The following is a 230,686-nucleotide window of genomic DNA, read 5'->3' as shown; positions in this document are numbered from 1 at the left end:
CGGCCGATTCGTACGATCTTCATCGGCGGCGGCACGCCCAGCCTGATGTCGGCGGCGGGTCTGGACCGGCTGCTGTCGGACGTGCGCACGCTGCTGCCGCTGGAGCTGGACGCGGAGATCACGATGGAGGCCAACCCGGGCACCTTCGAGGCCGAGAAGTTCCGCTCGTACCGCGAGAGCGGCGTGAACCGGCTCTCGATCGGTATCCAGAGCTTCAACGGGGCGCACCTGAAGGCGCTGGGACGCATCCACGACGAGCGCGAGGCGCGCCGCGCGGTCGAGATCGCGCAGGCGAACTTCGACAACTTCAACCTGGACCTGATGTTCGCGCTGCCGTCGCAAACGCTGGACGAGGCAAGGCGCGACCTGCAAACGGCGCTGTCGTTCGCGCCGCCGCACCTGTCGATGTATCACCTGACGATGGAACCGAACACGGTGTTCGCCAAGTACCCGCCGCAGCTGCCGGGCGAGGACGAGAGCGCGGACATGCAGGATATGATTCTTGAGGCGACCGCGGGCGCCGGTTACGATCATTACGAGGTGTCGGCCTATGCGCAGCCGGGACGGCGTGCGCGCCACAACCTGAATTACTGGCAGTTCGGGGACTACCTGGGCATCGGCGCGGGTGCGCACTCGAAGCTGTCGTTCCCGCACCGGGTGCTGCGGCAGGCGCGCTTCAAGCAGCCTGCTTCATACATGGAAGCGGCGCGCGCGGGCAACCCGGTGGCGGAAGAGCACGAGATCGCGCGGGCCGACATGGGCTTCGAGTTCATGCTCAATGCGCTGCGGCTCACGGAAGGCTTCGATCCGAACCTGTTTGGCGAGCGCACGGGGATGGGCATCAACGCGATCGACAGGCAGCTGAACGAGGCGGAGGCGAAAGGGCTGCTGTACCGCGACCACAAGGTGATCCGGCCCACCGAGCTGGGGCAGCGGTTCCTCAATGACTTGCAGGAGATGTTCCTGGCCGCGTGAGGCCCGGGGTGCGTAGGGTGGGCGGGTTTCCCGCCCACGCGTCCAGATCACGCATGCACTGGCTGAACGCGTGGGCAGGAAGACCTGCCCACCCTACGACGGCGTGAATCAGAACTGTTCCCATTCGCCGCCAGCTGCCGCCAGCTCGGGCTCGCGCCGTGCCGGGCGCTTGGCGGCAGTGGCTTTCTGCGCGATGCGCCTGGTTGGCGGCGCGGTCTTTGCCACCGCGCGCGGGGCAACCGGCGCGGGCACGCTTTGTCCCGCCCCCAGCCGGAAGCGGCTCGCCGCCGCGGCCAGCCGTGCCGACTGCTCCTGCATGCTGGCCGCCGCCGCGGCGGCTTCCTCGACCAGCGCCGCATTTTCCTGCGTTGCGCGGTCCATGTGCGTGATCGCTTCATTCACCTGGTCGATGCCGGCGCTTTGCTCGCGGCTGGCCGCCGTGATCTCGGCCATGATGTCGGTCACGCGCGCCACGCTGTCCACCACTTCCTTGATCGTCGCACCGGCGCGCTGCACCAGTTCCGTGCCCTGGTTCACCTGCTCGACCGAGTCGCCGATCAGGGTCTTGATCTCCTTGGCCGCTGCCGCGGAACGCTGTGCCAGGTTGCGCACCTCCGAGGCCACCACCGCGAAGCCGCGACCCTGCTCGCCCGCGCGCGCCGCTTCCACGGCGGCATTGAGCGCCAGGATATTGGTCTGGAAGGCGATGCCATCGATGACGCCGATGATGTCCACGATCTTGCGCGAGGAGGCGTCGATCGAGCCCATCGTGTCGACCACCTTGCCGACGATCTCGCCGCCACGGCCGGCCACCGTCGATGCCGCCTGGGCCAACTGGTTGGCCTGGCCGGCGTTGTCGGCGTTGTGGCGCACGGTTGCGGTCAGCTCTTCCATCGACGATGCCGTCTCTTCCAGCGCGCTGGCCTGCTGCTCGGTGCGCGCCGACAGGTCGAGGTTGCCGCTGGCGATTTCGCCCGATGCGCCCGCGATGGCGTGGGTGCCCGCCTGGACCTCGCCCACCAGCTTGGCCAGGCCGTCGTTCATCTGCTGCAGCGCGCGCATCAGGTCGCCCACCTCGTCCTTGGGCTGGGCCGTGAACACGGTGGTCAGGTCGCCGCTGGCCACCGCCTGCGACACCTTCACGGCCGAGGCCAGCGGACGGGTGATCGAGCGCGCCAGCAAGAAGGCGCACACGCCACCGAACGCCAGCATCAGCGCGCCGAGCAGGATGCACAGCATGGTGTCGCGTTCGGTTGCCGCTTCAATGCGGTCGGCCATGTCGTCGCTGATGCGGCGCTCCAGCTTGAGCATTTCTTCGACGCCCGCCTTGTAGGCGTCGGTGGCGGGCGTGAACACTTCCTTGTAGAGGCGGTCGGCTTCCTCGAGCTTGCCGGCCTTCTTGGCGTCGATCACGGCGTTCTTGGCGGCCTGGTACTTGTTGCGCGTCTCGTTGAGTGCGGCGAACACGGATTTTTCTTCGTCGGTCACGAGCCGGCTCTGGATCTTCTTCATCACCGCGCTGCCATCGCGCGCGCCGTCGGCAATCGCCTTGGCGAAGGTCACGCCGAGGTTGGTGTCGGTGCTGCCCGCCACCATCGCGGTGCGCCACACGCCGCTCATGATGAGGGTCTTCATATCGGCCGCGAGCCGTTCGGTCACGATCGGGTCGGCCATCATCTGGCGCATCGAGGCCACGCTGCTGCGCGCGTTGAGCAAGGCGTAGGTGGTCGAGACGATCGACAGTCCAAGAATGAGGGCAAAGCCAAGGGCGAGGCGGGTCCCGATCTGCAGGTTCTGGAAATATTGTCTCATTTAATATAGTTGATATAGATGAATCGACGTTGAGACGATTATGACCGATCCCGCTCGATCATGGTGCAGAGTGTTGCATTTGGGCAAAAAATGTTGCCTGGGGCTTGACGCCGTCGCCTTGGAGTGGGAGAGAGGCAGCAGACCGGCCGGGGCAGCTGGCTCTCCTTGTATGGACGTTGCTGCGTCTGATTATGCCTGAGTCATTACGCCGTGTGCATAAGTAGTTCCCGATGGGAAATTTCTACAACACCGAGGTGGTCCAGCTTCACCCCGAGGTCGTTCCAGCCAGGGTTGCGATGGCGTGCGACAGCCCGGCCACGACGCGCGCCATCGATGTGTAGTTGAGCTTGTCGGTGGTGTCCGATGCCGTGTCGTCGTAGGGGGAGCGCAAGAAAGCGGTGTCGGTGAGCATCAGGGCCGGGTAGCCAGGGCCGGACAGGGTGAGGCCCTGCACGTAAGCTGGTGCGGCCAATCCCTGGGCCGGGAGGTCGGGGCCGGCACGAAATGCTGCCAGCGCCTGCGCGACGACCTGCGCCCAGGCACGCGTGCCGACGAAGGCGATAAAGTTGCCGGGGGCCGGGTCGTGACCGGCCGGGCCGGGCGGTCCCTCGTTGACGAGAAACGTGAACCTGACTTCGGTGCCCTGGCGCGGGTGCGCGGCCCTGAGCAGCCGTGCCAGTTCCAGCACGGCGGCCGCGCCGCTGCCGTTGTCGCCGGCACCCGGCGTCGGGCTGTAGTGCGCACCGATGATGAAGATGCGGTCCGGGCGCGCGCCGGCCGCGACGTTGGCCAGTGAGACCTCGATGTTGCGCACCACGACGCGGTCCGCCAGGTATTCCTGCCGGCGCACCCGGTAGCCTTGCTGCGCCAGCGTGTCCTCGATATAGCGGGCGGCGTGCGTAGCCGGGTTGTGTTCGCTGGACGCGATCGACTCGACGTTGGTGCGCAGGCGCGCGGCCAGCCCGGGCGTGGCGGCGCCGGGGCTCATCGTGATCACCGCCAGCAGCACGAGGATGACGAGCGCGACAATGGATTTCCAGTGTGTGGCAAGAAAGGTTCGCATGGCAGTCTGCCGGCGCGAAAGGGGCGCCGCTCAACTGGTAGACACGGCAGGCGCATCCAAGTTCGCCGCGGCGGGCGGGATTGTGAACACGAAGCCAATCAGGGGGGCGAGCGCACGGGAACGGCCAAGGGCGCGTAGGGTTGGCTCTCGAGCCCACGCCGACGTACGCGGCGCGTGAGCAACGCGGGGGCTCAGGAGCCCACCCTGCGATACGTGCGACGACAAATGAAAAAGGGTTCCGGCTTTCGCGGGAACCCTTGCAGAAGGTGAGATCTGGAACTTACGCGCCGGGCGCTGCGGTGCCGCTCCAGCCGCCACCGAGCACGCGGTACAGCGTGACCTGGTTCTGCAGCCGTGCCAGGTTGGCCTGCACTGCCGTCAGCTGGGCCTGGAACAGCGAACGCTGCGCGTCCAGCAGGTCGAGGTAGCTGGCGGTGCCGGTGCGGTAGCGCTGGTTGACCAGGCTGAAGCGGTTGGCCTCGGTGTCGGCCGAACTGCGCGCCGCGCGCAGCTGCTCGGCGAACGTGGCCTGGCCGGCCAGCGCGTCGGACACCTCGCGGAACGCGGTCTGGATCGAGCGCTCGTACTGCGCCACCGCGATGTCGCGCCCGGCCTTGGCCGAGTCCACGCCGGCACGGGTGCGGCCGAAGTCGAAGATCGGCATCGTGATGTTCTGCTGGAACTGCCAGCCATACGAGCCGCTGGAGAACAGGTTCGACAATTGCGTGCTGGCGCTGCCGCCGTTCGCGGTCAAGGCGATGCGCGGGAAGTAGGCCGCGCGCGCCGCGCCGATGTTGGCGTTGGCGGCGATCAGCTGCTGCTCGGCGGCGCGGATGTCCGGGCGCTCGGCCAGCAGGTCCGACGGCAGCCCGGCCGGCAGGTCGGGCAGGTTGGTCGCGGCCAGCGTGCTGCCGGCCGGCAGCGCGCCCGGGATCGGCTGGCCGATCAGGAGCGTGAGCAGGTTGTCGTCCTGCGCGCGCTGGCGCAGCTGCTGCTGCAGCACGAAGCGCGCGTTGTCCACCAGCGACTGTGCCGAGTCCAGGTCGATGCGCGAGGCCACGCCGTTCTCGAAGCGCAGGCGGATCAGGCGCAGCGACTCTTCGCGGGTCTTGAGTGTGTCGCGGGTGAGGGCGAGCTGCTCGTCGTCGGCCAGGGCCAGCAGGTAGGCGTTGGCGACCGAGGCGATCAGGCTGATCTGCGCCGACTTGCGCGCTTCCTCGGTGGCCAGGAACTGCGCCAGCGCCGCCTGCGACAGGTTGCGCACGCGCCCGAACAGGTCGAGCTCGAAGGCGGACACGCCGATGCCGGCCTGGTACACGCTCGTGATCGTGTCCACACCGTTGACCTGGGTGCTCTGGCGGTTGCCGTTGAAGGCCGCCGACAGCGCCGGGAACTGCTGCGAACGCGTGATCTGGTACTGCGCGCGCACCTGCTCGATGTTGGCGATCGAGATGCGCAGGTCGCGGTTGTTGGTCAGCGCGATGTTAATCAGCTGCTGCAGGCGCGCATCGGTAAAGAACTGCTGCCAGGCGATCGTGGCCGGCGCCTGGGCCGCCACCGGGTTGCCGCTGGCGTTGGTGCCGCCGACGGTCGGGAAGCTGGTGGCCACCGGCGCCGCCGGGCGCTCATACTTGGGCGCCAGGTTCACGCAGCCGGCCAGCGCCATGGCCAGGGCCAGCGGCGTGGCGAAGAGTTTGATTTTTCCAATCATATTTTTTCCTCGATTTGGGCCGCGGCTTCCTGTTCGTGCGCATACATTTTGCGCTGGCGCTCGCTGCCCTTGAAAATGCTGCGGATCACGACGAAGAACACCGGCACGAAGAACACGCCGAGCGCGGTGGCGGCCAGCATGCCGCCCATCACGCCGGTGCCGATCGCGCGCTGCGAGGCCGCGCCCGCGCCGCCGGCGATCACCAGCGGCAGCACGCCCAGGATGAAGGCCATCGACGTCATCAGGATCGGGCGGAAGCGCAGGTGGCAGGCCTTGATCGCCGCTTCCACCACCGACATGCCCTGCGCCTGCAGGTCTTTTGCGAACTCGATGATCAAGACCGCGTTCTTCGCGCCCAGGCCGATGATCGTGATCAGGCCCACCTTGAAGTACACGTCGTTGGGCAGGCCGCGCATGGTGGCCGCCAGCAGCGCGCCCAGCACGCCCAGCGGCACCACCAGCAGCACCGACACCGGGATCGACCAGCTTTCATACAGCGCCGCCAGGGCCAGGAACACGGCCAGCAGCGAGAAGCCGATCAGGATGAACACGGTCGAGCCGGCGAGGATCTCCTCGCGCGACTGGCCGGTCCATTCGAACGCAAAGCCGGCCGGCAGCTGGCCCGCCAGGCGCTCCATTTCGGCCAGCGCCTCGCCCGACGAGTGGCCCGGGGCCGGTTCGCCAGTGATGCTCATGGCCGGGTAGCCGTTGTAGCGCACGGTCTGCATCGGGCCGGTGACCCAGTGCGTGGTCGCGAAGGCCGACAGCGGCACCGGCTGGCCCTTGGTGTTGAGCGCGTTGATCTTGAGCAGGTCTCCCGGCTGCATGCGCGACGGCGCGTCTGCCTGCACCACCACGCGTTGCAGGCGGCCGGCGTTCGGGAAGTCGTTGATGTAGGCCGAGCCCAACGTGGTCGAGATCGCGGTGTTGATCGCGTCAAAGGTCACGCCCAGCGCCTGCGCCTTGTCGCGGTCGATATCGAGCGACAGCTGCGGTGCGTCTTCCAGGCCTTCCGGACGGATGCCGGTCAGCACCGGGCTCTTCATCGCCATGCCCAGCAGCTGGTTGCGCGCGGCAAGCAGGGCGTTGTGGCCGGCGCCGCCGCGGTCCTGCAGGCGGAACGAGAAGCCGGCGCCGCGGCCCAGCTCGGGAATCGGCGGCGGGCTGATCGCGAAGATGAAGGCGTCGCGCAGGCCCATCAGGCGGCCGGTGATGCGGCCGGCCAGGTCTTGCGCGCTGTGGCCGGCGCCTTTGCGCTCTTCCCACGGCTTCAGGATGATGAAGCCCAGGCCCATGTTCTGGCCCTGGCCGGAGAACGAGAAGCCGGTCACGGCCACCATGTCCGACACCTCCGGCTGCTTGAGGATGAAGTCCTCGGCCTGGTTCAGCACGGCGCGGGTACGCTCCGCGGTTGCGCCCGGCGGCAGCTGGATGTTGGCGATGATGTAGCCCTGGTCCTCGTTCGGCAGGAACGAGTTGGGCATGCGGGTGAAGATCAGCGCGACCACGGCGGCAACGACGCCGAACACCACCATGGCGCGGCCGGTGCGGCGCAGGATGCGCGCGACCAGGCTTTCATAGTCGCGGGCGCCGCGCGCAAAGCTGCGGTTGAACCAGCCGAAGAAGCCGCGCTTTTCGATGTGGTGGCCCGCTTCCACGGGTTTGAGCAGGTGGGCGCACAGGGCCGGCGTGAGCGACAGCGCCATGAAGGCCGAGAACGCGATCGAGGACACCATCACCGCCGAGAACTGGCGGTAGATGTTGCCGACCGCGCCGGCGAAGAACGCCAGCGGCACGAACACCGAGATCAGCACCACGGTCACGCCGATGATGGCGCCGGAAATCTGGCCCATCGCCTTGCGCGTGGCCAAGAGCGGCGGCAAGCCTTCCTCGCTCATGATGCGCTCGACGTTCTCGACCACCACGATGGCGTCGTCCACCACGATACCGATCACCAGCACCATGCCGAACATGGTCAGCACGTTGATCGAGAAGCCGAGCGCGAGCAGGGTCGCGAACGAGCCGAGCAGGGCGACCGGCACCACGATGGTCGGGATCAGGGTGTAGCGGATGTTCTGCAGGAACAGGTACATCACCAGGAACACCAGGAACACGGCCTCGACCAGGGTTTCCACCACTTGCTTGATCGAGATGTCGATGAACTTGGTGCTGTCGTAAGGAATCGAGTACTTCATGCCTTTCGGGAAGTACTTGGACAATTCCTGCATGCGGGCCTTGATCAGGTTGCCGGTCTGGAGCGCGTTACCGGTCGGCGACAGCTGCACGCCGATGCCGGTGGACGAGCGCCCGTTCAGGCGCGCGCTGGTGGCGTAGCTCTGGCCGCCGATCTCGATGCGGGCCACGTCCTTCAGCCGCACGGTCGAGCCGTCCGGGTTGGCGCGCAGCACGATGTTGCCGAACTGCTCGATGGTCGACAGCTGGCCGGTGACCACCACGGTGGCCGTGATCTGCTGGCCGGCGGCGAGGGGCAGGTCGCCGATCGTGCCGGACGCGACCTGGGCGTTCTGCTGGCGGATCGCGTTGTTCACGTCGTTGGGCGACAGGTTGAAGCCGACCAGCTTGGCCGGGTCGATCCAGATCCGCATCGCCTTCTCGGTACCAAACAGCTGGGCCTGGCCCACGCCGTCGATCCGCTGGATTTCAGGCAGCACGTTGCGCGAGGCATAGTCGCCGAGCGCGATCGGATCCCAGTTGGGGTCGTCCGACGAGAGGATGGTAAACAGCAGGAAGTTGGAGCGCGCCTTGTCCACGCGCACGCCCTGCTGGACCACCGCCTGCGGCAGGCGCGGGGTGGCGCGCGACAGGCGGTTCTGGACGTCCACCTGGGCCAGGTCGGGGTTGGTGCCGGTCTCGAAGCTGATGGTGATCGAGCCGGTGCCGTTGGCCTGGCTGGTCGATTCCATGTACACCATGCCGGGCGAGCCGTTCATCTCGCGCTCGATGACGGAAATCACCGAGTCTTCGAGGGTCTGGGCCGAAGCGCCCGGGTAGGCCACCGAGACCACGATGGTCGGCGGCGCCACGGTCGGGTATTGCGCGATCGGCAATTGCTTGATCGCGACGCCGCCCAGCACCATGATGAACAGGGCGATCACCCAGGCAAAGATGGGGCGGTCAATAAAAAAACGTGCCATTGGAAAATCCTGTTTCTATCCGTTGCTGCGATTAGCGGCTCGCGGCCGGTCCCGACGCCTTGGCGGCTGCGCCTTCGGCTGCGGGCGTCCACGGCACCGGCTTGACCGGCGTGCCCGGGGGCAGCATCGCGATTTTCTGGAAACCATCGACCATCACCTGCTCGCCGGCCTTCAGGCCGTCGGTGACGACCCAGTCGCTGCCCTGCTGGGACGCGATTTTGACCACGCGCGGGGCCGGCTTGTTGTCGGCGCCGATCACCATCAGGCTGTCGCCCTGGGCGCCGCCGCGGGTGACGGCTTGCTGCGGCACCAGGATGCCGTTAGGCAGCTCGGCCTGGGCCACGCGCACGCGCACGTACTGGCCCGGCAGCAGCGAACGGTCCGGGTTCGGCATTTCGGCGCGCAGGGTCAGCTGGCCGGTGCCCTGGTCCACGGTGACGTCGGAGAACAGCAGGCGGCCCTGGTGCGGCAGCGTGCTGCCGTCATCCAGCACCACGGTCACCGGCATGCCGGACGAGACGTTCTTCTCGCCGGCCTGGCGGCGCAGGCGCTGCAGCTCGGAGGCCGACTGGGTGATGTTCAGGTACACCTTGTCCAGCTGCTGGATGGTGGCCAGCTGGGTTGCCTCGGTGGCGGACACGAGCGCGCCCTCGGTGACCATGGCGCGGCCGATGCGGCCCGCGATCGGCGCATAGACGTTGGCATAGTCATAATTGATCTGGGCGATGCGCAAGGCCGCCTTGGCCGAGTTCACGTCCGACTCGGCCTGCTTTTGGGCGGCCACGGCGTTGGTGTACTCCTGCTTGCTCACGGCCTCGGCGGCCACCAGCGGCTTGTAGCGCTCGGCCTGGGCGGTGGCCGATGCCAGTGCGGCCTCGGCCTTGCCCAGCGCGGCCTTGGCCGAGTTGACTTGGGCCTCGTACGGCTGCGGGTCGATCTGGAACAGCGACTGGCCCTGCTTGACTTCGCTGCCCTCGGTGAACAGGCGCTTGAGCACCACGCCGTTCACGCGCGCGCGCACCTGGGCCACGCGGAACGCGTCCACGCGCGCCGGCAGTTCGGTCTGCAGCGCGACCGGCTGGAACTTGGTGGTGATGATGCCGACTTCGGGCGGCGGCATCTTGCCGCCGGGGGCGCCGGGCGCCGCTTCTTTCGGGCCGCAGGCCGACAGCAGGGTCAGCGCCGCCAGGGTGCTCACGGCAATCCGGGTCAGGGACAGGTGGGAGGAGTTTGCAGAACGCATTCCTTGTGCTTCCTTCTCTTCTTTGTGGACATCAGCAACAAAACCACCCCGGCGGAACGATCCTTGCTCCGCTACGGCGTCGTCACTGGCTTTTACGAAATTTTGGAGATACTATCACGGATGTATGTTTAATGTTTTCAACCAACCAAAAACCGCGGAGTAGGCATGGCCCGCAAGACCAAGGAAGAGGCGGCGGCCACCCGTGACCGCATTTTGGATGCTGCAGAGCAGTTGTTTGCGGAACATGGCGTGTCGCGCACGACCTTGCAGCATATCGCAACGGCCGCCGGCGTGACGCGCGGGGCCATTTACTGGCACTTCGACGACAAAGTGGCCCTGTTCAACGCGATGCTGGAGCGCGTGATCATGCCGCTCGAGTCGGCTCTGGTCCAGCTGGATACCGAAGACCCGCTGCGCGATTTGCGCGAGTACATGCTGGCCGGCCTGCGCAAGACGGTGCAGGATGAGCGCGCCCGGCGCGTGTTCGAGATCGCGGCGCTGAAGATGGAATTCGTCGGCGAGCTGGAGGCTGCGCGCGTTCGCCGGCACCAGTGCCTGCAGACGTGGATGGAGCGTTCGGAAGAGCGCATCAAGTGCGCGGCCGAGCGCGGCGAGTTGCGCGAGGGGGTGGTGCCGCGCGCCGTGGCGCTGACCATGTGGTCGCTGGCGGAGGGCTTGATCCGCAGCTGGCTGTTCGAGCAGGCGTTCGATTTGGTCGAGGTGGGCACGCAGGCGGTGGATGCGCAGATTAACGGCTTGCGGCGTTGAGATACAGGGAGCGTAGGGTGGGCTCTTGAGCCCACGCGCATCGACACGCACCGTGTGCCCGCGTGGGCTCGAGAGCCCACCCTACATGATGCGCGGCGGGCTTAGCGCATCGATTCGATCATCTGCTTGAGCTTGCCCGAGTCGGCGCAGAACGCACGGATGCCTTCGGCCAGCTTTTCGGTCGCCATCGCGTCTTCGTTGAGCATGAAGCGGAAGGTCTTCTCGTCCATGGCGATCTTCTCGATCGCCGCGCCCGCGTCCGGGCTCAGCTTGCGCTCGACCGTGCCGCTCGCATCGGCCAGCTTTTGCAGCAGGTCCGGCGAGATGGTCAGCAGGTCGCAGCCGGCCAGTTCCAGGATCTGCGAGGTGTTGCGGAAGCTCGCGCCCATCACTTCGGTCTTGTAGCCGAACTTGCGGTAGTACTGGTAGATGCGCTTGACCGATTGCACGCCCGGGTCGTCCGCGCCCTGGTAGTCGATGCCGGTCGACTTCTTGTACCAGTCGTAGATGCGGCCGACGAACGGCGAGATCAGCTGCACATTGGCCTGGGCACAGGCGATCGCCTGGCACAGCGAGAACAGCAGCGTCAGGTTGCAGCGGATGCCTTCGCGCTCCAGGATCTCGGCCGCGCGGATGCCTTCCCAGGTCGATGCGATCTTGATCAGCACGCGCTTGCGGTCGATGCCCGCTTCTTCATACAGCGCGATCAGCTCGCGGCCCTTGGCGACCGTCGCTTCGGTATCGAACGACAGCGCGGCGTCGATCTCGGTGGAGACGCGGCCCGGCACGTACTTGAGGATCTCGGTGCCGAACGCGATCAGCAGGCGGTCGATGATCTCGCCGGTCGAGGCTTTCGGGAAGTCGGCGATGGTTTTTTCGAGCAGCGGGCGGTACTCCGGCTTTTGCACCGCCTTCAGGATCAGCGACGGGTTGGTGGTCGCGTCCTGCGGCGCGTAGGCCTTGATCGACTGGAAGTCGCCGGTGTCGGCGACGACGGTGGTGTACTGCTTCAGTTGTTCGAGCTGGTTCATGTGCGTGTTCTGGTAGGGATGGTCGGATCAGCAATCGGTCGCGTCGAGGAAGGCCTTAAGCATCGCTTCCAGGCCGGCGCGGTCTTCTTCGGTAAAGCGGTTCAGGCTCGGGCTGTCGATGTCGAACACGCCGATCACCTTGCCGTTCTTGACCAGCGGGATCACGATCTCGGCGTTGGATGCCGAGTCGCAGGCGATGTGGCCGGGGAAGGCATGCACGTCCGCCACGACGATGGTGCGCCGCTCGGCCGCCGCGGTGCCGCACACGCCGCGCCCGAACGGGATGCGGGCGCACGCCGGCTTGCCCTGGAACGGGCCGACCAGCAGGTCCTGCTCGCGGCCGTTCTTGCCCGGCACGGTCAGGTAGAAGCCGGCCCAGTTCAGGTCCGCCAGGGTGTCGTAGACGAGCGCGGAAAACTGCGAGGCGTTGGCGACCAGCGAGGTCTCGCCTTCAAGGACGCTGGTGACCTGGCGTACCAGCAGGTCGTAATCGGGGCGGGTACTGCGTTCTGGGGAGATGTGCATGTTCGGATGTCGGACGAGCGCTTGTAAAACACGCTATTTTACAGGCAGCTCCGCAAGCTCGACGTCCGGCAGGTTGGCGAGCACCTGGTCAAAGGTGTCGTAGCGCGCGAGAACCTCGACCACGACCGGAAGCGGCTCGGCCCAGATTTCGGGCAGGTCCCGTTCCTGCGGCTCGTTGATCGAAAAGGCGAGGGCCTCGCGCGGAGGCGTAAACCGGGCATCCACGCCGGGCTTGTTGCCGCGCGCGTCGAGCCGGTACCAGCCATGCTCCTTGAGGTACACGGCGTTCAGGCCATGCAGGCAGTACGGTGCGCTGCTGGACCCCGTCGAAAGACGCTGGTAGCAGAGGCCTGCCGGAACGCCGTTCGCCCTGAGCAAAGCCGCGAGCAAATGGCTTTTTGCATAGCAGTAGCCGGTCCGGAACCGCAACACATCGGACGCTTTGCAGGTCACGGGATTGCGCTTGAAATCGACGCTGTGCTCGATCTCGTCCCGGACGAACTCGAAGCACAGGCGCACGAGGTCGGATTCGGAGCCGGCAGAGGCCTTCAGGCGACGGGCAACCGACAGCACTTCCGGGTTGTCGAAGTCGATGTACTTGCTCGAGGAAAGGTAAGGGCGCATGTGCTACGCTTGATGGTCAATAAAGCATCACTTTATCACGCAGGCGCCGGCTTGCCGGGGCAGGCTATCTGATGAGTAAAGGAGCGGATATGCGTACCACGAAACTTCCCGCAGGCGTGGACGTGCCGGTGTTAGGCATCGGCACCTGGCGCATGGGCGAGCAGCCGGAAAGGCGCCGCCACGAGCTTGACGCCCTGGTCTGCGCACTCGACAACGGGATGACCCTGATCGATACCGCCGAGATGTACGGCGACGGCGCGGCCGAGGAGCTGGTTGGGGAGGCGCTCGCAGGACGCCGGCAGGAAGCGTTCATCGTCAGCAAGGTGCTTCCGCAACATGCCTCGCGCAAGGGAACGATCGCGGCATGCGAGGCGAGCCTCAAGCGCATGGCGACCGACTACATCGACCTGTACCTGCTGCACTGGCGCGGGGGCGTGCCATTGGCCGAGACCGTCGATGCGCTGGAGCGCCTGGCCAGCGACGGCAAGATCCGCCACTGGGGCGTGAGCAATTTCGATACCGACGACATGGAGGAACTGCTGGCCTTGCCGGGCGGGCGCAACGCCCAGGCCAACCAGGTGCTCTACAACCTGATGCGGCGCGGGATCGAGTTCGACCTGCTGCCGTGGAGCAGGCGGCATGCGATGCCGGTGATGGCGTATTCGCCGCTGGAGCAGGGCGTGCTGTTGCGCGAGGCCGAGGTGCTGCGGCTGGCGGACGAATATTCGACGACGCCGGCGCAGATCACCCTTGCCTGGGTCCTGCGCGATGAACAGGTGATCGCGATACCGAAGGCCGGCACGCCGCACTACGTCAAGCAGGCACGCGCGGCGCTCGACCTGCGCCTGTCCCCGATCGACATGCAAGCGCTTGACCGGGCGTTTCCTCCGCCGCGCCGCAAGGTGCCGCTGGAGATGATTTAGCCGCGGGCGCAGGACTGCACCGGCGCACGCAGATGTGGCGGGCTATCCGATGAAGGAATCGAACTGCATGTCGAATTCCTGCAGCGCCTTCTGGGCGTTCTGCATCTTCTTGCGGAATTCGGGTCCGCGCTGCAGGGCCAGGCCCACGGCCAGCACGTCGATCACGACCAGGTAAGCAAGGCGCGCCGAGATCGGCGTGTAGGGGTCGATCGCAAACACGAGGTCGATCGGGATGAGTACCGTGGCCATGTCCGCCAGCGGCGTGCCCGAGGGCGCCAGCACGATCACGTCCGCCCCGGCGCGGCGCGCCAGCTTGGCCGAGCGCACCAGCGCCGGGTTGTTGCCGCGCTGCGAAATCGCCACCACCGCGTCGCCCTCGTGCACCAGCGCCGCGGCGATCGAGTGGATCGCGGGGTCGGTATAGGCCACCGTCGGCACGCCCGAGCGGAAGAACTTGTGCTGCGCATCGGCCGCGACGAAGCCCGACGTGCCCTGGCCGTAGAACTCGATCTTGTTGGCGCGCGAGAGGATGTCGAGCGCTTTCTGGATGGTCTCGGGGTTCAGGTTGTTGCGCAGGTCGAGCAGGGTGTTGATCGAGCGGCTGCAGATCTTGTTGACGAGGTCGGACGCAAGGTCGTCCTGCGCCGGCTGGTCGGTGGCGCCGGGCAGCGCGAGCGCGAGCCCCTGCGCCAGCTTGAGCTTGAACTCATGCCAGCCTTCGTAGCCGAGGGTGCGGCAAAAGCGCACCACGGTCGGCTCGGACACCTGCGCGCTCTTGGCCAGCGCGGTGATGTTCTGGCTGACGGTGGCGGCTGGATTGTCCAGCACCGCCAGCGCCACCTTGCGTTCGGAGCGCGACAGCGAGTCGAGCTGGGTGCGGATTGAATCGAGCAGCACGGTCTGTTCCTCGCCCTTAGTCTTCCGGCAGCGCTTCTTCGCGCCACTGCAGGCCGTCGCGCCCGATCAGCGCGGACGATGCGGCCGGGCCCCAGGTGCCGGACGCATAGGGCAGGGGCGAGTTGTCGTCCTGTTCCCAGTGGTTGAGGATCGGCTCGACCCATTCCCATGCCGCTTCCAGTTCGTCGCCGCGCATGAACAGCGTGAGCTGGCCGCGCAGCACGTCCAGCAGCAGGCGCTCGTAGGCTTCCATGCGCGGGGCCTTGAACTGCTCGCGGAAGTCCAGCTCGAGCTCGGCCTGCTTCAGGCGCATGCTGTCGCCCGGCGTCTTGGCCATCAGGTTCAGCGACAGGCCTTCGTCCGGCTGCAGGCGAATGACCAGGCTGTTGGGCTGGAAGGTGGACGTGGGCTGGTGGAAGATCGAATGCGGGATCTGCTTGAAGCGCACCACGATCTCGGCCAGGCGGTCGGCCATGCGCTTGCCGGTGCGCAGGTAGAACGGCACGCCGGCCCAGCGCCAGGTGTCGATTTCGGCCTTGAGGGCGACGAAGGTCTCGGTCTTGGAATGCTTGGGCGCGTCCGGCTCCTCGCGGTAGCCCGGCACCGCCTTGCCGTCGACGTAGCCGCCGCGGTACTGGCCGCGCACGATGTTCTGCGCAAGCGTGGTCGGGGTGAAGCGCTTGAGCGAGCGCAGCACCTGCAGCTTGGAGTCGCGCACCGCGTCCGGCGAGATCGAGGTCGGCGGCTCCATGGCGACGATACACAGCAGCTGCAGCAGGTGGTTCTGCAGCATGTCGCGCAGCGCGCCCGAGGTGTCGTAGTAGCCCAGGCGGTTGCCCACGCCGATCTTTTCGGCGATGGTGATCTGCACGTCGCTGATCCATTCGCGGCGCCACAGCGGCTCGAACAGGATGTTCCCGAAGCGCAGGGCCAGCAGGTTCTGCACCGTTTCCTTGCCCAGGTAGTGGTCGATCCGGTAGATCTGCTGCTCGGCAAAGACCTTGCCCACTTCGGCGTTGATGCGCTTGGCCGACGCGAGGTCGCGGCCGAGCGGCTTTTCCAGCACCACGCGCGAGTTCGGCGTGGCCAGCCCCGTCGCCTTCAGGTTGTCGCAGATCTGGGCGAACAGCGAGGGCGGGGTGGCAAGGTAGTACACACGCGTGATCGCCGGGTCGCGGCGCAGCGCCTCAACCAAGGCGCCATAGCTGGCCACGTCGGTCGCGTTGACCGACACGTACACCAGGCGCTGCAGGAAGCGCTCCCAGTGCTCGTCGGTCGGGGTCTCCTTGATGTGCGGCTTCGAGCTCGTTTCCACCGTTTGCAGGAAGTGCTCCTGCGACCATTCGGCGCGGCCCACGCAGATGATGCGGGCCGTCTCCGGCAGGTCCTTGCAGTAGTCGCGCGCGTACATCGCGGGCAGCAGCTTGCGCATTGCAAGGTCGCCGCTGCCGCCGAACAGAACGAGGTCGAAATCGTTGAGAGCCATGGGTAGTCGATCGCAAAGTGGGAGTGGACGCATACATGTAAATTTACTACGCAAATATGGAGTTTGCAAGAAAATTTACTACGGCTGGGTGGGAATCTGACTGGCTATGGTGCCATATCGATTGAGCAGAGGTCGCGCGAAGCGCGATCAAGGCGACTGGCGGGACGTGTGCGGTTGGTTGCGGCAATAAATTGAATATGGCGCTCACTGCGCGCGACATTGAGCCATGCCGTGCATATGCCCGAAACAACCCATTACAAACTCATCAACCGTTCATCGGCGCGTCCGGTATAGTTGGCGCGCCAGATTAACCAACACTTACGAAGGGATCCCAGATGAGGTATGCCGCGCTGCTTGCACTGTTGCTTGCCAATGCCGCCTGGGCCAACGGGCTGGACGACCTGCGCGCTGGCCTCGTGACCTTGCAAGGCCAGGGAACACTGCGCGGCACGTTCGAGGCGAAGCAGTCCGAGCGCGACCTCGACGGCAAGAAGCCGCCGCAAGACGCGCACGCCTCGGCGCAAGTGGAAGAGGAGCCGGGCACCCTGCAGATCCGCTGGGACCGCGCCACGCTCAAGCGCGCCGCCGACGAGGCCAGCCCGCCGAATGGGGCCAGGCGCAACGAAGCGCTGTCCACGCTGGTCGGCACCTCGTCCGCGCTGCGCATCGCCAACCTGGTCAACTACGCGCCTGCCTTCGTGCGCGCCCTCGATGGCGCCCAGTTGAAGTCGGAGCGCGCCGACACCTACCAGGGCAAGCCGGTGCGTGTGCTGGAGCTGGCGCTGGTGGAGCGCGGCCCTGACGAGGAGCAGATCAAGATGAAGGAGAGCACCCACATCGCGCAGGTCTGGCTGGGGGCGGACAATGTGCCGCTGGCGGCCAGCATCACGCACCGGCGGCGCGCCAAGGTCATGGTGTTCCTGTCGTTCGAGCAGCAGGCCAGGGAGGACTTCGTGTTCAGCGTGGTGGCCAATCGCCTGGTGGTGCTCAAGCGTGACGAGCAGGGCACGGCGAAGGGCCTGGGCAGCAGCACCCAGTACCACAACACCTACAGTTTCGCGCCGAAGGCTTGACCATGTCGACATCGCGAACATTGGCCTTGTCTTGCGTGGTGCTGGCGGCCCTGTCCGCGTGCGCGGCTGTGGCGCAGGAACCGGAACAGGTCGCCGAGGTGACGGTTGAAGGCATGCGCAATGCCGATCTCAAGCCTTACCGCACCCTGTGGGCCGCTCTGGACGCGTTTGACGAGCATCGCAGCCTCGCGCCGAAGGCCGAGCTGCGCGGGCGGTTCTGGCGACGCAACGCGGTGTTCGGCGAACAGGAGCGCTGGGATGGTGTCACCTTGCGGCTGGCCGGCAACGAGCATTCGCTCCCGGTGCCGGTCGCGGTCGATGGCACATTCGTGCTGCCGCGCAGCCAGGCAGCGTATGACGATGACGCAGACCTTGTCCTGAACCAGAAAAAGTCCACGGTGGGCTACGACGCGCAGGTGCGCACACCAGGCCTGGCGCCGAATGTGCGCCGCCTGGGCGACCTGCGCCTGGAGTGCGAGGTGAAGATCGCGGTCGCCAAGAAGGAGATCGGCTTCGCCCAGCGCGCCTTCTTCAACACGGTTTTCCTCGGCGGTGACTGGTGTTCGTCAAAGCGCATCAAGGTCGCCGCCTTCCTGGGGGATTGGCCGTTGAGTGCAGCGATCGTCGATCACGGTGTACGCCAGCCGTTCCGTTCCGACGGTTACAAGCTGTTCGCGCCGGTGTCCGACAAGTCGTTGTCCGATGACGCCCTGATTGAGTTCGAGTTCTGGTCGCAAGCGAGCATGGAGCGCAAACAGCAGTTCCTCGCCACCAGGCCGATAGCGTTGATGACCTCGGCGGACAACTGGAAGGAGGGCGCGCCGTTCCGCGAGCAGGAGAAAAACCGATACAGCGCCGTGGTCGACCTCAAGCGCGGCAAGTGGAAGTTCCGCCTCGAGTCGGGCGATGGTTGGCTGGCCTTTGGCGGCGCGCCGCGCGATCTGGTGGTGTCGCCAGGCGCAGACCTGGCGCTCAAGTATCACGGCGAGCGGCTGGTGCTGGATGTGGACCAGCCGGGGGCCTATGCGTTCTCGCTGGACCTGCGCGACCCGGACCACCCGCGGCTGGCGATCAGGCGTGCCGAATCCTGATCAGGGCAGGTAGGCCGGTTCAGCTTTGCCGGGAACGTCCACGCGCAGCGCGAGCAGGCGGCCGGTCAGCGGGTACTGTGCACGTTCTTCGGCCGGCCGATGATGGCTGGCGCTGGTGATGTAGAGCGTCTTCAGGTCACCACCGCCGAATGCGATCATGGTCGGGCAGCGCAGCGGCAGCTTCACTTCGCGCAGCAGCTTGCCGCCGGGGGCGAAGCACAGTACGCGGGCGCCTTCGAACATGGCGCACCAGTAGTTGCCTTCGCTGTCCACCGCCGCGCCGTCCGGGCGTCCGCCGTAGTCCGGCGCGCCCTTGTTGGTGGCGAACTGGTGGAATACCTGCTTGTTGGACGCGATGCCTGTGGCCGGATCGAAATCGTAGCGATCGATGCGGTGCGTCGCGGTGTCGGTGTGGTACATGTGGCGGCCATCGGGCGAGAAACCCAGCCCGTTCGAATTCTTCATCGTGCCGGGCCACTGCTGGCGCAAGCGCCCGCGTTCGAGCACGTACATGGCGGCGGCTTCGCCTTGTTCGTCGCGTCCGCCGATCCAGAACCGGCCTGCGGGATCGACCCGGCCATCGTTAAAGCGCATCTTCGCCGTCTCGTAAGGGGCGGGCGCGATTGGCGTGACCGCGCCGCTTACGGAATCCAGGTGGACCAGGCCCGCACGCAGCGCGACAACCAGCCCTCCGCGCTCATGGATCGCAAGCGCCGACGGTTCGCTGTCCATCTTCCACGACATGTGCGCACCGCTGGCCGGATCGAGCCGGTGCACCGCGCGGCCGTCGATGTCGACCCAATACAGCCTGCTTTCGCCGTGGTGCCACAGCGGGCACTCGCCCACCTGCATCGGCTGGTCGAACGCGACGCGGATATCGTCCATGCGCGCCTCCTCAGATGGCGGCGCGGGCGCGCGCGATCAGGCCATTGGTCGAGCTGTCGTGCAGCGCCGGCTGCGGTTCGCCCGCCAGCTCGGCCTCGATTTTCTTGGCCAGCACCTTGCCCAGCTCGACGCCCCACTGGTCGAAACTGTTCACGCCCCACAGCACGCCCTGCACAAAAGTCTTGTGCTCGTACAGCGCGATCAGTGCGCCGAGCGAGGCTGGATTCAGGTACTCCATCAGGATCGTGTTGCTGGGCCGGTTGCCGGGAAAGGTCTTGTGCGGCACCAGCCGTTCGATCTCGGCCAGCGGCAGGCCTTGCAGGTCGCGGCGCACCTCGTCCGGCGTTTTTCCCTTCATGAAGGCTTCGGACTGGGCAAAGCAGTTGGCCAGCAGGGCAGTGTGGTGATGGTGCAGTTCGTGCGACGGGGAGAGCGCGGCGATGAAGTCGATCGGCGTCACGTCCGTTCCCTGGTGCAGCATCTGGAAATAGGCGTGCTGGCCGTTGGTGCCGGGCTCGCCCCAGATCGCCGGGCAGGTCGGCGTGTCCACCGGCTCGCCATCGCGCGTGACGCGCTTGCCGTTGCTCTCCATCTCAAGCTGCTGCAGGTAGGCCGGAAAACGCGCCAGGTCCTGGTGGTAGGGCGCAATGGTGACCGACGGGCAGCCGAGGAACTGGCGATTCCAGAAACCGATCAGGCCAAGCAGCACCGGCATGTTCTCTTCGAGCGGGGCGCTGCGAAAGTGCTCGTCCATCGCGTGCGCGCCGGCCAGGAAGTCGCTGAAGTAGCCAAAGCCCACGCACAGCGCGACCGGCAGGCCGATCGCCGACCACACCGAGTAGCGCCCGCCCACCCAGTCCCAGAACGGGAACATGTTGGCCGGGTCGATGCCGAACGCTTTCACGGCCTCGGTATTGGTCGAGACGGCGACGAAGTGGCGCGGCAGCGCGCTTTCCGGTGCGCGCTCGACGAACCAGCGGCGCGCGGTCTGCGCGTTCATCATGGTCTCGGCGGTGGTGAAGGTCTTGGACGCGACGATGAACAGCGTGGTTTCCGGGGCCAGCTTCTCGAGTGCGGCGTCGATGTCATGCCCGTCCACGTTGGAGACGAAGTGCATGGCCAGGCGCGGATGGGCGAACGGGCGCAGTGCAAGGCATGCCATCTTGGGCCCCAGGTCCGAGCCGCCGATGCCGATGTTGACCACGTCGGTGATCGGCTTGCCGGTGTGGCCGAGCCATTCGCCGCCGCGCACGGCGTTGGTGAAGGCCTTGATCCGGTCGAGCACCGCGTGCACGTCGGCGATCACGTCCTGGCCGTCCACGACCAGCTTCGCGTCGCGCGGCGCGCGCAGCGCAGTGTGCAGCACCGCGCGGTTTTCGGTGTTGTTGATCTTTTCGCCGGCGAACATGGCGTCGCGGCGCTGCTCCACGCCGCGCTCGCGCGCCAGCCCGACCAGCAGTTCAAGCGTGCGCCCGTCCACCCGATTTTTTGAATAGTCTAGGAACAGGCCGGCGGCCTCCAGCGACATGCGTTCGAAGCGCTGCGGATCGGCAGCGAACAGGCTGCCCATCTGCCAGTCTTCAGCTTCGATGGCGTGGGTTTCGAGGGCCTGGAAGCTGGCGCTGCTGGTCAGGGAAGGCTCGGACATGGCGTTGGCAAAAATATGTTGTCATGAAGTGCAGATTAGCGAATCATACAGGAATTGCGCGTAAATTCACTACACTTTGTTCGTGCATGCCTGTATTGCGGTCTGGCTTGCGTTGCCTGAACGCGTGGGCAGCGCAGCTGCCCACCCTACGCGATAGCTCTGCGCGCCCGTCGCAAGTATCGCCGGCAGCTGCTTGACGGTAGGGTGGGCAGGTCTCCTGCCCACGCGTCCAGCCAGCGTTTGAAAATCCATATTCGCAAAAAAGTGTAGTAAAATTTCAGTAATCCCACACTCAAGGAACCCATCATGGCGCTGCACCCAGTAGTCGAACAGGTCACCCAGCGTATCATCCAGCGCAGCCGCGCATCGCGGCGTGCTTATCTGGCGCATCTGGAGGCAGCGCGCGTGAAGGGCGTGCAGCGCGGTGCGCTGTCGTGCACCAACCTGGCCCACGGCTTTGCCGCGTTCCCGGCCAACGACAAGCTCAAGCTGCGCGAGCAGAAGCAGCCGTCGGTGGCAATCGTCTCGTCGTACAACGACATGCTGTCGGCGCACCAGCCGTTCGAATACTTCCCGCGCGTGATCAAGGAAGCGGTGCGCGAGATCGGCGCCGTGGCCCAGTTCGCGGGCGGCGTGCCGGCCATGTGCGACGGCGTCACGCAGGGCCAGCCGGGCATGGAGCTGTCGCTGTTCTCGCGCGACACCATCGCGATGGCAGCCGCGGTGGCGATGTCGCACAACATGTTCGACGCCGGCCTGTACCTGGGCATCTGCGACAAGATCGTGCCGGGCCTGTTGATCGGCGCGCTGCACTTCGGGCATATCCCGGCCGTGTTCGTGCCGGGCGGGCCGATGACTACCGGCCTGTCGAACAAGGAAAAGGCTGCGGTGCGCCAGCGCTACGCGCAGGGCAAGGCCACGCGCGAGGAGCTGCTCGAGTGCGAGTCGCAGTCGTACCACGGCTCGGGTACCTGCACCTTCTACGGCACCGCCAACAGCAACCAGATGCTGATGGAGATGATGGGCCTGCACCTGCCGGGCGCCGCCTTCATCACGCCGGGCACGCCGCTGCGCGATGCGCTCACCGCGGCCGCCGCGCAGCAGGCGGTGAAGATCTCTCAGCAGGGCGGCCACTACATGCCGGTGGGGCAGGTGGTGGACGAGAAGAGCATCGTCAACGCGATCGTCGCGCTGCATGCGACCGGCGGCTCGACCAACCACACGCTGCACCTGGTGGCGATCGCGCGCGCGGCCGGCATCGTGATCGACTGGGACGACTTCGACGCGCTGTCGAAAGTGGTGCCGCTCCTGACCCGCATCTACCCGAACGGCGACGCCGACGTGAACCACTTCCAGGCCGCGGGCGGTCCCGGCTTCGTGATCCGCGAGCTGCTGGACGCGGGCCTGGCGCACGAGGACGTGAACACGGTGCTCGGCCACGGCCTGCGCGCGCACTGCAGGGAGCCGTTCCTGGGCGAAGACGGCAAGGTGGTATGGCGCGACCTGCCCGCGAACAGCGGCGACGAGAGCGTGCTGCGTCCGGCCTCGAACCCGTTCCAGGCCAACGGCGGCCTGGTGCTAGTGCAGGGCAACCTGGGCCGCGCGGTGATGAAGATCTCGGCCGTCAAGCCCGAGTACCACGTGGTCGAAGCGCCGGCGCTGACCTTCGATTCGCAGGACGCCTTCATGCACGCGTACAAGGCCGGCCACCTCAACCGCGATTTCGTGGCCGTGATCCGGTTCCAGGGACCGCGCGCCAACGGCATGCCGGAGCTGCACGCGCTCACCCCCGCGCTGTCGAACCTGCAGGATGCCGGCCACCATGTGGCGCTGGTCACCGACGGGCGCATGTCCGGTGCCTCGGGCAAGGTCCCGGCGGCGATCCATGTGTCGCCCGAGATCCTCGCCGGCGGCCCGCTGGGACTGGTGCGCGATGGTGATATCATCCGCGTCGATGCCACGGCCGGCACGCTCGAAGCGCTGGTGCCGGAAGACGTCTGGGCCGCGCGCAAGCAGGCCAGCGCCGACCTGAGCTCCAGCCACATCGGCATGGGGCGCGAACTGTTCACCGTGTTCCGCCAGGCCGTCAGCGAAGCCGAGCAGGGGGCCTGCACCTTCCCGCTGCCGTCGCCCATCGACACCACCGTGCCGCTGCATGAAGGGGCCGACAGCGGCGAGATCATGCCCGGCTCAGACGAAGACTTTTTGTTCAGGACCTCCAAATGACTACCATGAACCTGCTTGACATCATGCGCTCGGCGACCGTGATCCCGGTGATCGCGATCGACGACCCTGCCACCGCGGTGCCGCTGGCGCGCGCGCTGGTGGCGGGCGGCATCCGCGTGCTCGAGGTGACCCTGCGCACCGCGCATGGCCTGGACGCGATCCGCGCCATGAGCCAGGTCGAAGGCGCGATCGTGGGCGTGGGCACGCTGACCCAGCCCGAGGAATTCGCCGCCGCGCGTGACGCCGGCGCCGTGTTCGGCGTGTCGCCGGGCCTGACCCCGGCGCTGATCGAGGCGGCAAAGAAAAGCGGCCTGCCGCTGCTGCCGGGCGTGATGACCCCGTCCGAAGTGATGGCCGCGCGCGAAGCGGGCTTCCGCCAGCTCAAGCTGTTCCCGGCCGTGCCGGCAGGCGGCGTGGGCATGCTCAGCGCCATCGCCGGCCCGCTGCCGGACGTGACCTTCTGCCCGACCGGTGGCATCTCGATCGACACCGCGCCGCAGTTCCTGAAGCTGAAGAACGTGGCCTGCGTGGGCGGCTCGTGGCTCACGCCGAAGGATGCGATCAAGGCCGGCGACTGGGGCCTGATCACCGACCTGGCCAAGGCCGCCGCCGCGCTGAGCGCCGCGTAACGTGCAGCGCCGCGCGCGGGGCTTGACGCCTGGCGAAATCGCGATGGTGTCGCTGCTGTTCGGCGACGCCATCGACTGCGCGCGGGTGCGTGTGCACAACCGTCCCTATCTGCCGTTCGGCCTGCAGCCGCGCAACTGCGCCATGACGCCCAACGGCAGCATCTACTTCCACCATTCGTGCTACCTGCCCGATTACGCGCTGGCGGACCTGCCGGCCAGGCACTGGTTCATGCACGAGATGGTGCATTTGTGGTGGAAATTACACGACCCAGCATGATCCGGCTTTACCGTTCCCGCCCCCTGACCCCGGCCGAAATGGTGATGGCGGCGTTGGTGTTTGGCAAATCAATCGACTATCAACGTGTGCGGATTCATGCCCGCCGTTACCTGCCGCTGGTGCAGCCGAAGAATTGCTGCATGACGCCGAACGGCAGCATGTACTTTCACCGTTCATGCTTTCTACCCGATTACACCCGTGGCGATCCACCTGCGGTGCATTGGTTCATTCACGAAATGGCTCATGTGTGGCAACATCAATTAGGGTACGCAGTTCGTCTGCGAGGGGCGGTGCGAGTCGGGCTCTCATACGACTACGATCTGGCACCGGGTAAGGCGTTCGCCGACTTCAACATGGAGGCGCAGGGCGAGCTGCTGGCTGACTACTTCATGCTCAAGCATATGGGCAGGCCGGAGACTTTGAGCCAGCAGCGTTACCGCGACAGCCTGCCGCTGTATCAAGAAGTATTGGCTGACTTCCTTGCGGATCCGGCCAGCGTAGGGAATCTGCCCCGCGATAGTGGCCGTTGCCTGCTGCACCTAAAGCGCCTAACAAGGTCGGCCGACTACTGGCCGCGCAGTTCACGCAACTGACGGCGAAGCCGGGCGTTATCTGCGACGACGCCAACAAGAGTGATTGTAAGTAGCGTGCCCCACGCATCGTTCCCGACGTAGTGCCAGAACGCCCAAGCGGCCAACGAGCATCCGATACCAGTCGCGAGCAGCATTAGCGAGTCTTTCATTTGATGTACCCGTAGTGCTTGTAGTATTTCCGCCCTGATACTCTTGGGTCGTAGATGCCCGGCATTCGATGGAAAAGCGACGTCAGCCAAGGGCGCCCAAGGCCCCGCTTGGAAGCCTCAAAAAGAACATCCCCTAGCGAAGTTCCCCCACTTATTGTCCGGCCTGTCGCAACCGCAAGACTGCCGATGGCGGCCCCCGCATAGTAGGCGGCACCCACGGCACCCACCGTAGCCAGTTGTTCCAATCTCGTGCCCGCAAATGCCATCTCCAGTACAGTCACTTTCGTCCCGAACTTGTCGACATAGGTAAGCATGGTGCTTATTGTCCCAAGCGCAAGCTGCTGCGTTCCAAAAAGACTTTCTGGTGGTGGGTTAAGTCCGAGAGCCTCCATGTTTTCCTTAAAATACTTGTAGAAGTCTGACATTCGCCAATCTCCAAGTTGAACCGAACGCTACGCAACTACCTTGTTTGCGGACAAGTCCCAGCCGCCTGCGGTGCTGCCGCCAGCGCCGCCGCCGATTTTTTGCTGCGTGTATTTCCAAGTAACTTTGGCAAACTTCAGTCGCAAGTGCTCTTGCATTCCGCCGGTAGGGACAAGGCTCGGCTTGACGGAACCGATCAGCACGTTTTCCAGCACCATTTCGAAATACTTGACCCGTTCGCCGTTACCGTCAGCACGGAAGAACTCGAACTTGGCCTTTGGGATTGTCTTGCCCATCGCACAGTGTTGCAGCAAGAGCGGGGTGGACAGGTCGGCGAGTTTAGCCACCATGATCTCATCGAAGTCAGCCCGAGCGGACGTATGGCCGCCGCTGGTCGAAACCACGGGACTGCGCGGCTGCTCTACGCCAAAGTGCACATCCAAACATTCGATCCAGTCCTTGTGCTTGTCGTCCATCGACTCGCCACGTATGCCCTCGATTTGCAAATATGCATCGACTGCCATGCTTTTCTCCGGAGAAAGTTGTGTTAGGTGAGTATTGTTGCTCAGGGAAGCCGGGACGGCGTTGGCAGGTGTCAGCACGTCAGGCGAGGCAGATCAAGGCTCATTTCTGAAAGTTGAAATTTCTTAAAAAAATTTCAGAATCAAGGGCTTGGCTTGATGCCCGCTGTAGTTGCGGCAAATATATCTACAGTCATATCGTAGCGGGAGCGGGAGCGGGCGGCTAACAGCTGGGCCGGGTCAGGCATGACCAGCGCCACTGCCATGAAATACTGAGCCCAAGACGCTGCTCATTGGGGGATGCTTTCAGCTTTGTAATTAGATGTACAATGGAAAAGTTGAGTAAATAGCTTAGGTTGCTTAGGGGAAGCTGTGCCTGTATGACCGATGAGGAACTGAAACAACAGATGGACGTAGAGTTCTACGCGGCGACGGTTGCTGCGTGGTATTCAACGGCCCTTGAATATGACAAGAGCCTGTTCACGTTATCGGCAGGCGGGATTGGCCTGCTTATAGGTCTGATGACCGCAGTGGGTGTTAGCTCAAATGCGGTTCTGCATCTGTACGTTGCTGCGATCCTGTTCTTCTTGCTCTGCCTTTGCGTTCTTCTGGTGGTCTTCCGACGAAACAAAGTTTATCTGACGGCAGTAGTGAGGGGCCAGCAAGAAGCCGACCCCCTACTAACAGTCCTAGACGCGGCAGCAATGATCATGTTCGGTATAGCCGCCGTCCTGACGGTCATTATCGGTGTTTCGGCGGCAGTACAAACTTTTGACAAAGGAAAGAAGACAATGGCAGACCAAAAGCAAGAGCATCAACTGTCGGGCCTCAACCCGGCAAACGAGAGTTTTAACGACGTCACAGCTATTCGCAAGAGCCTCAACGATGCTCATGCTCTTCAGCGAAGCTTTGGTGGTGCGGCGGCTATGAGGCCGCAGCCTGCGACGACGCAGAGCGGTTCTAACTCGACTTCGGGTTCGGCCAGTCAAACCAATAACTCGTCTGGCTCTGGCGCTGGCGATGGCTCGGGCTCGGGGCAATCCTAACGGTTGTCGAGGCCCGTATATGCGGGCCTTTCCCACACGTACCTGATGATGAAGTCATTGAGCGGCTGGCAGCGGATCTTTCTTGTCTACGCGCTCCTGTCTGGGCTTTGGTGCTTGGGACAGGGAGCGGAGTCTTTCCGGGTTGAGGAACTTAGCATCTACCACACTTCAACTGGAATTATGGGTGGAGTGCCCCAGAGCGGCAAGTTGACTGACTTGCAGAAGAAAACGTTTGACTGGCTCCGACAGCGACAAGAAACGAACCTCAAGCGCCAGTCCATGGACTATGGGGCACGCTGGCTCGGCTGGCTTATAGTCGGTGCTGTAGCTATTGGTCTGATCCGTTTGGTGATAGACGGCTTTGCTGCCAGATCCACTACAAGTTAGCAAAGTCGATCCGTGCCTGTGACCTAACGGCTTACCGGCATCTCTTTCAATGCAACGTCATTCCGGCAGATGGCTGCGCCAGGATTGCATAGGCGTGCCACGTCTGCGCAATCAGCCGATCAAGCAGGGCGTCCCCGATCTGCACCTTGATAACTAGCTCGTTGTCGGCTTGCTGGCCTTGTCAGCCGTGATAACGATCTGCCAGCCCGGCCAACCTGCACCGCAGCACTGCGGCGCGGTTGCTACGCCGACCGCATGAGCTTGCGAATAATCAATAACTTCCGGACGGCAACACCTTACGCTAAACGTCGATCCTGATTCGACTTCCCAAGGTTGCCGCATGAAATTCCCGTTTGCCGCCTGTCCGCTCCTGCTGCTTGCCGTGCACGCGCCAGAGGCACAGGCACGCACCGGTGAAGCGGAGGTACGCGCGCACGCCAATGGCGAGCCATGCTTTACGATCTCCGAGCGTGAGGAGCGGCGCTTCGGCTCGCCGAATTTCGACAGCATCGTGGTGACCGACCCGCTGGCAAAGAAACCGGTGCTGTGGCGCATGGCCATGCCGCGGGAGCGCACCTTTCCGGTCCGGTACAGCATGTGTATTCCGTACGGCGGCCGCGTGCAGGCGCTGCCGCAGACGAGCGCCGCAGCGCTGGAGGGTGGCCGCGTGTACCGGGTGCGGATCGAGGCGCGCGCCGCGCGCGGCAGCGTGGCCGGCACCTACGAGGCGCGCTTTTGCCTGGCGCGCCAGCACGATGGCAAGCTGCTGGTGCACCACATCGGCGCGGACGACCATGAGGGGCGCCGGCTGTATGGCTGCCTGCCGCCCCTGGACTGAATCAGCGCAGGCCCTTGAGCTGGGCCTGCGCGTCGGACCGGAACTTGCCCGGCAGGGCGGTGTGGGCCACCAGCGCCTTGTCGAACTCCGACGCCGCGCGTGCCTTGTCGCCCAGCGCGAGCGCCGCGTGGGCAATGCGGTAGTGCGTGCTCGCCAGTTCCGTGACCGCCAGCGCCTGTTCGAAGACGGCGATGGCCTCGCGGTAGCGGCCTTGCTCCTGCTGCAGGCGGCCCAGGCCGTACAACCCGGCCTCGCTGTCCGGGTAGCGCTTCTGCAGCAGGTTGAAGATGCGCTCGCTGTCGGCATACTTCTTGTTCTGCAGGTAGGTGTGCCCCAACATGGCCAGCAGGTCGCGCTGCCGGTCGGCCACCACCTCGTCGTTGCCCGGCTGGACCGCGAGCAGGGCGCTCTCGGCCCTGGCGAACTGGCTGTCGGCGATGTCGATCTGGGCCTGCATCAGCTGGCTGGCCGGCGCGCTGACCGCGGCGGTCTGCCGGGCCAGGTCCTGCGCCTTGTCCTTGCCGCCGCCGACGATGCCTGGCGCCGCGTTGTAGTACTCCAGCAGCGAAAAACGCGCCTGGATGTTGCGCGGCTCCAGTTCCAGCGCCTTCTTGAACGCGTCGCGGACGGTGCCGGCGTAGCCGATGGCCGACATCATGCTCGCGTTGGCGGCCTTGGTGCCCAGCGCATTGCCCAGCGCCAGATGACAGGCTGCCGCCTGCGGCCGGGCCGCCACGCATTGTTCGCCCACTTTCACGGCTTCCTCGACGCGCAGCACGCCACTGGCGCCAAGGATGGCGTTCACCTTGGCCAGCATCGCATCGGCGTTGGCAGGGTCGCGCGCGAGCGTGGCATTGGCAAGCTTTTCGGCCTCGACGAATTTTTTGGCGCGCAGCGGCGCGGAGTATTCAGTGGCGGCGCCGGCGTGTGCGCTGGCGACCAAGCCCAGGACAAGGGCGATGATGGGGCGTTTTTTCATGGGTCTTGTTTGGTCCGGATGGTTGATCCCGAATGGTCCGGTGCGGCGCAAGAGCCCACCGGGTATGGATCAGTTTCGCCGCTTTTTGCTTTTTTGGCAATGGCGGGATTCGCTGGGGACGGTGCCCGATCCGCTACAATGGCGCATTCTTTTTCTCATTCGGACATCATGACTCAGGACGAACTCAAACAGGCGGTGGCGCGCGCGGCCATCGATTACGTGGTTGACGGCGAAATCATCGGCGTGGGCACTGGCTCGACGGCGAACTTCTTCATCGACGAACTGGGCAAAATCAAGGACCGCATCAAGGGCGCGGTAGCGTCGTCCGAGGCGACCGCGACGCGCCTGCGTGGCCACGGCATCCACGTGTACGACCTGAACGACGTGGCATCGATTTCCGTGTACGTCGATGGCGCCGACGAGATCGACGCGGCGGGCGCGATGATCAAGGGCGGGGGCGCGGCGCTCACGCGCGAAAAGATCGTGGCCTCGGTGTCGGGCAAGTTCGTGTGCATCGCCGACGGCTCCAAGCTGGTGCAGGTGCTGGGCAAGTTCCCGCTGCCGGTGGAAGTGGTGCCGATGGCGGGCCAGGCCGTGATGCGCAAGCTCACCCAGCTGGGTGGCAAGCCGGCGCTGCGCGTGAAGGATGGCGAGCCCGTCGTGACCGACAACGGCGGCCATATCCTCGACGTGGCAGGGCTGTCGATCACCGACCCGGCGGGGCTGGAGTCGCAAATCAACCAGATCCCGGGTGTGATCACCGTCGGCCTGTTTGCGCAGCGCGGCGCCGATGTTTGCCTGCTGGGCACCAGCGAAGGCGTGAAGACGCTGACCTTCTGACCGGAGGAGACCATGAAACGATTGCTCGTGTTAGCTTGCGTGGTGCTGGGCGGCTGCTCGGCGTTTCACGGCAAGGCCGATGCCGATGCGCCGGTGGCCACGGCCAAACCGGCTGCGCCGCAGCTGGTAGCGGAAGGGGTGCCGATCGAGCGCATTCCGTTCCGTCCCGGCGTGTCGTCGGTGACCGTCGAGAAGATGGCCAGGCACGAGCAATGCACCGGCGGCGAGGGCGCGGGGCTGGTGACCGAGCCGGGGCCGGTGGAGGTCTATCGCATGCAGTGCGAAAACGGGAAGGTGTTCATGGCGCGCTGCGAGATGCGGCAGTGCTCGCGGATGTAACGATTGGTAGGACCAGAGTAGCGCCTCATCCACCGCTAACTCATGCACGTCGTCCCCGCGCAGGCGGGGACCCATGCTGAGTGTGGCTACACGCTGCGGGCGCGATAACCGAAACGGTCTATGGGTCCCCGCCTGCGCGGGGACGACGTTCAAAGGGGAGAGGTGAGGCTTAGCCGCCGGTCGGCGGCACGTAGCCCGCGGCCTGGTCGGCGCCTTCGCCGAAGAAGTGCTTTTCCATCTGCGTGGCCAAGTACTTGCGGGCGCGGACGTCGGCCATGTTCAGGCGGTTCTCGTTGATCAGCATGGTCTGGTGCTTGAGCCAGCCCTGCCAGGCTTCCTTCGATACCGACTCGTAAATGCGCTTGCCCAGTTCGCCCGGCACGGGCGGAAAGTCGAGTCCTTCGGCGTCCTTGTTCAGTTTGATGCAGTGGACGGTACGGGCCATGTTGTTTGCTCCTGATTCCTGTTCGTGAAAATGTGATTATAGTGGCTTGACCAGCACCTGCGACTTGCGCTGCCAGTTATACATGTGCTGGCGGTCCTTGGGCAGGTCATCCACCGTGGCGGTGACGAAGCCGCGCTTCTTGAACCAGTGCGAGGTGCGGGTCGTGAGCACGAACAGCTTGTTCATGCCGGCCGCGCGGGCACGGTTCTCCATGTGCTTGAGGATGCGCTCGCCGTCGCCCTGCGCCTGTGCGTCGGGGCTCACGGTCAGGCATGCCATTTCGGCCATCTTCGATTCCGGGAACGGGTACAGCGCGGCGCAGCCGAAGATCACGCCGTCGTGCTCGATCACCGAGAACTGGTCGATCTCGCGCTCGATCAGCTCGCGGCCGCGCTTGACCAGCGTGCCGTCGGCCTCCAGCGGTTCGATCAGCTTGATAATGCCGCCGACGTCCTCAATTGTGGCCTGGCGCAGGCTTTCGAGGTTCTCGTGGCTGATCATGGTGCCCACGCCGTCGTGCGTGAACAGTTCCAAGAGCGCCGATCCGTCCATCTGGTAGGGCACGATGTGGGCGCGGTCCACGCCCGCGTTGCAGGCCTTGATCGCGTGCTGCAGGTAGAACGCCGAGTCGGCCGGCAGAAAGCCTGCCTGCAGCACGGCCTCGGCCTGGTGCGAGGACAGCTCGCGCAGCTCGACGCCGGCCGCGTCCTTCATCATCGGGGTCTCGCTGATGAAGATGAGTTTGTCGGCGTGCAGGGCGATCGCGGCCGATGCGGCCACGTCTTCCATGGTCAGGTTGAACACTTCGCCGGTAGGCGAGAAGCCGAGCGGCGAGAGCAGCACCAGGCTGTTTTCGGTGGCCAGGATCGGGTGGATGGTCTCGGCCGCAATCTTGCGCGTGACGCCGGTGAGCTCGAAGTCCACGCCGTCGATCACGCCAAGCGGACGCGCGGTGACGAAGTTACCTGAGATGATGCGAATGCCGGCGTGCGCCATCGGCGTGTTCGGCAGGCCCTGGCTGAAGGCGGCCTCGATGTCCAAGCGCAGCTCGCCGGCGGCCTCTTTGGCGCATTCGAGCGCGGCGCCGTCGGTGACGCGAATGCCGTTGTGGAAGCGGCCCTCGACGTTACGCAGCGCGAGCTGTTCGGCCACCTGCGGGCGCGAGCCGTGCACGATGACGACCTTGATGCCGAGCGCGACCAGCAGCGACAGGTCGTGCGCGAGCACCGGCAGGGCGCCGGAGTGCACCAGCTCACCAGGGAAGGCAACGACGAAGGTCTTGCCGCGGAAGGCGTGGACGTAAGGCGCGACGGAGCGCAGCCACTGGACGAATTGGATCGAGTTTTCCATTTGCCGAATTATAATTCGCTGCGCGTTTTGCGCACCAAATACCTGCAAAAAACAATGTCTGAACAGAGTAACAAGCCTTCGCCACCGGCGGCGCGCGCGTTTTCCCCTGATGCCAAGGGCCCGGACCAGCGACAAAAGAGCGCTGGCGGCGAGGCGCGCGCATCGCAAAACGAAGGCGGCCAGGCGCGGCGTGCGCCGCGGCCCGAACCGCGCCAGGACCGGCCACGCCGCGAGCAGGCAAGTGTTGGCAGAAAAGCCGTCGTTCCCGCGCAGGCGGGAACCCATGCCGAGCCGGCACGCAAGCGGCCTATGGATTCCCGCCTGCGCGGGAATGACGGGTCTCTTTTGGCGCAGCGGTCCGATTTCCGCAATCCGCTCCCGCCGATCATCTTCCCCGAGGAGCTGCCGGTATCAGGCCGGCGCGCGGAGATCGCCAAGGCGGTGCAGGAGAACCAGGTCGTGATCGTGTCCGGCGAAACCGGCTCGGGCAAGACCACGCAGCTGCCGAAGATCTGCCTCGAACTGGGCCGCGGCAGCCGCGGCCTGATCGGCCACACGCAGCCGCGCCGCATTGCGGCATCCTCCACCGCCAAGCGCATCGCGCACGAGCTGGGATCGCCGCTGGGCGAGCACGTGGGCTTCAAGGTGCGCTTTACCGACACGCTGCAAAAGGGCGCCTCGGTCAAGCTGATGACCGACGGTATCCTGCTGGCCGAGACGCAGACCGACCCGCTGCTCAAGGCCTACGACACGATCATCATCGACGAGGCGCACGAGCGTAGCCTGAACATCGACTTTCTGCTCGGGTACCTGAAGCAGATCCTGCCGCGCCGCCCGGACCTGAAGGTGATCATCACCTCCGCGACCATCGACGCGGACCGCTTTGCGCGCCACTTTGGCACCCCTGAGAAACCGGCGCCGGTGATCGAGGTGTCGGGCCGCCTGTACAAGGTGGAGGTGCGCTATCGCCCGGTGGAGAGCGAAGTTGTCGCGCCCCCCGGCACCGACCCGAACAAGGTCACCAAGGCCCAGGCCGCGCGCGACAAGCGCGACCTGATCGACGCGGTGGTCGATGGCGTGGACGAACTGGCGCGCATCGGGCAGGGCGACGTGCTGGTGTTCCTGCCCGGCGAGCGCGAGATCCGCGACTGTGCCGAGGCGCTGCGCAAGCACCATCCGCCGCATGTGGAGATCCTGCCGCTGTTCGCCCGCCTGTCGGTGGAGGAGCAGGACCGCGTCTTCCGCACCACCAACGCGCGCCGCATCGTGCTGGCGACGAACGTGGCCGAGACCTCGCTCACGGTGCCGGGCATCCGCTACGTGGTGGATTCGGGCCTGGCGCGCGTGAAGCGCTACAGCTTCCGCAACAAGGTCGAGCAGCTGCAGGTGGAGCCGATTTCGCAGGCCGCCGCCAACCAGCGCGCCGGCCGCTGCGGCCGCGTGGCCGACGGCGTGTGCATTCGCCTGTACGACGAGGACGACTTCAAGCAGCGCCCGAAGTTCTCGGACCCGGAGATCCTGCGCTCGTCGCTGGCCGCGGTCATCCTGCGCATGAAGTCGCTGCACCTGACCGACGTCGAGAGCTTCCCGTTCATCGAACCGCCGCAGGGCCGTGCGATCGCGGACGGCTACCAGCTGCTGCAGGAAGTGGGCGCGGTGGACGAGTTCAACCAGTTGACGCCCCTGGGCCGCAAGCTGGCCAAGCTGCCGCTCGACCCGCGCGTGGGCCGCATGATCCTGGCCGCAGTCGATAACGCCTGCCTGACCGAGATGCTGGTGGTGGCTTCCGCGCTGTCGGTGCAGGACCCGCGCGACCGGCCGATCGAGTACCAGCAGCAGGCCGACGAGAAGCACAAGAAGTTCGCCGACGAGAAGAGCGAGTTCCTGTCGTACCTGAAGATCTGGCGCTGGTTCGAGCAGGCGATCGAGCACAAGAAGAGCAACCGCCAGTTGCAGGACACCTGCCGCGAGAACTTCCTGTCGCAGCTGCGCCTGCGCGAGTGGCGCGACGTGCACTCGCAGCTGGTCACCATCGTCAAGGAGCAGGGCTGGCGCATGAACGAGGCGCCCGCCACCTACGACCAGCTGCACATGGCGCTGCTCACGGGCCTGTTGGGGAACATCGGCTTCAAGGGCGAGGACGAGCAGGGCGGCCAGTACCTGGGCGCGCGCGGCATCAAGTTCCACATCTGGCCGGGCTCGTCCCTGTCCAAGAAGCCGGGCAAGTGGGTGATGGCGGCCGAACTGGTCGAGACCACGCGCCTGTACGCGCGCACGATCGCGCAGATCCAGCCCGAGTGGGTGGAGAAGATCGGCGCGCACCTGCTGAAAAAATCGTGGGGCGAGCCGCGCTGGGAAAAGCGGCCGGCGCAGGTGACGGCGAGCGAGCGCGCCACGCTGTATGGCATCGTGGTGTACAGCCAGCGGCGCATCAATTACGCGCTGCATAACCCGGCCGAGGCGCGCGAGATCTTCATCCGCGACGCGCTGGTGGCGGGCGATTACGACACCCGCGCAGCCTTCTTCGCCCACAACCACAAGCTGGTGCGCGAGATCGAGAACCTGGAGCACAAGTCGCGCCGCCAGGACGTGCTGGTGGACGACCAGTTGATCTACGCTTTTTACGACAAGGAGATCCCGGCGTCGGTGGTGAATGGCGCCGGATTCGAGAAGTGGTACAAGGACGCGGCGCACGACAATCCCAAGCTCCTGTTCCTGAACCGCGAAGAGCTGATGCGGCACGAGGCGGCGGGCGTGACCACCGAGCTGTTCCCGAAGACGATGAACGTCACGGGCATCGAGATGGGGCTCTCGTACCACTTCGAGCCGGGCAGCGTGCGCGATGGCGTCACGCTCACGGTGCCGCTGTTCGCGCTCAACCAGATCCCGCGCGAGCGCGCGGACTGGCTGGTGCCGGGCATGCTGAAGGAGAAGGTGCACCTGCTGCTCAAATCGCTGCCGCAGAAGCTGCGCCGCCATTGCGTGCCGCTGCCCGATTTCGCGGCGCGCTTCGTGGACCGCATCACCGATGCGGGCGCCTTCGGGCGCGGCGACCTGATCGACGTGCTGATCGCGGACGTGCGCGCGCAGACCGGGGTGCAGGTGCTCACCAGCGACTTCAAGCTCGAAACGCTGCCGGCGCACCTGTCGATGAATTTCAAGGTGGTGGACGAGCACGGCCGCCAGCTGGACATGGGCCGCAACCTGGCGACCCTGCAGGCCGAGCTGGGCGGGCAGGCGCGCAAGAGCTTCCAGAAGATGGCCGAGGCGGCGCCTGCGCCCGCGCCGGCCGTGGCAGCCAGAGCGCAGGCCGGGGCAGCACCGGTGGCCAAGCAGAAGGCCGCCGCCGCGCCGGAGCCGGCGGTGAGCCAGCACACCAACATCACGACCTGGAACTTTGGCGAGCTGCCGGAGCTGCTCGAGATCAGCCAGGGCAAGCTCACGCTGATCGGCTTTCCCGCGCTGGTGGACAAGAAGACGCACTGCGACCTGGAAGTGTTCGATGACCCGAACGTGGCCGCGCGCACGCACCGCATTGGCCTGCGCCGCCTGTTCGCGCTGCAGTTCAAGGAGCAGCTCAAATTCGCGGAGAAGAACATCCCCGGGCTGCAGCAGATGGGCATGCAGTTCATGTCGGTGGGCAGCCCGGACGAGCTGCGCGACCAGATCGTGAACAAGGCAATCGACATCGCCTGCCTGCAGGATCCGCTGCCGATCGACGAAGGCTCGTTCAACAAGCGCAAGGATGAAGGGAAGGGACGCCTGGGCCTGCTGATCAACGAGATCGCGCGCCTGGTGGGGCAGATCCTGCAGGAGTTCTATGTGCTGCCGAAGAAGCTGCAAAGCCTGCCGCAGCAGGTGTCGAGCGACATCCAGTCGCAATTGCAGGGGCTGGTGCACAAGCGCTTCATCGACGAGAACGAGTACAGCCAGCTGGCGCACTTCCCACGCTACCTGAAGGCGATCAATGTGCGCATCGAGAAGTTGCGCGGCAATCCCGCGCGCGATGCGCAGCTGATGGCGGAGTGGCAGAACGCGGCCACCCAGTTCCAGCGGACTTCGCGCAACCAGCCGCTCAAGAACCTGGACCCGCGCATGGTCGAGTTCCGCTGGCTGCTGGAGGAGTTGCGCGTGTCGCTGTTTGCGCAGGAGCTGCGCACGCCGATGCCGGTGTCGGCCAAGCGGCTGCAGAAGGTGTGGGAGTCGATGCTGCGCTGATGACGGGCTGCGCTGGCGCTGGTTGAACCCGTAGGGTGGGCTCTCGAGCCCACGCGGACGTTTGCTCAGCTGTTGGCGTGAACGCGTGGGCACAAGTGCCCACCCTACGGAAGCGTTGCGATTTGCGTAGGGTGGGTGGATTGCTGCTTAGAGATCACTGCCGCCGGTACGGTCCTTGGTGCCGCGCATGCCGCCGCCGGAAGTGGAGCCAAGGTCGCTGCTCGACCCGATGCTGCTGGAACCGGCGCCGCCCAGGCTGGAGCTGCCCGCACCCGTGGTGGAAGAGCTGCCTGCCATGCCCGCGCCCATGCCGGCGCCGGCACCTGCGCCACCCATGCCGCTGACCATGCCGCCCATCGCCACGCCCGGGCCCATGCTCGGCCCGCCTGCGCGGTGCGGATCGGTGCCGTAGAAGCTGTGGATCTGGTTGGCCCAGGTGATGTCGCTCATGTCGGGCCACGCATCGGGGTTGAAGCCGGGCGCGGTTTTCAGGCGCTCCTTGTCAATGTTGAGCACGAAGCGCTTGTTGACGGTGTCCAGGTGCAATGCCTGCCACGGCACGGCAAACAGCTTTTCGCCCATGCCAAGGAAGCCGCCGAACGCCAGCACCGCATAGGCGACCTGGCCGCTGCCCATGTCGAGCATGATCTCCTTGATGTCCCCAAGGCTCTCGTCGCTGCCATTGACAACGTCGTCGCCGATGAGGGTGTCCGCGCCCATCAGGGCCGGGCCGGGGCCGGCGCTGGTTTTGTCTTTGTACATCCCATATTTGTCACGATCGATATAGCTCATGTCGTATCTCCTGGTGATGAAACTGGGGGCAAGCCGGTTGTGCAGCCGGCACAGGTTAGATGGCAGGACGGTGGCGCGTTTGAGATGCATCAATCGTGCCGGGACGGTCGCTGCCTTACGGAAATTACGGTGACTCTCCGCGCGCCCGTCGACGAAATACTGTTGTGTTATCGCCAAATGAGCGGCAGCGCACAGAGCAGGGATTGCGCGATAGCTATGCTGAAAAGGAAATCTTGGAGGCTATCAACATGTCCATCACCCCGCGCTGCAACTACGCCGGCCCGCGTGGCCAGCTGATCCCAACCCGCTCGTTCGCTTTCCTGGTCGCACGCCTGGGCGGCCTGCTGTTCGGGTGGTTGCGACGCTAAAGCGCATGCCAGCGCAAGCGCCGATGGTAGTCCTGATCACGGATCGGCGGCGTACGGTTCGATGCGGGCGCCGGCAGGGCCGGCAGCAGGACTAGGCGGCCGGGCCGTGGGCCAGCAGTGCGGCGGAGAAGGCGCTGAAGTCGTCGAGGCCACGCTTGATGATGGTGACCAGGGCCGGCAGCGGGGCGGCCTGGTAGTCCCACTCGGCGCGGCAGAATTCGCCGGTGCGCTTGAGGTCTTCGGCCAGCGCGGGATCGACCAGGCCGCGCTCGGCCAGCAGGGTGATCACCGCGCGCTCGTCCTTGGCCAGCACGCCATTGTTGCCGAGAATGTAGTCTCCCATCTCGACTGCCGCTTCCCACGCCCGGATAATATTGAGGGTGGCCGCGTCCTGGCGTGTCACGTCGGCCGAGAAGGTGGTCGGATCTTTTTCGTATTCGTCGCGCGCGCGCTTGCAGCAGCGTTCGATGGTGCCAGCCTTGCTTGTCAGTACCTCGTCGGCCATGGGTATCCTCCGGTTGTGCCTGGATCGGCTAGAGCAGGAAAAGTGCCGCTGCAACGATAGTGGGGATCAGTGCGCCCAGGAACAAGCCCACCGCCCCGATCGATTCGTCGTCAAAGCCGTTGCGTAACAGGGCCACGCCGGCCGGGTTGGGCGCGTTGGCGATCACGGTCAGGCCGCCGCCGCCCACAGCGCCGGCCACCAGCATGTACTTGGCGTGGTCGGACAGCCCGGCGATCAGCGAGCCGAGGTAGGTGAGGGCGGCGTTGTCGGTGATCGCGGTCAGGCCCAGCGCGCCGAAGAACAGCTCGGTGGGGCCAAGGCTGGACACGATCGGCTGCAGCCACCACTGCTGCATGCCGCCGAGCACGACAAGTCCGGCCAAGAAAAAGCCAACGAGCAAGCCTTCCTTCAGGATCAGCGGGTCCTGGTAGCGTTCGTACGCCTTGGTAAAGCCGAGGAACAGCATGAACAGGCCGAGGAACACGACCGGATGGTGGGCGAACTTGACCACCGCGGCCAGGAATGCGAGGTGGATCAGCGAGACCGCCAGCGGCACCGCTTGTTCCCCGGCGGGCGGCGCGCTGGCCAGGTGCTTGCGCATCAGCAGCGCCACGCCGGTGGCGTTGATCACCACCGCGAGCGCCGCGCGCCAACCGATGTGGGTGGCCATGAACGCGGTATCCCAGCCCCAGTTGGCCGCCACCATCAGCACTGGCGGCGCGGCGTAGGCGGTGAGGGTGCCGCCGATCGAGACGTTGACGAACAACACGCCGAGCGCGGCGTACTTGATCCACTCGGGCATGCCGGGACGGAACACGATCGGCGCCAGCATCAGGGCGGCAAGCGTCATCGCGGCCGGCTCGGTGATGAGCGAACCGGCCAGCGGCACCAGCGCCAGCCCCAGCCAGGCCAGCGCCAGTTCGGTGCGCACCGGCGCCAGGTGCGCGAGGGTGCGCAGCAGGGTGCGCACCGCATCGAGCACGGGACGGGAGGCTGCCACCACCATGACCACGAACACGAACAGCGGCTCGGCGTACTGGCGCGATTCGGCGTAGGCGGTGGCGGCCTGGCCGCCTTCGACCAGCGCCATGGCGACCAGCAGCACGAAGGCCCAGAAGCCGAACACGATCTCCACCTCGCCCAGCAGGTGGAACAGGCCGGCGTGGCGTGGATGGCGGTCCGCCAGTTGCTCGAAGGCCTTGGTGCTGAAGGTGTGTACGAGGGCAAGGCCGAACACGACGGCACTGATGAGCTGGATCGGGGTGGTCATGCGCCCTGCCTCCCGCATGGCAGGGAGAGGACGGGGAAATGGTGGAACTTATTTGTCATCGGTGAGTCTGGTCAACAAGGCAAGTCATTATCCACCTTTTCGCCGGGCGAGCGGATTTTCTGCCGGCACGTCGCGCACGAAACACGATAGCCCTTGCCAAAAACGGGCTCGCAGAGTACTGTATGTTTATACAGTATTCGTTCACCCATCCCGCCATGAACAGTTCCGAAACCATCGCCGCGCCGGAGGCCTTGCACCCGTCGCTCTGGCGCGCTTCGCAGCTCGCGCAGGCCGACACGCGCTGCGTCGATACCGGCCACCCGGCCCTGTCGGCGCAGCTGCCCGGCGGCGGCTGGCCCACCGGCACGCTGGTCGACCTGCTGGTGCAGCAACCCGGCATTGGCGAAATCCGCCTGCTCAAGCCGGCGCTGGCCCGGGTCGCCGAGCGCCGCATCGTGCTGCTGGCGCCGCCGCACGCACCGCAAGCCCTGGCGCTGGCCGCGCTGGGCCTGGCGCCGTCGCAGCTGGTCTGGATACGCGCCAACCGCAGTGCGGACGCGCTGTGGGCGGCCGAGCAGGTGCTCAAGAGCGGCAGCTGCGGCGCGTTGCTGTTCTGGCAGCAGCATGCGCGTGGCGAAAGCCTGCGCCGGCTGCACCTGGCGGCCCAAAGCGGCGAAACCCTGTTCTTCCTGTTCCGGCCGCTGGCCGCGGCGCAGGACGCCTCGCCCGCGCCGCTGCGGCTGGCCTTGCGCCCGGCCGCCGGCGGCATCGACATCGGCTTCGTCAAACGCCGGGGGCCGCAGCGCGACGCGCCGCTGTTCCTGCCACTCACCCCTTCCTTGCTGCAGCGTCATGCGACTCTGGATCGGCCTTTGCCTGCCCCAGCTCCCGCTCGAGGTCTTCAGCCCGAACTGGTCGGCTGACGCCGGCAGCGTCGTGCTCGAGCAGGAGCGCGTGCTGGCGGCGTCGCCCGCGGCGCGCGCGGCCGGGGTCCAAATCGGCATGCGGCGCGGCGGCGTGCTGATGCTTGAGCCCGATGCGCGCCTGCACGAGCGCGATCCCGCGCGCGAGGCCGAGGCGCTGAACGCGGTGGCGCTGGCGCTGTTGCAGTACACCCCGCTCGTCACGCTGGCCGAGGAGGCTACGCTGCTCATGGACATTGGCGCCAGCCTGCGCCTGTTCGGCGGCATCCGCAGGCTGTGCAGCCGGGTGCGCGCCAACCTGCGCGCGCTCGGTTTCACTGGCTACCTGTCGTGCGCGCCCACCGCGCGCGGCGCATGGCTGCTGGCGCGGCGCCGGGCCGGGCGTGCGCTCAAGATGGCATCGCTGGTGCGGCGGCTGGACCGCCTGCCGGCGTCCACGCCGCCGCCGGCACGGGCCTATGCCGGCTGGTTCGAGGGCATTGGCTGCTTCACGCTGGGCGACATGCGGCGCCTGCCGCGTCCCGGCCTGCAGCGTCGCTGCGGGCGGCCGCTGCTTGACCTGCTGGATGCGGCTTACGGTGCGCTGCCCGAGCTGTTCGAATGGATCGAACCGCCCGAAACCTTCCACGCGCGCCTGGAGCTGTTCGACCGCATCGAGCATGCGGACGCGCTGTTGGCGGGCGCGCACCGGCTGGTGCTGCAGCTCACCGGCTGGCTGTGCGCGCGCCAGCTGGCGGTCGAGCGCATCACGCTCAATCTCGAGCACGAGCGGGGCAGGGTGGCACGCCCGCCCACGCCGATCGAGATCGCGCTGGCCGAGCCCACCTGGCGCGACGAGCACCTGGTGCGCCTGCTCAAGGAGCGGCTGGCCAAGACGGTGCTCGATGCGCCGGTGATCGGGCTGGGCCTGCAGGCGTTGCAGCTGCAGGCGATGGCGCCGCCGTCCGAGTCGCTGTTCCCCGAGCCGGGCGGCACCGAGGAAGACCGCAACCGCGTGTTCGAGCTGCTGGTGGCGCGGCTGGGGGCCGAGAACGTGCTGCAGGCCGCGCCGCAAGCCGACTACCGGCCCGAGCTGGCCAACGCCTGGGTGCCGGTGCAGCAGAAGATCCGCCCATCGGCGCGCGCGGCGCAGATGCCGCCGGACGTGCAAAGCCTGCCGCGTCCGGCGTGGCTGCTGGCCAAGCCGATCGCGCTGTTGATGCGCGACCACCGGCCGTTCTACGGTTCGCCGCTCAAGATGGCGTCCAACCCCGAACGGATCGAGGCAGGCTGGTGGAGCGAGTCGCAAACGCGCGACTACTTCATCGCGGAGGGGCTGGACCACGCGCTGTACTGGGTGTACCGCGAGCGCATCGTCGGTTCAGGCGAGGATGCCGAGCCGCGCTGGTTCCTGCACGGCTTGTTTGGGTGATTGGTAGGGTGGGCGCTCGGCTGGGCACTGCCCAGCCTCTCCCTGCCCACGCGTTCAACTCGCGTTGGCGCGGCACGGAACGGAATCGCGGCCCATCAAACGCTGCCTGAACGCGTGGGCAGAATCTGCCCACCCTACGCAAGGCGCTCGCGCACCGGGGCTCTTATTTCAACGGTGCGAAGATCGATTCGAGCCGATCCTTCGTCCCCGCCACGCGCTCCAGGCGTGGGTAGCGCAAGCCCTCGTAGTACTCGAGCTTGATGGTCCGGAAGTTGTTGCCCTTCTTGACCAACAGCTCGATCGGCTTGTGCGACGCCTTCGCTTCGCGCACCGCGGCCTTCAGCACCTCGCCCTTGTAGGCGCGGTTGTTGACCGCCACGATGCTGGTGTTGGCCGCCAGCCCCGCGCGAAAGCCCACGCCATCCCACACCACACTGCGGATGCTGCCATCCTGCCCCACCGAGAATCCCAGTGAGTAGCTGAAGTCGGTCGCCTTGCTGCGCTCGTCCGCGCTCTTGAGGTAGTCGGTCGGCGTATCGGTGTACACCAGCTTCCAGCCGGCGCGTGCCAGGCCGTCCAGCGGCGCGCCGGGACCGTGCCCGTCCAGCCGCGCGCGCAGAAAGCTGGCCCAGTCGTAGGGCTGCACCTTGTTCAGCGTGGCCACGACATCGTCGAACGTGTAGAACGCCGGCAGGTAGCTGCCGTCGTCGATGCCGTAGAAGGCGCGCGCGAAGTCGTCCAGCGAACGCTTCTCGCCCGACATCTCGCGCAGTTTGGTGTCCACGTCGAGCCAGATCAGCTGGCCTTCCGAGTAGTAGTCCTCGCTGCGCTGCCAGTTGCCCCAGCCGATCGGACGGCGGCCGTTGATGATCGGGTCGTTGACCGTGTCCTGCATCGCGCGCCAGTCGCGGCCCTTGACGTTGTCGTAGCGCGCCGCGGTCGCGGCCAGGGCGTCGTGCGCGCCCGCCTGCGAGAACAGGCCCGAGCGCGCGGCCAGCACGTTACCCCAGTACTGGGTCTGCCCTTCGTACACCCAGAGCAGGCTGTTCTGCAGCGGCGTGTTGAAGTTGGGGACGTCCTGTCCGGCTGGCCGGCGGAACTTGCCGTTCCACGAGTGCGTGTACTCGTGCGGCAGCAGGTCGCGGCCCGCCTCGCCCTTGTTCCATTCGGTGAAGTAGCCGGGCTTGACGCCGTTCTCGCTCGACTGATGATGCTCGCGGCCGATGCCGCCGAATTCGTCCGACAGCGCAAACAGGAAATCGTAGTGGTCGTAGTGGTGCGAACCAAACAGTTTTGCCGCCTGCTGCACCATCGCGCGGTGCACCGCGATCTGCTCGGGCTTGGCTTCCAGCGCCTCCGGATTGTCGGCCACGATGTTCAGCGTCACCGGCACCTTGGCGCCCGGCGCCAGGTCGACGCGCTTGAAGTAGCGGCCGGCGAACAGCGGTGAGTCGATCAGCGTTTCCAGGTCGGTCGGCTTGAAGCGCACCTCGTTGCCCTTGCGCTCCGCGGTCTCCAGCGCCGTGCCGTACTGCCAGCCTTCGGGCAGCGCCAGGTTGGCCTGCACGGTGACGCGGCGCGCCACGTAGCCGGCCGGGTACAGCGTCACCGATGGCCACTGCACGCCGAGCATCTCGTCGGTCATCGTGATGCGGCCCTGGTTGCCCTCGAGCGGCGACAGGTACTGGTACTCGGCTTCGAGCGTGTTGGCGCCCTGCGGCACGTTGACGTGGAAGGCGAATACCTGCACCGGGTCGCGCGTCCACTCGACCGGCTTGCCGTTGGCGCTGAACTTGAGCCCGGCCAGCTGCGTGAGCGGGCCACTCGGTCCGTGGTTCCCCGGCAACCACTGCGGATACAGCAGGGTCAGCGGACCCGGCTGCACCGGAATGCTCATGCGTACGCGAAAGATCTGCTGCGACAGGTCGGTGGCATCGACAGTCAGGCAAATGGTGCCGGGATAGGCCGAGTTTCCGACCGCGGGAACGTCGGCGTGGGCCGGGAATGCGAGCGCGAGGGCAAGCGCCAGCGCGGACGCCGTACGGGCGGCGAGCGGGAAACGGATGTGTGCGGGCATGTTTGTCAGTGAAAAATGAGCGTCGGGAAAACCGGCGGGACCGGCAGCCGGGGAGTGTAGCACCGCCCGGCAAGAGCAAATGCCGCACGGAACGGATGCAAACAAAATTTAAAAGGAGGCGCGAAAAACCGTATTTCGTACGTCTTGAAAACCCCTCGACATGCCATTAGATTGGGTGCATCGGATGCTCAATGAGGTCCGACAACATATATCGCTTAACTTGAAAAGGATATTTATCATGCGTACTTTCGACCTTACTCCTCTCTACCGTTCCGCTATCGGTTTCGACCGCCTGGCCAGCCTGCTCGAACAGCGCGCGGAGGCCCCGAGCTACCCGCCGTACAACATCGAGCTGGTGAGCGAAGACCAGTACCGCATCGTGATGGCACTGGCAGGCTTCAGCCGCGACGAAGTGGAAATCGTCACCGAGCGCGACACCCTGGCCGTGACTGGCCGCAAGCGCAAGGACGACACCCAGAAAACCTTCCTGCACCGTGGCATCGCTGCGCGCGACTTCGAACAGCGCTTCCAGCTGGCCAACCATGTGAAGGTGACCACGGCTTCGTTCGACAACGGCATGCTGACCATCGAACTGGTGCGCGAAGTGCCGGAAGCCTTCAAGCCGCGCAAGATCCAGATCGCGGACGGCAACGGCAACACCCACAACGTCGAGGCGCTGGAACAACGCCAGGCCGCCTAAGACACGACGGGCAGTATGCTGAAAGAGGGCGCCTTCGGGCGCCCTTTGTGCGTCTGGCATGCGCGGCACGCATCCATCCCATGCGCACAATTTGTTTGTGCGACAAGCCGACAGGTCATAGACTCAGCTACCGGCATTTTCTTGACGAGCCCATCATGACCGACACCCCCACGCTCCAGTTCTGGTTCGAGTTCGGCAGCAACTACAGCTATCTCTCGGTGATGCGCATCGAGGCGCTGGCCAAGGCCGCCGGCGTGCGCGTTCAATGGCGGCCTTTTTTGCTCGGGCCGATCTTCAAGGAATTGGGGTGGTCCACCTCGCCTTTCGTGCTGCAAAAGGAGAAGGGCGAATACGCCTGGAAGGATGTGGCGCGCCAGGCGCGCAAGTACGGCCTGCCGTTCCGGCGCCCTTCGGTGTTCCCGCGCGTGGCGTTGCTGCCGCTGCGGGTGGCCGTGCTTGGCGCGGGCAGCGACTGGATGGTGCCGTTCTGCGAGCGCGTGATGTCGCAGAACTGGCGCGACGACCTGGAGATCAACGAAGAAGCGAACGTGCTGGCCGCGCTCGACGGGCTGGTGGACGATCCGCACGCGGTAATCGCTGCGGCGCTGTCCGACGAGAACAAGCGGCGGCTGCGCGAAAACACCGAAGAGGCCAGGGCCCGCGGCATCTTTGGCGCACCGAGCTTTTTCGTGGGCGACGAGCTGTTCTGGGGGAACGACCGGCTCGAGGATGCGCTGGCTTTTGCGCGGCAGTCGCAGGCTTCCTGAAAACGATCACGGCCGGCCGGGCAGGCACAGCGTGCGGCACCCCGTGCGTTCCTGCAGCAGCGCGAGCATGCGTCGCGCCAGCCCGCGACGGCGCCAGGCCGGCCGCACATACAACACGGTGACGACCAGCGCGCCGTCGCGACACTCGAATTCGAGCGCGCCCACCTGGCTGGCGCCCACCCAGCCGTGGCCGCGCAACGTGCCGTCCGCGGCCTGGGCCAGGTCCAGCACCAACCGGCCTGCCGCGTCGTCAGGCGTGGCGCACATATTTCACCAGGAAGATGACGCCGCTGGCGAGCAGGGCAAGCAGGAACCAGCGCCGGAACACCGCCGCGCTGATGCGAGCACGCAGCAGCTGGCCAAGGTACATGCCGAGCATGGCCGGCGCCACCGCGAGCACCGAGGCCCACCCGAGCGCGGCGTGGAACTGGCCGGTCCACAGCAGCGCCGCGCCGAGGGCCAGCGTGGAGGCGGTGAAGCACAGGCCCAGGGCCTGTACCAGCTCGTCTTTTTCCAGCCCGGTCGCCTGCACGAAAGGCACGGCCGGGATCACGAACACGCCGGTCAGCGCGGTGATTGCGCCGGTGGCCGCGCCCACGGGCAGGGCCAGCAGCCGTTCGCGCGCGCCGTCGACGGCAAAGCGCACCTGCCCAAGTCCCAGCACCGCATACGCGACCAGCGCGGCCCCGAGCAGGGCATGCGCTGCGGCCGGAGCCTGGGTGGCGCCAGCAGCGGCAGCCAGCAAGGTGCCGGCGACGATGCCCGCAACCAGCAGGCCAAAGCGCCGGGACAGGGCGCCCAGCCTGGGGCCTGCCAGCAACTGGGCGAGGTTGGTGACCAGCGACGGGATGACCAGGATGGCGGCGGCCTCCTGCGGCGCCATCAGCATGCCCAGCAGGGCCACGGCAACCGTGGGCAAGCCCATGCCGATGACGCCCTTTACAATACCGGCCAGCACAAAGACGATGAAAATGAGAGCAGACATGACGCCATTCTTGCGTACGGCGCCGTGAACGCGAAGCTGTCTTTGCCAAAGCCCGGTTTCGGCATTGCCGAAGCCTGCACCTCTCGAATGGAAAACACATGCTGCGATTCGACCTGGTTGACCTGCGCCTGTTCGTGAATATTGTCGATGGCGGCAGCATTACCGCCGGCGCGCGCGCCTCGTACCTGTCGCCGGCGTCGGCCAGCGCGCGGCTTGCCGCCATGGAGGACAGCCTCGGTCACAAGCTGCTGGAGCGCGGCAAGGGGCGGGTGCGCCCGACCGCGCCGGGCATTACCTTGCTGTCGCATGCCAGGGCGGTGCTGGCGCAGGTGGACCAGTTGCGGTCGGAGATGGGCGCATTCGGCAGCGGGCGCGCGGCCACCATCCGCATGCTCTACAACACCACCTTCGCCAGCGAGTTGCTGCCTGCGCTGCTGGTGCCTTTCCTCGCCGAGCAGCCGGCGGTGGCGATCGAGTCCGAGGAGCGCCAGAGCGTGGACATCGTGCGCATGGTCGCATCGGGCAACTGGCACCTCGGGATCGTGTCGGATGCAGTGGCGCCGCTGTCGCTGGAGACGCTGCCGCTCGCTCCGGATCCGCTGGTGGCGATCGCGCCGCACGGCCACCCGCTGGCACACGCGGGCGAACGCGGGGCGGTGGCTTTCGCGGCTTGCCTCGAGCACGACTTCGTGGGGCTGGCCGGCGACAGCGCCTTGTTCCAGCACCTGGCCGGGCATGCGGCGGCGCTGGCCCAGCACCTGAAGGTGCGCATCAGCGTGCGCGGCATGGAGGGCGTGTGCCAGCTGGTGGCCGGAGGCGTGGGCATCAGCGTGGTGCCGCGACGCGCGGCACTGCGGCATGCGCAGGACTTACAGATCGTCGAGCTGGCCGACGAGTGGTCCGAGCGCGGCTTGAGCATCTGCTTTCGCAGCCTGGGCGAGCTGCCGCAGGCGGCACGCGACCTGATCCATCACCTGCGCGAGGCGGGCCAGCGCGTGCGCTGATGCGCGCGCCCGCGTCATCGCGTCATTCGCGTACGAGGGCAGCTTCGTCGCGTATCCAGCGCATCACATGCACCACTTCGGGCGCGGGCTCGGGGTGCGCGTGCAGCAGCCAGTAGGCGTAGTCGGTGGCCGGGCCGGGCAAGGGGGCCGAAATGGCGCGCAGCCGCCCGTCGGCCAGCATCGCGGCCACCAGCGGCCGGCGGCCCAGCGCGATGCCCTGGCCGGCCACCGCGGCGTGCACCAGCTGGTCGTACTGGTTAAACCGCAGCACGGCCTTGGGGCGCACCTCGTCCCACCCCTGGCTGGCGAACCACTCGCCCCATTGCAGCCAGGGCCGGTAGGGGCCATCGAATTGCAGCAGCGTGTGGCGCGCGACATCGGCCGGGCTGGCCAACGCCTTCACGTGCAGCGACGGGTGCGCCACCGGCAGCACCGACTCCCCGAACAGGTACTCGGCTCCCCTGGGCATCGCCTCGCGCGCGCCGTAGCGGATCGCCAGGTCGATGCCTTCGCCCGCCAGGTCCACCGCGCGGTCGTTGGCGGACACGCGCACTTCGATGTCCGGGTGGGCCCGCAGGAAGGCGCCGAGCCGCTCGATCAGCCACAGTCCGGTCAGGCCGGAGGTCGAGGTGAGCGTCACCAGCCGGCGCCCGGACGGGCCTTTCACCGCGTGGATCACGTCCTGCAACTGGGCCAGCGCGCCATCGGCAGCGCGGAACAGGCGCTCGCCCTCGGGCGTGAACGCGATCGAACGATAGCCGCGCACCAACAGTTTGACCCCGAGCGCGTCTTCCAGCGCCTGCACCTGCCGGCTCACCGCCGATTGGGTCAGGCACAGGTCGCGCGCGGCGAGCGTGACGCTCATGCGCCGGCCAACGGCGACGAAGCCGCGCACCAGGTCGAGGGAAGGGAGGCGTACGAGTGGTAGTGACATGTCAGTAGCGAATGCGAAGGTGACGGGAATATCCTTTGATCGGCTCAGCAGAAAGCAGTTTAATCGACACCGGCGGCGATGCAAAGATCGCCATGTATTCACAAACGGAATGTGAGGCACGAGATGTCGAGTCAACGGAAAATGGACTGGTTGGGCCATCCCTGGGTGGTCGTGACGGCGGGCGGGCTGGTGCTCGGGCTGGCGATGGGCGTGCGGCACGCGCAGGGCCTGTTCCTGCTGCCTGTCACGCTGGAGCGCGGCTGGTCGCGCGAGGCGTTCGGGTTCGCGCTTGCGGTGCAGAACCTCGCATGGGGGCTGGCCCAGCCGTTCACCGGCATGCTGGCCGACCGCTTTGGCGCGCGGCTGGTGGTGGTGTGCGGCCTGCTGTGCTACGGCGCGGGGCTGATCCTGATGGCGCAGGCGCCCTCGGTCGCCGCGTTCACCCTGTCGGCCGGGCTGTGTATCGGCGTGGCGCTGTCGGGCACGGCCTTCAGTGTCGTCTATGGCGCCCTGAGCCGGCTGGTGGCCCCGGAGCGGCGCAGCTGGGCATTGGGGATGGCCGGGGCGATCGGCGGCATGGGCCAGTTCCTGCTGGTGCCGGTCACGCAGGGCTTGACCAGTGCGCTCGGCTGGGCCGGCGCGCTGGGTGTGCTGGGCATCGTGTGCGCGCTGATGCTGCCGTGCGCGTTGCCGCTGCGCGAGCGCACGACGAGCGGCGCCGACAAGGCACGCCAGACCCTGGGCGCGGCGCTGCGCGAGGCGTTCGGGCACCGCGGCTTCTGGCTGCTGAACCTGGGCTTTTTCGCCTGCGGTTTCCAGCTCGCGTTCATCGCGTCGCACCTGCCGGCCTATTTGGCGGACAAGCAGCTGCCGGGCAATGCCGGCGTCACCGGGCTGGCCATCATCGCGCTGGCCAACGTGGCGGGGACCTACGTGTTCGGCTGGCTCGGCGGCTTCCAGCGGCGCAAGCACGTGCTCGCGGCCCTGTACCTGGCGCGCGCGCTGGTCATGGCCGCCTTCGTGCTGCTGCCGCTGTCCACCTGGACCTTGTACGCGTTCTGCGCGGTGATGGGCTTCCTGTGGCTGGGCACGGTGCCGTTGACCAATGGGCTGGTGTCGCAGGTGTTTGGCGTGCAGTACATCGCCACCCTGTTCGGCTTTGTGTTCTTCGGCCACCAGCTGGGCGCGTTCTTCGGCGTGTGGTTGGGCGGGAAGGTGTTCGACGCCACCCATTCCTACCAGCTGGTGTGGACCATCAGCGTGGGCCTGGGCGTGGTCGCGGCCCTGCTGCACTACCGCATCGACGACCAGCCGGTCGAGCGCGTGCGGCTGGCGCTGGCATGAAGGCGCTGCGGCTCGCCCTGGCGCTGGTGCTCGCTGCCGTGCTGGCGGCCGGATTCGAGGCCTGGCTGCGGCCGGACAACGCGCTGGCCGTGGTGTCGGCGCTGTCGTTTTGCGGGTGAGGGAAGTGGTGGGGTGCGAGGCGGCCTTAGCTTAAGCATGGTTTAAGGCTGGTGTCGCAATATGCTAGTCATCGTAGCTGAAGTCACCAACCATTATCTCTTCCAAAACAGGAGCACGTACATGCAAAACGAAGGTGCAGTCACTGCCATCACCGCAAAACGTCTCACGCTGGCGCTGTGCGCGGCTGGCGTCATTGGCGGGGCGGTGGGCGCAATCGCAGTCAATCACAATAACGCCATGGCAGAAGCGGCGGCCGCCGCTGCGGCGCCGGCTGCCGTGGCGCCCAGCGTGGGCCCGGCCGACCCGCAGGTGGCGCTGCCGGACTTCACTTCCATCGTCAAGCGCAACGGCCCGGCGGTGGTCAACATCCGCGTCGTCGGCGGCACCAAGACCGGCATGCGCCGCCGCCAGATGCCCGAGATCGACGAGGACGATCCGTTCTTCGACTTCTTCCGCCAGTTCGGCGTGCCCGGCATGCCGCGCGGCGGCCAGCGCGGCGGCCAGGCCCCGATGATGATGGGCGAGGGCTCGGGCTTCATCGTCAGCCCGGACGGCGTCATCCTGACCAATGCGCACGTGGTGCGCGACGCAGACGAAGTCACCGTCAAGCTGCAGGACCGCCGCGAGTACCGCGCCAAGGTCCTCGGCTCGGATACCAAGACCGACGTCGCGGTGCTCAAGATCGACGGGAAGAACCTGCCGGTGGTCCCGCTCGGTAACACGCGCAACCTGCAGGTGGGCGAGTGGGTCATGGCGATCGGTTCGCCGTATGGGCTGGAGAGCACGGTGACCGCCGGCGTGGTCAGCGCCAAGGGCCGCACCATCGACAACGGCGGGGTGCAGTTCATCCAGACCGACGTCGCCGTCAACCCCGGCAACTCGGGCGGCCCGCTGTTCAACACGCGCGGCGAAGTGGTGGGCATCAACTCGCAGATCTTCAGCCAGAGCGGCGGCTACCAGGGCCTGTCGTTCTCGATCCCGATCGACGTGGCGGTGCGCATCAAGGACCAGATCGTCGCCCACGGCAAGGTGCAGCATGCCAAGCTGGGCGTGACGGTGCAGGAAGTGGACCAGGGCCTGGTCGATTCGTTCAAGCTCGATACGGTCGAGGGCGCGCTGGTGTCGAACGTCGAGCGCAATGGTCCCGGCGAGAAGGCGGGCCTGAAGACGGGCGACATCATCCGCAAGCTGAACGGCCAGGCGATCATCGCCTCGGGCGACCTGCCGGCGATGCTGTCGACCGCGCGGCCGGGCGAGAAGGCGGCGCTGGAAGTCTGGCGCGACGGGAAGGTCGTGCAGCTCAATGCGACCCTGGGCAATGCCGACAGCAAGGCCGACCGCGCCGAGCAGATGGCCAGCACAGCCGACAACGGCGCCAAGCTGGGCCTGGCGTTGCGCCCGCTCGACCCGATGGAGCGCCGCGAATCCGGCCTGCCGTCGGGCCTGGTGATCGAGGACGCGCAGGGCGCGGCGGCGTTTGCCGGCGTGCGCCGCGGCGACGTGCTCCTGTCGGTCAACGGCAAGCCTGTCTCGTCTGTTGACCAGGTACGTGACCTGGTAGGCAAAGCCTCCAAGTCCGTGGCCTTGCTGATCCAGCGCGGGGATGACAAAATCTTCATCCCGGTGCGGATCGGTTAAGGATCGTAAGCGTCCACTACCAGCACTGTTCAAGAACGGGGGCGTTTGATGCGGCTGCTGCTGGTGGAAGACGATACGATGATCGGCGAAGTAGTGCTCGACCTGCTCAGGGCCGAGCACTACGCCGTCGATTGGGTCAAGGACGGCGAAATGGCCGACACGGCCCTGATGCAGAACCAGAATTACGACCTGGTGCTGCTCGACCTGGGCCTGCCGCGCAAGGACGGCCTGGACGTGCTGCGCGCCATGCGCGCACGCAAGGACAGGACCCCGGTGCTGGTGGCCACCGCGCGCGACGCGGTGTCGCAGCGCATTGCGGGGCTCGATGCCGGCGCGGACGACTACGTCCTCAAACCCTACGACCTGGACGAGCTGCTGGCGCGCATCCGTGCGCTGCTGCGGCGTGCCGCCGGGCGTGCCGAGCCGGTCTTCGAATACAAGAACATCTCCGTCAATCCCGCCACCCGTGAAGTCTCGGTGGACGGCCAGCAGGTCGCGCTGTCGGCGCGCGAGTGGGCCGTGCTCGAGGCGCTGGTGGCGCGGCCGGGCGCGGTGCTGTCGCGCGCGCAGCTCGAGGAAAAGTTGTACAGCTGGCGCGACGAAGTGTCCAGCAACGCGGTGGAGGTGTACATCCACGGCCTGCGCAAGAAGCTGGGCAGTGACCTGATCCAGAACGTGCGCGGGGTGGGCTACATGGTGCCCAAGGCATGAAACGGGTAAGGAAGGTTACGCATTCGCTGCGCGGGCGCCTGTTGTGGTACCTGCTGGCCGCGATCACCATCGCCGCGGTGGCGCAGGCGTCGATCGCCTACCGCACCGCGCTGCGCGACGCCGACCAGATCTTCGACTACCACATGCAGCAGATGGCGCTGTCGCTGCGCTCGAACACGCCGCTGGCCACCAACGGGCCGGCGCCCGGCTACACCGACCCCAGCGCGGAGTCGGACGACCTGGTGGTGCAGGTGTGGACGCCGGACGGGGTGCAGGTGTTCCACAGCGTCTCTCGCGCGCGCCTGCCGCAGCGCGCGGTGCTGGGCTTTTCCAACGTGCGTGCCAACGGCACCATCTACCGCGTGTTTTCGATCCAGACGAACAACCAGACGGTGCAGGTGGCGCAGGACCTGTCGGTGCGCAGCAACATGGCGCGCAACCTGGCGCTGCGCACGCTGGGGCCGATCGCGGTGATGATGCCGATCCTGATGCTGGTGGTGTGGTGGGTCGTCAGCGGCTCGCTCGAGCCGGTGGACCGGGTGCGCTCGCAGGTGGCGTCGCGCCAGGCGGACGATTTGTCGCCGGTGTCGGAGAACGGCTTGCCGGACGAGGTGCAGCCGCTGGTGCGCGAGCTGAACCTGCTGTTCTCGCGCGTGCGCACGGCGTTCGACGCGCAGCAGCACTTCGTGGCCGACGCGGCGCATGAACTGCGCACGCCGCTGGCCGCGCTCAAGCTGCAGGCGCAGAGCCTGGAGCGGGCCGACAACCCTGAAGCACGCAAGGTGGCGGTGGCGCGGCTCACGGCCGGCATCGACCGCGCGACGCGGCTGGTCGAGCAGCTGCTGGTGCTGGCGCGGCAGGAGGCCAGCGCCACCGCCGGCGCGGTCCGGCAGGAGGTGGACCTGGCCGAGCTGGCGCGGCGCAGCGTGGCTGACCTGGCGTCGGCGGCGCAGGCCAAGGGCGTCGATCTTGGGGTGCAGCGCGCGGACGCGGTGCGCGTGCAGGGGCAGCCGGATGCGCTCACCATCCTGCTGCGCAACCTGGTCGAGAACGCGGTCAAGTACACGCCGCAAGGCGGCACGGTCGATATCTCGGTGCGCGGGGAGAGCGCGGGCGCGGTGCTGGTGGTCGAGGACAGCGGGCCGGGCATCGCGCCGGAGGAGCGCGAGCGCGTGTTCGACCGGTTTTACCGGATCGCCGGGAGCGAGGCGCAGGGCAGTGGGTTGGGGCTGGCGATCATCAAGTCGATCGCGGAGAGGCACGGGGCGAAGCTGGAGCTGGGACAGTCGCAGCGGCTGGGGGGATTGGCGGCGACGGTGACGTTTCCGCTGGCTTGATCGGGGCCGGTGCAATGTGAGCCGTCGTCCCCGCGAAGGCGGGGACCCATGGACGGTGTGCCCTGATGGAGCGGGCCGCGTGACCGCATGCTCAGCATGGGTCCCCGCCTTCGCGGGGACGACGTGCTGATGTTGATGGCAAACGGTCAGATGTCGCTTCGCGCACGCTCAGCATGGGTCCCGGCGTTCGCCGGGACGACGTGCTAGTCGCGTCAGAACTTGTGCGACAGGCGCGCGAAGTACGAGGCGCCGTTCAGGCCGAACTGCACGCTTTCATACTTGAACCCGTTGTCGGTTTCGTCCGGGTTCTGCACGGTCGGGTGCACGTTGAAAATGTTGGTGCCGCCGACCGTCAGGCGGGTCTTGTCGGTGAACGACCAGGTGAACGCCAGGTCGGCCGAGGTCTTGGACGCGTAGTGCTGGTTCGGCACCGGCGGACCGGAGAAGGTGCCCAGCGTCTGCGGACCGAAGTGGATCACCTTGAAGTCGGTTTCCAGACGTCCCAGCGTGTAGTCGAAGTCGAGCGTGGCCTTGTGGCGCGGGCCGCCTTGTTCGATGAACAGGCGCTCGCGCTCGGACAGCAGCACGTCTTCGTAGCCCTTGAGTGAGGCCGGCGCGTGCACGCCCGTCACTTCGGTCTTGCCGACGTTCAGCGCCAGGTAGGTGTTCAGCTTGCCCTCGCCGAGGGTGGCGCGGTTCGACACCGTCAGGTCCAGGCCCTGGGTGCGGGTGTCCACCGAGTTGACGAAGAACTGTGCCTGGCCCACGCCCAGCGCCGACAGCGTCGCGCCCAGCGCAGGGTAGTTGTCGGCGTCGAAGCGGCCCGACAGCACGATGCGGCCGTCGATGTTGATGCGGTACAGGTCGGCGGTGATCGAGGTGGTGGCGGTCGGCGACCAGGTCATGCCCGCGGTGTAGCTCTTCGATTTCTCTTCATGCAGCTTGGGGATGCCGGCCGCGTTGGCGACTTTGCCGCCGTTCGGCGCCAGCACCACGTCCATCGGCACGCCGCTGATGAAGTCGGTGAAGGTGGACGAGAAGTAGGCCTGCTGCAGCGACGGCGCGCGGAAGCCGGTGCTGGCCGAGGCGCGCAGCAGCACGCCGTCGGCGGCCTTGAAGGCGCCGGCCAGCTTGCCGGTGACGGTCGAGCCGAAGTCGGAGAAGTGCTCGTAGCGCACTGCCGTCTGCAGCTTGACGCGCTGGGTCACGTCGGTCTCGACGTCGATGTAGGCGGCCTGGCTGTGGCGGTTCTGGTTGGTGGCGTCGCCCGGCTGGAAGCCCGGGAAGCCCTGGCTGCCGGCGTTGCCGCCCACGCCCACGCCGTCGGCGTCGATGTACGAGCCCGGTTCGCCGGCGAAGATCTGGTAGTTCTCCTTGCGGTACTCGAAGCCGAAGGCGGCGTTCATCCCTTGCAGCACGCCCGGATAAAAGCGGCTGAAGTCGGCGTTGGTGGTGAGCTGGCGGAACGCGAAGCCGCCGGCGTCGAACGCGTTCGGGCTGATGCCCTTGCCGCCCTTGGACAGGTCGAGGTTGGCGATGGAGGCGTTGAGCGTATGCGTGATGTCGTAACGCATGCGGTTCGAGCCGTAGGTCTGCGACAGGTCCATGTGCCAGTCGTCGCCGATGGTGCTGCGGTAGCCGAAGGTGGCGTAGCGGTCGTTGATCTTGCCGTTGATGAAGGGGACGAAGCCGTCCGGGTACATGGCGGCCGAGTTGCGCGACGGGATGTCGTCCGAGCCGATGCCGCCGCGTGCCCACGCGCCGGACGAGGCGTCGCGGTCTTGCGCGCCGGCGGTCAGGTAGAACTTGCCGGGGCCGGCCGGGAATTCGCCGTTGAGGTAGACAGTCTGGTTCTTGACCTGGGTGTCGCCGATGATGCGCGGGTTGCCCGCTTCGGCGCGGTTGGAGCGGCCGCGGTCGGCGTATTCGCCGGTGATGCCCAGCACGCCGTCGGCCATCGCCACGCCGCAGTAGGCCGAGGCCAGCCAGTTCTTGCCGTCGTGCTTGGAGTATTCGCCGGTGCCGACGATCGCTTCGCAGCCCAGGTTCTTCTTCAGTTCGATGTTCAGCACGCCGGCGATCGCGTCCGAGCCGTATTGCGCGGCGGCGCCGTCGCGCAGCACCTGCACGTCCTTGATGGCCAGCAGCGGGATCGCGTTCATGTCGGTGCCGGTGTTGCCGCGGTTGCGCGCGCCGAACAGGTTCACCAGCGCGACCGTGTGGCGGCGCTTGCCGTTGACCAGCACCAGGGTCTGGTCCGAGCCCAGGCCGCGCAGGGCGGCCGAGTCAACCAGGTCGGCGCCGTCGGCGCCGGTCTGGCGCGTCGAGTTGAACGAGGGCGAGATGTAGGTCAGGCTCTGGGCCAGGTCGAACTGGCCGCCTTGTTCCGCTACCTTGGTGAGCGGGATGAAATCGACCGGGACCGGGGTCTCGGTGCTCGAGGCGTTGCCGACGCGGCGCGAGCCGACCACGCTGACGGTCGGGACGACGTCGGCGCGGGCTTGGGCTTCGCCCGTCTGGGCTTGGGCGGACGGGGCGAGCGCGGCGAGCGCGGCACCGCCGTAAAGGGCGGCCAGGACGGCCTGGCGTAGTTGCTTGGGTTGGGACACGGCACCTCCATTAGTAATGACGCCATGTTAGCCAACATTTAACGGGTGGGAACTAAAGTGTGGATATCCAGCAACACTGTAGGGTGGGCTCTTGAGCCCACGCGGTGCACGGCGCTGGAACCGCGTGGGCACAAGTGCCCACCCTACCGGTTACTTCTTCTCGTCTTTTGGCCAGGCCACGCCCAGCCAGGCGGCGTTCAGGGCCTTCTGGTCAGCGGTCGGTTTGTCGAGGGCCTTGATCTTGGCCTTGCCCTTGGGCTGCAGCACCGGGTTCAGGTCCAGTTCGCGCAGCTCGTCGCGGCGGAACAGGTGCACTTTGAACGGGCCGGCTTTGGCCAGCGACAGCTTGTCGCCCAGGTCCTTCGCGCTCACGCGCAGTCCGTTGACCGCGACCAGGGTGTCGCCGGCCACCACGCCGGCCTTCCATGCCGGGCTGTCGCGCTCGACCTCGGTCACCAGCGCCGGCTCACTGCCGTCCTTCACGCGCCAGCCGGCCCACCATTCCTGCTTGTCCTCGGCGTCCTTCGGCACGTCCACCAGGTAGCGTTCGCCCACCGTTTCCAGCAGCTTGTCGAAGGGGATTTCGGCGGTGCCGTCGACGTACTGGCTCCACCAGCCGCTCCAGTCCTGCCCGCTCACCTGCTTGAGCGCGGCCTTGATGTTGGCGGCGTCGTAGCCGCCTTGCGCCACCGAGTGCTGCGCGAACAGGATGCGGTGCACGTCTTCCAGGCCCTTGGCGCCCTTGGTTTGGCGGCGCAGTTCCAGGTCCATCGCCAGGCCCAGCAGCTGGCCCTTGTTGTAGATGTTGACCTGGGCGTTGCGCGCGCGCTCGCCGCCCTGGGCGATCCACTCGTCAAAGCTCGCTTCGCTGGCGCTTTGCTGGAAACGGCCCGGCTGGTGCAGGTAGTCGTCGATCTCCTTGGCGAAGCTGTCCATGAATTCGTCGCGCTTTTGCAGCCCGGCGCGCAGCGTGATCAGTTCTTCGAAGTAGGAGGTGTTGCCCTCGGCGACCCACAGCAGCGGGTTGTAGTTCTCGCGCTGGTAGTCGTAGGGCACCATTTCCTTGGGACGGTAGGCTTTCACGTTCCAGGTGTGGAAGAACTCGTGCGCGGCGGTGTTCAGGAAGCCGAGGTAGTCCTTGCGCTTGTGGAACATCCAGCGCGGGCGCTGGATCACGGTCGAGTTGATGTGCTCGGTCGCGCCGCCGACGCCGTCGGTGGCGTGCACGATGAACAGGTAGCGCTTGGCGAACGGGTAGGTGCCGCCGTACAGCTGGCCGGTCTGGTGCACGATCTTGTTCAGGTCGGCCACCATCTGCTTGCTGTCGTAGTTGCCGCGGCCCCAGATGGCCACGTCGATCTGCTTGCCGTCCACTTGCGAGGTGTAGAACTCGTGGAGGCCGGTCTCGATCGGCGAGTCGATCAGCACGTCGTAGTTGGGGGCGACGAAGCAGTGGGCGCCGCAGGCGCCGTTGTCCATGCCCGAGCGCGACTGCCAGCCGGCCGGCACGTCCAGCTTCACCGCCACCGGCTGGCCGCGGTAGGCGTCGGCGTACACGAACACGCCCGAGGCGTCGAGGTAGGCGTGGGTGTCGTCGATGTGGCGGGTGCGCTCGCCCAGCACGTTGGCGTACAGCTCGTACACGACGGTGACCTTGTCGCCCGGATGCGTTTGCACGCGCCAGGTGCCCTTGTCGGTTTTGGCGACCGGCAGCACCTCGCCCTTGTCGTTGACGGCCTTGAACTGGCGCACGCCGCTCGCCAGGTTCAGGATCTGGTAGCGGCCGGTGCGCCAGTTCGGCATGTGCACGTCCAGCGTGGTGCTTGGCGCGGCCGGGAAGCTGGCGCGCACCTCGGCCAGGTGCTGGGCGGCGTTGGCGATGCGCAGCTGGTAGTCGACGTCGGCATGGGCGGCGCCGAACAGCAGGGACAGGCAGGAGGCGAGGAGGGCTCGTTTCATTGATTGTTCGCTCTGGGAAAGTTGTTTGCGAAAGTGTAACTCAGGCGGGCTCGGCTGCGCCGCCGACGAGCACGGCGTTGCCTTCGAGGCGGGTGCGGATCAGGCAGTCGCGGCCGGTGGCGCGGCCCTGCAGCAGGTCGATGCCGTGGCCGAGCAGGGTGCTCAAGGCGCCGGCCGCCACGCCGGTCGCGCTGTCTTCCAATGCCGGGTCGAGGTGGTTGAAGTTGCGGCCCTCGTAGCGGCCGTCGGCGCGCCGGCACCAGGCGTAGATGCCGTTCACGCCGTGCGCCTTGCCCCAGGCGGTGATCGCGGCCAGGTCCGGTTGCAGCGCGTAGAGCGCGGCTTGGTCGGCCACTTCCACCAGCAGCTTGGGGCTGCCGACCGAGGCCACGCGCGCGCTGCTGGCCGGGGCAAAGCCGGGCACGCCGAGCAGGGCGGCCAGGTCGGGCAGGGCGGCCGGCTGCGCTGCGGGCTGCGCGTCCAAGCGCACGAAGTAGCTGTCGCCGTCGCGCGACAGCAGCAGGCGCTGGCCCTGCATCGCGGTGGCGACGCTCAAGGGCTGGTCCGCCAGCAGCACGCGCGCGGCAGCCAGCGTGGCGTGCAGGCACAGGGGGCTGCGCGTGTGCGGGTACTGGTAGTCGAGCGTGGCGGCCACGCCCGGTTCGGCCGGCGCGTCGATGAAGACGCAGGTAGTGGCGCGCTCGCGCGCGAAGGCGGCGCGCGCCTCAAGGCTGGCCGGGCCGTCCTCGATCACCAGCGCCGGGTTGCCGGCGCCCGGCGCCGCGCCAAAGCATGTCAGTTCGTGTATCTGCATTTCTCTCCCCTTCGGTTATACTGTGTTTTTATACAGTAGTTTTGTTCTCTGCAGAAATTTTAACGTTTTTGCAGCTTGCGTTCCGATGACTCCCCCGATTGCCGGCCTGCCCGCCTATGCGGAGCTGTTCTGCCTGTCCAATTTCTCGTTCCTGCAGGGTGCGTCCCATGCCGAGGAGCTGGTGGCGCGCGCCGTGCGGCTGGGCTACCACGCGCTGGCGCTGACCGACGAATGCTCACTGGCCGGCGTGGTGCGCGCCCATGCCGAGGCCAAGCGCGCCGGGTTGCCGTTTATCGTCGGCGCGCACTTTCACCTGGAGGGCGGGCCATCGCTGGTGCTGCTGGCGCAGAACCGCAATGGCTACGGCAACCTGTCCGAACTGATCACGCTGGGGCGCACGCGCAGCGAGAAGGGCACTTACCTGCTCACGCCGGGCGATATCGCCAACCCGGGCCCGGGCTTCGAACACTTGCAGGGCATGTCCGACTGCCTGGCGATCCTGCTGCCGGCCTACCCGGCGCACGAGGCGCAGCACGTGGACCGGCTGCACGCGCAGGCGGCGTGGATGGCGGCCCAGTTCCCGGGACGCGCGTGGATCGGGTTGAACCTGCTGCACCGCGCGTTCGACGACGCGCACCGCATGGCGCTGGAAGAAGTGGGTTGGCAGCACCAGCTGCCTCTGGTGGCGGTGGGCCATGTGGTGATGCACGTGCGTTCAAGGAAGCCGCTGCAGGACACGCTTGCCGCCACCCGGCTCGGCAAGCCGGTGGCTGAGTGCGGTTACGGCCTGGCGCAGAACGCCGAGCAGCACCTGCGTGCGCGCCTGCGCCTGGCCAACATCTACCCGCGCGCGGCGCTGGAACAGACGCTGCGCATTGCCGGCCTGTGCACGTTCTCGCTCGACGAGCTGCGCTACGAATACCCGAACGAGGTGGTGCCGGCGGGCGAGACCGCGGCCAGCTTCTTGCGCCGCGAGACCTACATTGGCGCCCACCGCCGCTTTCGCGAAGGGATCCCGGCCAAGGTGCAGGCGCAGCTCGAGCACGAGCTGCAGCTCATTGCCGAGATGCGCTACGAGCACTACTTCCTGACGGTGTACGACATCGTGCGCTTTGCGCGCTCGAACAACATCCTGTGCCAGGGGCGCGGCTCGGCCGCCAACTCGGCGGTGTGCTACTGCCTGGGCATCACCGAGGTCGACCCGGCGCGCGCCAACCTGCTGTTCGAACGCTTCATCTCCAAGGAGCGTAACGAGCCGCCCGACATCGACGTCGATTTCGAGCACCAGCGGCGCGAGGAAGTGATCCAGTACATCTACAACAAGTACGGGCGTACCCGCGCGGCGCTGGCCGCGGTGGTGATCAGCTACCGGCCCAAGAGCGCGCTGCGCGACGCCGGGCGCGCGCTGGGCATCGACCTGGCGATCGTGGAAAAGGTGAGCAAGACCCACCACTGGTTCGACAGCCGCGCCGACCTGCTCAACCGCCTGGCCGAGGCCGGGCTCGACCCGGAGGCGCCGGCATCGCAGCAGTGGGCGACGCTGGCCAACCAGCTGCTCGGCTTCCCGCGCCACCTGTCGCAGCACCCGGGCGGGTTCGTGATCGCGCAGGGCAAGCTGTCGCGCCTGGTGCCGATCGAGAATGCCACCATGGCCGACCGCAGCGTGATCCAGTGGGACAAGGACGACCTCGAGGAGCTGGGCCTGATGAAGGTGGACGTGCTGGCGCTGGGCATGCTGTCGATGCTGCGCCGCGCGCTCGAGCTGGTCAGCCAGCGCCACGGCACGGTGTTCGAGATGCAGGACATTGCGCCGGACGACGCCGCCACCTACGACATGATCTGCGCGGCCGACACGGTGGGCGTGTTCCAGATCGAGTCGCGCGCGCAGATGAGCATGCTGCCGCGGATGCTGCCGCGCCGCTTCTACGACCTGGTGATCGAGGTGGCGGTGGTGCGCCCCGGCCCGATCCAGGGCGGCATGGTGCACCCCTACCTGCGCCGGCGCCAGGGGCTCGAGCCCGTGCATTACCCGAGCGAGGAGATGAAGCTGGCCCTGGAGCGCACGCTGGGCGTGCCGATCTTCCAGGAGCAGGTGATGCAGGTGGCGATCCTGGGCGCCGGTTTTTCGCCGGGCGAGGCGGACCAGCTGCGGCGCGCGATGGCGGCCTGGAAGCGCAAGGGCGGGCTGGAAAAGTATTACGACCGCATCGTGCGCGGCATGCTCGAACGCGGCTATGAGCTGGCGTTCGCCGAGGCCATCTTCAGCCAGATCCAGGGCTTTGGCGAATACGGCTTTCCCGAGTCGCATGCGGCCAGCTTTGCCTTGCTGGCCTACGCCAGCGCCTGGATCAAGTGCCACGAGCCGTCCGCGTTTTTGTGCGCGCTGCTCAACAGCCAGCCGATGGGTTTCTACAGCCCGTCGCAGCTGGTGCAGGACGCCAGGCGCCACGGCATCGAGGTGCGGCCGGTGGACGTGACCATCAGCGGCTGGGAATCGACGCTGGAGGAGATTGAAGTTGCCGTCGCCCCGGCGCAAGCCGGGGCCCATGCCGAGCGGGCTGGCACGCGGTCTATGGGGCCCGGCCTGCGCCGGGACGACGGGGCGGGGGGGCAGCCGGCGGTGCGGCTCGGGCTGGCCCTGGTGCGGGGGATGAGCAAGGAGGCGGCGCTGCGCATCGAGGAAGCGCGCGCGATCCGGCCGTTCGACAGCGTGGCCGACCTGGCGCGCCGCGCGCACCTGGACCGCGCCGACCTGCAGGTGCTGGCCGCCTCCAACGCGCTCAAGCCGCTGGCCGGGCACCGGCGCGAAGCGCTGTGGCAGGCGGTGGGCGCGGTGCCGGACAAGGACCTGCTGCGCCCGGCCGCGCCGCGCGAGGAGGCGCCGGTGCTCCCCGCGCCGTCCGAGGGCGACGAGATCGTGGGCGACTACCGCGCGCAGGGGCTCACGCTGGGCCGCCATCCGCTGGCGCTGCTGCGGCCGCAGCTGCTGGCGCGGCGCTTCATGCCCGCGGCCACGCTGATGGACTACCAGGACGGCCAGCTGGCGCGCGCCTGCGGCATCGTCACGGTGCGCCAGCGGCCCGGCACCGCCAAGGGCGTGCTGTTCATGACGCTGGAGGACGAGACCGGCAACGTCAACCTGATCGTCTGGCCCGACCTGGTGGAAAAGCAGCGGCGCGAGGTGCTGAACGCGCCGCTGCTGGGCGTGTATGGCATCTGGCAGCGGCAGGGCGAGGTGCGGCACCTGGTGGCGCGGCGGCTGGTGGATATGTCGGCGCTGCTGGGGCGGCTGGATACGCGCAGCCGCGATTTCTGCTGAAGCCCCCCCTGTCGCGCAGGCGCAGCAGTTTATAAAATTTATACTTTTTATACTTTATTTATTTGGCAAGATGGTGCACGCTGGGCACATCGCATTGGAGGGAATGCCGATGAACCCGATCCAGCTATGCCTGACCGGTCTGTTGCTGGCCGCCGCCAGCGTCATGCCGTCCGCCGCGGCCGAACTGCCGGCCGCCTTTCGCGCCGGGCTCGATGCCGCGTTCCCGGACGTGGAGCGGCTCTATCTCGACCTGCACCGGCACCCCGAGCTGGCCATGAACGAGCATCGCACCGCGGCCGCGCTCGCCGATCGGGTGCGCGCGCTTGGCTATGAGGTGACGACCGGCGTCGGCGGCACCGGCGTGGTGGCCGTGCTGAAGAACGGCCCCGGACCGGTGCTCATGCTGCGCACCGAGATGGACGCCTTGCCCGTGCAGGAAAAGACCGGACTGCCCTACGCGAGCCAGTCAACCGGGCTGAATGACGGGCGGGAGGTGCCGGTCATGCATGCATGCGGCCATGACACGCACATGGCCGCGTGGTATGGGACGGCAGCGCTCATGGCACAAAGCCGCAGCGCATGGAGCGGCACGCTGGTGCTGGTGGGCCAGCCGGCCGAGGAGACCGTGCAGGGCGCGTTGGCGATGCTGCGCGACGGGCTGTTCACGCGCTTTCCCAAACCGGACTATGCGCTGACCATGCACGACGAGCCGTTCGCCGCGGCCGGGCAGGTCGGCTATCGCAGCGGCTACTTCCGTGTCGGGTACGATGCGCTGGCCATCACCGTGTTCGGCAAGGGCGGGCACGGCGCCGCGCCGGCCAACACCGCCGACCCGGTGGTGCAGGCGGCCCGGCTGGTGGAAGCATTGCAGACACTGGTCTCGCGCGAGCAGGACCCGAGCGAGCCGATGGTGATCACGGTCGGCAGCATTCACGGCGGCAGCAGGCCGAACATCATTCCCGACCAGGTGAAGCTGGGAGTGAGCATTCGCACGACGAACGCGGCCACGCGCCAGCGCGTCCTGGACGGCATCGAGCGGGTTGCGAAAGGGGTCGCGCTGGCGGCCGGTGCGCCAAGGGAGCCGCTGGTTGAAGTCACGGCGAGCGCGGCAGCGGTCTACAACGAACCGCACTTGACCGCCCGCGCGGTTGGCGTACTGCGCGACGTGCTGGGTGAACAGAACGTGGTCGAAGTCCCGGCGCGCATGGCCTCTGACGATTTCGGCAATTACGTACAGCCTGGCGTCAAGACATTGATTCTACAGTTCGGGGCGGTGCCCGCGTCCCGGCTGGCCGATGCCCGCGCCAAAGGCGTCAGCCTGACCAGCCTGCCGATGCCGCACTCCCCGCAATGGGCGCCGGACTACGTTCCCGCAATCCGTACGGCAATCACGGCAGAGACCGCTTTGCTGCTGGACCTGTTCAACAAGAAGTAACAGCTCCGGCAGTCGGCCACGGCCAGGGATACCGGCCATCCCATGCATTGGGTCAACGGCGCCCCCGGGGCGGGGGATGCCCATCCGCGCCAATGGCGCTTCTTGTCTCTTTTCGCGTCCTCTTTCTGTCTCTTTTCGTCGATTTTGAACTCGTCCGCTGCGCGAGAGTCAAATCGACAGAAAGAGACAAAAAGCGGAGCGAAAAAGAGAATGGAAGCGCCATCCGACTGCCTGCCCCCCACCCACGCGCTGCGCCGCCTTGCCGCCTTCCTTAAGGAAAGTGGCAGCAAGCTCTCACCTGCCGACGCCGCCACCATGGCCATCAATCAATGGATGGCATGCGAGCGCGGCCAGTTCACCATGCTGGCGCCAACGCCAACGCGCGGCTATCAATGGAAAACCTTGTTTTTGCCAGAGGGAACGGAACTGCGCGCAACAGTTGAGGGCGAAACTGCATATGCGCGGGTGGAAGGCGACGGCATCCGCTACCGGGGGCGCCGGGTGTCGCCGCACCAAATGCTGCTCGATCTGGGCGGCAAGGGCCGCAATGCGTGGCGCGAGGTCTGGGTGCTGCTGCCAAGCGAGCACAAGTGGTTACCGGCCGCGCGCCTGCGCCGCCTGGCCGAAGGCGAGCCGGCACCGCGCCCGGTGTCGCCGGCCGAGGCCATGTCGGCCGCTGCCGCCTGCATGTCCGAAACCCTGAAAACGGCGCTGGCACTGGTCGAGCAGGCCAACGAACAAGCCTTGCCGGCCTTCGAGCGCCGGGTTTGCCCGCAGCGGCGCGCCAGCGACGCGCTCGACGACGCGCCGCTGGACTAGGCGCCCGCTGTACCGCCGCGGCGATTGCCGCGCGGGCGCGACAAACGCGTGGCCGGTCAGAACGCTTCCCACTCCTCGTTGCCGGCCGCGACCTTCCGGGGCGCGCCCGCAATCGCTGCACGCGCCCGCGCCGGCGTCACCACCGGCGTCCCTCCCTTCGCCGCCTTCGGCAGGGCGGCCGCAGCCGTGCGCGCCGCCAACGGTGCAGCCGCCGTTGCCGCCGTTGCCGCCATTACTGCCTGGTCCAGCTTGAACACCCCCACCACCTGCGCCAGCCGGCCCGCCTGTTCCTGCATCGCGCTGGCGGCAGCCGCCGCTTCCTCCACCAGTGCCGCATTCTGCTGGGTCGCCTGGTCCATCTGCCCGATCGCCTGGTTGACCTGCTCGATGCCGCTGGTCTGCTCCTGGCTGGCGCTGGTGATCTCGGCCATGATGTCGGTCACGCGGGCGATGCTGGTCACCACCTGTTCCATCGTCGCGCCGGCCTTGTCCACCAGCCTGGCGCCGGTCGCGACCTTGGCCACCGAATCGTCGATCAGCGCCTTGATCTCCTTCGCCGCCGCGGCCGAGCGCTGAGCCAGGGTGCGCACTTCGCCCGCCACCACGGCAAAGCCGCGGCCCTGTTCACCGGCGCGCGCCGCTTCCACCGCCGCATTCAGCGCCAGGATGTTCGTCTGGAACGCGATGCCGTCGATCACACCGATGATGTCCACGATCTTGCGCGAGGATTCGTTGATCGACGCCATGGTCGTGGTGACCTCGCTGGCCACCGCGCCGCCTTCGCTGGCCACCCGCGACGCTTCGATCGACAGCTGGTTGGCGTGGCGCGCATTCTCGGCATTGTTGCGCACGGTGCCGGTCAGCTCCTCCATCGACGCCGCGGTCTCTTCCAGCGAGCTGGCCTGCTGCTCGGTACGCACCGACAAATCCAGGTTGCCGGCGCTGATCTCGGCCGACGCGGTGGCGATCGCGTCGGTGCCGCCGCGCACCTGCGACACGATCGCGACCAGGCTGTCGTTCATGTGGCGCAGCGCGCGCAGCAAGGCGCCGGTTTCGTCGCCGCCGGTGGCGTCGATGCGCCGGGTCAGGTCGCCCGCGGCCACGGTCTCGGCCAGCTCCACTGCCGCGCGGATCGGCCGGGTGATGCTGCGGGTCAGGATCCACGCGAACAGCGTGCCCAGCACCACCGTCAGCGCGGCCAAGCCCACGATCAGCCGCATGCCCATGGCCTGGTTTTGCTCGCTTTCCTTGACCTGCCCGTCCATGCTGGCGCGCTGCAGGGCCACCAGCTCGTCCAGGATCGCCATGTAGTTGTTGGCCGACGGCGTGTACTGCTCGTCGAGCACCTTGACCGCCAGTTCCTGGTTGCCCTCGGTTTTCGCCTTCATCGCCGCATTCACCGCGTCGCGGTAGCGTTTGCGCTCGACCATCATCTTCGCGTACAAGGCCTTTTCGGCGTCGCTCGTGATCATCGGCTCGATTTGCTTGATCAGCTCGGCAGTCTTGCCGGTCGTCATCGCCGCATCGTCCTTGAAGTAGGCCACCAGCGCCGGATCGCTGCTCTTGACGATGGCCGCGGTGCGTCGCACGGCCGTGTAAATGTACTTGTTCCAGTCCGCGATCATGCGTTCCTTGACGATCGGCTGCGCCATCGCCGCGGTCGCCTCGGACGTCTCGTTCATCCGCCAGAACGCGACGGCAGCGATCAGCACCGTCATGGCCAGGACCAGCGCAAAACCGATCCCCAGCCGCTTGCCGATATTCAGGTTGGCGAAAAAGCCCATTGCATCAACTCTCCAAAAACACGCCGCCAGTCGGGCGCGGGGGAAGAGTGTAGGTGCTTTGCGGAAACATGACTTGCTTTTGGGAACATTTTTCACAAAAAACATCGACGCCGACACCTTCTGTGGCGAGGAGGGAACAGTCCGTATCGCTGCGCGAACCGCCCCCGGACCGTTCGCGCCAGCGGCCCCGCCAAACCGGTGCCGACGCATGGGTGCTAACCTGCGCCCTTTGCCGGCCGCGCGCTGGCCACGGGGGCCGATTGCACTCCTGTTACGTTGACATGGAGAAGTATTGGTGGGTTTAAGGTATAATTTCAATTTCCCGCGCGTGCCGTTCGGCACCTTCAGCACAATGACCAAATTTGTCTTCGTCACCGGCGGTGTGGTGTCTTCCCTGGGCAAGGGGATCGCAGCCGCCTCCCTCGCCGCGATCCTCGAATCGCGCGGCCTCAAAGTCACCATGCTCAAGCTCGACCCGTACATCAACGTGGACCCGGGCACGATGAGCCCGATGCAGCACGGCGAAGTGTTCGTCACCGATGACGGCGCCGAGACCGACCTCGACCTCGGCCACTACGAGCGCTTCATCAGCACCCGCATGAAGAAGGTGAACAACTTCACCACCGGCCAGATCTACGAATCGGTGATCCGCAAGGAGCGCCGCGGCGAATACCTCGGCAAGACCGTGCAGGTGATCCCGCACATCACCAACGAAATCCAGGACTACATCCGCCGCGGCGCCGAAGGCGTGGACGTGGCGCTGGTCGAAATCGGCGGCACCGTGGGCGACATCGAGTCGCTGCCGTTCCTCGAGGCGGCCCGCCAGTTGTCGCTGCGCGTGGGCCGCAAGTCGGCCGCCTTCGTGCACCTGACCCTGGTGCCGTACATCGCCTCGGCCGGCGAACTGAAGACCAAGCCGACCCAGCACAGCGTGCAAAAGCTGCGCGAGATCGGCATCTCGCCCAACGCGCTGCTGTGCCGCGCCGACCGCCGCATCCCCGACGACGAGCGCGCCAAGATCTCGCTGTTCGCCAACGTCGAGGAATCGGCCGTGATCTCGGTGTGGGACGTGGACACCATCTACAAGGTGCCGCAGGTGCTGCACGACCAGGGCCTGGACGACATCATCTGCGAGGCGCTCGACATCCAGGCGCCGCCGGCCGACCTGTCGGTCTGGTCCAAGCTGATCTACACGATGGAGCACCCCAAGCACGAGGTGACCATCGCCATGGTCGGCAAGTACGTCGACCTGACCGAGTCGTACAAGTCGCTGACCGAGGCGCTGCGCCACGCCGGCATCCACACCGAATCGAAGGTCAACATCGAATACATCGACTCGGAAGAAATCGAAACCCGCGGCACCACCGGGCTGGAGAAGTACGACGCGATCCTGGTCCCGGGCGGCTTCGGCAAGCGCGGCGTGGAAGGCAAGATCCTGGCCGCCCGCTTCGCACGCGAGAACAAGATTCCCTACCTGGGCATCTGCCTGGGCATGCAGGTCGCGCTGATCGAATACGCGCGCCACATGGCCGGCCTGCCCAACGCCAACTCGACCGAGTTCGACCCCGACACCGACCAGCCGGTGGTGGCCTTGATCACCGAGTGGCAGAACCACGACGGCAAGGTCGAAAAACGCGACGTCAACTCCGACCTGGGCGGCACCATGCGCCTGGGCGCGCAGACCTGCGCGGTCAAGCCGGGCACGCTCGCGTCCGAAATCTACGGCAGCGTGGTCACCGAACGCCACCGCCACCGCTACGAGGCCAACAACTTCTACCTGCCCAAGGTCGAAGCGGCCGGCATGGTGGTAGCCGCGCGCACCCCGAACGAAGACCTGTGCGAAATCATGGAACTGCCGCGCAGCGGCGAGAACAGCCACCCGTGGTACATGGGCGTGCAGTACCATCCGGAGTTCAAATCGACCCCGCGCGCCGGCCACCCGCTGTTCACCTCGTTCATCCAGGCGGCCCTGGCACACCAGGCCGCCAACACCCGCACCGCGGCCAACATGCCCGCCGTGCAAGGAGACGCTGCATGAAGCTTTGCGGATTCGAAGCCGGCCTTGACCAGCCGATCTTCCTGATCGCCGGCACCTGCGTGATCGAGTCGCGCGAGCTCGCGCTCGACGTCGCCGGCACGCTCAAGGAAATCACCGCCGCGCTGGGCATCCCGTTCATCTACAAGTCCTCGTTCGACAAGGCCAACCGCTCGTCCGGCAAATCGTTCCGCGGCCCCGGCATGGAAAAGGGCCTGCAAATCCTGGCCGACGTGCGCAAGGAGATCGGCGTGCCGGTCCTGACCGACGTGCACACCGAAGACGAGATCGCCGAAGTGGCCAGCGTCGTGGACGTGCTGCAGACCCCGGCCTTCCTGTGCCGCCAGACCGACTTCATCAACGCCTGCGCGCGTTCGGGCAAGCCGGTCAACATCAAGAAGGGCCAGTTCCTGGCCCCGGGCGACATGAAGAACGTGATCGACAAGGCACGCGCCGCCGCGCGCGAAGCGGGCCTGAACGAAGACAATTTCATGGCCTGCGAACGCGGCGCCTCGTTCGGCTACAACAACCTGGTGTCCGACATGCGCAGCCTGGCCATCATGCGCGAGTCGAACTGCCCGGTGGTGTTCGACGCCACCCACTCGGTGCAGCTGCCGGGCGGGCAGGGCACGTCCTCGGGCGGCCAGCGCGAGCACATCCCGGTGCTGTCGCGCGCGGCGGTGGCCGCCGGCGTGGCCGGCCTGTTCATGGAGACCCACCCGAACCCGGCGGTGGCCATGTCGGACGGCCCCAACGCGATGCCGCTCGGGCGCATGAAGGAACTGCTCACCACCCTGGTCGAGATCGACCGCGTGGTCAAGCGCGCCGGCTTCATCGAAACCAGCTTCAAGGCCTGACCGCGTCGTCCCCGCGCAGGCGGGGACCCATGCTGAGCCAGCAGGCCCGTACCGTTTTCACATCCTCGGAGACCAAAAAAACCATGAGTGCCATCGTTGACATCATCGGCCGCGAAATCATCGACTCGCGCGGCAACCCCACCGTCGAATGCGACGTGCTGCTCGAATCGGGCGTGATGGGCCGCGCCGCGGTGCCGTCGGGCGCCTCGACCGGCTCGCGCGAAGCGATCGAACTGCGCGACGGCGACCCCAAGCGCTACTTCGGCAAGGGCGTGCTGCAAGCCTGCGAAAACATCAACACCGAGATCAGCGAAGCGATCATGGGCCTGGACGCCAATGAGCAAGCCTTCCTCGACCGCACCCTGATCGACCTGGACGGCACCGAGAACAAGAGCCGCCTGGGCGCCAACGCCATGCTGGCCGTCTCGATGGCCGTGGCCAAGGCCGCGGCCGAAGAAGCCGGCCTGCCGCTGTACCGCTACTTCGGCGGCTCGGGCGCAATGCAGATGCCGGTGCCGATGATGAACGTCATCAACGGCGGCGCCCACGCCGACAACAACCTGGACATCCAGGAATTCATGATCATCCCGGTCGGCGCGCCCTCGTTCAAGGAAGCGATCCGCTACGGCGCCGAGGTGTTCCACACCCTGAAGAAGATCCTGCACAGCAAAGGCCTGACCACCGCGGTCGGCGACGAAGGCGGCTTTGCCCCGTCGGTCGCCAACCACGAAGAAGCGATCAAGCTGATCATGCAAGCGATCGACCAGGCCGGCTACGTGGCCGGCCAGGACATCGCCATCGGCCTGGACTGCGCCGCCTCCGAGTTCTACAAGGACGGCAAGTACCACCTCGAAGGCGAAGGGCTGGTGCTGTCGGCCACCGATTTCACCAACCTCTTGGCCACCTGGTGCGACAAGTACCCGATCATCTCGATCGAAGACGCGATGGCCGAAGGCGACTGGGAAGGCTGGAAGATTTTGACCGACGCGCTGGGCAAGAAGGTGCAGCTGGTCGGCGACGACCTGTTCGTCACCAACACCAAGATCCTGAAAGAGGGCATCCAGAAGGGCATCGCCAACTCGATCCTCATCAAGATCAACCAGATCGGCACCCTGACCGAGACCTTCGCCGCCATCGAAATGGCCAAGCGCGCCGGCTACACCGCCGTGATCTCGCACCGCTCGGGCGAAACCGAAGACTCGACCATCGCCGACATCGCGGTTGGCCTGAACGCCCTGCAAATCAAGACCGGCTCGATGTCGCGTTCTGACCGCATGGCAAAGTACAACCAGCTGCTGCGCATCGAGGAAGACCTGGGCGACATCGCCAGCTACCCGGGCCGCGACGCGTTCTACAACCTGAAGTAAGCGACCCAAGGACCGGCCAGCACGCGCTGGCCGGTATGCGATCCATGCGCCTGATCACGCTCGCCCTGGTTGCGCTGCTGCTGCTGATCCAGTACCCGTTGTGGCTGGGGAAAGGCAGCTGGCTGACCGTATCGGACCTGGAAGCGCAGGTCGACGCCATGCGCCAGAAGACCGAGGCGCTCAAGGCGCGCAACGCCCACCTTGAATCGGAAGTGCGCGACCTGAAGGAAGGCACCGGCGCGGTCGAAGAGCGCGCCCGCTACGAGCTGGGCATGATCAAGCAGAACGAGATCTTCGTCCAGGTGCTCAAGAAAGGCGACAAGAACGCCCCGAGCATGACCCCGCAAAAGCCGCTGCCCGACACCGACAAGAAGGGCAAGCCCCTCGAGGACTAACGCCGTGGCCGACCCACTCGACACCCTGGAAGCGATCGCCGTGCACCTGGCCGACGCCTTCGAATCGGGCGACCCGCATGCGATCACGAAAGCGCTGTCCGACGTTGCCGTATCCCCCGCCGCGGCCGAACTGGCCGCCGCTGCCGGCTTCCCGCGCCAGCAGCTGGGCGACGCGCTGCTGAACGGCGAACTGCCGCTGGACATGACGCTGGCGATCATGAAGGTGATCGACCTCTACCTGCCCGGCACGCGGCCGCACTGACACCGGCACCCGTAGGGTGGGCAGCTCTGCTGCCCACGCGTTCAACCAGCGCGAGCACGGCCGCTCACGCGTCACGTATCACCGCGTGGGCAGGAAACCTGCCCACCCTACGATCACTCGATCAGCGTCTTCACCAGCACGCCCTTGGGCGTGACGCTCTCCTGCCGCACCATCACCTGCGCGCCCTTCGCGAACCAGAACTTCGACACCGTCCCCGGCCGGTTGTAATCGGTGGTCAGCACCCAGCACTCGACCGGCCCGGCCGGCCCGCTGATGCTCTCCGATCCCACCACCTTCCACGTATAGCGCTGCGGCGCCGGCCCGCCCGGATGGTAGAAATTGATGCGGAACTCCTCGCCCTCGGCCATCGGCATCGCCTGCAGGAACTCGATATCGGTTTCAAAGTTGAAGGTCGGCTCGCCCGACTCGACGACCAGGTCCTTCTGCACGTTGTCCGCCAGGTCCTTCATCCCGGTGACCCGGTCCGGCGCAAACACGAAGCCCTCGACCTTGCGCTTGCCATCGCGCTCGCTGGTGCGCTCATGCGAGATCGGCCGGAAGGTGCCCGGCTCGAACCACGAATCGAGCCACAGCGTGTACGGCCCGGGCGCCACGCCATCCCAGCGCTGGCGCACGCGCAGCAGCTGTTTGCCGTCGCGCTGCTCGAAGCGCACCTCGCGCATCCAGATGTCGATCGGCTTGTTCGACTCGCCATCGCGCACGTAGCGCAGGTAGCGGTGCACCCCCGGCTTGACCAGCGCAAAGCGCGGCAGGGGCGTACCTACGTCGATGCTATGGACGGCGGCGCCCGCGTTCAGTGCCGCGGCGGCCAGGGTGGCCAGAAGAAGGGATTTGAGGGTCGCGACGTGCATATGTGCCTTTGCCTTCCCAAAAAACAGCATTCTGCACCATGCGTTCCGACCAGATTGTCTTCAATTGCAACGGCAAACGCCGTACCGCCAACTCAGGCGACGCACAGCCCCGCCAGCACCGCCCGCGCCGGCGCCGGGATCGGCACCGGCCGGTTGCTCTTGCGGTCCACGTACACATGCACGAAATGCCCGGCGGCCGACGGCAGCGGCTCGTCATTCCGGTACAGCGCGATCTCGTACTTCACGCTCGAATTGCCCAGCTTTGCCACGCGCACGCCCACGTGCACGGTATCGGGAAACACCACCGGCGCGAAATACGCGCACCCGGTCTCCACCACGAACCCGACCACCTCGCCGCCATGAATATCGAGCACGCCGCGCTCGATCAGGAAGCGGTTCACCGCCGTATCGAAATAGCTGTAGTAATGGACGTTGTTGACGTGGCCGTACACATCGTTGTCCATCCAGCGGGTCGCAATTTCGCAAAAGTGCGGAAAGGCGGAGCGGGGCGTGTCGCGCATATTGTTGTCGTTTGTCGGGTAGGGTGGGCACTTGTGCCCACGCGTTCTCACGCGCCGCGTGCGTCCGCGTGGGCTCGAGAGCCCACCCTACGGGTTAATGACGGGTCCCGCTGGCCGGCGCCGTCGCATCGACCGTGCTGCCGCCGGCAAACAGCCGCGCGCAATCGACCTTGTCGAACGCATAGTGCTTGCCGCAGAAGTCGCAGTTGATCGACAGCGAGCCCAGGTCGGCCAGCGCGTCATCCACCTCGGCCTGCCCCAGCATCTTGAGCATGTCGCCCACCTTCTCGCGCGTGCAGCTGCAATGGAACTCGGGATGCGCCGGGTCGAACACGCGCAGCGTCTCTTCCCAGAACAGGCGCCGCATCAGCGTGGCGATGTCGGTGACGAGCATCTCGTCGCGCTTGAGCGTGCTGGCCAGCGACACCGCGCGGTTCCAGGTCTCGAGGTCTTCCTCTTCGGTGGCCTGGCGGACCTGGCCCTCCACGTTGCTGTTGCGCGGCAGCTTCTGCAGCAGCAAGCCGCGCGCGACCTTGTCGTCCGCTGCCAGCCACAGCTTGGTATCCATCTGCTCCGAGCGCAGCATGTAGTTCTCGATCACGGTCGCCATATCCTCGCCCACCAGCGGCACGATACCCTGGTACGGCTGCTGCCCCGGCACCTTGTCCTGCGGGTCGAGCGTGATCACGAAGCGGCCCTTGCCGTGCGCGTTGAACAGCTGGCTGATCGTCGCCTGCTCCGGCACCTCCACATCGGGCGCCAGCTTGGCGGTGGCGCGCACGCGCAAGGCGGCATCGCACTCGACCACCAACAGGCGCACCGCGCCGTCGCCGTGGATCTGCATCACGATCGAGCCGTTGAACTTCAGGTTGGCCGACAGCAGGGCCGCGGCCGCGACCATCTCGCCCAGCACCGCGCGCACCGCGGGCGGATAGTTGTGGCGCGCCTGGATCTCTTGCCAGGCGTTGGAAATCTCCACGAGCTCGCCGCGCACGGCGGCGTTCTCGAAGATGAAGCGTTGCAGGGTGTCCTTGTCTACTGTCGTCATTGTCTATCCGATTTTCTTGAGCTCCGCCTTGAAGCGCTGGCCGCGCGTCACGTAGTGCGCGGCATTGCTGGACAGGCGTTGCAGGTCTTCTTCCGTGAGCGTGCGCACCACCTTGGCGGGCGCGCCCAGGATCAGCGAATTGTCCGGGAACTCCTTGCCTTCGGTGACCACCGCGCCGGCGCCCACCAGGCAGCCCTTGCCGATTTTCGCGCCGTTGAGCACCACGGCCTGGATGCCGATCAGGGCGCCGTCGCCGATGGTGCAGCCGTGCAGCATGGCCTGGTGGCCCACCGTCACGTTCTTGCCCACCGTCAGCGGAAAGCCCATGTCGGTATGCATCACCGTGCCTTCCTGGATATTGCTGTTTTCCCCGATCGTGATGCGCTCGTTGTCGCCGCGCACCGTCACACCGAACCAGACCGAGGCATTCGCCTCGACCGTGACCTTGCCGATCAGGTTGGCCGACTCGGCGACAAAGGCCGACGCATCGATCTCGGGGGCATGCTCGCCCAGCTGGTAAATCGCCATAGGATGTGCTCGCGAAAGGAGAGTTAAAAATATCGCTATTTTACGCCCTCGGGTCCGCCGCCCGTCCGATTGGGGCCAGATGGGGCTGACCGGCGGGAAATCAACCGCCGGCGTATAATCCGCACGATCGTACTTTTTTATTTTGCCATGAAGCCATCCCGTTCCGATTTCATCACCGTGCGCGGCCTGTCCACCCACGTGCGCCACTGGGGCCGCCAAGGCGCGCCCAAGCTGTTCATGCTGCACGGCTGGATGGACATGTCCGCCTCGTTTCAGTTCGTCGTCGACAGCCTGCAGGGCGACTGGCACGTGATTGCGCCCGACTGGCGCGGCTTCGGCCTGACCGAGCGCGCGGGCACCGACACCTACTGGTTCGCCGACTACGTGGCCGACCTCGACTTCATCCTCGACCACTACGCGCCCGGCGAGGCGGTCAACCTGCTCGGGCACAGCATGGGCGGCAACGTGGCCGGCATCTACGCCGGCGCGCGCCCGCAGCGCGTGGGCCGGCTGATCAACCTGGAAGGCTTTGGCCTGCCGGCAACGACGCCGGAGCAGTGGCCGGGGCGGCTTGCCGACTGGCTCGACCAGCTGCACCAGCCGCCGGAGATGCGCGGCTACGCCAGCCTGGCCGAGGTCGCGGCGCGCCTGCAGAAGACCAACCCGCGCCTGCCGCACGAGCGCGCCGCCTTCCTCGCGCAGCACTGGGCGGCGCAGGACGCCTCGGGCCAATGGCAGATCCTGGGCGACCCGGCCCACAAGCAACACGGGCCGCTGCTGTACCACGTCGACGAGGTGCTGGCCTGCTGGCGCCAGATCACGGCCCCGGTGCTGTCGGTGGAGGCCGAAGACACCAACATGTGGCGCTGGATGGGCCCGAAGGAGCAGGCGCGGGCCGAGGTGGACCGGCGCCTGTCGCACCTGGCCAACGCCACCCTGCGCATGATGCCGGACGCAGGCCACATGCTGCACCACGACCAGCCGGAGCTCTTGGCGCGCATGATCGAAGAGTTCCTGGCAACCTGAGTTCGTCACAACCCCAACCCGTCGTCCCCGCGCAGGCGGGGACCCATGGAACGCTCGCACTTGGCGAAGCGCGCAAGGATCGCAAACTCAGCATGGGTCCCCGCCTGCGCGGGGACGACGGTTCTACAAATGCCGCGTTTCAAGCGGCGCCGCATCCCAGATCTCGTTGCGCCCATCCAGCCAGCGCACCGGCGCCGCGATCAGTTCCTCCGGCGTCGCATCATCCAGGCACGCCACCGCCACCGCTACGAACGGCCCCATCCGCGGCGACTCCCCGGTCGAATGCGTATGGATCCCGCACTTCTTGCAAAAGTAATGCCCGTCGCGCCGGGTGAGAAAGCGGTACTCGCCCGGCTGCGCAGCGCTGCTTAACCGAAACGCCCCCGGCGCCACCACCGCTGCCCACCAGCGCATCTTGGTACAGATGGAACAGTTGCACTTGATGGTCCCAAGGGCGAGATCGATGTCCGCCTCGAAGCGCACATCCCCGCAATGGCAGCTCCCGTGATAAGTCGTCATTCTTGTCCTTTTCTCAAGCCTCAACTGTAGCACCGCCGTAGCGAGCTCAACAGGTAGCGGCGGCCAATGCAGCGTACAATGGATGCATGATGAACGTCGACCTGCACTGCCACTCCACCGTCTCCGATGGCCTGCTCGCGCCCGCCGACGTTGCCGCCTTTGCGCGCAAGGCGGGCGTGGACGTGTGGGCGCTGACCGACCACGACGAAGTCGATGGCATCCAGGCCGCGCGCCAGGCCGCCGGCGAGCTGGGCATGCGCTTCGTCTCGGGCGTCGAGATCTCGATCACCTGGGCCGGCCAGACGGTGCACATCGTCGGCCTGCACATCGACGAGCACAACGAGGCGCTGCGCAAGGGCCTGGAGGCAACCCGCAGCGGTCGCGACCGCCGCGGCCACGAGATTTCCGCGCAGCTGGAAAAGGTCGGCATCCACAACGCCTATGAGGGCGCGCTCAAGTACGTCGGCAACCCCGACCTGATGTCGCGCACCCACTTCGCCCGCTACCTGGTCGAGATCGGCGCCTGCGACTCCACCGCCGACGTGTTCCGCAAGTACCTGTCTGAAGGCAAGCCCGGCTACGTGCCGCACCGCTGGGCCACGCTGGAGGAAGCGGTCAGCTGGATCCGCGGCGCCGGCGGCATTCCCGTCATCGCCCACCCGGGCCGCTACAAGTTCGCCCAGGTGGCGGAAGACGCGCTGTTCGACCAGTTCAGGCAGCTCGGCGGCAACGCGATCGAAGTGGTGACCGGCAGTCACTCGCCCGACCAGTACGCAACCTATGCCGAGGTCGCCCGCCGTTTCGGCTTTCTCGCCTCGCGCGGCACCGATTTCCATGGCCCGGGCGAAGCGCGCGTGGACTTTGCGCTGCTGCCGCCGCTGCCGCCGGGCCTGACCCCGGTGTGGCACGACTGGTTTTAAGCTGCGGTTAAGGCTGAGCCCTTGAATTTTCCGGGTGGCAGCCGTATCTTAGCGGCCTGTTAATACCAACCTGGCCCCGGAGGCTGCATCCATGAAGCGCATCATTCTGTTCCTCGCGACCAACCTTGCGGTCGTGCTGGTCTTGTCGATCGTCCTGAACGTGCTGGGCATCGGCCGTACCGTCGGGCCGAACAACCTGGGCGCGCTGCTGGTGTTCTCGCTGGTGGTCGGTTTCACCGGTTCGATCATCTCCCTGCTCATGAGCAAACCGATGGCCAAATGGTCGACCGGCGCGCGCGTGATCGAGCAGCCCGCCAACTCGACCGAGCTGTGGCTTGTCAACACCGTGCAGGGCCTGGCCCAGCGCGCCGGCATCGGCATGCCCGAAGTGGCGGTGTACGAGGGCGAACCGAACGCGTTTGCCACGGGCGCATTCAAGGATTCGGCGCTGGTGGCCGTGTCCACGGGCCTGCTCTCGGGCATGAACCGCGAGGAAGTGGAAGCCGTGCTCGGCCACGAGGTGGCGCACATCGCCAACGGCGACATGGTCACGCTCACGCTCATCCAGGGGGTGGTCAACACCTTCGTCGTGTTCCTGTCGCGCGTGGTCGGCTTCTTCGTCGACCAGGTCCTGCTGCGCGGGAATGACGAGCGCCGCGGCCCGGGCATCGGTTATATGATCAGCGTGTTCGTGTGCGAGATCGTGTTCGGCCTGGTGGCCTCGATGATCGTGGCCTGGTTCTCGCGCTACCGCGAGTTCCGTGCCGACGCCGGCTCGGCACGCCTGTTGAACAGCACGCTGCCGATGCAGCACGCGCTCGCCCGCCTGGGCCAGATGCACTCGGCCGACCTGCCGCAATCGATGCAGGCGTTCGGCATCTCGGGCGGCGGCAGCGGCTGGGGCGCGCTGTTTGCCAGCCACCCGCCGCTGGAAGAGCGTATCGCGGCGCTGCAGCAGCTGCGCTGACATGTAGGGTGGGCACTCGTGCCCACGCGGTTGGGCACGCGGCGCGTATCACCGCGTGGGCTCAAGAGCCCACCCTACGATTTACAAGGGTTTGAATGAGCCAGTTTTTCGAGATCCACCCCGACAATCCCCAGCCCCGGCTGGTCAAGCAATCCGCGGAGATCATCCGCAGCGGCGGCATCGTCGCCGTGCCCACCGACTCGGCCTACGCACTGGTGTGCCGGCTCGACGACAAGGCTGCCGTCGAGCGCCTGCGGCGGATCCGCGGCGTGGACGAGAAGCACCACCTGACGCTGCTGTGCCGCGACCTGTCCGAGATCGCGCAGTACGCGCGCGTGGACAACCAGCAGTACCGCCTGCTCAAGGCCACCACGCCCGGGCCGTACACGGTGATCCTGGAAGCGACGCGCGAAGTGCCGCGCCGCCTGTCGCACCCGTCGCGCAAGACCATCGGCCTGCGCGTGCCCGAGAACCGCATCCTGCTGGCGCTGCTCGAAGAGCTGGGCGAGCCGGTGATCGGCACCACGCTGCAGCTGCCCGGCGACGAACACATGCTGTCCGACCCGGACGAGGTGCAGGAGCGCCTCGGCAAGCAGATCGACCTGGTGATCGACGGCGGCGCCGGCACGCTGGAGCCGACCACGGTCATCGACCTGACCGGGCCAGCGCCCGAGCTGGTGCGGCAGGGCAGGGGCGACGCCGCCGCCTTTGGCCTGTAAGTTAGCCTTCGAACGTCGTCCCCGCGCAGGCGGGGACCCATAGACACGCCGCAGCGTCGAACAGCTGGCGTGGGCCCGCGAACTCGGCATGGGTCCCCGCCTGCGCGGGGACGACGTGCAATCGCTGGTGGCCGCCCCCATTTCCGGGCTGCCGCCGCGCCGCCTCTGATAGAATCCCCCTTTATGGATGAACTCATACGCACCATCGCAGTCTACGCGCTGCCTCTTCTCTTCGCGATCACCCTGCACGAAGCTGCCCACGGATACGTCGCCAATTACTTCGGGGACAAGACCGCCTACGTCGCCGGCCGCGTGAGCCTGGACCCGTTCAAGCACATCGACCCGGTCGGCACGGTGCTCATGCCGCTGCTGCTGTACTTCATCAGCCATGGCAGCTTCATGTTCGGCTACGCCAAGCCGGTGCCTGTCAATTTCGGCAACCTGCGCAACCCGCGCAAGCAGTCGGCCTTCGTCGCCATCGCCGGCCCCGGCTCGAACCTGCTGATGGCCCTGGGCTGGCTGATCGTCGGCCTGCTGGTCGCGGCCTACAGCGGCCCGGACGGCTTCTTGTTCGAAGTCTCGCGCGCCGGCATTCGCATCAACCTGATCTTCTTCGCGCTGAACCTGGTGCCGATCCCGCCGCTGGACGGCGGCCGCGTGGTCACCAGCATCCTGCCGCCGCGCCTGGGCTACCAGTTCGCGCAGCTCGAACCGTACGGCTTTTTCATCGTCATGGCGCTGCTCGTGACCCATGTGCTCGACTTCTGGCTGGCCGGCGTGTCGAACCTCGGTTACGGCCTGATCAACCTGATCGCCAGCCCCCTGCAACTCATCCTCACCTGACCTCATTATGTATCCCGATCGCGTCGTTTCCGGTATGCGCCCCACCGGCGCCATGCACCTTGGCCACTACCACGGAGCCCTGAAAAACTGGATCCGCATGCAGTCCGAGCTGCCTTGCCTGTTCTTCGTGGCCGACTGGCACGCGCTGACCACCCACTACGACGACCCGACCATCATCGAGAAGAGCACCTGGGACATGGTGATCGACTGGCTCGCGGCCGGCATCGACCCGTCGCAGTCGACCATCTTCATCCAGTCCAAGGTGCCCGAGCACGCCGAGCTGCACCTGCTGCTGTCGATGGCCACGCCCCTGGGCTGGCTCGAGCGCGTGCCGACCTACAAGGACCAGATCGAAAACCTGTCCAGCCGCGACCTGGCCACCTACGGCTTCCTCGGCTACCCGCTGCTGCAGGCGGCCGACGTGCTGATCTACCGCGCCACCCAGGTGCCGGTGGGCGAGGACCAGATCCCGCACATCGAAATGATGCGCGAGATCGCGCGCCGCTTTAACCACCTGTACGGCAAGGAGCCGGGCTTCGAGGAAAAAGCGCTGGAAGCGGTCAAGAAGCTGGGCAGCAAGCGCGCCAAGCTCTACACCGAGCTGCGCACCGCTTTCCAGCAGGAGGGCAAGGAAGACGCGCTGGCGCAGGCCCAGGCCATGCTGGACGAAGCGGGCAGCCTCTCGAACATCGACCGTGAGCGCCTGTTCGGCTACCTCGAGGGCAGCCGCAAGATCATCCTGGTCGAGCCGCAGGTCAAGCTGACCGAGGCGTCGCGCCTGCCGGGCCTGGATGGCCGCAAGATGTCCAAGAGCTACGGCAACGCGATCACGCTGCGCGAGGACCGCGAATCGGTCACCAAGAAAATCCGCACCATGCCTACCGACCCGGCGCGGGTGCGCCGCAGCGATGCCGGCGACCCGCTCAAGTGCCCGGTGTTCCAGCTGCACCAGGTGTATTCGGATGAGCAGACGAAGGACTGGGTCATGAAGGGATGCACCAGCGCCGGCATCGGCTGCCTGGAGTGCAAGCAGCCGGTGGTGGATGCCGTGCTGGCCGAACAGGAACCGATGCGCGAGCGTGCGCAGCAATACTTGGACGACCCGTCGCTGGTGCGCGCGATCGTGGCCGACGGCTGCGAGAAGGCCCGCAAGCTGGCCCAGGAAACCATGCGCGACGTGCGCGAGGCCATGGGGCTGGACTACAGCTGATGGATACGGCTTCGTCCTGGGTGCGCCGCTGGGCGCCGCTGGTGCCGTCGGGCGAAGTGCTCGACCTTGCCTGCGGCAGCGGCCGCCATGCGCGCCTGCTGGCTGCGCTCGGCCACCCGGTGCTGGCGCTGGACCGCGACCGACAGGCGCTGGCAGCCGCCGGCGGCCCCGGCATCCGGACCATGGAATACGACCTCGAGGCCGAAGGCGCCCCCTGGCCGTTCGAGGCCGGCCGCTTTGCCGGCATCGTCGTCACCAACTACCTGCACCGGCCGTTGATGCCGGCGCTGATGAAGTCGCTCGCCCCGGGCGGCGTGCTCGTGTACGAAACCTTCGCCGTGGGCAACGAGGTGTTCGGCAAGCCGTCGAACCCGCTGTTCCTGCTGGGCGCGGGCGAGCTGCTCGAACAGGCAAGGGAAGGGGGCTTGCGCGTGATCGCGTTTGAAGACGGCGTCACGGACGAGCCCACGCCGGCGCGCGTGCAGCGCCTGTGCGCGGCGGGCCCGGCATATGCATGGAGCGACGCAAAACTCGACCATTTATCTCGGCAGAAGCAACCATAACGGCAGGCTATCCGCTACAATCCAATTTTTATTTACCGGCACGGTCTTGAATATGATTAAGGGCAGCATAGTAGCCATCGTCACTCCGATGTTCGAAGACGGCAGTCTCGACAAGGACGGCCTGCGCAAGCTGATCGACTGGCATGTTGCGGAAGGCACCGATGCGATGGTGATCGTCGGCACTACCGGCGAATCGGCCACCGTCTCCCCAGAAGAACACTGCGAGCTGGTCAAGCTGGCAGTGGAACACACCGCAGGGCGCATCCCCGTGATCGCCGGCACCGGCGGCAACTCGACTGCCGAAGCGATCGCGCTCACCCGCCACGCCAAGGAAGTCGGCGCCGACGCTTCGCTGCAGGTGGTTCCGTACTATAACCGTCCGACCCAGGAAGGCATGTACCGCCACTTCAAGGCCATCGCCGAAGCGGTGGACCTGCCGGTGATCCTGTACAACGTGCCGGGCCGCACCGTGGCCGACATGAGCAACGACACCATCCTGCGCCTGGCGCCGGTGGACAACATCATCGGCATCAAGGACGCAACCGGCAACATCGGCCGCGGCCTGGAACTGCTCAAGGCCGTGCCAAGCAACTTCGCCGTCTATTCGGGCGACGACGCCACCGCCATGGCGCTGATGTTCTGCGGCGCCTCGGGCAACATCTCGGTCACCGCCAACGTTGCCCCGCGCCTGATGCACGAGATGTGCGTGGCGGCGATGTCGCGCGACATCCCGCGCGCCATCGAGCTCAACAACCGCCTGCTCGGCCTGAACAACAAGCTGTTCGTCGAGCCGAACCCGGTGCCGGTCAAGTGGGCGCTGGCGGAAATGGGTATGATGCCGTCTGGCATTCGCCTGCCGCTCGCGCCGCTGTCGGCCCAGTTCCACGACGTGGTGCGCGGCGCCCTGCGCGAAGCTGGCATCTCCCTGAAGTCCTGAGCCCGCACGGGCCCCAACCCAGTAACGATATGACTATTGCAAAGAACAAGCCCCTGGCCTCCCAACCTGCCGTGCGTGCGCTGACGCTGTCCGTGCTCGCGCTCAGCCTGGCTGCCTGCACCACCGTGTTCGAGTCGGACAAGGTGGACTACAAGGCCGCCAAGAAAGCCGCTCCGCTGGACGTGCCGCCGGACCTGACCCAGCTGCAGAAGGACAATCGTTACGCCATCCCTGACGGCCGTGGCGTGGCCACCGCCTCGGGCCTGCAGCAGGCCGGCCCGGCCACCGTGGCCGCTGCCGCCGAGCAGATCAGCCCGGTCTCGACCGACAAGGTGCGCGTCGAGCGCGCCGGCAACCAGCGCTGGCTGGTGGTCAAGGCCAGCCCCGAGCAGCTGTGGCCGCAGCTGAAGGACTTCTGGGCCGATTCGGGCTTCACCGTCGAAACCGAAAATCCGGCGGCCGGCATCATGGAAACCAACTGGGCCGAGAACCGCTCGAAGATCCCGCAGGACTTCATCCGCAACGCGATCGGCAAGGTCTTCGACTCGGCCTATTCCACCGGCGAGCGCGACAAGTTCCGCACCCGCCTGGAGCGCCTGCCGGACGGCTCGACCGAGATCTACCTGAGCCACCGCGGCGCCGAGGAAGTGGTGCAGAAAGAGGGCGGCACCGCCTGGACCACCCGCGCCAACGACCCGCAGCTCGAAGTCATGTTCCTGGCCCGCCTGATGGCGCGCCTGACCGGCAGCAGCAATGTGAAGGCGGCCGAAGCGGTGGTCAACAGCGCCGCGCCGGCGCCGCAGCACGCCAAGCTGCTGGTGGACCATGTGGAAGTGGACGAAGGCTTTGACCGCGCATGGCGCCGCGTGGGCCTGGCGCTGGACCGCCTGGGCTTCACCGTCGAGGACCGCGACCGCGTGCAGGGCATCTACTTCGTGCGCTACGTCGATCCGGAAGGCGCGGACAAGCAGGGCTTCTTCTCCAAGCTGCTCAGCTTCGGCAACGACGACAAGGCCAAGGAAGCGCAGCGCTACCGCGTGCTGGTCAAGGGCGCGCAGGGCGGCGCCAGCAGCGACGTGACCGTGCTGACCAACGAGGGCAAGCCCGTCACCACGCCGACCGGCGCGAAGATCCTGAAGCTCCTGAACGACGAGTTGAAATAAATTGCTCGTTGAAAAAAAACCGGCCTGCATGGCCGGTTTTTTATTTGGCGACGTCTGCGTCCACTCGCGCATTTGGAACCGTCGTCCCCGCCTGCGCGGGGACGACGTGCCAAGGTTAAAGGTTGATCCAACGGAGGCGGCGAGCCGTTCAATGATGGTGGTGTCCTGCCATCGCATCCTTGCCATGGTCGGCCAGCTGCGCCCCGAACCATTCGTGCAGTGCCGCCACCAGCTGCGGATCGTCGCTGCGGTACACCAGTTCGGCCCCGCCATCGACCTCGCGGTACGCGACCTGCACCTGCCCCGGCGCCGCTGCCTTCAGCCGCGCCAGCCCCGGCATCGCATCGCCATGGATGCGCGCAGGCGCCGAGAAATCGCCGTCTTTGAACTGCCGCGCAATCTCGCGCAGGTGAGCGCGTACCAGGCCCGTTTGGCGCGCGTCTGACGGATCCTTTGCCACCACCCGCTGCACGCCGCCGTCCGACGTCGTCGTGAACACGTGGGTGGTCGCAGTGAGCTCGAACGGCATCACCTGGGCTCCGCGCCGCGCCACCTCGGCCTGGCGCTCAGGCGTGGCCTGCTGGGCGAAAACGGGGGCTGCGGCGAGCAGCAATAATACCACCATCGATTTATTCATCTGCTACCTCTTCAAGGCATGCCAGCCAAGTGCCAATCTTACGCGGCGCCCGGCGTACAGGCGAAAAAAAACCGGCCCGAAGGCCGGTTTCTTAATCAGGAAAAGCTGATTACTTCGAAGCAGCCGGAGCGGCAGCGGCAGCCGAAGCGGCTTCCGAAGCGGCCGAAGCAGCAGCCGAAGCGGCAGCAGCAGCGTCCGAAGCTGCAGCAGCAGCCGGAGCAGCAGCGTCAGCCGGAGCAGCGGCCGGAGCAGCAGCCGGAGCAGCCTCGACGACCGGTGCCGGAGCAGCAGGAGCTTCTTCTTTTTTGCTGCAAGCAGCCAGAGCAACAGCCAACAGGGAGACGATCAGCAGGGATTTTTTCATGGGTTTTCCTTAATTAATTCAAAAGTAAGTACTGCTTGGTGCGATGAATAATTACCGGTAATTATCGCTCGTCAGGAATTCTCGTCAGCTTTCAAAACGCTAAATAGTGCCCGACAGACAACGAAACGTTCCTAACAGGATATGTTATAGCCAAATTTACTGAATCGCAATAGGAAACGATGCTAACATGGCAGGTTTTTGTGACACCGCAACATTCATTTTGTTACAAGATGCTACTGCGTTGCACAATGGGCCATCACCAGTAGTAGAACGATAAGCATTACAAGCCGGTTGCTGTTGGTTGCAGTGCAACATAAGATTCGGCCCAGATGGCGGCAAAGCGCTGCTTGGGAATCTCGGCAGCGCCGGGCGCGTCGAACGCGGCCTGGCCACGGATATGGTCGCTGTGGAAGCGCCTGAGCACATGGATGCCGTCGGCGATGCAGAACGAGTCCGTGAGCTGGCGCAGCACGCTGTTGGTGACGCGGCACTCGACGCGGTGCGAATAATCGCGGAGCAGGCGCAAAAAGCGCGGGTAATGGCGCTCGATGTGGGCCGTGGAGTGGGCCGCCAGCTGCAGCGTGCCGCTGCCGTGCAGGAAAGCGCGCAGCGCCGCATCCACGCCGCTGTCGCCCAGCGGGAAGACCGCGAAGTCCGGATCGAACAGCTGCAGCGTCACGTGCGAGCGCGCGAGGCAATCGCGAAAGCGCGCATCGAACTCGGCGTGGGTGGTCACTGGCAACAGCTGCGGTTCGGTCATCGCGTCTCTCCCGTATCAGGCAAGTTCAAGCCAGCCGTCGTGGTACCAGGTGTACAGCGCGTCGCGCACGTCCTCGGTGGCGCTGGCGATCGCGGCGCCATCGAGCGCGCGCTCGTCGGCCAAGAGGGCCAGTGCCGGCTTGTCGGCGCGCCCGGCCTGGAACGACTCGCCGTTGATGAACACGTGCTTGCCGCGGTAGAGCATCTGGGTCTTGAGCGACAGCTTCACGCCGCGCTTTTCGGCCGATTCGAGGAAGCGGCCGATTGCCAGCGGCTTGGCCGGCGGCGTGAAGAACACGTTGTGCTTCGGCTCGGACATGTACTCGCCGAGGAAGATGGCCACATCCTCTTCGTCCCAGCGCACCTTGTTCAGTTCCTCGGTGACGGTGGCCAGCATGTCGGCCGGGATCTCGGCCGGCTTGGTGGCAGGCTTGAGCGCGGGGTCGGTGTACAGCCCCGGCAGGTCGATCGAGTCGGCCATGAACTGCAGGAAGTTCTCGCCCAGCTCCTGGAAGTTCGGCACCCTGAAGCCCACCGAGTAGGTCATGCACTCGCCCTCGGCGATGCCGTCGTGGTTGTAGAGCGGCGGCAGGTACAGCATGTCGCCCGGCTCGAGCACGTACTCTTCGTCCGGCTCGAAGTTGGCGAGGATCTTGACCGGCAGGCCGTCGACGAGGGTCTGGTCGCCCCCCTTGCTGATGCGCCAGCGGCGCTTGCCGTGCGCCTGCAGCAGGAACACGTCGTACGAATCGTAGTGGGGGCCGACGCCGCCGCCATCGGTGGCAAAGCTGATCATCAGGTCGTCCAGCCGCGTTTGCGGCACGAAGCGGAACTGGCGCAGCAGCGCGTCCACGCGCGCGTCGTACAGGTTCACGCCCTGCACCAGCATGGTCCATTCGCGCTGCTCGCGTGGCGGCAGTTCGGCCAGCGGGCCGTGCTGCAAATTCCAATCGCCGTTCGCGTGCGTGAGCAGGCGCGACTCGACGTGGTTCTGGCGCGCCAGTTCGGCCAGTTTTTCGAACTTGAGCAGCGGTTTGAAATTGGGGATGGCCTGCTTGATCAGCAGGGGTTTCTTTTGCCAGTAATCGCGCAGGAACTGGGCGGGCGTCAGGTTGCCGAGGAGCTGTAATTTTTGCATGGATTCATTATAACCTTCGCCGGACAGGGGCAAAGCGGGGCTGGGGGTATAATCCGCTCCTTACAACGAAAGGATGTGCGATGAAGATTGCCAAGAACACGGTCGTGACGGTCAACTACCGCCTGTCGGACGCCCAGAACAACCTGATCGAAGAAGGCACCCAGCCGATGGTGTACCTGCACGGCGGGTACGAGAACACGCTGCCCAAGATCGAGGAAGAGCTGGACGGCAAGGATGTCGGGTATTCGTCGGTCATCCAGATCGAGCCCGAAGACGCGTTCGGCGACTACGACCCGGCCCTGATCAAGGTCGAGCCGAAGGACCGCCTGCCCGGGCCGATCGAAGTGGGCATGCAGTTCGAAGGCATGGCCGAGGGCGGCGACCCGGACGACGAGCCGACCATCTTCACGGTGACGGAAATCGCGGAAGACAAGGTGGTGCTGGACGGGAACCACCCGCTGGCCGGCATGGCGCTGCGCTTTGAGCTGTCGGTGATCGACGTGCGTGCGGCAACGGCGGAAGAGATCGCGCACGAGCACGTGCACGGCGCGCATGGCCACCACGAAGAGCACGGCCACCAGGAGCTCGACGACAGCGAGCCGGGCGACCACTTCCGCAGCCACCCTCTGCAATAAGCAACCCGGATGTTGTAGGGTGGGCAGCTTGTCTGCCCACGCGTTCAACCCAAGCGTGACACGCCGCACGGCTTGCCAACGCCCGTTGAACGCGTGGGCGGGAGACCCGCCCACCCTACGATGGCCGACTAGTCCGCCGCGTCCTTGACGGTGAACTTCGGCTCCCCATCGGTCTTCACGCGCACCTCCAGCGCACCGGGCCCCACCGACAGGTGCCCCACATTCCCGCGCCACTCGATGCCGGGCTTCGCGCCTTTCGGCAGCCCTGCGCCATCGACCAGCAGCACCTTGCCCGCGAATTTCTGCGCCAGCGCCAGCACCTGCCGGCGCGGCTCGGCGAAGCCGTCATGTCCTGCCGGCGCGCGCCGCAGCAGCGCGCGCAGCCCGGTCGGCTCCGAGAACGGCTTCAGGTCGCCTTCCGAGAACAGCACGATCGCCTCGACCTTGTCGCTTTTAGCAATCGCAAACAGGCGATTGAGCCAGAACCGGTTGGCCACCAGCCTGTCCTCGTACTCGCTGTTGCGGCCCGCCGCCGGCACATAGTGGTTGTTGTTGGAGGGGAGGTTGATCGTCGCGTACAGCACCTTGCCCACTTCCCAGTGCGCGTTCTCGGCATAGCTGCGAAAGCGCGGGCTCATCGACTGGCGCGTGAGCGCGATCTTCTTTTCGCCCAGCGACTGCGACTCGGCGAAGAACAGCTCGCGCAGCCGCGCCAGGCGCTCGATCGCGTTCGAGCGGCCGGCCGAGTTCTTGCACTCGGTCCAGTCGCTGGCCGCAGGCAGCACCACCATCGGCCGCCGCGCGTTGTCGATGAGCTCGCGCCGCTGCTGGTACAGCTTGTCCACGCAGCCTTCCTGCACGCCCTTGATCCCGGCCACTACCACGAACGCCAGCGACTTCTCGCTGGTTTCCGCGATCGCCGCCTTCAGGTGTTCTTCGCCGCCGGAGATGAAGCTGTGCCCGATCACGGCGAAGCGCTGCCCGTCCTCACGCTTGGGCGCGGCGCTGGCGGACAGCGCCAGAAGCGCGCAGGACAGCAGCAGGGACCGGGACAGCAGTTGCATCAGGCGGCCAGGCGTTTCAGTTCGTAGAGCCGCTCGAGCGCCTCGCGTGGGGTCAGCGCGTCGGGATCGATCGCGTCCAGCGCCGCGCGCACGGCGTCGGCGGCCGGTAGCGCTGCCACCGGCTCGTCCTCCGGCTCCACGCACGGCGGCGGGGCAAACAGGTCCATCTGCGAGGCGCCATCCACTGCCTGGGCCTCCAGCCGCGCCAGGTGGCGGCGCGCGGCGCGGATCACGCCCGGCGGCACGCCCGCCAGCTGCGCCACCTGCAGGCCGTAGCTCTGCGAGGCGGGCCCGTCCTGCACCGCGTGCAGGAACACGATGCTGTCCTTGTGCTCGACCGCCGACAGGTGCACGTTGACCGCGCTCGGGTGGGCCTCCGGCAGCTGGGTCAGCTCGAAGTAGTGGGTCGCAAACAGCGTGAAGCTGCGGCTCGTCTCGATCAAATGGCGCGCGATCGCCCACGCCAGCGCCAGGCCGTCGAAGGTCGAGGTGCCGCGCCCCACTTCATCCATCAGCACCAGCGAGCGGTCGGTGGCGCCGTTGAGGATCGCGGCCGATTCGGTCATCTCCACCATGAAGGTCGAGCGGCCGTTGGCCAGGTCGTCGGAGGCGCCGATGCGCGTGAAGATACGGTCGATCGGGCCGATCGTGGCGCTGGCGGCCGGAACGTAGCTGCCCACGTAGGCCAGCAGCGTGATCAGCGCAACCTGGCGCATGAAGGTCGATTTACCGCCCATGTTGGGGCCGGTGATGAGCAAGAGCCGCTTGTCGTCCGACAGCCGGCACGAGTTGGCGATGAAGCGCTCGATCTGGTTCTCGACAACCGGGTGGCGGCCTTCGACGATGTCCAGGCACGGCTCGTCCACCAGCTGCGGCGCGCACCAGTTGCTGCGAACGGCGTGTGTGGCCAGCGCGGCCAGCGTGTCGATTTGCGCCAGGCCGCGCGCGATCGACTGCAGCTGGCCGATGAACGGAGCCAGGTCGGCCAGCAGCTGGTCGTACAGCAGCTTTTCGCGTGCCAGCGCCTTGTCCTGCGCCGACAGGGCCTTGTCCTCGAACGCCTTCAGTTCGGGCGTGATGTAGCGCTCGGCGTTCTTGAGCGTTTGGCGGCGGCGGTAGTCCTCGGGCACCTTGTCGGCCTGGCCGTTGGTGACCTCGATGTAAAAGCCGTGCACCTTGTTGTACTCGACGCGCAGGTTGGCGATCCCGGTGCGGGCGCGCTCGCGCGTCTCCAGGTCCACCAGGAACTGGCCGGCGTTCTCGGACAGCGCGCGCAGCTCGTCCAGTTCGGCGTCAAAGCCGCGCGCGAACACGCCGCCGTCGCGCACCATGGCTGCCGGTTCCTCGGCGATGGCGCGCGCGAGCAGGTCCAGGCAGGCGTCCGGCGTGGCCAGCGCCGCGTGGATCTCGTGCAGCAGGCAGGTGTCGCCCGGGATGAAGCACTGCGCCACTTGTGCGCGCAGCGCCGGCAGCTGCGTGAGGCCGTCGCGCAGGCTGGCCAGGTCGCGCGGGCGCGCCGACAGCAGCGCCACGCGGGTGGTGATGCGCTCGATATCCGGCACCTGCGACAGCGTGGCCAAAAGGCTGCCCGCCGCGTCGCGCTCGATCAGCGCCTGCAGCGCCTGGTGGCGCGCGCGTGCCACCGCCTGGTCGCGCCTTGCATGGTGCAGCCAGTGGCGCAGCAGGCGCGAGCCCATCGCGGTGCGGCAGTGGTCCAGCAGCGAAAACAGCGTGGGCGACTCCTGCCCGCGAATCGTTTCGGTCAGCTCCAGGTTGCGGCGGGTGGCCGCGTCCAGCCCGATGAATTCGTTCTCGCTTTCGACGGCCAGGCTCTTCACGTGCTGCAGCCCGCGGCCTTGCGTCGATTGGGCATAGCGCAGCAGCGCGCCGGCCGCGCCGAATGCCGCACCCAGGCCGTCGGCGCCATAGCCCGACAGGGTGGCCACCGCCAGCTGGTCGAGTAGCGCCTTGTGACCCTTGACCACGTCGAAGTGCCACTCCGGCACGTGCTGGGTGTGCCCGATCGGGCTGTCTTCGAACAGGTCGCCGCCATCGTCCGCGCGCAGCACCTCGGCCGGCGCAATGCGCTCGAGCTCCTGCGCCAGGCGCGCGCCGACGGTGCGCGCGTCGCCCGAGAATTCCATCAGCTTGAGCGCGCCCGAGGCCAGCGACAGCCAGGCCAGGCCGCAGGTGGATACCTTGCGCTGGGTGAGCGTGCACACGGCCAGCAGCGGGCGCTCCGCCTTTTCGGGCAGCAGGTCGGCATCGGTCAGGGTGCCCGGCGTAACCACCCGCACCACCTTGCGCTCAACCGGACCCTTGCTGGTGGCCGGGTCGCCGATCTGCTCGCAGATCGCGCACGACTCGCCCATGCGCACCAGCTTGGCCAGGTAGGGGTCGAGCGAGTGGAAGGGCACGCCGGCCATCTTGATCGGCACCCCGTTCGACGAACCGCGTGCAGTCAGCGTGATGCCGAGGATGCGCGCCGCCTTCTCGGCGTCGTCAAAGAACAGCTCGTAGAAGTCGCCCATGCGGTAGAAGACCAGCATGGTCGGGTAGTCGCCCTTGATGCGCAGGTACTGCTGCATCATCGGCGTGTGCTTTTCCGTCGCGCTGCTCTTTGCCGCGGCGGCGTTGATCTCGTTCGGGACAGTGGTCATTTCTCGTTGTGTGGGTACGGCAGAGCAGGTTGCAAGCCAAGGGCGCCATTTTACCGCGATCGGTCCTGCTCGCCAGAGGGCGCGGCCTGGCGGTTGCAGGTTTTCGTTGTCGAATTTTTTTACACGCGGTGGCCGGAACGCCGCGACCATTTATCTAAGTGGTTGATATTGCTGGGTTTCACTTTTTTGGCACGGATCCTGCTAAGTGTTAAGCGCTTAACCCAACAGCGCAAAACCCAGAAAAAAAGGACAACAATGAAAACCAAGGTACTCAATACAGTGGTGGCCGGTGTGCTGGTGGCAGCGGGGGCTCAGGCCCAGGCGACCGTGGTGTCGACCAATTCGGTTGGCGGGATTTTCGACGGCAGCTCGGGCACCCGTACGCTCTCGGTGACCACGCACGGGACGATCCAGGACCTGAACCTGACGATCGATTTTGCCAAATGCGACAACAACGGCGCCGACGGGCCGCTGCTGGATGCGAACAACCGCTGCATCGGCAGGGGCAACGCGTTCGACAGCGAGATCGTGTTTTCGCTCACGGGCCCGAACGGGCAGCCGGTCAGCCTGGTCCAGCAGGGCACCTTCAGCAACGGTAACACGCCGGGCCTGGGCCGCATCCAGCTGACCTTCGATGACGAGGCCGTAACGACCGCGGGCGGCAAGATGCGGGCGGGTTCGTATGCGCCGGTTCAGCCGCTTTCCGTCTTCGACGGTCTGGACATGTTCGGCACCTGGACGCTGTTTGTGCAGGACACGCGCAGGGGCGATCCGCTCCAGTACTTTGGCGCGTCGCTCGACATCACCATCGGTACTGCGGCCGAGGTGCCGGAGCCGGGAACGGTGGCGATCGTGGGACTTGGCCTGATCGGCATGGGCGCGCTGCGCCGGCGCCGGCAGGTTTGAAGGGACGTTGTTCGGCCGGCGGCAGCGCCGGCTGGCATCGGGGGAGGCAGGGGCCCGCGCGAGCGGGCCTCTGCCTGTCTGCATGGCCGTCGTTCCCGCGCAGGCGGGAACCCATGCGCCGCATACTGTCACGCGACGCATGGGTCCCCGCCTGCGCGGGGACGACGTTGGCAAATTGGCGGGCTCTCTTGCTGGTCAGCCTTCGGCCACGCGCTTGGCGATGTGCGCCAGCGCTTCGTCCACCTGGTCGATCAGGATCAGCGCCAGATCGCTCTCGCCCAAGCGCGAGAGCGCGCGGTCGATCGCGACGAACTCGCCGTTGATTTCCTCGACATGGCTGGTGCGGGTGGCGCCGGCCAGGCCCTCGCGCAGCAGCGCGATCACCTCGCCGTCGGCGCGGCCGCGCTGGCACTGGTCCTGGTACAGCAGCACGTCGTCGAACGCGCCGCCCAGGATGCGGGTCTGGTCGCGGATGTCCTCGTCGCGGCGGTCGCCTGCGCCGCTGATCAGGACCAGGCGGCGCTTGGCCGGCATGGCCTCGACCGCGTTGACCAGCGCCTGCATCGCGTCCGGGTTGTGGCCGTAGTCGGCGATCACGGTCGCGCCGCGATAGTCGAACACGTTGAAGCGCCCCGGCGCGTTGTTGCTCTCGCCCTTGAAGGTCGCAAGGCCGATGCGGATCGCGTCCCACGGCACGTTCACCGCCCAGGCGGCGGCCACTGCGGCCATCACGTTCTCGACCTGGAAGCCGATCACGCCGCCACGGGTGAGCGGCACGTCGGCAAGCGCCAGGCGCTGCTCGAACTTGCCTTGCGCCGCGACCAGCATGCCGTCCTCGACGAACACCACGCGCTTGCCTTTGGCGCGGTGCATCGACAGCGGCGGGTGCGTGCCGTCCAGCGCAAAGAAGGTGACGTCGCCCTTGGTCTTCTCGGCCATGCTGGCCACCATCGGGTCGGCCGCGTTGAGCACGGCCATGCCGCCCGGCGCCACGTTCATCACGATCACGCGCTTGAGCACCTTCAGGTCTTCCAGCGTGGTGATGTAGTTCAGGCCCAGGTGGTCGCCCGCGCCGATGTTGGTCACCACCGCCACCTGGCAGCGGTCGAAGGCCAGGCCTTCGCGCAGCATGCCGCCGCGCGCGGTCTCGAACACGGCCGCGTCCACGTCCGGGTGCAGCAGCACGTTGCGCGCGCTGCGCGGGCCGCTGCAGTCGCCGCTGTCGATGCGGCGGCCTTCAATGTACACGCCGTCGGTGTTGGTCATGCCGGTGCGCAGGCCCGAAGCGCTGAGCAGGTGCGCGATCAGGCGCACGGTGGTGGTCTTGCCGTTGGTGCCGGTCACCGCTACCACCGGGATGCGTCCGTCGTCGCCGTCCTTGAACATGGTCGAGATGATCGCCTCACCCACCGCGCGGCCCTTGCCGAACGAAGGCGAGATGTGCATGCGCAGGCCCGGCGCGGCGTTCACCTCGACGATGCCGCCGCCTTGCTCCTCGATGGGCTTGAGCACGCTGTCGCAGACCAGGTCCACGCCGCAGATGTCCAGGCCCACCATGTTGGCCGCGGCGATCGCGCGCGCCGCCACTTCCGGATGCACGTCGTCGGTCACGTCGGTGGCCGCGCCGCCGGTGGACAGGTTGGCGTTGTTACGCAGCCGCACGCGCTCGCCCTTGGGCGGCACCGAGTCGGCGTTGTAGCCCTGCTTGGCCAGGCTGGCCAGCGCGATGTCGTCGAAGCGGATCTTGGTCAGCGAGGTTGCATGGCCGCTGCCGCGGCGCGGGTCCTTGTTGACGATCTCGACCAGTTCGCGCACGGTGTGCACGCCGTCGCCCACCACCGAGGGCGGGTCGCGCCGCGCGGCCGCCACCAGCTTGTCGCCCACCACCAGCAGGCGGAAGTCGTGGCCCGGCAGGTAGCGCTCGACCATGATCTCGTCGCGGAACTCGCTCGCGGTGTGAAAACCGGCGGTGAGCTGCTCGCGCGTGGTCACGTTGACCGTCACGCCCTTGCCCTGGTTGCCGTCCTTCGGCTTGATCACCACCGGCAGGCCGATCTCCAGCGCGGCGGCCCAGGCGTCGTCCGGGTCGCTCACGGTGCGGCCCAGCGGCACCGGCACGCCGGCCGCATGCAGCAGCTTCTTGGTCAGTTCCTTGTCCTGTGCGATCGATTCCGCGATCGCGCCGGTGCAGTCCATTTCGGCAGCCTGGATGCGGCGCTGGCGGCTGCCCCAGCCGAACATCACCAGGCTGCCTTCGGTCAGGCGGCGGTACGGAATGCCGCGCGCTACGGCGGCGTGCACGATCGAGCCGGTGGACGGGCCCAGGCGCACGTCCTCGTCCAGTTCGCGCAGCTGCGCCAGCGCCGCTTCCAGGTCGAACGGGGTGTCGTCGCGCGCCGCTTCGCACAGCTTCTGCGCAAGGTCCAGCGCCAGGCGGCCGACTTCCTCTTCGGTGTATTCGACCACCACCTGGTACACGCCCGGCTCGATGGTCGCGGTGGTGCGGCTGAAGGTGACCGGGCAGCCGGCCTGCGCCTGCAGGTCGAGCGCGGCCAGTTCCAGCACCTGCGCCATCGGCACCGTCTTGTCATGGCCGGTCGGCGCGAGCTGGCTGACGTGGGGGAAGCGCGTGCGCAGGCGGGTCTCGAAGCCGGGCAGGGCGGCGATGGACTCCTCGTCGGGCGTGCACTTGACGATGGCTTCCACCGAGGTATGGTGGCTCCAGAGGTTAGGACCCCGCAGGGCCCGTACGCGTGATACTTCCATAAACCTTCAATCCTTTGTGTGGTCCGCGCGCCTTTTGGCGACGACGCGGCAGCGGCGGCCCTGCTGTGCGGGCCGCTTCGTATTTTTTGTCAGTTGGTCTTTTTCGGGGTGGCGTCGAACGTGCGCAGCCCGGCGCAGATCAGGTCGGACGGCACCTCCAGCGCCCAGGCCGCGGCAGCCGCTGCCAGCAGGCTTTCCGGGTACTTGGCGGTGACCGGCTTGATCTTGGCCAGCTCCAGCAGCGGCGTCTCTTGCGCGCCTTCGGCCAGCATCATGCGGCCGTCGCGCACGAACGCGATGCGCTCGCCGCTGGCGCGGTGGCGCGCCGTCACCTCGTTGTGCTCGTCGAGCGCGTAGAAGATCACGCGGCCGTCGCACAGTTCGGCCAGTTCCACCACCGCCGGGTCGGCGGCGTTGAGCACCGCGGCGCCCTCGGGCAGGATCACGTCGACCTGGCTGCGCACCACGTTGGCGAGCGCCGCCTGGTCGCTGATGTAAAGCTCGGACAGGTCTTCGCTCTGCATGTCGGTGACCACGCCCACCGTGCATCTGTCGTAGGGCAGGCCCTCGGCCAGGATGGTGGCGGCGTTCGACTCGAACACCGCGGCCTGCACGGTGCGGTTGATCAGCAGGCGCTGGCCGGCGTCGAAGCCCATGCTGTCGCCGGCGGTGACTTCGCGCTGGTCGAGGTACAGGCCTTCGCCGTTGGCCACGCCCACGTGCTTGCCGGTCAAGTGCACCAGGCAGCCGACCACGCGCGAGATCAGGCTCGTGCCCAGCGTGCCGGTCACGCCCACCACCGGGATGCGGCCGGTCTCGCCCTCGGCGAACAGGTGCGCGATGATCGCCTCGCCGACGTTGCGCGGCGTGCCGCTCGCGGGCTTGATGTGGGCCAGCAGGCCCGGGCTCGAATTGACTTCGATGATCGCGCCGCGCTGCTCTTGCAGCGGTCGCGAGATGTCTTCGCACACCATGTCGATGCCGGCGATGTCCAGGCCGACGATGCGCGCGGCCAGCGCGGCGGCGTAGGCCACCTCCGGGTGCACGATGTCGGTGACGTCGTCCGCCACGTTGCCGTTCAACTGGATCAGCACCTTCTGGCCGTCCTGCGGCACCGATTCCGGGCTCAAGCCCTGGCGCTTCAGGTCCAGCATGATCTCTTCGCTCTCGTGCGGCACCACCGGGTTGAGCGGGAATTCCTCGGTCGGTCCGCGGCGCGGGTCGGTGTTGATCTGGCTGTCGCACAGCGCGATGATGTTCGACTTGCCGTCGCCCGTGACGAACAGCGATTCGCCGCGCGCCGCCGCCACCACTTGCGAGCCAACGACCAGCAGGCGGTGCTCGTTGCCCGGAATGTAGCGTTCCACCAGCACCGAGCGGCTGTCGCCTTCTTTCGATGCGATCTCGTAGGCCGCCGCAACGTCGGCCCGGGTCATCAGGTTCAGCGACACGCCGCGCCCGTGGTTGCCGTCGATCGGCTTGACCGCGACCGGCAGGCCGATGTCCTGCGCTTCTTCCCACGCCTCGTCGGCGCTTTTCACCACCGCGCCTTCCGGCACCGGCACGCCGCACGAGGCCAAGAGGCTCTTGGTCAGGTCCTTGTCGCTGGCAATGCCCTCGGCGATGGCGCCAGTGCGGTCGGTCTCGGCGGTCCAGATGCGGCGCTGCGCCGCGCCATGGCCAAGTTGCACCAGGTTGCCATCGGTGAGGCGGATGTACGGGATCTTGCGGTCGATGGCGGCATCGACGATATGGCCGGTGGACGGGCCCAGGCAGCGGCGGTCCACCAGGTCGGTCAGGCGCTCGACGGTGCCCTTCATGTCGAACGGCTCGTCGTTGATCGCGGCCAGCAGCAGCTCGCGCCCCGCTTCCAGCGCCGCGCGGCCCACGCCTTCCTCGCGCGTGCGGAAGGCCATCTTATAAATACCGGGCTCGCCCACCGAGCGGGTCTTGCCGAACCCGGTTTTCATGCCGGCCATGTTCTGCAGCTCGAGGACGATGTGCTCGAGGATGTGGCCGGCCCAGGTGCCTTCCTGCAGCCGCTCCAGGAAGCCGCCACGCGTGCCTACGCCACAACGGTGCTCGATGAGCCCGGGCAGCCAGGTGGTCAAGCGTTCATTCAGGCCGGGGAGGGTGTTCGAAGGGAAGTCTTCCAGTTCGCCGATGTCGAGCCAGGCTTCGATGACAGGGCGGTAAGTCCAGATGTTCGGGCCGCGCAGGTGGGTCACACGGAGAATCTTGATGTCTTTCTTCTTTGTCATGTAAAAATGTCTTCGCGGGCGGCTGCGCTTCGCGCCACCCGGCTTTGCCTATGTTTGCCTGCCTGTCCGCTACCCCACCGGGTACCGACTTTCCGTTGCGTTCTTTGTTGTATATACTCGCCGGCACGAGAGCTTACCGTGCCGCACCAATTTCTGCCAGTCTCGTTCCCTCCGATAGAATACCGTAGATTGCTCCGGCGCCCGTATCGCGCATGCTGCAGACAACGTTTTTCGGATCTGCTGAGCGTGTCGCCGTTTTGGCTTTCATTCGTACAAATCTAGTGCCTGACAAACGGGCAGCATCGATAATGACAACTCAACAACTAGTTCCCTCTTCGTCACTGGCTGCAGCTGCCAGCTCCCTGCCGGATCACTGGCAGGCCGACGTCGGAAAGAGACTTGCTCCGGGGGAAAACGTTTTAAGTAGCGTTGAGGTTGACCTCGATGCCCGCCTCCATTTCACAAAAGGGCTGCTGGTCGTCACGCAGCACCGCCTGATGGCCCGTTCGCCCGGTGAAACCGAGTGGCGCGACTGGCCCTACCGCAAGGGCCTGCAGCTGCGTCACTACGACCACGCCGGCATCGGCCACCTGGAGCTGGTCGACGAAAACGCGTTGCTGGCCGCATGGCGCTTCACGCTCGGCCAGAACCTGCAGGCGATCCGCGTGGCGGACCAGTTCCGCGACCAGGCCGAGAGCGTGGTGACGGGCGTGCCGGTGCTGCCGCCAGAACAACACATCTGCCCGACCTGCAAGGCGCCGCTCGACCCGGACGAGGACGAATGCCCGATCTGCACCAAGGTGCTGCACACGCCGCCGTCCACCTGGACCCTGCTGCGGCTGTGGCGCTTCGCGCAGCCCTACCAGGGGCAGCTGGCGATCGGCTTTTTGCTGATGCTGGCCTCGACCGGCGCGCACATGATCCCGCCGTACCTGACCATGCCGCTGATGGACAAGGTGCTGATCCCGTACCAGAACGGCCAGAAGATCGACAATTCGCTGGTCTACCTGTACATGGGCGGCCTGTTCGCCTCGGCCATGCTGGCGTGGGCGCTCGGCTGGGGCAAGACCTATGTACTGGCGCTGGTCTCCGAACGCATGGGCGCGGACATGCGCACCGCCACCTACGAACACCTGCTGCGCCTGTCGCTTGAATTCTTTGGCGGGAAGCGTACCGGCGACCTGATGAGCCGCATCGGCAGCGGCTCCGACCGCATCTGCGTGTTCCTGTCGCTGCACCTGCTCGACTTCCTGTCCGACGTCCTCATGATCATCATGACGGGCGTGATCCTGTTTTCGATTAACGCGAAGCTGGCCCTGATCACGCTGGTGCCGCTGCCGTTCATCGCGTGGATGATCCACGTGGTGCGCGACAAGCTGCGCACCGGCTTCGAGAAGATCGACCGCGTGTGGGGCGAAGTGACCAACGTGCTGGCCGATACCATTCCCGGCATCCGCGTGGTGAAGGCCTTCGCGCAGGAGAAGCGCGAGGCGATGCGCTTCAAGGAAGCGAACAAGCACAACCTGGCCGTCAACGACAAGCTCAACAAGGTGTGGTCGCTGTTCTCGCCGACCGTGTCGCTGCTGACCGAACTGGGCCTGCTCATCATCTGGTGCTTCGGCATCTGGCAGGTGTCGCAAGGCGAGATCACGGTCGGTACGCTGTCGGCCTTCATTGCGTATTCCGGGCGATTCTACGTGCGCCTCGATTCCATGAGCCGCATCGTGTCGGTGACGCAGAAATCGGCGTCGGCGGCCAAGCGCATCTTCGACATCCTCGACCATGTGTCGAGCGTGCCCGACCCCGCCAACCCGGTCAAGCTGGACAAGGTGCAGGGCCATATCGAGCTGCGCGAAGTGGGCTTCCGTTACGGCACGCGCGCGGTCAACCGCGGCATCTCCCTGGACATCAAGGCCGGCGAAATGGTCGGCCTGGTCGGCCACAGCGGTTCCGGCAAATCGACGCTGGTGAACCTGATCTGCCGCTTCTATGACGTGGCCGAAGGCGCGATCCTGCTGGACGGGAAGGACATCCGCTCGTTCGCGGTGTCGGACTACCGGCGCCACATTGGCCTGGTGCTGCAGGAGCCGTTCCTGTTCTTCGGCACGATCGCCGAGAACATCGCCTACGGCAAGCCGGACGCGACCCGTGAAGAGATCATCGCCGCCGCGCGCGCCGCGCACGCGCACGAGTTCATCCTGCGCCTGCCGCAGGGGTACGACTCGATGGTGGGCGAGCGCGGGCAAGGCCTGTCCGGCGGCGAGCGCCAGCGCATTTCGATCGCGCGCGCGCTGCTCATCAACCCGCCGATCCTGATCCTGGACGAGGCCACGTCGTCGGTGGACTCGGAGACCGAAAAGGAAATCCAGAAGGCGCTCGATAACCTGGTGCAGGGCCGTACCACCATCGCGATTGCGCACCGCCTCTCGACCCTGCAGCGCGCCGACCGCCTGGTCGTGCTCGACCGCGGGCATGTGGTGGAGGAGGGCACCCACGACGAACTCATGTCCATCGAGGATGGCGCCTACCGCCGCTTGTACGAAGCGCAGGCGCGCAACGTGGACCACGATCCGGACGATGGAAAGAAGGAATAACACAGCATGAACCCATCATTCCAACTGCGCCGCGACAGTTTCGGCAAACTGGTGTTGACCACGGCGGACGGCGAAGAGATCGTTGGCGTGGCGCCGGTGCGCTCGTTCCCGATCCAGTCGCCGTCCAAGGGCATTTCGCTGGTGCGCGACGGCGGCAAGGAAGTGGCGTGGATCGACGACCTGGCCGAGATGCCGGACGATATCCGCAAGCTCGTCTCCGAGGAGCTGGAGGGGCGCGAGTTCATGCCCGAGATCCTGCGCATCAAGTCCGTGTCGAGCTTTGCCACGCCGTGCACCTGGTACGTGGCGACCGACCGCGGCGATACCGAGTTCGTGCTCAAGGCGGACGAGGATATCCGCCGCATCGGGGAAGCGTCGCTGCTGGTTGCGGACAGCCACGGCATCAATTTCCTCGTGCGCGACATGTACCGCATCGACAAGCAAAGCCGGAAGATCCTCGACCGGTTCCTTTGATTGTCTGGCCGCATTCATTCGCGTAGGGTGGGCAGGTTTCCTGCCCACGCGTTCAGCTCCCGTTTGCGGATCGAGCAATGCATCCTGTAGTTGAACGCGTGGGCAGCAAGCTGCCCACCCTACGAGCTTCAGGCACGATCCTGCAGCACCCATCCAGCGTCCGTAGGCTCTATCCGATGCGTCAGATTGAGCTGGTCGAGAAAGCGCTCGTCGTGCGAGACCACCACCAGCGCCCCCGTCCACGAGCGCAGCATGTGCTCCAGCGCCTCGGTCGCGGCAAGGTCGAGGTGGTTGGTCGGCTCGTCCAGCAGCAGCATGCGCGCGGGTGGCTGGCCGAGCATCGCCAGCAGCAGCGCGGCGCGCATCTGTTCGCCGCCACTGAGCGCATGGCAGGGCTGGCGCAAACGTTTCGCAGGAAGACCCGCCTTGGCCAGGTGCTGGCGCAGGCGTCCTTCGCCCAGCCCGCGCGCGGCCCGTTCGAATTGTTCGAGCAGCGGCGCATGCTGGTCCAGCATCCGTAGCGACTGGTCGAGCAGCGGGCAGTGTAGCGGACGGCGAATGGTCCCGGATGCCGGCGCCAGCTCGCCCGCAATCATGCGCAGCAGCGTGCTCTTGCCGCAGCCGTTCGGCCCCGTAATCGCCAGCCGCACCGGCCCGCGCGCCGACCAGGTGAGCGGCGCCTGCCATCCCCACGGCGCGCGCACCTCGTCCAGCACCAGCGTTTCCTGCCCTTGCGGGACCAGCACCTCGTCCCGCTCCGGGAACTCGGGACACTGCAAGGCCCCGGCGAGCGCGCCGAATGCGTCCGACACTTCGTCCTGCAGCTCCTGCTGGCGGCGGGCGTGGCGCATGGCGCGTGCGCCGTTGGTCTGCTCGGCCCGGTCTTCGCGCAGGCCGAGCAGCAGCTTGGCCTGGTTGGCAGTTTTGGCGTCGCGCGCGCCGCGTGCGTTGCGCCGTGCCGCCCGCTCGGCCTGTTCGCGCAGCGCGTGCTGCTCGCGCGAGCGCTCCGTTTTGGCCCGCTCCAGCCGCGCGTTCGCGGCCTCCAGCTCGGCCCCGCGCTGGGCCTGGACCACCGACCATCCGCCGCCGTAGCGCTTCAGTAGCGGCGGGCGCGTTTCGATGGTGCGGTCCACGTTGGCGAGCAAGGCGCGGTCGTGCGTGATGAGCAGCAGGCCGCGCCCGCTGTCGCGCCAGCGTCCGATTTCGCCAGCCAGCCAGGCACGGTGCGCGCTGTCGAGGTGGTTGCTCGGCTCGTCCAGCAGCAGGAGTTCCGCTTCGCTGCAAAAGGCCCCCGCGAGACACAGCAACATCCGCTGCCCGCCGCTGAGTGAAGCAGGCGACATCGATTCGTCCAGCTGGGCACGTTCGAGCAGCGCATCCCAGCGCGCCTCGATGTCCCAGCGTTCGCCGATGGTGTCAAAGTCATCGGGCAGCGCTTCGCCCTGCGCCAGCCGCCGCAGCGCTGCCAGCGGCGCGTGCAGTCCAGCCAGTTCGGCAAGGCTGGCCGCGTCAGCGGCTCCGCTTTCCTGCGACACGCGCACCACGGGACGCGCGCGTTCGATGCGTCCTCGCGTGGGCGCGAGCTCGCCGCTCACCAGTTTGCCGAACGTGGATTTGCCGCTGCCGTTATGCCCGATCACGCCGACCGTTTCAGCGCCGATGGCCTCATTGAGATCCGCGAACAGCTGCGTGCCGTCGGGAAGAAGATAGTCGACCCCGTGCAGGGCCGCGAGTAAAGGATTCGCCATGTGATTCCTGTGGATGCGTTGAAACGCCTGCCATCGGTGGACGGCGAGGGCGGTCGGGACGCTGCATCAGCTTGCAGCGGGCATCACAGGCGCATGGGTGGAATCCTCCATTGAAGAATATGGCCGAGATTCTACACGGCGGCACCAACATAGGAAGCCCCATTGAAAGCAAATTTCACCTGACAAGCGTTGGTGAAATTTAATTTCAGAAAGATAAAACGAACTATCGCGCGCGCCACATTTAACGATTGAGTTACACTTGGGATATTTTTTCCATAATAAAGACCAGGGAATGGCTGAAGAGACAATCAACAACGAGAAGTTCCGGCGGATACTGACCCGGAACCTCGCCCTGCCGTTGGGGATGAGTGTGCTGAGCGCCGCGGTCTTTGTCGCGATCATCGCGTATTTGCTCAGCACCTTGAGCGGCGTGGAGCGTTCCGAGCGCGTGATCGGCAAGGCGCAGCAGGTCAGCAAGCTGTCGGCGGACATGGAGACTGGCTTGCGCGGTTACCTGTTGTCCGGCGAGCAGAGCTTCCTGGAGCCCTACCTTGCTGCCGGCTCGCGCTTGCAGCCCGAAACGCAGGCGCTGCAGGAGCTGGTGGGCGACCACGTCGGGCAGGGCGAGCGCGTGCGCCGCATCAAGGCCGCGCAAGCGGAATGGCAAAAGTACGCCACCGAGATGATCACCCGCCGGCGCGTGGGCCTGGACTACATCGACGAGGTCAAGAGCGGCCGCGGCAAGGTCTTCACGGACGAGATACGCACCACCTTCAACGACCTGCTCGACAACGAGCAGCGCATGCTCCAGGAGCGCAACGACTCGGCGCGCACCGTCACCACGTTGTCGGTGTTCGCCTTCCTCATCTTTACGCTGCTGGCCGGCGGCCTGCTCGCGCTGTTTGGCCGGCGCGAGTTGACCGCGCTGTCCACTTCGTACGACGATGTGCTGCGCCACGAGGCCGAGCACAACGCCGAGCTGCGCCACATGGCCTGGCTGCGCAGCGGCCAGATCGAGCTGGCGCGCCACAGCGCCGGCATCCATTCTCTTGAACCGCTGGGGCAGGCGGTGCTCGACTACCTCGTGCCCTACGTGGACGGCGTGGTCGCGGCGATGTACTTCCGTAACGACGAAGGCGTCCTGCGCCGCATCGCCGCGTTCGGCTTTGCGCACGACACCGCCGAGCATGCGGCCGTCATCCAGCCGGGCGAATCGCTGGCCAGCCAGGCCGCCAACGAGAACCGCGTCATGGTGCTCAAGGACCTGCCACCGGATTACATCAAGGTGGGATCGAGCCTGGGCGAGACGCCGCCGCGCGAACTGTTGATCGTGCCGTTCTCGAATTACGGCAAGGTCAAGGGCGTGATCGAGATCGGGTTCCTCCACCCGATGGTCGGGCGCGACCTGGAGTTCGTGAAGACCGTGAGCGACGCGATCGGCGCCGCGGTGGCTGCGGTCATGTACCGCCAGCGCATGCAGGAAGCGCTGGCCGAGACGCAGGCGCTGAACGAAGAGCTGCAAGTGCAGCAGGAAGAGCTGCGCACCGCGAACGAAGAGCTGGAAGAGCAGTCGCGCGCGCTGGAAGAGTCGCAGACCAGCCTGGAGAACCAGCGGGCCGAGCTTGAACAGACCAACGACCAGCTGGTGGAACAGGCCGCGAACCTGGACATGAAGAACGCGCAGCTGACCGAGGCGCAGGACCAGCTGCGCCAGCGCGCGCTGGACCTGGAGCGCGCCAGCCGCTACAAGTCCGAGTTCCTGGCCAATATGTCGCACGAGCTGCGCACGCCGCTCAACAGCTCGCTGATCCTGGCCAAGCTCCTGGCCGATAACGCGGCCGGCAACCTGAACGAAGAGCAGGTGCGGTTTGCGAACACCATCTACTCGGCCGGGAACGACTTGCTCAACCTGATCAACGACATCCTCGACATCTCCAAGGTCGAAGCGGGCAAGCTGGAGCTCGCGCCCGAGGATGTGTCGCTGCGCCGCACCGTCGAGGGATTGGCGCGCACCTTCGAGCCGCTGGCGCGCCAGAAGCAGCTCGCCTTCTCGGTCAACGTCGAGCACGACGTGCCGGCCATGATCCACACCGACCGCCAGCGCCTGGAGCAGGTGCTGAAGAACCTGCTGTCGAACGCGGTCAAGTTCACCGAACGCGGGAGCGTAGCGCTGGCGGTGTCGTCCACCGAATCCGGCTGGGTACAGTTTGCCGTGCGCGATTCGGGCATCGGCATCGCGCCGGAGCAGCAGGAGCGCATCTTCGAAGCCTTCCACCAGGCCGACGGCACCACCAGCCGGCGCTTTGGCGGTACCGGACTTGGCCTGTCGATCTCGCGCGACCTGACCACGCTCCTGGGTGGCACGCTCACCGTCACCAGCACGCCGGGGCAGGGCAGCACCTTCATCCTGAGCCTGCCGCGAAGCGGCGCGGTCGCCGCAACCCCGCCGGCGCCGGTCGCAACGCCCGCGCCCACCGTGGCCACGCCCGCGCCGCAGGAACCGCGCGAGGAGCGAGCGCAACTGCCGTTCACGGACGATCGCGAGCGCCCCGCTGGCGGCATGCGCACCGTGCTGGTGATCGAGGACGATGCCGGTTTCGCGCGCATTTTGTTCGACCTGGCGCACGACCTGGACTTCCGCTGCGTGGTCGCGCTCACCGCCGGCGAAGGACTGGAACTGGCCACCTCCGACAAGCCCGACGCGATCCTGCTCGACATGCGCCTGCCGGACCGCTCGGGCCTGTCGCTGCTGCAGGCGCTGAAAGAAAACCCTGCCACCCGCCATATCCCGGTGCACGTGGTGTCGAGCCTGGAAAACGGCGGCGAGGCGCTGCACCTGGGCGCGATCGGCTACGCGCTCAAGCCGACCACCCGCGAGCAGCTGGAGGAGGTGTTCCGCAAGCTGCAGCAAAAGTCGGCGCAGCAGATCAAGCGTGTGCTGCTGGTCGAGGACGACGAACGCCAGCGCGAGAGCGTGGTGCAGCTGATCGCCGACGCCGACGTGAAGATCGACGCGGTGGGTACCGGCGCCGAAGCGCTGGACCTGCTGAGAAGCGAAATCTTCGACTGCATGATCATCGACCTGAAGCTGCCGGACATGCAGGGCAAGGACCTGCTGGAGCGCATGTCGCACGAGGAGATGTGCTCCTTCCCGCCGGTGATCGTGTACACCGGCCGCAACCTGACGCGCGACGAAGAAGCCGAGCTGCTCAAGTACTCGCGCTCGATCATCATCAAGGGCGCCCGTTCGCCCGAGCGCCTGCTCGACGAGGTGACGCTATTCCTGCACAAGGTCGAGTCGCAGCTCTCGTCCGAACGCCAGCACATGCTGAAAGCCGTACGTGGCCGCGACCGCGTGTTCGAAGGGCGCACCATCCTGCTGGTCGATGACGACGTGCGCAACGTGTTCGCCCTCACCAGCGCGCTGGAGCAGCGCGGCGCGCACGTCGAGGTGGCGCGCAACGGCCTGGAAGCGCTCAAGAAGCTGGACGAGGCGCCCGAAGTGGACCTGGTGCTGATGGACGTGATGATGCCCGGGATGGACGGCCTGGAAGCGACCCGCCGCATCCGCCAGGACAAACGCTTCGAGCGCCTGCCGATCATCGCCGTGACCGCCAAGGCGATGAAGGACGACCAGGAACAGTGCCTGGCCGCCGGCGCCAACGACTACCTGGCCAAGCCGATCGACCTGACGCGCCTGTACTCGCTGCTGCGGGTATGGATGCCCAGCCTGGAGCGCATTTGAAGCAGCCGAACGACATCGACATCGAGATCCGGATGCTGGTGGAAGCCGTGTACCTCAAGTACAACTACGATTTCCGCGACTACACCGGGGCCTCGCAGAAGCGCCGCGTGCTGGTCGCGATGCGCGAGATGGGCTGCGCCACGGTGTCGGCGCTGCAGGCGCGCGTGATGCACGAGCCGGACGCGTTCGCGCAGTTGCTGCAGTTCCTGACCATCCCGGTCACCGAGATGTTCCGCGACCCCGAGTACTTCCTGGCGCTGCGCACGCAGGTGGTGCCGTTCCTGCGCACCTACCCGTCGCTCAAGGTCTGGGTCGCCGGCTGCAGCACCGGCGAGGAAGTCTATTCGCTGGCGATTTTGCTGCACGAGGAAGGGCTGCTCGAGCGCGCGCTGATTTACGCGACCGACATCAACCCCGAGTCGCTGGAGGCGGCGCGGCGCGGCGTGTTCCCGCTCGACCGCATGCGGCTCTATACCGAGAACTACCAGAAGGCGGGCGGCACGCGCGCCTTCTCCGACTACTACACGGCCGCGTATGGCGGCGCGCGCTTTGACCGCGCGCTCATCGAGAACGTGACTTTCGCGGACCACAGCCTGGCCACCGACAGCGTATTCTCCGAGACGCAACTGATCAGCTGCCGCAACGTGATGATCTACTTTAACCGGCGCCTGCAGGACCGCGTGCTGGGACTGTTCCACGAATCGCTGTGCCATCGCTGCTTCCTGGGCCTTGGCAGCAAGGAGAGCATCGAGTTCTCGCGCTACGCCAGCCAGTTCGAAGTGATGGCCAAGCGCGAGCGGATATTCCGGAAGGCGGGCGCATGAGCACGGCGCAAGACATCGAACGCGCGCTCGCGGACCGCGCCATCGAGGCGGTGGTGATCGGCGCTTCGGCCGGCGGCATCGACGCGCTGCTCACGCTGCTGCCGGCGCTGCCCGCCGATCTGCGCCTGGCGGTGGTCTGCATCCTGCACATGCCGCCCGACCGCGAGAGCCGGCTGGCCGAGCTGTTCGACGAGCGCCTGCCGCAGCCGGTGCGCGAGGCCGCCGACAAGGAATCGATTCGCCCCGGCACGATCTACTTCGCACCGCCGGGCTACCACCTGCTGGTCGAACAGGACCGCAGCTTTTCGCTCAGTTGCGAGCCGCCCGTGCACTTTGCGCGGCCCGCGATCGATGTGCTGATGGAGTCCGCCGCCGACGCCTACGGGCCGGCGCTGGCCGGCATCCTGCTGACCGGCGCCAACCAGGATGGCGCCGACGGCATGGCACACATTCGCGCCTGCGGCGGCCTGGCCATCGTGCAGGACCCGGACGAGGCCCAGGTGCCCGCCACGCCCATGCACGCCATTCGTCGCTGCGCGCCGCACCTGGTGCTGCCGCTTGCGCGCATCGCCGCGCTATTGCCCATGTTGGAGGGACCATGAGCCAAGAACCCAGCAACCTGCTCATCGTTGACGACCTGCCGGAGAACCTGCAGGCGCTCGACGCGTTGATCCGCGACGACCGGCGAGTCGTCTATCGCGCGCAATCCGGCGAAGAGGCGCTGGCGCTGCTGCTCGACCACGAGTTCGCGCTCGCGATCCTGGACGTGCAGATGCCGGGCATGGACGGCTTCGAGCTGGCCGAGCTGATGCGCGGGACGGAGCGCACGCGCCACATCCCGATCGTGTTCGTGAGCGCGGCGGGCAAGGAGCTCAACTACGCCTTCAAGGGCTACGAGACCGGCGCGGTGGATTTCCTGTACAAGCCGCTCGACCCGGATGCGGTGCGCAGCAAGGTCAGCGTGTTCGTCGCGCTCGACCAGCAGCGGCGCGAGACCCAGCGCCAGGTGGCGGCGCTCGAACGCAGCCGGCGCGAGCAGGAAGTGCTGCTCAAGGAGCTGCACGCCACGCAGCAAGAGCTGCAGCGCTCGCTGCGCATGCGCGACGAGTTCATGTCGCTGGTGGCGCACGAACTGCGCACCCCGCTCAACACGCTGTTCCTGGAAACGCAGATGCGCAGCCTGCAGGTCAGGAAGGGCAACCTGGCCGCGTTCGACGCCGAAAAACTGTCCGCGATGGTGACCCGTGACGAGCGCCAGATCAAGGCGATGATCCGGCTGATCGACGACATGCTGGACGTCTCGCGCATCCGCAGCGGCACCTTGTCGATCCGGCCGGCGCAGGTGGAGTTGATGGCGCTGCTCGAACGGGTGGTCAGCGACCTGTCGCTGCAGGCCGCCGCTGCCGGTTGCACGGTGGCGCTCACGCCGCACGCGCCAGTGGCCGGCTGCTGGGACGAGTTCCGGATCGAGCAGGTGATCGTGAACCTGCTGACCAACGCGCTGCGCTACGGCGGCAGCCGGCCGGTCGAGGTGAGCGTGCAGGACGGGCCGGGCCAAGTGCGCATCGACGTGCGCGACCAAGGCCGCGGCATCGCGCCAGAGGACGTGCAGCGCATCTTCGAGCCCTACGAGCGCGGCGCGCGCAACGGCGAGCCGAAGGGCCTGGGGCTGGGCCTGTACATTTCGCGCCAGCTGGCGCAATCGCACGGGGGCGAACTGTCGGTGCAGAGCAAGCCGGGCGAGGGCTCGGTATTCAGCCTGACGCTGCCGTGTCAGGAGGCGCCCGCCGCCAGCGTGCAGGCAGCTGCCTGAGGTGGTGGCCAGCCTGAACCCGTCGTCCCCGCGAAGGCGGGGACCCATAGACCGCGGCCGGAGTCGCCGCCGCGGGAAGTACCAGCTCAGCATGGGTCCCCGCCTCCGCGGGGACGACGGTCTCAAGGGCCGCGTGTCTGCATCATAGTCAAAATCAATCGACAGCATCTGTTCAATTCATTTTACAGATTCGCAGTGGCCGATTACACTACATCCCGTCTAGTCTTTTAACCCCCAAACAGGAGATGTCATGTCCCTTATCAACACCCAGATCAAACCGTTCAAAGCAACCGCATACCAAAATGGCAAGTTCATCGACCTGACCGAAGAGAACTTCAAAGGTACCTGGTCGGTGATCATGTTCTACCCGGCCGACTTCACCTTCGTTTGCCCGACGGAACTGGAAGACCTGGCAAACCTGCAGCCGGAATTCGCCAAGCTGGGCGTGAACGTGTACGGCGCATCGACCGACACCCACTTCGCGCACAAGGCATGGCATGACACCTCGGAAGCGATCAAGAAGGTCAACTACCCGCTGATCGGCGACCCGACCGGCGCCCTGGCACGCAATTTCGAAGTGATGATCGAGGAAGAAGGCCTGGCCCTGCGCGGCACCTTCGTGATCAATCCGGAAGGCCAGATCAAAGTCATGGAAGTGCACGACAACGGCATCGGCCGCGACGCGTCGGAACTGCTGCGCAAGGTCAAGGCAGCCCAGTACGTCGCCAACCACCCGGGCGAAGTGTGCCCGGCCAAGTGGACCGAAGGCGCCGCAACCCTGAAGCCGTCGCTGGACCTGGTCGGCAAGATCTAAGTCGTATTCCTGGTTGCCGGCACCGTCCGGCAACAACTCCGCGGGACGCGGCCGCGTCCCGTAGGGTGGGCACCTGTGCCCACGCGCAACACGCGGCAACGGGCCCCCCGGCCCCGGCCGGACCACGCAACAAACATCCCCAGTAACTTCGCAACAACAAAGGAATCCCATCATGCTGGACGCAAGCCTCAAAGAGCAACTGCAGGCCTACCTGCAACGTGTGGTGACGCCGATTGAGCTCGTTGCCTCGCTTGATGACTCGCCTACCTCGGGCGAAATGAAAGAACTGCTGCACGACATCGCAGCCCTGAGCGACAAGATCACGGTCGTCGAGAAGCGCGACGACGACGAGCGCAAGCCGTCGTTCGCCATCAACCGCGTCGGTTCGGACGTGGGCGTGCGCTTTGCCGGCTTGCCGATGGGGCACGAGTTCACCTCGCTGGTGCTGGCCCTGCTGCAGGTGGGCGGCCACCCGATCAAGCTGGACGAGGCGGTGATCGAGCAGATCAGGAACCTGGACGGCGACTTCGAGTTCGAGGTCTTCATCTCGCTGTCGTGCCACAACTGCCCGGAAGTGGTGCAGTCACTCAACTCGATGTCGATCATCAACCCGCGCATCAAGGTCACCTCCATCGATGGCGGCGTGTTCAAGGACGAAGCGGAGGCGCGCCAGATCATGGCCGTGCCGATGATGTTCCTGAACGGAGAATATTTTGGCCAGGGCCGCGCGAGCGTGGAAGAAATCCTGGCCAAGCTGGACACCGCCGGCGGCGCCCGCAAGGCGGCCGAGCTGTCCAAGCAGAAACCATTCGACGTGCTGATCGTCGGCGGCGGCCCGGCGGGCGCGGCGGCGGCAATCTACGCGGCGCGCAAGGGCATTCGCACCGGCGTGCTGGCGGACCGCTTTGGCGGCCAGGTGCTCGACACGCTGGCGATCGAGAACTTCGTGTCGATGAAGGAAACCGACGGCCCGCGCTTTGCGATTGCCCTGGAAGAACACGTCAAGCACTATGAAGTCGAGATCATGAACACCCAGCGCGCCAGCAAGCTGGTGCCGGGCAAGATGATCGAGGTGCAGACCGAAAGCGGCGCGGTGCTGAGCGCCAAATCCGTGATCCTGGCCACCGGCGCGCGCTGGCGCGAGATCAATGTGCCGGGTGAAAAGGAATACCGCAACCACGGCGTGGCCTACTGCCCGCACTGCGACGGCCCGCTGTTCAAGGGCAAGCGCGTGGCGGTGATCGGCGGCGGCAATTCGGGCGTGGAAGCGGCAATCGACCTGGCCGGCATCGTGGCGCACGTCACGCTGGTCGAGTTCGGCGGCGAGCTGCGCGCGGACGCGGTCTTGCAGAAGAAGCTCAGGAGCCTGCCGAACGTGGACATCGTCACGTCCGGCCAGACCACCGAGATCCACGGCGACGGCAAGAAGGTGAACGCGCTGACCTACACTGACCGCACCACGGGCCAGTCGCACAAGCTGGAGCTGGAAGGCGTGTTCGTACAGATCGGCCTGGTGCCGAATACCGAGTGGCTCAAGGGCACGCTGGACCTGTCGCGCCACGGCGAGATCGAGGTGAATGCGCGCGGCGAGACGTCGTTGCCGGGTGTATTCGCGGCGGGTGACGTGACCACGGTGCCGTTCAAGCAAATCGTGATCGCAGTGGGCGAGGGGGCAAAGGCGGCGCTGTCGGCGTTCGACTACCTGGTGCGCTCGTCGGTGGATGAGGTGGTTGAAAAAGCCGCAGCGTAAAGTGACGATGAAGGGGATGTGCCGCCAGTAGCGCTTGCGCGCACCTCCATCATCGGCACGTCATCCCGGCGCAGGCCGGGATCCATGGACCGCTTGCTCAAATCGCGCAGGCAGCGTGCCAGCAAACTCAGCATGCGTCCCGGCCTTCGCCGGGACGACGAGTTCGCGCGAGCGCTGGATTCACCTCCACCATCAGCACGTCGTCCCCGCGAAGGCCGGGATCCATGGACCGCTGGCACTAATCGCACAGGCAGCGTGTCGGCACACTCAGCATGGGTCCCGGCCTTCGCCGGGACGACGAGTTCGCGCGAGCGCTGGATTCACCTCCACCATCAGCACGTCATCCCGGCGCAGGCCGGGATCCATAGACCGCTGGCACTAATCGCACAGGCAGCGTGTCGGCACACTCAGCATGGGTCCCGGCCTTCGCCGGGACGACGAGTTCGCGCGAGCGCTGGATTCACCTCCACCATCAGCACGTCGTCCCCGCGAAGGCGGGGACCCATGGACAGTGTCAGGAACCGCATCAGCTGCGTTCCTGCAAACTCAGCATGGGTCCCCGCCTGCGCGGGGACGACGGAGCGTCGTTTGTTGGCAAGGCGCAAGCGCTTGCGCCCCTCAATGCACCAGCAACACCGCCGACGCATCCCCCAGCGCGCCGCTCTCGCACAGCAGCCAGGTGGCGGCGCTGGCCAGCGCCAATTGGACCGCGGTCCACGCCATGGGAATCATGCGGGTCATGATATGCTCCGGTTCTATCGCTTAGAGACGATTGCATCTTAGCCCCGCCGGCAGCGGGCAAGTATCAGCGGCAATTCCGTAGCCCTGTAGGAAAAAACCTTGTCACCCTGTATGACGCGCCCAGGGTGCCGAAAAGTGGCCTTCCTACGATAGCTGTAGGCTGCGTCCTATACCGCTGGCTTCGCTGGCCGCTTAGAGTTGGCCCATGACCCGTCACGACCCCAAACTCATGCATCGCGGCCTGCTCGCGATTCGCCGCAACACCATTCGCAAGCTGCTCCATTCCGTCTTCGGCATCGAGCACCTGCGCGACGGCCAGCAACGCGTCATCGACAGCGTGCTGGACGGCAAGGACACGCTCGCGATCATGCCCACCGGCAGCGGCAAATCCCTGTGCTACCAGATCCCCGCCCGCATCCTGGAAGGGATGACCATCGTCGTCTCGCCGCTCATCTCGCTGATGAAGGACCAGCTGGAAAAGCTGCAGGAGCTGGGCGTGCGCGCCGTGCAGGTCAACAGCAGCCTGTCGGCCGAAGAGGAGCGGGAAGCGCTGGCGGCCGTGGAGAACGGCGAGTGCGAGATCGTGTTCTGCACCCCCGAGCGGCTGGCGCAGGCCGATTTCGTCGAGGTGCTGCGCAAGGTGAAGATCGACATTGTGGTGGTGGACGAGGCGCACTGCATCTCGCAGTGGGGCCACGACTTCCGCCCCGCCTATATTGAAATGGCCGCGTCGATCGAAGCTCTGGGCCGCCCGCCGGTGCTGGCGCTCACCGCCACCGCCACCGAGGACGTGATCGAGGACATCGGCAAGCAGCTCAACCGCCCGCGCCTGCACGTCATCAACACCGGCATCTACCGCGCCAACCTGCAGTACCGCGTGCTGCAGGTGACGAACGCGGACGAGAAGTACGCCGAGGCGCTCAGGCTGGTGCGGGAAACCGAGGGCGTGGGCATCGTGTATGCCGCCACCGTCAAGGCGGCCGAGGAGATGCACCGCATCCTGGAAGAAGCCGGCGAGTCGGTCACGATCTACCACGGCCAGCTGCGCGCGGCCGAGCGCAAGGCCAACCAGGACCTGTTCATGAATGACGAGCGGCGCGTGATGGTGGCCACCAATGCGTTCGGCATGGGTATCGACAAGCCGGACACACGCTTTGTGATCCACCTGCAGATCCCGGCCAACCTGGAAGCCTACTACCAGGAGTCTGGCCGCGCGGGCCGCGACGGCAAGGACGCCGGGTGCACGCTGCTGTTCCTGCAGGACGACAAGCGCGTGCAGCAGTTCTTCCTGGTGAAGCACTACCCGACCGCCAACGACCTGCGCGCCGTGTACGACGCGGTGCGCGACGCGGCCGAGGCCGGGCCGGTGACGATCGAGCGTCTGGAGGGCGCGGTGAGCGAGCACGAGGCCAAGCTCAAGGTGTGCCTCAAGCTGCTCAAGGACGGCAAGCTGCTGCGCCAGAACCGGAAGCTCGAATACGTGCTTACGGCGGCCGAGCCGAAGGCCGCGACCTTCGACGGCCTGGCCGAGGTGTACGTGCAGAAGCAGGAACGCGACCGCGAAGCGCTCGAGCAGATGGTGGGTTATGCGGTGAGCGGCTTTTGCCGCTGGAAGCTGCTGCTCGATTACTTCTGCGACGAGATTCCGGGGTTCGACAAGTGCGGGCGCTGCGACAACTGTCTGAACCCGCCGGCCCTCGCGCTCACCGAAGAGATCGAGATCCGTGACGACGAGTTCGGCCAGCAGCCGGACGAGCATGCGCCGCCGCCCCCGGCGTTCGAGGTGGGCGCGCGCGTCAAGGTGCCCAAGTACGACGAGGGCGTGGTGGTCGCGGTCGCGGGCGACCAGGTGACCATCGAATTCCCGGACGAGGAAAAGCGCACCTTCGTGGCCGATTTCGTGGAGCCTGCCTGACCGGAAAGGAGCGCGATGGGGGACATGGTCGTCGTACGCAAGGAGGGCCTGTACTGTGTGCCCGGAGACTTCTACATCGACCCCTGGCGGCCGGTGGAGCGGGCGGTCATCACCCATGCGCACGGCGACCACGCGCGCTACGGCAGCGCGCACTACCTCACCGCCGCGCCGGGCGTGGGCGTGCTGCGTACCCGGCTGTCGGAAGATGCCTCGATCGAAGGACTCGCGTACGGCGAGAAGATCAGGCACAAGGACGTCACCCTGTCGCTGCACCCGGCCGGGCATGTGCTCGGATCGAGCCAGGTGCGCATGGAGTGCGGCGGCGAGGTGTGGGTGGCGTCGGGCGACTACAAGGTCGAGGCGGATAAGACCTGCGCGCCGTTCGAGCCGGTGCGCTGCCACACCTTCATCACCGAGTCCACCTTCGGGCTGCCGATCTACCGCTGGGAGCCGGAGCAGGACATTTTCTACGACATCAACCGCTGGTGGCGCAAGAACGCCGACGAAGGGCGCTGCAGCGTCATCTTTGCGTACGCGTTCGGCAAGGCGCAGCGCATCCTTTCCGGCCTTGACCCGGCCACCGGGCCGATCGTCTGCCACGGCGCGGTCGAACCGCTGAACCGGGCCTACCGCGCGGCCGGCGTGCCGCTGCCGCCCACCTGCATGGTGACGGACCTCGAGAAGGCAGCCTTGCGGCGCGCGCTGGTGATCGCGCCGCCGTCGGCCGCCGGTTCGCCCTGGATGAAGCGCTTCGGCGACTACAGCGATGCTTTTGCGAGCGGCTGGATGCTGCTGCGCGGGGCGCGCCGGCGGCGCAGCGTGGACCGCGGCTTCGTACTGTCCGACCACGCCGACTGGCCCGGTTTGATGACGGCTATCCGCGCCACCGAGGCACAGCGCGTGATCGTCACGCACGGCTCGATTCCGGTGATGGTGCGCTGGCTGTGCCAGCAGGGCCTTGCCGCGGCCGGCTTCGAAACCGAGTACGGCGATGAGGACGAAGCCGTGACCGCGGCGCCGCAGGCCGGGGAGGCCGCCGATGCGTGAGTTCGCGCGACTGTACGCCGAGCTGGACGAGACCACCGCCACCAACCGCAAGCTGGAGGCGCTGCAGAACTACTTTTCGCGCGCGGCGCCCGAGAACGCGGCATGGGCGGTGTACTTCCTCGCCGGCGGCAAGCCGCGCCAGGCGGTGCCGAGCAAGCTGTTGTGGCAGTATGCAATCGAGTATTCGGGCCTGGACGAGTGGCTGTTCGACGAGTGCTACCAGGCGGTTGGCGACATGGCCGAAACCATCGCCCATATCCTGCCGCCGCCGGAGCGGCGCAGCGACATCGGGCTGGCCGAGTGGATGGAACAGCGCATCGGGCCGTTGCGCGGGGCCGATCCGGGCACGATACGCGAGGCGCTGTTCGGCTACTGGAATGAACTGGACTGGCGCGAGCGCTTCCTGCTCATCAAGCTGATCGGCGGCGGCTTTCGCGTGGGCGTGTCGCGCCTGCTGGTCACGCGCGCGCTGGCCAACATCGCGGCGGTGGACAGCAAGCTGATCGCCCAGCGCCTGATGGGCTGGACCGACGGCACGGTGCGCCCGACCGCTGCAGGCTTCCTGCAGTTGATCTCGCCGCAATCGGAGGAGGAACACAAGCTGCGCGGCGGCCAGCCGTATCCGTTCTTCCTTGCGCACCAGCTGCAGGGCGAGCCGGCCGCGCTGGGCGAGGTGGACGACTGGCTGGTCGAATGGAAGTACGACGGCATCCGCGCCCAGCTGGTGCGGCGCGGCGGCCAGAATTACCTGTGGTCGCGCGGCGAGGACCTGATCACCGAACGGTTTCCCGAGCTGGCCGCGATCCGCCTGCCCGAGGGCACGGTGATCGACGGCGAGGTGCTGGTCTGGAACCATGCGCAGGACGTCCCCGCGCCGTTCGCCGAGCTGCAGCGGCGCATCGGCCGCAAGAACCTGTCGGCCAAGCTGCTGGCCGAGCTGCCGGCGGTGCTGGTCTCGTACGACTTGCTGGAACTGGATGGCGTGGATGTGCGCGCGCTGCCGCAGCACGAGCGGCGCGCGCTGCTGGAGACGCAGGTGGAGCAGGCCGCCCAGCCGGCGCTGAAGATTTCGCCGCTGGTGCACGCGCCGGGCTGGGACGCACTGGCCGAGCTGCGAGCCGGCTCGCGCGAGCGCTGTGTGGAGGGCATGATGCTCAAGGCGCGCGACGCGCGGTATGGCGTGGGCCGCACCAAGGACGTGGGCACCTGGTGGAAGTGGAAGATCGACCCGTATTCGGTGGATGCGGTGCTGGTGTACGCGCAGCCCGGCCACGGGCGCCGCGCATCGCTCTACACCGACTACACCTTCGCGGTCTGGGACGACAGCGAGGGCGAGCGCCGGCTGGTGCCGTTCGCGAAAGCGTATTCGGGTCTGACCGACGCCGAGATCGCGCAGGTGGACGCGGCGATCCGCAAGACCACGGTCGAGAAGTTCGGGCCGGTGCGCTCCGTGCGCCCGACGATGGTGTTCGAGATCGGCTTCGAGGGCATCCAGCAATCGTCGCGCCACAAGGCAGGGATCGCGGTGCGCTTTCCGCGCATCCTGCGCCGCCGCGACGACAAGCCGGTCGAGGATGCGGACACGCTGGCCACGCTCAGGGGCCTGCTCGCCGCCGCTGCGCCATGAGCAGGACAGCCGCGGAAAGGAAGGTGGATGCGTGGTTCGCCGCGCGTAGCTGGAGCGTGTTCCCGTTCCAGCGCGCGGTGTGGCACGCCGCGCTGGCCGGGCAGTCCGGACTACTGCACGCGAACACGGGCGCGGGCAAGACCTACGCCGTGTGGTTTGCGGCGCTGATGCGCGGACTGGAACGCAAGGGCGGCGGCTTGCGCGTGCTGTGGCTCACGCCGATGCGCGCGCTGGCGGCCGACACCCAGCGCGCGCTGGAGCAGTCGGCGGCGGAGCTCGCGCCCGGCTGGACCATCGGCGCGCGCACCGGCGACACGGGAGCGAGCGAACGCGCGCGCCAGTCGCGCGCGCTGCCGTCGTGCCTGATCACCACGCCCGAGAGCCTGTCGCTCCTGCTCAGCCACCCGAACGCGGTGGAGCAGTTCAAGCACCTGGACACGGTGATCGTCGACGAGTGGCACGAGCTCATGGGCAGCAAGCGCGGCGTGCAGGTGCAGCTGGCGCTGGCGCGCTTGCGCCGCTGGCGAGCGGAGCTGCTGGTGTGGGGGCTGTCGGCCACGATGGGCAACCTGGCGCTGGCGCGCGACGTGCTGCTGGGCGAGGGCAATGGCGTGCTGGTCGAGGGCGACCAGCGCAAGCAGATCGTGGTGGACACCCTGATTCCCGAGAACGTGGCGCGCTTCCCGTGGGGCGGGCACCTGGGCATCCAGATGCTGCCGGCGGTGCTCGACGAAATCGACAAGCATGCGGCCACGCTGGTGTTCACCAACACGCGCTCGCAGGCCGAGCTGTGGTACCAGAACATCATCGAGGCGCGGCCCGACTGGGCTGGCCTGGTGGCGCTGCACCACGGTTCGCTCGACCGCGAAGTGCGCGACTGGGTCGAGCTGGGGCTGAAGAACGGTAGCCTGAAGGCCGTGATCTGCACCGCCAGCCTGGACCTGGGCGTGGACTTTTTGCCGGTCGAGCGCGTGCTGCAGGTGGGCAGTGCCAAGGGCGTCGCGCGCTTGCTGCAGCGGGCCGGGCGCAGCGGGCACGCGCCGGGGCGCGTCTCGCGCGTGACGCTGGTGCCCACCAACAGCCTGGAACTGCTGGAGGCCGCCGGCGCGCGCCGTGCGGTGACGGCACGCCGCATCGAGGCGCGGCAGGTACCCAACAAGCCGTTCGACGTGCTGGTGCAGCACCTGGTGACGGTGGCGCTGGGCGGGGGCTTTCGCTCCGATGAACTGCTGGCCGAGGTGCGCGGCGCATGGTCGTACCGCGCGCTCACGCAGCAAGAGTGGCAGTGGGCGCTGGACTTTGTCGCACGCGGCGGCCAGAGCCTGACGGTGTACCCGGAGTACCGGCGCGTGCTGCCGGACGAGCAGGGCGTGTACCGCGTGCCCGATCCCGCCATCGGCCGCCGCCACCGGATGGGCATCGGCACCATCGTCTCGGACGCGTCGATCCAGGTGAAGTACATGAGCGGCGGGCGCATCGGCAGCGTGGAGGAGTCGTTCGTCGCGCGCCTGAAGCCCGGCGACCACTTCCTGTTCGGCGGGCGCATCCTCGAATTCGTGCGGGTCCACGAGATGACGGCCTTCGTCAAGCGCGCCACCGGCCGCCACGGCGCGGTCACGCGCTGGATGGGCGCCAAGATGTCGCTCTCTTCCGAGCTGGCCCATGCGGCGCTGGAAGAGCTGCGCTTTGCATCGCAGGGCGTGTTCGAAGGGCCGGAGATGCAGGCACTGCGGCCACTGCTCGAGATCCAGCAGCGCTGGTCCGCACTGCCCGACAGCGATACGCTGGTGGTCGAGAGCATGAAGAGCCGCGAGGGCTGGCACCTGTTCGTGTACCCGTTTGCCGGCCGCGCGGTGCACATGGGGCTGGCCTCGCTGGTCGCGTACCGCGTCGGGCGCATTGCCCCGATCACGTTCTCGATCGCGATCAACGATTACGGCTTCGAGCTGCTCGCGCCCGAGCCGGTGGACTGGGCGCGGCTGTTCGCCGGCGCGACTGGCGCGACCGTCGGCCTGTTCGACACCGCGACGCTGCTGGAGGACGTGCTGGGCAGCCTGAACGCGACCCAGCTGTCGCAGCAGCGCTTTCGCGAGGTGGCGCGCATCGCGGGACTGGTGTTCCAGGGCTATCCGGGCCAGCCGAAATCGACGCGGCAGCTGCAGGCCTCGTCGTCGCTGTTCTTCGAAGTCTTTCGCAAGCACGACGCGGCCAACCTGCTGCTCACGCAAGCGCAGCGCGAAGTGCTGGAGCAGGAGCTGGAACTGACGCGCCTGCGCGACACGCTGGCCGAACTGCACGCGCGGCGCGTGGCGTTTCGCGAAGTGCGGCGCGCCACGCCGTTTGCGTTCCCGCTCATGGTCGAGCGCTTTCGCGAAAAGGTCACCACCGAGAAGCTGTCCGATCGCGTGGCGCGCATGGTGCGTGAACTGGAAAAGGCGGCAGCGGCATGAATGACCTGGCGGTGGGACTGGCGGGCGAACGCGTGCTGCTGCTGGCGGAGAAGGCGCTGGTGTGGCCGGCGCAGCGCATGCTGGTGGTGGCCGATATCCACTTCGGCAAGGCCGCTGCCTTCCGCTCGCTCGGTGTGCCGGTGCCGCGCGGCACGACCACCGAGAACCTGCTGGCGCTCGATGCGCTGGTCGAACGCTACGGCGTGCGGCACATCGTCTTCCTCGGCGATTTTTTGCACGCGCGGGCGGCACATGCGCGCGCCACGCAGGCCGCGCTGCTGGCATGGCGGCGCCGCCATCCCGACCTGGCGCTCACGCTGGTGCGCGGCAATCACGACCGCCATGCGGGCGACCCGGCGCGCGAACTGGGCATCGGCTTGGTGGATGAGCCGCACAACCTGGGCCCGTTTTCGTTCTGCCACCATCCCGACCTGGCCGCGCCGGGCTATGTGCTGGCAGGACACGTGCATCCGGTCTTCGTGCTTGCCACGCGCTTTGACGCGCTGCGGCTGCCCTGTTTCGTCGTTGGCACCTCGCGCATGATCCTGCCGTCATTTGGCGCGTTCACTGGCGGCCATGTCGTCACACCCGGGGCCGGGGACCAGATCTATGTGAGCTCTGGCGAGGCGATCCATAGCGTTCGATAGCGCACCGACCCCTGGTAGTGACAGGGGGTACTTTCCTCTTACACAGCGAGGAGGACAAGATGAACGCAAGGAACAAAATTTGCGCAGCCCTGGTGGCGCTTCTGCCGCTGGGCGCGATGACACTGGCGGTGGCCCCGGCGCAGGCCCAGTCGCAGCGTGACTACGAGCGGCCGGTGATTCGCGGCTTCAACGTGGACGAGGTTCGCCGCATTGCGCCCGGCGTCGAGCTGAACTTCGACCTGTACGGTTCGCCCGGCGGCATGGCGACCATCCGTATCGACGGCGCCACCCGCAACCTGCACCTGACAGAAACCCAGCCGGGCCAGTACGAGGGCACCTATACGATCGGCGAGCACGACCGCATTCGCCCGGACAGCCCGGTGACCGCCAATCTGCGCGTGGGCAACCTGGTGGCCACCGACGTGCTGGCCGAGTCAATCCTGCGCGATGGCGCGCGTGCGGACAGCCACCGTGGCGACCTGGCGGTGGTGCCGAAGATCGAGCGTTTCAACGTGCGCGGCGCCGAAGACCTGCGTCCGGGCGACGACATGACCTTCACCGTGCTCGGCACGCCCGGCGCCAAGGTGAGCATCGCGATTGCCGGCACGCGCGGCGTGTTTTTCCTGCCCGAGGTGCGTCCCGGTGAGTACAGCGGCGTGTACACGGTGCGCAGCGCGGACCGCCTGGCCCCGGACAGCCAGGTGACCGCGACGATCCGTTCGCACGGTCGTTACTCGACCGCGGTGCTCGGCACGCCGTTGCTGGCCGTGCGTACCCTGCCGGTACGCCAGGACCGCCAGTGCCCGGACTGTGCGACGGTGGCTGCGGTCAACGTGATCGAAGTGAGCGGCAATGGCGGCTACCTCGGCACGATCGGCGGCGCCGTGGTCGGCGGGCTGCTGGGCAGCAATGTGGGCAGCGGCAACGGGCGCACGGCGGCCGAAGTGGCCGGCGCGGTTGGCGGTGCCGTGGCGGGCAACAACATCGAGCGCAACGCACGCGGCCGCAACCTGCGCTACGAGGTGGTGGTCCGCTACGGCAACGGCGCCACGCAAACGGTGACCTATACCGGCGACCCCGGCCTGCGCGTGGGCGACCGCGTGCACGTGAACAATGGCAACCTCACGCGCGATTAGCCCGCTGGCCAGCTGGCGTAGGGTGGGCAGATTCTGCCCACGCGTTCAACCAGCGTTGGCATGGCCGGCCGCGGTTTGGACCGCCCCAAAACGAAAGCCGGCTCCCGCAAGGGACGCCGGCTTTGTGTTGTGGAAGGAAGGGCTCAGACGGTGGTGGCCAGGACCTGGTCGTCGCCGTTCTGGTCCACCTCGGCTTTTTGCTTGGTGCTTTGTTTTGCGCGCGACCGCGACGGCGGCAGGCGGCGCAGGGTCTTGAGTGCTTCGGCGTCCTTGATGCCGATGGTGCGCTGGTCCACGGTGATCAGGCCGATTTCGTTGAAGGCCGACAGCGTGCGGCTGACGGTTTCCAGCGTCAGGCCGAGGTAGCTGCCGATTTCATGCCGTGTCATGCGCAGGTTGAACAGCTTGCTGGAATAGCCCATCGCGGCAAAGCGGTCGGCCAGCGACACCAGGAAGCGCGCCACGCGGGCCTCTGCCGAGAGCGCGCCCAGCATGCCGATCATGGCCTGCTCGCGCACCAGCTCGCGGCTCATCACGCCGTACATGACGTTCTCGAGCTCGGTGTGCACGCGGCCAAGCGCGGTGAGCTTTTTGAACGGCAGCAGGATCAGGTCGCAGTCGGACAGCGCCACCGCCTCGGACGCGTAGTGGCGGGTGTGGATGCCGTCCACACCGAGCATGTCGCCTTTCATCGGGAAGCTCAGTACCTGCTCGTTGCCGAATTCGTCGATGAGCACGGTCTTGAGGAAGCCCGAGTTGACGATGTACAGGGTGTCGAAGGCCTGGCCAATGGTGTGTACGCGCTGGCCGGTCTTGAACTGGACATGCTGGAACAACAGCTCTTCGCTGTTGACGGAAACGGCGGCCGGGATATGCAGCAGGTCGCAGACTTCTTTCAGGTTGGACCAGAGACGGCCCTGGCGTTGGCGGCCAGCCTCCATCGGCGAGGAATGCATGGTCGACGAGGCGGCGTTGTGTTGTTCTGACGTTGGCTGGGACTGCATGCTCATCTCCAGTAAGGGAATTCAAGGCTTCCGCAAGGGCCCACGGGCTGGGAAGCGCCCTGGTGCCGGCACCGGGTCTTCACTGCGGCATCAGGGCTGGCTCACGCAGGAAATATGGACCGCAAGCAAGTCGAAACGCTGAATTTAGTATGCCAACACGAGTTCGGCATTGATATCAGCAATGGCTGAATATGTAGGTAGGAGAGACGGTAGGGGTGTAGGAATGGTCCTACTGACAGACAACGCTACAGAGGGAAGACGGGGAGGGAGGATTTGCCGGGAGACGGGGCGGCGCGCGGTCTTGCGGACACACACGCCGACACCCGTGGCACAAAAAACGTGGCGTCGATGTCTAAAAACTTTTTTCGCTCAGGCTTTCAGCGGCGACAGCAATCGGTGGGCGACCGCATACTGTACCATCTCCGACAGCGAGGTCATGCCCATTTTCTGCATGATGCGGGTCTTGTGGGTGCTGACCGTCTTGACCGACAGGTGCAGGCTGTTGGCGATCTCGGTGATCGACTTGCCGCCCACCAGTAGCGAGAACACCTCGAATTCGCGGTCCGACAGCTGCTTGTGCAGCAACTGCTCGTTGGGCGCCATGATGTTCAGGGCCAGCTGCTCGGCCACCTCGGTGCTGATGTACGGCCGGCCCGACGCCACCTTGCGGATCGCGCCCACCAGCTGGGTGCCCGCGCTCTCCTTGGTCAGGTAGCCCTGGGCGCCGGCGCGGATGGCGCGCACCGCGTACTGCTCTTCCTCGTGCATGGTCAGGATCAGGATCGCCAGCTTGGGCGCCTCGGCGCGCACCTGGCGGATCAGGTCCACGCCGCTGCGCCCGGGCATCGACAGGTCCAGCAGCAGCAGGTCGAACCCGCCCTGGCGCACGTGAGAAAGCACCTCGAAGCCGTTGATGGCCTCGCCGACAATCTCGATGTCGGGTGCGCCGTCGAGGATGCGCTTGAGCCCTTCGCGCATGATGGTGTGGTCGTCAGCAATGACAATTCTGATCATGAGTTGAGCCCCCGAAGGTGCGGTCGCTGGAATGCGCGGCCTTGCAAAATATTATAAATACAACAAGACCAATTTGTCAAAATATCATCGTTCAAAAATACACATTGATGACATCTTTATACATTTTGCCGACACTCCTGTTGCACTTTTACGTCGCGCTCAGGTGCCCGGTTCGCGGATCAGGCGATGCACCAGCACCGGCTTGTTGGTGTGGGACAGCACTTTGTTGGTGACGCTGCCCAGCAGCAGTTGGCCCCAGCCGCTGCGCCCGTGCGAGCCCATGAAGATGAGGTCGCAGCCTTGCTGCTCGGCCACGTCAACGATCTTGAGCGCCGCGGCGTCGGAAAACGCCGTCATGCAGCTGTGCGCCAGGCCGGCCTTGTCGGCCGCGCGCATGATCGACCCCATGTATTCCTCGCCCATGCGACGCATTTGCGCCACATATTCCTCTTCGCTGGGGTAGGCCGGCGGCACGATCTCGACATACACCGGGTATTGGTAACTGGGAGCGACGAACAGGGCCAGCACTTCGGCCTGCATCTGCTGCGCGAATTTGACGCCGGCGCAGGCCGTGTGTTGCGACACGGCCGAGCCGTCGGTGGTGATCAGAATCTTCCGGTACATGCTCACTCCTCCCACACGCAACCTTCATCTGAATTGTAGTACGCATCCTGGCCTGAGCCGGTGGCAATCCGTTGAGTTCGCTCAAACACGGGCCTGCCGGGGAGCGCGAATCTAGCGGGGCATGGGCAAGTGCCGATAAACAACACTCGGCGCGGGAAATGCACCGCGAACGGATGATTGCATTGTCTCGGAATTAAGTTTTTTTGTCCAATGCACTGCGTGTATCTAACAAAGATTTACCTACGGCAACGCCACTGCTACACTCGTGTAAAAACTGGTGATGCCCCGCCGCGCAGCGCGCCAGGAGGCGTGCCGCAGCCTACGGAAATGACGCAAGCGATTGCGAAACTGATTATGGAGAAGCAGGGATTATGACCGACGCCGCTGACGATTTCGACGCACTCTTCGAGGAAGTGGCGGCGCAACGCGCAAATGCACAGGCCGCGCCCGCGGCCGCCGAGGCACCGGCCAGCGTGCCAGAAGCTGCGCCGCCGGCCAAAGCCGAGCCCGAGGACGAGCTCGAGGCGCTGTTCGACCAGGTGTCCGCCGAGCGCGCGACCGAAGCACCGCCGGCCGCACAGGCCGAAGCGGCCGAAGCAGGCGAGGAGATCCAGGGCGACAAGGCGATGTTCGAACGCCTGGGCAGCATCGTGCGCCTGCTGCACGATTCGCTGCGCGAGCTCGGCTACGACCGTGCGCTGACCGAGGCTGCCACCCAGATCAACGACGCCCAGGACCGCCTGGAGTACGTCGCCTCGCTGACCGAGCAGGCCGCCAACAAGGTGCTCAACACGCTCGACGAAGGCATGCCTGCGCAGGACGAGCTGTCGGTAAAGGCGCGCGACATGCAGCAGCGCTGGGACGACCTGTTCGCCGGCAAGCTGTCGATCGAGCAGTTCAAGGCGCTCGCCGGCGACTCGCGCCAGTTCGCGCAACTGGTGGCCGACGCCACCGACAAGGAAAAGGCGCGCCTGCTCGACATCATGATGGCGCAGGACTTCCAGGACATCACCGGCCAGCTGATCAAGAAGGTGGTCAACATCACCAAGACGGTCGAGCAGGAACTGGCGCAGCTGCTGCGCGACAACGCGCCGGCCGAAATGCGCGAGAAACTGGCGCAGAAAGAAAAAGCGGTGCCGCCGCCGCTGATGCAGGGCCCCTCCGTGCCTGACGTGGCGCTGGACCAGGACAACGTTGACGACCTTCTTGCCGAGCTGGGATTCTAATGGACGATATGCTCAAGGATTTCGTCGTCGAGGCGATGGATCTGGCTGTCAATGTAGAAGAGCACCTGCTGCGCCTCGAACGCGACCCCGACAACAAGGAAACGCTCAACGCGGTCTTCCGCTCGTTCCACACGATCAAGGGCGGCGCCGGCTTCATGGGCCTGCCGGCCCTGGTCACGGCCTGCCACCTGACCGAGAACCTGTTCGACGCGCTGCGCAACGGCGCCGTGCAGGTCACGCCGTTCGCGATCGACGCATCGCTGCAGGCTTCCGGTTTCGTGGCCGACCAGCTCAATGACCTGAACAACGGCACGCCGCCCGAGCAGCTGGCGCCGATGCCGCCGGAACTGGAGCGCATGCTGCGCGACGCGATCGAAGGCAAGGGCGCCTCGGCGCCGGCCCCCGCGGCCCCGGCCCCGGCTGCCGCCGCGCCTGCCGCCGCAGCCGCCCCGGTCGCGGCCGAGCCTGTTGCGGCACCCGCAGCAGCAAACGAAGTTGGCGAGGACGGCCTGGACTGGCACGCGATGTACGCGGCCGTGGTCCCGGCCGGTACCGCGCTGCCGCAAGAGCCGGCCCAGCCGGCTGCGCAGGCCGCCGCCCCGGCTGCTGCCGCGCCGGCCGCGGCCGCCCCGGCCGCCCATCACGATGCCGCACCCGGCAAGCCTGGCTGGGATGGCGTCGAGCGCCGCACCGGCGCCCCGGCCGCTGCCGCCGCTGCCGGTGGCGCGGCCAAGGACGAGAGCATCCGCATCGACGCCGTCAAGCTCGACGCGCTGCTCGAAGTGGCGGGCGAATCGGTGCAGGCCGCGAACCAGGCCGCCGTGCTGCTCGAACGCCTGCAGCAGTTCAAGTTCGAGGGCCAGGCCGCAACGCTGATGGCCACGCTCACCGAAACGCTCGAGCGCGCGTCGCGCTACTCGGCCGAGCTGCAGCGTGCCACGCTGGCCACCCGCATGCAGCCGGTGGGCCGCCTGTTCCAGAAGTTCCCGCGCCTGGTGCGCGAGCTGGCCAAGGACCTGGGCAAGGATGTCGAGCTGAACATCGAAGGCGCCGAGACCGAGGTCGACCGCGTGGTGGTGGACAGCCTGTACGACCCGCTGGTGCACATGCTGCGCAACGCGCTCGACCACGGCGTCGAGTCGCCCGAGGACCGCGCCGCCATCGGCAAGCCGGCCAGGGCCGTGATCTCGCTCAAGGCGTGGCAGGAAGCGAACAGCGTCATGATCGTGCTGTCCGACGACGGCCGCGGCATGGACCCGGTCAGGCTCAAGAAGAAGGCCGCCGAGAAGGGGCTCATTTCCGAGACCGCCGTGCTGTCGGACGACGAGGCCTACCAGCTGGTGTTCCTGCCGGGCTTCTCGACCAAGGAAGTGGCCTCGTCGGTGTCGGGCCGCGGCGTGGGCATGGACGTGGTCAAGACCGCGGTGGAAAAGAACCGCGGCGTGGTACGCATCGAATCGGCGCTGGGCAAGGGCACCAAGTTTGCGATCCGCCTGCCGATCGAACTGTCGATCGTGCCGACCATGCTGGTGTCCACTTCGGGCGCGCTGCTGGCGCTGCCGATGGCGGCAGTGCAGCGCGTGGTCGAGCTGCCGGAAAGCTTCATGTCGGTCGGCTCCGCGCCAGTGCTCAAGGACCAGGGCGTGCCGCTGCCGGTGCGCTCGCTGGCGCGCGCGCTGTGTTACGAGGACTGCTCCGAGCGCGTGGGCATCGTGGTCAACGCGCCGCAGCCCTACATCCTGGCGGTGGAAGCCGTCGATGGCACGGCCGACCTCGTGATCAAGCCGATGACGGCGCTGACGGTGGAAGGCATCACCGGCACCGCGCGCTCGGCCGAGGGCGAGCTGGTGCTGGTGGTCGGGCTCTCGTTCCTGATGGACGGGTGCCGCAACAGCGTGAAGCTGGCGGCGTAAGCCAGCGCGGACGCCAGCACGTCGTCCCCGCGAAGGCGGGGACCCATAGAGGCCCGAGCGGCTCGAAACGCCGCCGTGTACCTGCAATTTCAGCATGGATTCCCGCCTTCGCGGGAACGACGTGTAAATAACAACTCAGTGAAAAAGCCTGCGACTTGCCCTCGCAGGCTTTTTTTGTTTGTAACGCTGGCAACTGAAATAAATTTTATTTGCTCATGGCTGAGGTATTTGAAAGAATCGTGCAAAAGGCCGATGCTTCCGCGATGCAGCAAATATGGCATAATCGAACGAGTCTGCCTTTGCGGACAGCCGAAAGAAACGACAGCCATGTTAAAGACGCTCTACGACAAACTCTGGGACTCGCACGTGGTGCGGGCCGACGCCGACGGCACCACGGTGCTGTACATTGACCGCCACCTGGTGCACGAGGTGACCAGCCCGCAGGCATTCGAAGGCCTGCGCGAGGCCGGCCGCCCGCTATGGCGCACTTCCGCCAACCTGGCCGTGGTGGACCACAACGTGCCCACCACCGACCGCAAGAACGGCATCGCCGACCCCACCTCGCGCCTGCAGGTCGAGACGCTGGACGCGAATGCCAAGGCCTTTGGCCTTACCTATTTCAACATCAGCGACAAGCGCCAGGGCATCGTGCACGTGATCGGGCCGGAGCAGGGCGCCACGCTGCCGGGCATGACGGTGGTGTGCGGCGACTCGCACACCTCGACCCACGGCGCCTTCGGCTGCCTGGCGCACGGCATCGGCACCTCGGAAGTCGAGCACGTGCTCGCCACCCAGACGCTGCTGGCCAAGAAATCCAAGTCGATGCTGGTCCAGGTGGACGGCCCGCTGCCGCTGGGCGTGACCGCCAAGGACATCGTGCTGGCCGTGATCGGCCGCATCGGCACCGCCGGCGGCACCGGCTACGCCATCGAATTCGCCGGCTCGACCATCCGTTCGCTGTCGATGGAAGGCCGCATGACGGTCTGTAACATGGCGATCGAAGCAGGCGCGCGCGCCGGCATGGTCGCGGTGGACGACACCACCATCGAATACGTGAAGGGCCGCCCGCTCTCGCCCAAGGGGGAGCAGTGGGACAAGGCGGTGGCCTACTGGCGCACGCTGCACACCGACCCGGGCGCCAAGTTCGACATGGTGGTCACGCTGAACGCCGGCGAAATCCGCCCGCAGGTCACTTGGGGCACCTCGCCCGAGATGGTCACGGCGGTCAACGCCCGCGTGCCCGACCCGGAACTGGAAAAGGACCCGGTGCGCCGCGACGCGATGGAAAAGGCGCTGGTGTACATGAACCTCAAGCCGAACACCCGCATCGAGGACATCAAGATCGACAAGGTGTTCATCGGCTCGTGCACCAACTCGCGCATCGAAGACCTGCGCGCCGCCGCCCAGGTGGTGCGCGGCCGCCAGCGCGCGGCCAACGTCAAGCTGGCCATGGTGGTGCCGGGCTCGGGCCTGGTCAAGGAGCAGGCCGAGCGCGAAGGGCTGGACAAGATCTTCAAGGCCGCCGGCTTTGAATGGCGCGAGCCGGGCTGCTCGATGTGCCTGGCCATGAACGCCGACCGGCTGGAGCCGGGCGAGCGCTGCGCCTCGACCTCGAACCGCAACTTCGAAGGCCGCCAGGGGCAGGGCGGGCGCACCCACCTGGTGTCGCCGGCCATGGCCGCGGCGGCTGGTATCGCCGGGCATTTCGTCGATGTACGCGCACTCTGATCAAAACCATAAGAAAGGACAGAACATGAAAAAGATTCTCGCCCTCGCCATCGCCGCATTCGTCCTGGCCGGCTGCAACACCATTTCCGGTGTCGGCAAGGATGTGCAGAAAGTCGGACAAGTCATCACTGGCGCCGGAGGCAAGTAAGGCGCCCGCGCGAGGTCGCGCATAGGAAGCAGAAAACATGGATAAATTCACCGTACATCAAGGGCTGGTGGTGCCGCTGGACCGCGCCAACGTGGACACCGACGCCATCATCCCCAAGCAGTTCCTCAAGTCGATCCGGCGCACCGGTTTCGGCCCCAACCTGTTCGACGAATGGCGCTACCTGGATCATGGCGAGCCGGGCATGGACAACAGCCGCCGCCCGCTGAACCCGGACTTCGTGCTGAACCAGCCGCGCTACCAGGGCGCATCGATCCTGCTGGCGCGTAAGAACTTCGGCTGCGGCTCGTCGCGCGAGCACGCGCCGTGGGCGCTGCAGCAGTACGGCTTCCGCGCGATCATCGCCCCCAGCTTCGCGGACATCTTCTTCAACAACTGCTACAAGAGCGGCCTGTTGCCGATCGTGCTGTCCGAAGCGCAGGTGGACCACCTGTTCAACGAAGTGAAGGCCTTCCCCGGCTTCAAGCTGGTGGTGGACCTGCAGCAGCAGGTCGTGTCAACGCCGCAAGGCAGCCAGACGTTCAAGTTCGACATCGACGAGTTCCGCAAGTACTGCCTGCAGAGCGGCCTGGACGACATTGGCCTGACCCTGCGCCACGCAGACGAAATCCGCGCGTTCGAGGAACGCCACCTGGCCAGCCAGCCCTGGCTTGCCAACGTCATCTGAAAGAGAACATGAAGATCGCAATCCTGCCGGGCGACGGCATTGGCCCGGAAATCATGGCGCAGGCCGTCAAGGTGCTGAACGCGCTGGGTGAAAAGTTTGAAATGGAAACCGCGGATGTCGGCGGCGCGGGCTATGCCGCGCACGGCCATCCGCTGCCCCCGGCCACGCTGGCCCTGGCCAAACAGGCCGACGCCGTGCTGTTCGGCGCGGTCGGCGACTTCAAGTACGACAACCTGGAGCGCGCGCTGCGCCCCGAGCAGGCGATCCTGGGCCTGCGCCGCGAACTGAGCCTGTTCGCCAACCTGCGTCCGGCGATCCTGTACCCGGAACTGGCCGGCGCCTCCACGCTCAAGCCCGAGGTGGTCTCGGGCCTGGACATCCTGATCATTCGTGAGCTGACCGGCGACATCTACTTTGGCAAGCCGCGCGGCGTGCGCGAGTGCCCGGACGGCCCGTTCAAGGGCCAGCGCGAGGGCTTTGACACCATGCGCTACGCGGAAGGCGAAATCCGCCGCATCGCCCACGTGGCGTTCCAGGCGGCGCAAAAGCGCGGCCGCCGCGTCACCAGCGTGGACAAGGCCAACGTGCTCGAAACCTTCCAGTTCTGGCGCGACATTGTCACCGACGTGCACAAGGAATACCCGGACGTCGAGCTCGACCACATGTACGTCGACAACGCCGCCATGCAGCTGGTGCGCGCGCCCAAGAAGTTCGACGTGATCGTCACCGGCAACATGTTCGGCGACATCCTGTCCGACGCCGCCGCCATGCTGACCGGCTCGATCGGCATGCTGCCGTCCGCATCGCTGGACGCCAACAACAAGGGACTGTACGAGCCGTCGCACGGCTCGGCGCCGGACATCGCCGGCAAGGGCGTGGCCAATCCGCTGGCGACCATCCTGTCGGCCGCGATGATGCTGCGCTTCTCGCTCAACCGCGCCGAACAGGCCGACCGCATCGAGAATGCGGTCAAGCGCGTGCTGGCGCAAGGGCTGCGCACGCCGGACATTTTTGAAGAGGGCACCACGCGCGTCGGGACCGAACAGATGGGCGACGCGGTGGTCAAAGCGCTCGCATAGGATTCTTAAACATTCAAAGGAAGATGATGAAATTAGTAGGCCTGGTAGGTTGGCGCGGTATGGTCGGTTCCGTCCTGATGAAGCGCATGCAGGACGAAGGGGACTTCGATCACATCGAGCCGGTGTTCTTCACGACGTCGAACCCGGGCGGTGATGCGCCGAAGATGGCGAAGAACGAGACCAAGCTGAAAAGCGCCACCGACATCGCCGAGCTGTCCCGCTGCGAGATCATCATCTCGTGCCAGGGCGGCGACTACACCACCGAGATGTTCCCCAAGCTGCGCGCCGCGGGCTGGAACGGCTACTGGATCGACGCCGCCTCGACCCTGCGCATGAACGACGACGCGGTGATCGTGCTCGACCCGGTCAACCTGGACGTCATCAAGAACGCGATGGCCAAGGGCGTCAAGAACTTCGTCGGCGGTAACTGCACGGTGTCGTGCATGCTGATGGGCCTGGGCGGCCTGTTCCAGCACGACCTGGTGGACTGGATGACCTCCATGACCTACCAGGCAGCGTCGGGCGGCGGCGCGCAGCACATGCGCGAGCTGCTCACCCAGTTCGGCACCATCAACAGCGCCATCCGCCACCTGCTGGACGACCCTGCCTCGGCCATCCTCGAGATCGACCGCTCGGTGCTGGCGATCCAGCACGGCCTGTCGGCCGAAGAGACCAAGCAGTTCGGCGTGCCGCTGGCCGGCAACCTGATCCCCTGGATCGACAAGGACCTGGGCAACGGCCAGTCGCGCGAAGAGTGGAAGGGCGGCGCCGAAACCAACAAGATCCTCGGCCGCGGCGAAGCGTTCGGCACGGCAGCGACCCCGGTCGATGGCCTGTGCGTGCGCATCGGCGCAATGCGCTGCCACTCGCAGGCGCTGACCATCAAGCTGAAGAAGGACGTGCCACTGGACGAGATCAACGACATCATCGCCTCGCACAACCAGTGGGTGAAGGTGGTGCCGAACACGCGCGAAGCGTCGATGACCGACCTGACCCCGGCCGCCGTCACCGGCAGCCTGACCATTCCGGTCGGCCGCCTGCGCAAGATGTCGATGGGTCCGGAGTACCTGTCCGCGTTCACCGTTGGCGACCAGCTGCTGTGGGGCGCCGCCGAGCCGCTGCGCCGCATGCTGCGCATCGTGCTGGACAAGTAGGCGAAGCCAAGGCTTCACAACGGATGGGCGCCCGCGTGGCGCCCATTTTTATTGTTGGCAGGCAAGCGGCGTAGGGTGGGCTCTGGAGCCCACGCGGTGATACGCGGCGCGTGCGAACGCGTGGGCTCGAGAGCCCACCCTACCCATCGATTGCGATACCATTTCGCCAATGATCATGGCGAATTGACAGCGAATAACGGCGATCGCGGTGCCATCTCGTCCACAAACCCGCGCAAGCACAGGCGGTGTTGACCAGAAAACTTGCATGCTCTAGAGCATGATGTTATGTTCTTGCGACCTGTGTGGGAAACTCTTGTCCCGGCCAACCCATTCCGTCCCGACTATGCAATCCAACCGTCCTATGATCATCTCGTCCGCGCTGAAAACGCTCACCGCGTCAGTCGCCAGTGCCGTGCTGGTCACGTCTAGCGCGCAGGCTGCGGGACTTGGCAAGCTCACGGTGCTCTCGGCACTGGGCCAACCGCTGCGCGCCGAGATCGAACTGACGCAGGTCGCCGAAGACGAGGCTTCCGGGCTCGCCGCCAAACTGGCGTCGCCCGAGGCATTCCGCGTCGCGAACATCGAATTCAACCCCGCGCTGCTGTCGCTGCGGTTCGCGGTGGAGCATCGCGCGGGCCGCCAGTTCATCAGGATCACTTCGACCCAGCCGCTGAACGAGCCGTTCGTGGACATGCTGCTCGAGCTGTCCTGGAACAATGGCAAGCTGGTGCGCGAATACACCTTCCTGCTCGATCCGGCCGAGCTGCGCGGCACGCAGTCGGCCCAGGTTGGCCCGGTCGAGCCGGCACGCAGCCGCGCCGCCCAGCAGGCGCCGGCGCCGGAAGCCGCGGCCATCCCGGCCGCCAAGCCGCGTGCACGCGCCGAGCGCGCCGACGAGCCGGCCGAGCCGAAGCGGCGCGCCGCCACCGAGTACCGGGTCAAGCCGGGTGAAACGCTGGGCCGGATCGCCGCCCAGCTCAAGCCGGCCAACATCTCGCTCGACATGATGCTGGTCGCGCTGTACCGCGCCAATCCCGATGCCTTCATCGGCCACAACATGAACCGCCTGCGCTCGGGCGAGATCCTGTCGGTGCCCGACAGCGACGCGATCCGCGGCATCGGCGAAGGCGAGGCGCGCGGCATGGTGGTCGCCCACGCGGCCGACTTCAACGCCTACCGCAACAAGCTGGCCGGCCAGGTCGCCACCAGCGAGGCAGTCAAGGTGCCGCAGGCCGGCCAGAGCGCGGCCGGCAAGATCACCGCCAAAGTCGAGGAACGCCCGACCGCGGCCAACGAAGCGCAGGACCAGCTGCGCCTGTCCAAGGCCGTGCCGGCCCAGGGGGCGGGCGGCAAGGGCAGTACGGTCTCGGCCGAGGACCTGGTGGCCAAGGAAAAGGCGCTGTCCGACGCGCAGGCGCGCGTGCGCGAGCTGGAGAAGAATGTCAGCGACCTGGAAAAGCTGGTCACGGTGAAGAACCGCGCCGGCGCCGACGCCGCCGCGAATGCAAAGCAGGAAGCCAAGCCGGCGCCGGCCGCCAGCGCGCCGGCCAAGGAAGCGGCCAAGCCGGCCGCCAAACCGGCCGCCAAGCCTGCGCCCACGCCGCCGGCGAAGGCCGCGCCGCCCGAGCCGGGCCTGGTCGATACGCTGATGGCAAACATCAATTACATCGGTGCGGGCCTGGCCGTGGCGCTGCTGGCCGCGTTTGGCCTGTCGCGGCGCCGCAAGAAGTCGGCCGACGACAGCCCGGCGCACGAGCCGTCGCTGCTGGGCGTGCCGACCGAGCACACCCACTCGCTGTTCGCCGAAACGGGCGGGCAGAGCGTGGACACCAACAACAGCGTGTTCAACTCCAGCTTCGCGCCCTCGGCCAGCCAGCTCGACACCAATGAAGTCGATCCGGTCGCCGAAGCGGACGTGTACATCGCCTACGGCCGCGATGCGCAAGCCGAGGAAATCCTCAAGGAAGCGCTGCGCGCCCATCCCGACCGCCATCCGGTGCGCCTGAAGCTGCTCGAGATCTACGCCGCCCGCAAGGACCAGCGCGCGTTCGAGACCCAGGCCGCCGAGCTGTACAGCCTGACCCGCGGCGCGGGCGACGAGTGGGCGCAGGCCGCCGCGCTCGGCCTGTCGATCGATCCGCTCAACCCGATGTACGCGGCCGCCGCCGGCGCTCCCGCCCCGGCTGCCCAGTCCGACGAGGAGGCCGGCCAGAAGGCCCTGCTGTCGCAGGAACTGGAGCAGACCTTTGCCCCTGCCGAGCCGCGCGCCGCGACGGACGACGACTTCAAGCTCGAGTCCGAGCAGACCGCGCTGCCGCAGGTCGACGCCGAAGCGGTGGTGCCGCAGGAAGAGCCGAACGAGGACGAGCACGTGCTCGACTTCGACCTGGGCGGCCTGTCGTTCGAGCCGGTGTCGGCCACCGAGCCGATCGCCATGCCGGCGCCGACCGAGGCGCCGCAGGCCGACGCCACCGAGGTGCCGGACCTGGCGTTCGACGCCGCGCCCGCTACCGCAAGCGAGCCGGAGCCCTCTGGCGTGTCCGACCTGGAGTTTGACGTCGAGCCGATCGCCGCCACCGAGCCGGCCACCCGGGAAGAGGACGTGAAGCCGGCCGAAGCGGCGCCGGAACAGCCGTTCGACCTGGCCTTCGACATGGACTTCGACGCGCCGGCCGCGGCCGCGCCGGCCCCCGCCGCCGACGGCGAGCACACCGACGCGCCGGCCGGCGCGGACGACCTGGCGCTCGACCTGTCGCTCGATGCGCCGGGCCACGGCATCGACATGGCCGACCTGGCCAAGGAATTCGACCTGCCCGACCTGCCCAAGGCCCAGGAAGAGCAGCCGCACGCGGCGGACAAGGATCCGCTGTTCGACCTGGACACGATGGACTTCGGCGCGCACGACACCCCGGCCGCCACGCCGGCGCCGCAGGCGTCAAGCGAGGCTGCGCAGGACGACCCGTTCGCGCTGCCCGAACTGCCGGCCGCCCAGGCCCCGGCGGCCACGGCCAGCGCGCCGCAGTTCGACCTGTCCGACATCGACCTGGACCTGCCGGGCGGCGAAACCGCCGCGCCGGCGCCGGAAGTGGCGATGGCCGAGGCTGACGGCGAGATGTCGGCCGCCCACATGGAAATGGAAACCAAGCTCGACCTGGCCATCGCCTATCAGGAGATCGGCGACAAGGACGGTGCGCGCGAACTGCTTGATGAAGTCATCGAAGGTGGCAACAGCGAACAGGTGAGCAAGGCCCGGGCGCTGCGAGACCAGTTGGCGTGAAGAGAATCGCACTCGGTGTCCAGTACGTCGGCACCGCATGGAATGGATACCAGAAGCAGCCTGCACGCGACACCGTGCAGGACCAGCTTGAAATAGCGCTCGAAAAGTTCGCCTGCACCCCGGTCGCGACCACGTGCGCCGGCCGCACCGACGCCGGCGTGCACGCGATCGAGCAGGTGGTCCACTTCGATACCGATCTGTCGCGCGCCATGCAGTCGTGGGTGCGCGGCGTGAACGCCTTCCTGCCCGATTCGATCGTGGTGCGCTGGGCCGCCGAGGTGCCGCCTGACGCGCAGGGCAACGAGTTCCACGCGCGCTTCTCGGCGCGTTCGCGCACCTACCGCTACGTCCTGTACAACAACCCCAACCCGTCGGCGCTGCTGGCCAATCGCGCCGGCTGGGTGTTCCGGCCGCTGGACGTGGAGCGCATGCGCCAGGGCGCGCGGCACCTGATCGGCACGCACGACTTCTCGTCGTTCCGCGCCTCGGGCTGCCAGGCCAAGTCGCCCGTCAAGGACATGCACGAGGTGTCGATCGAGCGCCACGGCGACCTGATCGTGTTCACCGTGCGCGCCAGCGCCTTCCTGCACCACATGGTGCGCAACATCGTTGGCGCGCTGATCTACGTGGGCGTGGGGCGCAACGAGCCGGGCTGGATCGAACACGTCCTGGACAGCCGCGACCGCGACGCCGCCGCGCCCACCTTCATGCCCGACGGCCTGTACCTGGCCAAAATCGAGTACGATCCCAAGTGGGGCCTGCCACAGGAAAAGGGCGCGCCGCTGCCCTGGCTGTAAGAGGACATCATGCATCGCACCCGGATCAAGATCTGCGGGATCACCCGCGAAGAGGACCTGCACGCGGCCGTGGACGCCGGCGCGGACGCGCTCGGTTTCGTGTTCTATCCGAAGAGCCCGCGCTACGTGACGCCCGAGCAGTTCGCCCTGCTGGCGCGCGCGCTACCGCCTTACGTGAGCAGCGTGGCGCTGTTCGTCAACCCGTCGCCGGAAGAAGTCGAGGCGGTGCTGCGCGCCGGCCCGGTGGCGCTGATCCAGTTCCATGGCGACGAAACGGCCGGGCAGTGCGCGGCGATCGCGCAGCAGGCAGGGCGGCCGTTCGTGCGGGCCTACCGGGTAAAACCGGACACGGCCGCTTCCGATTTGCTATCATGTGAGCTTGCATACCGCGCCGCCAGCCCCTGGTTTTCGGGCCTCCTGCTCGATGCCTATGTCGATGCCTACGGCGGCGCAGGAAAGGTCTTCGATTGGTCTCTTATTCCAAAAGAGCTCGCGCCTCGGGTCGTTTTGAGTGGTGGCTTGAGCGTACAAAACGCGACTGACGCAGTCGTGCACGTACGCCCCTTTGCCGTGGACATCAGCAGTGGTGTCGAACAGGGCAAGGGGATCAAGGACGCCCGCAAGATCGCAGCGTTTGTCGCCGCGGTGCGGGCCGCCGATGCCATCACTACAAGCGAACCACACCATGAAAGAAGCCCCTGAACGCGGCGCCGCCGCACTGTTCCATACCCCCGAATACGCGCTGCCCGACGCCACCGGCCACTTTGGCCCGTATGGCGGCAGCTTTGTCGCCGAGACGCTCAGCCATGCGCTGAACGAGCTGAACGAAGCGTACGCGCGCTACAGCAAGGATCCCGAGTTCCTCGCCGAGTTCCGCTACGAGCTCAAGCACTTCGTCGGCCGCCCGTCGCCGATCTACCACGCCAAACGCTGGTCCGAGATCGTCGGCGGCGCCCAGATCTACCTCAAGCGCGAGGACCTGAACCACACCGGCGCGCACAAGATCAACAACGTGATCGGCCAGGCGCTGCTGGCTCGCCGCATGGGCAAGAAGCGCATCATCGCCGAAACCGGCGCCGGCCAGCACGGCGTGGCCACCGCCACCATCTGCGCCCGCTTTGGCCTGGAATGCGTGGTGTACATGGGCAGCGAGGACGTCAAGCGCCAGGCCCAGAACGTGTACCGCATGAAGCTCCTGGGCGCGACCGTGGTGCCGGTCGAGTCGGGCTCCAAAACGCTCAAGGACGCGCTCAATGAAGCGATGCGCGACTGGGTCACCAACATCGAGAACACCTTCTACATCATCGGCACCGTGGCCGGCCCGCACCCGTACCCGATGATGGTGCGCGACTTCCAGTCCGTGATCGGCGAGGAGTGCCTGGTGCAGATGCCGGAGATGACCGGGCGCCAGCCGGACTACGTGGTCGCCTGCATCGGCGGCGGCTCGAACGCGATGGGCATCTTTTACCCGTACATCGACGAAAAGAGCGTGCAGCTGGTGGGTGTGGAAGCGGCGGGCGAGGGCATCGACAGCGGCAAGCATGCCGCGTCGCTTACCGCCGGTGTCCCGGGCGTCTTGCACGGCAACCGCACCTACCTGCTGCAGGACGAGAACGGCCAGATCATCGAGACGCACTCGGTGTCGGCCGGCCTGGACTATCCGGGCGTGGGGCCGGAACACGCCTGGCTGAAGGACTCGGCGCGCGCGCAGTACGTGTCGGTCACCGACGACGAGGCGCTGGCCGCGTTCCACGACTGCTGCCGCATCGAAGGGATCATCCCGGCGCTGGAATCGTCGCACGCGCTTGCCTACGCGACCAAGCTGGCGGCCACGCTCCCGAAGGACAAGATCATCCTGGTCAACCTGTCGGGCCGCGGCGACAAGGACATGCACACCGTGGCACAGCGAATGGGCCTGAACTTCAGCTAAGGCGAAACCGTAGGGTGGGCACATTGTGCCCACGCGGTGATACGCGCCATTCGCAAACCACAAAACATCAATAGAAGAGAACAGCATGTCCAGAATTGAACAAACTTTCGCCGCGCTCAAGGCGCAACACAAGACCGGCCTGGTCACCTTCATCACCGCCGGCGACCCGGGCCCTGAAATGACGGTGCCGCTGATGCACGCGCTGGTCGCGGGCGGCGCCGACGTCCTCGAACTGGGCGTTCCATTTTCCGACCCCATGGCCGAAGGCCCGGTGATCCAGCGCGCCTGCGAACGCGCGCTCAAGTTTGGCATCGGGATGAAGGACGTCTTCAACTTCGTGCGCGAATTCCGCAAACAGGACCAGCAAACGCCGGTGGTCCTGATGGGCTACGCCAACCCGATCGAACGCATGGGCGCGTCGAACTTCATCCAGGGCGCCAGGGATGCCGGGGCGGACGGCGCCATCGTGGTGGATTACCCGCCCGAGGAATGCGCGGCGTTCGCGGACGAGATGAAGGCCAACGGCCTTGACCTCATCTTCCTGCTCGCACCCACCTCGACCGTCGAGCGCGTGAAGCAGGTGGCGCGCCACGGCAGCGGCTTTTCGTACTACGTCTCGCTCAAGGGCGTGACCGGCGCCGGCGGCATCGACACCGAAGACGTGGCGCGCCGCGTGGCCGCCATCCGCGAGCACGTCAAGCTGCCGATCGGCGTGGGCTTCGGCATCCGCGACGCGCAGACCGCGAAGGCGGTGGCATCGGTGGCCGACGCGGTGGTGATCGGCAGCCGCATCATCCAGGAACTGGAGAACACGCCCAAGGAGTCGGCCGCGCAGGCGGTGCGCGACTTTGTGGGCGGCATCCGCAGCGCGCTCGACGCTTGAAGCCGCCAGCCCCCGCTCGCCGGGGGCTGCGTGGCGTGCCGGCCGGTGTTCTGTCCTGAGCCAAAATGTCCAATTGCCAACATTTCCCAAGGGAACTAGAATGGACCGTTTTGCCTCCAGCTGGAAGAACACGACAAGATGCGCAAGAACCTGCCGGTCACACAGAATGAATACCATTTGGCCCCCGGGTGCCCGATCGTCTCGACGACCGACCTGAAAGGCCGTATCACCTACGTCAACCCGTACTTCGTCGAGGTCAGCGGCTTTGGCGAAGATGAAGTGATGGGCGCGCCGCACAACGTGGTGCGCCACCCCGACATGCCGCCGGAGGCCTTCGCCGACCTGTGGACCACCCTCAAGTCGGGCCGCCCGTGGAGCGGCCTGGTCAAGAACCGCCGCAAGAACGGCGATTTCTACTGGGTGCTGGCCAACGTCTCGCCGGTGTACGAAAACGGCCGCGCCGTTGGCTACATGTCGGTGCGGGTGAAGCCTGGCCGCGCCCAGGTGGAGCAAGCCGAAGCGCTGTACCGCGACCTGCGCGCGGGCGTGGCCAGGGTGAGCATTGCCGGCGGCGAGGTTGTGCCCCACGGCGTGCGTGGCCTCTTGGCGCGTGCGCGCGCGCTGTCGGTCGGCGCGGTGCTGGGCGCGGGCTTCGGCCTGCTCGGCGTGCTGGTCGGGGCCCTGGCGCTGGCCAACGGCTTGCACGGCTGGACCGCGGCGGCCGGGGCGCTTGGCCTGGCCCTGTGCGTGTGGCTGGCAGCCTGGGTGCGTGCGTCGATCGTGGCGCCGCTGTCCCATGCGCTGGACGCGGCGCGCGTGCTGGCGGGCGGCGACCTGACCGCGCAGGTCAGCGTCGGCGGCACCGGCGAGGTGCGCCAGCTCTTGCGCACGCTGCGCCAGATGAGTTCGAACCTGGTCGCGGTGGTGGGCGACGTGCGCGCCAGCGCGGTGGGCACGCGCGGCGCCACCAGCGAAATCGCAGCCGGCAATGCCGACCTGGCCCAGCGCACCGAGTCGCAGGCCGCCCGGCTGGAGGAAACCGCCTCGTCGATGCAGGAACTTGCCTCGGCCGTGGCGACCAATGCCGAGCATGCGCGCGCGGCCAACCAGCTTGCGGCGTCCGCAACCGTCGCGGCCGAGGACGGGCGCGGCGCGGTCTCGCGCATGGTCCAGACGATGCATGGCATCGACGAGTCCTCGCGGCGCATCGCCGACATCACGGCGGTCATCGACGGCATTGCGTTCCAGACCAACATGCTGGCACTGAACGCCGCCGTCGAGGCGGCCCGCGCCGGCGAACAGGGCAAGGGATTCGCTGTCGTTGCCTCCGAGGTGCGCATGCTGGCCCAGCGCAGCGCGGCTGCGGCCAAGGAGATCAAGAGCCTGATCGACGATTCGCTCGCGCGCGTGAGCCACGGCGCGGAGCTGGCCGGGCAGGCCGGGCAGACCATCGAGCACATCGTCGAGCGCACGCGCCAGGTCGCGACCACGATCGACGCGATCGCCTCCGCCAACATCGAACAAAGCGCCGGCATCGCCGTGGTCAACCAGGCGGTGCGCGACATCGACGTGATGACGCAGCAGAACGCAGCCCTGGTGGAGGAGGCGGCAGCCTCCGCCAAGGCGGTCGAGCAGGACGCCGTGCGCACCACGCGCGCGGTGGATGTGTTCAAGCTCGAGGGAGAGGGCGTGCGCCGCTAGTCGTCCTGCGCACACGCCAGCCGGGGCGCCACACTGGGCCAGGCTTGCATGGACCGGAACCGTTCGTTCCGGCCCGTGCAAGCCTGGCCCGTTTTTCTTGGTCGAGCCATGGGCGAACGCGCTTGTGGCGGACGTTCACCTTGCCGTCAGACCGCCAACACTGGCGATTTCGATAACAAGGCGTTGCACCAAGGGACAATATCGAGAGTTTCCGTTCGGCATTACTCTTTCTTGCTAGAAATTTTCATTCACCCAAGAAAGAAACACGGATGCGCAAGAACCTGCCAGTCTCGTCGAACGAGTACGTCATCAAGGACCGCCGGCCCCTCGTATCGATGACCGACCTGAAGGGGCGGATCACCTACGTCAACCCGCGTTTCGTCGAGGTCAGTGGCTTTTCGGAGGAGGAGCTGCTCGGTTCCCCGCACAACGTGGTGCGCCACCCGGACATGCCGCCGGCCGCATTCGCCGACCTGTGGGCCACCCTGAAGGCCGGCCAGCAATGGAGCGGCATGGTCAAGAACCGCCGCAAGAACGGCGACTTCTACTGGGTGCATGCAAACGTGTCGCCAGTGTTCGAGAACGGGCGCGTGGTGGCGTACATGTCGGTGCGCACCGCGCCCGCCGCGGCCCAGGTGGCGCAGGCGCAGGCGCTGTACCAGGGGATCGCGGCCGGCACTGCCAGGGTGCGCATCAGCCAGGGCGAAGCCGTGCCGCTGGGCCTGCAAGGCCTGCCGGCACGCGTGCGCGCCTGGCCGATCGGTGCCTGGCTCGGCGCGGGGCTGGCCGTGCTCGGGGCGCTGTTTGTCGGGCTTGCAGCGGCGGGCGGCATGCGCACGGGGATACTGGCCGGCGCCGCGCTCGGCCTGCTCCTGTGCCTGGCGATGGCGCTCTGGGTCCGCGCCGCCATCGTCGCGCCGCTGCGCCATGCGCTGGACGCGGCCCGGGTGATGGCCGGGGGCGACCTGACTGTCCAGGTCCACGTGCGCGGGGGCGGCGAAATCGGCCAGCTGATGCGTACCTTGCGCCAGATGAGTTCAAACCTGGTGGCGGCGGTGGGAGACGTGCACGCCAACGTGATCGGGATGCGCAGCGCCACCGCCGAGATCGCGGCCGGCAACGCCGACCTGGCAGCGCGCACCGAAGCCCAGGCAGCCAGGCTGGAGGAAACCGCGTCGTCGGTCGAGCAGCTGGCCGCGGCGGTGGCCAGCAATGCCGAGCACGCGCGCCAGGCGAACCAGCTCGCATCGCTGGCCAGCGAGGTGGCGGAGCAGGGCAGCGGCGCGGTTGCGCGCGTGGTCGACACGATGCGCGATATCGACGAGTCGTCGCGCCGCATCGCCGATATCACTTCGCTCATCGACGGCATCGCATTCCAGACCAACCTGCTGGCGCTGAACGCGGCTGTCGAGGCGGCGCGCGCGGGCGAACTGGGCAAAGGCTTTGCCGTCGTTGCCACCGAGGTGCGCGCGCTCGCCCAGCGCAGCGCCGCGGCGGCGCAGGAAATCAAGACCCTGGTGGACGACTCGCTCGCGCGGGTGCGCGACGGCGCCGGGCAGGCCGGGCAGGCCCGGCAGACCATGGGCGACCTCCTCGAGCGCACGCGCCAGGTGGCCGGCATCGTCGACGAAATCGCGCAGGCCAATGCGCAGCAGAGCGCCGGGATCGCCATGGTCAACAAGGCGGTGCATGAGCTCGACCGGATCACGCACCAGAACGCGGCGCTGGTGGTGCAAGCCGCCACGGCCGCCAGGGCGCTCGAGCGCGACGCCGCCGGGACGGCGCGGGCAGTGGGGCTGTTCAAGCTGGCGGCGTGAGTGGCGCGGCGATGCGCGCGACCACGGTGCTGGCCATCGTCGATGACGACGAGGCGTTCGCCCGGGCGCTGCGACGCGTGCTTGGCGCCTACGGCTATGCCACGGTCCATTTCCCGTCCGGCACCGACCTGGTCGCGGCGGGAGACGGCGCCTGCTTCGCTTGCCTGGTGATCGACATCGAGCTCGGTCCCCTGTCCGGCTTCGACCTGTACCGATTCCTGCGCGATCGCGGACGCGCGCCACCGGCGGTATTCGTCACCGGGCAGGGTTGCCCGGCCTACCTGCGCGAAGCGCTGGCACTGGGCTGCCTCGCGTATCTCGAAAAACCGTTCGAATCGGCTGACCTGCTGCGCGTGCTGGACCATCTGGCCTGATCGCGCGCCAGCAGCAGCCGCAAGTTTTTTTCATTCTGGAGAAGAGCATGTTTAAGAACACAACGATCAAGGCGAGGCTCATGTTCGTGATCGCCACCCTGTCGGTGCTGATGGTGATCGTCGGCGGCGCCGGGCTATCGGGCATCAAGGATACGAACGCCGCGCTGGAAACCGTGTACGGGGACCGCCTGGTGGCGCTGGGCGACTTGAATACCTTCAGCCGTAACACCCTGCGCGGCGAACAGGTGATGCTCAAGATGCTGGTCGGCGACGCGGCCATCGTCGATGCCGACCTGGACGCGGTCGAGAAAGGCTTTGCCAACGCCGAGAAGGCCTGGGCCCACTATCGCTCCACGCAGATGGCCGGGGACGAGGCAGCCACTGCACAGGAGTTCGACCAGGCGCTCGGTCCCTATCTTGCGCAAGGTGTCCGGCCATTGATCGCCGCGCTCAGGGCGCGCGACATCGAGCAGGCCAGGGGCATCGTGCGCGGCGCGCTGACCGAGCGCTTCAAGGTGCTGGGCCAGCCGATGAACAAACTGACCCAGTTGCAGATCGACGTGGCGGCGGCTGAATTTGCCCGCTCCCAGCAGCGTTACGCCGTGCTGCGCAACGTGTCGATCGCGCTGATCTGCGCCGGCCTGGCGCTGGGCGCGGCGATCGGCTTCTGGCTGGTGCGCAGCATCACGGTGCCGCTGGACCGCGCGGTGGCGGTCGCGAAGGCGGTTGCCGCCGGCGACCTTACCCAGCGCATCGAGACCGAAACGAACAACGAAACCGGGCAGCTGCTGCGGGCGCTGCACGACATGAACGAAGGCTTGCGGCGGATCGTGGACGAGGTGCGTGGCGGCACCGAGGCAATCACCACCGCCTCGCAGGAGATCGCCAGCGGCAACCTGGACCTGTCCTCGCGCACCGAGCAGCAGGCGTCCAGCCTGGAAGAAACCGCGTCGGCGATGGAAGAGCTGACTTCCACCGTCCAGCAGAACGCCGATAACGCGCGCCACGCCAACCAGCTGGTGCTGGCGGCATCGGGTTACGCGAGCGACGGCGGGGCGGCGATGGGCGACGTGGTGGCGATGATGCAGGCGATTCGCGAGAGCTCGCGCAAAATCGGCGAGATCATCGGCGTCATCGACGGCATCGCGTTCCAGACCAACATCCTGGCGCTCAATGCCGCAGTGGAGGCGGCGCGTGCCGGCGAACAGGGGCGCGGCTTTGCGGTGGTTGCGGGCGAGGTGCGCAACCTGGCCCAGCGCAGCGCGGCTGCGGCCAAGGAAATCAAGACACTGATCCAGGGTTCGGTGGAGCAGGTCGATGCCGGCGGCAAGATCGTCGACCGTGCGGGGGCGACGATGGAACGGATCGTCACCTCGATCAAGCAGGTTGCCGACATCGCGGGCGAGATCACGTCGGCCAGCGAGGAGCAGGGCGCCGGCATCGGCCAGATCAACGAGGCGATCGTGCAGATGGACCAGGTGACCCAGCAGAACGCGGCGCTGGTGGAAGAAGCCGCGGCCGCCGCGGCCAGCCTGCAGGACCAGGCTGTCGCGTTGGCCGGGACGGTGGCAGTGTTCCGGACGGGGCACGAGGCGCGTGCCGCAGCGGCGGCGCGCTCGCTGCCGGCCCTGGCCCACGCCGCCTGAGCCGCTAGCGCGCCGCCAGCTGGCCGGCGATGTGCACCAGCTCGGCGACCGAGCGCACGCCCAGCTTGTCCATGATGGACCGGCGATGGGCCTTGACCGTGCGTTCGGTGTTGCCCAGCCTGTCGGCCACCTGCTTGTTGAGCGCACCGGTGATCAGGAGCTCGAATACTTCGCGCTCGCGCGCCGTCAGGCTGTCAAAGCGGCGCGCCAGCGCGCGCCGGTGCGAGAGCGCGCCCGCCTGCTGGCGGTAGCGCGCCAGGGCCCGCTCGATCGCGTCGATCAGCGGCTCGACTTCCACCGGCTTGCACAGGAAGTCCTCGGCGCCGGCCTTGATGGTTCGCACCGAGGTGGCGATGTCGCCTTGCCCGGTAAGGAATACGATGGGCAGCAGGCAGTTTGCCAGTCCCAGGCGTTCCTGCAGTTCCACGCCGCTCATGCCCGGCATGTCGACATCGAGCAGGATGCAGCCGCCGCGCTCGTCGTCCAGTGTGGCCAGGAAGGCCGACGCGCTGTCGTAGGTGTGCACGGTGTAGCCGGCGGCGCCGAGCAGGCGCGCCAGCGCTGCCCGTATCGATGCGTCGTCCTCGACGATGTGGACGGTGCGACTGTGTTCCATCTAGTTACCTCGTTTCGTGCTGCCTGCCTGCGCAAGGGGCAGCGAAAAGCTGACCTCGGCGCCGAACGGGGACAAGTTGCGAGCCTGGATGCGCCCGCCGTGCTCGCGCACGATCGCCGCCGTGATCGCCAGCCCCAGTCCGCTGCCATGCTCCTTGGTGGTGATGAAGCTGTCGAATACCTGGCCGATGTCGCCGGCAAAGCCGGGGCCGCGGTCGGTCACGTGCAGCCTGATCCAGCCGCCCTGCTGTCCCGGCTCGTCGGCGCGGATTTCGACCACCCGTTCCGGCGGGGGCAGGGCGTCCATCGCGTCCATCGCATTGATCACCAGGTTGATCAGCACCTGCTGCAGCTGGACCGGGTCGCCCTGCACCGGCAAGGCCAGGTCGGGCATCGCCGTGCGCAGCGTGGCCTGGCGCATGCGCACTTCCGGGGCAATGAAGGTGGCCGCGTCGCTCACCACGTGGCGCATGTCGACCGGCACCGCCACCTGGTCGGTGCGCTTGAGCATGCCGCGCATGCGCCGGATGATCTCGGCGGCGCGCCGGTCGTCCCGCTTGATATCGGCCAGCGCCTCGCGCGCTTGCGCCAGTTTGGGCGGGTCGGCGCGCAGGAACAGTTCGCTCGCCTCGGCATTGCTCATGATGGCCGCCAGCGGCTGGTTCAGCTCATGCGCGATCGCGGCCGAATACACCATCGCGCTGGCGCCGCGGTTCAGGTGCGCCAGCTGCGACAGGCGCTGGCGCGATTCGGCCACCGCGCGCTCGCGGCGCGTGCGCTCGAACAGCAGGGCCAGGATCAGGAGGCTGAGCGTGACGATCAGGGCCGCGGTGCCGAGGATCTCGCCGCGGTAGCGTTCCCATTCGGTGGGTTCGCGGTAGAGGATCGTGGTGGCTGGTGGCAGCTGCCCCGGGTCCACCTTCCAGCGATCGAGGGCGCGCGCGTCGACCACCGGCCCGAAGCTGCGCCGGCGCAGCGGGATCGAGGACGGGGCCTCGCCTTTGAGCAGGCGTGCCATATCCCGCGCGCCGTAGCGTCCCAGCGCGGCCGAATCGATGCCGGCGCCGCCCACCGCGCCGGTGCCCACGAACGCGGCGTAGTCGACGAACACCGGCCGGTTCGCGCGCTGCAGCGCCAGGTTGAGGGCGAGGTAGGGATCGAAGCGGCGCCCGGTGCCGTCGAGGGTGTAGGTCTGGTGGTAGATGACGGCGTCGTCGGGCAGGCGCGAGATCGCCTGGCGCACCTGCTCCACGGGCAGGCCGCGCAGGTCGATCAGCTGGTAGCGCGCGGTCAGTGCCTGCAGTTCGTCGGCCATGCCGGGCCGGTAGGTGTCGCGCCCCGCCGGGTTGGCCACCAGCGCCACCTTGCGGGTCCGGGGGAACAGCTGGCCGATCAGGAACGCGGTGTCCGGCAGCGACAGCACCACGGTCTGGCCGGTCACGTTGGGCGGCAGCGTCATGTCCCTGACGACTTTGTCGTTGGCGCTCACAAAGTAGGTCGGCACCTCGGGCCACAGTCGCTCCGACATCAGGTAGCGCAGGGCCGGGCTGCCGGCCACCATCACCGCGTCGAACTGGACGTCGCGGTATTTGTAGCGAAGCCAGCGGGTCAGCTCGCGGCGGTATTGCGGCGAGTCGAACTGGGGCAGGTCCAGGTTCTCGCTGTAGAGCAGAACCGCGTTGGGCAGCTGGCGATCGAGCTCTTCCCGAAAGCCGCGGTACAGCGCCGTGTAGTAGGCATTGGAAGGCGCCTCGGCAATCAGGCAAAGCACGGCTTTCTGGCTGGGCGCCGCGGCCAGGGCGCTGCGGGCAAAGGTAAGCAGGAACACGGTCGCGAGCCAGGCCACACGGCGCGACCGAATGGTTACCATCGAAAAAACACTCCCTAACGCAAGAGAACGGATGCTTGGACGCGTAATGACAGCGCCGCTCGAAGTGTTGTATCAAACTACTTGTCGGAACGCAAGGTCGAAGTGGGGGAGACGATGCCGGAAGGCGTGGCCAATCGTGCCCGCGGCGCGAAGATGTCAAATGCTTAATGACGCAATTGCAATAATTCGACAAGCATGGCCGTAGCGGCTAAACTACCGCCAACTTCAAGAATTGCCGCAAAGGAGAGAAGATGAGTTGGTTGGAAAAGCTGCTGCCCCCCCGGATCCAGCGCTCCGATGCTGCCCACCGCAAGTCGATGCCCGAGGGGCTGTGGGTCAAGTGCCCGTCGTGCGAGGCGGTCCTGTACCGCGCCGACCTGGAGTCGAACCAGCACGTGTGCCCCAAGTGCAGCCACCACATGCGCATCCGTTCGCGCGAGCGCCTGGACGCGCTGCTCGACGAAGGCGGCCGCTATGAAATCGGCCAGGAGACGCTGCCGGTCGACACGCTCAAGTTCAAGGACAGCAAGAAGTACCCCGACCGCCTCAAGCAGGCGATGGACGCCACCGGCGAAACCGACGCGATGGTGGTCATGGGCGGCGCGATCATGAGCCTGCCCGTGGTCGTGGCCTGCTTCGAATTCGAATTCATGGGCGGCTCGATGGGCTCGGTGGTCGGCGAGCGCTTCGTGCGCGGCGCCCAGACCGCGCTCGAGCAAAAGGTGCCGTTCATCTGCATCACCGCCACCGGCGGCGCGCGCATGCAGGAAGGCCTGCTGTCGCTGATGCAGATGGCAAAGACCACCTCGATGCTGACCAAGCTGTCCGAAAAGCGCCTGCCGTTCATCAGCGTGCTCACCGACCCGACCATGGGCGGCGTGTCCGCGTCGTTTGCCTTCATGGGCGACGTCGTGATCGCCGAACCGAAAGCGCTGATCGGCTTTGCCGGCCCGCGCGTGATCGAGAACACCGTGCGCGAAAAGCTGCCCGAAGGCTTCCAGCGCGCAGAGTTCCTGCTGACCAAGGGCGCGATCGACATGATCGTGGACCGCCGCAAGATGCGCGAAGAGATCGCGCGCCTGCTGGCGCTGCTGCAGAACCAGTCGGCCGAAGTCGTCGCTTAAACAGTCTGTCCCCCCGGTGCGGACCCTGGTGTCCGCACCGTGCGCCCCCAAGGCGCCTCTCCACCAATCACATCCCATGCAAAACCTCCCGACCACCTTGCCCGACTGGCTGGCGCTGCTCGAGTCGCGCCATGCCGAAACCCACATCGACATGGGGCTTGACCGCGTGCGTGCCGTGAAGGAGCGCATGCAGCTCGCGTTCAAGTGCCCGGTGATCATGGTCGCCGGCACCAACGGCAAGGGCTCGACCTGCGCCATGCTCGAAGCGATGCTGCTGCAGTCGGGCTACCGCGTTGGCCTGTATATCAAGCCGCACTTTTTGGCTTTCAACGAGCGCGCGCGCCTGAACGGCGAGAACGCCAGCGACGAGCAGCTGGTCGCCGCCTTTAACGCGGTGGAAAGCGTGCGCGGCGAGGTCTCGCTCACCTACTTCGAATTCACCACGCTGGCGATCATGCACCTGCTCTCGAAGGCGCCGATCGACGTGGCGATCCTCGAAGTGGGCCTGGGCGGCCGGCTGGACGCGGTCAACGTGGTCGATGCGGACGTGGCCGTGGTCACCAGCATCGACATCGACCACAAGGAATACCTGGGCGAGACGCGCGAGGAGATCGGGCTGGAGAAGGCCGGCATCTTCAGGCCGGGCAAGCCCGCCATCTGCAGCGACCCGATGCCGCCCAAGTCGCTCATCAAGCACGCCGAGGACATCGGCGCCGACCTGTGGCTGCTCGGGCGCGACTTCAACTACCAGGGCGACAAGCAGCAATGGGGCTACGCCGGACGCGCGCAGCGCCGCAATTCGCTGGCCTACCCGGCCCTGCGCGGCGCCAACCAGCTGCTCAACGCCTCGGCCGCGCTGGCCGCGCTGGAAGCGCTGCGCCTGCAGCTGCCATGCGGCGCGCAGGAAGTGCGCGCGGGCCTGGCGCTGGTCGAACTGCCGGGCCGCTTCCAGGTGCTGCCAGGCCGGCCGGCGATCGTGTACGACGTGGCCCACAACCCGCACGCGGCCGCGGCGCTGGCCCAGAACCTGGGGAACATGGGCTTTCATCCGTTCACCTACGCGGTCTTCGGCATCATGCAGGACAAGGACATCGACGCCGTGGTCGCGCCGCTGGCGCAGTACGTGGACCACTGGTGCGTGACCGACCTGCCGTCGCCGCGTTCGGCCAATGCCGCGGAGCTGGCGCACAAGCTGCAGTCGCTGCGTCCGGCCGGGGCCAAGGACGACGAATTTTCGGCCAAAGCCTTCGCCAACCCGGGCGAAGCTTTTGCCGATGCGATGAGCCGGGCTAAAGAGGGTGATAGAATTGTGGTCTTTGGATCTTTCTATACAGTCGCCGGTGTGATGGCGGCCCGAAAAAACTCTCTACACTGACCTGACAATCGCATGGGCTTGTTCTCGTTCCTGGGCAAAAAGAACCAAGACAGCAGCGCCGAAGTTAGTGGCCGTTTTTCCCGCGCCGACGACGAATTCGCCGAGCGCGCCCGCGCCAAGCGGGCCTCGCACGCGGGCGGCGCCGCCCGCCGTGCCGGTGCCGACGATCCCGTGCTCCCCGAGAAAAAGCGTGCGCGCCGCCGCCTGGTAGGCGCCATCGCGCTGGCGCTGGCCGCCGCCGTGGGCCTGCCGATGCTGCTCGATTCCGAACCCAGGCCGCTTGCCGGCGACATCGCGATCCAGATTCCGTCCAAGGACAAGGCAGCGCCGCTGCCGATGCCGGCCGAGCCTTCCGCCTCGGCCACTGTGGCCGCAAGCCAGAGCGTGGACAAGGGCGAGGAGGTGCTCGACGCGCCACCGCCCAAGCCGGCGCCCGAGCCCAAGCCGGCGGTCCCGCCAGTGGAGGCCGCGCGCAAGGTCGCGGAGGTGCAGGCTGCGCCGGCCAAGACCGAGGCGCCCAAGCCCGAGGCCGCGCCCAAGCCGGCCGAGCGTGCCAAGGCCGAGCCACCCAAGCCAGAACACAAGGACAAGGCGGCCAAGCCCGAACCCAAGCTTGACGCCAAGGACAAGCCAGCGAAGAAGGAAGACAAGGCAGCGCCGCAGGATGCCGTGCGCGCCATGGCCATCCTCGAAGGCAAGGAAGACGCCAAGGCGCACGAGGCCGGCCAGAAGTTCGTGATGCAGGTGGCCGCGCTGGGCAACCAGGAGAAGGCCGCCGAGCTGCAGGCCAAGCTGCGCGAAGCCGGCATCCGCTCGTTCACGGAAAAGTACCATGAGCTGATCCGCGTGAAGGTGGGCCCGTACACGCGCGAGGAAGCGGAAAAGGTGCGCGCCAAGCTGGGCAAGCTCGGGTTGAGCGGCGCGCTGTCGCCGGCATGATGGGAACGGTTGGCGCGGCGTGACGATTTTTGACTACGTAGTCTTGTTCGTGCTGGTCTCGTCGGTGATCATCAGCACGCTGCGCGGCCTGGTGAAGGAAATCCTTTCGCTGCTGGGCTGGGTGGTCGCCTTCGTGCTGGCCAACGCCTATGGCGCGAAGCTCGCCCCCATGTTGCCTGGCATGATCCCGGGCGAGTCGGTGCGGCTGATCGTTGCCTTTATTGCGCTGTTCATCGGCGTGCGAATTTTGATGGGCCTGCTGAGCCTTGCGATTGCTGCGCTGGTGACCGCCACCGGCCTGTCGCTGGCCGACCGCGGGCTGGGCGGATTGTTTGGCCTGGCGCGCGGGATTGTAATCGTGCTCGCGGGCGTCATATTGTGCGGGATGACTTCCATCCCCCAACAGGCTTTCTGGAAGAACGCGCTGCTCTCGCCCATGGCCGAGACCGGCGCGCGCACTGTCAAACCCTTTCTTCCTGCTGCGCTGGCGCAGCATGTACAGTTTTGAAAATTTCTGCATCTTTGCAGTCCTGTTTTTAGGAGCGCACCATGTGTGGCATCGTCGGCGTCGTTTCGCACACCCCCGTCAACCAGCTCTTGTATGACGCGTTGCTGCTGCTGCAGCACCGCGGCCAGGATGCGGCTGGTATCGCAACCAACCACAGCAGCATGTTCTCGATGTACAAGGCCAACGGCCTGGTGCGCGACGTGTTCCGCACCCGGAACATGCGTTCGCTGGCCGGCAACTCGGGCATCGGCCACTGCCGCTACCCGACCGCAGGCTCGTCCAGCGAGGAAGAAGCCCAGCCGTTCTACGTGAACGCGCCGTTCGGCATCACCCTCGCGCACAACGGCAACCTGACCAACCAGGCCGAGCTCAAGGACGAGATGTTCCGCAAGGACCGCCGTCACATCAACACCGATTCGGATTCCGAGGTGCTGCTCAACGTGCTAGCGCACGAGCTGCAGGAAGCCTCCACCGGCTTCACGCTCGACGTGGACGCCGTGTTCAAGGCGGTCGCCATGGTGCACCGCCGCGCCCGTGGCGCCTACGCGGTGGTGGCGCAGATTTCAGGCCATGGCCTCTTGGCGTTCCGCGACCCGTTCGGCATCCGCCCGCTGTGCATCGGCGTGAACGAGACCGAGGACGGCCCGGAGTACCTGGTGGCCAGCGAATCGGTTGCGCTCGAAGGCCTGGGTTTCCGCTTCATGCGCGACATCGCGCCGGGCGAGGCGGTGTTCATCGATAACGACCGCCAGCTGCACGCGCGCCAGTGCGCCGACAACCCGTCGCTCAACCCCTGCGTGTTCGAATACGTGTACCTGGCGCGCCCGGACTCGGTGATCGACGGCGCCTCGGTGTACGCGACCCGCCTGCGCATGGGCGAGTACCTGGCCGAGAAGATCCGCAAGGAGATCCCGGCCGAAGAAATCGATGTGGTCATGCCGATCCCCGATTCCTCGCGCCCGGCCGCGATCCAGCTCGCGCTCAAGCTGGGCGTGGAGTACCGCGAAGGCTTCATCAAGAACCGCTACATCGGCCGCACCTTCATCATGCCGGGCCAGGGCCAGCGCCGCAAATCGGTGCGCCAGAAGCTCAACGCCATCCCGTCCGAGTTCAAGGGCAAGAACGTGCTGCTGGTGGACGACTCGATCGTGCGCGGCACCACCAGCCGCGAGATCGTGCAGATGGCGCGTGAAGCCGGCGCGCGCAAGGTGATCTTCGCCTCGGCCGCGCCGCCGGTGATCTTCCCGAACGTGTACGGCATCGACATGCCGACCCGCGACGAGCTGATCGCCTACGGCCGCACGGTGGAAGAGGTGTGCAAGGAAATCACCGCCGACCATCTTGTGTACCAGGACCTGGACGCGCTCAAGCGCTCGATCTCGGACGTGAACCCGGCACTCACGAGCTTCGAGGCCTCGTGCTTCGACGGCGTGTACATCACCGGGGACGTGACGCCGGAGTACCTCGACAACGTCGAGCAGGCGCGCCACAACCCCAAGAGCAAGCCGGTGGTCGAGGACGCAGCGCGCAACCAGCTCGCGCTGAACCCTCCCGTCGCCGCCGAATAACCCGTAGGGTGGGCACTTGTGCCCACGCGTGACGTTTGCACATCGTTGGCGCGTGGGACCCCCCCACCCGCCAACGCAAACGACACGCCATGAACAACACCAAACACTACGGCTTCACCACCACCATCCTGCACAACGACCGCCGCAAGCCGATCGAGCAGGGCTCGCTGCACAAACCCATCCACACCTCAGTCACCTTCGGCTACGGCGACGCGCGCCAGCTCGCCTCGGTCTTCCAGGGCAAGGAGCCGGGCTTCCGCTACGGCCGCCAGGGCAACCCGACCGTGGCCGCGCTCGAGGACAAGGTCACGAAGATGGAAGACGGCGTGGCCACCATCTGCTTTGCCACCGGCATGGGTGCAATCGGCGCGCTGTTCCAGGCGCTGCTCAAGGCGGGCGACCACATCGTTTCGTCCAGCTTCCTGTTCGGGAATACCAACAGCCTGTGGAACACGGCGGCGGGGCAGGGCGTGGACGTGTCCTTCGTGGACGCGACCGATGTGGCCAACGTGGAGGCCGCGCTCAAGCCCAACACGCGCTTCGTGTTCGTCGAGACCATCGCCAACCCGCGCACCCAGGTGGCCGACCTGGCGCGCATCGGTGCGCTGTGCCGCGAGCGCGGCGTGCTGTTCGTGGTGGATAACACCATGACCACCCCGTACCTGTTCCGTCCCAAGAACGTGGGCGCGGGCCTGGTGGTCAACGCGCTGACCAAGTCGATCGCCGGCCACGGCATCGCACTGGGCGGCGCGCTCACCGACACCGGCCTGTTCGACTGGGCCGCCTACCCGAACATCGCTCCCAACTTCCGCAAGCTGGCCCCAAGCGCGCAAGGCATGGCGCAGGTGCGCGCCAAGGCGCTGCGCGACTTTGGCGCGTCGCTCGGGCCGGAAGCGGCGCACCACATCGCGGTGGGCGCCGAGACGCTGGCCCTGCGCATGGAGCGCACCTGCGCCAACGCGCTGGCCCTGGCCACCATGCTGGAAGCCGACGAGCGCGTCGCCGCCGTGCATTACCCGGGCCTGGCATCGCACCCGCAGCACCAGGTCGCATCCGAACTGTTCCGCGCACCGGGCTCGCTGTTCTCGTTCGAGCTTCGCGAAGACATCGACTGCTTCGACTACCTGAACCGGCTCAAGCTGGGCATCCCGGCGTCGAACCTGGGCGACACGCGCACGCTGGTGATCCCGGTGGCGCACACGATCTTCTTCGAGATGGGGCCGGAGCGCCGCGCCAGCATGGGCATCGCCGAATCCCTGATCCGCGTTTCGGTGGGTATCGAGGATACGGCCGACCTGCTGGACGACTTCGGCAGCGCGCTGGACGGCGCCGCCTGATTGCGGGTGCCGGGGCGGCAAATTTCATAAATTTGTAACGCCTCTTGCAACATTTTTGCGCACGAATAGTATCTGTAGCATTGCAACCACTCGTCAGGAACAGCAATGCGACAATACCTCTTCTGCCTCGCCATGGCGGTGTGCGGCGCCGCCATGGCCGATGATCTGGCCGACGTCAACAAGCTGCTCGAATCGAAGTCCTACCCGCAAGCGGTGGCGATGCTGACCCGGATGTCCGACGCCGGCAACGCCGGCGCGCAGCTGCGCCTCGGCCAGATGTACTGGTACGGCGAGGGCGTGGCGGTGGACCGCCCCAGGGCCGACGCGCTGTTTGCCAAGGCTGCGGCGGCGGGCAACAAGGAGGCGCAGTCCGCCGTCGGCATGACGGGGGCGCGCCAGCAGCACCTAGGCGACATCAACTACTGGACCAGCACTTACGACGGCGCCGACCTGGCCAGCGGCCAGTTCGACTGCAAGGCGCCGGCGGTGCCGGCCAGGTCGACGACCAACCAGGAGATCAAGGCCACCACCGACGCTGTCAATGCGTGGAAGGCCTGCTACAACGGCTTCGTCAAGAACCTGAACGATGTTTACCCGGTTGGCAAGCGCATTCCCGGCGAGATTGCGGACCTGATGACTGATGCCGAGATGGAGCAGGCCAAGCGCCGCCTGACCGAGGTGTACGCTCGCGTGGGCGACAAGGCCAAGGTGTCCGCAGAGGCCACGCTCACCGCCTTCGACAACTGGCAGAAGGCGACCGAGGACTGGGTGCGCCAGCAGAACCTGGAAACGGCCCAGCGCCTGCGCGAAGCGGAGCTGGCGCGCGACAACGTCAACCGCAACATGCCGCAGCCGCCGAAGACGGTGATCGTCAAATAGCACTGCGGTTGAGCAGGGCGCGCCAATCTTGTTATCATCGAGCGCATCGTTCACTACCTGTGCCCGTACCGTGAAGAAGACCGCCCTGTTTTGCCTGTCCCTGTTCCTGTGCGGCGCCGCGCTGGCCGACGAGCTGGCCGATGCCAACGCGCTGTTCGCCAAAAAAGAGTACGCGCAAGCGCTGCAGAAGTACACGAAGCTGGCCAACGCCGGCAACGTCGAGGCGCAGCAGCACTTGGGCGAGATGTACTGGTACGGCGAGGCCGGCGCGGTGGACGAAGCCAGGGCGCAAGGCTGGTTCACGAAGGCCGCCGCCAAGGGTAACGCGGTGGCCATCGCCTCGCTTGAGGTGATGAAGCAGCGCGTCGCGCGCCGCGCCGACATCGACTACTGGATCAGCAAGTACGACGGCTCGGAGCTGCGCTCCGGCCAGTATCGCTGCCCCGCGCCGCGTATCCCGGCCATGTCCAAGCTGAACGACGAGATCGAGCGCGTCGGCGCGAGCGTGCAGGCCTGGCAGGACTGCTACAACCGCTTCGTCGAGCACCTGAACGAGGTGTCGCCGCTGACCAAGCTGATTCCGGCCGACGTTTCCAAGCTGATGAACAAGCAGGAGATGGAGCAGGCGACCGCGCACCTGGCGCTGGTGCACGACAACGTGGCGGAGGGGGCCAAAGTGTCGGCCAAGCTGGTGCTGGCGGACTTTGCGGCGTGGCGCAGCGCCACCGAGGCCTATGTGGCCGAGCACAACGAGATCGTGAAGGGCGGCCCGTCCGAACAGCGCCAGCGCGACATCGACGCGCGCAAGAACAACTACGCGCCGGCCGGGAAGTAAGCGCAGGGGAACGTCGTCCCGGCGAAGGCCGGGACCCATGCCGAGCGTGCGTTGTACGCCGCAACGGCCGCGAGCCGATCATACTCAGCATGGACCCCGGCTTTCGCCGGGGCGACGGTGTTCAGGCGTAGAAGCCGTAAGGGTGCCGCCAGCCGGGCAGGGCGGCGATGCGCTCGAGCCAGGCCTGCACGGCTGCCGGCACGGTGACCTGCGCCTGGTCGGCGAAATACAGGTAGCCGCACAGCGAACAATCGGCCACCGTCGGCGTGTCGCCAAGGATGAAGGCGCGGCCGTCGCTGAACTCCTGGCCCAGGCGCGCGATGTCGGCGTCAAAGCGCTGGCGCAGCATGGCCAGCACTGCCGGTTCCGCCGGCTCGAAGCGCGTGTGCCAGCGCAGGTTCGGCAGCGAAAAGCCGATCCGGTTCGCTTCCCAGAACAGCCACTCGCGCACGCGCGCCAGGCGCTCTTCCGATTCGCCGCCAAGCCGGCGCGTGTGGCCGGCCAGGTGCAGCAGGATGGCGTTGGACTGCACGTAGGGCTGGCCGTCGTGCACCAGGAGCGGCACCTCGCCGTATTTGGCCAGGCGGCGAAATGGCTCGGGACGCGCCTCGCGCGGTGTGCCGACGACGTCGATCTCTTCGAAACCATGGTCGATGCCGGCGAGCGCCAGCGCCAGGCGCACCTTGTAGGTGTGGCCCGACTCGCGGTTGCCGAAGAGGGTGATCCCGGCCAAGCTCAGTTCCAGGTGCGCATCAGGCCAACGGCCAGGCCCTCGAGCGCAAAGCCGTCTTCGGGCGTGACCTTGATGATCTTGAAGTCCGGGTTCTCGGGCAGAAGCTCGATCAGCTCGCCGGTGCGGCGGTAGCGCTTGACGGTGACGTCGTCACCCAGGCGCGCGACCACGATCTGGCCGTTCTTGGCCGTGTCCACCTTTTTCACCGCAAGCAGGTCGCCGTCGTTGATGCCGGCGTCGCGCATCGACCAGCCGCGCACCTTCAGCAAGAAGTCGGGCTTGGCCGAGAACATGGCCGGGTCCACGCTGTAGGTGGTCTCGACATGTTCCTGCGCCAGGATCGGCGAGCCGGCGGCCACGCGGCCCACCAGAGGCAGCGACATCATCATCACTTGCGGGTGCACCGGCGCCGGCTCGGGCGTGCCGACCAGGCGAATGCCGCGCGAGGTGCCGGGCGAGATTTCGATGGCGCCCTTGCGCGCCAGCGCCTGCAGGTGTTCCTCGGCCGCGTTGGCCGACTTGAAGCCCAGCTCGGCCGCGATCTCGGCGCGGGTCGGGGGAAAGCCGGTGTTCTCGATCGCCTCGCGGATGAGGTTGAGGATCTGTTCTTGCCTTGCGGTGAGCTTGAGCATGGGTGTGCGGCCGGGTTGTATAAACAGACTGGATTTTTATACAGTATTTCGGCCAGCGCAAGGGGAAATGTGGATTTTTTTGTGTTTTTTGTTGTCGAGGTGGCTCTGCTCCCCCTTGGCCCGGACATTTCCCCCGTCGTCCCCGCGCAGGCGGGGACCCATGGAAGGTTTGCAGAATCTTGAGCAGAATGCATTGGGCTTCGTGATAATTATCGACAACGCAACTGGTCTATGGGGCCCCGCCTGCGCGGGGACGACGTACGAAGGCGGGTGGTCAATGGTTGGCTTGGCGACCTATTTTGGGTTATAATCGCGGGCTTACCCCTTCCCACACTCGTCTTGACGCCGAGGTGGGCATTTGTTTAAACGTCCTTAAGGAGTGTTTCATGCGTCATTATGAAATCGTTTTTATCGTCCACCCGGACCAGAGCGAGCAAGTCCCGGCGATGATCGAGCGTTACAAGGCCACCGTGTCCTCGCGTGGCGGTAACATCCATCGCGTCGAAGACTGGGGCCGTCGCCAGATGGCTTACCCGATCCAGAAGCTGCCGAAAGCGCACTACATCTGCATGAACATCGAATGCGACAACGAGACCCTGGTCGAGCTGGAAACCGCATTCAAATTCAATGATGCCGTGCTGCGTCACCTGACCGTTAAGATGAAGAAGGCTGAAACCACTCCGTCGCCGATGATGAAATCGGTGCAGCGCGAAGACGCAGCCAAGAGCCACCGCGAGCAAGCTGCCGCTGCTCCGGCCGCCGCGGCCTAAGCCAAAGGATTCGTGAACGGGCTTTGAACCAGTTCCAGTTCACCGGCACCATCCTCGAGCGCGACATACTGCGCTACTCCCCGGCCGGCGTGCCGATTGTGTCAGCCACCCTGGCGCACAGTTCGCAGCAGGTGGAAGCAGGAGGAACGAGGCTGGTCGAGTTCGAGATCACCGCGCTTGCCGCGGGCGAGATTTCGGGCCGGTTCAGCCGGGCGGAATTGGGAGCAGCCCTGCAGTTCACGGGATTTTTGGCCAGGAAGAACCGCAACAGCAAAGCCCTGGTGTTTCACATCATTGATTTCAGTGCAGCGGCCTAAGGCCGGCACATTTTAGATACAGGAGCCTCGAAATGGCATTCGGTAAAAAGTTCGACAAAAACAAAGCTAAAGAAAAACTGAAGCGCAAACAGCAGAACCCGCTGTTCAAGCGCAAGAAATTCTGCCGCTTCACCGCCGCTGGCGTTGAGCAAGTGGATTACAAGGACGTCGACACCCTGAAGGACTTCATCCAGGAAAACGGCAAGATCATGCCGGCACGCCTGACCGGTACCAAGGCGCACTACCAGCGTCAAGTGGACACCGCCATCAAGCGCGCCCGTTACCTGGCCCTGCTGCCGTACACCGACCTGCACCACGCTTGATACGGTCGTCGACTAGATAATCCTGGAGAAAAATATGCAAGTCATTCTGTTGGAAAAAGTTGTTAACGTCGGCAACCTGGGCGACGTGGTCAAGGTCAAGGACGGTTATGCACGTAACTTCTTGATCCCGCAAAAGATGGCCCGCCGCGCGACCGAGTCCGCTGTGGCCGAGTTCGAAGCACGCCGCGCCGAGCTGGAAAAAGCTGCCGCTGAAAAGCTGGCTGCTGCCCAGGCACAAGGCGACAAGCTGACCGGCATGACCGTCACCATCGCCCAGAAAGCTGGCGTGGACGGCCGCCTGTTCGGCTCCGTGACCAACTTCGACATCGCTGAAGCCCTGACCAAGCAAGGCTTCCCGGTCGAGAAGGCTGCGATCCGCATGCCGACCGGCCCGCTGAAGACGACCGGCGAGCACCCGGTTGCCGTGGCACTGCACACCGACGTCGTGGTCGAGATCACCATCTCCGTCGTTGGCGAAGCTGCCTAAGCTGAGCGTTACGCATCAAGCAAAAAGCCGGGTTCGTCCCGGCTTTTTGTTTTTTCGGCTCGCAGCTCACGCACGTCGTCCCCGCGCAGGCGGGGACGACGTAAAAAACAACAAAGCCGCAAAATGCCGCGGCTTTGTTGTTTTTTACGTCGTTTTTATTGCCAAAAAAAACTATCTCCCGCGTTCAGCCTGCCATCCGGAGCAGGTATAATGCCGCCCATATGAACGCCCCCGCATCTGATCCGCAAATCGAAGCGCTGCGCGTCCCGCCGCACTCCATCGAAGCAGAGCAGTCCGTCATCGGCGGTTTGCTGCGCGATAACGCTGCCTGGGACCGCATCGCCGACTTCATGCATGCGGAAGACTTCTACCGCTACGACCACCGTATCATCTTCGAGCAGATGGTTCGCCTGATCAACTCGGGCAAGCCGGCCGACGTGATCACCGTGTACGAAGCGCTGGTGCAGCTGGGCAAGGCCGAGGAAGTCGGCGGCCTGCAGTACCTGAACGCGATGGCGCAGAACACGCCGTCCGCCGCCAACATCCGCCGCTATGCCGAGATCGTGCGCGACCGCGGCGTGCTGCGCCAGCTGATCACCGTGGCCGACGAGGTCTCGGCCAAGGCCTTCAACCCGCAAGGCGCCGAGGTCAAGCAGATCCTGGACGAAGCCGAATCGCGCATCTTCGCGATCGCCGAGCAGGGCGCGCGCGGGGCCCAGGGCTGGCTGCCGGTGCAGCCGCTGCTCACCCAGGTGGTCGAGCGCATCGACGAGCTGTACTCGCGCGAGAACCAGGGCGAGATCACCGGCGTGCCGACCGGCTTCATCGACCTGGACCGCATGACCTCCGGCCTGCAGCCGGGCGACCTGGTGATCGTGGCCGGGCGTCCGTCGATGGGCAAGACCGCGTTCTCGGTGAACATCGGCGAGAACGTCGCGGTCGAAGCCGGCCTGCCGGTGGCGATCTTCTCGATGGAGATGGGCGGCGCCCAGCTGGCCATGCGTATGCTCGGCTCGATCGGCCAGCTCGACCAGCACCGCCTGCGAACCGGCAAGCTGATCGACGAGGACTGGCCGCGCCTGACGCACGCCATCCAGAAGATGAACGACTGCCAGATCTTCATCGACGAGACGCCGGCGCTGAACCCGATCGAAATGCGCGCCCGCGCGCGCCGCCTGGCGCGCCAGTGCGGCAAGCTGGGCCTGATCATCGTCGACTACCTGCAGCTGATGCAGGGTTCCAAGCCGGGCGACAACCGTGCGTCGGAGATCTCGGAGATCTCGCGTAGCCTGAAGGGCCTGGCCAAGGAGCTGGGCTGCCCGGTGATCGCGCTGTCGCAGCTGAACCGCTCGCTGGAACAACGCCCCAACAAACGACCCGTCATGTCCGACCTGCGCGAATCGGGCGCTATCGAACAGGACGCGGACGTGATCATCTTCCTGTATCGTGACGAGGTTTACAACCCGGACTCGCCCGATAAGGGAACGGCCGAGATCATCATCGGCAAACAACGTAACGGCCCGATTGGTGCGGTGCGCCTGACATGGATGGGCATGTACACCAAGTTCGGCAACTACAGCGGCAACCTCGCCATCTACCAAGGCGACTAAGTCGCAAGCTGACCTTCGGGAACGCCTCGGGGGTTCGCTGGCCCAAGAGAGTTTTACAAACGGAGAATAAAAGATGTTTGGACGCCTGATGCCCACCGAGGGCAAGTTCTTTGACCTGTTCAACCAGCACGCGGCATTGTGCGTGAAGGGTGCGCAGGAGATGGTCGGCCTGATGACCAACTTCGACGACCTGGAAAACCGCACCCACGCGGTGGAGAGCGTTGAGAAGCAGGCGGACAAGATCACCTACGCCACCGTCGAGCTGCTGCACAAGACCTTCATCACGCCGATCGACCGCGACGACATCCACAAGCTGATCACGCGCATGGACGACATCCTGGACATGATGGAGGACGCGGCGCAGACCATTTCGCTGTACGACCTGCAGGCCGTGACGCCGGAAGCCAAGCGCCTGGCCGAGCTGTGCCTGGCCTGCTGCGAGAAGGTGCAGTCGGCCGTGGGCATGCTGCACAACATGGACAACGCCTCGCGCATCGTGGCCATCTGCGAAGAGATCGACCGCCTGGAGTCGGACGCCGACCACGTGATGCGCGCGGCCATGTCCAAGCTGTTCCGCGACGAGCCGGACGTGCGCAATCTGATCAAGATGAAGGCGATCTACGAGATCCTGGAAACCGTGACCGACCGCTGCGAGGATGTTGCCAACATCATCGAAGGCATCATCGTCGAAAACGCGTAAGCGGAAGGACCTATGCACACCATCCAACTGAGCATTTACGTGCTCATGCTACTGGTCGGCCTTGCGCTTATTTTCGACTTCATGAACGGCTTCCACGACGCCGCCAACGCGATCGCGACGGTGGTGTCCACGGGCGTGCTCAAGCCGCAGACGGCGGTGGCGATGTCGGCGCTGTTCAACTTTGTCGCGATCTTCACCGTCGGCCTGCACGTGGCGGCCACGGTGGGCAAGGGCACGGTCGATCCCAACATCGTGGACCATTACGTCGTGTTCGGGGCGCTGGTCGGGGCGATCATCTGGAACGTCATCACCTGGTACTACGGCATCCCGTCGTCGTCGTCGCACGCGCTGATCGGCGGCCTGGTGGGCGCGGCCGTGGCCAAGAGCGGCACCGGCGCGCTCAAGGGCGACGGCCTGCTCAAGACTGTCGAATTCATCGTGATCTCGCCGCTGATGGGCTTCGTGCTCGGCTCGATCGTGATGCTGATCGTGTCGTGGGTGTTCGTCAAAACCCCGCCGCGCAAGGTCGATACCTGGTTCCGCCGCCTGCAGCTGTTCTCGGCCGCGGCCTACAGCCTGGGCCACGGCGGCAACGATGCGCAAAAGACCATCGGCATCATCTGGATGCTGCTGATCGCGGCCGGCATCACCGCGCAGACGGCGTCGGCGCCGCCGATCTGGGTCGTGGTCTCGTGCTACACGGCGATGAGCCTTGGCACCCTGTTCGGCGGCTGGCGCATCGTCAAGACCATGGGCCAGAAGATCACCAAGCTCAAACCCGTCGGCGGCTTCTGCGCCGAGGCGGGTGGCGCGGCCACGCTGTTCATCGCCACCGCGATGGGCGCACCGGTTTCCACCACCCACACCATCACCGGCGCGATCGTCGGCGTCGGCTCGGCGCAGCGCGCATCGGCCGTGCGCTGGGGCGTGGCGGGCACCATCGTGTGGGCGTGGGTCTTCACCATTCCGGCGTCGGCGTTCATGGCGGCGATTGCGTGGTGGGTCGGGAAGCACGTGCTGTAAGCGCAGCGCGAACGCATGCAAAAAAAGCCGGGCATGCCCGGCTTTTTTCATTGTTACCGCTCGAACGTCGTCCCCGCGGAGGCGGGGACCCATGCTGAGCCAACCGGCCTGCGGCCTTCGATGTTTCGACGGCGCTGGCGGTCTATGGGTCCCGGCCTGCGCCGGGACGACGGTTTTATGGTTAGCGGCTACGCTCCGCTGTCAGCACTACTTGATGCAGACCTGCCTCACCATCTTGATGTCGGTGAACCCGCCCAGCACCTTCTCGATGCCGTCCATCTTCAGTGTCAGCATGCCGTCTTCCAGTGCGGCGGCGAGCAGGGCGGCCACGCGGCTGTGCTCGACCAGCAGCTTCTTGACGCGCTCGGTGCCGATCATCAGTTCGTGCAGGCCGATGCGGCCCCTGTAGCCCTTGTTGCACTCCGGGCAGCCTACCGCGCGGTACAGGGTGAACTTGCCCTCGCCGTCGGCGTAGCGTTCCTTCCATCCCGCCAGCACCTGCGCGCGCGCGGCCTGCGGGTCGGTCTTGAATGCCTCGGTGGCCTTGAGCTCTTCGCAAAACTCGGCCAGCAGCAGGTTCACCTCTTCTTCGTTCGGGTGGTAGGCCTGCTTGCAGCTGCCGCACAGGCGCTTGGCCAGGCGCTGCGCCAGGATGCCCAAGAGCGCATCGGCAAAGTTGAACGGGTCCATGCCCATGTCCAGCAGGCGCATGATCGACTCGGGTGCGCTGTTGGTGTGCAGGGTCGCGAACACCAGGTGGCCGGTGAGCGACGCCTCGATGCCGGTGCTGACGGTCTCCTTGTCGCGCATCTCGCCGACCATGATGATGTCCGGGTCGGCACGCAGGAAGGCGCGCATCACGCTGGCGAAATCGAGCCCCGCCTTGCGGTTGACCTGCACCTGGCGCAGGCCCTTTTGCGTGATCTCGACCGGATCTTCCGCGGTCCAGATCTTGGTCTCGGGCGTGTTCAGGTAATTCAGGATCGAGTGCAGCGTCGTGGTCTTGCCCGAGCCGGTGGGCCCGCAGACGAAGAAAAGGCCGTAGGGCTTTTCGATGGTCGCCTTCAGCCGCTCCAGGTTATACGGCAGCACGCCCAGCTTTTCTAACGGGATCGGCTCGCCGGCCGCCAGGATACGCATCACCACGTCCTCGACGCCGCCGGCCGACGGAATGGTCGCCACCCGCAGCTCGATGTCGAGCGGGCCGTACTTCTTGAACTTGATCTTGCCGTCCTGGGGCTTGCGGCGCTCCGAGATGTCGAGGTCACACATGATCTTGATGCGCGCGACCAGCGCGTTGCGGTAGCTGGCCGGGATCTCGATGTAGGGCACCAGCGAACCATCCTTGCGAAAGCGGATGCCGGTCTTGCCCTTGCCGGGCAGCGGCTCGATGTGGATGTCCGATACGCCCTGGCGGTAGGCGTCCATGATGACCTTGTTGAGCAGCTTGACCAGCTCGTTCTCGACTGCTTCCGACACCTCGGCCGGGGCGTCGCCGCCTTCGTCGTCGTCCTCCAGGCCCGACAGCAGCTCGCTCACCGAGCCGCCGTCGCCCGCGCCGACGCCGAAGAACTGGCCCACGGTCTGGTCGAATTCGGCGCGCGTGGTCACGCGGAACACGATCTTCGATTTCGGGAAGATCTGGCTGACGATGCGGCTCGCGCCCACCCGCTCGGGGTCCAGCGCCATGACCACCAGCCCGTCCTTGCCATCCTCCAGCGGCAGCCACTGGTTCTCTTCGACGTATTGCGCCTTCAGGTTGCGCAGCAGGTCCACCGGCTTGACCCGGTCGGGCCGGAACGGCTCGTAGGGCACCATGAAGAACTTGGACAGCGACTGGCCGATCGCCGAGAGCTTGACGTGGTAGTCCTCGACCAGCACCTCTTCGATGTCCCGGTCGCGGTCGCGCGCGGCGCGGGTGGCCTGTTCCAGTTCGGCGGCCGAGAGCACCGCTTCGAGCACCAGCGCGTCGTACTTGCTGCGCACGCGCTGCGGCTTCATGCGCTGGTTCAGCGCCACCGACAGCGTATCGCACAGCTGCTTCAGGCCTTCCAGCGCGACCGCCGGGAACGGGCCGCCGCCCAGGTGGTTGATGAACTGGACCACGCCCAGCAGCTCGCCGGACGGCTGGGCCACCAGCGGGGCGACCAGCATTTCGCGCGTACGGTAGCCGGTGCGCTGGTCCACGCCGCGCTGGAACTGCAGTTCGGGCGAAATGCGTTTCAGTTCCGCCTCGTCGTACACGTCCACGATGTTGATGGTCTGGCGCGACTGCGCGACCCAGCCGGCGATCGAGCTGCTCGAAATCGGCAGGCGCAGGTCGCGGAACGACGACAGGCCGGTCTTGACCTTGGAGACGATGTGGTCGCGTTCGGGCGTGACCGCGTACAGGGTGAACCTGTCGCAGCTGAACAGGTCGCAGAAGTCGCGGCCCAGGTCGAGCATGATCTCGTCCAGGTTGCCGGTGGCGTGGATGCGCGTGGTGACCGCCTGCAGCTTGCGCAGGAAGGCCAGCCGCTGGTCGGTGTCCCCGCCTTGTGGCATGGTGGTGACGGGTGCGTTCATTTACAGCTCTACCTCCAGTCCTTCGTAGGCCAGCACGACCTTCAGGCCCGCGGGCAGCTTGTGGCGCGCGAGGGCGGTGGCGAAGGCCGCTTCCAGTTCGTCGTCGCTGCGGGTGGGCTCGTGATGGGTGCAGTACAGCGCCTTGGCGCCCACCCGCGCGGCCATCTGCAGCGCCGCGTCGAAGGTGCCGTGGCCCCAGCCTTCGTGCGCCGGATACTCTTCGGCCGTGTACGAGCAGTCCACGATCAGCGCGTCCACGCCGGCCATGGCCGCGTCGATGGCCTGCTGGCGCGCTTGCGCGTGGTGCTCGAATTCGTCGTGGCGCGCATCGCCTGGTGCGTGCGGGTTGATGAAGAACGGCTCGTGGTCGCCGGTGAAGAACAGCGACTTGCCGTTGCAGCTGATGCGGTAGCCCAGGTTGGTGACCGGGTGGTTCATCAGCACGTTGTCCACCACTGCGTCGCCCACCGTGACCGCTTCGCCGCAGGCGATGGTGCGGTATTCGAGCGTGGCGTCGAGCTGGGTTTCGCTGACCGGGAAGTAGCTGTTCTGGAGCTGTACGCCCATCACGTGCTCGATGCCGTTGCCGGTCACGTCGTCGTGCGCGCCGTACAGGCGCACCCGGCTGCCCTTGACGAACAGCGGGGTAAAGAAGGGCAGGCCGTGGATGTGGTCCCAGTGGCTGTGGGTGATGAAGATGTTGGCCTTGACCGGCAGCCGGCTCAGCAAGTGCTGGCCCAGCCCGAACAGGCCCGTGCCGCCGTCGAGGATGATCAGGGTGCCGTCGTCGGTGCCTACTTCGATGCAGGTCGTATTGCCGCCGTAGCGAGCGGTGCGCGGACCGGGGGACGGGATCGAACCGCGCACCCCCCAGAAGCGGAATTTCATCAGTCATCCCCCCGGGCTTGGATAAGTTTTTTTATATTCAGAGGCTTACGCGCGGCCGTGCCCGCCGCGTCCAGCACGGGCGATGATAGCGGGTTTGTGTCCATATAGCTCCAAAAATTGCATTTTTTTATCGAACAGTGTACACGCGGGCGCATCGCCGTTACACTTGAGAAATTACAACAAAGCAACGATTTTTGGCCAGCCCGACACCATGCAAGAGCTGACTCCCGCCCAGGTCGCGCAGCGCCTGCACCTGCTTACCGAGCTGTCGGTCTCGCTGGGCAATGGCGCCGACACCGGCGAACTGCTTGACCGCATCCTGCAGGTGGCCAAGGGCATGACCGACGCCGACGGCGGCACCTTGTACCGCCCGAGCGAGGACGGCAAGAGCCTGTGCTTCCACATCTCGATCAACGACAGCCTGGAGATCTACCAGGGCGGCGCCAGCGGAAACCCGATCGACATCGCCCCGGTGCCGCTGGCCGACGCCAACGGCGCGCCGAACCTGGCCTCGGTGGCTGCCTACGCCGCCAACACGCGCCAGTCGGTGAACATCGAGGACGTGTACGAGACCGACCTGTTCAACTTCTCGGGCATGCGCGCGTTCGACAAGACCTTCGGCTACCACTCCAAGTCGTTCCTGACGGTGCCGATGGCGAATCACGAGGGCGAGCTGGTCGGGGTGCTTCAGCTGATTAACGCCAAGGACCCGCAGACCGGCGCGATACGCCCGTTTTCCAGCACCGACCAGCGCTTCATCGAGGCCCTGGCGGCGCAGGCCGCGGTGGCGCTGACCAACCAGCAGCTCATCAACCAGCTCGAACAGCTGTTCGAATCGCTGGTCAACCTGATCAACATCTGCATCGATGAAAAGAGCCCGTACACCGGGCGCCACTGCCAGTTCGTTCCCGAGCTGACCATGATGCTGGCCGAGGCCGCGCACCAGACCGGCGACGGGCCGCTCGCGCAGTTCCGCATGAGCGACGCCGACCGCAAGGAGCTGTGGCTGGCGGGCCTGCTGCACGATTGCGGCAAGCTGGTCACGCCGGTGCACGTGGTGGACAAGGCGACCAAGCTGGAGACGATCTTCGACCGCATCCACCTGGTCGATACGCGCTTTGAGGTACTGCTGCGCGACGCCGAGATCCGCGCGCTGCGCCGCAAGTGCGAGCCGGGCGCGGACATCGTCGCGATCGACCTGGCGCTGGCGCAGGAGCAGGCCAGCATTCGCGAGGACCGCGACTTTTTGCGCCGCGCGAACGTGGGCGGGGAGGGCATGTCGCCAGCCGACCAGGAGCGCGTGCGCGAGATTGCGGCCCGGCGCTGGGTGGGGCCGGACGGCATCGAGCGCGACCTGCTCGACGGCGACGAGGTGGCCAACCTGACCGTGCGCTTTGGCACCCTGACCGAGGAAGAGCGCAAGATCATCAACAACCACATCGTGGTCACGATCCGCATGCTCGAATCGCTGCCCTGGCCCAAGCACCTGAAGAACGTGCCCGAGTACGCCGGCGGCCACCACGAGCGCATGGATGGCAAGGGCTACCCGCGCGGGCTGAAGGCCGAGCAGATGTCGGTGCAGGCGCGCGTGATGGCCATTGCCGACATTTTCGAAGCGCTGACCGCCAAGGACCGGCCCTACAAGAAGGGCAAGCTGCTGTCGGAATCGCTGCGCATCATGGGCAATTTTGCCCTGAACGGCCACATCGACCCGGACCTGTTCGACATTTTCATCCGGCGCAAGGTGTACCTTGAATTCGCGCGCCAGAACATGGAGCCGCACCAGGTGGACGAGATCGACGAAAGCCTGATCCCGGGGTACCGGCCGTGAAGTTGGTCGTGGCCGGAAGGCTTCGCGCAGGGGCGACGTAGCAGATGAATCGGCTGAAAAGACTGCTGTCGAAGTACTGGACACGCTGGGCCGCGGGCCTGGCGCTGACCGTGTTCGCGGCGCTTTATCCCCTCGGGTTCTGGTCCAGCCACGTGATCGAGCGGCAGGACACGATGTGGTCGGACCTGCGGATGCGGCTGGAGGAGCCAAGGCTCGACCCGCGCGTGGTCATCGTCGACATCGACAGCAAAAGCCTGACCGAGGTCGGGCGCTTTCCCTGGAGCCGCAACGTGCTCGCCAGACTGGTCGGGCAGCTCACGCGCCACTACCATGTCGGCGCGGTTGGTTTCGACGTATCGTTCCCGGAGCCGGACAACAGCTCCGGTTACTCGGTGCTGGAAAAGCTGGCCGAGCGCGACCTGAAGGACGTGCCGGTGTTGCGCACCAAGCTGGGAGAGCTCAAGAACGCCCTTGACTACGACGGCTTGTTTGCCAAGGCGCTCGAGGGACAACCGGTGATCCTCGGCTACAACCTCTCGACCGGGCAGGCCAAGGGCGTGCTGCCCAAGCCAATCTTCACAGAAGAGGCGCTGAACGGGCGCGAGGTGTGGGCCTACAACACCGACGGCTACGAGGCCAATATCGAACGACTGCAGAACGCGGCGATGGGCGCGGGCAGCTTTACCGTGGAGCCGGACGCAGACGGCGTGGTGCGCAACTATTCGCTGGTCCAGAAGATCCGGGATGGGTACTACTCGTCGCTGGCGCTGGCCACGGTCGCGGCCTACCTCAAGGTCGAGGAGGGGGGCATTACGCCAGTGCTGCCCGAGGCCGCGCACACGCTGACGAAGGGCCAGCGGGAAAGCGGGGCGCTCGACGGACTGCTCATGTTCACGGCGGACGGGGCGCGGGAGATTCCGGTTGGCGTTGGCTTGACCACCATCGTCCAGTTCAGCGGACCTGGCGGACGCGCCGGTGGCCGGTTCCGTTATGTCTCCGCGGCCGATGTCCTGTCCGGCAAGGCCGACCCGGGCGTGCTCAAGAATGCGATCGTACTGGTCGGGACCACCGCGCCTGGCCTGGTCGACCTGCGCGCGACCCCGGTGAACAAGGAGTACCCGGGCGTGGAGATCCATGCCAACGTCATCAAGGCGATCCTCGACGGGCGCTTCAAGTCCTACCCGGCCGATGGCGCGAGCTACGAGTTCGTACAGATCCTGGCGGTGGGCGCGCTGCTGGCGCTGGTGCTCGCGGTGCTGACCCCGCTCTACCAGCTGTTGCTGGCGGCGCTGGTGTTCGCCGGATCGATTGGCTTTAACTACTACATGTACAGCCAGCATGACGCGGTCCTGAACGTGGTCGCCTGCCTGCTCCTGGTCGCGCTGCTGTTCGTGATGAACCTGGTCTGGGGCTACTTTGCCGAACATCGCAAGGGGCGGGCACTGGTATCGCGCTTTGGCGAATACGTGGCGCCCGAGCTGGTCGCGCAGATGGCCGAAAACCCCGAGGCCTACAACATGGACGGCGAAAGCCGCGAACTGACCGTCATGTTCGTGGACGTGCGCGGCTTTACCACCATCTCCGAAGGGCTCACGCCCAAGCAGCTGCGCGAGTACATCAACCTGTACCTGACCGCGATGTCCGAGGATATCCGCGCCAGCCACCAGGGCACGCTGGACAAGTACATCGGCGACGCAGTGATGGCATTCTGGGGCGCGCCGGTCGCCTTCCCCGACCACGCCAGCCGGGCGGTGGCCACCTCGCTCCTGATGCAGGCATCGGCCAAACGCCTGAACGAGGACTTCCTCAAGCGCGGCTGGCCGGAGCTGAAGATCGGCATCGGCCTGAACAGCGGCCTGATGCACGTGGGCGACATGGGTTCCGCGATCCGCCGCGCCTACACGGTGATGGGCGACGCGGTGAACCTGGGCTCGCGCCTGGAGGGCATCACCAAGGTGTACGGGGTGGGCATCTGCGTGGGCGAGGCAACCCGCCACGCCGCCCCCGAATACGTGTACCGCGAGCTGGACCTGGTGCGGGTCAAGGGCAAGAACGAGCCGGTCGCCATCTTCGAGCCGGTCGGCAAGGCGGGCGAGGTGGGCCAGGCCGAGCTGGACGAAATCGCCGCCTGGGACGCGGCGCTGGCGCTGGTGCGCGCCCAGCGCTGGGACGAGGCCGAGTCCCGCATCCGCGCGCTGGCGCTCGCCCATCCGCAGCGCGCTCTGTACCAGCTGTACCTGTCGCGCATCGCCCATTACCGGGCCAATCCGCCGGGCGACGGCTGGGATGGCGTGACCACGTTCGAAACCAAATAGCGCCGACGCGCCCGCGCCAACCGGTGTGTCACCCGAGCAACATTTGCCCGCGATGAATCCCCCTTCCAGTGGGGGAAGTGCCTTTTTTGCCCCAGAATTTTCTGACGGGAAACGTAAAGGTGTTTAGACTTGTCGCCGTATCCGTTTCAATTTTTCTATCCCCGCGCCCAGCCAGCGTGCGGCCTGAAGAGATACCAACAATAAAGAGAACGTAGAGCCAAAACTATGAAACAACGCTTTGCACGCCTGCTTGCGGGCTCGGTGCTGGCTGCGGCCGTGAGCGCCGCCTGGGCCGGCGAGACGGCCGAACCCGGAGACGTGATCCGTTTCGAAATCAGCCGTTTCGACGTCAGCGGCAACACGCTGCTTGCGCCGGCCGACGTGGAACGCGTGGTCGCGCCGTTTGCCGGCCGCAACCGCGACTTCGGCGACGTCCAGCGCGCGCTCGAGGCGCTCGAGGAGCTGTACCACGAGCGCGGCTACAACGTGGTCACGGTCCAGCTGCCGGAGCAGGAACTGAACGGCGGCGTGGTGCGCCTGCAGGTGGTGCAGACGAAGATCGGCAAGGTACAGGTCAGCGGCAACAAGGCGTTCTCGGAGCAGAACATCCGGCGCAGCCTGCCCACGCTGCAGCCGGGCCAGACGCCGAACCTGAAGCAGGTGTCGGCCAACCTGAAGCTGGCCAACGAAAACCCGGCCAAGAAGATCAGCCTGGGCCTGTCCGGCGGCGAGGCCGACGACGAGGTGGACGCCAGGGTCGAGGTGCAGGACGAACGGCCCTGGAAGGTAATGGCCAACCTGGACAACACCGGCACCGCCGCTACCGGCAAGACCCACGCCGGCGTGGTGCTCCAGCACGCCAACCTGTTTGGCCTGGACCACGTGGCCAGCCTGCAGTACACCACCACGGTCGAGCATCCGGACCAGGTGGCGGTGTGGGGCGTCGGCTACCACATCCCGCTGTATGCGCTGGGCGATTCGGTGGACCTGTTCGGCAGCTATTCGAACGTGGACTCGGGCACCGTGAGCGCCGGCCTGTTCAACCTGGCGGTGAGCGGCAAGGGCGCGGTGTACGGCGCGCGCTACAACCAGATCCTGGCGCGCCGCGGCGACTACGAGTCGCGCCTGGTCTACGGGCTGGACTACAAGGCGTACCGTAACAGCGTGCTGCTGTACGGCCAGGACTTCGGCAACAACGTCACCGTGCACCCGCTCTCCGTGGCCTACATGGGTACGCTGCCGCTGCCCGGCGCCGAAGCCAACTTCTCGATCTCGGCGGCGCACAACATCGCCGGCGGTTCGCGCGGCAGCGCCGCCGACTTCGAGCGTGCGCGCAGCGGCGCCAAGGCGGCATTCAACCTGCTGCGCTTTTCTGGCGCGTTCTCGATGGCGCTGGCCGGCGACTGGCAGGCGCGCATGCTCGCCAACGGCCAGTACACGGCCGACGCGCTGGTGCCGGGCGAGCAGTTCGGCGCCGGCGGCAGCACCTCGGTGCGCGGTTTTAACGAGCGCGACCTGGCCACCGACAGCGGCGTGCTGCTGAACTACGAGCTGTACACCCCCAACCTGTGCGGTAAGGCGAACTGGCAGTGCCGCCTGCTGGCGTTCTACGACACCGCCTACGGCAAGCGCAACCACACCCTGCCGGGCGAACTGACCAGCACCGCCATCGCCAGCACCGGCGTGGGCCTGCGCTTTGCGGTCGGCAGCTCGGCCAGCATCCAGCTCGATTACGGCCACGTGCTCAAGGAAGGCGCGTTGACCGGCACCAGCAAGAACAAGCTTCATGTCCGCGTAGGCCTGGCCTACTGAAGGGTAGAGAGATGACGACGACAACTATCAAACGCCGGCTGGTGCCGCTGCTGCTTGCGGCGTGCTTTGGCGCCGCCGTGGCTGCCCCGACCGGCCAGCAGGTGGTGGCCGGCCAGGCGACGTTCAGCCAGCAGGGCAACGTGTTCTCGATCACGAACACGCCCGGCACCATCATCAACTGGCAGAGCTTCTCGATCAATCCGGGCGAGATCACCCGCTTCATCCAGCAGGGCGCGGACAGCGCGGTCCTCAACCGCATCGTCGGGCAGGACCCGAGCCGCATCCTGGGCGCCCTGCAATCGAACGGCAAGGTCTTCCTGATCAACCCCAACGGCATCCTGTTCGGGCGCGACGCGCGCGTGGACGTGAACGGCCTGGTGGCGACGACCCTGAACCTGTCGAACGCCGACTTTTTGGCCGGGAAGAAGAACTTCAGCGCCGGCCCGACCGCTGGCGAGGTGCGCAACGAAGGCGCGATCACCACGCCATCCGGCGGGCAGGTGTTCCTGGTGGCGCCGAACGTGACCAACAGCGGCATCATCACGTCGCCCCAGGGCGATGTTGTGCTGGCCGCCGGCCACAGCGTACAGCTGGTCGATTCGCGCGACCCCGACCTGCACGTGGTGGTCTCGGCGCCCGACGACCAGGCCATCAACCTGGGCCAGGTGGTGGCGCAGGGCGGCCGTGTCGGCATCTATGGCGCGCTGGTCAACCAGCGCGGCCTGGTCAGCGCCAACAGCGCGGTGGTCGGCGAGAACGGCAAGATCGTGCTCAAGGCCAGCCGCGACACCCTGCTCGAGCAGGGCAGCGTGACCAGCGCCACCGGCGCCGGCAAGGGCGGCGACGTGCACCTGCTGGGCGCGCGCGTGGGCCTGACCGGCAATGCGCAGGTGGACGCCAGCGGCGCGCAGGGCGGCGGCAACGTGATGGTGGGCGGCGGCTGGCAGGGCAAGGATGTGCTGCTTTCCGACGCCAGCCAGACCTGGATGGGCAAGGACGCGCGCATCAAGGCCGACGCCACCAGCCAGGGAAACGGCGGGCAGGTGGTGCTGTGGTCGAATGACGCGACCGGCGCCTACGGCAGCATATCCGCGCGCGGCGGCGCGCTTGGTGGCGACGGCGGCAAGGTCGAGACCTCGGGCCACAGCCTGGACGTGAATGGACTGGCCGTGAACGCCGGCGCGGCCAAGGGCAAGTCGGGCAGCTGGCTGCTCGACCCGTACGACATCGAAGTGGTGAGCGCGGGCGCCACGGCCACTCCGGCCGACGTGGCCACGTTCGGTTCCGGCCCGGCCAGCGGCGTGGCAAAAATCGCGCCGTCGGTCCTGCAGGGCACCGGCACCAACATCATGCTGCAGGCGCAGAACGACCTGACGATCACGGACGCGCTCTCGGGCAGCGCCGACGTCACCGGCTACGCCAACCACAACATCAACGTGAACGCCAACGTGTCGGCCAACGGCAGCGTGCTGTTCGCGGCCGGGAACGGCATCAACCTGAACAGCGCGGCGAAGATCAGCAGCCAGAACTACGTGGACCTGATCGCCGACCAGATGACCCTGGCGGGCAACATCGGCGGCATCAGCGGCCGCGACCCGGTCATCAGCTTCGCCAGCCACACGCCGTCGCGCCAGATCGTGGTCGGCTCCGGCACCGCGAATGGCTCCTCGCTGTGGCTCGACGCGGCGGCGCTGGCGCGCTTTTCGGCGTATGAGCTGAACATCGGCACCAGCGCCAACACGGGTGGCGTGAACATCAGCTCCGCGCTGAACACGAGCGCGCACCTGAGCCTGGACAGCTCGGGCCCGATTGCCGTGAATGCGCCGGTGAGCCTGGGCTCATCCAGCAACTTCCTCGCGACCCTGCACGGCAACCGCGGCACCATCCTCGACATGGCTGGCCCGGTCACCGCCGGCGCCGTGTACCTGACCGGCGACGGACTGCGCATCAGCAAGCCGATCACGGCCAACACCGTCAAGGCCATGCCGCACAGCCCCGACGCCCCGATCACGCTGGGCCAGCTTGGCGAAGGCACGTTCGGGCTGGACCAGTCCATGCTTGGCCAGATCGACACGGCCGACCTCACGATCGGCGGCCTGCCGGGCTTTTTTGCGGGCCTGAGCGTGAGCAGCGCGCTCGACCTTTCCTCCCACACGTTCGGCAAGCTGACGCTGGACGCGGGCGGCGCGGCGCTGGCGCTGTCGGCGCCGTTGACGATGCCAAGCGGCGTGCTGTCGCTCAAGTCCAACCTGGCCGTCGCCCAGGGCGAAGCCGGGGCCCTGAACGTGGACCAGCTGGTCGTCAAGGGCAACTACGTTGCGCTGATGGCCCCCAACACGATCAACAAGGTGGCCGGCGCCAGCACGGCAGGCCCGTTCATGCTCAACACCGCGGGCGACGTGCACGTGGGCGATGTGGGCGGCATGTCCGGCATCAGCGCCAGCACATCGGGCCTGCGCATCACCAGCGGTGGGGCACTGACGCTGGACCGCACGCTCAGCGCACCGGAAAGCTTCGTGTCGCTGCAGGCGGCCGGCATCGGCGGCGCAGGGACCATCCGCGCCGGCCAGCTGGACATGTATTCGACCAACGGCGTGGGCAGCGCCAGCGCGTCGCTCAACACCGAAGTGAGCGTGCTGCGCGTGTCGAACAACCAGACCGGCAGCAAGCCGGTCAACATCCGCAACACGGGTGACCTGATCGTCTGGGGCGCCTACCAGAGCTCGGCCTCGGATTCGGACAACAGCGGTTCGCTCGCGATTGCGGCAACCGGCACGATGACGGTACCGAAGATCAGCAGCTCGCCGAGCTTGAGCGCGACGGCGATGATGTCCTCGCCGGGCGACGGCCGCGTGCACACCGAAAGCGGCAACATCAGCCTGACCGCGCAAAGCGGCATGACCATCGGTGGCGAGGTCAGCACCAAGAGCGGCAACATCGACCTGAAGGTCACCAGCGGCGCGATCGAGGTACACGACGGCGCGCTGGTCGCCTCGGTGTCGGGCGACATCACCGTGGCCGCCACGTCCTCGACCATCGCCACGGGCGCCTTCCAGGCCGCGCCGGGCAAGCTGCACCTGCCGTCGGGTTCGTCGGGCACGCCGCCCCCCAGCCCGACGCCGCCGACGCTGGACCAGTGCGTCGCCAACCCGGCAGTGGACGGCTGCGCCGCGCTGCTCGAAGACGCGCGCAAGACCTGCGCGGCCAACCCGACCGGCGCCAACTGCACCGCCGTGATGCCGAAGATCGACGAATGCAAGGCCAACCCGTCGGCGACCGGCTGCGACGTCGTGATCAAGCAGGACCAGGTGCAGCAGTGCGTGGCCAATCCGACTGGCGCCAGCTGCTCCAGCTCGGCCGACTACTGCGCGGCCAACCCGACCTTCCCGGGCTGCGCGGCGCTGAACGACAAGCGTGGCCAGATCGATGCCTGCATCGCCAATCCGAAGGGCGCCGGCTGCAGCGTGGTGCTGCCGACGTTTGACGTCTGCACGGCCAAGCCGGACACCTACGGCTGCGCCATTGTCGTGAAAGAGCACGACAAGGTGGCAGCCTGCGCCAAGACCCCGGGCGACCCGGCTTGCGCCAGCGTGCTGCCGTCGCCGGACGTCTGCAAGAACGACGCCAGCGTGTTCGGCTGCACTGCCGTGCTGGAGCGCCTGAAGTTCGTCGCTTGCGTGGGCAATCCGAACGGCGCCGGCTGCGACGCGATCCTGCCGCCGCTGGACGTGTGCAAGACCGACAAGACCCGCGAAGGCTGCGGCGCGGTGATCGGCAAGACCTTCGACTACTGCCTGGGCAGCCCGGGCGACCCCCGTTGCGTGGGCGTGCTGCCGACGATCTCGCAGTGCGTCAGCGACAAGACGGTAGCGGGCTGCCCGGCAGTGCTGCCGACCATGACCCAGTGTATCGCCAGCCCGACCCTGCAAGGCTGCGGCGTGATCCTGCCCAAGCTCGAGGTGTGCGCCGTCAACCCGAACCAGCAAGGCTGCGAGGCCGTGCTGCCCAAGCCGGACTTCTGCGCGAGCCACCCCAACGATGCGAGCTGCGTCGTGTTCAACCCGAACCCGACCACGGGCAGCACCGAGAAGGAAAAGGCGCCGGTGGCGGACGCGGTCCAGACCACCGTCACGCTGATTAACAGCAGCACCCAGGGCAAAACCTCGCCGGCCACCGGCGGTGGATCCGGCGCGCCGGCCACCCCACCGGCGGCTGGCGGTGGCAGCAGCGGCAGCGACGCGGACAAGCCGTCCGAGAAGCAGTCCGACAAGCAGAGCGGCCCGGCAGGCAGCGAGAACAATGGAGCAAAGAATGAGAAACCTGCGACCAAAACTTATTGCAATTGAGGCCCTGCTGTGCGCGGTGCTGCTGCTGGCCGGCAGCACTGCCTGGGCGCAGGTGGTGGGCACGGTCGCCCACTTGTCCGGACCGCTGGTGGCGAAGAAGCCGAACGGCACCGTCAAGGTGCTGGCGGTGAAATCGGAGGTGGAGAACGGCGACACGCTGGTGTCGGAGAAGAACACCTACGCGCAGATCAAGTTCGTCGACAACGGCGAAATCACGCTGCGACCGAACACGACCTTCAAGATCGAGAAGTTCGCGTATGACGCCGCCAAGCCGGACGGCGACAGTGCCTCGTTCGACCTGGTCAAGGGCGGCCTGCGCTCGGTCACCGGCCTGCTGGGCAAGCGCAACAAGGAAAAGTTCGCGCTCAAGACGCCGAGTGCGACCATCGGCATTCGCGGCACCACCTTCATTGCGCATTACGTGCCGCCGGCGAGCAGCCAGGCGCCTGGCCTGCCGGGGATGCCGCCCTCGCCGATTGGCGGCGTGCCGGACACCCAGGGACAGGCAGGACCGGTGGCGCAACCTCCCGGGACCGGCGCCGGCCCTGGCCCGGCGGCACCGCCGGTGCTGCCGCCCGGCCTGCACCTGCAGGTGACCGATGGTGCGATCGTGGTGACCAACAACGGCGGCTCGCAGGGCTTCCAGGCCGGCCAGTTTGGCTTTGTGCCGAGCGTGAACCAGCCGCCGGTGATCGTGCCGTCGAACCCGGGCATCCAGTTTGTGCCGCCGCCGTCGTTCAACGCGGGCAGCGGCGGGCCAGCGGCGTCCAGCGGGCCCGGCCCCTCGCAGGCGGTCGATTGCATCGTGCGCTGAGCCGGTTCGGCTGAACGAAAAAAGACCTGTGGGCCTTGCGGCGCACAGGTCTTCTTTCTTGTGGGGGGCGGGCTGGCGCTGGTTGAACGCGTGGGCAGAATCTGCCCACCCTACACCGGCAGGGTGGGCGGGTCTCCCGCCCACGCGTTCAACCAGAACGTACGTGGACGCGTCGCTTACAGCACGTCGCTCGCATGGTCTGCCAGGCGGCTACGCTCGCCGCGTGCCAGCGTCACGTGGCCGCCGTGGTCCCAGCCCTTGAAGCGGTCCACGACGTAGGTCAGGCCGCTCGAACCTTCGGTCAGGTACGGCGTGTCGATCTGGGCGATGTTGCCAAGGCACAGGATCTTGGTGCCGGGGCCGGCGCGCGTGACCAGCGTCTTCATCTGCTTGGGCGTGAGGTTCTGCGCTTCGTCGATGATCAGGAACTTGTTGACGAAGGTGCGCCCGCGCATGAAGTTGAGCGACTTGATCTTGATGCGCGAGCGGATCAGGTCCTGGGTGGCGGCGCGGCCCCAGTCGCCGGCCTCGCTGTCGGACTTCATCAGGACCTCGAGGTTGTCGTCGAACGCGCCCATCCACGGCGACATCTTCTCTTCCTCGGTGCCCGGCAGGAAGCCGATGTCCTCGCCCACCGGCACGGTCACGCGGGTGACGATGATCTCGTTGTAGAGCTTGGTCTCGAGTACCTGCGCCAGCCCCGCCGCCAGCGCCAGCAGGGTCTTGCCGGTGCCTGCCTGGCCGAGCAGGGTGACGAAGTCGACCTCGGGATTCATGAGCAGGTTGAGCGCGAAGTTCTGCTCGCGGTTGCGCGCGGTGATGCCCCACACGCCGTTCTTGGCGCTGCTGTAGTCGCGCAGGGTCTGGAACACGGCGGTCTTGCCGTTGATTTCCTTGACCTGGCCATAGAACGGCGCCTCGCCGTTCTTCGGCTCGAAATACACGAACTGGTTCACCAGCAGGGTCGGCACCAGCGGGCCGCTCACGCGGTAGTAGGTGGAGGAGTAACCGTTGCGGTTTTCCTGCCACGACTGCACGTTCTTGCCATGCTTGTCCCAGAAGTCGTCCGGCAGCTGGACGATGCCCGAGTACAGCAGGTCGGTGTCTTCCAACACATGGTCGTTGAAGTAGTCCTCCGCCGGCAGGCCCAGCGCGCGCGCCTTGATGCGCATGTTGATGTCCTTGGACACCAGCACGATCGCGCGCCCCGGCTGCTGCGCTTCGAGCGCGCGCACCACGCCCAGGATCTGGTTGTCGGCCTTGCCCGAGGGCAGGCCTTCCGGCAGCGCGGCGCCGTTCAGCTTGGTCTGGAAGTACAGGCGGCCCTTGGCGTCCTTGTTACCCAGCTTGGCCAGCGGAATGCCGTTTTCGATCGCGTCGTCGTCCACGTTGGCGATCAGGGCGTCCAGCGTGCGCGAGACCTGGCGTGCGTTGCGCGCGACCTCGGACATGCCTTTCTTGTGGTTGTCCAGCTCTTCCAGCGTCATCATCGGCAGGTAGACGTCGTGCTCCTCGAAGCGGAACAGGCAGGTCGGGTCGTGCATCAGCACATTGGTGTCGAGCACGAACACCTTGGTCTGGCCGGCCTTGTCGGCCTTGCGGCTGGCGCCGGACTTGATGTTGATCTCGACCGGCTTGTGCTTGGCCGGATGCGGCTGGTCGATGTCGGTTTCCTTGAGCTTGGCAGCAACGCCGCCCTTGTCCGCGCGCGCCGGGGCCTTGGCGGCCGGCGGCGGCACCTCGGCCAGCACCGGGGCGGCTTTCTTGCGCGCGCGCGTGGCCTTGGGCGCCGGCACGGCCTGGCCGCTGATCAGGTCTTCCACGTCCGCACTGGCGGCCTGGGCCGGGACGGCCGTTACCTTCGCCTTGCCGGGCTCGACCTTGGGGTAATCTTTGACGGCCAGCAGCGTGGCTGGCTTGGTGGGCATTTTGGGCAGTGGCATCAGGTTCTCAATCTAAAAAAGTCAGGAAAGCGCATGACGCGCCGGCATCCACGGATGGGGCGCGAGAGCGGTTCGGAGCTATCGGGAATCTAAGGGGGGCAACGCCGTCCGGAAAGGGGCCGGACGGGCGAACTGCCAGATTGGAATGATGCGAGTGGAGCAGGTGTCGACTCAAAATAAGCGGATAACGTCCAGCAGGTTGAACCAGGGAGCCATCCGTGTCAGGGCTGGCTCTTCAAAAATTCCAGCACTTCGTTGACGTGATCGTTGACTTTCACGCCACGCCATTCTTTCACCAATCGGCCACTAGCGTCAAATACAAACGTGCTCCGCTCGATCCCGCGGACTTGCTTACCATACATGTTCTTCATCTTCATGACGCCAAACTGGTTGCACACCAGCTCGTCCGGGTCGGAGATCAGTTCGAACGGCAGGCCCAGCTTGCCCTTGAAGTTGTCGTGCGACTTCATCGAGTCGCGCGACAAGCCGTAGATCTCGGCGCCGAGCGCCTGGAATTCGGGGTAGTGGTCGCGGAAGGCGATGCTTTCGGTGGTGCAGCCCGGGGTGTTGTCCTTCGGGTAGAAGTACAGCACGGTGTATTTGGCCGGGCGGCCTTGCAGGTTGAAGGTCTGGCCGCCGGTCATGGGGGCGCTGAAGTTCGATGGGCTGTCGGCCACGGGTCACTCCTCTAGTTTGGCGCAGGGTGAGTGGCTTCTTGCCGGCGGCGGTGCTCAAGCGCTCTGTATCACCGCGTGGGCTCGGGAGCCCACCCTACGTGTTGGTGTCCAGGACGATCAGTTCGCCCGACCGGCCCGGTACTTCGCCCCACGTGACCGGATACTCGGGCAGCGCGGCGTCTTTTATCTTGTCATGGTACTGCGCCATCGACGCCAGCTGGTAGCCTTGGGCTTTCCAACCTGTCAACAGCTGCTCGAATATGGGGGCGAGTTTTTGCCCTTCAAGTTCTGCGTGCAAAGTGTACACGTGATCGCGCCGCGCACCCTCGGTCAGCCGCAGCAGGTGTGCGCCGATGTTGCCCGTGCCGATGGTGCTGCCGCCGATCTCGCGGCCGAGCAGCTCGTCCAGCGTGGGCAGGGTGGTCGGCATCTGGATGCAGCGCCCGCCCGGGAAGCGGTAGGGGCCGGCCGCCGGGTCAACCAGCGAGCCGTCCTCGTTGAGCAGCGCGCGGCCGTCGGAGGCAAAGGCGTAGCCCATCGCGTCGTGCTCGGCAAAGGCGTGGCGGTTCATCTGCCAGCCGGCGGCGCCATGGGTGTGCGGCGGCTGGCCGAAGACCTGCGCATGGCGCTGGGCCGCTTTGCGCATCATGCGTACGGTCCAGGCTTCGTCGCGGCCGCGCACGTTGTCCTGCCACAGCACGTGGTCCCAGGTGTGGATGCCGCATTCGAAGCCGGCCGCGTGCGCGGCGCGCATCTCATCGGCCGCCTGCACCCCGATGTCGGGGCCGGGCAGCAGCGTGCCGTACATGAGGGTCTTGAAGCCGTAGTGCTCGACCACCGAGGTGCGCGAGACTTTCTTGAAGAAGCCGGGACGCAGCGCCCGGCGCAGGGCCCAGCCGGTATGGTCGGGCCCCAGCGAGAACAGGAAGGTGGCCTGGGCCCCGTGCGCTTTAAGCATGCGCACGAGGTTGGGGACGCCTTCCTTCGTTCCGCGATAGGTGTCGACGTCGATCTTGAGGACGAGGAGCGGACCCACCTCAGTCCATCAGCGCCTGGGCTGCGCCGACCTGGCCGCGGTAGGCGTCGTAGATGCCGCGCAGCGCTTCGGCCATCGTGGTCTTGGGCGCCCAGCCCAGTTCGTCGCAGGTGTTGGTGATCTTCGGCACGCGGTTCTGCACGTCCTGGTAGCCCTGGCCGTAGTAGGCGCCCGAGGTGGTCTCGGTGATCGTGACCTTGTTCGCGCCTTCGGCGTATTCCGGGTATTCCTTGGCCAGGTCGATCATCATGCCGGCCAGTTCGCGGATCGAGTAGTTGTTGGTCGGGTTGCCGATGTTGTAGATCTTGCCGGTAGCCGCGCCGTTCTTGTTCTCGATGATCTTCATCAGCGCGTCGATGCCGTCGTCGATGTAGGTGAACGCGCGCTTTTGCTTGCCGCCGTCCACCAGCGAGATGGTCTCGCCGCGCACGATGTGGCCGAAGAACTGGGTCACCACGCGCGAGGAGCCTTCCTTCGGGGTGTGGATCGAGTCCAGGCCGGCGCCGATCCAGTTAAACGGACGGAACAGGGTGAAATTCAGGCCTTCCATGCCGTAGCCCCAGATCACGCGGTCCATCAGCTGCTTGGCGCACGAGTAGATCCAGCGCGGCTTGTTGATCGGGCCGCAGATCAGTTCCGAGTTCTCGGGATCGAATTCCTCGTCGTGGCACATGCCGTACACCTCGGAGGTGGATGGGAACACCAGGTGCTTGCCGTACTTGGCGGCCGAGCGCACGATCGGCAGGTTCGCTTCGAAGTCCAGTTCGAACACGCGCAGCGGCTGCTTGACGTAGGTGGACGGGGTGGCGATGGCCACCAGCGGCAGGATCACGTCGCACTTCTTGACGTGGTACTCGACCCATTCCTTGTTGATGGTGATGTCGCCCTCGAAGTAGTGCATGCGCGACTTGTACTCGGGGTTGGCCAGCAGCTCTTCGATGCGGTCGGCCTGCATGTCCATGCCGTACACGTGCCAGTCGGTGGTTTCCAGGATGCGCTTGGACAGGTGGTGGCCGATGAAGCCGTTGACGCCGAGGATGAGGACTTTTTTCATGTGTGATCTCTTTACGAATTCGTGGCCAGTCGCTCGGACAGCTCGCCCGCGCTGATGGGGGCGCCATCGGCCAGCAGGCTGGAAATGGCCAGCGCGCGGCCGTCGCCGCAAACGCCAAAGATGCCATTATCCACCACCGCCAAGCCCGGTGGCAAACTTGGTAGATTCTGACGGGAAAGTCTTGCTCTTTCGATAATGTAGCGATGCCCGCCCACGTCGGTGAACGCGCCGGGGTAGGGCGGGGCGACGGCGCGGTGCAGGTTGTACACCTCCTGCGCCGGTTTGCTCCAGTCGATCCGGCCGTCCTCGGGCTTGCGGCCGCCGAAGTAGCTGCCCTTGGCCAGCTCGTTCGGCAGGCGCGGGGCGGTACCGGCCAGCAGGCCAGGCAGCACCTTCCACAGCGTGATCTCGGCGGCCACTTCCACCTTGCCGAACACGTCGTGGGCGGTGTCGTCGGGCAGGATCGGCACGGCGGTTTGCGCGACGATGGCGCCGGCGTCCGGCTTGACCGTCATTTCGTGCAGGGTGGCGCCGGTTTCATGGGCCCCGTGCAGCACCGCCCAGTTGACCGGGGCGCGGCCGCGGAACTGCGGCAGCAGCGAGCCGTGCATGTTGTAAGCCGGGGCCACGTCCAGCAGCTCGGCCGGCAGCATGTGGCGGTAGTAGAAGCTGAACATCAGGTCCGGTTTGGCGGCCTTGACCTGTTCCAGCAGGTCGTCGCCCTTCGCGTGTTCGGGCGTGATGTAGGGGATGCCTTCCAGCTGGCAGACCGAGATCACGGACTCGAACCAGATGTTTTCGCTGGCGCTGTCCTGGTGCGTGACCACGAGGGCGACATCGACGCCGCCGGCCAGCAGCACTTTCAGGCAGCGCACACCGACGTTGTGGTAGGCGAAGACGACTGCGCGTTTGGATGTATTGGTCATGTTTGAACCGTCGTCCCCGCGCAGGCGGGGACCCATGCTGCGCGTGCGTTCACGCGGTCTATGGGTCCCCGCCTGCGCGGGGACGACGTGCTAATGGTGGTGTTTATCGGCCGACCTGGCGCTTTTCGAGCACCACGCCTTCGGCTTCGTCCAGTTCGTGCCCTTCGCGGCGCGGCTGGCCCTGCAGAATGGTCTGCACCACGTAGCGCGGCCGTGCGCGCACCTGCTGGAAGATGCGGCCCACGTATTCGCCCACCAGGCCGATGCCGAACAAAATCACGCCCATGAAGAAGAACGCGATCGCAAACAGCGTGAACACACCCTCGGCCTCGGCGCCCAGCAGGAAGCGGCGCACCAGCAGGATCAGCACCAGCAGGCCCGAGCAGAACGACAGCGTCATGCCCAGCAGCGAAAACACCTGCAGCGGCACCAGCGAAAAGCCGGTCACCAGGTCGAAGTTCAGGCGAATCAGGCTGTAGAGCGAGTATTTCGACTCGCCGGCGGCGCGTTCTTCGTGCTCGACCACGATCTCGGTGGGCTTGCGCGCGAACTTGTACGCCAGCGCCGGGACGAAGGTGTTCACCTCGCCGCATTGGTTGACCAGGTCGATCACGTTGCGGCCGTACGCGCGCAGCATGTTGCCCTGGTCGGTGATGTGGATGTTGGTGATGCGCTCGCGCAGGTGGTTCATCGCCTTGGACGCGATGGTGCGCCACGCGGTGTCCTGGCGCTTGCGGCGGATCGAGCCGACGTAGTCGTACCCCTCGCGCATCTTCTCGACCAGCTTGGGAATCTCTTCCGGCGGGTTCTGCAGGTCGGCGTCGAGCGTGACGATGATTTCGCCGCGGGTTTGCTCGAAGCCGGCCAGGATCGCCATGTGCTGGCCGTAGTTGCCGTTAAAAAGCACCACGCGCGTCACGTCCGGGCGCTGGCGGTACTGCTCGGCGAGGATGGCGACCGAGTTGTCGCGGCTGCCGTCGTTGACGAAAATGATCTCGTAGGTGATGCCGGCCTTGTCCAGTGCCGGGTACAGGCGCTCGAACAGCTTGGCCAGCCCGGCCTCTTCGTTGTACACCGGGATGACGACCGACAGTTCCGGTTTGATGGCAAGAACGTTCATTTGGCCAGGATCCCGTTGACGGCGGCGACGACGCGCTCCACGTCCGCCAGGGTCATCGTGTTAAACATCGGCAGGGTCACGGTCAGGCGGCCGATTTTCTCGGCGACCGGGAACATCCCTTCCTTGAAGCCGCGCGCGCGGTACATGGTGAACAGGTGGACCGCCGCGTAGTGGTAGCCGGTCCCGATGTTGTACTCCTTTTGCATGCGCGTCATGAACTCGGCGCGCGTGCCGGGGCCATGGTCGGGCAGGATGATCTGGAACAGGTGCCAGTTCGAAGTGCCGAAGGCCTGGATCGGGAGCTGGGCGCCGGTCCTGGCCTCGAAGTCGGGGCCGAAGCACTGGAAGTAGTGGCGCGCGATCTTTTCGCGATGGGCATTGAACTCTTCCAGCCGCGCCAGCTGGCGCAGGCCGATCGCCGCGTTCACGTCGCTCATGTTGTACTTGCCGCCCAACACGTCAACGTCGATGCCGTCCACGCCGCTGCGGGTAACGCCCTGCAGGCGGTATTTTTCGGCCAGGCGCGCTTCCTCGGGGGTGTTCATCACCAAGCAGCCGCCTTCGACCGTCGTGATGTTCTTGTTGACCTGGAAGCTGAACGAGACCATGTCACCGATCGCGCCGATGCGCTTGCCTTTCCAGGTCGAGCCGATCGCCTGCGCGGCGTCTTCCACCACGCGCAGCTTGTGCTTGGCGGCGATGGCGTACAGCCGGTCCATGTCCACCGGCAGGCCGGACAGGAACACCGGGATGATGGCGCGGGTGCGCGGCGTGATCGCCGCTTCCAGCTTGTCCAGGTCGATGTTGCGGGTGCGCTCGTCGATGTCGGCGAACACCGGGGTGGCGCCGACCTCCAGGATCACGGCCGAGGTTGCGGGCCAGGTGATGGGCGTGGTGATCACTTCGTCGCCCGGGCCCACGCCGGCGATGCGCAGCGCGATCTCCATGGTGCAGGTGCCGGAGTTGAAGGTGCGCACCGGACGGCCGCCAAAGTATTCGGACAGCTGTGCTTCGAACGCCTGGTTCTTCGGCCCGGTGGTGATCCAGCCGGAACGCAGCACGTCGCCGACCGCCGCGATGGTGTCTTCGTCAATCGTCGGGCGGGAAAAGGGCAGGAAAGGCAGCTCAGCAGTCATATTTCTCTTTCTGTGCTAGTGGCCCGCTGAACCGCCGGTCCCGTCATTCCCGCGCCGGCGGGAATCCATGGGCCGCGTGCATGCACGCTCGGCATGGATCCCCGCCTGCGCGGGGATGACGGTGCAGGGTGTTCAGGGATGGCCAAATGTTTCACTTTGTGGCAGTCGTGTTGCCACATTTGCTTGCAAATAGGAATTTTTTGATTCCGCAGCGCCAACCGCGCATTTTATCAGGCTTGTCAATCAGGTACGCGCCAGCAGGGCAACCCCGACCATGATGACACCGATCGCCGCCAGCCGCTGCAGCGAGACCGCCTCGCCCAGGAACAGCCAGGCGCCGGCGGCGCTGACCACGTAGCCGAGCGAGAGCATGGGGTAAGCGATGGTCACGTCGGTGCGCGACAGGCCGATGATCCACACGACCAGCGACACCACGTAGCAGGCCAGCCCGCCCAGGATCGGCAGCTGGGTCGCCACCTTGATCCCGGTCTGGAACCAGTTGTCCATGGTGAGGTGGATCGCGCCGCCCAGGGCGTTGGTGCCGGCCTTGAGCAGCAGCTGGGCGGCCGCATTGAGCAGCACGCCGGTGATGATGAATGAGAAAGTGGACAGGTTCATATCGTTTTAATAGTTTGCGATGACGGTGCGGCGCGCGTCGGCCGCGACCACGCGCAGCGGCACGCCCTGGCGTTTCAGGTCGGCCAGGATGTCTTCGCGGATGATGGCCAGGTCGTGGCGGCCGCTGGCGGCGTCGGCACGCCACTGGGCGACAAAGGCCGGCACGGTCGGGATCGAGAGCTGCGGCTGCTGCTGCAGGCCGAAGGTGAATTCGTCCCAGTAGTCCACCAGCGTGACGGTGCGGCGCAGGTAGAAGGTCAGCGACTGTTCGTAGATGCCGACTGAATAGACCCTGGTTTCAGGCTTGAGTTCGGCCTGGATCGCCGGCAGCAGGTTGGTGCCGGCGCGTATCTTGCCGATCGGCTCGAAGCCGGCCAGCAGCAGCTCGGTGCTGGCAAAGCCGGCCAGGGCCAGCACCACCACCATCAGGTCGCGCTGCATCTGGCGCGCGTACAGCATGGCGACCACGCCACCGGCCGCGGCCACGAAGCCGGCCGCCAGCACCCACGGCTGGTAGGCCGCGTACAGCGCGCCTTCGCCGGCGTGCTTGGCCAGGCCAGGCATGAAGGGCACGAACCCGAGCAGGGCGGCGCCGAGCAGGGCGGTCAGGCCGCAGGTGAGCATGCGGCTCCGGCGCGTGCCCACGTCGAGGTAATTGGCGACCAGGAGCGCGGCGGCAGGGAACACCGGCAGGATGTAGCCGGGCAGCTTGGAGCTGGACTTGGTGAAGAACAGGATGATGAAGGCCAGCCAGACCAGCAGCATCAGGCGCGGGCGGAACGGGCCGCGGGCGCCGGTCTCTTCGCGCTTTGCGCCCAGCACCAGGCTTTGCACCAGCACACCGACCCACGGCACGGAACCTGCGGCCAGCAGCACGAAGAACACCCACCAAGCGGCTTCGCGGTGGTGTTCCTTGAGCAGGAAACGGTCGAAATGCTCGTGGATGAAGAAGAAATGCGGCTGCTCCGGGTTCTTCAGGCCCACCAGCACGAACCACGGGGTGGCGATGGCGAAGAACAGCAGCAGGCCTTTGCCCATGTGCAGGCGCGTCCAGATCTTCCAGTCGCGCGCCGCCAGCGTGTAGATCACCAGGATCGCGCCCGGCAGCACCAGCCCGATCAGGCCCTTGGCCAGCACCGCCAGCGCCATCCCGGCCCAGCAGGCCAGCATCCAGTCGCGGTTTTCGCGCGCCGTGGCGTCGTTGCGCTGGGCCAGCAGCAGGGCGCACAGGGAGATGGTCATCATGCCGGACAGGCCCATGTCCAGCGAGTTGATCTGGGCGCAGGCGACCCAGTAGAAGCAGGAACCGAGCACCAGCGCGGCGTAGAAGCCCACGCGCTCGCTGAACACCTTGCGGCCGGCGTGCCAGACCAGCACCACGCCAAGGATGCCGTTCAGCCCCAGCCACAGGCGCGCCTGCCATTCACCCAGGCCGAAAATGGCGAAGGTGAGGGCGTTGGCCCAGGTTTGCAGCGGCGGCTTTTCGAAGTATTTAATGCCGTTCAGGCGGGTGGTGACCCAGTCGCCGGTGGCGAGCATTTCGCGCGCCATTTCGGCGTAGCGGCCCTCGTCGGGCGGCACCAGGGTGCGCACGCCGAGCAGGTACAGGGTGGCGAGAACGAAGCTGGCGAAGAGGATCCAGAGGAGGGTTTTGTTGCGGTGCAGGTCGTTCATGCGGCCGCCGCGCCTTCGATGATCAGCGCCAGCGTGACCTTGCGGCCTTCACCCATCAGGATGTTGTAGGTACGGCAGGCGGCATGGCTGTCCATGCTCTCCACGCCCACGCGGCGGCTCGACAGTGCGGTCACCAGTTTCGGATGCACGAAGCGCTGGCGCTCGCCGGTGCCCAAAATGACCACGTCCGGCTGGTCCTGGGCGATGGCGGTGAAATGTTCGGCGGTGAGTTCCTCGAAACGGGTGACCGGCCAGGCGCGCGGCTCGACCTCGGGCATCACGAGCACGCTGAACTCGTAGCGCTTCGCGTTGATCTCGACGCCCTGGGCGTCGTAGCCGGTCACGGTCTGGTACTGCTGGTTGTCCTGGGAGTGCAGCTTCATGGGATTTGCCTCTGTGCGAAGGGCGATAGGATGCCACAAACGGGCGCAAAGCGCGACAGGACGGCCGCCGAACATCGTTCAGGCTTTTGCCCCAACGGCGGCAAAAGATGGCGGGGCGGTTGATTTAACTGGTCTGTTTGGGGCAGAATGGACTTATCGCATTGCAGCAAAACCCTTCACCCGAACCAGGAATTACCGTGCGCCCCATCCTCAAATCCAACAAACTCGACGATGTCTGCTATGAGATCCGTGGCCCGGCCATGGACCTGGCGCGCAAGATGGAGGATGACGGGCACAAGATCATCAAGCTCAATATCGGCAACCTGGCCACCTTCGGCTTCGACCCGCCGGACGAGATCGTGCGCGACATGATCCGGAACATGCCCAACGCGGCGGGCTACACCGATTCCAAGGGCCTGTTCGCGCCGCGCAAGTCGATCGTCCACTACACCCAGCAAAAAGGCATCACGGGCGTGACCGTGGATGACGTCTATCTCGGCAACGGCGCCTCGGAACTGATCGTGATGGCGATGCAGGGCCTGCTGAACAACGGCGACGAGGTGCTGGTGCCGGCCCCGGACTACCCGCTGTGGACCGCGGCGGTGAGCCTGGCCGGCGGCGCGCCGGTGCACTACGTGTGCGACGAGCAGGCCGACTGGATGCCCGACATCGAGGACATGAAGCGCAAGATCACCCCCAACACGCGGGCGATCGTCGTCATCAACCCGAACAACCCGACCGGCGCGCTGTACCCGCGCGAGCTCCTGCTCGAGATTCTCGAACTGGCGCGCCAGCACCAGCTCATCGTCTACGCCGACGAGATCTACGACAAGGTGCTGTACGACGGTGCCCAGCACGTGTCGCTGGCCTCGCTGGCCGACGACGTGTTGTGCATCACGCTCAACGGCCTGTCAAAAAATTACCGCTCCTGCGGCTACCGGGCCGGCTGGATGGTAGTATCGGGGGAGAAGAAGCACGCGAAAGACTATATCGAAGGCCTGAACATGCTGGCCTCGATGCGCTTGTGCGCCAACGTGCCCGGCCAGTTTGCGATCCAGACTGCGCTGGGCGGCTACCAAAGCATTGCCGACCTGGTCGCGCCGAACGGGCGCCTGACCCGTCAACGCGATCTCGCGCACAAGATGCTGACCGAGATCCCGGGCGTTAGCTGCGTCAAGCCGAAGGCCGCGCTGTACATGTTCCCGCGGCTGGACCCCAAGGTGTACCCGATCGCCGACGACCAGCAATTCATCTGCGAATTGCTGGCCGAGGAAAAGGTGCTGCTGGTGCAGGGCACCGGTTTCAACTGGATCGCGCCGGACCACTTCCGGCTGGTGTTCCTGCCGAATACGGACGACCTGGGTGAGGCCTGCGGCCGCCTCGCGCGCTTCCTCGACGGCTACCGGCGCCGCCACGCAATCCGCGCCTGAGAACAGAAGCAGAAGAAGAGAGAGTAAGTTGAAACCGATTAAAGTAGGCCTGCTAGGCATCGGCACCGTGGGCGCCGGCACATACAACGTCTTGCAGCGCAACCAGGAAGACATTCGCCGCCGCGCCGGCCGCGGCATCGAGATCGCCATGGTCGCGGCGCGCAACCTGGAACGCGCGCGCGGCATCGTCGGCGCCGATTGCGTCGTGGTGGACGATCCGTTCGCCGTGGTGGACAGTCCCGACATCGACATCGTGGTCGAGCTGATCGGCGGCTACGAGCTGCCGCGCGAGCTGGTGCTGCGCGCCATCGCCAACGGCAAGCATGTGGTCACCGCCAACAAGGCGCTGCTGGCGCAGCACGGCAACGAGATCTTCGCCGCGGCCCAGGAAAAGGGCGTGATGGTGGCGTTCGAGGCGGCCGTGGCCGGCGGTGTGCCGATCATCAAGGCGCTGCGCGAGGGCCTGACCGCCAACCGCATCGAATCGGTGGCCGGCATCATCAACGGCACCACCAACTTCATTCTCTCGGAAATGCGCGAGAAGGGCCTGGACTTCGCGACGGTGCTCAAGCAGGCGCAGGAACTGGGCTATGCGGAAGCCGACCCGACCTTCGACATCGAGGGCGTGGACGCGGCGCACAAGCTGGCGATCATGTCGTCGATCGCGTTCGGCATCCCGGTGCAGTTCGAGAAGGCCCACATCGAGGGCATCAGCACGCTGCAGGCGGTGGACATCCGCTACGCCGAGCAGCTGGGCTACCGCATCAAGCTCTTGGGCATCACGCGCCGCGCGCAGGCCGATGGTGTGGACGGCATTGAGCTGCGCGTGCACCCGACGCTGATCCCGGCCAACCGCCTGATCGCGAACGTGGAAGGCGCCATGAACGCGGTGCTGGTGCACGCCGACGCCGTCGGTTCGACGCTTTACTACGGCAAGGGCGCGGGCTCGGAGCCGACCGCCTCGGCCGTGATTGCGGACCTGGTGGACGTGACCCGCCTGGCCACCGTGGACCCGTACTGCCGCGTGCCGCACCTGGCGTTCCAGCCGAACGAGATGACGGACGTGCCGGTCCTGCCGATGTCCGAGATCCGCTCGAGCTACTACCTGCGCGTGTACGTGAAGGACCAGCTGGGCGTGATGGCTGACCTGACGCGCATCCTGGCCGATGCCGGCATCTCGATCGACGCCGTGCTGCAGAAGGAGCCGGGCGAGCTGCAGACGCGCACCGATATCATCATCATCACCCACCAGACCCGCGAGAAGTTCGTGGACGCGGCGATCGCGAAGATCGAGGCGCTGGAAGCGGTGGAGCGCAAGGTGACGCGCATTCGCCTGGAAAGCCTGAGCTGATCTTCCTGCTCACGTAACCCCGTCGTCCCGGCGCAAGCCGGGGCCCATGCTGAGTCTCCCGCACCGAGGCCCTGTTCGGTTCAGCATGGGTACCGGCCTGCGCCGGTACGACGTAGGTTGACCGCTCATCTCGGCGGCTTAGGCCGGACCAGGTCCAGCAAAAACTCGGTTGCGAATTCATCCACCACCTGCGTGGGCGCGAGCTCGTCCTCGTCGAGCGGGGCGGTGGTGAGCGCGACCAGCTCGCACTCGAGCTGGTCGAACAGCGCGTCGGGCGCGGCGCCGTTCAGGAGGAAGGGAAGGTTCGGCGAAGTCATCCGCGCATTTTACGCACGCTGCACCGCACAACAAGCGCCGTGACGGGTGTCGCTTGCGACGCCTCAATGGCGGTTTGCCATCATGACAGAACGCTGGTCGCGACCGGCGGAAACCGCACCGTGACCTTCAGTCCGGCGCCACTTGCGGCATCGGATAACGATACCTCGGCCCCGTGCAGCGACGCGATGTCGCGCACGATCGACAGCCCGAGACCCGTGCCGGACGGGTTCGCCTCCATGGTGGCGGCGGCGCGGTAGAAGGGCATGAACACCTTGTCGCGTTCCGCCGGCGCAATTCCCGGCCCGGAATCCTGCACTTCCAGTACCACGCCGCGCGCAGCTTGCCGCACAGCCAGTTGCACGCTGCCGCCAGGCGGCGTGTAGCGGAGCGCGTTGTCCACCAGGTTGCTCACCAGTTCGTGCAGCATCATGGCCTGGCCGCGCACGGCCAGCGTTTCGGGCGCGTCCAGCGCCAGGTCGATGTTCTTCTGCACCGCCGGCAGCGCCAGGTCCAGGCCCACCTGGCGCACCACCGCCGGCAGGTTCACCTCGCCCATGTCGCCCTGGCCGCCGTGCTCCACGCGCGCCAGCGTGAGCAGGCGGTTGGCCAGGTGGACCGCCGAATCGGTGGTGCCGGCGATCGAGCGCACGATGGCGCGCATGGCATCCGGATCGTTCTCGCGCAGGGCCAGCTCGGCCTGGGTCTTGAGCACGGTGAGCGGGGTGCGCAGCTGGTGCGAGGCGTCGGCGATGAAGCGGCGCTGGCTGGCGATCAGGTGCTGCATGCGCGCCATGGTGCCGTTGAGCGTGGCCACCAGCGGCCGCACCTCCTTGTGCACCAGCGCCTGGTCCACGTTGGACAGGTCCGACAACGGGCGCGTCTCGAATTCGTCCTTCAGCAGCATCAGCGGGCGCAGCACCAGCCGCACCGCCACCCACACCAGCGTGGCCACGGCCAGCACAAGGATCGCCTGGCGCAGCAGGGTGCCCATCAAAATGCGGCGCGACAGCGCGTAGCGTGCGTCCAGCGTTTCGCCGACCTGGATCAGCGCAATGCCGCGCATCGAATCGTCGAACACCGGCTGCAGCAGCGCGGCGATGCGCACCGGCTCGCCGTTGTAGGTGGCGTGGTAAAAGCGCACCAGCGCCGGGTACAGCTCCGAGCGCGGCACGTCGGCCGGCACGCGCGGCAGGTCGTCGTAGCCGGAGACGGTTTCGCCTTTCAGGCCGCCGACCCGGTAGTAGATGCGCCCGAGGGTATCGGTCTCGAAGCTGTCCAGCGCCACGTAGGGCACGTCCGCCACCACCTGGCCGTCGCGCATCGCGACCCGCTCGGCCAGCGCCCGGGTGGACGCCAGCAGCGAGCGGTCGTAGGCCATGTCGGCCGCGTCCATCGCGTCGCGGTATAGCGAAAAGGTGTTGAGCGCGACCAGCAGCACCAGCGGCACCAGCAGCCAGCGCAGCAGCTGGTTGCGCAGGCTGCCCAGCGGCGCGGCGCGGATGCGGCGGCCCAGGCCAAGCGCGATGCGTTTCATTGCCCCTCGCGCGCCTGCAGCAGGTAGCCGATGCCGCGCAGCGTGGCGATCGCCGCGCCGCCCTCGGGCCGGCGGTCGAGCTTCTTGCGCACGCGGTGGATGTACAGCTCGATCGCGTCCAGGTTGGCGTCGTCGTCGAGCGCGAACACTTCGTCGAACAGCTTTTCCTTCGACAGCGCGCGGCCCGGGCGCGAGATCAGCGCCTCGAGCACGGCGTGTTCGCGGGGCGTGAGCGACAGCGGCTCGCCGCAGTATTCGAACATGCGCGAGACGGTGTCGAACGCCAGCTGCCCGCAGCGCTGCACGGGCGCGGCCACGCCGCCCTGGCTGCGCCGCAGCAGGGCCTTGACGCGCGCTTCCAGCTCGGCCAGCTCGAACGGCTTGGCCAGGTAATCGTCGGCGCCCAGGTTCAGCCCCTGCACCCGTTCCTCCAGCCCGCCGCGCGCGGTCAGGATCAGCACCGGCGTGCTGCCGCGCGCACCGCCGCGCGCGCGCAGGCGGCGCAGCACGTCCAGGCCGTCCATGCGCGGCAGCGTCAGGTCCAGGATGACCAGCGCGTAGTCCTGCGTGTGCAGCAGGGCGTCGGCATCGGCGCCGGTGTGCGCGCATTCGACGGTGAGGTTGGCGTCGCGCAGGGCCTTGGACAGCCAGTGCGACAGTTCGAGGTGGTCTTCGACGAGGAGGATACGCATGGCGGCCAGTGTAAGGGGAAAGCGGGCGGCGCGAACAGGGGGCGTTGCACTTTGGCCGCTGAAAGCTGATTGAAAGGAAGCGGCCCATATAGTTCACATCGCTGTAACAAAACCATAACCACAATCAGGAGACATCGATGAAGCGCAAGCTGCTTTCGCTCGCCGTTTTTGCGGCCCTTTCCCTCGCCGGCCACGCGAAGGCCCAGACCAGCGTCCAGACCTATGGCCTGATCGACGCCGGCGTCGAATACCTCACCAATGCGGACGCAAAGGGCGGCAGTATGACGCGCGTGATCTCGGGTGGTAAAAACACCTCGCGCTGGGGCTTTCGCGGCGCCGAGGACCTGGGCGGCGGCCTGAAAGCCGTGTTCGGCCTGGAAGGCGGCATCCTGCTCGACACCGGCGCGCAGGACGGCGCCCTGTTCAAGCGCCAGGCCTACGTGGGCCTGGACGGCAAGGCCGGCCGCCTGGTGCTGGGCCGCTCGTTCACCACCGTGTATGACTTTGTCATCAAATTCGACCCGATGGGCTTTGCGCCGAACTACTCGTGGGCCACTTCCGCTTCGGCCACCGGCCCGTCGAAGTACGGCATGACGACCGCGTTCGACAACCTCATCAAGTACTCGGGCAGCACCGGCGCGCTGTCGTATGGCGCGACCGTGGGCCTGGGCGAGCAGCCGGGCGCACCGAACGACGGCCGCAAATACGCGGCTGCCGTGTCGTGGGCCGACAAGGGCTTCGCGGTGATGGGATCCTACGAGCGCATCAACGGCAATACGGTCGCCACCACCGGCAACCGCGACCAGACCTCGGCCTTCCACATCGCCGCCGACTACAAGACCAGCTCGTGGCGCTACACCGCCGCCATGCGCGGCTACAAGCTCGAATCGGGCAAGGCCGCCACGCCGGACGTGCGTGCCGACACCTACTGGGGCGGCGTGAGCTACTACACCGGCCCGTGGACCCTCACCGGCGCGGCCTACCACGTCAACGTGAAGAATGTCGCGGCAGGCAAGGATGCCGATCCGACCATGTACGTGGCGCGCGCGCTGTACGCGCTGTCCAAGCGCACCGACCTGTACCTGGCAGGCGCGCACGTGAGCGGCAAGAACGGCCAGCTGGTCGGCCTGTCGCGCGACGATGCAGGCTTCGGCACGTCGCAAACTGGCATCACGATGGGCATCCAGCACCGTTATTGACTCGCCCGCCAGGTCGATCACCTCTATCATGGCTCGCATGAAGCTGCGTAACCTGATTCCCCTGGCCCTGCTGGCCGCATGCGCGATCGCGCATGCCGGCGAGCCGGAATGCGTGATCCCGTCCAAGCCGGGCGGTGCGATGGACCTGACCTGCAAGCTTGCACAAAAAGCACTGCTGGCCAAGCCCGGCGCACCGAAGCTCAAGCTGACCTACCTGCCGGGCGGGATCGGCGCGGTGGCGTGGCACACGCTGGTGTCGCAGCGGCGCCCGGAGCCGGACACCCTGGTCGCGTTCTCGGGCGGCTCCTTGCTCAATCTTGCGCAGGGCAAGTTTGGCAAGGCTGGCCCCTCGGACGTGCGCTGGGTGGCGGCGATGGGCGCCGACTACGGCATGATCGCCGTGCGCGCGGATTCTCCGTACCGGACGCTGGGCGACCTGCTGGAGGCGCTGCGCGCGGCGCCGCAGAAGGTGCTGATCGGCGTGTCCGGCACCATCGGCAGCCAGGACTGGCTGAAGATGGCGATGGTCGCGCGCCACGCCGGCATCGATCCGAAGCAGCTGCGCTTCGTTGCGCTGGAAGGCGGCGGCGAAGCGTTCACGGCGATGAACGCCAGTTTCGTGCAGGTGGTCTCGGGTGACGCGTCGGAGGCCAAGCTGTACGCGGGCCCGGGCAAGGTGCGGGTGCTGGCGGTGCTTTCCGAACACCGGCTGCCGGGCGCGCTGGCGGAGGTGCCGACGGCACGCGAGCAGGGCATCGACGTGGTGTGGCCGATCATCCGCGGCGTGTGGATGGCGCCCGGCGTGCCGGAAGCGGACTACCGGCGCTGGGTCGAGGCCTTCGACCGGATGGAGGCGTCGCCCGAATTTGCGCAGCTGCGCACCGAGGCCGGGCTGTATCCGTTCTCGCTGACCGGCGACGCGCTGACCCAGTACATCAAGAAAGCAGTCAACGACTATACCCGGCAAGCGATGCAGTTTAACCTGGTGCGCTAGCCGGACAATCAAACCCAAGGAGACAAGATGAAATCCATTTCGAAGATCGCGCTCGCCCTCGCACTGTCCGGCGTGGCGCTTGCTGCCGGCGCGCAGGTCCCGGCCGGCTACCCGGCCACCTACCAGAAGATCATCGACGGCGCCAAAAAAGAGGGCAAGCTGGTGATCTACGGCGCGACCGACAGCAAGGCCGCGCAACCGCTGATCAAGGACTTCAACGCGCTGTACCCGGGCATCGTGGTCGAGTACAACGACATGAACTCGACCGAGGTGTACAACCGCTTCATCTCCGAATCGGCCGCCGGCGGCGCCACCGCCGACGTGCTGTGGTCCTCGGCGATGGACCTGCAGCTCAAGCTGGCCGCGGAAGGCTATGCGATGGCCTACAAATCGGTCGAAGCGCCGAAGATCCCGGGCTGGGCGGTGTGGAAGGACATGGCCTACGGCACCACCTTCGAGCCGGCCGCGATCGTGTACAACAAGCGCCTGGTTACCGGCGCCGAGGTGCCGCAGACCCACGCCGACTTCGCCAAACTGATCGCGACCGATAAATTCCGCGACAAGGTCACCACCTACGACATCGAGAAGTCGGGCGTGGGCTTCATGTTCATGACCCAGGATTCGCACGACTTCGCGCAGTTCCCGGTACTGGAGAACGCGTTCGGCACGGCCAAGGTGCGCGTGCAGTCGTCCACCGGCACCATGCTGGAGCGGATCTCGTCGGGCGAGAACCTGATCGGCTACAACGTGCTTGGCTCGTACGCGCTGGTGCGCGCCAAGACCGATCCGTCGCTGGGCGTGGTGCTGCCCAAGGATTACACGCTGATCCTGTCGCGCGTCCAGTTCATCAACAAGAACGCGAAGAACGCCAACGCCGCCAAGCTGTGGATGGACTACATGCTGTCGGCGCGCGGCCAGACCGTGATCGCCAACGACTCCAAGCTGTACGCGATCCGCGCGGACGTGAAGGGCGAGACCACCTCGGCCGAGCTGATTCGCGAGATCGGCGAGAAGAACGTCAAGCCGCTGCCGGTCAACGACAGCCTGCTGCAGTACCTTGCGCCCGCCAAGCGCATGGCCTTCCTGAAGCAGTGGAAGGAAACCGCCGGTAAGAAGTAAGACCACCCCCGTCGCCCCCGCGCAGGCGGGGGCCCATGGACCGTGTGCCATTCAGGCTCAGCATGGGTTCCCGCCTGCGCGGGAACGACGGGGATGCATTGCTGGCAGCATCAACACCCCCAATCGGATAGCTCCATGCCTACCTTGTCTTTGTCGCGCCGCCTTAACTGGCCGCGCGGGATGGTTGTCGCCCTGACGTGCCTGGCCATCTTCGTTCCGCTGTTCCTGATTTTCTACCAGAGCTTCCTGTCGGCGCCGTTCTTCATGCCCGACAAGGAGCTGGGCCTGGACGCGTACCGCTTCATTTTCGACGACCCTGACTTCCGGGTCGCGTTCCGCAACGGGATGATCCTCGCGGCCGGCCTGGCCGCGATCGCGGTGCCGCTGGGCGGCATGCTCGCCTTCCTGATGATCCGCACCGACCTGCCGGGCCGCAGCTGGATCGCGCCGCTGCTGCTGGTGCCGATCTTCGTGTCGCCGATGGTGATGGGCTTTGGCTACGTGGTCGCGATGGGGCCGGTCGGCTTCTATTCGACCTGGGCCAAGCAGATTCTCGGCTTCATCCCCTGGAACATCTACTCGTTCACCAGCATCGTGGTGATCGCGGGCCTGACCCACGTGCCGCACGTGTACCTGTACGCGTCCTCCGCGCTCAAGAGCCTGGGCTCGGACGTGGAGGAAGCGGCGCGCGTGACCGGCGCCTCGCCGTGGCAGGTGATGTTCAACGTGTCGCTGCCGATGATCATGCCGGCGCTGGCCTACGCGGGCGTGCTGGTGTTCTTCCTCGGCTTCGAGGTGTTCGGCCTGGTGCTGGTGCTGGGCGACCCGGAAGGGCACCTGGTGCTGGCTACCTACCTGTACAAGCTCACCAACAAGCTGGGCACCCCGTCGTACCACCTAATGGCAGCCGTCGCGGTGTGCCTGGTGATGGTGACGATGCCGCTCGTGATGCTGCAGCGCTGGCTGCTCAAGTCGGCCAACAAGTACGTTGCCATCAAGGGCAAGGGCGCGCGCCAGAAGCCGCTGCCGCTGGGCCGTTGGAAGTGGGTGGCGTTCGCGCTGCTGGGCGCGTGGCTGCTGTTCACGATCGTGGTGCCGATTTCCGGCATCGTGCTGCGCAGCTTTGTACAGTACTGGGGCGAAGGCGTGAAGCTCGCCGACGTGCTCACGCTGCAGCACTTCCGCGACATCATGGAGCAGCCTTCGCTCATGCGCGGCATCCTGAACACGGTGCTGATCGGCGTGGTGGGCGGCGGCCTGGCGGTGGCCTGCTACAGCGCGATTGCGCTGGCCATGCACCGCAAGCAGGACGGCATCACGCGCCTGTTGGACTACAGCGTACTGGTGCCGCGCGCGGTGCCGGGTCTCTTGGCCGGCCTGTCGTTCCTGTGGGTGTTCCTGTTCGTGCCGAGCTGGCTGGATGGCCTGCTCAAGGGGATGGACAACGGCGCGGCCCTGTGGCTGTCCGAGCACCTGGTCCCGGCGCTGCGCGAACTGCGCTCGACCATCTTCGCGCTGTGGCTGGCGTATTCGGTGGTGTGGCTGGCCTACGGCATGCGCATGGTCTCGACCGCGCTGCTGCAGGTGGGGCCGGAGCTGGAAGAGGCCGCGCGCGCGGTCGGCGCCAGCCGGGGCCGCGTTACCCGCGACATCACGCTCCCGCTCATCAAGTACGGCATGCTGGGCGGCTGGCTGATGGTGTTCCTGATCTTCGAACGCGAATACTCGACCGGCGTGTACCTGCTCTCGCCCGGCACCGAAGTGATTGGCGCAATGCTGGTGTCGCTGTGGGCCGGCGGCTCGACCGACCTGGTGGCCGCGCTCTCGTTCATCAACATCACCCTGGTGGCCATCGGCCTTGGCATCGCGCTGCGCTTCGGCGTCAAGCTGCACGACTAATTCCTCTACGAGACAACACATGAACGTTTTATCCGTCAACGACCTGCACCTCGACTACGGCAGCGGCGCTTCCGCCAACCAGATCCTCAAAGGCGTGTCGATGCACCTGCAACGCGGCGAAGTGGTAGCGCTGCTCGGTCCCTCGGGCAGCGGCAAGACCACTCTGCTGCGCGCGGTGGCGGGCCTGGAGAGCCCGCGCGCCGGCACCATCGACATCGGCGAGCGCCGCGTGTTCGATGGCGACCGAAAGCTGGAACTGCCGGCCGAGGAGCGCAACCTGGGCCTGGTGTTCCAGTCGTACGCGCTGTGGCCGCACAAGACCGTGTTCGACAACGTGGCCTATGGCCTGAAGCTGCGCAAGGTGCCGGCGCGCGAGATCGAGCCGAAGGTGAACCTGGTGCTGGCCCAGCTGGGCCTGGGGCACCTGGGCGCGCGCTTCCCGCACCAGCTGTCGGGCGGCCAGCAGCAGCGCGTGGCGATCGCCCGGGCGCTGGTGTACAACCCGCCGGTGATCCTGCTCGACGAGCCGCTGTCGAACCTGGACGCCAAGCTGCGCGAAGAGGCGCGCGCCTTCCTGCGCGAGCTGATCGTGCGGCTCGGCCTGTCGGCGCTGATGGTCACGCACGACCAGGCCGAGGCGATGGCGATCTCGGACCGTATCCTGCTGCTCAACAACGGCAAGATCGAGCAGCAGGGCACGCCGCAGCAGATGTACGAGACGCCGGACACGCTGTTCACCGCCGAGTTCATGGGCAGTAACAACCGGCTGCCGGGCACGGTGGTGCAGCGCGACGGCAACCGCGTGCGCCTGCTGGTGGAAGGCGCGGAGCTGAATGCCACCGCGCGCGGCGCAAACACCACGAGCGACGTCACCGCGCTGGTGCGGCTGGAGGAAGTGCGCATCAGCGCCACGCCGGCCGACAACGCGCTGCAGATGGAGCTGACCACCTGCATGTACCTGGGCGACCGCTGGGAGTGCCTGTTCGGGCGCGGCGACGCCAAGCTGCGCGCCTATTCGCCGCGCCGGCTCGATGCCGGCAGCTACTGGCTGCAGATGCCGGCCGAGAAGCTCTGGGCTTTCTGACGCGCCCGATGCTGCGTTCGTTCTGCCTGGCGCTGCTGGTCGCGGTGCCGGCGGCGCTGGCCTGCGTGTGGCTGGACACGCCGCTGCCGTGGCTGATCGGGCCGCTGTTCTCGACCGCTAGCGCCTGCATGCTGGGCGCGCCGCTGGCAGCACCGGTGCAGGTGCGCCAGGCCGGGCAGTGGGCGATCGGCACCGCGCTCGGCCTGTACTTCAGCGCGCCGGTGCTGGCGGTTCTGGCGCGCTACGCGCCGTGGATCGCGCTTGCGGTGCTGTTCGCGCTCGCGCTCGGGGTGGCGGGCGCCTGGCTGCTGCGGCGCGTTGCCGGTACCGACCCGGCGACGGCGTTCTTTGCGATGGCCGTCGGCGGCGCCTCCGAGATGGCGGTGCAGGGCGAGCGCCACGGCGCGCTGGTCGAGCGGGTGGCCGCCGCGCACAGCCTGCGCATCATGATGGTGGTCGGGACCATCCCGTTCATCGTGCGCGCGCTGCACGCCAGCGCAAGCCTGCCAGCGTTCGTGCCGGCCGCCAGCGAAGTGCATTACCCGGGCCTGGCCGTGCTGGCGCTGGCCACCGCCGCCGCCGGGGCGATGCTGCTCAAGCGGCGCGACCTGCCCAACGCCTGGGTCATCGGCCCGCTGGCGGTGGCGCTGGCGCTCACGGCCGCCGGCATCCACCTGTCGCGCCTGCCCGAGTGGGCGATCCGCAGCGGGCAGCTGTTCATCGGCGTTTCGCTCGGCACGCGCTTCACGCCCGCCTTCGTCCACACCGCACCGCGCTTTCTGGCCAGCGTGGCCGCGTGCACGCTGGTGGCGCTGCTGCTGGCTGCCGGCTTTGCCCTGGGGCTGGCGCAGCTGGCCGGCCTGCACTGGGGCACCGCGGTACTGGCGACCTCGCCCGGCGGGATCGCCGAGATGGCGCTCACGGCGCGGGTGCTCAAACTTGGCGTGCCGGTGGTGACGGCATTTCACGTCTCGCGCATGGTCGTAGTGGTGCTGGCCGTGGGACCCGTGTACCGGTTGTTTGCGCGGCGGTCCTGAGCCGCCTTAAACTTGGCGCCGCATTCGATGCAGATCACATAAGGCGCGCAGTTTGGCCGAAGTCCAGCTCCTTGCAAAACACCCAGTTTGGGTATCGCGCGTCGCGACCCGCCGTATTAGTATCGGCTACGCAAAAATAACGCTGAGAAACATTGTTGTTTGCCCCCGCCGAGTGCTGTAGATTACGGCCCATCCACTTTTCGCGAGCCGACGCATGAGCAAACCGAACCAGTTCACCCTGTTGAAGCAGCGGCGTTTCGCCCCGTTTTTCTGGACTCAGTTCCTCGGGGCGTTCAACGACAACCTGTTCAAGACCGCGCTGATCGTGATCCTGACCTACGACGCGGCCAGCTGGACCACCTTGCCCCCTTCGCTGCTGAACAACCTGATCCCGGGCCTGTTCATCCTGCCGTTCGTGCTGCTGTCGGGCACCTCCGGCCAGATCGCGGACAAGGTGGAGAAGGGCAAGCTGGCGCGCTCGGTCAAGTTTCTTGAGCTGGGCATCATGCTGGTCGCGGGACTGGGCTGGATGAGCCACAACCTGTGGCTGCTGGTGGCGGCCGTGGTCGGCATGGGCGTGCACTCGACGCTGTTCGGGCCGGTGAAGTACGCCTACCTGCCGCAGCACCTGAAGCAGGATGAGCTGGTCGGCGGCAATGGTGTGATCGAGATGGGTACCTTCGTCGGCATCCTGATCGGCGAGATCATGGGCGCGGTGCTGGTGGCGCAGCCGCATGGTATTGTCATGGTGGCGGCCGGCACGGTGCTGACTGCGGTGCTGGGGCTGGTTGCGTCGTGGGGCATCCCACGCTCGCCGGCGCCGGAGCCGCAACTGAAGGTGAACGCGAACTTCCTCGCGGAGAGCTGGCGCAACCTGGCGTTCTCGAGCAAGAACCGCACGGTGTTCCTGTCGATGCTCGGCAACTCGTGGTTCTGGTTCTACGGCGCGCTGGTGCTGTCGCAGTTTCCGGTGTACGCCAAGGACTACCTGCACGGCGACCACAGCGTGTTCGTGCTGCTGCTGACCGTGTTCTCGCTGGGCGTGGGGACCGGCTCGCTGCTGTGCGAAAAGCTGTCCGGCCGCAAGGTCGAGATCGGCCTGGTGCCGTTCGGCTCCATCGGCCTGTCGGTGTTCGGCATCGACCTGTATTTCGCCAGCCAGCACTACACCAACACGCAGGCGGTGGACATGCTGGGCCTGCTGGCGCAGCCGGGCGTGGTGCGCATCCTGGCCGACCTGCTGCTGCTGGGTATGTTTGGCGGCTTCTTCATCGTGCCGCTGTTTGCGCTGATCCAGTCGCGCTGCGACCCCAAGCACATGGCGCGCACCATCGCCGGGACCAATATTTTGAATGCACTGTTCATGGTGGCGGCGGCGGGCGTGGCCATCCTGTTGCTCGGCCATGGCTTCACGATTCCCGAAATGTTCCTGGTCACGGCCCTGCTCAACGCGGTGGTGGCGGCGTACATTTTCTCGCTGGTGCCCGAGTTCCTGCTGCGCTTTTTGGCGTGGATGCTGATCCACACGATTCACCGCGTGAAGACGGTGGACGCCGAGCGCATCCCCGAAGAAGGGCCGGCAGTGCTGGTGTGTAACCATGTGAGCTACGTGGACGCGGTCGTGATCGTGGCGGCCAGCCCGCGCCCGATCCGCTTCGTGATGGACCACCGCATCTTTGCCACGCCGGTGCTGGGCTGGATCTTCCGCACCGCCAAGGCGATTCCGATCGCGCCCGCGAAGGAAGACCCGTGGCTGATGGAAAAGGCGTTCGTGGATGTGGCCAAGGCGCTGCACGAAGGCGAGCTGGTCTGCATTTTTCCGGAAGGCAAACTGACCTCGACCGGCGAAATGAACGAATTCAAGGGCGGCATCGCCAAGATCGTCGGGCGCAGCAAGGTGCCGGTGATCCCGATGGCGCTGCGCGGGTTGTGGGGCAGCCTGTTCACGCGCGACCGCGGCAACGTGTTCGAGCGCTCGTTCGCGCGCGGCCCGCGTTCGCGGCTGGCGCTGGCGGTGGGCCAGCCGGTGCCGCCGGACGAAGCCACGCCGGAAAACCTGTACCAGCAGGTGCTGGACCTGCGCGGCGACTGGAAATAGTCCGGCCGCGCTGCCGCCCCTTTGATTTGCCTCAAGCACGCAGCCGACGCCTGACCGACAGTGGGGTCAGGCGCCGGCGTGCGTCGAGGGGTGAATCATGTACAAACGCATCCTGCTGCCGACCGACGGGTCGGCGCTGTCCCGCGAGGCGGTGCGGGGCGGCGTGCAGTTCGCCAAAGACTGCGGGGCGGAAGTGGTCGGTATCCATGTGGTGTCGCTGGCCGCGGGCGCGCAGCTGGACACCTGGGTCGCGCACGCGCCCCACCTGGCGCAGCGCCGCCAAGCCCTGTTCGACAAGCTGGCCGACGAATACCTGGCAGACATCACCACCACCGCCACCGGCGGCCACGTCGCCTCCACCGTCATCAAGGTCCATGCGCCCGAGCCGTGGCAGGCGATCGTGCACGCGGCCGACGACCTGGGCTGCGACCTGATCTACCTGGCCTCGCACGGCTGGAAGGGCGACCGCGCGCGCATGCTGGGCAGTGAAACGCTCAAGGTGCTGCAGGCAAGCAAAGTGGCGGTGCTGGTGCACAAGCCGGTGGCGGGGGCAGCGTGAGCGAGGACAAGGAAACCCAGAACCCGATGCGGCCGGCCCTGTGGTATTGGCTGCTGGGCCTGGTGATCTTCGTGCTGTTCCAGAGCGTGGCGGGGCTGATGTCCACGGCGCCGATTGCGTACAGCGACTTCAAGCAGTTGCTGTCCGCCGGCAAGGTCAACGAGGTGCAGATTTCGGACACCACCATCACCGGCTCGCTCAAGCCGGGCGGGCTCGATGCCATCCTGCCCAAGGACAAGGCCGAGACGCTCAAGTGCTCGCCCGATGGCGGCTGCCCGTTCAGTACGGTGCGCGTAACCGACCCCGACCTGGTGTCGGACCTGGAGGCGCAGAAGGTGCGCTATGTGGGCCAGGTCAAGAGCGAGTGGCTGGGCACGCTGCTGGCGTGGGTGTTCCCGGTGCTGCTGCTGTTCTGGCTGTGGGGCAGCGTGGCGAAACGCGGCGGCATGATGGCGGGCGGCCTGTTTGACATTGGCAAAAGCAAGGCGCGCGTGTACGTGCAGAGCAAGACCGGCGTCACGTTCAACGACGTGGCCGGCATCGACGAGGCCAAGGAAGAGCTGATCGAGATCGTCGAATTCCTCAAGAACCCGCAGCGCTACCGCCGGCTGGGCGGCAAGATTCCCAAGGGTGTGCTGATCGTTGGCGCGCCCGGCACCGGCAAGACCCTGCTGGCCAAGGCGCTGGCGGGCGAGGCCGGGGTGCCGTTCTTTTCGATCAGCGGCTCGGAGTTTGTCGAGATGTTCGTGGGCGTGGGCGCGGCGCGCGTGCGCGACATGTTCACGCAGGCGGAAAAGAGCGCGCCGTGCATCATCTTCATCGACGAGCTCGACGCGCTGGGCCGCGCGCGGGGCGTGGGCGGCACGGTGAGCGGCTACAACGAGCAGGAGCAGACGCTGAACCAGCTGCTGGTGGAGATGGATGGCTTCGACACCAACAAGGGCGTGATCATCCTGGCCGCGACCAACCGGCCCGAGATCCTGGACCCGGCGCTGCTGCGGCCCGGCCGCTTCGACCGCCACATCACGCTGGACCGTCCGGACCTGAAGGGGCGCCAGAAGATCCTGGCCGTGCATACCCGCAGCGTGACGGTGGCGCACGACGTGGACCTGGAAGAGATCGCGGCGCGCACCGCGGGGCTGGCCGGGGCCGACCTGGCCAACCTGGTCAACGAGGCGGCGCTGCTGGCGGCGCGGCGCGGCAAGCAGGCGGTGGACATGCACGACTTCGACGAGGCCGCCGACCGCGTGATCGCCGGGCTGGAGAAGAAGAGCCGCGTGATGAACCCGATGGAGAAGGAGACCGTGGCCTACCACGAGGCGGGCCACGCGCTGACCGCGGAGTACCGGCGCAATGCGGACCGGGTCGCGAAGATTTCGATTATTCCGCGCGGGGTTGCCGCGCTCGGCTACACGCAGCAATTGCCCACCGAAGACCGCTACCTGCTGAAGAAGAGCGAGCTGCTGGACCGGCTCGACGTGTTCCTGGGCGGCAGGGTGGCGGAGGAAATTGTGTTTGGCGACATGTCGACCGGCGCGCAGAACGACTTGCAGATGGCAACCGACATGGCGCGCCACATGGTCACGCAATATGGCATGAGCCAGCGGCTGGGGATGGCCACCTTCGAGCAGCCGAACCCATCGCCCTTGTACCCGGGGGCGCTGGGCGAACGGCTGCCGTACAGCGAGCGCACCGCCCAGGGCATCGACCAGGAGATCGCCACCTTGCTGTCCGAAGCGCACGAGCGGGTGCGCCAGACCTTGCTGGAAAAGCGCGAGTTGCTGGACGTGCTGGCGCACACGCTGCTGGAACATGAAACGGTGGACCGGGCGGTGCTCGACCGCCTGATCAGCGAGCACAGCGTGGAGGCCCCGGTGCGGCGGGTGCGCAGCTCGGGAGGCTGACGCAGGCTCTTGCGTTCACTGGTTCGAGAAGTGGCACACGTAATGGACAGGCTCGCTCACCTCGATCTCGAAGCTGGACTGGCCGGGCACGCGGAACTGCTGGCCGCCCTCGTAGGTCTTCCATTCGCCGTCCGGCCCGATGCGCGCACGGCACTTGCCCTGGACGATTTCCATGACTTCGGGGGTGTCGGTGCCGAAGGTCAGGGTGCCTGGCATGATCACGCCGAGGGTCTTCCTGGTCTGGTCGGGAAAGACCAGGTTGTGCGAGATGCACTTGCCGTCGAAGTAGATGTTGGCTTTTTTGGTGACGGACACGTGGTCGAATTGCGAGTTGCCCATTCCAATCTCCTGATCAAGGCGCATCCCGGCGGGAGCTTTCCCGGTTTGACCAGTTCCGGGAGGGGAGGTGCGCGCGTGAGGAGGAGCCATGCATATCCACAATGCCGATATCGCCTCGGTGTTCAGTGAAATCGCCGACCTGCTTGAGCTGGAAGAGGGCAATCCGTTCCGGATCCGCGCCTACCGCAACGCGGCGCGCACGGTGGAAACGCTGGCGCCCAGCGTCGAGGACCTGCTTCAAGAGGGGCGCGACCTGTCGGAATTGCCCGGCATCGGCGCCGATTTGGCAGGCAAGATTGCCGAGATCGTGCACGGCGGCGGCACCTGTGCGCTGCGTGAACAGCTGCGCCATGAGCTGCCGGAAGGGATCGGCACGCTGCTGCGCATCCCGGGACTGGGACCGAAACGGGTCAAGCTGCTGTACCAGGAGCGCGGCATTCATACTCCCGAACAACTGCTGCGCGCGTGCGAGGACGGGCAATTGCGCACGATCCATGGGTTGGGAGAAAAGGCGGAGCAGCGCATCCTGGAAGCGGTGCAATCGCGCATGTCCAAGACCACGCGCTATTCGATTGCGCTGGCGGTGCAGCTGATCGAACCGCTGGTGCGCTACCTGAAGCAGCACCCGGCCGTGGTGCGCGTCGAGGCGGCGGGCAGCCTGCGGCGCATGAAGGAGACGGTGGGGGATGTGGACATTGTCGTGGCGTCGCGCCGCATGGAGGAGGTGACCGCGCATTTCGTCCGGTACGAGGGTGTGGGGCGGGTGATTTCGCATGGACCCACGCGCGCGAGCATCGAGCTTGCGCAAGGGATGCAGGTGGACCTGCGCGCGGTGGAGCCGGAGAGTTTCGGCGCGGCGTTGCATTATTTCACGGGATCGAAGGCGCACAACATCGAGATCCGCACGCTGGCCCTGAAGCGCGACCTGAAGATCAACGAATATGGCGTGTTTGCGGGCGAGGCGCGTATTGCCGGGGATACCGAGGAGTCGGTGTTTGCGTCAGTGGGCCTGCCGTTCATTGCGCCGGAGCTGCGTGAAAACCGCGGCGAGATCGAGGCTGCGCGCGACGGCAAGCTGCCGCATCTGGTGCAGCTGTCGGACCTGAAGGGGGATCTGCACTCGCACACGCGGGCCAGCGACGGGCGCAACAGCCTGCGCGAGATGGCGCTGGAAGCGCAGCGGCGCGGCATGGCTTACCTGGGCATCACGGACCACGCGCGCCACGGCGGCTGGTCGGTGGACGCGGACGCGCTGGCCAGGCAGGCCGACGAAATCGACCGGCTCAACGAGGAGCTGGAAGGGATCACGCTGCTCAAGGGCGTGGAGGTGGACATCCTCGAGGACGGCGCGCTCGACTTGCCGGACGCAGCGCTGGCGCGGCTCGATTATGCGATTGCGTCGCTGCATACGGCGTTCGAACTGAGCCGTGAGAAGCAGACGGCGCGCGTGTTGCGGGCGATGGATCATTCGAGTGTTTGCGTGCTAGGGCACCCGACGGCGCGCTTGCTGACCGGGCGCGCGGCGGTGGAGCTGGACGTGGAGCGGGTGATCCGTCACGCCCGCGAGTGCGGCTGCGCGCTGGAGCTCGATTCGCAGCCGGAGCGGCTGGACCTGAACGACAGCTATTGCATGATGGCGCGTGACCAGGGCGTGCTGGTGGCGATCGACTCGGACGCGCACAGCGTGCTGGACTTCGACAATCTGCGCTATGGCATCGGGCAGGGTAGGCGCGGGTGGCTGGAGAAGCGCAATGTGCTCAACACGCGGACGCTGGGGCAGCTGAGGGAAGTGTTCGACAAGCACAGGACGGCGGTCCACTGAGGATTGCCGGGCCGATAAGCTGGATGAGAAACGAAAAGGCCAGCACGAGGCTGGCCTAAGTCGTTGATTCTATTGGTCGGGGCGAGAGGATGTAGCTGCGGCTGTTTTGAGGAGTCCTTTGGAGCGGGAAGCGACTTTTCCCAATTCTTCGGTCACTCCCTATTCAAGTCTCACGCATACTCCGCTTAGCACCACTGCTACCCCATGCATTTTCTAAAATCGTCCGGTTTCTTCCCGGCAATACTTACATTCGTTAGCCCCTATTGTTCAGGTACAATAGTCGGAGCCCGACGGAAGCCCGTTGTCTGAAAGTCCGATGATGCGCAGATTTGAAATCCTAAAACAGTTAGACGAAGACACAAGAAATAAGGTCAGAGCAATTCTCGGCGATCCTGAGGGCAATGCGATAGCCCGTCTCACCAAACTGAGAGGAAAACTGCCAAAGGGTAAGGCGGAAGTCCTGGACGCTTTGCTGAACAGTCATTTTCTTGGCAAGGCTGTCAAAAAGTCCGCTCCGTTTCCGAAAAACCCGCCTTTCGCCGATACGCTCCAAATTCGAAACAATGTCAGCCTGCCGGAAATTCTGGAGGTGATCGACAGGAGCGCCACAGCCCACTACCAGAGGCTGACTGAAGTGGGTGAGGCTCTTCACCAGATAGATGCATATTATGCGGAAAACAATCTCACGGCATGTCGTGATCGTATAATTGAGGCAATCAATACAAATGGCTGGAGTCACGCCGTACTACGACGTGCGGTTTTAATTCGAGAAAGATTGCCTCAGGATGCTGAAGATGAACTTATTGAAGAGATCGTTCAGAAGGCAAACCTTAAGGCGGCCGCAGTCATATCGCTAGTGCACACATACGCTCGGGATCAAAGTTACCTCACGATCAAACGCTCGGTCTTAAATCTCCCTGACCGCGGCGCAATAAACCGCTATAGCCGGACGCTATCTCGATTATCTGTTCAACCCTTCGCAAAAGACGGGGAAGACCTGGCTGTTTACTTATCTGAAGTTGAGAAGTGTTCTTTGATCGACGCCGTAATATTGGCTAAATTCAATTCGCATCTCTTCGCTATCGATGATTACCCGACCATTTCTCAAGTCGCGGGACGCTTAGGACGACTGGATCTGTTTCCTCGTTTGCTAGCAACTTACGACGCCGAAGCATCTGAAAGCGAGTACAACTTTTATAAGCAGAGCAGCACCTGGTTAGAGTATGAGCCGATCCGGCAGTATCGAATTCTGCTCGATAATTACTATGATTCATCAAGAGAAGATGTGGGTGATTTGCCTGGGGCGCTAGCTTCGCAGTTGCGTAATTGGGTAGGTGACACCCAATTGCACAACGTTGTCGGAAAACAGCAATTCACTAAACATCAATTCCGTGAGCTTGCCGCGCTTGAGCTTTCTGGTACAGCGACTCGTTCGGCGATCTTCAATTACTGGCTTCACCAATCCGAGGGGCAAATTGGGTTTGAAAAAGACGATTTGCTTACGTTAATGGGAGTTACCCGCGATTTGGCGCGGACGGTTCCCATCAAAGCCACACGAACTGCGGCCAAGTTAGCGACCGATAAATTGGTAAGGCTAATTTTGCTGCTGCTGTTGGGTAAACGCAGCAAGAATGAGCTGGACAGTTTCCACTTGCGCAAATTACTTGAAGAGACTGCCCTGGGTTTTCACGGCGGCTCATTGGTGGCCTTAGTAAAATCTTACGAAAACACCCATCCGTATGTCGCTGAATATATTTACGATATCGCGACCGAGGATTTTATCGCAAAGTTAACTAGATTGGCCCCGCATCGGGCTGATATTCCAGAGATTCGGGCCTCGTTGCACGAATGGATGGCCGGCTTCACGAACGATGAGTATTATCTGCAGCGGGCCCGTACCGTCCGAATTGATCATCAACTGAACCGCGTGCGTAATGAAATAGATGATCATCGAATATATGTGGATCCTTCAAGGTTCTCATCCTGGATTGAAGATGAGATGATGCTTGAGCTAAACGGTGCTTTGACTGCAAGCGGGTCCGGTAAAAAAGGCGTGTCGGTGAGTTGCGATGAGGCCGTGCTCTTGCTTGTCATGTCGCAGTGCTATAACGCGTTTTGTTCTAACTCAGTCTTTGGTATTGCCTCCTATATTGGTCGGCGTATCCGGCATGGGACTTTTCATGGCCATTTATATTCGAGCGTAATTAATTCGATAGAAAAAAATAGCAAGTTCTCTCCGCTATTTCGGCTGCCGCAGTTTTCGGCGAAGTGGAAGATTTGGAAAGACGGCTATAATCGCGCAATAGAGGAGATCATCCGCGAGCGCTTGCACGTGCATTCTAAATCGAAGCCGTTGGGTTTGCTGCTGCCGGAAGTGTATGGCCCAGCCAAGCAAGAAATCCTGGCAGCTGCGGTAAAGAGCATAAGCAACAACTTCATAGATACCAAATCCGTCAGTGGGATCGATCAGATCATAACGGATTACTGCTGGCGGCTTGCTGAACTCGATCTCGCGGCTATTGCGAAATACCTTCGGGCACAGCAGTCGGCAATCAAGAATTTGCAGTACATTGAAGATGAGGTCCTCGCGACCGTGCCGCAACAAGAACATAAGTTCGCTGATGCGTTTTACCGTGAACTGGAATTGCATATCGACCGTAAACTTGCAAGTATGTTCGGTTGGTTCAAACGGCCGTCGATTGTTGCGCCCAAAGCCTCGGTTGCCCTCTTGTTTGCCGCGACTGTCGCTGAAGTGAAGGATACAATACCTGACTTTAATCCTCGAGCTGATGACAGTAGGGGGGGGGAAATCGAGCTAGTAGGTAACGTCTACCATTTGGTCTACGATTCCTTAGCCGTCGTGGTCGCGAACGCAGCGAAGCACGGGGATCGAACCCGGCCTCTACGCACGCACTTTGAGGTTATCACAGGCAAACCAAAGAAGTTGATACTGGAAATCTCCTCGGCCATACCACCGGAGAGGAGCCCGGAAGACGTAGCTGCCGACATCGAACGGCGAAAAATGGCAGATTTCCAGGACGCCAATCTTTATCAAGGTAAGAGTGGAATTTCAAAGTTGTTACTGCTTGCCCACACGCGGGACGATTTTTGGTTAGAGCAGTATTCCGTCGTAGGTGATGAGGTAAAGGTCAGGCTAGCATATGCTCTCGAACATTGATGAAGTGTGGTGTCTCATCGTCGAGGACGATCCATTTAAAATGGAGGGTATCCGTTCTCATCTCGCCTCCATTTTTGGTGGGCGTCTTCAAGCGGTAGGATGTCAAGCGTTGGCGACGGCTGCAACCGCGTTAAGCTCACAACGTTTTGATTTAGCTATCCTTGATATGTCGATACATAGCCATGAGCCTGAGGCGGGCGCTGGCTCACCCTTCCCACTCTCGTCCGGTGGGCTAGACGTGTTATTTGAGATTACTTACCTAGGCGTCGATACCATTTGCATCATTCTCACGCAATACCCCGACATCGAAATTGAAGGTATGCCTATTCCTGTCGAGATGGCTCAACAGGAGATATTTGATAAGTTCGGCATAAACGTTGCGGGCTGTGTTAGGTATGTGGAAGACGATGAGAGATGGAAAGCCGAAGTGGCTTCTATTCTGGAGAAACTATGAAAATACTCATACTCGAGGATGAAGAGGACAAGTTCGAAGTCATCCGTGACTACATCGGGCAGGTCATCTCTGATGATTTCGAGTTGCGCCGAGTGAAGAACTGGTTAGATTACTCGCGAGCGATAGCGAGCGATAAATTCGATCTGATTCTGCTTGACCTCCTTGTCCCACGGTCACCTAAGGACGAGACTGTTGAGGATCATCTTGAGTCCTTAGTGTCTACAACGAGGGATTATGAGAGTCAGTCGTTCTTGACTCCGGCGATTGTTCTCACGCGGGCAAACTTGGATGCTGGCGACTTCGTGTACGATCTCAATAAAGTCGATATCAACGTAATTCCGTTCAATGACCACGACGACTGGAAGGAGGCACTCAAGGTCAAGATTCTCGCTGCTCAGCCACGAAAGAAGTTTGATTTCGCTATCGTCTGCGCCTTGGATAAGGAGATGGCCGCTTTCGAACATCTTGTCGACAGATGGGGGCCACTGAAGAGAATATCTGGATTGGTTTGCCGCGAAGTTCGGATAGGGAGCTCTAAAGGTGTCATCGTCAGGGCTCATCGAATGGGGCTTGTCGCTGCGGCTGTTGTGGCAACGATGGCCCTCGAAAGGTTTGAGCCGCGGTTAATCTGCATGAGTGGTATCTGCGGTGGTGTCCCTGGCGAAGTTAAGATCTATGATCTGCTCGTATCTCAAATTTGCCATCAGCATGACGCAGGAAAATGGAGTAGCTCGGGATTTAAATCTGAACACTATGATGTTCAATTGGATGTCGACGTTCACGACAAGCTCATCGAACTGTGCGCGGAAGACGACATGGGTACTTACCTAACGAACGATTTAGATCCAGCAAGATCTGAATTCCCGGAAGGTGTGGAAAGAATTCATTGCACAATTTATCCTGAAGCAGTCACTAGCAGTGGTAGTGCAGTGATCGCGGAAGAGGGAAAGACTGCGATCTTAGCGACGGGCCAACGTAAATTGGCCGGATTCGAAATGGAAATTTATTCAGTTTATGAGGCGGCTCGACATGCGTTACATAAGCCTGCATTTTTCGCTGCCAAATGCGTGGTTGATGATGGTGGAGTGAACAAAGGTGATCGATTCCATCGCATAGGGTGCCTCATTTCAGCGAAATTCATCGTTAAAGCAATCAGTGCCGGGATCGCGGATTTGCGACTCCCGCAGAGAAACCCCTGAATGAAGGATCACGCAGCTGATTGTCGTGCCCTGCAGTGTCGGGTGGGCTCGATAACACCGGCTCCAGGGGCTGGTAGGATGGAGCTTGCTTTCTCGACTCGGTTCGCACGGCAACAATCATGGGAACGCGACGGTGTTCTGCGCGGCTTCGTGTTCACCGTTACGCTTTTGCTCGAGTGATCCGAACAAACATAAGTTATCGGACCGCCATTTATGCAGCATTGGACTAGGAGGGGCGGTCGATAGGAGACATATCCGGTCTGGAAAAGACATACGAGCGAGCAGCGTCAGCGATTGTCGCGGGTTGGGGCGCAGCAAGATTTACCAAGCAATCAAGGCGGGCGCCTTCCCCGCGCCAGTCAAACTTCTCGGCCGTTCCTCAGTTTCGGTACCAACCGAAAATGATGCTTGGGTTAAGAGCGTAGGTCAGGCACGGGATGGGAAGCGCTGGGACCTAACTACCAGTTGAGCGGACAGCGCTGACAAAAACCGTCTATACGTCGTGTAAACGGACCGTAAGAAAAAAGCCGGGAGGCCCCGGCTTTTCTAACTACTTGATTTCATTGGTCGGGGCGAGAGGATTCGAACCTCCGACCACCTGCACCCCATGCAGGTACGCTACCAGGCTGCGCTACGCCCCGACGACTGGGCAGCAATTATACCAGAGACGGAGCGTTTCTTGGGTTTTTGTCATAAGGGTGCGCTTGGCGTGGCTAAGGAGCGATCGCGTTGCGTCCGCTGGTCGGTCGGGGCTAGGGCTCAAGCAGGCTACAGACCGCTTCGACAACCTGCGCCGGGGCGATTTTCGACAGGCACTCGTTGTGGCCCTGCGGGCAGACACTCTTCATGCAGAAGCGGCACGGCACGTCGTGGTAGAGCAGGCGGTTGCGCACCTGCCAGGGCGTGTGCTGGGGGTTGGTCATTGCGTACAGGTCCACCAGCGGGGTGCCGACGGCTGCGGCAATGTGGGCAGGGCCGGTGTTGTTGCAGACAACCACGGTGGCAAGCTTGAGCGCGGCGCCCAGTTCACCGAGGCTGAGCAGCCCGGCCAGCGAGTGCACCGCCACGCCGCACTGTTCACGGATCTCGTCCACCAGCGGCTGCTCGTGGGGGCCGCCGGTGAGCACCATCGGCAGCTTGATGCGCTCGTCGAGTTCACGGATTGCTTGTGCCCATTGCTCGGGTGGGTATCGGCGGGACGCGGCGCTGGCGCCGGGATGCAGCAGGATCCAGCGCTGTTCGGGGCCAACGCCGAGCCGGTCCAGGTGCGCGCGCACGGTGTCCAGGTCCGGTTCGCGTACCGTGAACGACATGCGCGTGGAGCTGGGCTTGCAGCGCACGTGGGCCACCAGATCGAGCTGGCGCCGCACTTCGTGGCGGATCACCTTGTCCGGTTCGGGGTCCGGCAGCCAGTGGGTCAGCAGCTGGTAGGGGTTTTCGTGGCAGTAGGCCAGCCGCAAGGGGATGCGCGCGAGGTAGCACAGCAGGGCCGCGGGCAGCGGGCTCTGGCTGTACGAGTTGAAGATGACCGCCGCGTCGAAGCGCTGCTCTGCGAGCGCGGCTGCGAAGTCCAGGTCCGCTTGCGGATCGTGCGCCTGGCTGGTTTTCATCCACGGCGCTTCGTAAGTGATCACGCCTTCCAGTTCCGGGACGAACGGCGCCGCCGGCGCCGCGGTGGGGGAGGTCAACAGGGTAATGGCGCGGCTGCGCCGCCGCTCGCGCAAGGCGCGTATCGCCGGCGTGCACATGAGTACGTCGCCCAGCGAGTCCAGGCGGACGCACAAGATGCGGCGCGCGTTGTCCCAGTCTGCGCTCATCGGGGTCCGCTGTGGCTGGCAATCAGCACGGCGGCGGTGTACAGGTCGGGCGCCATGCGGGTGGGGATGCGGCCGGGGCCGAGCCGCCACTCGGTTTCGTTGCCGTTGTCGATGAGCAGCGTGCGGCAGCCGGCGCGGTTGCCGGCCTCGATGTCGTGCAGGATGTCGCCGACCATCCACGATGACGCCAGGTCGATATCGTGCTCCTTCGCGGCCTTGAGCAGCATGCCGGGCATCGGCTTGCGGCAGCTGCACAAGACGGCGTACCCCGGCACCTTGCCATCGGGATGGTGCGGGCAGAAGTAAAAGCCGTCGAGCGACAGGTTTTCGCGAAACAGCAGGTCGGTGAGGCGGTCGCGCACGCGCTCCATGGCCACCTCTTCGAAATGGCCGTGGGCGATCCCGTCCTGGTTGCTGACGACATAAAACCGGTAATCGAGCCGCGACAGCAGCCGCAGCGCCGGACCGGCGCCGTGGGCCAGCATGATCTGGCGCGGCTCGACGTTGTAGGGGACGTTCTCGACCAGGGTGCCGTCCTTGTCGAGGAAGATCGCTTTTATGGCCATGAGGTTTCCTGCATTGGCAACACGGTCAGCTCCGCCACCACAGTCGACGGCGGCAGCAACAGCACCGAGCGGATCGCGGCGGCGACGTTGGCCGGGTCCTGCAACACGGCGGGGTCGAGGTCGGGGAAGCGGTCGAGCAAAAAGGGCGTCCGCATGCCGCCGGCGATGACGGCCGTGACGCGGATGTTGTGGGGGCGCAGCTCGGCATGCAGCGCGTGCGACAGGCCAAGCAAGCCCCATTTGCTGGCGTGGTAGGCCGCCGCGTTTGGCCAGGCGCGCTTGGCGGCGGTGGAGGCGACGTTGACGATGTGGCCGCCACCGGCACCGCGCATGTGGGCTGCGGCATGCTTGGACAGCAGGAAGGGGCCGTTGAGGTTGGTGCCGATCACGCGCAGCCAGTCCTGCTCGCCCAGCTCGTCGATGGGCACGGAGATGTCGGTACCGGCGTTGTTGACGAGCACATCGAGCCGCCCCATGGTATCGAGCGTTTCGTCAATCGCGCGCCGCACCGCAACGGGCTCGGACACGTCGAATGCGATCGGGTGGACCCGCGTACCGCGTTGCCTGACCCGCGCGCAGGTTTCTTCCAGCTTGTGCGCGGCGATGTCGGTGGCGACGATGTCGGCGCCCGCTTCGGCGAGCAAGGTGGCCAGCGCCAGGCCCAGGCCGCTGCCGGCACCGGTGATGAGGACGGTCTGGCCCTGCAGGGAAGGCTGCTGCTGTTGCATTTGCATCGATGTCATGCGCGCTCCTGTGGTTGGGGTTGGCTGGCGCGGTGTTCCTGCACGACGGCCGCATAGACCGCCGCCGCCTGCTGGGCGACGATGCGCCAGGTGTAGTGCTGGTAGGCGCGGCGCAGGCCGGCTTCGCCCATGTCGCACGCCAGTTCGGGGTGTTGCTGCAGGGCCGCCAGCCGGTCGGCCACCGCTTGCGGGTCGCGCGAGGGAATCAGGAAGCCGGTCACGCCATCGACCACCGTGCTCTTGATGCCGCCCACTTCGGACCCGATGACCGGCCGCGCGCACGCCATCGCCTCGACCGGGGTGATGCCGAACGGCTCGTACCAGGGGGTGGTGACGAACGCATTGGCGGCGCCGTAGTAGTAACGCAGCTCGCCGCGCGGCTTCTGGCCGGTGAAGCGCACGTAGTCGCCAATGCCGAGTTGGGCGGCAAGGGCGCGCAGGCGCGCCATTTCCAGGCTGTCGCTGCCGTGCGGGCGATCGATGTCGCCGCCCACGACGAGCAGTTCGGCATCCACCCCGTAGCGCGCGCGCAGCATGGCCACGCCCTGGATCACGGTGTCCACGCCCTTGCGCGGCACCATGCGGCCGAGCTGCAGGACGATGAATTTGTCTTGCGGCAGGCCAAGGCGCTCGCGCGCGTCCTGCAGCGGCACCGGCCACAGCTCTTCGGGGTCGAAGCCGCAAGGGGCGACCGTGATGCGCGATGGCGACGCGCCGTACAGGAGCTCCATGTCCAGCCGGTCTTGCGCGCATTCGGCGATGATGCGGTCGGCGTGGCGCATCAGCATGCTCTCGATGCGCACGCGCGCCGGCGGGAACGCGTCGGCCGCCCCTTGTGCGAGGCGGCGCACCTGGCCCAGCGCGTGGAAGGTGATGACGAACGGGATGCCCAGCACCTGCTTGAGGTGGTGCGCGACCATGCCGGACATGAAGAAGTTGGCGTGGACAATGTCGTAGAGTGCGCCCTGGCGGCGCGCGAAGCGGGTGACGAAGCGCGAAAACGTCTGGATGTAGGGCAGCATCTGCTCCTTGGGCACGTAATGCGCCGGCCCGGCGGGCACGTGCACCACGCGCACGTTCTCGCGCAGCTGCACCAGCTGCTTTTGCGCGATCGCATCGCGCCGGGTGAAGATGTCCACCAGGTAGCCTGCCAGCGCCAGTTCGCGCGCGAGGTGGGCCACATACACGTTCTGGCCCCCGCAGTCGATGCTGCCGGGCGAGGCCAGCGGCGAGGCGTGGTCGCTGACCAGGGCGATGCGGCGCAGCTCCGCGCCGCGTACGCCACCGACGGCATGCGCTTCGGTGAGTTTCATGCGGCCTCCGTGGCTAGCCGGCGCCGGCGCCGGTCACGTAACGCAGCGCCGCGTCCCAGTCGTCGCAAAAGCGCTGGATGTGGAAGCGTTCCAGTGCGCGCTTGCGTGCGCCTTCGCCAAGCTGGCGCGCAAGCTGTGGGCTTTCCAGCAGGTCGCGCATGTGGCCCACCAGCGCGGCGGGGTCGGTGTCGGCATAGCCCGAGACGCCGTTTTCGATGACGGTTGCCATTTCGGTGGTCCCCAGCGCCACCACCGGCACGCCCGCCATCATGGCCTCGATCACCGCCAGGCCCATGCTGGTGTAGCGGATGGGGCTGAACAGGAAGCGGTAGCGCGCGGCAAAGGCGGGCAGGTTCGCGTGCGCGATCTCGCCCAACCCGCCCAATTCGTCGGCGCCCATGCCTACCAGGTCGAGCGGCACCTGCGCGCGCGCCTGCACGAACAGGTCGGCGCCCAGGCGCCGGCCGCGCCGCGCCAGGTGGTTGGTGATGACCAGGCCGCGTTCCAGCTCGCCCTGGTAGCGCACCTGCGGCGGGATCACCACGCCGTGCTCGATCACGCGGGTGGGCGTGCGCCCACTGTCCCACATCAGCGCGTTGAAGGGCGTAACGTGCACCAGCAACACGTTGGGGTCATCCACCGGGTGGCGCGTGTCGGTTGGATGCCCGCGCGGCGGGTCGTGTTCGAGGTAGATGCGGGGCAGCGCGCGTTGTGCGGGGGTGAGCAGCTCGTACTGGTCCTTTTCCCACTGCGGGTCGTCCTGGAACACGATGCAGTCGAACGCGTGGTGGCGCGCCTGGTCCGCCGGCAGGTCGTGCAGGTTGTCGCCCCAGGCAATGCTGCCGCAGCGGCCGCCGTAGCCGGCTGGCCGGCCGGGTTTGGACAGGACGTAAAAGTCGTGCGGCGCCTGCGACAGGTAGTACAGGTAACTGCCGTGCGTGTGCCAGGTCAGGATGCGGAGTCGGCGCATGATCGGTGCCCCTCAGGCGAAGCGGACGCGGTAGCGGATCGCCCCCGCAACACGCCAGAACACGGCGAGCGGGGGTATCAGGGCCGAGGTGAAGACCATCTCGGCAACGTGGGAAGGGGTTTTGGCGGTACCGGTGAGGCGGCGCACGCACAGGCGCACGGTGAGCGTGAGCCAGACTGCGCCCGCGAGCGTGGATAAGAGCTTGCTGCCGGCGGCCAGCCCGGCCAGCAACGCAAGCAGCGCGGCCACGATCACGTAGTAGTCCCAGCGCGGGCCACCGCGGATTTTTTGCCGGTACAGCTGCGGATGTTTTTTGTACAGGAGTGCGTCGAACGCGACCTTGCGGATCTGGAGCACGCTCACGCCCCACGGCGCCGGCCGCACCGGGTGCACCACCAGCGCCTCGGGCGCGTGGGCGATGGTGGCCTGCATTTCGAGCAGGCGGAAGTGCAGGTCGCTGTCCTCGCGCCAGGGGCTGGTGAAACGCTCGTCGAAGCCGTCGAGCTGTTCCAGCACCCGCTTGCGGCAGAAGCAGTTGGCGGTGACGAATTCGGCGGTCTGGAGCAGGCTGGCGTCGCGCTGGTAGTCGGTGGGCCGCGCCGGCAGCGGCATTTCGATGCGGCCGCACAGCGCGTCCACCCCGTCGCCGAAGGCCGCCAGGCCGCTGGCCAGCCAGGTGGGCGAGGGCACCGTGTCGTCGTCGGTGAAGGCGATGACCGGGGCCTGGGCGATGCGCCAGCCGCGGTTGCGCGCCGCCGCCGGGCCGTGCGGGCCGGCGTTGGACACGTACACCAGCCGCGGCCCGCGGTCGAGCGTGCGCGCGCGCCAGCCCGCCACCAGGTGCAGCGTGTTGTGGTTGGGCTCGTCGTCAACGATGATGATCTCGTAGCTCGGCCCCGGCAGGGTCTGGCGCGTGAGCGCGTCCAGGCACCGGTCGAGCAGGTCGAGCCTGCCGCAGGTCGGCACCACGACCGACACCGCCGTGGCCTCGGTGTCGGTGGACGTTGTCGTTGTTGGCATTGTTCTCTCCGCTTGCTCTACGATGTGGCGCGCCGCATGTCCTGGTCCATCCGCTGCTGCAGCAGCCACAGCCGGGCATACGCCCCCTTGCGCCGCAGCAGCTCCGCATGGCTGCCACGCTCGACGATGCGCCCGCGGTCCATCACGATGATGGCGTTGGCGTTGACGATCGTGGACAGGCGATGCGCGATGATGAGAGTGGTTCGATTTCGCGACAAACGGTCGAGTTCCTGCACGATTGCGTGTTCTGAATCTGAATCAAGTGCCGACGTCGCTTCGTCGAAAATCAGGATGCGCGGGTTCTTCAGGAAGGCGCGGGCAATCGAGATGCGCTGCTTTTCCCCGCCGGAAATGTTGACGCCGCGCTCGCCCACCGGGGTGTCGTATTGGTCGGGCAGGGAACTTATGAGATCGTGCAGTTGCGCCGACTTGCTCGCCTCGACCACCTGCTCGCGGCTGCTGTCGATGCGGCCGTAGGCGATGTTGGCGCCGAGCGTGTCGTTGAACAGCGCCGTTTCCTGCGGCACCACGCCAATCGCCTGGCGCACGCTGCTCGGCCGTACCTTGGCGATGTCCTGCCCGTCGATCAGGATGCGGCCGGACACCGGGTCGTAGAACCGCAGCAGCAGGCGCGCCAGCGTCGATTTGCCGGAGCCGCTGCGCCCGACCACGGCCAGCGTTTCGCCGGGCGGGATATGGAAGCTCACATCCGCCAGCACCGGCCGCTCGGGGTCGTAGTGGAAGCTGACGTGGTCGAACACGACGGCGCCGGGGCCGGGGGACAGTGCCGGCTGGTCGGGCGTGTCCTCGATGTCGGGGCGCTCGGCCAGCAGCGCGAGCAGCCGCTCGGCATTGACCCAGGCGTCGCGCGACTCGCGGTACACGAAGCCGAGCGCATTGAGCGGCAGGCACACCTGCAGCGCGTACGAATTGATGAGCACGAGGTCGCCCACGCTCATGCCGTGCCGCAGCACCTCCTGCCCGGCCAGCAGCATGATCGCGGCAACGCCCAGCGCGATGATCGCGCTTTGCCCCACATGCAGCGTGAACAGCGCGCGCTGGTTGCCCGCGCCGGCTTCGAGCCAGCGCGCCATGATGCCGGCAAAGCGCTGGCGCTCGAGCGCCTCGTTGGTGAAATACTTGACCGTGTCGTAGTTGATCAGGCTGTCCGCGAGCTGGCCCTTGGAGCGCGCATCGAGCTTGTTCACCCGGCGCTGGTACACCACGCGGCGCGCCGTGAAGATGACCGTGAAGCCGGCATACACCAGGAAGGTGGTCACGATGATGAGGGAGAACTGGGCGCTGTAGCGCTGCAGCATGATGGCCAGCACCAGGCCGATCTCGACCAGGGTCGGCACGATCGTGAACAGGCCCACGCCGAGCAGGAAGGCGATGCCGTTGGTGCCGCGGTCGATGTCCGGCAGCAGCGCGCCGATCTGGCGCCGTGCGTGAAAGCGCGGTCCCAGCGCATGCAGGTGCGCAAAAGTCTTTTGCGCGTAGGCGGAGACCGTGCTCAGCGTCACGCGCGCAAACAGCAGGTCGCGCCATTCGTTGAACAGGGTGGAGGCAAAGCGCAGCAGGGCATAGCCGGCCAGCAGGTACACCGGCAGGGTGGCTGGGAAATTGACCTGCGAGAACGCGTCGATGATGCGCTTGAGCACCAGCGGCACCGCGACGGTGGTCACCTTGGCCGCGAGCAGCAGGATGACCGAGAAGCTGACGCGCCACCGGAACGCCGCGAGCACTTGCAGCAGCTCGGCGCCGAAGTGGCGGGGGGCGCGTGGTGGGTCTGCCGTCGAAGCCATGCACTGTGTCTCCTGAATATCTGCCACTTGGACAGTTCCGTCCGGCTTAGCTCCGTTCTGGATGTCTGTCGCGGGTCAAACACTGAGCAGTTATTTGCGGGAACCCATTCGTGCGGCTTGCAAAGCGGACACGGCGCGCTATGGTGATGCCTGTCGCGTTACAGGGAGCTGCGGGCATGATCACGCTTGGCATCAACGCTGCGTTCCACGACTGCTCGGCCTGCCTGGTCGAGGATGGCGTCGTGCGCGCCGCCGCCGAGGAAGAGCGCTTCACCCGCGTCAAGCACGGCAAGCGCCCGGTGCCGTTCACGGTGTGGCAACTGCCCTGGAACGCGATCGCGTGCTGCCTGCGCGAGGCCGGGCTGGCGATGCGCGATGTGGACCATGTGGCGTATGCCTACGATCCGTGGCTGCAGCTTGGCGAGCGCGACAGGTCGGCAGGCATTGCGTTGCCGCTCGAACCGTCGGCCGCCGGGGGCGGGGAGCCGCCATGGGAAGCGCTTGGCCTGGCCTACGTGGTCAACGCGCCGCGCCAACTGGCGGGCGGGGCGCCGCACCACCTGCGCCACCTGTTCCAGGGAATCGGACATGACGGGCCGTACCGCTGGCACTACGTGGAGCACCATCGCGCGCACGAGGCCAGCGCCTTCCTCGCCGCGCCGTTCGACGAGTGCGCCGTGCTGGTCATGGACGGCCGGGGCGAACGCGCTTGCACCAGCTATGGCGTGTTCGAGCACGGCCGCTACGCGCGCATCGGGCAGGTCGATTTTCCGCATTCGCTGGGGCTGCTGTACGAGTCGGTGACCGCGCAGCTGGGCTTCCTGCATTCGAGTGACGAGTACAAGGTAATGGCGCTGGCCCCGTTCGGCCGGCCGGTGTTCGCCAACCAGTTGCGAGAATGCGTGCGCTATCGTGGCGGCGGCAGCTATGACGTGACGGAACCCGACTGGCGCCAGCTGTTCGGACCGCCGCGCGAACCAGGCGAATCGCTTGGCCAGCGCCACATGGACATCGCGTGCTCGCTGCAGGCGGTGCTCGAGGAAACCGTGTTCGCGCTGGCCGACTGGCTGCATGTCGAGTCCGGGTCGGCCAAGCTGGCAATGGCCGGTGGCGTGGCATTGAACTGCGTGCTGAACGGCCGCTTGCGCGCGCGCGGGCCGTTTGCCCAGGTCTGGGTCCAGCCCGCGGCGGGGGACGCGGGCACGGCGCTGGGCGCGGCGCTGTGGGTCGATGCCAGCGAGCGCGGCTGGCCGGCGCGCCGCTGGCGCATGGACCACGCTTTCCTTGGGCCGGCATTCGATGAGCGCGAGATCGAAGCCCAGCTGCGCGCCGCGGGACTGGCGTTCGAGCGTCCCGACGACATCGCCCAGGCGGCGGCCGCGCTGCTGGCCGGGGGCAAGGTGCTCGGCTGGTTCCAGGGCAGGATGGAATTCGGCCCGCGTGCTCTTGGCGCCCGCTCGATCCTGGCTTCGCCATTCGACCCAGCAATGCAGGACAAGCTCAACCAGATCAAGGACCGCGAGGACTTTCGCCCGGTTGCGCCGGCCGTGCTGGCCGATGCGGCCGACCAATGGTTCGAGACCGGTACACCGTCGCCGTTCATGCTGTTCGTGGACCAGGTGCGCGCCGACAAGGCGGCACGGATACCGGCGGTGTGCCATGTGGACGGCAGCGCGCGGGTGCAGACGGTCGACGCGGCCACCAACCCGGCGCTGCACGCGCTGCTGCAGGCGTTTGCCCGCCAGACAGGCGTGCCGGTGCTGGTCAACACCTCGTTCAACACGCGCGGCGAGCCGATCGTGTGCACGCCGCGCGACGCGCTCGCGGCCTTCTTCACCAGCCCGCTGGACGCGCTGGCGATCGGGCCGTTCATCGTCGACAAGGGCAAGGGCGGGGCTGGCGCATGAGCCGCGCCCAGCGCAGGCGGGTGCTGGTTGCCGGCGGCGCCGGGTTTCTGGGCTCGCACCTGTGCCGCGCGCTGCTGGATGACGGCTGCCAGGTGCTGTGCCTGGACAGCTTTGTCACCGGACGTGCACGCAACCTGGCCCCGCTGCTGGACAATCCGCGCTTTCATCTCGTCCGCCAGGACGTGACCGCGCCGGTGCTGGCCGAGGTGGACGAGATCTACAACCTGGCCTGCCCGGCGTCGCCGCGCCACTACCAGTCCGATCCCGTGCACACCACCCGCACCAGCGTGGTCGGCGCGCTCAACCTGCTGGAACTGGCGCGGCAGCAGGGCGCGCGCATCCTGCAGGCATCGACCAGCGAGGTGTATGGCGACCCGGAGGTGCATCCCCAGCCGGAGTCCTACCACGGGCGGGTCAACGCCATCGGCCCGCGCGCCTGCTACGACGAAGGCAAGCGCTGTGCAGAGACCCTGTGCTACGCCTACCGGCATCAGTACGGCGTGGCCGTGAAGATCGCGCGCATCTTCAACACCTACGGGCCGCAGATGGATGCCGACGATGGCCGGGTCGTGTCGAATTTCATCGTGCAGGCGCTGGCCGGCGGCCCGGTCACCATCTACGGCGACGGGCGCCAGACGCGCTCGTTCTGCTACGTGGACGACATGGTCGAGGCCTTGCTGGCGCTGATGGCTTCGCCCGACGGATTTTGCGGCCCGGTCAACCTTGGCAACCCGGACGAGATCAGCATGCTCGCGCTCGCGCGCATCGTCATTGGCCTGACCGGCTCGCCGGCGGGCATCGTGCACACGCACCCCGCGGCGGACGATCCGGCCCGGCGCCGGCCGGACATTGCGCTTGCCAGCGGCACGCTCGGTTGGGTGCCGCGCACAAGCCTGGAAGATGGCCTGGCGCGCACCATCGACTACTTCGCCAGCCTGCGCACGGGGCAATGAACATGTCATCCCCTGCGAACACACAGGTGCAGGCGGGCTCGGCTTTGATACACTCGCGCCTGTAATGAGCCAAATCCGGGATGAGGGGACACAATATGAAACAACTGTATATCGGCGGCCGCTGGGTGGACGGCGCCGCCACCACCACCACGCGCAGCCCGTCCGACCGCAGCGACATCGTTGACGATTACGCCAGTGCCGGCACCGCCGAGGCCGCACTCGCCATCGAGGCCGCACATGCTGCAGCACCGGGCTGGGGCTTATCCGGCGTGCAGCAGCGCGCCGATGTGCTGGACGCGATCGGCAACGAGATCCTGGCCCGCAAGACCGAGCTGGGCACGCTGCTGGCGCGCGAGGAAGGCAAGACGCTGCCGGAAGCAATCGGCGAGGCGGCCCGCGCGGGCACGATTTTCAAGTTCTTTGCGCAGGAGGCGCTGCGCATGCGCGGCGACAAGCTCGCTTCGGTGCGGCCTGGCGTGGAGGTGGACATCACCCGCGAGCCGGTCGGCGTGGTCGGCATCATCGCGCCGTGGAACTTCCCGATTGCGATCCCGGCGTGGAAGATCGCCCCCGCGCTTGCATATGGCAACGCGGTCGTGTTCAAGCCCGCCGACCTGGTGCCGGGCTGCGCATGGGCGCTGGCCGACATCATCAGCCGTGCCGGCCTGCCGCCGGGCGTGTTCAACCTGGTCATGGGGCCGGGCCGCGTGGTTGGCGAAGCCATGCTGAACGATGCGCGGGTCAATGCGATCAGCTTTACCGGCTCCACCGCCACCGGCGAACGCGTGCTGATGGCCTGTGCACGCCGCCGCGCCAAGGTGCAGCTGGAAATGGGCGGCAAGAACCCGCTCGTGGTGCTGGCCGATGCCGATCTCGACGTGGCCATGAACGCTGCGATCCAGGGCTCGTTCTATTCCACCGGCCAGCGCTGCACTGCCTCGTCGCGCCTGATTGTGGACGAGCAAATCTACGCAAAGTTCATCGATACGATGGCCTCGCGCATGGCCCAGCTCAAGATCGGCAATGCGCTGCATGCCGGCGTGGACATTGGCCCGGTCGTGGACAGCAGCCAGCTCGAGCAGGACCTGTCGTACATCGCGATCGCCAAACAGGAAGGCGCACGTTTGGTGAGCGGCGGCGATCGCCTGGCGCTGGAAACGGAGGGGTATTTCCTGCGGCCCGCACTGTTTGCCGACTGCGAGCCCGGCATGCGCCACGTGCGCGAGGAAATCTTCGGCCCGGTCGCCTCGGTGCTTCCCGCCAAGGGCTACGAGCACGCGCTGGCGCTGGCCAACGACACCGAGTTCGGGCTGACGGCCGGCATCTGCACCACCTCGCTGAAGCATGCCACGCACTTCAAGCGCAACGCCAAGGCGGGCATGGTGATGGTCAACCTGCCGACAGCAGGCGTCGATTACCACGTGCCGTTCGGCGGCACCAAGGGATCGAGCTACGGCGCACGCGAGCAGGGCAGCTATGCGGCGGAGTTCTTCACCACGGTCAAGACCAGCTACACGTCGGCTTGAACCACTGGTAGGGTGGGTAGTTCGTTCGGCTGGCCATTGGCCATCTTCACCCCACGCGTTCAGGCGGCGCAAGCGACCATTGAACGCGTGGGCGGGAGACCCGCCCACCCTACGCAAAGCGCGTGTGCCTCACCGGCGCGGGTTCGAGAAGCCGGTATCGTCGTCCATCTTCTCGTCCGCCGACAGCTTGTTGGCGCCGCCCGGGCTGCGCGGCAAGCCGCCCGAGGAATTGTTGGACTCGTGGATGCCGATGTCGTCCCGATGCAGGTCCGCCAGGTTGTCCGGCCCGGTCAGGTGCGTGCTGCGCTTGTCCGGATACGGCCCGCTGTTGCCGGGGCTGCGCGGCAGGCCGCCGGTCACGTCGTTGGACTCGTGCGTGCCGATCTCGCGCTGATAGTTCCCCGTCTGCGAGCCGACGCGGTCGGTGCTGGCGTGCCCCTGCTGCGCCCCGCGCGGCTGCGCCATGCCCGTGCCCTGGCCCTGCAAGCTGCCCGATTGCTGGCTCATCGAGCCGGTGCGCTGCACACCTGCCGGGTCATGTTGCGGCCCGAGCTGTCCTCCGCCTTGCGTCCCTTGCGCGGTTGCCGACTGCTGTCCCATCGAACCGCCCTGGTTGCGCGGGATCGCCGTCTGCGGGCCATACTGCCCGCCGCCCTGGGTCGATTGCTGGTTGCCGTGATGAACACCCAGCGAGCCTCCTTGTAGTTCCGGCTGCGCCGCGTTCTGCGGATTCATGCGTTCGCTGGCCTGGGTGTTGCCGCTCTGGCGATCGCCTTGCAGGGAAACGCCCGCGTCCTTCGGACGATCTCCGACAGGCTCTTCCAGTTTGCCGTACGCGCCGGAGCGCTGTTCCATCGCGCGCTGGTGGCTGTCGGTGATGCCTTGCTGCGGCCCGGTGCCGCCGGTCTGCTGCGTCTGCATCGAGCCGCCGTGCAGGTCCGGACCCAGGTCCTGGGCCGGGCCGGTGATGCCGGGACCGGCGCCGCTTTGCTGCGTGCCCGCATGACCCTCCTGCTGGTTGCCGCGCTGCTGCACCGCGCCCTGCGGATAGGTGTGGTCCAGCGGCCCCTCGGCCTGGGTCTTGCCCTGCGACCCCGGGGTCCACTTCTCGTTGGCACCGTTGTTGGTCTGGTTGTTCACTTCGCTGCGTTGGTTCGCGTCCATGTCCGTTCCTTTCGAAAGAAGACAAAAGCAGGAAGCGCCGCTGACGCTGCCTGAAAACACAATGATGCGCGCCTTGGTCAAAGAGCAGTATAGGAAGACGGAAGGGCAATGTGTAGGACGGTTTCGGCCCTGTGAAATTGACGAGTGCTTTCGACACAGCATTTTCTGTCTCGTGAATTCCTACAAAGTCATCTGAAAACGTCCTATAGTCTCATCCAGCCTGCATGCCTAAGATGATTTCGACCCTCACTCATCGGCGCGAGCTGTGCGGTGGGGACCAAGGCCTGCCGCAGGACGCGGCGGTTTTTATGAGAAGAGGAGAGTACTCATGGCATCTAGCAACCAAGGCAACAAGCAAAGCGGCAGCCAAGGCAACAGCCAGAGCAGTGGCACCCGCAACCGCGGCTTTGCATCGATGGACCCGGCACGCCAGCGCGAGATCGCAAGCCAGGGCGGCAAGGCAGCACACGCGAAAGGCACTGCGCACGAGTTCACCTCGGAAGAGGCACGCCGTGCCGGCAGCATGAGCCACGGCAACCGCCAGTCGGCCAATGCGAGCTCGGGCGGCGCAGCGCGCAGCAGCAGCGGCGGCAATCGCCAAAGTTCGCGCGGCGGCAACAAGCAGTAAGCGTTACTGCCGGCCTGCGCCGGCGGCAACTGTGCAAGCAAGGACGGGGAGCAGCGAGCTCCCCGTTTTCTTTCCGTTTGCCAAACGGATGGGTTAGAATCGCTGCGCCGTTTTCCAACCCATCTACCTGAGGAATCGTCGTGAAACAAGCGGTCATCCGTCAAGTCAAGAGTATCTCCATGCAGTGCGACAAGGTCGGCAACGTGCTGCTCGCAAAGTTTTCGGCGCATGGCGCGAGCGACGTGCGCATCGTGATTCCCGCCACGATCGTGTTCTGGCTGCTCAAGCACCTGCCGGTGAACCAGGACCCGACGCTGCGCCCGCCGCCGGCCCCGTCGCCGATCCTGCAGGAAGACTGGAACGCGCCGCGCGCGGCCAGCGTGCAGTGCAAGGAATTCCCGGGCGCGCTGCGCATGAACTTCCAGGCGGAGAACATGAAGCAGGACCTGACCGTGATGCTGGACCGCTCCAACGTCGAGCTGCTGCGCCAGATTCTCGAGGCATACCGGCACGACCTGATCGACCTGGACGCCGAGTAAACACGGGCGCGAGAGGCTGGGGCGGCCGGGGCAAATCCGGTATCATGGGGCGTGTTGTGAATCATTAATTAAGGATCAGCCCATGCCCATCAAGATCAGCCAGCTTTTCGACTCCGGTGCCATCGACGTGGTAAACGCGGAGCGAGCCGACCAGATCGACCTCAACCTGCGCAGCGATTCGCACGCCGACATCCACCAGTGGTTCCATTTCCGCCTGCAGGGCGCGCGCGGCCAGGCGTGCACGATCCGTTTCCTGAACGCCGGGCAGGCCACCTATCCGAAGGGCTTCGAGGACTACCAGGTCTGCGCCAGCTACGACACCGAGAACTGGTTCCGCGTGCCGACCACCTTCGACGGCCAGGTGATGACGGTGCGCGTCACGCCTGAACTGGACAGCATCTACTTCGCCTATTTCGAGCCCTACAGCTGGGAGCGTCACCTGCGCCTGTTGGGCGAAGTGGCCGAGAACCCGGTTGCGCGCGTGCTCGACATCGGCACCACGGTCGATGGCCGCGACATGAACCTGGTGGTGGTCGGCAACCCGGCCGCCGAAAAGAAAATCTGGGTGATCGCACGCCAGCACCCGGGCGAAACCATGGCCGAATGGTTCGTCGAGGGCATGATGGACGCGCTGCTCGACAACGCCAACCCGATCGCCAAAAAGCTGCTGCAGCGCGCCGTGTTCTACATCGTCCCCAACATGAACCCGGACGGGGCAGCGCGCGGCAACCTGCGCACCAATGCGGCCGGCGCCAACCTGAACCGCGAGTGGATGACCCCGACGCCGGAGCGCAGCCCCGAGGTGCTGTGCGTGAAGAACAAGATCCACGAAACCGGCGTGGACATGTTCTTCGACATCCACGGCGACGAGGCGCTGCCGTACAACTTTGTGGCTGGCAACGAAATGCTGGCCGACTTCACGCCGGAGCGCCTGGATCGCCAGAACGCCTTCATCGAGCGCTACATGGCCGCCAGCCCCGACTTCCAGAACAAGATCGGCTACGCCGCCAGCAAGTACAACGAGGAACTGCTCACGCTGGCCTCCAAGTACATCGGCCACACCTTCAAGTGCCTGTCGCTGACGCTCGAAATGCCGTTCAAGGACAACGCCAACCTGCCCGACCTGCACACCGGCTGGAACGGCGCACGCAGCGCGGCGCTGGGCGCGGCCATGCTGCAGCCGATCCTGCAATCGCTGGACTGACCCGTGGGCGTCGAGATCGAGCGCAAGTTCCTGCTCGAAGGCGGCGCCTGGCGTGCGCTGGGCGAGCCCAGCCTGATGCGCCAGGGCTACCTGAACCTCGATCCCGCGCGCACGGTGCGCGTGCGGATCGAAGGCGACCAGGCGTGGATCACCATCAAGAGCAAGAACCAGGGCGCCGCGCGCGGGGAGTGGGAATACCCGATTCCCTTGCCTGAGGTCGCCGAACTGCTCAACCACGTGTGCGAGCGTCCGCTGATCGAGAAATATCGCCGCCGCATCGCGTTCGCCGGCCACACCTGGGAAGTGGACGAATTCCTGGGCGAGAACGCCGGCATGGCAGTCGCCGAGATCGAACTGGCATCCGAGGACGAAGCCTTCGCCAAGCCGGCCTGGATCGGCGAGGAGGTCACGGGCGACCCTCGCTACTACAACTCAAGCCTGATTCGTTTGCCGTATTCAAAGTGGAAACAACAAACATGACGAGTTTGCCGCGCCGCACCGCCCTCGGGCTCTGCCTCGCGCTGGTCGTGCGGGCCGGCTTTGCCGCCGCGCCTGCGCCGGCGCCGTACTATCCGCCGGCCCAGTCCTGGGCGCACAAGTCTCCCGCCGAGCTGGGCATGGACCCGGCCCGGCTGGCCGAAGCGGTCGCCTTTGCCCAGTCGCACGAGACCACGCGCGAGCGCGATTTCTCCGACCAGCAGGCCGCCTTCGGCACGCCGCTCGGCTCGTTGCCGACCAAGCGCGCGGCGACCAACGGCGTGGTGATCTACAAGGGCTACGTGGTGGCCGAATTCGGCGACACCCAATTCGTCGACCCGACTTATTCGGTGGCCAAGAGCATGCTCTCGACGGTGGCTGGCGTGGCACTGCGCGACGGGCGCATCGGCACCCTCGACGAGCCGGTGGCGAAACGGGTGAACGACGGCGGCTATGCTTCCGAACACAATGCGCCGATCACCTGGAAGCACCACCTGCAGCAGGAAAGCGAGTGGGAAGGCAGCCTGTGGGGCAAGAATGCCAACTTCATCGGCCACGAAGCCTTCGGCGCGGGCGAGCGCAAGCCGCGCACGTTCCAGCAGCCGGGCACCTTCTACGAGTACAACGACGTGCGCATCAACCGCTTTGCCCTGTCGCTGCTGCGCGTGTTCGGCAAGCCGGTGCCGGAGGTGTTCGAGCAGGAAGTGATGAACCCGATCGGGGCGTCGAACACGTGGAAATGGGTGCCTTACCACAACAGCTATGTCGAGCTGAACGGCAAGCAGGTGGCCTCGGTCAGCGGCGGTACGCGCTGGGGCGGCGGCATGTGGATCAACTCCTGGGACATGGCGCGCTTCGGCTACCTGTGGCTGCGCGGCGGCGCGTGGAACGGCAAGCAGATCCTGCCGCCGACCTACGTGAAGGCGGCGCTCACCCCGAGCGAGCACGGGCCGGACTATGGCTACCTGTGGTGGCTGAACACCAAGGGCAAGAACCTGCCGGGGCTGCCGTCGAACGCATTCGCGGCGCTGGGTGCGGGCAGCAACGACATCGTCATCTCGCCGGATCACGACCTGGTGATCGTGTGGCGCTGGCACGCTGGCAACCCGGCAGAGTTTGCCAAACGGGTGATCGCCGCGATCCGGTAACTGCGCAGGAAATCGCGAGAGGCCGCATTCGAAAGGATGCGGCTTTTTTTTGTGTCAAAACCTGCGGATCCGGATACCTGCAGCCGGTTTGAGGCGGGACCAGTCGATGGTCCGGTTCCATTGCGGCGGTTGGCCGATGTCAAACCTTGGTTTGCACTCGCGCCTACGCTGGGTAGGCGCCAATCAACAAGGAGGGAAAAATGCTGACCCCACGACGTGCTGCCGGGCTTCTGGCCGCTGCCGCTCTTGCCTCCGCGGTCCAGGCAGCGCCCAGGTATCCCTACAAGGTGACCGTACTCGTCCCGTTCACGCCCGGCCAGGGATCGGGAGTCGCCAACATGATCAACGACCGCGGCCTGATCTGTGGCTTCCTGAGTACCAATGCCGGCTATTGCTATTCTCATGGAAAACTAACGCAGCTCATACCGCTTCCCGGCGACACCTGGGCGATCCCCTCCGGCCTGAACGACAGGGGACAGGTGGTCGGCTATTCGTATAGCCTTGACGGGCCCCGCCACGCGGTCATCTTCGTCAATGGCGCGGCGCAGCCACTCGCGGTCAGCAGCCACGCGTACTCGGTCGCCAATGACATCAACAATGTCGGGCAGATCGTCGGCGGCCTGTCCGACGTCCAGGACGAGTCGCTTGCCTACCTGCTCACGCGCGGCACCGTGCGCTTGCTCGGCACCCTTGGCGGACCCAGGCGCATCGATTTCGCCAACAGCATCAATGACCGCGGCCAGATTGTCGGCGCCGTGTCGCAGCCCAACACGCCGCCCGAACCGGGGTACCAGGTCGCATTCCTGTACGAGAACGGCGTCATGCATGCCCTCCCGACACCGGCCGGGCACACCAGCCTGGCCACGAAAATCAATTTGCGCGGACAGATCGTTGGCGTCACCCAGGTGTACAACGGCGGCATCGAGGGCACGCGTGCCGTGTTGTGGCATAAGGGCACCATGAAGGTCCTGCTGGACCGCGTGGCCGACGCCAGGGACATCAATATCGAGGGCCAGGTGGTCGGCGGATACCTGACTGGCCCGGGCGGTTACCTGTACCAGCCGGGCAAAGGGGCCCGCGACTTGAATGACCTGATCGACCCCGCGTCGGGATTTACCATCGGCTATCCGCAGGCAATCAACGACCGCCAGGAGATCGTCGGGTACGGCTGCAACGAGAACTTGTGCGGCCCCATCCTGCTGAAACCGGTGCGCGACGGACACGGGGCAGATGACAGCGACTGAGGCAAGGATGCCCCCGCGTGCGGTTGCGCAAGCAGAATTGAAAACGGCCGCGAGGCAGGTGCATCGCGGCCGCGGAACGTCGAAACGGTCTTGTCAGTGGAAGTGCTCGGTGCCGGACGGCGTGTCTTCCGGCATCTCCGCATGCACCAGTTCGCCCGTGGGATCGGCGAACAGCGGCGCGCCGCAGTCGTCGCAATACTCGGCCACGTAGCGCTCGCTGATGCGCTTGATGTGCGCGATACCGGCCGCGTTCAGGTGCGCCACGATCTCGTTGATCGGCGTGACCGGGGCCGGACCGGCGACCGCCGGGCCTTCCATCGGCGTGCCTTCCTCGTCTTCCTGCCCGTATAGCGGCCACACGATGCCATACACCACGTCCGGCGACTGGCGCAGCGTGAAGCCGACGCGGTACTCGTCGATCTGGCCGTCGGTCGCTTCTTCGCCAAAGCCGGCGATCACGGCGCGCAAATCCGATGCTTCCACGCCCAGGGTGTAGGTCAGGTAATGCACGGCGGCGCGAATCGATACCGGGCGGATCAGCTTGTCCGCCTCGCGGCAGGCCACATAGTAGGCCTCGGGCAGCAGCAGTTCGATGCCGCAGCCGGGCAGCAGGCGCGCCACGTTCGGCGTAGCCTGCGCGCGCCACTGCTCCAGTGCATTGGCACGTTCGGCCATGAAATTAATGTGGTGCTGCGGCTCCTGCCAGCGGAAGATCGGCGCGCCCTGCGGCGCCACGATTACGGCCAGCAGGTAGCGCGTATCGGCCAGGAAGGGCGCGGTGTCCGGCGCGCGTACTGCCGGCTTGACGCTGGAACCCTTGTGCGCGGCCTGGGCCAGCTTGTGGGTCATCGCGTAGGTCTCGGCATGGGTGCGCGGCAGCTGGTCGATGGCGTACAGCGTGGGCGCCATCGCGATGCGCGTGCCTTCGGCCAGCAGGTGGGCCGAGAAGTGCGCGGTCAGCGTGCCCAGCAGGTCTGCGGCAATCGCGCCGGAGGCGATCGAAAAGCGGGTCCAGGCCAGAATGGGCGCGGCCACCAGCAGTGCCTGCCAGGCCACTTCCTTGCCGTCCTGCTGTTCGACCATGAACGAGGACTCGCTGACCGCCTCGACGCCATCCATCAGCACGTCGTAGGCCGCCAGGTCGTCCTTGAACAGGACGTTGAGCGCGGCGTCGATGCTTTCCTGGTGGTTGGTCTTGAGCAGCTTTTGCAGGTGCGTGTCCAGCTGCTGCTCCCAGGTCCGTTCCTCGACGCGGCTGGCGGCCTGCACGATGGCCTGGGCAATGCTGGAAATACGCTGGCTCTCTGCCGACAGTTTTTGGGATGAATCTTTCGCGGGGCGACGCATGGCGCTGGAAAAGTCTCTTCTAGGTAGTGATTGGTGGATATCCTCGGGCCGATGATAAACCCGTAGCCCTCTATTGTAGTTGATTCGGCCACATGCCATGAACACAACGGTTGCCGGACCGGATAGCTGCGCCGCGGGGGAAGGGGGCAAGAGCGGTCGCGGCACCGCTCCTGCTTGCAAGGATGCTACTGGCGCTCGAATGTCCAGCGCACCGTGGTGACGCCGCGCGGGCCGCGATAGGTAGCCGTTCCCGCCGGGCGGTTGCCGTTGAACGGGATGTTGCGCAGCTCCACCCCGTTCTCTGTCCTCACATTGGCGTTGCCCGCCAAATCGAGCGCTTCGATCAGGTAATAGCCCCGTTCCTGCTTGTCCGGCCGCGCCACCTCGAACGGGCTGATCATGAGCCGGGCCGTGTTGCTCTTGCGATCGACGATAATCTTGTGCAGGCAAGTTGCCATGCTGCTGCCATCGTTGGCGCCGGTGGGAATGCGCGTGGTGCCGCCCGGCCGGCCCGGGTCGAGCAGTCTGCCCTCGATCGTGCCGCAGGCAGTGCCTGCCATGAGGCCGTGCCAGGAATGGCCGCGGTCCTTGTATGGGCTGGCCGATCCGTTGGCGGGCAGCCCAGTGCGCATGGCGGAATCGACCTGCGCCATCGCGTCGGCCATGGCCTTCTGGCCAGCCTTGCACTCGGCGCTGTCGGGTGCACGGTCGCAGGTGCGTGCGATGGCGGCCATGTCCAGCTGGTTCATGCCGGCGCTTGCGCCGGCCATCGCCTGTTCGCGTTGCGCCGCCGCGCCGGCCAGGCCTGCAACGTCGTGGTCGTCGGCCCATTCGAAGCTCTCATCCGATTCCATCCTGAGGACCATGACGACGGTGCGGTGGATCGGCCGCCCGTCTTCCTTGCCCTTGAGCTCGAACTCGACGCGCAACGTGCCCTGTTCGCCGCCGGACAGATGGTCGAAGGTCGCAGCCGGCGCGCAGCTGCCGGCCATCGCCAACGGCAGCAGGAGCAAGCCTGCCACCTTACGGTGTAACTGTGGTTTGGTCATGTCATTGGAATTTCACCAGTTCGACGCGGCGGTTCCGGGCGCGCCCGTCTTCCTTGCGGTTGTCGCCCACCGGCTCGGTATCGCCCTTGCCGTCGGCCTTCAGGCGCCTGGCGTCGATGCCGCCGGCAACCAGGGCGCGCACCACGCTGGCCGCACGCTGCTTCGACAGCTCCAGGTTGCCCTTCTTGTCGCCGACGTTGTCGGTGTGCCC

Annotated in this window: 195 protein-coding genes and 1 tRNA gene (2 of these 196 running past the window's edge); 118 read left to right on the top strand and 78 right to left on the bottom strand. The window is 66.1% G+C overall.

Annotated features, from left to right (window positions below):
* Positions 1-975, top strand: partial view of a radical SAM family heme chaperone HemW gene (hemW, locus tag NX774_RS05395; protein WP_258821126.1) — the 3' portion only. Its footprint begins 258 nt before the window's first position; 975 of the gene's 1,233 nt are visible here — the last part of the coding sequence; its start codon lies off the left edge, out of view; its stop codon occupies positions 973-975.
* A 108-nt stretch (positions 976-1,083) separates the two neighbouring features.
* Here the strand turns inward: hemW and NX774_RS05390 are convergent, their stop codons facing one another.
* The 5 genes from NX774_RS05390 to NX774_RS05370 all read right to left on the bottom strand — a co-directional run bounded on the left by NX774_RS05390 (position 1,084) and on the right by NX774_RS05370 (position 9,959).
* Positions 1,084-2,787 carry a methyl-accepting chemotaxis protein gene (locus NX774_RS05390; RefSeq protein WP_258821125.1) on the bottom strand — a complete coding sequence of 568 codons (1,704 nt, stop codon included), beginning with the start codon at positions 2,785-2,787 and terminating at the stop codon, positions 1,084-1,086.
* A gap of 265 nt (positions 2,788-3,052) precedes the next feature.
* A complete protein-coding gene (locus NX774_RS05385; protein WP_258821124.1) occupies positions 3,053-3,850 on the bottom strand; it encodes a M28 family peptidase in 798 nt (265 codons plus the stop codon).
* Between the two features lie 280 nt (positions 3,851-4,130).
* On the bottom strand, positions 4,131-5,561 hold the full coding sequence (locus NX774_RS05380) for an efflux transporter outer membrane subunit (RefSeq protein ID WP_258821123.1): 1,431 nt from the start codon (positions 5,559-5,561) through the stop codon (positions 4,131-4,133).
* Positions 5,558-8,716: an efflux RND transporter permease subunit gene (locus tag NX774_RS05375; protein ID WP_258821122.1), complete on the bottom strand. Its 3,159-nt coding sequence runs from the start codon at positions 8,714-8,716 to the stop codon at positions 5,558-5,560. The genes NX774_RS05380 and NX774_RS05375 overlap by 4 nt, the downstream gene beginning before the upstream one ends.
* A 31-nt stretch (positions 8,717-8,747) precedes the next feature.
* On the bottom strand, positions 8,748-9,959 hold the full coding sequence (locus NX774_RS05370) for an efflux RND transporter periplasmic adaptor subunit (RefSeq protein ID WP_258821121.1): 1,212 nt from the start codon (positions 9,957-9,959) through the stop codon (positions 8,748-8,750).
* Between the two features lie 165 nt (positions 9,960-10,124).
* On the opposite strand from NX774_RS05370, the gene NX774_RS05365 reads away from it, so the two are divergent.
* On the top strand, positions 10,125-10,727 hold the full coding sequence (locus tag NX774_RS05365; protein WP_258821120.1) for a TetR family transcriptional regulator: 603 nt from the start codon (positions 10,125-10,127) through the stop codon (positions 10,725-10,727).
* 101 nt (positions 10,728-10,828) lie between these two features.
* Here the strand turns inward: NX774_RS05365 and tal are convergent, their stop codons facing one another.
* Genes tal through NX774_RS05350 form a run of 3 tightly spaced genes read right to left on the bottom strand, consistent with a single transcriptional unit; the run spans position 10,829 to position 12,907 of the window.
* Positions 10,829-11,758, bottom strand: coding sequence for a transaldolase (gene tal / locus NX774_RS05360; protein WP_258821119.1), 930 nt, complete (start codon positions 11,756-11,758; stop codon positions 10,829-10,831).
* Positions 11,759-11,785: 27 nt separating this feature from the next.
* The gene (gene msrC / locus NX774_RS05355; protein ID WP_258821118.1) at positions 11,786-12,283 is read right to left on the bottom strand and encodes a free L-methionine (R)-S-oxide reductase MsrC; all 498 of its coding nucleotides are present in this window, start codon (positions 12,281-12,283) and stop codon (positions 11,786-11,788) included.
* A gap of 33 nt (positions 12,284-12,316) precedes the next feature.
* Positions 12,317-12,907, bottom strand: a complete 591-nt coding sequence (locus NX774_RS05350) for a transglutaminase-like domain-containing protein (protein ID WP_258821117.1) — start codon at positions 12,905-12,907, stop codon at positions 12,317-12,319.
* Positions 12,908-12,996: 89 nt separating this feature from the next.
* Between NX774_RS05350 and NX774_RS05345 the strand changes: the two genes are divergently transcribed.
* A complete protein-coding gene (locus NX774_RS05345; RefSeq protein ID WP_258821116.1) occupies positions 12,997-13,830 on the top strand; it encodes an aldo/keto reductase in 834 nt (277 codons plus the stop codon).
* Between the two features lie 42 nt (positions 13,831-13,872).
* Here NX774_RS05345 and NX774_RS05340 read toward each other — a convergent pair whose 3' ends face one another.
* Positions 13,873-14,727 (bottom strand): SIS domain-containing protein, encoded by an 855-nt coding sequence (locus NX774_RS05340; RefSeq protein ID WP_258821115.1) that lies wholly within the window; start codon positions 14,725-14,727, stop codon positions 13,873-13,875.
* Positions 14,728-14,743: 16 nt separating this feature from the next.
* A complete protein-coding gene (zwf, locus tag NX774_RS05335) occupies positions 14,744-16,213 on the bottom strand; it encodes a glucose-6-phosphate dehydrogenase (protein WP_258821114.1) in 1,470 nt (489 codons plus the stop codon).
* Positions 16,214-16,548: 335 nt separating this feature from the next.
* Between zwf and NX774_RS05330 the strand changes: the two genes are divergently transcribed.
* Positions 16,549-17,286, top strand: coding sequence for a hypothetical protein (locus tag NX774_RS05330; protein WP_258821113.1), 738 nt, complete (start codon positions 16,549-16,551; stop codon positions 17,284-17,286).
* Between the two features lie 2 nt (positions 17,287-17,288).
* The gene (locus NX774_RS05325; protein WP_258821112.1) at positions 17,289-18,377 is read left to right on the top strand and encodes a hypothetical protein; all 1,089 of its coding nucleotides are present in this window, start codon (positions 17,289-17,291) and stop codon (positions 18,375-18,377) included.
* Here NX774_RS05325 and NX774_RS05320 read toward each other — a convergent pair whose 3' ends face one another.
* Both NX774_RS05320 and pgi read right to left on the bottom strand, forming a co-directional pair.
* Entirely contained in the window at positions 18,378-19,262 is an 885-nt protein-coding gene (locus NX774_RS05320; RefSeq protein ID WP_258821111.1) for an SMP-30/gluconolactonase/LRE family protein, read from the bottom strand. It abuts the gene before it with no gap.
* 10 nt (positions 19,263-19,272) lie between these two features.
* The gene (pgi, locus tag NX774_RS05315; RefSeq protein ID WP_258821110.1) at positions 19,273-20,910 is read right to left on the bottom strand and encodes a glucose-6-phosphate isomerase; all 1,638 of its coding nucleotides are present in this window, start codon (positions 20,908-20,910) and stop codon (positions 19,273-19,275) included.
* A gap of 306 nt (positions 20,911-21,216) precedes the next feature.
* On the opposite strand from pgi, the gene edd reads away from it, so the two are divergent.
* From edd to NX774_RS05295, 4 genes are read left to right on the top strand one after another with little or no spacing between them, the layout of a single operon-like run.
* Positions 21,217-23,136: a phosphogluconate dehydratase gene (edd, locus tag NX774_RS05310; RefSeq protein WP_258821109.1), complete on the top strand. Its 1,920-nt coding sequence runs from the start codon at positions 21,217-21,219 to the stop codon at positions 23,134-23,136.
* Positions 23,137-23,141: 5 nt separating this feature from the next.
* A complete protein-coding gene (gene eda / locus NX774_RS05305; RefSeq protein WP_258821447.1) occupies positions 23,142-23,765 on the top strand; it encodes a bifunctional 4-hydroxy-2-oxoglutarate aldolase/2-dehydro-3-deoxy-phosphogluconate aldolase in 624 nt (207 codons plus the stop codon).
* A gap of 22 nt (positions 23,766-23,787) precedes the next feature.
* Positions 23,788-24,042, top strand: coding sequence for a hypothetical protein (locus NX774_RS05300; protein WP_258821108.1), 255 nt, complete (start codon positions 23,788-23,790; stop codon positions 24,040-24,042).
* On the top strand, positions 24,039-24,635 hold the full coding sequence (locus NX774_RS05295; protein WP_258821107.1) for a Rhs element Vgr protein: 597 nt from the start codon (positions 24,039-24,041) through the stop codon (positions 24,633-24,635). Before NX774_RS05300 ends, NX774_RS05295 begins: the two co-directional genes overlap by 4 nt.
* A gap of 145 nt (positions 24,636-24,780) precedes the next feature.
* On the opposite strand, the gene NX774_RS05290 is transcribed toward NX774_RS05295, so the two are convergent.
* Positions 24,781-25,209 carry a hypothetical protein gene (locus tag NX774_RS05290; protein WP_258821106.1) on the bottom strand — a complete coding sequence of 143 codons (429 nt, stop codon included), beginning with the start codon at positions 25,207-25,209 and terminating at the stop codon, positions 24,781-24,783.
* Between the two features lie 27 nt (positions 25,210-25,236).
* On the bottom strand, positions 25,237-25,731 hold the full coding sequence (locus NX774_RS05285) for an Hcp family type VI secretion system effector (protein ID WP_258821105.1): 495 nt from the start codon (positions 25,729-25,731) through the stop codon (positions 25,237-25,239).
* A gap of 377 nt (positions 25,732-26,108) precedes the next feature.
* Here NX774_RS05285 and NX774_RS05280 point away from each other — a divergent pair, with 377 nt between their 5' ends.
* Both NX774_RS05280 and NX774_RS05275 read left to right on the top strand, forming a co-directional pair.
* On the top strand, positions 26,109-26,774 hold the full coding sequence (locus NX774_RS05280; protein ID WP_258821104.1) for a hypothetical protein: 666 nt from the start codon (positions 26,109-26,111) through the stop codon (positions 26,772-26,774).
* A 727-nt stretch (positions 26,775-27,501) separates the two neighbouring features.
* Positions 27,502-27,999 (top strand): hypothetical protein, encoded by a 498-nt coding sequence (locus tag NX774_RS05275; RefSeq protein ID WP_258821103.1) that lies wholly within the window; start codon positions 27,502-27,504, stop codon positions 27,997-27,999.
* 1 nt (position 28,000) lies between these two features.
* Here NX774_RS05275 and NX774_RS05270 read toward each other — a convergent pair whose 3' ends face one another.
* On the bottom strand, positions 28,001-28,978 hold the full coding sequence (locus tag NX774_RS05270) for a tetratricopeptide repeat protein (RefSeq protein ID WP_258821102.1): 978 nt from the start codon (positions 28,976-28,978) through the stop codon (positions 28,001-28,003).
* 168 nt (positions 28,979-29,146) lie between these two features.
* Here NX774_RS05270 and rpiA point away from each other — a divergent pair, with 168 nt between their 5' ends.
* Together rpiA and NX774_RS05260 are read left to right on the top strand one after the other, a co-directional pair.
* Positions 29,147-29,818 carry a ribose-5-phosphate isomerase RpiA gene (rpiA, locus tag NX774_RS05265; RefSeq protein WP_258821101.1) on the top strand — a complete coding sequence of 224 codons (672 nt, stop codon included), beginning with the start codon at positions 29,147-29,149 and terminating at the stop codon, positions 29,816-29,818.
* Between the two features lie 12 nt (positions 29,819-29,830).
* Positions 29,831-30,157 carry a hypothetical protein gene (locus tag NX774_RS05260; RefSeq protein ID WP_258821100.1) on the top strand — a complete coding sequence of 109 codons (327 nt, stop codon included), beginning with the start codon at positions 29,831-29,833 and terminating at the stop codon, positions 30,155-30,157.
* Between the two features lie 169 nt (positions 30,158-30,326).
* Here the strand turns inward: NX774_RS05260 and NX774_RS05255 are convergent, their stop codons facing one another.
* Positions 30,327-30,602: an oxidative damage protection protein gene (locus tag NX774_RS05255; RefSeq protein WP_258821099.1), complete on the bottom strand. Its 276-nt coding sequence runs from the start codon at positions 30,600-30,602 to the stop codon at positions 30,327-30,329.
* A gap of 36 nt (positions 30,603-30,638) precedes the next feature.
* The gene (argA, locus tag NX774_RS05250; RefSeq protein ID WP_258821098.1) at positions 30,639-31,952 is read right to left on the bottom strand and encodes an amino-acid N-acetyltransferase; all 1,314 of its coding nucleotides are present in this window, start codon (positions 31,950-31,952) and stop codon (positions 30,639-30,641) included.
* A 54-nt stretch (positions 31,953-32,006) separates the two neighbouring features.
* Here argA and hrpA point away from each other — a divergent pair, with 54 nt between their 5' ends.
* A complete protein-coding gene (hrpA, locus tag NX774_RS05245; protein WP_370660403.1) occupies positions 32,007-36,170 on the top strand; it encodes an ATP-dependent RNA helicase HrpA in 4,164 nt (1,387 codons plus the stop codon).
* A gap of 147 nt (positions 36,171-36,317) precedes the next feature.
* Here hrpA and NX774_RS05240 read toward each other — a convergent pair whose 3' ends face one another.
* The 3 genes from NX774_RS05240 to NX774_RS05230 form a co-directional block, all read right to left on the bottom strand.
* Complete coding sequence (locus NX774_RS05240) at positions 36,318-36,962, bottom strand: PRC-barrel domain-containing protein (protein WP_258821096.1); 645 nt, start codon at positions 36,960-36,962, stop codon at positions 36,318-36,320.
* 459 nt (positions 36,963-37,421) lie between these two features.
* The gene (gene hepT / locus NX774_RS05235; protein WP_258821095.1) at positions 37,422-37,835 is read right to left on the bottom strand and encodes a type VII toxin-antitoxin system HepT family RNase toxin; all 414 of its coding nucleotides are present in this window, start codon (positions 37,833-37,835) and stop codon (positions 37,422-37,424) included.
* 28 nt (positions 37,836-37,863) lie between these two features.
* Entirely contained in the window at positions 37,864-39,105 is a 1,242-nt protein-coding gene (locus tag NX774_RS05230; protein WP_258821094.1) for a putative Na+/H+ antiporter, read from the bottom strand.
* Positions 39,106-39,320: 215 nt separating this feature from the next.
* On the opposite strand from NX774_RS05230, the gene imuA reads away from it, so the two are divergent.
* The gene (gene imuA / locus NX774_RS05225) at positions 39,321-40,028 is read left to right on the top strand and encodes a translesion DNA synthesis-associated protein ImuA (protein ID WP_258821093.1); all 708 of its coding nucleotides are present in this window, start codon (positions 39,321-39,323) and stop codon (positions 40,026-40,028) included.
* Complete coding sequence (locus tag NX774_RS05220) at positions 39,958-41,439, top strand: Y-family DNA polymerase (RefSeq protein WP_258821092.1); 1,482 nt, start codon at positions 39,958-39,960, stop codon at positions 41,437-41,439. Before imuA ends, NX774_RS05220 begins: the two co-directional genes overlap by 71 nt.
* A 163-nt stretch (positions 41,440-41,602) precedes the next feature.
* Here NX774_RS05220 and NX774_RS05215 read toward each other — a convergent pair whose 3' ends face one another.
* Positions 41,603-43,516: a M61 family metallopeptidase gene (locus tag NX774_RS05215; RefSeq protein ID WP_258821091.1), complete on the bottom strand. Its 1,914-nt coding sequence runs from the start codon at positions 43,514-43,516 to the stop codon at positions 41,603-41,605.
* Positions 43,517-43,754: 238 nt separating this feature from the next.
* On the opposite strand from NX774_RS05215, the gene NX774_RS05210 reads away from it, so the two are divergent.
* The gene (locus NX774_RS05210; protein WP_258821090.1) at positions 43,755-44,216 is read left to right on the top strand and encodes an Hsp20 family protein; all 462 of its coding nucleotides are present in this window, start codon (positions 43,755-43,757) and stop codon (positions 44,214-44,216) included.
* Between the two features lie 155 nt (positions 44,217-44,371).
* On the top strand, positions 44,372-44,983 hold the full coding sequence (locus tag NX774_RS05205) for a 2-hydroxychromene-2-carboxylate isomerase (protein ID WP_258821089.1): 612 nt from the start codon (positions 44,372-44,374) through the stop codon (positions 44,981-44,983).
* 6 nt (positions 44,984-44,989) lie between these two features.
* Here NX774_RS05205 and NX774_RS05200 read toward each other — a convergent pair whose 3' ends face one another.
* Both NX774_RS05200 and NX774_RS05195 read right to left on the bottom strand, forming a co-directional pair.
* Positions 44,990-45,250: a GNAT family N-acetyltransferase gene (locus NX774_RS05200; protein ID WP_258821088.1), complete on the bottom strand. Its 261-nt coding sequence runs from the start codon at positions 45,248-45,250 to the stop codon at positions 44,990-44,992.
* The gene (locus tag NX774_RS05195; protein ID WP_258821087.1) at positions 45,234-45,968 is read right to left on the bottom strand and encodes a sulfite exporter TauE/SafE family protein; all 735 of its coding nucleotides are present in this window, start codon (positions 45,966-45,968) and stop codon (positions 45,234-45,236) included. Before NX774_RS05195 ends, NX774_RS05200 begins: the two co-directional genes overlap by 17 nt.
* A gap of 98 nt (positions 45,969-46,066) precedes the next feature.
* Here NX774_RS05195 and NX774_RS05190 point away from each other — a divergent pair, with 98 nt between their 5' ends.
* Positions 46,067-46,972: a LysR substrate-binding domain-containing protein gene (locus tag NX774_RS05190; protein ID WP_258821086.1), complete on the top strand. Its 906-nt coding sequence runs from the start codon at positions 46,067-46,069 to the stop codon at positions 46,970-46,972.
* 22 nt (positions 46,973-46,994) lie between these two features.
* Here the strand turns inward: NX774_RS05190 and NX774_RS05185 are convergent, their stop codons facing one another.
* Positions 46,995-47,906 carry a LysR substrate-binding domain-containing protein gene (locus NX774_RS05185; RefSeq protein WP_258821085.1) on the bottom strand — a complete coding sequence of 304 codons (912 nt, stop codon included), beginning with the start codon at positions 47,904-47,906 and terminating at the stop codon, positions 46,995-46,997.
* Positions 47,907-48,047: 141 nt separating this feature from the next.
* Between NX774_RS05185 and NX774_RS05180 the strand changes: the two genes are divergently transcribed.
* The 5 genes from NX774_RS05180 (at position 48,048) to NX774_RS05160 (ending at position 53,056) form a co-directional block, all read left to right on the top strand.
* Entirely contained in the window at positions 48,048-49,250 is a 1,203-nt protein-coding gene (locus NX774_RS05180) for an MFS transporter (protein ID WP_258821084.1), read from the top strand.
* The gene (locus NX774_RS05175) at positions 49,247-49,369 is read left to right on the top strand and encodes a hypothetical protein (protein ID WP_258821083.1); all 123 of its coding nucleotides are present in this window, start codon (positions 49,247-49,249) and stop codon (positions 49,367-49,369) included. The genes NX774_RS05180 and NX774_RS05175 overlap by 4 nt, the downstream gene beginning before the upstream one ends.
* Before the next feature lie 121 nt (positions 49,370-49,490).
* Positions 49,491-51,008: a Do family serine endopeptidase gene (locus NX774_RS05170; protein WP_258821082.1), complete on the top strand. Its 1,518-nt coding sequence runs from the start codon at positions 49,491-49,493 to the stop codon at positions 51,006-51,008.
* 48 nt (positions 51,009-51,056) lie between these two features.
* Complete coding sequence (locus NX774_RS05165; RefSeq protein ID WP_258821081.1) at positions 51,057-51,719, top strand: response regulator; 663 nt, start codon at positions 51,057-51,059, stop codon at positions 51,717-51,719.
* Entirely contained in the window at positions 51,716-53,056 is a 1,341-nt protein-coding gene (locus NX774_RS05160; protein ID WP_258821080.1) for an ATP-binding protein, read from the top strand. The genes NX774_RS05165 and NX774_RS05160 overlap by 4 nt, the downstream gene beginning before the upstream one ends.
* Before the next feature lie 212 nt (positions 53,057-53,268).
* On the opposite strand, the gene NX774_RS05155 is transcribed toward NX774_RS05160, so the two are convergent.
* The 3 genes from NX774_RS05155 to NX774_RS05145 form a co-directional block, all read right to left on the bottom strand.
* Positions 53,269-55,665: a TonB-dependent receptor plug domain-containing protein gene (locus NX774_RS05155; RefSeq protein WP_258821079.1), complete on the bottom strand. Its 2,397-nt coding sequence runs from the start codon at positions 55,663-55,665 to the stop codon at positions 53,269-53,271.
* Between the two features lie 150 nt (positions 55,666-55,815).
* The gene (locus tag NX774_RS05150) at positions 55,816-57,624 is read right to left on the bottom strand and encodes a M61 family metallopeptidase (RefSeq protein WP_258821078.1); all 1,809 of its coding nucleotides are present in this window, start codon (positions 57,622-57,624) and stop codon (positions 55,816-55,818) included.
* A gap of 40 nt (positions 57,625-57,664) precedes the next feature.
* Entirely contained in the window at positions 57,665-58,438 is a 774-nt protein-coding gene (locus NX774_RS05145; RefSeq protein ID WP_258821077.1) for a PhzF family phenazine biosynthesis protein, read from the bottom strand.
* An 85-nt stretch (positions 58,439-58,523) separates the two neighbouring features.
* On the opposite strand from NX774_RS05145, the gene NX774_RS05140 reads away from it, so the two are divergent.
* The 3 genes from NX774_RS05140 (at position 58,524) to NX774_RS05130 (ending at position 64,011) form a co-directional block, all read left to right on the top strand.
* Positions 58,524-61,757 carry an error-prone DNA polymerase gene (locus tag NX774_RS05140; RefSeq protein ID WP_258821076.1) on the top strand — a complete coding sequence of 1,078 codons (3,234 nt, stop codon included), beginning with the start codon at positions 58,524-58,526 and terminating at the stop codon, positions 61,755-61,757.
* A 109-nt stretch (positions 61,758-61,866) separates the two neighbouring features.
* Positions 61,867-63,192, top strand: coding sequence for an amidohydrolase (locus NX774_RS05135; protein ID WP_258821075.1), 1,326 nt, complete (start codon positions 61,867-61,869; stop codon positions 63,190-63,192).
* Between the two features lie 210 nt (positions 63,193-63,402).
* Positions 63,403-64,011 carry a hypothetical protein gene (locus tag NX774_RS05130; protein WP_258821074.1) on the top strand — a complete coding sequence of 203 codons (609 nt, stop codon included), beginning with the start codon at positions 63,403-63,405 and terminating at the stop codon, positions 64,009-64,011.
* A 56-nt stretch (positions 64,012-64,067) separates the two neighbouring features.
* Here the strand turns inward: NX774_RS05130 and NX774_RS05125 are convergent, their stop codons facing one another.
* On the bottom strand, positions 64,068-65,795 hold the full coding sequence (locus tag NX774_RS05125) for a methyl-accepting chemotaxis protein (RefSeq protein WP_258821073.1): 1,728 nt from the start codon (positions 65,793-65,795) through the stop codon (positions 64,068-64,070).
* 352 nt (positions 65,796-66,147) lie between these two features.
* Here NX774_RS05125 and pyrG point away from each other — a divergent pair, with 352 nt between their 5' ends.
* From pyrG to NX774_RS05100, 5 genes are all read left to right on the top strand, one after another.
* A complete protein-coding gene (pyrG, locus tag NX774_RS05120; RefSeq protein WP_258821072.1) occupies positions 66,148-67,833 on the top strand; it encodes a CTP synthase in 1,686 nt (561 codons plus the stop codon).
* Complete coding sequence (gene kdsA / locus NX774_RS05115; protein WP_258821071.1) at positions 67,830-68,687, top strand: 3-deoxy-8-phosphooctulonate synthase; 858 nt, start codon at positions 67,830-67,832, stop codon at positions 68,685-68,687. The genes pyrG and kdsA overlap by 4 nt, the downstream gene beginning before the upstream one ends.
* A gap of 83 nt (positions 68,688-68,770) precedes the next feature.
* Complete coding sequence (gene eno, locus NX774_RS05110; RefSeq protein ID WP_258821070.1) at positions 68,771-70,054, top strand: phosphopyruvate hydratase; 1,284 nt, start codon at positions 68,771-68,773, stop codon at positions 70,052-70,054.
* 44 nt (positions 70,055-70,098) lie between these two features.
* Positions 70,099-70,449 (top strand): cell division protein FtsB, encoded by a 351-nt coding sequence (gene ftsB / locus NX774_RS05105; RefSeq protein ID WP_258821446.1) that lies wholly within the window; start codon positions 70,099-70,101, stop codon positions 70,447-70,449.
* Positions 70,450-70,453: 4 nt separating this feature from the next.
* On the top strand, positions 70,454-70,711 hold the full coding sequence (locus NX774_RS05100) for a helix-turn-helix domain-containing protein (RefSeq protein ID WP_258821069.1): 258 nt from the start codon (positions 70,454-70,456) through the stop codon (positions 70,709-70,711).
* 113 nt (positions 70,712-70,824) lie between these two features.
* On the opposite strand, the gene NX774_RS05095 is transcribed toward NX774_RS05100, so the two are convergent.
* The 4 genes from NX774_RS05095 to NX774_RS05080 all read right to left on the bottom strand — a co-directional run bounded on the left by NX774_RS05095 (position 70,825) and on the right by NX774_RS05080 (position 73,680).
* Positions 70,825-71,583 carry a DUF3108 domain-containing protein gene (locus tag NX774_RS05095; protein WP_258821068.1) on the bottom strand — a complete coding sequence of 253 codons (759 nt, stop codon included), beginning with the start codon at positions 71,581-71,583 and terminating at the stop codon, positions 70,825-70,827.
* 92 nt (positions 71,584-71,675) lie between these two features.
* Positions 71,676-72,104: an acyl-CoA thioesterase gene (locus tag NX774_RS05090; protein ID WP_258821067.1), complete on the bottom strand. Its 429-nt coding sequence runs from the start codon at positions 72,102-72,104 to the stop codon at positions 71,676-71,678.
* 94 nt (positions 72,105-72,198) lie between these two features.
* Positions 72,199-73,152 carry an Hsp33 family molecular chaperone HslO gene (hslO, locus tag NX774_RS05085; protein ID WP_258821066.1) on the bottom strand — a complete coding sequence of 318 codons (954 nt, stop codon included), beginning with the start codon at positions 73,150-73,152 and terminating at the stop codon, positions 72,199-72,201.
* A gap of 3 nt (positions 73,153-73,155) precedes the next feature.
* A complete protein-coding gene (locus NX774_RS05080; RefSeq protein WP_258821065.1) occupies positions 73,156-73,680 on the bottom strand; it encodes a gamma carbonic anhydrase family protein in 525 nt (174 codons plus the stop codon).
* A 147-nt stretch (positions 73,681-73,827) separates the two neighbouring features.
* Here NX774_RS05080 and NX774_RS05075 point away from each other — a divergent pair, with 147 nt between their 5' ends.
* Complete coding sequence (locus tag NX774_RS05075) at positions 73,828-74,706, top strand: alpha/beta fold hydrolase (protein WP_258821064.1); 879 nt, start codon at positions 73,828-73,830, stop codon at positions 74,704-74,706.
* Between the two features lie 123 nt (positions 74,707-74,829).
* Here NX774_RS05075 and NX774_RS05070 read toward each other — a convergent pair whose 3' ends face one another.
* Positions 74,830-75,225: a GFA family protein gene (locus tag NX774_RS05070; protein ID WP_258821063.1), complete on the bottom strand. Its 396-nt coding sequence runs from the start codon at positions 75,223-75,225 to the stop codon at positions 74,830-74,832.
* 86 nt (positions 75,226-75,311) lie between these two features.
* Here NX774_RS05070 and NX774_RS05065 point away from each other — a divergent pair, with 86 nt between their 5' ends.
* The 8 genes from NX774_RS05065 to bamC all read left to right on the top strand — a co-directional run bounded on the left by NX774_RS05065 (position 75,312) and on the right by bamC (position 82,547).
* A complete protein-coding gene (locus NX774_RS05065; protein WP_258821062.1) occupies positions 75,312-76,145 on the top strand; it encodes a 3',5'-nucleoside bisphosphate phosphatase in 834 nt (277 codons plus the stop codon).
* Between the two features lie 91 nt (positions 76,146-76,236).
* Entirely contained in the window at positions 76,237-77,112 is an 876-nt protein-coding gene (htpX, locus tag NX774_RS05060; protein ID WP_258821061.1) for a protease HtpX, read from the top strand.
* A gap of 95 nt (positions 77,113-77,207) precedes the next feature.
* Positions 77,208-77,831, top strand: coding sequence for an L-threonylcarbamoyladenylate synthase (locus tag NX774_RS05055; RefSeq protein ID WP_258821060.1), 624 nt, complete (start codon positions 77,208-77,210; stop codon positions 77,829-77,831).
* A 183-nt stretch (positions 77,832-78,014) separates the two neighbouring features.
* Positions 78,015-78,674 carry a site-2 protease family protein gene (locus NX774_RS05050; protein WP_258821059.1) on the top strand — a complete coding sequence of 220 codons (660 nt, stop codon included), beginning with the start codon at positions 78,015-78,017 and terminating at the stop codon, positions 78,672-78,674.
* 7 nt (positions 78,675-78,681) lie between these two features.
* Entirely contained in the window at positions 78,682-79,884 is a 1,203-nt protein-coding gene (locus tag NX774_RS05045) for a tryptophan--tRNA ligase (protein WP_258821058.1), read from the top strand.
* Positions 79,884-80,447, top strand: a complete 564-nt coding sequence (locus NX774_RS05040) for a class I SAM-dependent methyltransferase (RefSeq protein ID WP_258821057.1) — start codon at positions 79,884-79,886, stop codon at positions 80,445-80,447. The genes NX774_RS05045 and NX774_RS05040 overlap by 1 nt, the downstream gene beginning before the upstream one ends.
* Positions 80,448-80,499: 52 nt before the next feature.
* Positions 80,500-81,384 (top strand): 4-hydroxy-tetrahydrodipicolinate synthase, encoded by an 885-nt coding sequence (gene dapA, locus NX774_RS05035; RefSeq protein ID WP_258821445.1) that lies wholly within the window; start codon positions 80,500-80,502, stop codon positions 81,382-81,384.
* Positions 81,385-81,413: 29 nt separating this feature from the next.
* The gene (gene bamC, locus NX774_RS05030) at positions 81,414-82,547 is read left to right on the top strand and encodes an NlpB/DapX family lipoprotein (RefSeq protein ID WP_258821056.1); all 1,134 of its coding nucleotides are present in this window, start codon (positions 81,414-81,416) and stop codon (positions 82,545-82,547) included.
* 148 nt (positions 82,548-82,695) lie between these two features.
* Here bamC and NX774_RS05025 read toward each other — a convergent pair whose 3' ends face one another.
* The 4 genes from NX774_RS05025 to NX774_RS05010 form a co-directional block, all read right to left on the bottom strand.
* Positions 82,696-83,184 carry an aspartate carbamoyltransferase gene (locus NX774_RS05025; protein ID WP_370660402.1) on the bottom strand — a complete coding sequence of 163 codons (489 nt, stop codon included), beginning with the start codon at positions 83,182-83,184 and terminating at the stop codon, positions 82,696-82,698.
* A 109-nt stretch (positions 83,185-83,293) separates the two neighbouring features.
* Positions 83,294-83,548 (bottom strand): hypothetical protein, encoded by a 255-nt coding sequence (locus NX774_RS05020; RefSeq protein WP_258821055.1) that lies wholly within the window; start codon positions 83,546-83,548, stop codon positions 83,294-83,296.
* A gap of 280 nt (positions 83,549-83,828) precedes the next feature.
* A complete protein-coding gene (locus NX774_RS05015) occupies positions 83,829-84,308 on the bottom strand; it encodes a DUF7931 domain-containing protein (protein WP_258821054.1) in 480 nt (159 codons plus the stop codon).
* Positions 84,309-84,323: 15 nt separating this feature from the next.
* Positions 84,324-85,445, bottom strand: coding sequence for a ribosomal protein uL16 3-hydroxylase (locus NX774_RS05010; RefSeq protein WP_258821053.1), 1,122 nt, complete (start codon positions 85,443-85,445; stop codon positions 84,324-84,326).
* Positions 85,446-85,525: 80 nt separating this feature from the next.
* Here NX774_RS05010 and NX774_RS05005 point away from each other — a divergent pair, with 80 nt between their 5' ends.
* A complete protein-coding gene (locus NX774_RS05005; protein ID WP_258821052.1) occupies positions 85,526-86,080 on the top strand; it encodes an FKBP-type peptidyl-prolyl cis-trans isomerase in 555 nt (184 codons plus the stop codon).
* Between the two features lie 128 nt (positions 86,081-86,208).
* Here the strand turns inward: NX774_RS05005 and NX774_RS05000 are convergent, their stop codons facing one another.
* On the bottom strand, positions 86,209-87,144 hold the full coding sequence (locus tag NX774_RS05000) for a hypothetical protein (protein ID WP_258821051.1): 936 nt from the start codon (positions 87,142-87,144) through the stop codon (positions 86,209-86,211).
* Positions 87,144-89,804, bottom strand: coding sequence for a DNA mismatch repair protein MutS (gene mutS, locus NX774_RS04995; protein WP_258821050.1), 2,661 nt, complete (start codon positions 89,802-89,804; stop codon positions 87,144-87,146). Before mutS ends, NX774_RS05000 begins: the two co-directional genes overlap by 1 nt.
* 255 nt (positions 89,805-90,059) lie before the next feature.
* On the opposite strand from mutS, the gene NX774_RS04990 reads away from it, so the two are divergent.
* Positions 90,060-90,710, top strand: a complete 651-nt coding sequence (locus NX774_RS04990) for a PEP-CTERM sorting domain-containing protein (protein ID WP_258821049.1) — start codon at positions 90,060-90,062, stop codon at positions 90,708-90,710.
* A gap of 195 nt (positions 90,711-90,905) precedes the next feature.
* Here the strand turns inward: NX774_RS04990 and cphA are convergent, their stop codons facing one another.
* Together cphA and NX774_RS04980 are read right to left on the bottom strand one after the other, a co-directional pair.
* Positions 90,906-93,476 carry a cyanophycin synthetase gene (cphA, locus tag NX774_RS04985; RefSeq protein WP_258821048.1) on the bottom strand — a complete coding sequence of 857 codons (2,571 nt, stop codon included), beginning with the start codon at positions 93,474-93,476 and terminating at the stop codon, positions 90,906-90,908.
* Positions 93,477-93,565: 89 nt separating this feature from the next.
* Positions 93,566-95,737, bottom strand: a complete 2,172-nt coding sequence (locus tag NX774_RS04980; protein ID WP_258821047.1) for a cyanophycin synthetase — start codon at positions 95,735-95,737, stop codon at positions 93,566-93,568.
* 308 nt (positions 95,738-96,045) lie between these two features.
* On the opposite strand from NX774_RS04980, the gene NX774_RS04975 reads away from it, so the two are divergent.
* Together NX774_RS04975 and NX774_RS04970 are read left to right on the top strand one after the other, a co-directional pair.
* Positions 96,046-98,331 (top strand): cyanophycin metabolism-associated ABC transporter, encoded by a 2,286-nt coding sequence (locus NX774_RS04975; RefSeq protein WP_258821046.1) that lies wholly within the window; start codon positions 96,046-96,048, stop codon positions 98,329-98,331.
* 6 nt (positions 98,332-98,337) lie between these two features.
* Positions 98,338-98,805 carry a cyanophycin metabolism-associated DUF1854 family protein gene (locus NX774_RS04970; protein ID WP_258821045.1) on the top strand — a complete coding sequence of 156 codons (468 nt, stop codon included), beginning with the start codon at positions 98,338-98,340 and terminating at the stop codon, positions 98,803-98,805.
* 128 nt (positions 98,806-98,933) lie between these two features.
* Here NX774_RS04970 and NX774_RS04965 read toward each other — a convergent pair whose 3' ends face one another.
* The gene (locus NX774_RS04965; protein WP_258821044.1) at positions 98,934-100,553 is read right to left on the bottom strand and encodes an ATP-binding cassette domain-containing protein; all 1,620 of its coding nucleotides are present in this window, start codon (positions 100,551-100,553) and stop codon (positions 98,934-98,936) included.
* Between the two features lie 292 nt (positions 100,554-100,845).
* Between NX774_RS04965 and NX774_RS04960 the strand changes: the two genes are divergently transcribed.
* The 6 genes from NX774_RS04960 to ahpF all read left to right on the top strand — a co-directional run bounded on the left by NX774_RS04960 (position 100,846) and on the right by ahpF (position 109,499).
* A complete protein-coding gene (locus NX774_RS04960) occupies positions 100,846-104,298 on the top strand; it encodes a response regulator (RefSeq protein WP_258821043.1) in 3,453 nt (1,150 codons plus the stop codon).
* The gene (locus NX774_RS04955) at positions 104,271-105,122 is read left to right on the top strand and encodes a CheR family methyltransferase (protein ID WP_258821042.1); all 852 of its coding nucleotides are present in this window, start codon (positions 104,271-104,273) and stop codon (positions 105,120-105,122) included. Before NX774_RS04960 ends, NX774_RS04955 begins: the two co-directional genes overlap by 28 nt.
* Entirely contained in the window at positions 105,119-105,724 is a 606-nt protein-coding gene (locus NX774_RS04950; RefSeq protein ID WP_258821041.1) for a chemotaxis protein CheB, read from the top strand. The genes NX774_RS04955 and NX774_RS04950 overlap by 4 nt, the downstream gene beginning before the upstream one ends.
* On the top strand, positions 105,721-106,935 hold the full coding sequence (locus tag NX774_RS04945; protein WP_258821040.1) for a hybrid sensor histidine kinase/response regulator: 1,215 nt from the start codon (positions 105,721-105,723) through the stop codon (positions 106,933-106,935). The genes NX774_RS04950 and NX774_RS04945 overlap by 4 nt, the downstream gene beginning before the upstream one ends.
* A 250-nt stretch (positions 106,936-107,185) precedes the next feature.
* The gene (gene ahpC / locus NX774_RS04940) at positions 107,186-107,749 is read left to right on the top strand and encodes an alkyl hydroperoxide reductase subunit C (RefSeq protein WP_258821039.1); all 564 of its coding nucleotides are present in this window, start codon (positions 107,186-107,188) and stop codon (positions 107,747-107,749) included.
* 172 nt (positions 107,750-107,921) lie between these two features.
* Positions 107,922-109,499 (top strand): alkyl hydroperoxide reductase subunit F, encoded by a 1,578-nt coding sequence (ahpF, locus tag NX774_RS04935; RefSeq protein WP_258821038.1) that lies wholly within the window; start codon positions 107,922-107,924, stop codon positions 109,497-109,499.
* Positions 109,500-110,117: 618 nt separating this feature from the next.
* Here ahpF and NX774_RS04930 read toward each other — a convergent pair.
* Entirely contained in the window at positions 110,118-110,240 is a 123-nt protein-coding gene (locus tag NX774_RS04930; protein ID WP_258821037.1) for a hypothetical protein, read from the bottom strand.
* 205 nt (positions 110,241-110,445) lie between these two features.
* Here NX774_RS04930 and NX774_RS04925 point away from each other — a divergent pair, with 205 nt between their 5' ends.
* The 6 genes from NX774_RS04925 to NX774_RS04900 are packed head-to-tail and all read left to right on the top strand — an operon-like array spanning position 110,446 to position 119,062.
* Positions 110,446-112,155, top strand: a complete 1,710-nt coding sequence (locus tag NX774_RS04925; RefSeq protein ID WP_258821036.1) for a RecQ family ATP-dependent DNA helicase — start codon at positions 110,446-110,448, stop codon at positions 112,153-112,155.
* A 15-nt stretch (positions 112,156-112,170) separates the two neighbouring features.
* On the top strand, positions 112,171-113,202 hold the full coding sequence (locus NX774_RS04920) for a ligase-associated DNA damage response exonuclease (protein ID WP_258821035.1): 1,032 nt from the start codon (positions 112,171-112,173) through the stop codon (positions 113,200-113,202).
* Positions 113,195-114,829: an ATP-dependent DNA ligase gene (locus NX774_RS04915; protein ID WP_258821034.1), complete on the top strand. Its 1,635-nt coding sequence runs from the start codon at positions 113,195-113,197 to the stop codon at positions 114,827-114,829. Before NX774_RS04920 ends, NX774_RS04915 begins: the two co-directional genes overlap by 8 nt.
* Entirely contained in the window at positions 114,826-117,279 is a 2,454-nt protein-coding gene (locus NX774_RS04910; RefSeq protein WP_258821033.1) for a ligase-associated DNA damage response DEXH box helicase, read from the top strand. The genes NX774_RS04915 and NX774_RS04910 overlap by 4 nt, the downstream gene beginning before the upstream one ends.
* Positions 117,276-117,926, top strand: coding sequence for a ligase-associated DNA damage response endonuclease PdeM (gene pdeM, locus NX774_RS04905; protein ID WP_258821032.1), 651 nt, complete (start codon positions 117,276-117,278; stop codon positions 117,924-117,926). Before NX774_RS04910 ends, pdeM begins: the two co-directional genes overlap by 4 nt.
* A gap of 59 nt (positions 117,927-117,985) precedes the next feature.
* Positions 117,986-119,062: a glycine zipper 2TM domain-containing protein gene (locus NX774_RS04900; protein ID WP_258821031.1), complete on the top strand. Its 1,077-nt coding sequence runs from the start codon at positions 117,986-117,988 to the stop codon at positions 119,060-119,062.
* Between the two features lie 143 nt (positions 119,063-119,205).
* Here the strand turns inward: NX774_RS04900 and NX774_RS04895 are convergent, their stop codons facing one another.
* From NX774_RS04895 to NX774_RS04885, 3 genes are all read right to left on the bottom strand, one after another.
* Complete coding sequence (locus tag NX774_RS04895; protein ID WP_258821443.1) at positions 119,206-120,003, bottom strand: Crp/Fnr family transcriptional regulator; 798 nt, start codon at positions 120,001-120,003, stop codon at positions 119,206-119,208.
* Between the two features lie 432 nt (positions 120,004-120,435).
* Positions 120,436-121,080: a response regulator gene (locus NX774_RS04890; protein ID WP_258821030.1), complete on the bottom strand. Its 645-nt coding sequence runs from the start codon at positions 121,078-121,080 to the stop codon at positions 120,436-120,438.
* Between the two features lie 159 nt (positions 121,081-121,239).
* Positions 121,240-121,704, bottom strand: a complete 465-nt coding sequence (locus NX774_RS04885; protein WP_258821029.1) for a universal stress protein — start codon at positions 121,702-121,704, stop codon at positions 121,240-121,242.
* A 371-nt stretch (positions 121,705-122,075) separates the two neighbouring features.
* On the opposite strand from NX774_RS04885, the gene NX774_RS04880 reads away from it, so the two are divergent.
* From NX774_RS04880 to NX774_RS04805, 16 genes are all read left to right on the top strand, one after another.
* Complete coding sequence (locus tag NX774_RS04880) at positions 122,076-122,930, top strand: protein phosphatase CheZ (protein ID WP_258821028.1); 855 nt, start codon at positions 122,076-122,078, stop codon at positions 122,928-122,930.
* The gene (locus NX774_RS04875) at positions 122,930-124,843 is read left to right on the top strand and encodes a chemotaxis protein CheA (protein ID WP_258821027.1); all 1,914 of its coding nucleotides are present in this window, start codon (positions 122,930-122,932) and stop codon (positions 124,841-124,843) included. Before NX774_RS04880 ends, NX774_RS04875 begins: the two co-directional genes overlap by 1 nt.
* Positions 124,844-125,170: 327 nt before the next feature.
* Positions 125,171-126,571 carry a 3-isopropylmalate dehydratase large subunit gene (leuC, locus tag NX774_RS04870; RefSeq protein ID WP_258821026.1) on the top strand — a complete coding sequence of 467 codons (1,401 nt, stop codon included), beginning with the start codon at positions 125,171-125,173 and terminating at the stop codon, positions 126,569-126,571.
* Between the two features lie 25 nt (positions 126,572-126,596).
* Entirely contained in the window at positions 126,597-126,719 is a 123-nt protein-coding gene (locus NX774_RS04865) for an entericidin A/B family lipoprotein (protein ID WP_258821025.1), read from the top strand.
* Positions 126,720-126,756: 37 nt separating this feature from the next.
* Positions 126,757-127,404 (top strand): 3-isopropylmalate dehydratase small subunit, encoded by a 648-nt coding sequence (gene leuD / locus NX774_RS04860; RefSeq protein ID WP_258821024.1) that lies wholly within the window; start codon positions 126,757-126,759, stop codon positions 127,402-127,404.
* Between the two features lie 8 nt (positions 127,405-127,412).
* On the top strand, positions 127,413-128,483 hold the full coding sequence (gene leuB, locus NX774_RS04855) for a 3-isopropylmalate dehydrogenase (protein ID WP_258821023.1): 1,071 nt from the start codon (positions 127,413-127,415) through the stop codon (positions 128,481-128,483).
* Between the two features lie 26 nt (positions 128,484-128,509).
* Positions 128,510-129,637: an aspartate-semialdehyde dehydrogenase gene (gene asd, locus NX774_RS04850; protein WP_258821442.1), complete on the top strand. Its 1,128-nt coding sequence runs from the start codon at positions 128,510-128,512 to the stop codon at positions 129,635-129,637.
* 361 nt (positions 129,638-129,998) lie between these two features.
* Positions 129,999-132,914: a motility hub landmark protein FimV gene (locus tag NX774_RS04845; RefSeq protein ID WP_258821022.1), complete on the top strand. Its 2,916-nt coding sequence runs from the start codon at positions 129,999-130,001 to the stop codon at positions 132,912-132,914.
* Positions 132,911-133,711, top strand: coding sequence for a tRNA pseudouridine(38-40) synthase TruA (truA, locus tag NX774_RS04840; RefSeq protein ID WP_258821021.1), 801 nt, complete (start codon positions 132,911-132,913; stop codon positions 133,709-133,711). The genes NX774_RS04845 and truA overlap by 4 nt, the downstream gene beginning before the upstream one ends.
* A 9-nt stretch (positions 133,712-133,720) precedes the next feature.
* The gene (locus NX774_RS04835; protein ID WP_258821020.1) at positions 133,721-134,413 is read left to right on the top strand and encodes a phosphoribosylanthranilate isomerase; all 693 of its coding nucleotides are present in this window, start codon (positions 133,721-133,723) and stop codon (positions 134,411-134,413) included.
* Positions 134,397-135,641, top strand: coding sequence for a tryptophan synthase subunit beta (trpB, locus tag NX774_RS04830; protein WP_258821019.1), 1,245 nt, complete (start codon positions 134,397-134,399; stop codon positions 135,639-135,641). Before NX774_RS04835 ends, trpB begins: the two co-directional genes overlap by 17 nt.
* 85 nt (positions 135,642-135,726) lie before the next feature.
* The gene (gene trpA / locus NX774_RS04825) at positions 135,727-136,524 is read left to right on the top strand and encodes a tryptophan synthase subunit alpha (RefSeq protein ID WP_258821018.1); all 798 of its coding nucleotides are present in this window, start codon (positions 135,727-135,729) and stop codon (positions 136,522-136,524) included.
* A 138-nt stretch (positions 136,525-136,662) separates the two neighbouring features.
* Positions 136,663-138,225 (top strand): methyl-accepting chemotaxis protein, encoded by a 1,563-nt coding sequence (locus NX774_RS04820; protein ID WP_258821017.1) that lies wholly within the window; start codon positions 136,663-136,665, stop codon positions 138,223-138,225.
* Between the two features lie 269 nt (positions 138,226-138,494).
* Positions 138,495-140,042: a methyl-accepting chemotaxis protein gene (locus NX774_RS04815; protein WP_258821016.1), complete on the top strand. Its 1,548-nt coding sequence runs from the start codon at positions 138,495-138,497 to the stop codon at positions 140,040-140,042.
* A gap of 11 nt (positions 140,043-140,053) precedes the next feature.
* Positions 140,054-140,416: a response regulator transcription factor gene (locus NX774_RS04810; protein ID WP_258821015.1), complete on the top strand. Its 363-nt coding sequence runs from the start codon at positions 140,054-140,056 to the stop codon at positions 140,414-140,416.
* 47 nt (positions 140,417-140,463) lie between these two features.
* Positions 140,464-142,062: a methyl-accepting chemotaxis protein gene (locus NX774_RS04805; RefSeq protein ID WP_258821014.1), complete on the top strand. Its 1,599-nt coding sequence runs from the start codon at positions 140,464-140,466 to the stop codon at positions 142,060-142,062.
* Positions 142,063-142,066: 4 nt separating this feature from the next.
* Here NX774_RS04805 and NX774_RS04800 read toward each other — a convergent pair whose 3' ends face one another.
* Together NX774_RS04800 and NX774_RS04795 are read right to left on the bottom strand one after the other, a co-directional pair.
* Entirely contained in the window at positions 142,067-142,678 is a 612-nt protein-coding gene (locus NX774_RS04800) for a response regulator transcription factor (RefSeq protein ID WP_258821013.1), read from the bottom strand.
* Entirely contained in the window at positions 142,679-144,547 is a 1,869-nt protein-coding gene (locus tag NX774_RS04795) for a sensor histidine kinase (protein WP_258821012.1), read from the bottom strand. It abuts the gene before it with no gap.
* Between the two features lie 251 nt (positions 144,548-144,798).
* On the opposite strand from NX774_RS04795, the gene accD reads away from it, so the two are divergent.
* The 8 genes from accD to NX774_RS04755 all read left to right on the top strand — a co-directional run bounded on the left by accD (position 144,799) and on the right by NX774_RS04755 (position 153,112).
* Positions 144,799-145,671, top strand: a complete 873-nt coding sequence (accD, locus tag NX774_RS04790; protein ID WP_258821011.1) for an acetyl-CoA carboxylase, carboxyltransferase subunit beta — start codon at positions 144,799-144,801, stop codon at positions 145,669-145,671.
* Between the two features lie 76 nt (positions 145,672-145,747).
* On the top strand, positions 145,748-147,046 hold the full coding sequence (gene folC / locus NX774_RS04785; RefSeq protein WP_258821010.1) for a bifunctional tetrahydrofolate synthase/dihydrofolate synthase: 1,299 nt from the start codon (positions 145,748-145,750) through the stop codon (positions 147,044-147,046).
* 12 nt (positions 147,047-147,058) lie between these two features.
* Positions 147,059-147,985: an SPOR domain-containing protein gene (locus NX774_RS04780; RefSeq protein WP_258821009.1), complete on the top strand. Its 927-nt coding sequence runs from the start codon at positions 147,059-147,061 to the stop codon at positions 147,983-147,985.
* A gap of 19 nt (positions 147,986-148,004) precedes the next feature.
* Positions 148,005-148,493, top strand: a complete 489-nt coding sequence (locus NX774_RS04775; protein ID WP_258821008.1) for a CvpA family protein — start codon at positions 148,005-148,007, stop codon at positions 148,491-148,493.
* Positions 148,494-148,534: 41 nt separating this feature from the next.
* A complete protein-coding gene (gene purF / locus NX774_RS04770; RefSeq protein WP_258821007.1) occupies positions 148,535-150,061 on the top strand; it encodes an amidophosphoribosyltransferase in 1,527 nt (508 codons plus the stop codon).
* Between the two features lie 89 nt (positions 150,062-150,150).
* Complete coding sequence (locus tag NX774_RS04765) at positions 150,151-151,398, top strand: cystathionine gamma-synthase family protein (RefSeq protein ID WP_258821006.1); 1,248 nt, start codon at positions 150,151-150,153, stop codon at positions 151,396-151,398.
* A 105-nt stretch (positions 151,399-151,503) separates the two neighbouring features.
* Positions 151,504-152,277 (top strand): SEL1-like repeat protein, encoded by a 774-nt coding sequence (locus NX774_RS04760; RefSeq protein WP_258821005.1) that lies wholly within the window; start codon positions 151,504-151,506, stop codon positions 152,275-152,277.
* Positions 152,278-152,347: 70 nt separating this feature from the next.
* Positions 152,348-153,112, top strand: coding sequence for a tetratricopeptide repeat protein (locus NX774_RS04755; protein WP_258821004.1), 765 nt, complete (start codon positions 152,348-152,350; stop codon positions 153,110-153,112).
* A gap of 121 nt (positions 153,113-153,233) precedes the next feature.
* Here the strand turns inward: NX774_RS04755 and NX774_RS04750 are convergent, their stop codons facing one another.
* Both NX774_RS04750 and lexA read right to left on the bottom strand, forming a co-directional pair.
* Complete coding sequence (locus tag NX774_RS04750; RefSeq protein ID WP_258821003.1) at positions 153,234-153,845, bottom strand: glutathione S-transferase family protein; 612 nt, start codon at positions 153,843-153,845, stop codon at positions 153,234-153,236.
* Positions 153,846-153,847: 2 nt separating this feature from the next.
* Entirely contained in the window at positions 153,848-154,477 is a 630-nt protein-coding gene (lexA, locus tag NX774_RS04745) for a transcriptional repressor LexA (protein WP_258821002.1), read from the bottom strand.
* A gap of 386 nt (positions 154,478-154,863) precedes the next feature.
* Between lexA and rpsF the strand changes: the two genes are divergently transcribed.
* From rpsF to NX774_RS04710, 7 genes are all read left to right on the top strand, one after another.
* Complete coding sequence (gene rpsF / locus NX774_RS04740) at positions 154,864-155,247, top strand: 30S ribosomal protein S6 (protein ID WP_258821001.1); 384 nt, start codon at positions 154,864-154,866, stop codon at positions 155,245-155,247.
* 23 nt (positions 155,248-155,270) lie between these two features.
* Positions 155,271-155,564, top strand: coding sequence for a primosomal replication protein N (gene priB, locus NX774_RS04735; protein WP_258821000.1), 294 nt, complete (start codon positions 155,271-155,273; stop codon positions 155,562-155,564).
* A 32-nt stretch (positions 155,565-155,596) separates the two neighbouring features.
* On the top strand, positions 155,597-155,887 hold the full coding sequence (gene rpsR / locus NX774_RS04730; protein WP_258820999.1) for a 30S ribosomal protein S18: 291 nt from the start codon (positions 155,597-155,599) through the stop codon (positions 155,885-155,887).
* 34 nt (positions 155,888-155,921) lie between these two features.
* Entirely contained in the window at positions 155,922-156,374 is a 453-nt protein-coding gene (gene rplI, locus NX774_RS04725) for a 50S ribosomal protein L9 (protein ID WP_258820998.1), read from the top strand.
* A gap of 221 nt (positions 156,375-156,595) precedes the next feature.
* Positions 156,596-157,984 (top strand): replicative DNA helicase, encoded by a 1,389-nt coding sequence (locus NX774_RS04720; protein WP_258820997.1) that lies wholly within the window; start codon positions 156,596-156,598, stop codon positions 157,982-157,984.
* 73 nt (positions 157,985-158,057) lie between these two features.
* A complete protein-coding gene (locus NX774_RS04715; protein WP_258820996.1) occupies positions 158,058-158,684 on the top strand; it encodes a DUF47 domain-containing protein in 627 nt (208 codons plus the stop codon).
* Positions 158,685-158,696: 12 nt separating this feature from the next.
* Complete coding sequence (locus tag NX774_RS04710) at positions 158,697-159,707, top strand: inorganic phosphate transporter (RefSeq protein ID WP_258820995.1); 1,011 nt, start codon at positions 158,697-158,699, stop codon at positions 159,705-159,707.
* A gap of 207 nt (positions 159,708-159,914) precedes the next feature.
* Here the strand turns inward: NX774_RS04710 and NX774_RS04705 are convergent, their stop codons facing one another.
* The gene (locus NX774_RS04705) at positions 159,915-162,272 is read right to left on the bottom strand and encodes a GspE/PulE family protein (protein WP_258820994.1); all 2,358 of its coding nucleotides are present in this window, start codon (positions 162,270-162,272) and stop codon (positions 159,915-159,917) included.
* Positions 162,273-163,160 carry an MBL fold metallo-hydrolase gene (locus NX774_RS04700; protein ID WP_258820993.1) on the bottom strand — a complete coding sequence of 296 codons (888 nt, stop codon included), beginning with the start codon at positions 163,158-163,160 and terminating at the stop codon, positions 162,273-162,275. It lies immediately after the preceding gene.
* A 211-nt stretch (positions 163,161-163,371) separates the two neighbouring features.
* Between NX774_RS04700 and NX774_RS04695 the strand changes: the two genes are divergently transcribed.
* The 5 genes from NX774_RS04695 (at position 163,372) to NX774_RS04675 (ending at position 174,278) form a co-directional block, all read left to right on the top strand.
* Positions 163,372-164,991 carry an HD family phosphohydrolase gene (locus NX774_RS04695; protein ID WP_258820992.1) on the top strand — a complete coding sequence of 540 codons (1,620 nt, stop codon included), beginning with the start codon at positions 163,372-163,374 and terminating at the stop codon, positions 164,989-164,991.
* Positions 164,992-165,035: 44 nt separating this feature from the next.
* Complete coding sequence (locus NX774_RS04690; protein WP_258820991.1) at positions 165,036-167,306, top strand: CHASE2 domain-containing protein; 2,271 nt, start codon at positions 165,036-165,038, stop codon at positions 167,304-167,306.
* Between the two features lie 225 nt (positions 167,307-167,531).
* Positions 167,532-169,118, top strand: a complete 1,587-nt coding sequence (locus NX774_RS04685; protein WP_258820990.1) for a ShlB/FhaC/HecB family hemolysin secretion/activation protein — start codon at positions 167,532-167,534, stop codon at positions 169,116-169,118.
* A gap of 11 nt (positions 169,119-169,129) precedes the next feature.
* Entirely contained in the window at positions 169,130-173,464 is a 4,335-nt protein-coding gene (locus NX774_RS04680; protein WP_258820989.1) for a two-partner secretion domain-containing protein, read from the top strand.
* Complete coding sequence (locus tag NX774_RS04675; protein ID WP_258820988.1) at positions 173,430-174,278, top strand: FecR family protein; 849 nt, start codon at positions 173,430-173,432, stop codon at positions 174,276-174,278. Before NX774_RS04680 ends, NX774_RS04675 begins: the two co-directional genes overlap by 35 nt.
* Before the next feature lie 176 nt (positions 174,279-174,454).
* Here NX774_RS04675 and NX774_RS04670 read toward each other — a convergent pair whose 3' ends face one another.
* The 10 genes from NX774_RS04670 to NX774_RS04625 all read right to left on the bottom strand — a co-directional run bounded on the left by NX774_RS04670 (position 174,455) and on the right by NX774_RS04625 (position 184,845).
* The gene (locus NX774_RS04670; RefSeq protein WP_258820987.1) at positions 174,455-176,221 is read right to left on the bottom strand and encodes a PhoH family protein; all 1,767 of its coding nucleotides are present in this window, start codon (positions 176,219-176,221) and stop codon (positions 174,455-174,457) included.
* A 221-nt stretch (positions 176,222-176,442) separates the two neighbouring features.
* Positions 176,443-176,898 (bottom strand): peroxiredoxin, encoded by a 456-nt coding sequence (locus NX774_RS04665; protein WP_258820986.1) that lies wholly within the window; start codon positions 176,896-176,898, stop codon positions 176,443-176,445.
* Positions 176,899-176,992: 94 nt separating this feature from the next.
* On the bottom strand, positions 176,993-177,934 hold the full coding sequence (locus tag NX774_RS04660; RefSeq protein WP_258820985.1) for a polysaccharide deacetylase family protein: 942 nt from the start codon (positions 177,932-177,934) through the stop codon (positions 176,993-176,995).
* 1 nt (position 177,935) lies between these two features.
* Positions 177,936-178,988 carry a bifunctional UDP-4-keto-pentose/UDP-xylose synthase gene (locus NX774_RS04655; RefSeq protein WP_258820984.1) on the bottom strand — a complete coding sequence of 351 codons (1,053 nt, stop codon included), beginning with the start codon at positions 178,986-178,988 and terminating at the stop codon, positions 177,936-177,938.
* Between the two features lie 11 nt (positions 178,989-178,999).
* Positions 179,000-179,914, bottom strand: coding sequence for a formyltransferase (locus NX774_RS04650; RefSeq protein WP_258820983.1), 915 nt, complete (start codon positions 179,912-179,914; stop codon positions 179,000-179,002).
* Between the two features lie 103 nt (positions 179,915-180,017).
* Entirely contained in the window at positions 180,018-181,034 is a 1,017-nt protein-coding gene (locus NX774_RS04645) for a glycosyltransferase (protein ID WP_258820982.1), read from the bottom strand.
* Positions 181,031-182,170 (bottom strand): DegT/DnrJ/EryC1/StrS family aminotransferase, encoded by a 1,140-nt coding sequence (locus tag NX774_RS04640; RefSeq protein WP_258820981.1) that lies wholly within the window; start codon positions 182,168-182,170, stop codon positions 181,031-181,033. The genes NX774_RS04645 and NX774_RS04640 overlap by 4 nt, the downstream gene beginning before the upstream one ends.
* A gap of 243 nt (positions 182,171-182,413) precedes the next feature.
* Positions 182,414-182,788: a DMT family transporter gene (locus NX774_RS04635; protein ID WP_258820980.1), complete on the bottom strand. Its 375-nt coding sequence runs from the start codon at positions 182,786-182,788 to the stop codon at positions 182,414-182,416.
* Between the two features lie 6 nt (positions 182,789-182,794).
* A complete protein-coding gene (locus tag NX774_RS04630; protein ID WP_258820979.1) occupies positions 182,795-184,462 on the bottom strand; it encodes a glycosyltransferase family 39 protein in 1,668 nt (555 codons plus the stop codon).
* A complete protein-coding gene (locus tag NX774_RS04625; RefSeq protein WP_258820978.1) occupies positions 184,459-184,845 on the bottom strand; it encodes an Mth938-like domain-containing protein in 387 nt (128 codons plus the stop codon). Before NX774_RS04625 ends, NX774_RS04630 begins: the two co-directional genes overlap by 4 nt.
* A 197-nt stretch (positions 184,846-185,042) precedes the next feature.
* Between NX774_RS04625 and NX774_RS04620 the strand changes: the two genes are divergently transcribed.
* A complete protein-coding gene (locus NX774_RS04620; protein WP_258820977.1) occupies positions 185,043-186,275 on the top strand; it encodes a pyridoxal phosphate-dependent aminotransferase in 1,233 nt (410 codons plus the stop codon).
* A gap of 28 nt (positions 186,276-186,303) precedes the next feature.
* On the top strand, positions 186,304-187,626 hold the full coding sequence (locus NX774_RS04615; RefSeq protein WP_258820976.1) for a homoserine dehydrogenase: 1,323 nt from the start codon (positions 186,304-186,306) through the stop codon (positions 187,624-187,626).
* A gap of 125 nt (positions 187,627-187,751) precedes the next feature.
* Here the strand turns inward: NX774_RS04615 and NX774_RS04610 are convergent, their stop codons facing one another.
* The 3 genes from NX774_RS04610 to NX774_RS04600 form a co-directional block, all read right to left on the bottom strand.
* Positions 187,752-187,943, bottom strand: coding sequence for a hypothetical protein (locus NX774_RS04610; RefSeq protein ID WP_258820975.1), 192 nt, complete (start codon positions 187,941-187,943; stop codon positions 187,752-187,754).
* 80 nt (positions 187,944-188,023) lie between these two features.
* Positions 188,024-189,478 carry a sensor histidine kinase gene (locus NX774_RS04605; protein ID WP_258820974.1) on the bottom strand — a complete coding sequence of 485 codons (1,455 nt, stop codon included), beginning with the start codon at positions 189,476-189,478 and terminating at the stop codon, positions 188,024-188,026.
* The gene (locus NX774_RS04600; protein ID WP_258820973.1) at positions 189,475-190,170 is read right to left on the bottom strand and encodes a response regulator; all 696 of its coding nucleotides are present in this window, start codon (positions 190,168-190,170) and stop codon (positions 189,475-189,477) included. The genes NX774_RS04605 and NX774_RS04600 overlap by 4 nt, the downstream gene beginning before the upstream one ends.
* A gap of 137 nt (positions 190,171-190,307) precedes the next feature.
* Between NX774_RS04600 and NX774_RS04595 the strand changes: the two genes are divergently transcribed.
* The 9 genes from NX774_RS04595 (at position 190,308) to ftsH (ending at position 202,063) form a co-directional block, all read left to right on the top strand.
* Positions 190,308-191,369, top strand: a complete 1,062-nt coding sequence (locus NX774_RS04595; RefSeq protein ID WP_258820972.1) for a porin — start codon at positions 190,308-190,310, stop codon at positions 191,367-191,369.
* Positions 191,370-191,397: 28 nt separating this feature from the next.
* Positions 191,398-192,363 (top strand): tripartite tricarboxylate transporter substrate binding protein, encoded by a 966-nt coding sequence (locus tag NX774_RS04590; protein WP_258820971.1) that lies wholly within the window; start codon positions 191,398-191,400, stop codon positions 192,361-192,363.
* Positions 192,364-192,390: 27 nt separating this feature from the next.
* Positions 192,391-193,482: an ABC transporter substrate-binding protein gene (locus NX774_RS04585; RefSeq protein ID WP_258820970.1), complete on the top strand. Its 1,092-nt coding sequence runs from the start codon at positions 192,391-192,393 to the stop codon at positions 193,480-193,482.
* Positions 193,483-193,617: 135 nt separating this feature from the next.
* Positions 193,618-195,381, top strand: a complete 1,764-nt coding sequence (locus NX774_RS04580; RefSeq protein ID WP_258820969.1) for an ABC transporter permease — start codon at positions 193,618-193,620, stop codon at positions 195,379-195,381.
* 19 nt (positions 195,382-195,400) lie between these two features.
* Entirely contained in the window at positions 195,401-196,465 is a 1,065-nt protein-coding gene (locus NX774_RS04575; RefSeq protein ID WP_258820968.1) for an ABC transporter ATP-binding protein, read from the top strand.
* A gap of 8 nt (positions 196,466-196,473) precedes the next feature.
* Positions 196,474-197,502, top strand: coding sequence for an AbrB family transcriptional regulator (locus tag NX774_RS04570; RefSeq protein WP_258820967.1), 1,029 nt, complete (start codon positions 196,474-196,476; stop codon positions 197,500-197,502).
* A gap of 214 nt (positions 197,503-197,716) precedes the next feature.
* The gene (locus NX774_RS04565; protein WP_258820966.1) at positions 197,717-199,600 is read left to right on the top strand and encodes an MFS transporter; all 1,884 of its coding nucleotides are present in this window, start codon (positions 197,717-197,719) and stop codon (positions 199,598-199,600) included.
* A gap of 97 nt (positions 199,601-199,697) precedes the next feature.
* Positions 199,698-200,159, top strand: coding sequence for a universal stress protein (locus NX774_RS04560; protein WP_258820965.1), 462 nt, complete (start codon positions 199,698-199,700; stop codon positions 200,157-200,159).
* Positions 200,160-200,185: 26 nt separating this feature from the next.
* Positions 200,186-202,063 carry an ATP-dependent zinc metalloprotease FtsH gene (ftsH, locus tag NX774_RS04555; protein ID WP_258821441.1) on the top strand — a complete coding sequence of 626 codons (1,878 nt, stop codon included), beginning with the start codon at positions 200,186-200,188 and terminating at the stop codon, positions 202,061-202,063.
* 15 nt (positions 202,064-202,078) lie between these two features.
* Here ftsH and ppnP read toward each other — a convergent pair whose 3' ends face one another.
* Entirely contained in the window at positions 202,079-202,402 is a 324-nt protein-coding gene (ppnP, locus tag NX774_RS04550) for a pyrimidine/purine nucleoside phosphorylase (protein ID WP_258820964.1), read from the bottom strand.
* An 88-nt stretch (positions 202,403-202,490) separates the two neighbouring features.
* Here ppnP and polX point away from each other — a divergent pair, with 88 nt between their 5' ends.
* The 5 genes from polX (at position 202,491) to NX774_RS04525 (ending at position 209,524) form a co-directional block, all read left to right on the top strand.
* Complete coding sequence (polX, locus tag NX774_RS04545; RefSeq protein WP_258820963.1) at positions 202,491-204,224, top strand: DNA polymerase/3'-5' exonuclease PolX; 1,734 nt, start codon at positions 202,491-202,493, stop codon at positions 204,222-204,224.
* Positions 204,225-204,540: 316 nt separating this feature from the next.
* On the top strand, positions 204,541-207,402 hold the full coding sequence (locus NX774_RS04540; RefSeq protein ID WP_258820962.1) for a hypothetical protein: 2,862 nt from the start codon (positions 204,541-204,543) through the stop codon (positions 207,400-207,402).
* Positions 207,386-207,856: a hypothetical protein gene (locus NX774_RS04535; protein WP_258820961.1), complete on the top strand. Its 471-nt coding sequence runs from the start codon at positions 207,386-207,388 to the stop codon at positions 207,854-207,856. The genes NX774_RS04540 and NX774_RS04535 overlap by 17 nt, the downstream gene beginning before the upstream one ends.
* Positions 207,853-209,055, top strand: coding sequence for a phosphorylase family protein (locus NX774_RS04530; protein WP_258820960.1), 1,203 nt, complete (start codon positions 207,853-207,855; stop codon positions 209,053-209,055). Before NX774_RS04535 ends, NX774_RS04530 begins: the two co-directional genes overlap by 4 nt.
* Positions 209,056-209,188: 133 nt before the next feature.
* Entirely contained in the window at positions 209,189-209,524 is a 336-nt protein-coding gene (locus tag NX774_RS04525; RefSeq protein WP_258821440.1) for a helix-turn-helix transcriptional regulator, read from the top strand.
* Between the two features lie 95 nt (positions 209,525-209,619).
* On the opposite strand, the gene NX774_RS04520 is transcribed toward NX774_RS04525, so the two are convergent.
* From NX774_RS04520 to NX774_RS04485, 8 genes are all read right to left on the bottom strand, one after another.
* Positions 209,620-209,696, bottom strand: a tRNA-Pro gene (locus tag NX774_RS04520).
* Between the two features lie 111 nt (positions 209,697-209,807).
* A complete protein-coding gene (gene waaF, locus NX774_RS04515) occupies positions 209,808-210,872 on the bottom strand; it encodes a lipopolysaccharide heptosyltransferase II (protein WP_258820959.1) in 1,065 nt (354 codons plus the stop codon).
* A complete protein-coding gene (locus tag NX774_RS04510) occupies positions 210,869-211,438 on the bottom strand; it encodes a D-glycero-alpha-D-manno-heptose-1,7-bisphosphate 7-phosphatase (RefSeq protein ID WP_258820958.1) in 570 nt (189 codons plus the stop codon). The genes waaF and NX774_RS04510 overlap by 4 nt, the downstream gene beginning before the upstream one ends.
* Entirely contained in the window at positions 211,429-212,181 is a 753-nt protein-coding gene (locus NX774_RS04505) for an SDR family oxidoreductase (RefSeq protein ID WP_258820957.1), read from the bottom strand. Before NX774_RS04505 ends, NX774_RS04510 begins: the two co-directional genes overlap by 10 nt.
* The gene (locus NX774_RS04500) at positions 212,178-213,446 is read right to left on the bottom strand and encodes a glycosyltransferase (RefSeq protein WP_441294959.1); all 1,269 of its coding nucleotides are present in this window, start codon (positions 213,444-213,446) and stop codon (positions 212,178-212,180) included. The genes NX774_RS04505 and NX774_RS04500 overlap by 4 nt, the downstream gene beginning before the upstream one ends.
* A gap of 61 nt (positions 213,447-213,507) precedes the next feature.
* Entirely contained in the window at positions 213,508-214,464 is a 957-nt protein-coding gene (locus NX774_RS04495) for a glycosyltransferase (RefSeq protein ID WP_258820955.1), read from the bottom strand.
* A gap of 12 nt (positions 214,465-214,476) precedes the next feature.
* Positions 214,477-215,484: a glycosyltransferase family 2 protein gene (locus tag NX774_RS04490; protein WP_258820954.1), complete on the bottom strand. Its 1,008-nt coding sequence runs from the start codon at positions 215,482-215,484 to the stop codon at positions 214,477-214,479.
* A 17-nt stretch (positions 215,485-215,501) separates the two neighbouring features.
* On the bottom strand, positions 215,502-217,289 hold the full coding sequence (locus tag NX774_RS04485) for an ABCB family ABC transporter ATP-binding protein/permease (protein ID WP_258820953.1): 1,788 nt from the start codon (positions 217,287-217,289) through the stop codon (positions 215,502-215,504).
* A gap of 176 nt (positions 217,290-217,465) precedes the next feature.
* Between NX774_RS04485 and NX774_RS04480 the strand changes: the two genes are divergently transcribed.
* From NX774_RS04480 to NX774_RS04470, 3 genes are all read left to right on the top strand, one after another.
* Positions 217,466-219,196 carry a carbamoyltransferase family protein gene (locus tag NX774_RS04480; RefSeq protein ID WP_258820952.1) on the top strand — a complete coding sequence of 577 codons (1,731 nt, stop codon included), beginning with the start codon at positions 217,466-217,468 and terminating at the stop codon, positions 219,194-219,196.
* Positions 219,193-220,149, top strand: coding sequence for a UDP-glucuronic acid decarboxylase family protein (locus NX774_RS04475; protein ID WP_258820951.1), 957 nt, complete (start codon positions 219,193-219,195; stop codon positions 220,147-220,149). Before NX774_RS04480 ends, NX774_RS04475 begins: the two co-directional genes overlap by 4 nt.
* A 95-nt stretch (positions 220,150-220,244) precedes the next feature.
* Complete coding sequence (locus NX774_RS04470) at positions 220,245-221,675, top strand: aldehyde dehydrogenase family protein (protein WP_258820950.1); 1,431 nt, start codon at positions 220,245-220,247, stop codon at positions 221,673-221,675.
* A gap of 129 nt (positions 221,676-221,804) precedes the next feature.
* On the opposite strand, the gene NX774_RS04465 is transcribed toward NX774_RS04470, so the two are convergent.
* The gene (locus NX774_RS04465) at positions 221,805-222,839 is read right to left on the bottom strand and encodes a hypothetical protein (RefSeq protein WP_258820949.1); all 1,035 of its coding nucleotides are present in this window, start codon (positions 222,837-222,839) and stop codon (positions 221,805-221,807) included.
* Positions 222,840-223,167: 328 nt separating this feature from the next.
* On the opposite strand from NX774_RS04465, the gene NX774_RS04460 reads away from it, so the two are divergent.
* The 6 genes from NX774_RS04460 to NX774_RS04435 all read left to right on the top strand — a co-directional run bounded on the left by NX774_RS04460 (position 223,168) and on the right by NX774_RS04435 (position 228,079).
* Complete coding sequence (locus NX774_RS04460) at positions 223,168-223,467, top strand: KGG domain-containing protein (RefSeq protein WP_258820948.1); 300 nt, start codon at positions 223,168-223,170, stop codon at positions 223,465-223,467.
* A 140-nt stretch (positions 223,468-223,607) separates the two neighbouring features.
* Entirely contained in the window at positions 223,608-224,006 is a 399-nt protein-coding gene (locus tag NX774_RS04455; protein ID WP_258820947.1) for a hypothetical protein, read from the top strand.
* Between the two features lie 82 nt (positions 224,007-224,088).
* On the top strand, positions 224,089-225,210 hold the full coding sequence (locus NX774_RS04450) for a M14 family metallopeptidase (RefSeq protein WP_258820946.1): 1,122 nt from the start codon (positions 224,089-224,091) through the stop codon (positions 225,208-225,210).
* A 3-nt stretch (positions 225,211-225,213) separates the two neighbouring features.
* Positions 225,214-225,690 (top strand): CYTH domain-containing protein, encoded by a 477-nt coding sequence (locus NX774_RS04445; RefSeq protein WP_258820945.1) that lies wholly within the window; start codon positions 225,214-225,216, stop codon positions 225,688-225,690.
* The gene (locus NX774_RS04440) at positions 225,687-226,835 is read left to right on the top strand and encodes a serine hydrolase domain-containing protein (RefSeq protein WP_258820944.1); all 1,149 of its coding nucleotides are present in this window, start codon (positions 225,687-225,689) and stop codon (positions 226,833-226,835) included. The genes NX774_RS04445 and NX774_RS04440 overlap by 4 nt, the downstream gene beginning before the upstream one ends.
* A gap of 200 nt (positions 226,836-227,035) precedes the next feature.
* Positions 227,036-228,079 carry a hypothetical protein gene (locus NX774_RS04435; protein ID WP_258820943.1) on the top strand — a complete coding sequence of 348 codons (1,044 nt, stop codon included), beginning with the start codon at positions 227,036-227,038 and terminating at the stop codon, positions 228,077-228,079.
* Positions 228,080-228,172: 93 nt separating this feature from the next.
* On the opposite strand, the gene NX774_RS04430 is transcribed toward NX774_RS04435, so the two are convergent.
* From NX774_RS04430 to NX774_RS04420, 3 genes are all read right to left on the bottom strand, one after another.
* The gene (locus tag NX774_RS04430; RefSeq protein ID WP_258820942.1) at positions 228,173-229,426 is read right to left on the bottom strand and encodes a DUF2863 family protein; all 1,254 of its coding nucleotides are present in this window, start codon (positions 229,424-229,426) and stop codon (positions 228,173-228,175) included.
* 185 nt (positions 229,427-229,611) lie between these two features.
* Positions 229,612-230,439: a hypothetical protein gene (locus NX774_RS04425; protein WP_258820941.1), complete on the bottom strand. Its 828-nt coding sequence runs from the start codon at positions 230,437-230,439 to the stop codon at positions 229,612-229,614.
* A 37-nt stretch (positions 230,440-230,476) separates the two neighbouring features.
* Positions 230,477-230,686 carry the final stretch of an OmpA family protein gene (locus NX774_RS04420; RefSeq protein WP_258820940.1) on the bottom strand. Its footprint extends 642 nt past the window's final position, so 210 of the gene's 852 nt are visible here — the last part of the coding sequence; the start codon falls outside the window, past its right edge — the gene reads right to left on this strand; its stop codon occupies positions 230,477-230,479.

The organism is Massilia agilis (assembly GCF_024756255.1).
GTDB classification, from domain to species: Bacteria; Pseudomonadota; Gammaproteobacteria; order Burkholderiales; family Burkholderiaceae_D; genus Telluria; species Telluria agilis.
This window is presented reverse-complemented; position numbering and strand designations above follow the sequence as displayed.

Bases quoted from the DNA above. Each gene is read 5' to 3' on its own strand.
- rplI (WP_258820998.1), top strand. From the start codon at position 155,922: ATGCAAGTCATTCTGTTGGAAAAAGTTGTTAACGTCGGCAACCTGGGC.
- NX774_RS05320 (WP_258821111.1), bottom strand. From the start codon at position 19,262: ATGGACGATATCCGCGTCGCGTTCGACCAGCCGATGCAGGTGGGCGAG.
- NX774_RS05390 (WP_258821125.1), bottom strand. From the start codon at position 2,787: ATGAGACAATATTTCCAGAACCTGCAGATCGGGACCCGCCTCGCCCTT.
- rpsR (WP_258820999.1), top strand. From the start codon at position 155,597: ATGGCATTCGGTAAAAAGTTCGACAAAAACAAAGCTAAAGAAAAACTG.
- NX774_RS05330 (WP_258821113.1), top strand. From the start codon at position 16,549: ATGAGGTATGCCGCGCTGCTTGCACTGTTGCTTGCCAATGCCGCCTGG.
- NX774_RS05160 (WP_258821080.1), top strand. From the start codon at position 51,716: ATGAAACGGGTAAGGAAGGTTACGCATTCGCTGCGCGGGCGCCTGTTG.
- NX774_RS05130 (WP_258821074.1), top strand. From the start codon at position 63,403: ATGGAAGCGCCATCCGACTGCCTGCCCCCCACCCACGCGCTGCGCCGC.
- NX774_RS05075 (WP_258821064.1), top strand. From the start codon at position 73,828: ATGAAGCCATCCCGTTCCGATTTCATCACCGTGCGCGGCCTGTCCACC.
- NX774_RS05070 (WP_258821063.1), bottom strand. From the start codon at position 75,225: ATGACGACTTATCACGGGAGCTGCCATTGCGGGGATGTGCGCTTCGAG.
- NX774_RS04950 (WP_258821041.1), top strand. From the start codon at position 105,119: ATGAGCACGGCGCAAGACATCGAACGCGCGCTCGCGGACCGCGCCATC.
- NX774_RS05205 (WP_258821089.1), top strand. From the start codon at position 44,372: ATGACCGACACCCCCACGCTCCAGTTCTGGTTCGAGTTCGGCAGCAAC.
- NX774_RS04435 (WP_258820943.1), top strand. From the start codon at position 227,036: ATGCTGACCCCACGACGTGCTGCCGGGCTTCTGGCCGCTGCCGCTCTT.
- NX774_RS05290 (WP_258821106.1), bottom strand. From the start codon at position 25,209: ATGTCAGACTTCTACAAGTATTTTAAGGAAAACATGGAGGCTCTCGGA.
- NX774_RS04760 (WP_258821005.1), top strand. From the start codon at position 151,504: ATGCGACAATACCTCTTCTGCCTCGCCATGGCGGTGTGCGGCGCCGCC.
- tal (WP_258821119.1), bottom strand. From the start codon at position 11,758: ATGAACCAGCTCGAACAACTGAAGCAGTACACCACCGTCGTCGCCGAC.
- waaF (WP_258820959.1), bottom strand. From the start codon at position 210,872: ATGAGCGCAGACTGGGACAACGCGCGCCGCATCTTGTGCGTCCGCCTG.
- NX774_RS04510 (WP_258820958.1), bottom strand. From the start codon at position 211,438: ATGGCCATAAAAGCGATCTTCCTCGACAAGGACGGCACCCTGGTCGAG.
- NX774_RS04975 (WP_258821046.1), top strand. From the start codon at position 96,046: ATGACAACTCAACAACTAGTTCCCTCTTCGTCACTGGCTGCAGCTGCC.
- NX774_RS04945 (WP_258821040.1), top strand. From the start codon at position 105,721: ATGAGCCAAGAACCCAGCAACCTGCTCATCGTTGACGACCTGCCGGAG.
- hrpA (WP_370660403.1), top strand. From the start codon at position 32,007: ATGTCTGAACAGAGTAACAAGCCTTCGCCACCGGCGGCGCGCGCGTTT.
- NX774_RS04575 (WP_258820968.1), top strand. From the start codon at position 195,401: ATGAACGTTTTATCCGTCAACGACCTGCACCTCGACTACGGCAGCGGC.
- NX774_RS05175 (WP_258821083.1), top strand. From the start codon at position 49,247: ATGAAGGCGCTGCGGCTCGCCCTGGCGCTGGTGCTCGCTGCCGTGCTG.
- NX774_RS04480 (WP_258820952.1), top strand. From the start codon at position 217,466: ATGATCACGCTTGGCATCAACGCTGCGTTCCACGACTGCTCGGCCTGC.
- NX774_RS05140 (WP_258821076.1), top strand. From the start codon at position 58,524: ATGACTCCCCCGATTGCCGGCCTGCCCGCCTATGCGGAGCTGTTCTGC.
- NX774_RS04865 (WP_258821025.1), top strand. From the start codon at position 126,597: ATGAAAAAGATTCTCGCCCTCGCCATCGCCGCATTCGTCCTGGCCGGC.
- rpiA (WP_258821101.1), top strand. From the start codon at position 29,147: ATGACTCAGGACGAACTCAAACAGGCGGTGGCGCGCGCGGCCATCGAT.
- NX774_RS04450 (WP_258820946.1), top strand. From the start codon at position 224,089: ATGCCCATCAAGATCAGCCAGCTTTTCGACTCCGGTGCCATCGACGTG.
- NX774_RS04670 (WP_258820987.1), bottom strand. From the start codon at position 176,221: ATGCCACTGCCCAAAATGCCCACCAAGCCAGCCACGCTGCTGGCCGTC.
- NX774_RS04610 (WP_258820975.1), bottom strand. From the start codon at position 187,943: ATGACTTCGCCGAACCTTCCCTTCCTCCTGAACGGCGCCGCGCCCGAC.
- NX774_RS04440 (WP_258820944.1), top strand. From the start codon at position 225,687: ATGACGAGTTTGCCGCGCCGCACCGCCCTCGGGCTCTGCCTCGCGCTG.
- htpX (WP_258821061.1), top strand. From the start codon at position 76,237: ATGAAGCGCATCATTCTGTTCCTCGCGACCAACCTTGCGGTCGTGCTG.
- NX774_RS05365 (WP_258821120.1), top strand. From the start codon at position 10,125: ATGGCCCGCAAGACCAAGGAAGAGGCGGCGGCCACCCGTGACCGCATT.
- NX774_RS04805 (WP_258821014.1), top strand. From the start codon at position 140,464: ATGTTTAAGAACACAACGATCAAGGCGAGGCTCATGTTCGTGATCGCC.
- NX774_RS05185 (WP_258821085.1), bottom strand. From the start codon at position 47,906: ATGTCACTACCACTCGTACGCCTCCCTTCCCTCGACCTGGTGCGCGGC.
- leuC (WP_258821026.1), top strand. From the start codon at position 125,171: ATGTTAAAGACGCTCTACGACAAACTCTGGGACTCGCACGTGGTGCGG.
- NX774_RS04535 (WP_258820961.1), top strand. From the start codon at position 207,386: ATGCTCTCGAACATTGATGAAGTGTGGTGTCTCATCGTCGAGGACGAT.
- NX774_RS05295 (WP_258821107.1), top strand. From the start codon at position 24,039: ATGATCCGGCTTTACCGTTCCCGCCCCCTGACCCCGGCCGAAATGGTG.
- NX774_RS05055 (WP_258821060.1), top strand. From the start codon at position 77,208: ATGAGCCAGTTTTTCGAGATCCACCCCGACAATCCCCAGCCCCGGCTG.
- NX774_RS05345 (WP_258821116.1), top strand. From the start codon at position 12,997: ATGCGTACCACGAAACTTCCCGCAGGCGTGGACGTGCCGGTGTTAGGC.
- NX774_RS04795 (WP_258821012.1), bottom strand. From the start codon at position 144,547: ATGGTAACCATTCGGTCGCGCCGTGTGGCCTGGCTCGCGACCGTGTTC.
- NX774_RS05045 (WP_258821058.1), top strand. From the start codon at position 78,682: ATGTATCCCGATCGCGTCGTTTCCGGTATGCGCCCCACCGGCGCCATG.
- NX774_RS04895 (WP_258821443.1), bottom strand. From the start codon at position 120,003: ATGGAGGCTGGCCGCCAACGCCAGGGCCGTCTCTGGTCCAACCTGAAA.
- NX774_RS05380 (WP_258821123.1), bottom strand. From the start codon at position 5,561: ATGATTGGAAAAATCAAACTCTTCGCCACGCCGCTGGCCCTGGCCATG.
- NX774_RS05270 (WP_258821102.1), bottom strand. From the start codon at position 28,978: ATGAAAAAACGCCCCATCATCGCCCTTGTCCTGGGCTTGGTCGCCAGC.
- NX774_RS04960 (WP_258821043.1), top strand. From the start codon at position 100,846: ATGGCTGAAGAGACAATCAACAACGAGAAGTTCCGGCGGATACTGACC.
- NX774_RS04465 (WP_258820949.1), bottom strand. From the start codon at position 222,839: ATGGACGCGAACCAACGCAGCGAAGTGAACAACCAGACCAACAACGGT.
- leuD (WP_258821024.1), top strand. From the start codon at position 126,757: ATGGATAAATTCACCGTACATCAAGGGCTGGTGGTGCCGCTGGACCGC.
- ppnP (WP_258820964.1), bottom strand. From the start codon at position 202,402: ATGGGCAACTCGCAATTCGACCACGTGTCCGTCACCAAAAAAGCCAAC.
- NX774_RS04565 (WP_258820966.1), top strand. From the start codon at position 197,717: ATGAGCAAACCGAACCAGTTCACCCTGTTGAAGCAGCGGCGTTTCGCC.
- NX774_RS05145 (WP_258821077.1), bottom strand. From the start codon at position 58,438: ATGCAGATACACGAACTGACATGCTTTGGCGCGGCGCCGGGCGCCGGC.
- NX774_RS04585 (WP_258820970.1), top strand. From the start codon at position 192,391: ATGAAATCCATTTCGAAGATCGCGCTCGCCCTCGCACTGTCCGGCGTG.
- NX774_RS05370 (WP_258821121.1), bottom strand. From the start codon at position 9,959: ATGCGTTCTGCAAACTCCTCCCACCTGTCCCTGACCCGGATTGCCGTG.
- leuB (WP_258821023.1), top strand. From the start codon at position 127,413: ATGAAGATCGCAATCCTGCCGGGCGACGGCATTGGCCCGGAAATCATG.
- NX774_RS04675 (WP_258820988.1), top strand. From the start codon at position 173,430: ATGAGAAACCTGCGACCAAAACTTATTGCAATTGAGGCCCTGCTGTGC.
- NX774_RS04765 (WP_258821006.1), top strand. From the start codon at position 150,151: ATGAACAACACCAAACACTACGGCTTCACCACCACCATCCTGCACAAC.
- NX774_RS04595 (WP_258820972.1), top strand. From the start codon at position 190,308: ATGAAGCGCAAGCTGCTTTCGCTCGCCGTTTTTGCGGCCCTTTCCCTC.
- NX774_RS04710 (WP_258820995.1), top strand. From the start codon at position 158,697: ATGCACACCATCCAACTGAGCATTTACGTGCTCATGCTACTGGTCGGC.
- NX774_RS04915 (WP_258821034.1), top strand. From the start codon at position 113,195: ATGCGTGAGTTCGCGCGACTGTACGCCGAGCTGGACGAGACCACCGCC.
- NX774_RS05125 (WP_258821073.1), bottom strand. From the start codon at position 65,795: ATGGGCTTTTTCGCCAACCTGAATATCGGCAAGCGGCTGGGGATCGGT.
- NX774_RS04600 (WP_258820973.1), bottom strand. From the start codon at position 190,170: ATGCGTATCCTCCTCGTCGAAGACCACCTCGAACTGTCGCACTGGCTG.
- NX774_RS05025 (WP_370660402.1), bottom strand. From the start codon at position 83,184: ATGAATAAATCGATGGTGGTATTATTGCTGCTCGCCGCAGCCCCCGTT.
- NX774_RS04715 (WP_258820996.1), top strand. From the start codon at position 158,058: ATGTTTGGACGCCTGATGCCCACCGAGGGCAAGTTCTTTGACCTGTTC.
- pgi (WP_258821110.1), bottom strand. From the start codon at position 20,910: ATGTCCGAGCCTTCCCTGACCAGCAGCGCCAGCTTCCAGGCCCTCGAA.
- NX774_RS04505 (WP_258820957.1), bottom strand. From the start codon at position 212,181: ATGACATCGATGCAAATGCAACAGCAGCAGCCTTCCCTGCAGGGCCAG.
- NX774_RS04980 (WP_258821047.1), bottom strand. From the start codon at position 95,737: ATGACAAAGAAGAAAGACATCAAGATTCTCCGTGTGACCCACCTGCGC.
- NX774_RS04810 (WP_258821015.1), top strand. From the start codon at position 140,054: ATGCGCGCGACCACGGTGCTGGCCATCGTCGATGACGACGAGGCGTTC.
- polX (WP_258820963.1), top strand. From the start codon at position 202,491: ATGCATATCCACAATGCCGATATCGCCTCGGTGTTCAGTGAAATCGCC.
- NX774_RS05220 (WP_258821092.1), top strand. From the start codon at position 39,958: ATGCGACTCTGGATCGGCCTTTGCCTGCCCCAGCTCCCGCTCGAGGTC.
- pyrG (WP_258821072.1), top strand. From the start codon at position 66,148: ATGACCAAATTTGTCTTCGTCACCGGCGGTGTGGTGTCTTCCCTGGGC.
- NX774_RS05195 (WP_258821087.1), bottom strand. From the start codon at position 45,968: ATGTCTGCTCTCATTTTCATCGTCTTTGTGCTGGCCGGTATTGTAAAG.
- NX774_RS05190 (WP_258821086.1), top strand. From the start codon at position 46,067: ATGCTGCGATTCGACCTGGTTGACCTGCGCCTGTTCGTGAATATTGTC.
- NX774_RS05135 (WP_258821075.1), top strand. From the start codon at position 61,867: ATGAACCCGATCCAGCTATGCCTGACCGGTCTGTTGCTGGCCGCCGCC.
- ftsH (WP_258821441.1), top strand. From the start codon at position 200,186: ATGCGGCCGGCCCTGTGGTATTGGCTGCTGGGCCTGGTGATCTTCGTG.
- NX774_RS05040 (WP_258821057.1), top strand. From the start codon at position 79,884: ATGGATACGGCTTCGTCCTGGGTGCGCCGCTGGGCGCCGCTGGTGCCG.
- NX774_RS04800 (WP_258821013.1), bottom strand. From the start codon at position 142,678: ATGGAACACAGTCGCACCGTCCACATCGTCGAGGACGACGCATCGATA.
- NX774_RS04590 (WP_258820971.1), top strand. From the start codon at position 191,398: ATGGCTCGCATGAAGCTGCGTAACCTGATTCCCCTGGCCCTGCTGGCC.
- NX774_RS04650 (WP_258820983.1), bottom strand. From the start codon at position 179,914: ATGACCAATACATCCAAACGCGCAGTCGTCTTCGCCTACCACAACGTC.
- NX774_RS04430 (WP_258820942.1), bottom strand. From the start codon at position 229,426: ATGCGTCGCCCCGCGAAAGATTCATCCCAAAAACTGTCGGCAGAGAGC.
- NX774_RS04645 (WP_258820982.1), bottom strand. From the start codon at position 181,034: ATGAACGTTCTTGCCATCAAACCGGAACTGTCGGTCGTCATCCCGGTG.
- cphA (WP_258821048.1), bottom strand. From the start codon at position 93,476: ATGGAAGTATCACGCGTACGGGCCCTGCGGGGTCCTAACCTCTGGAGC.
- trpA (WP_258821018.1), top strand. From the start codon at position 135,727: ATGTCCAGAATTGAACAAACTTTCGCCGCGCTCAAGGCGCAACACAAG.
- eno (WP_258821070.1), top strand. From the start codon at position 68,771: ATGAGTGCCATCGTTGACATCATCGGCCGCGAAATCATCGACTCGCGC.
- NX774_RS04460 (WP_258820948.1), top strand. From the start codon at position 223,168: ATGGCATCTAGCAACCAAGGCAACAAGCAAAGCGGCAGCCAAGGCAAC.
- bamC (WP_258821056.1), top strand. From the start codon at position 81,414: ATGACTATTGCAAAGAACAAGCCCCTGGCCTCCCAACCTGCCGTGCGT.
- hepT (WP_258821095.1), bottom strand. From the start codon at position 37,835: ATGGCCGACGAGGTACTGACAAGCAAGGCTGGCACCATCGAACGCTGC.
- NX774_RS04580 (WP_258820969.1), top strand. From the start codon at position 193,618: ATGCCTACCTTGTCTTTGTCGCGCCGCCTTAACTGGCCGCGCGGGATG.
- NX774_RS05000 (WP_258821051.1), bottom strand. From the start codon at position 87,144: ATGCAACTGCTGTCCCGGTCCCTGCTGCTGTCCTGCGCGCTTCTGGCG.
- ahpF (WP_258821038.1), top strand. From the start codon at position 107,922: ATGCTGGACGCAAGCCTCAAAGAGCAACTGCAGGCCTACCTGCAACGT.
- NX774_RS04570 (WP_258820967.1), top strand. From the start codon at position 196,474: ATGCTGCGTTCGTTCTGCCTGGCGCTGCTGGTCGCGGTGCCGGCGGCG.
- NX774_RS04925 (WP_258821036.1), top strand. From the start codon at position 110,446: ATGACCCGTCACGACCCCAAACTCATGCATCGCGGCCTGCTCGCGATT.
- NX774_RS04490 (WP_258820954.1), bottom strand. From the start codon at position 215,484: ATGCCAACAACGACAACGTCCACCGACACCGAGGCCACGGCGGTGTCG.
- purF (WP_258821007.1), top strand. From the start codon at position 148,535: ATGTGTGGCATCGTCGGCGTCGTTTCGCACACCCCCGTCAACCAGCTC.
- NX774_RS05375 (WP_258821122.1), bottom strand. From the start codon at position 8,716: ATGGCACGTTTTTTTATTGACCGCCCCATCTTTGCCTGGGTGATCGCC.
- NX774_RS05065 (WP_258821062.1), top strand. From the start codon at position 75,312: ATGATGAACGTCGACCTGCACTGCCACTCCACCGTCTCCGATGGCCTG.
- NX774_RS05050 (WP_258821059.1), top strand. From the start codon at position 78,015: ATGGATGAACTCATACGCACCATCGCAGTCTACGCGCTGCCTCTTCTC.
- NX774_RS05095 (WP_258821068.1), bottom strand. From the start codon at position 71,583: ATGCACGTCGCGACCCTCAAATCCCTTCTTCTGGCCACCCTGGCCGCC.
- NX774_RS04900 (WP_258821031.1), top strand. From the start codon at position 117,986: ATGAACGCAAGGAACAAAATTTGCGCAGCCCTGGTGGCGCTTCTGCCG.
- NX774_RS05215 (WP_258821091.1), bottom strand. From the start codon at position 43,516: ATGCCCGCACACATCCGTTTCCCGCTCGCCGCCCGTACGGCGTCCGCG.
- msrC (WP_258821118.1), bottom strand. From the start codon at position 12,283: ATGCACATCTCCCCAGAACGCAGTACCCGCCCCGATTACGACCTGCTG.
- NX774_RS04910 (WP_258821033.1), top strand. From the start codon at position 114,826: ATGAGCAGGACAGCCGCGGAAAGGAAGGTGGATGCGTGGTTCGCCGCG.
- folC (WP_258821010.1), top strand. From the start codon at position 145,748: ATGCAAAACCTCCCGACCACCTTGCCCGACTGGCTGGCGCTGCTCGAG.
- NX774_RS04890 (WP_258821030.1), bottom strand. From the start codon at position 121,080: ATGATCAGAATTGTCATTGCTGACGACCACACCATCATGCGCGAAGGG.
- NX774_RS04705 (WP_258820994.1), bottom strand. From the start codon at position 162,272: ATGAACGCACCCGTCACCACCATGCCACAAGGCGGGGACACCGACCAG.
- NX774_RS04875 (WP_258821027.1), top strand. From the start codon at position 122,930: ATGGACGATATGCTCAAGGATTTCGTCGTCGAGGCGATGGATCTGGCT.
- NX774_RS05090 (WP_258821067.1), bottom strand. From the start codon at position 72,104: ATGCGCGACACGCCCCGCTCCGCCTTTCCGCACTTTTGCGAAATTGCG.
- NX774_RS04700 (WP_258820993.1), bottom strand. From the start codon at position 163,160: ATGAAATTCCGCTTCTGGGGGGTGCGCGGTTCGATCCCGTCCCCCGGT.
- NX774_RS04720 (WP_258820997.1), top strand. From the start codon at position 156,596: ATGAACGCCCCCGCATCTGATCCGCAAATCGAAGCGCTGCGCGTCCCG.
- NX774_RS04815 (WP_258821016.1), top strand. From the start codon at position 138,495: ATGCGCAAGAACCTGCCAGTCTCGTCGAACGAGTACGTCATCAAGGAC.
- NX774_RS05170 (WP_258821082.1), top strand. From the start codon at position 49,491: ATGCAAAACGAAGGTGCAGTCACTGCCATCACCGCAAAACGTCTCACG.
- NX774_RS05325 (WP_258821112.1), top strand. From the start codon at position 17,289: ATGTCGACATCGCGAACATTGGCCTTGTCTTGCGTGGTGCTGGCGGCC.
- NX774_RS04530 (WP_258820960.1), top strand. From the start codon at position 207,853: ATGAAAATACTCATACTCGAGGATGAAGAGGACAAGTTCGAAGTCATC.
- NX774_RS05015 (WP_258821054.1), bottom strand. From the start codon at position 84,308: ATGACCGAACCGCAGCTGTTGCCAGTGACCACCCACGCCGAGTTCGAT.
- NX774_RS05080 (WP_258821065.1), bottom strand. From the start codon at position 73,680: ATGGCGATTTACCAGCTGGGCGAGCATGCCCCCGAGATCGATGCGTCG.
- NX774_RS04845 (WP_258821022.1), top strand. From the start codon at position 129,999: ATGATCATCTCGTCCGCGCTGAAAACGCTCACCGCGTCAGTCGCCAGT.
- NX774_RS04685 (WP_258820990.1), top strand. From the start codon at position 167,532: ATGAAACAACGCTTTGCACGCCTGCTTGCGGGCTCGGTGCTGGCTGCG.
- NX774_RS04655 (WP_258820984.1), bottom strand. From the start codon at position 178,988: ATGAAAAAAGTCCTCATCCTCGGCGTCAACGGCTTCATCGGCCACCAC.
- NX774_RS05150 (WP_258821078.1), bottom strand. From the start codon at position 57,624: ATGAAACGAGCCCTCCTCGCCTCCTGCCTGTCCCTGCTGTTCGGCGCC.
- NX774_RS05005 (WP_258821052.1), top strand. From the start codon at position 85,526: ATGAAGATTGCCAAGAACACGGTCGTGACGGTCAACTACCGCCTGTCG.
- NX774_RS05280 (WP_258821104.1), top strand. From the start codon at position 26,109: ATGACCGATGAGGAACTGAAACAACAGATGGACGTAGAGTTCTACGCG.
- NX774_RS04605 (WP_258820974.1), bottom strand. From the start codon at position 189,478: ATGAAACGCATCGCGCTTGGCCTGGGCCGCCGCATCCGCGCCGCGCCG.
- kdsA (WP_258821071.1), top strand. From the start codon at position 67,830: ATGAAGCTTTGCGGATTCGAAGCCGGCCTTGACCAGCCGATCTTCCTG.
- NX774_RS04920 (WP_258821035.1), top strand. From the start codon at position 112,171: ATGGGGGACATGGTCGTCGTACGCAAGGAGGGCCTGTACTGTGTGCCC.
- NX774_RS05240 (WP_258821096.1), bottom strand. From the start codon at position 36,962: ATGAGCTATATCGATCGTGACAAATATGGGATGTACAAAGACAAAACC.
- NX774_RS05020 (WP_258821055.1), bottom strand. From the start codon at position 83,548: ATGAAAAAATCCCTGCTGATCGTCTCCCTGTTGGCTGTTGCTCTGGCT.
- NX774_RS05260 (WP_258821100.1), top strand. From the start codon at position 29,831: ATGAAACGATTGCTCGTGTTAGCTTGCGTGGTGCTGGGCGGCTGCTCG.
- edd (WP_258821109.1), top strand. From the start codon at position 21,217: ATGGCGCTGCACCCAGTAGTCGAACAGGTCACCCAGCGTATCATCCAG.
- NX774_RS05180 (WP_258821084.1), top strand. From the start codon at position 48,048: ATGGACTGGTTGGGCCATCCCTGGGTGGTCGTGACGGCGGGCGGGCTG.
- NX774_RS05230 (WP_258821094.1), bottom strand. From the start codon at position 39,105: ATGACCACCCCGATCCAGCTCATCAGTGCCGTCGTGTTCGGCCTTGCC.
- NX774_RS04540 (WP_258820962.1), top strand. From the start codon at position 204,541: ATGATGCGCAGATTTGAAATCCTAAAACAGTTAGACGAAGACACAAGA.
- NX774_RS04560 (WP_258820965.1), top strand. From the start codon at position 199,698: ATGTACAAACGCATCCTGCTGCCGACCGACGGGTCGGCGCTGTCCCGC.
- hslO (WP_258821066.1), bottom strand. From the start codon at position 73,152: ATGACGACAGTAGACAAGGACACCCTGCAACGCTTCATCTTCGAGAAC.
- NX774_RS04780 (WP_258821009.1), top strand. From the start codon at position 147,059: ATGGGCTTGTTCTCGTTCCTGGGCAAAAAGAACCAAGACAGCAGCGCC.
- NX774_RS05200 (WP_258821088.1), bottom strand. From the start codon at position 45,250: ATGTGCGCCACGCCTGACGACGCGGCAGGCCGGTTGGTGCTGGACCTG.
- NX774_RS05350 (WP_258821117.1), bottom strand. From the start codon at position 12,907: ATGCGCCCTTACCTTTCCTCGAGCAAGTACATCGACTTCGACAACCCG.
- NX774_RS04635 (WP_258820980.1), bottom strand. From the start codon at position 182,788: ATGAACCTGTCCACTTTCTCATTCATCATCACCGGCGTGCTGCTCAAT.
- NX774_RS04990 (WP_258821049.1), top strand. From the start codon at position 90,060: ATGAAAACCAAGGTACTCAATACAGTGGTGGCCGGTGTGCTGGTGGCA.
- lexA (WP_258821002.1), bottom strand. From the start codon at position 154,477: ATGCTCAAGCTCACCGCAAGGCAAGAACAGATCCTCAACCTCATCCGC.
- NX774_RS04880 (WP_258821028.1), top strand. From the start codon at position 122,076: ATGACCGACGCCGCTGACGATTTCGACGCACTCTTCGAGGAAGTGGCG.
- NX774_RS04955 (WP_258821042.1), top strand. From the start codon at position 104,271: ATGGATGCCCAGCCTGGAGCGCATTTGAAGCAGCCGAACGACATCGAC.
- accD (WP_258821011.1), top strand. From the start codon at position 144,799: ATGAGTTGGTTGGAAAAGCTGCTGCCCCCCCGGATCCAGCGCTCCGAT.
- NX774_RS04835 (WP_258821020.1), top strand. From the start codon at position 133,721: ATGCATCGCACCCGGATCAAGATCTGCGGGATCACCCGCGAAGAGGAC.
- ahpC (WP_258821039.1), top strand. From the start codon at position 107,186: ATGTCCCTTATCAACACCCAGATCAAACCGTTCAAAGCAACCGCATAC.
- NX774_RS04640 (WP_258820981.1), bottom strand. From the start codon at position 182,170: ATGACTGCTGAGCTGCCTTTCCTGCCCTTTTCCCGCCCGACGATTGAC.
- NX774_RS05010 (WP_258821053.1), bottom strand. From the start codon at position 85,445: ATGCAAAAATTACAGCTCCTCGGCAACCTGACGCCCGCCCAGTTCCTG.
- zwf (WP_258821114.1), bottom strand. From the start codon at position 16,213: ATGGCTCTCAACGATTTCGACCTCGTTCTGTTCGGCGGCAGCGGCGAC.
- NX774_RS05165 (WP_258821081.1), top strand. From the start codon at position 51,057: ATGCGGCTGCTGCTGGTGGAAGACGATACGATGATCGGCGAAGTAGTG.
- NX774_RS04930 (WP_258821037.1), bottom strand. From the start codon at position 110,240: ATGACCCGCATGATTCCCATGGCGTGGACCGCGGTCCAATTGGCGCTG.
- NX774_RS04470 (WP_258820950.1), top strand. From the start codon at position 220,245: ATGAAACAACTGTATATCGGCGGCCGCTGGGTGGACGGCGCCGCCACC.
- NX774_RS05210 (WP_258821090.1), top strand. From the start codon at position 43,755: ATGCGTACTTTCGACCTTACTCCTCTCTACCGTTCCGCTATCGGTTTC.
- mutS (WP_258821050.1), bottom strand. From the start codon at position 89,804: ATGACCACTGTCCCGAACGAGATCAACGCCGCCGCGGCAAAGAGCAGC.
- rpsF (WP_258821001.1), top strand. From the start codon at position 154,864: ATGCGTCATTATGAAATCGTTTTTATCGTCCACCCGGACCAGAGCGAG.
- NX774_RS04625 (WP_258820978.1), bottom strand. From the start codon at position 184,845: ATGAAGCTGCACTCCCAGGACAACCAGCAGTACCAGACCGTGACCGGC.
- NX774_RS04495 (WP_258820955.1), bottom strand. From the start codon at position 214,464: ATGCGCCGACTCCGCATCCTGACCTGGCACACGCACGGCAGTTACCTG.
- eda (WP_258821447.1), top strand. From the start codon at position 23,142: ATGAACCTGCTTGACATCATGCGCTCGGCGACCGTGATCCCGGTGATC.
- pdeM (WP_258821032.1), top strand. From the start codon at position 117,276: ATGAATGACCTGGCGGTGGGACTGGCGGGCGAACGCGTGCTGCTGCTG.
- NX774_RS04885 (WP_258821029.1), bottom strand. From the start codon at position 121,704: ATGTACCGGAAGATTCTGATCACCACCGACGGCTCGGCCGTGTCGCAA.
- dapA (WP_258821445.1), top strand. From the start codon at position 80,500: ATGATTAAGGGCAGCATAGTAGCCATCGTCACTCCGATGTTCGAAGAC.
- NX774_RS04475 (WP_258820951.1), top strand. From the start codon at position 219,193: ATGAGCCGCGCCCAGCGCAGGCGGGTGCTGGTTGCCGGCGGCGCCGGG.
- ftsB (WP_258821446.1), top strand. From the start codon at position 70,099: ATGCGCCTGATCACGCTCGCCCTGGTTGCGCTGCTGCTGCTGATCCAG.
- NX774_RS05255 (WP_258821099.1), bottom strand. From the start codon at position 30,602: ATGGCCCGTACCGTCCACTGCATCAAACTGAACAAGGACGCCGAAGGA.
- NX774_RS04820 (WP_258821017.1), top strand. From the start codon at position 136,663: ATGCGCAAGAACCTGCCGGTCACACAGAATGAATACCATTTGGCCCCC.
- argA (WP_258821098.1), bottom strand. From the start codon at position 31,952: ATGGAAAACTCGATCCAATTCGTCCAGTGGCTGCGCTCCGTCGCGCCT.
- NX774_RS05275 (WP_258821103.1), top strand. From the start codon at position 27,502: ATGAAATTCCCGTTTGCCGCCTGTCCGCTCCTGCTGCTTGCCGTGCAC.
- NX774_RS04965 (WP_258821044.1), bottom strand. From the start codon at position 100,553: ATGGCGAATCCTTTACTCGCGGCCCTGCACGGGGTCGACTATCTTCTT.
- NX774_RS04630 (WP_258820979.1), bottom strand. From the start codon at position 184,462: ATGAACGACCTGCACCGCAACAAAACCCTCCTCTGGATCCTCTTCGCC.
- imuA (WP_258821093.1), top strand. From the start codon at position 39,321: ATGAACAGTTCCGAAACCATCGCCGCGCCGGAGGCCTTGCACCCGTCG.
- NX774_RS04485 (WP_258820953.1), bottom strand. From the start codon at position 217,289: ATGGCTTCGACGGCAGACCCACCACGCGCCCCCCGCCACTTCGGCGCC.
- NX774_RS04690 (WP_258820991.1), top strand. From the start codon at position 165,036: ATGAATCGGCTGAAAAGACTGCTGTCGAAGTACTGGACACGCTGGGCC.
- asd (WP_258821442.1), top strand. From the start codon at position 128,510: ATGAAATTAGTAGGCCTGGTAGGTTGGCGCGGTATGGTCGGTTCCGTC.
- NX774_RS04695 (WP_258820992.1), top strand. From the start codon at position 163,372: ATGCAAGAGCTGACTCCCGCCCAGGTCGCGCAGCGCCTGCACCTGCTT.
- trpB (WP_258821019.1), top strand. From the start codon at position 134,397: ATGAAAGAAGCCCCTGAACGCGGCGCCGCCGCACTGTTCCATACCCCC.
- NX774_RS04680 (WP_258820989.1), top strand. From the start codon at position 169,130: ATGACGACGACAACTATCAAACGCCGGCTGGTGCCGCTGCTGCTTGCG.
- NX774_RS05285 (WP_258821105.1), bottom strand. From the start codon at position 25,731: ATGGCAGTCGATGCATATTTGCAAATCGAGGGCATACGTGGCGAGTCG.
- NX774_RS05385 (WP_258821124.1), bottom strand. From the start codon at position 3,850: ATGCGAACCTTTCTTGCCACACACTGGAAATCCATTGTCGCGCTCGTC.
- NX774_RS04970 (WP_258821045.1), top strand. From the start codon at position 98,338: ATGAACCCATCATTCCAACTGCGCCGCGACAGTTTCGGCAAACTGGTG.